At 55.8% G+C, this 230,686-nt stretch carries 206 protein-coding genes, 3 tRNA genes, 7 pseudogenes and 1 riboswitch (1 of these 217 running past the window's edge); of the genes and pseudogenes, 73 read left to right on the top strand and 143 right to left on the bottom strand.

From position 1 onward, the window contains the following. Positions 1-19: 19 nt before the first annotated feature. The 5 genes from OM794_RS06345 to OM794_RS06325 form a co-directional block, all read right to left on the bottom strand. The gene (locus tag OM794_RS06345; RefSeq protein ID WP_226248714.1) at positions 20-1,030 is read right to left on the bottom strand and encodes a quinone-dependent dihydroorotate dehydrogenase; all 1,011 of its coding nucleotides are present in this window, start codon (positions 1,028-1,030) and stop codon (positions 20-22) included. 173 nt (positions 1,031-1,203) lie between these two features. After that, the gene (locus OM794_RS06340; RefSeq protein ID WP_226248713.1) at positions 1,204-6,027 is read right to left on the bottom strand and encodes an NAD-glutamate dehydrogenase; all 4,824 of its coding nucleotides are present in this window, start codon (positions 6,025-6,027) and stop codon (positions 1,204-1,206) included. Between the two features lie 181 nt (positions 6,028-6,208). Then, positions 6,209-7,312: a tRNA (uridine(54)-C5)-methyltransferase TrmA gene (trmA, locus tag OM794_RS06335; RefSeq protein ID WP_226248711.1), complete on the bottom strand. Its 1,104-nt coding sequence runs from the start codon at positions 7,310-7,312 to the stop codon at positions 6,209-6,211. Positions 7,313-7,361: 49 nt separating this feature from the next. Further along, positions 7,362-8,228: an aspartate/glutamate racemase family protein gene (locus OM794_RS06330; RefSeq protein WP_226248704.1), complete on the bottom strand. Its 867-nt coding sequence runs from the start codon at positions 8,226-8,228 to the stop codon at positions 7,362-7,364. Between the two features lie 88 nt (positions 8,229-8,316). Then, complete coding sequence (locus OM794_RS06325; protein WP_226248696.1) at positions 8,317-8,862, bottom strand: hemerythrin domain-containing protein; 546 nt, start codon at positions 8,860-8,862, stop codon at positions 8,317-8,319. 226 nt (positions 8,863-9,088) lie between these two features. Here OM794_RS06325 and OM794_RS06320 point away from each other — a divergent pair. Further along, positions 9,089-10,422: pseudogene (locus tag OM794_RS06320) on the top strand (replication-associated recombination protein A). A gap of 82 nt (positions 10,423-10,504) precedes the next feature. Here the strand turns inward: OM794_RS06320 and lolA are convergent. Together lolA and OM794_RS06310 are read right to left on the bottom strand one after the other, a co-directional pair. Beyond that, positions 10,505-11,170: an outer membrane lipoprotein chaperone LolA gene (gene lolA, locus OM794_RS06315; protein WP_226248688.1), complete on the bottom strand. Its 666-nt coding sequence runs from the start codon at positions 11,168-11,170 to the stop codon at positions 10,505-10,507. 192 nt (positions 11,171-11,362) lie between these two features. Next, positions 11,363-14,587: a DNA translocase FtsK gene (locus OM794_RS06310; protein WP_226248686.1), complete on the bottom strand. Its 3,225-nt coding sequence runs from the start codon at positions 14,585-14,587 to the stop codon at positions 11,363-11,365. A 131-nt stretch (positions 14,588-14,718) separates the two neighbouring features. On the opposite strand from OM794_RS06310, the gene aat reads away from it, so the two are divergent. The 3 genes from aat to infA all read left to right on the top strand — a co-directional run bounded on the left by aat (position 14,719) and on the right by infA (position 16,613). Next, the gene (gene aat, locus OM794_RS06305; protein ID WP_226248676.1) at positions 14,719-15,465 is read left to right on the top strand and encodes a leucyl/phenylalanyl-tRNA--protein transferase; all 747 of its coding nucleotides are present in this window, start codon (positions 14,719-14,721) and stop codon (positions 15,463-15,465) included. Between the two features lie 63 nt (positions 15,466-15,528). Beyond that, complete coding sequence (locus tag OM794_RS06300) at positions 15,529-16,263, top strand: arginyltransferase (RefSeq protein WP_144810180.1); 735 nt, start codon at positions 15,529-15,531, stop codon at positions 16,261-16,263. A gap of 131 nt (positions 16,264-16,394) precedes the next feature. Further along, positions 16,395-16,613 (top strand): translation initiation factor IF-1, encoded by a 219-nt coding sequence (gene infA, locus OM794_RS06295; protein ID WP_007111068.1) that lies wholly within the window; start codon positions 16,395-16,397, stop codon positions 16,611-16,613. 113 nt (positions 16,614-16,726) lie between these two features. Here infA and clpA read toward each other — a convergent pair whose 3' ends face one another. The 3 genes from clpA to OM794_RS06280 all read right to left on the bottom strand — a co-directional run bounded on the left by clpA (position 16,727) and on the right by OM794_RS06280 (position 21,980). Further along, positions 16,727-19,003 (bottom strand): ATP-dependent Clp protease ATP-binding subunit ClpA, encoded by a 2,277-nt coding sequence (gene clpA / locus OM794_RS06290; protein ID WP_088701121.1) that lies wholly within the window; start codon positions 19,001-19,003, stop codon positions 16,727-16,729. Between the two features lie 139 nt (positions 19,004-19,142). After that, the gene (gene clpS, locus OM794_RS06285; RefSeq protein WP_035538640.1) at positions 19,143-19,451 is read right to left on the bottom strand and encodes an ATP-dependent Clp protease adapter ClpS; all 309 of its coding nucleotides are present in this window, start codon (positions 19,449-19,451) and stop codon (positions 19,143-19,145) included. 291 nt (positions 19,452-19,742) lie between these two features. Continuing rightward, entirely contained in the window at positions 19,743-21,980 is a 2,238-nt protein-coding gene (locus OM794_RS06280) for an NADP-dependent isocitrate dehydrogenase (protein ID WP_226248667.1), read from the bottom strand. A 245-nt stretch (positions 21,981-22,225) separates the two neighbouring features. Between OM794_RS06280 and OM794_RS06275 the strand changes: the two genes are divergently transcribed. The 9 genes from OM794_RS06275 (at position 22,226) to OM794_RS06235 (ending at position 31,151) form a co-directional block, all read left to right on the top strand. Further along, positions 22,226-22,858, top strand: a complete 633-nt coding sequence (locus tag OM794_RS06275; RefSeq protein ID WP_226248665.1) for a pseudouridine synthase — start codon at positions 22,226-22,228, stop codon at positions 22,856-22,858. Further along, a complete protein-coding gene (locus OM794_RS06270) occupies positions 22,858-23,298 on the top strand; it encodes an NUDIX hydrolase (protein WP_088701117.1) in 441 nt (146 codons plus the stop codon). The genes OM794_RS06275 and OM794_RS06270 overlap by 1 nt, the downstream gene beginning before the upstream one ends. Positions 23,299-23,380: 82 nt before the next feature. Continuing rightward, on the top strand, positions 23,381-24,553 hold the full coding sequence (gene mnmA, locus OM794_RS06265) for a tRNA 2-thiouridine(34) synthase MnmA (RefSeq protein WP_226248663.1): 1,173 nt from the start codon (positions 23,381-23,383) through the stop codon (positions 24,551-24,553). After that, the gene (gene hflD / locus OM794_RS06260; RefSeq protein WP_226248662.1) at positions 24,550-25,191 is read left to right on the top strand and encodes a high frequency lysogenization protein HflD; all 642 of its coding nucleotides are present in this window, start codon (positions 24,550-24,552) and stop codon (positions 25,189-25,191) included. Before mnmA ends, hflD begins: the two co-directional genes overlap by 4 nt. 65 nt (positions 25,192-25,256) lie before the next feature. Continuing rightward, positions 25,257-26,642 carry an adenylosuccinate lyase gene (gene purB / locus OM794_RS06255; protein ID WP_226248656.1) on the top strand — a complete coding sequence of 462 codons (1,386 nt, stop codon included), beginning with the start codon at positions 25,257-25,259 and terminating at the stop codon, positions 26,640-26,642. Positions 26,643-26,689: 47 nt separating this feature from the next. After that, on the top strand, positions 26,690-27,880 hold the full coding sequence (locus OM794_RS06250; RefSeq protein WP_226248654.1) for a cupin domain-containing protein: 1,191 nt from the start codon (positions 26,690-26,692) through the stop codon (positions 27,878-27,880). Further along, entirely contained in the window at positions 27,880-28,320 is a 441-nt protein-coding gene (locus tag OM794_RS06245; RefSeq protein ID WP_226248651.1) for a GNAT family N-acetyltransferase, read from the top strand. The genes OM794_RS06250 and OM794_RS06245 overlap by 1 nt, the downstream gene beginning before the upstream one ends. A gap of 440 nt (positions 28,321-28,760) precedes the next feature. Further along, positions 28,761-30,359 (top strand): isocitrate lyase, encoded by a 1,599-nt coding sequence (locus OM794_RS06240; RefSeq protein ID WP_226248647.1) that lies wholly within the window; start codon positions 28,761-28,763, stop codon positions 30,357-30,359. A 321-nt stretch (positions 30,360-30,680) separates the two neighbouring features. Continuing rightward, positions 30,681-31,151 (top strand): glycine zipper 2TM domain-containing protein, encoded by a 471-nt coding sequence (locus tag OM794_RS06235; RefSeq protein WP_226248646.1) that lies wholly within the window; start codon positions 30,681-30,683, stop codon positions 31,149-31,151. Between the two features lie 86 nt (positions 31,152-31,237). Here OM794_RS06235 and OM794_RS06230 read toward each other — a convergent pair whose 3' ends face one another. Further along, on the bottom strand, positions 31,238-31,519 hold the full coding sequence (locus OM794_RS06230) for a hypothetical protein (RefSeq protein ID WP_226248644.1): 282 nt from the start codon (positions 31,517-31,519) through the stop codon (positions 31,238-31,240). A 176-nt stretch (positions 31,520-31,695) separates the two neighbouring features. On the opposite strand from OM794_RS06230, the gene OM794_RS06225 reads away from it, so the two are divergent. Continuing rightward, on the top strand, positions 31,696-32,178 hold the full coding sequence (locus tag OM794_RS06225; RefSeq protein WP_226248642.1) for an FKBP-type peptidyl-prolyl cis-trans isomerase: 483 nt from the start codon (positions 31,696-31,698) through the stop codon (positions 32,176-32,178). Between the two features lie 72 nt (positions 32,179-32,250). Here the strand turns inward: OM794_RS06225 and nikR are convergent, their stop codons facing one another. Continuing rightward, positions 32,251-32,652 carry a nickel-responsive transcriptional regulator NikR gene (nikR, locus tag OM794_RS06220; RefSeq protein ID WP_226248639.1) on the bottom strand — a complete coding sequence of 134 codons (402 nt, stop codon included), beginning with the start codon at positions 32,650-32,652 and terminating at the stop codon, positions 32,251-32,253. 107 nt (positions 32,653-32,759) lie between these two features. Here nikR and OM794_RS06215 point away from each other — a divergent pair, with 107 nt between their 5' ends. The 5 genes and pseudogenes from OM794_RS06215 (at position 32,760) to OM794_RS06195 (ending at position 37,569) form a co-directional block, all read left to right on the top strand. Next, positions 32,760-34,349, top strand: coding sequence for an ABC transporter substrate-binding protein (locus OM794_RS06215; RefSeq protein WP_226248637.1), 1,590 nt, complete (start codon positions 32,760-32,762; stop codon positions 34,347-34,349). Next, a pseudogene (locus OM794_RS06210) lies at positions 34,328-35,319 on the top strand (ABC transporter permease). Before OM794_RS06215 ends, OM794_RS06210 begins: the two are co-directional and overlap by 22 nt. Continuing rightward, on the top strand, positions 35,316-36,116 hold the full coding sequence (locus OM794_RS06205; protein ID WP_088701105.1) for an ABC transporter permease: 801 nt from the start codon (positions 35,316-35,318) through the stop codon (positions 36,114-36,116). The pseudogene OM794_RS06210 and the gene OM794_RS06205 overlap by 4 nt, the downstream one beginning before the upstream one ends. A gap of 9 nt (positions 36,117-36,125) precedes the next feature. Continuing rightward, the gene (locus tag OM794_RS06200; RefSeq protein WP_226248634.1) at positions 36,126-36,962 is read left to right on the top strand and encodes an ATP-binding cassette domain-containing protein; all 837 of its coding nucleotides are present in this window, start codon (positions 36,126-36,128) and stop codon (positions 36,960-36,962) included. Further along, the gene (locus OM794_RS06195) at positions 36,952-37,569 is read left to right on the top strand and encodes an ABC transporter ATP-binding protein (RefSeq protein ID WP_319001064.1); all 618 of its coding nucleotides are present in this window, start codon (positions 36,952-36,954) and stop codon (positions 37,567-37,569) included. Before OM794_RS06200 ends, OM794_RS06195 begins: the two co-directional genes overlap by 11 nt. Before the next feature lie 10 nt (positions 37,570-37,579). Here the strand turns inward: OM794_RS06195 and OM794_RS06190 are convergent, their stop codons facing one another. The 4 genes from OM794_RS06190 to OM794_RS06175 form a co-directional block, all read right to left on the bottom strand. Continuing rightward, on the bottom strand, positions 37,580-38,770 hold the full coding sequence (locus OM794_RS06190; protein ID WP_226248632.1) for an MFS transporter: 1,191 nt from the start codon (positions 38,768-38,770) through the stop codon (positions 37,580-37,582). A 26-nt stretch (positions 38,771-38,796) separates the two neighbouring features. Continuing rightward, entirely contained in the window at positions 38,797-39,429 is a 633-nt protein-coding gene (locus tag OM794_RS06185; RefSeq protein ID WP_265154360.1) for a C40 family peptidase, read from the bottom strand. 94 nt (positions 39,430-39,523) lie between these two features. Continuing rightward, on the bottom strand, positions 39,524-41,989 hold the full coding sequence (locus OM794_RS06180) for a YbeU/YbeR family protein (RefSeq protein ID WP_226248629.1): 2,466 nt from the start codon (positions 41,987-41,989) through the stop codon (positions 39,524-39,526). Positions 41,990-42,154: 165 nt separating this feature from the next. Then, positions 42,155-42,397 (bottom strand): GlsB/YeaQ/YmgE family stress response membrane protein, encoded by a 243-nt coding sequence (locus OM794_RS06175; protein ID WP_008958536.1) that lies wholly within the window; start codon positions 42,395-42,397, stop codon positions 42,155-42,157. Between the two features lie 137 nt (positions 42,398-42,534). Between OM794_RS06175 and OM794_RS06170 the strand changes: the two genes are divergently transcribed. From OM794_RS06170 to OM794_RS06150, 5 genes are all read left to right on the top strand, one after another. After that, a complete protein-coding gene (locus tag OM794_RS06170; RefSeq protein ID WP_226248627.1) occupies positions 42,535-43,404 on the top strand; it encodes a D-hexose-6-phosphate mutarotase in 870 nt (289 codons plus the stop codon). Between the two features lie 61 nt (positions 43,405-43,465). After that, a complete protein-coding gene (locus OM794_RS06165) occupies positions 43,466-43,657 on the top strand; it encodes a hypothetical protein (protein WP_022520445.1) in 192 nt (63 codons plus the stop codon). A gap of 29 nt (positions 43,658-43,686) precedes the next feature. Next, positions 43,687-45,090 (top strand): YcjX family protein, encoded by a 1,404-nt coding sequence (locus OM794_RS06160; protein ID WP_226248625.1) that lies wholly within the window; start codon positions 43,687-43,689, stop codon positions 45,088-45,090. Then, entirely contained in the window at positions 45,087-46,124 is a 1,038-nt protein-coding gene (locus OM794_RS06155) for a YcjF family protein (RefSeq protein ID WP_226248623.1), read from the top strand. The genes OM794_RS06160 and OM794_RS06155 overlap by 4 nt, the downstream gene beginning before the upstream one ends. A gap of 107 nt (positions 46,125-46,231) precedes the next feature. After that, positions 46,232-47,872, top strand: coding sequence for a BCCT family transporter (locus OM794_RS06150; RefSeq protein WP_226248620.1), 1,641 nt, complete (start codon positions 46,232-46,234; stop codon positions 47,870-47,872). A 92-nt stretch (positions 47,873-47,964) separates the two neighbouring features. Here the strand turns inward: OM794_RS06150 and OM794_RS06145 are convergent, their stop codons facing one another. The 12 genes from OM794_RS06145 to OM794_RS06090 form a co-directional block, all read right to left on the bottom strand. Next, entirely contained in the window at positions 47,965-49,086 is a 1,122-nt protein-coding gene (locus OM794_RS06145; protein ID WP_226248618.1) for an ABC transporter ATP-binding protein, read from the bottom strand. A 180-nt stretch (positions 49,087-49,266) separates the two neighbouring features. Then, positions 49,267-50,145 carry a carbohydrate ABC transporter permease gene (locus tag OM794_RS06140; protein WP_088701094.1) on the bottom strand — a complete coding sequence of 293 codons (879 nt, stop codon included), beginning with the start codon at positions 50,143-50,145 and terminating at the stop codon, positions 49,267-49,269. Beyond that, positions 50,138-51,064, bottom strand: coding sequence for a carbohydrate ABC transporter permease (locus OM794_RS06135; protein ID WP_226248616.1), 927 nt, complete (start codon positions 51,062-51,064; stop codon positions 50,138-50,140). The genes OM794_RS06140 and OM794_RS06135 overlap by 8 nt, the downstream gene beginning before the upstream one ends. A 129-nt stretch (positions 51,065-51,193) precedes the next feature. Next, positions 51,194-52,453 (bottom strand): ABC transporter substrate-binding protein, encoded by a 1,260-nt coding sequence (locus OM794_RS06130; protein WP_226248613.1) that lies wholly within the window; start codon positions 52,451-52,453, stop codon positions 51,194-51,196. A gap of 111 nt (positions 52,454-52,564) precedes the next feature. Then, entirely contained in the window at positions 52,565-53,980 is a 1,416-nt protein-coding gene (locus OM794_RS06125) for an ATP-binding protein (RefSeq protein WP_264167820.1), read from the bottom strand. A 92-nt stretch (positions 53,981-54,072) separates the two neighbouring features. Continuing rightward, a complete protein-coding gene (locus tag OM794_RS06120) occupies positions 54,073-54,798 on the bottom strand; it encodes a response regulator (RefSeq protein ID WP_226248609.1) in 726 nt (241 codons plus the stop codon). Positions 54,799-54,935: 137 nt separating this feature from the next. Next, the gene (locus OM794_RS06115; protein ID WP_226248606.1) at positions 54,936-55,733 is read right to left on the bottom strand and encodes an HAD family hydrolase; all 798 of its coding nucleotides are present in this window, start codon (positions 55,731-55,733) and stop codon (positions 54,936-54,938) included. Positions 55,734-55,856: 123 nt separating this feature from the next. Then, entirely contained in the window at positions 55,857-57,572 is a 1,716-nt protein-coding gene (nagE, locus tag OM794_RS06110; RefSeq protein ID WP_226248604.1) for an N-acetylglucosamine-specific PTS transporter subunit IIBC, read from the bottom strand. A 1-nt stretch (position 57,573) separates the two neighbouring features. Beyond that, positions 57,574-60,168 (bottom strand): phosphoenolpyruvate--protein phosphotransferase, encoded by a 2,595-nt coding sequence (gene ptsP / locus OM794_RS06105; protein ID WP_226248601.1) that lies wholly within the window; start codon positions 60,166-60,168, stop codon positions 57,574-57,576. Between the two features lie 41 nt (positions 60,169-60,209). After that, entirely contained in the window at positions 60,210-61,229 is a 1,020-nt protein-coding gene (locus OM794_RS06100) for an SIS domain-containing protein (RefSeq protein ID WP_226248599.1), read from the bottom strand. Next, positions 61,229-62,332 carry an N-acetylglucosamine-6-phosphate deacetylase gene (nagA, locus tag OM794_RS06095; RefSeq protein ID WP_226248597.1) on the bottom strand — a complete coding sequence of 368 codons (1,104 nt, stop codon included), beginning with the start codon at positions 62,330-62,332 and terminating at the stop codon, positions 61,229-61,231. The genes OM794_RS06100 and nagA overlap by 1 nt, the downstream gene beginning before the upstream one ends. Before the next feature lie 8 nt (positions 62,333-62,340). Next, entirely contained in the window at positions 62,341-63,075 is a 735-nt protein-coding gene (locus OM794_RS06090; protein WP_226248594.1) for a GntR family transcriptional regulator, read from the bottom strand. Between the two features lie 255 nt (positions 63,076-63,330). On the opposite strand from OM794_RS06090, the gene OM794_RS06085 reads away from it, so the two are divergent. The 3 genes from OM794_RS06085 (at position 63,331) to OM794_RS06075 (ending at position 67,537) form a co-directional block, all read left to right on the top strand. Beyond that, a complete protein-coding gene (locus OM794_RS06085; protein WP_226248592.1) occupies positions 63,331-65,271 on the top strand; it encodes an exoribonuclease II in 1,941 nt (646 codons plus the stop codon). Positions 65,272-65,415: 144 nt separating this feature from the next. Next, complete coding sequence (locus OM794_RS06080; protein WP_226248590.1) at positions 65,416-66,534, top strand: glycosyltransferase; 1,119 nt, start codon at positions 65,416-65,418, stop codon at positions 66,532-66,534. Then, entirely contained in the window at positions 66,512-67,537 is a 1,026-nt protein-coding gene (locus OM794_RS06075; protein ID WP_226248589.1) for a lysylphosphatidylglycerol synthase transmembrane domain-containing protein, read from the top strand. Before OM794_RS06080 ends, OM794_RS06075 begins: the two co-directional genes overlap by 23 nt. A 61-nt stretch (positions 67,538-67,598) precedes the next feature. Here OM794_RS06075 and sucD read toward each other — a convergent pair whose 3' ends face one another. The 9 genes and pseudogenes from sucD to sdhC form a co-directional block, all read right to left on the bottom strand. After that, positions 67,599-68,471 carry a succinate--CoA ligase subunit alpha gene (sucD, locus tag OM794_RS06070; protein ID WP_009287300.1) on the bottom strand — a complete coding sequence of 291 codons (873 nt, stop codon included), beginning with the start codon at positions 68,469-68,471 and terminating at the stop codon, positions 67,599-67,601. Continuing rightward, positions 68,471-69,635, bottom strand: a pseudogene (sucC, locus tag OM794_RS06065) (ADP-forming succinate--CoA ligase subunit beta). The gene sucD and the pseudogene sucC overlap by 1 nt, the downstream one beginning before the upstream one ends. Positions 69,636-69,814: 179 nt before the next feature. After that, entirely contained in the window at positions 69,815-71,254 is a 1,440-nt protein-coding gene (lpdA, locus tag OM794_RS06060; protein WP_226248586.1) for a dihydrolipoyl dehydrogenase, read from the bottom strand. 134 nt (positions 71,255-71,388) lie between these two features. Next, complete coding sequence (gene odhB, locus OM794_RS06055) at positions 71,389-72,984, bottom strand: 2-oxoglutarate dehydrogenase complex dihydrolipoyllysine-residue succinyltransferase (RefSeq protein WP_226248584.1); 1,596 nt, start codon at positions 72,982-72,984, stop codon at positions 71,389-71,391. 38 nt (positions 72,985-73,022) lie between these two features. After that, the gene (locus tag OM794_RS06050) at positions 73,023-75,857 is read right to left on the bottom strand and encodes a 2-oxoglutarate dehydrogenase E1 component (RefSeq protein ID WP_226248776.1); all 2,835 of its coding nucleotides are present in this window, start codon (positions 75,855-75,857) and stop codon (positions 73,023-73,025) included. 348 nt (positions 75,858-76,205) lie between these two features. Continuing rightward, positions 76,206-76,916 (bottom strand): succinate dehydrogenase iron-sulfur subunit, encoded by a 711-nt coding sequence (locus OM794_RS06045; protein ID WP_088701076.1) that lies wholly within the window; start codon positions 76,914-76,916, stop codon positions 76,206-76,208. 27 nt (positions 76,917-76,943) lie between these two features. Continuing rightward, the gene (sdhA, locus tag OM794_RS06040) at positions 76,944-78,716 is read right to left on the bottom strand and encodes a succinate dehydrogenase flavoprotein subunit (RefSeq protein ID WP_088701075.1); all 1,773 of its coding nucleotides are present in this window, start codon (positions 78,714-78,716) and stop codon (positions 76,944-76,946) included. Between the two features lie 4 nt (positions 78,717-78,720). Beyond that, entirely contained in the window at positions 78,721-79,068 is a 348-nt protein-coding gene (gene sdhD / locus OM794_RS06035; RefSeq protein WP_226248582.1) for a succinate dehydrogenase, hydrophobic membrane anchor protein, read from the bottom strand. Further along, complete coding sequence (sdhC, locus tag OM794_RS06030) at positions 79,062-79,439, bottom strand: succinate dehydrogenase, cytochrome b556 subunit (RefSeq protein ID WP_226248774.1); 378 nt, start codon at positions 79,437-79,439, stop codon at positions 79,062-79,064. Before sdhC ends, sdhD begins: the two co-directional genes overlap by 7 nt. A gap of 501 nt (positions 79,440-79,940) precedes the next feature. On the opposite strand from sdhC, the gene gltA reads away from it, so the two are divergent. Further along, on the top strand, positions 79,941-81,227 hold the full coding sequence (gltA, locus tag OM794_RS06025) for a citrate synthase (protein WP_226248580.1): 1,287 nt from the start codon (positions 79,941-79,943) through the stop codon (positions 81,225-81,227). A 623-nt stretch (positions 81,228-81,850) separates the two neighbouring features. Here the strand turns inward: gltA and OM794_RS06020 are convergent. The 3 genes from OM794_RS06020 to gltX form a co-directional block, all read right to left on the bottom strand. After that, a tRNA-Glu gene (locus tag OM794_RS06020) sits at positions 81,851-81,926 on the bottom strand. 70 nt (positions 81,927-81,996) lie between these two features. Continuing rightward, positions 81,997-82,072, bottom strand: a tRNA-Ala gene (locus tag OM794_RS06015). 145 nt (positions 82,073-82,217) lie between these two features. Continuing rightward, a complete protein-coding gene (gltX, locus tag OM794_RS06010) occupies positions 82,218-83,702 on the bottom strand; it encodes a glutamate--tRNA ligase (RefSeq protein WP_226248578.1) in 1,485 nt (494 codons plus the stop codon). A 303-nt stretch (positions 83,703-84,005) separates the two neighbouring features. On the opposite strand from gltX, the gene OM794_RS06005 reads away from it, so the two are divergent. Continuing rightward, positions 84,006-84,530, top strand: coding sequence for a helix-turn-helix domain-containing protein (locus OM794_RS06005; protein ID WP_035563045.1), 525 nt, complete (start codon positions 84,006-84,008; stop codon positions 84,528-84,530). Between the two features lie 5 nt (positions 84,531-84,535). On the opposite strand, the gene OM794_RS06000 is transcribed toward OM794_RS06005, so the two are convergent. Next, complete coding sequence (locus OM794_RS06000; protein WP_226248576.1) at positions 84,536-85,132, bottom strand: hypothetical protein; 597 nt, start codon at positions 85,130-85,132, stop codon at positions 84,536-84,538. A gap of 146 nt (positions 85,133-85,278) precedes the next feature. Between OM794_RS06000 and OM794_RS05995 the strand changes: the two genes are divergently transcribed. Beyond that, positions 85,279-86,085 (top strand): sulfite exporter TauE/SafE family protein, encoded by an 807-nt coding sequence (locus OM794_RS05995; RefSeq protein ID WP_226248575.1) that lies wholly within the window; start codon positions 85,279-85,281, stop codon positions 86,083-86,085. A 359-nt stretch (positions 86,086-86,444) separates the two neighbouring features. Next, positions 86,445-87,458, top strand: a complete 1,014-nt coding sequence (dusA, locus tag OM794_RS05990) for a tRNA dihydrouridine(20/20a) synthase DusA (RefSeq protein ID WP_226248572.1) — start codon at positions 86,445-86,447, stop codon at positions 87,456-87,458. A gap of 62 nt (positions 87,459-87,520) precedes the next feature. On the opposite strand, the gene OM794_RS05985 is transcribed toward dusA, so the two are convergent. Both OM794_RS05985 and OM794_RS05980 read right to left on the bottom strand, forming a co-directional pair. After that, a complete protein-coding gene (locus OM794_RS05985) occupies positions 87,521-88,993 on the bottom strand; it encodes a catalase (RefSeq protein ID WP_226248571.1) in 1,473 nt (490 codons plus the stop codon). A 205-nt stretch (positions 88,994-89,198) separates the two neighbouring features. Continuing rightward, positions 89,199-90,230 carry a succinylglutamate desuccinylase/aspartoacylase family protein gene (locus OM794_RS05980; RefSeq protein WP_226248570.1) on the bottom strand — a complete coding sequence of 344 codons (1,032 nt, stop codon included), beginning with the start codon at positions 90,228-90,230 and terminating at the stop codon, positions 89,199-89,201. 216 nt (positions 90,231-90,446) lie between these two features. On the opposite strand from OM794_RS05980, the gene OM794_RS05975 reads away from it, so the two are divergent. Together OM794_RS05975 and OM794_RS05970 are read left to right on the top strand one after the other, a co-directional pair. Beyond that, positions 90,447-91,058, top strand: a complete 612-nt coding sequence (locus OM794_RS05975; protein ID WP_226248567.1) for a TetR family transcriptional regulator — start codon at positions 90,447-90,449, stop codon at positions 91,056-91,058. Positions 91,059-91,128: 70 nt separating this feature from the next. Then, positions 91,129-92,061: an alpha/beta fold hydrolase gene (locus OM794_RS05970; protein ID WP_226248565.1), complete on the top strand. Its 933-nt coding sequence runs from the start codon at positions 91,129-91,131 to the stop codon at positions 92,059-92,061. Positions 92,062-92,118: 57 nt separating this feature from the next. Here the strand turns inward: OM794_RS05970 and OM794_RS05965 are convergent, their stop codons facing one another. The 5 genes from OM794_RS05965 to OM794_RS05945 form a co-directional block, all read right to left on the bottom strand. Further along, positions 92,119-92,805: a hypothetical protein gene (locus OM794_RS05965; protein ID WP_226248563.1), complete on the bottom strand. Its 687-nt coding sequence runs from the start codon at positions 92,803-92,805 to the stop codon at positions 92,119-92,121. Between the two features lie 168 nt (positions 92,806-92,973). Further along, on the bottom strand, positions 92,974-96,162 hold the full coding sequence (locus tag OM794_RS05960) for an efflux RND transporter permease subunit (protein WP_265154345.1): 3,189 nt from the start codon (positions 96,160-96,162) through the stop codon (positions 92,974-92,976). Then, on the bottom strand, positions 96,162-97,439 hold the full coding sequence (locus OM794_RS05955) for an efflux RND transporter periplasmic adaptor subunit (RefSeq protein ID WP_226248559.1): 1,278 nt from the start codon (positions 97,437-97,439) through the stop codon (positions 96,162-96,164). Before OM794_RS05955 ends, OM794_RS05960 begins: the two co-directional genes overlap by 1 nt. A 77-nt stretch (positions 97,440-97,516) precedes the next feature. Next, positions 97,517-98,986 carry a TolC family outer membrane protein gene (locus tag OM794_RS05950; protein ID WP_226248557.1) on the bottom strand — a complete coding sequence of 490 codons (1,470 nt, stop codon included), beginning with the start codon at positions 98,984-98,986 and terminating at the stop codon, positions 97,517-97,519. A gap of 249 nt (positions 98,987-99,235) precedes the next feature. Beyond that, positions 99,236-101,167: a sigma 54-interacting transcriptional regulator gene (locus OM794_RS05945; RefSeq protein WP_226248555.1), complete on the bottom strand. Its 1,932-nt coding sequence runs from the start codon at positions 101,165-101,167 to the stop codon at positions 99,236-99,238. Positions 101,168-101,589: 422 nt separating this feature from the next. Here OM794_RS05945 and OM794_RS05940 point away from each other — a divergent pair, with 422 nt between their 5' ends. Both OM794_RS05940 and cynS read left to right on the top strand, forming a co-directional pair. Further along, the gene (locus OM794_RS05940) at positions 101,590-102,402 is read left to right on the top strand and encodes a formate/nitrite transporter family protein (protein WP_226248553.1); all 813 of its coding nucleotides are present in this window, start codon (positions 101,590-101,592) and stop codon (positions 102,400-102,402) included. A gap of 52 nt (positions 102,403-102,454) precedes the next feature. After that, the gene (gene cynS, locus OM794_RS05935) at positions 102,455-102,895 is read left to right on the top strand and encodes a cyanase (protein ID WP_226248551.1); all 441 of its coding nucleotides are present in this window, start codon (positions 102,455-102,457) and stop codon (positions 102,893-102,895) included. Between the two features lie 20 nt (positions 102,896-102,915). On the opposite strand, the gene OM794_RS05930 is transcribed toward cynS, so the two are convergent. From OM794_RS05930 to OM794_RS05875, 12 genes and pseudogenes are all read right to left on the bottom strand, one after another. Next, positions 102,916-103,758 carry a fructosamine kinase family protein gene (locus tag OM794_RS05930; RefSeq protein WP_226248549.1) on the bottom strand — a complete coding sequence of 281 codons (843 nt, stop codon included), beginning with the start codon at positions 103,756-103,758 and terminating at the stop codon, positions 102,916-102,918. A 142-nt stretch (positions 103,759-103,900) separates the two neighbouring features. Then, positions 103,901-104,854 (bottom strand): transaldolase, encoded by a 954-nt coding sequence (tal, locus tag OM794_RS05925; protein ID WP_226248547.1) that lies wholly within the window; start codon positions 104,852-104,854, stop codon positions 103,901-103,903. A gap of 20 nt (positions 104,855-104,874) precedes the next feature. Then, positions 104,875-106,362 carry a xylulokinase gene (xylB, locus tag OM794_RS05920; RefSeq protein WP_226248545.1) on the bottom strand — a complete coding sequence of 496 codons (1,488 nt, stop codon included), beginning with the start codon at positions 106,360-106,362 and terminating at the stop codon, positions 104,875-104,877. Continuing rightward, a pseudogene (locus OM794_RS05915) lies at positions 106,362-107,848 on the bottom strand (mannitol dehydrogenase family protein). Before OM794_RS05915 ends, xylB begins: the two are co-directional and overlap by 1 nt. Positions 107,849-107,933: 85 nt before the next feature. Beyond that, a complete protein-coding gene (locus tag OM794_RS05910; RefSeq protein ID WP_226248542.1) occupies positions 107,934-108,554 on the bottom strand; it encodes a nucleoside/nucleotide kinase family protein in 621 nt (206 codons plus the stop codon). Between the two features lie 7 nt (positions 108,555-108,561). Further along, positions 108,562-109,347, bottom strand: a complete 786-nt coding sequence (locus OM794_RS05905) for an L-iditol 2-dehydrogenase (RefSeq protein ID WP_226248540.1) — start codon at positions 109,345-109,347, stop codon at positions 108,562-108,564. Between the two features lie 57 nt (positions 109,348-109,404). Beyond that, a complete protein-coding gene (locus OM794_RS05900; RefSeq protein ID WP_226248538.1) occupies positions 109,405-110,076 on the bottom strand; it encodes an HAD family hydrolase in 672 nt (223 codons plus the stop codon). Next, positions 110,073-111,224: an ABC transporter ATP-binding protein gene (locus tag OM794_RS05895; protein WP_226248536.1), complete on the bottom strand. Its 1,152-nt coding sequence runs from the start codon at positions 111,222-111,224 to the stop codon at positions 110,073-110,075. Before OM794_RS05895 ends, OM794_RS05900 begins: the two co-directional genes overlap by 4 nt. 12 nt (positions 111,225-111,236) lie before the next feature. Beyond that, a complete protein-coding gene (locus OM794_RS05890; protein ID WP_226248534.1) occupies positions 111,237-112,103 on the bottom strand; it encodes a carbohydrate ABC transporter permease in 867 nt (288 codons plus the stop codon). 29 nt (positions 112,104-112,132) lie between these two features. Continuing rightward, positions 112,133-113,023 carry a carbohydrate ABC transporter permease gene (locus OM794_RS05885; RefSeq protein ID WP_226248532.1) on the bottom strand — a complete coding sequence of 297 codons (891 nt, stop codon included), beginning with the start codon at positions 113,021-113,023 and terminating at the stop codon, positions 112,133-112,135. A gap of 106 nt (positions 113,024-113,129) precedes the next feature. Beyond that, on the bottom strand, positions 113,130-114,452 hold the full coding sequence (locus tag OM794_RS05880) for an ABC transporter substrate-binding protein (RefSeq protein ID WP_226248529.1): 1,323 nt from the start codon (positions 114,450-114,452) through the stop codon (positions 113,130-113,132). A gap of 172 nt (positions 114,453-114,624) precedes the next feature. Next, entirely contained in the window at positions 114,625-115,575 is a 951-nt protein-coding gene (locus OM794_RS05875) for a sugar-binding transcriptional regulator (protein ID WP_226248527.1), read from the bottom strand. A gap of 141 nt (positions 115,576-115,716) precedes the next feature. Here OM794_RS05875 and OM794_RS05870 point away from each other — a divergent pair, with 141 nt between their 5' ends. Next, positions 115,717-116,028 (top strand): NGG1p interacting factor NIF3, encoded by a 312-nt coding sequence (locus tag OM794_RS05870; RefSeq protein ID WP_226248525.1) that lies wholly within the window; start codon positions 115,717-115,719, stop codon positions 116,026-116,028. A 28-nt stretch (positions 116,029-116,056) separates the two neighbouring features. Here OM794_RS05870 and OM794_RS05865 read toward each other — a convergent pair whose 3' ends face one another. After that, positions 116,057-116,614 (bottom strand): NUDIX hydrolase, encoded by a 558-nt coding sequence (locus OM794_RS05865; protein WP_088701045.1) that lies wholly within the window; start codon positions 116,612-116,614, stop codon positions 116,057-116,059. A gap of 94 nt (positions 116,615-116,708) precedes the next feature. Between OM794_RS05865 and OM794_RS05860 the strand changes: the two genes are divergently transcribed. Both OM794_RS05860 and OM794_RS05855 read left to right on the top strand, forming a co-directional pair. Then, positions 116,709-117,380: a CoA pyrophosphatase gene (locus tag OM794_RS05860; RefSeq protein ID WP_226248523.1), complete on the top strand. Its 672-nt coding sequence runs from the start codon at positions 116,709-116,711 to the stop codon at positions 117,378-117,380. After that, positions 117,377-118,045: a 2OG-Fe(II) oxygenase gene (locus OM794_RS05855; RefSeq protein ID WP_226248520.1), complete on the top strand. Its 669-nt coding sequence runs from the start codon at positions 117,377-117,379 to the stop codon at positions 118,043-118,045. Before OM794_RS05860 ends, OM794_RS05855 begins: the two co-directional genes overlap by 4 nt. A gap of 21 nt (positions 118,046-118,066) precedes the next feature. Here the strand turns inward: OM794_RS05855 and OM794_RS05850 are convergent, their stop codons facing one another. Next, the gene (locus tag OM794_RS05850) at positions 118,067-119,023 is read right to left on the bottom strand and encodes a L,D-transpeptidase family protein (protein ID WP_226248518.1); all 957 of its coding nucleotides are present in this window, start codon (positions 119,021-119,023) and stop codon (positions 118,067-118,069) included. A gap of 435 nt (positions 119,024-119,458) precedes the next feature. Here OM794_RS05850 and OM794_RS05845 point away from each other — a divergent pair, with 435 nt between their 5' ends. Further along, positions 119,459-119,890 carry a PRC-barrel domain-containing protein gene (locus OM794_RS05845; protein WP_226248516.1) on the top strand — a complete coding sequence of 144 codons (432 nt, stop codon included), beginning with the start codon at positions 119,459-119,461 and terminating at the stop codon, positions 119,888-119,890. Positions 119,891-120,059: 169 nt separating this feature from the next. Here the strand turns inward: OM794_RS05845 and OM794_RS05840 are convergent, their stop codons facing one another. Next, complete coding sequence (locus OM794_RS05840) at positions 120,060-120,482, bottom strand: OsmC family protein (RefSeq protein WP_319001063.1); 423 nt, start codon at positions 120,480-120,482, stop codon at positions 120,060-120,062. 204 nt (positions 120,483-120,686) lie between these two features. On the opposite strand from OM794_RS05840, the gene OM794_RS05835 reads away from it, so the two are divergent. Further along, a complete protein-coding gene (locus tag OM794_RS05835; RefSeq protein ID WP_226248513.1) occupies positions 120,687-121,592 on the top strand; it encodes a DMT family transporter in 906 nt (301 codons plus the stop codon). Here OM794_RS05835 and OM794_RS05830 read toward each other — a convergent pair. The 6 genes and pseudogenes from OM794_RS05830 to OM794_RS05805 all read right to left on the bottom strand — a co-directional run bounded on the left by OM794_RS05830 (position 121,546) and on the right by OM794_RS05805 (position 127,101). Further along, a pseudogene (locus tag OM794_RS05830) lies at positions 121,546-122,393 on the bottom strand (MOSC domain-containing protein). The gene OM794_RS05835 and the pseudogene OM794_RS05830 overlap by 47 nt on opposite strands. Positions 122,394-122,464: 71 nt before the next feature. Continuing rightward, positions 122,465-123,460 (bottom strand): gluconate operon transcriptional repressor GntR, encoded by a 996-nt coding sequence (gene gntR, locus OM794_RS05825; RefSeq protein WP_226248508.1) that lies wholly within the window; start codon positions 123,458-123,460, stop codon positions 122,465-122,467. 75 nt (positions 123,461-123,535) lie between these two features. Then, positions 123,536-124,063, bottom strand: a complete 528-nt coding sequence (locus OM794_RS05820; RefSeq protein WP_226248505.1) for a gluconokinase — start codon at positions 124,061-124,063, stop codon at positions 123,536-123,538. 17 nt (positions 124,064-124,080) lie between these two features. Continuing rightward, positions 124,081-125,361 (bottom strand): TRAP transporter large permease, encoded by a 1,281-nt coding sequence (locus OM794_RS05815; protein ID WP_226248503.1) that lies wholly within the window; start codon positions 125,359-125,361, stop codon positions 124,081-124,083. 2 nt (positions 125,362-125,363) lie between these two features. Next, positions 125,364-125,957 (bottom strand): TRAP transporter small permease, encoded by a 594-nt coding sequence (locus OM794_RS05810; RefSeq protein ID WP_226248501.1) that lies wholly within the window; start codon positions 125,955-125,957, stop codon positions 125,364-125,366. A 70-nt stretch (positions 125,958-126,027) separates the two neighbouring features. After that, positions 126,028-127,101, bottom strand: coding sequence for a TRAP transporter substrate-binding protein (locus OM794_RS05805; RefSeq protein WP_226248498.1), 1,074 nt, complete (start codon positions 127,099-127,101; stop codon positions 126,028-126,030). 236 nt (positions 127,102-127,337) lie between these two features. Between OM794_RS05805 and OM794_RS05800 the strand changes: the two genes are divergently transcribed. Further along, complete coding sequence (locus OM794_RS05800) at positions 127,338-127,781, top strand: MarR family winged helix-turn-helix transcriptional regulator (RefSeq protein WP_088701032.1); 444 nt, start codon at positions 127,338-127,340, stop codon at positions 127,779-127,781. 118 nt (positions 127,782-127,899) lie between these two features. Further along, on the top strand, positions 127,900-128,331 hold the full coding sequence (locus OM794_RS05795; protein ID WP_226248496.1) for an organic hydroperoxide resistance protein: 432 nt from the start codon (positions 127,900-127,902) through the stop codon (positions 128,329-128,331). A 15-nt stretch (positions 128,332-128,346) separates the two neighbouring features. Here the strand turns inward: OM794_RS05795 and OM794_RS05790 are convergent, their stop codons facing one another. Beyond that, on the bottom strand, positions 128,347-129,042 hold the full coding sequence (locus tag OM794_RS05790; RefSeq protein ID WP_226248494.1) for an aspartate/glutamate racemase family protein: 696 nt from the start codon (positions 129,040-129,042) through the stop codon (positions 128,347-128,349). 105 nt (positions 129,043-129,147) lie between these two features. Between OM794_RS05790 and yghU the strand changes: the two genes are divergently transcribed. Beyond that, positions 129,148-130,020, top strand: a complete 873-nt coding sequence (gene yghU / locus OM794_RS05785) for a glutathione-dependent disulfide-bond oxidoreductase (protein WP_226248493.1) — start codon at positions 129,148-129,150, stop codon at positions 130,018-130,020. Between the two features lie 72 nt (positions 130,021-130,092). Here yghU and OM794_RS05780 read toward each other — a convergent pair whose 3' ends face one another. The 13 genes from OM794_RS05780 to OM794_RS05720 all read right to left on the bottom strand — a co-directional run bounded on the left by OM794_RS05780 (position 130,093) and on the right by OM794_RS05720 (position 142,517). Then, positions 130,093-130,407: a DUF6693 family protein gene (locus OM794_RS05780; protein ID WP_226248491.1), complete on the bottom strand. Its 315-nt coding sequence runs from the start codon at positions 130,405-130,407 to the stop codon at positions 130,093-130,095. A gap of 101 nt (positions 130,408-130,508) precedes the next feature. After that, positions 130,509-131,030, bottom strand: a complete 522-nt coding sequence (locus OM794_RS05775) for a DUF421 domain-containing protein (protein WP_265154343.1) — start codon at positions 131,028-131,030, stop codon at positions 130,509-130,511. Positions 131,031-131,127: 97 nt separating this feature from the next. After that, positions 131,128-131,448, bottom strand: a complete 321-nt coding sequence (locus tag OM794_RS05770; RefSeq protein WP_226248489.1) for a hypothetical protein — start codon at positions 131,446-131,448, stop codon at positions 131,128-131,130. Between the two features lie 47 nt (positions 131,449-131,495). Continuing rightward, positions 131,496-132,485, bottom strand: coding sequence for a lipid A deacylase LpxR family protein (locus OM794_RS05765; protein WP_226248488.1), 990 nt, complete (start codon positions 132,483-132,485; stop codon positions 131,496-131,498). Positions 132,486-132,748: 263 nt separating this feature from the next. Then, a complete protein-coding gene (locus OM794_RS05760; RefSeq protein ID WP_088701025.1) occupies positions 132,749-133,288 on the bottom strand; it encodes a YaeQ family protein in 540 nt (179 codons plus the stop codon). Positions 133,289-133,397: 109 nt separating this feature from the next. Then, positions 133,398-134,087 (bottom strand): glutathione S-transferase family protein, encoded by a 690-nt coding sequence (locus OM794_RS05755; RefSeq protein WP_226248486.1) that lies wholly within the window; start codon positions 134,085-134,087, stop codon positions 133,398-133,400. A gap of 52 nt (positions 134,088-134,139) precedes the next feature. Then, a complete protein-coding gene (locus OM794_RS05750; RefSeq protein ID WP_226248485.1) occupies positions 134,140-134,757 on the bottom strand; it encodes a LysE family translocator in 618 nt (205 codons plus the stop codon). Between the two features lie 114 nt (positions 134,758-134,871). Beyond that, entirely contained in the window at positions 134,872-135,645 is a 774-nt protein-coding gene (locus tag OM794_RS05745; RefSeq protein ID WP_226248482.1) for an enoyl-CoA hydratase/isomerase family protein, read from the bottom strand. A 117-nt stretch (positions 135,646-135,762) separates the two neighbouring features. Continuing rightward, positions 135,763-136,611, bottom strand: a complete 849-nt coding sequence (locus tag OM794_RS05740) for a 3-hydroxybutyryl-CoA dehydrogenase (RefSeq protein ID WP_226248480.1) — start codon at positions 136,609-136,611, stop codon at positions 135,763-135,765. A 22-nt stretch (positions 136,612-136,633) separates the two neighbouring features. Then, entirely contained in the window at positions 136,634-138,262 is a 1,629-nt protein-coding gene (locus OM794_RS05735; RefSeq protein WP_226248478.1) for an acyl-CoA synthetase, read from the bottom strand. 144 nt (positions 138,263-138,406) lie between these two features. Continuing rightward, on the bottom strand, positions 138,407-140,194 hold the full coding sequence (locus OM794_RS05730) for an acyl-CoA dehydrogenase (protein ID WP_226248476.1): 1,788 nt from the start codon (positions 140,192-140,194) through the stop codon (positions 138,407-138,409). Positions 140,195-140,318: 124 nt separating this feature from the next. Continuing rightward, positions 140,319-141,692, bottom strand: a complete 1,374-nt coding sequence (locus tag OM794_RS05725; protein WP_226248473.1) for an MFS transporter — start codon at positions 141,690-141,692, stop codon at positions 140,319-140,321. A gap of 180 nt (positions 141,693-141,872) precedes the next feature. Further along, a complete protein-coding gene (locus OM794_RS05720) occupies positions 141,873-142,517 on the bottom strand; it encodes a class I SAM-dependent methyltransferase (protein WP_226248471.1) in 645 nt (214 codons plus the stop codon). A 40-nt stretch (positions 142,518-142,557) separates the two neighbouring features. On the opposite strand from OM794_RS05720, the gene OM794_RS05715 reads away from it, so the two are divergent. From OM794_RS05715 to OM794_RS05700, 4 genes and pseudogenes are all read left to right on the top strand, one after another. Then, positions 142,558-142,941, top strand: coding sequence for a VOC family protein (locus OM794_RS05715; protein ID WP_088701016.1), 384 nt, complete (start codon positions 142,558-142,560; stop codon positions 142,939-142,941). 115 nt (positions 142,942-143,056) lie between these two features. Then, positions 143,057-143,443, top strand: a complete 387-nt coding sequence (locus OM794_RS05710) for a DUF4870 family protein (protein ID WP_226248469.1) — start codon at positions 143,057-143,059, stop codon at positions 143,441-143,443. 2 nt (positions 143,444-143,445) lie between these two features. Then, a pseudogene (locus tag OM794_RS05705) lies at positions 143,446-144,380 on the top strand (lysophospholipid acyltransferase family protein). 19 nt (positions 144,381-144,399) lie between these two features. Continuing rightward, on the top strand, positions 144,400-144,750 hold the full coding sequence (locus OM794_RS05700; RefSeq protein ID WP_226248464.1) for a DUF4870 family protein: 351 nt from the start codon (positions 144,400-144,402) through the stop codon (positions 144,748-144,750). Positions 144,751-144,770: 20 nt separating this feature from the next. On the opposite strand, the gene OM794_RS05695 is transcribed toward OM794_RS05700, so the two are convergent. Further along, on the bottom strand, positions 144,771-146,180 hold the full coding sequence (locus tag OM794_RS05695) for a mannose-1-phosphate guanylyltransferase/mannose-6-phosphate isomerase (RefSeq protein WP_226248462.1): 1,410 nt from the start codon (positions 146,178-146,180) through the stop codon (positions 144,771-144,773). Positions 146,181-146,250: 70 nt separating this feature from the next. Further along, positions 146,251-147,858: an alkaline phosphatase gene (locus tag OM794_RS05690; RefSeq protein ID WP_226248460.1), complete on the bottom strand. Its 1,608-nt coding sequence runs from the start codon at positions 147,856-147,858 to the stop codon at positions 146,251-146,253. Between the two features lie 329 nt (positions 147,859-148,187). On the opposite strand from OM794_RS05690, the gene OM794_RS05685 reads away from it, so the two are divergent. From OM794_RS05685 to OM794_RS05675, 3 genes are read left to right on the top strand one after another with little or no spacing between them, the layout of a single operon-like run. Beyond that, complete coding sequence (locus tag OM794_RS05685; RefSeq protein ID WP_226248769.1) at positions 148,188-149,675, top strand: glucan biosynthesis protein; 1,488 nt, start codon at positions 148,188-148,190, stop codon at positions 149,673-149,675. Between the two features lie 48 nt (positions 149,676-149,723). After that, positions 149,724-150,530, top strand: coding sequence for an FkbM family methyltransferase (locus OM794_RS05680; protein ID WP_226248458.1), 807 nt, complete (start codon positions 149,724-149,726; stop codon positions 150,528-150,530). Between the two features lie 49 nt (positions 150,531-150,579). Then, positions 150,580-151,353 carry a creatininase family protein gene (locus tag OM794_RS05675; RefSeq protein WP_226248456.1) on the top strand — a complete coding sequence of 258 codons (774 nt, stop codon included), beginning with the start codon at positions 150,580-150,582 and terminating at the stop codon, positions 151,351-151,353. Between the two features lie 47 nt (positions 151,354-151,400). Here the strand turns inward: OM794_RS05675 and ribA are convergent, their stop codons facing one another. Continuing rightward, positions 151,401-152,504: a GTP cyclohydrolase II RibA gene (gene ribA, locus OM794_RS05670; protein ID WP_265154342.1), complete on the bottom strand. Its 1,104-nt coding sequence runs from the start codon at positions 152,502-152,504 to the stop codon at positions 151,401-151,403. Between the two features lie 148 nt (positions 152,505-152,652). Between ribA and OM794_RS05665 the strand changes: the two genes are divergently transcribed. Continuing rightward, a complete protein-coding gene (locus tag OM794_RS05665; RefSeq protein WP_226248767.1) occupies positions 152,653-153,495 on the top strand; it encodes a RibD family protein in 843 nt (280 codons plus the stop codon). A 57-nt stretch (positions 153,496-153,552) separates the two neighbouring features. Here OM794_RS05665 and OM794_RS05660 read toward each other — a convergent pair. The 4 genes and pseudogenes from OM794_RS05660 to OM794_RS05645 form a co-directional block, all read right to left on the bottom strand. Beyond that, a pseudogene (locus tag OM794_RS05660) lies at positions 153,553-154,452 on the bottom strand (lysylphosphatidylglycerol synthase transmembrane domain-containing protein); the annotation flags it as partial. 4 nt (positions 154,453-154,456) lie between these two features. After that, positions 154,457-156,394 (bottom strand): glycosyltransferase, encoded by a 1,938-nt coding sequence (locus tag OM794_RS05655; RefSeq protein WP_226248454.1) that lies wholly within the window; start codon positions 156,392-156,394, stop codon positions 154,457-154,459. Then, the gene (locus OM794_RS05650; RefSeq protein ID WP_226248452.1) at positions 156,391-156,789 is read right to left on the bottom strand and encodes a 6-pyruvoyl trahydropterin synthase family protein; all 399 of its coding nucleotides are present in this window, start codon (positions 156,787-156,789) and stop codon (positions 156,391-156,393) included. The genes OM794_RS05655 and OM794_RS05650 overlap by 4 nt, the downstream gene beginning before the upstream one ends. A gap of 27 nt (positions 156,790-156,816) precedes the next feature. Continuing rightward, positions 156,817-157,836 (bottom strand): zinc-dependent alcohol dehydrogenase, encoded by a 1,020-nt coding sequence (locus OM794_RS05645; RefSeq protein ID WP_226248449.1) that lies wholly within the window; start codon positions 157,834-157,836, stop codon positions 156,817-156,819. Between the two features lie 360 nt (positions 157,837-158,196). Between OM794_RS05645 and OM794_RS05640 the strand changes: the two genes are divergently transcribed. Together OM794_RS05640 and OM794_RS05635 are read left to right on the top strand one after the other, a co-directional pair. Continuing rightward, positions 158,197-158,925: a CDP-alcohol phosphatidyltransferase family protein gene (locus tag OM794_RS05640; protein ID WP_226248447.1), complete on the top strand. Its 729-nt coding sequence runs from the start codon at positions 158,197-158,199 to the stop codon at positions 158,923-158,925. A gap of 282 nt (positions 158,926-159,207) precedes the next feature. Beyond that, the gene (locus tag OM794_RS05635) at positions 159,208-159,861 is read left to right on the top strand and encodes a phosphoribosyltransferase (RefSeq protein ID WP_265154341.1); all 654 of its coding nucleotides are present in this window, start codon (positions 159,208-159,210) and stop codon (positions 159,859-159,861) included. Positions 159,862-159,954: 93 nt separating this feature from the next. Here the strand turns inward: OM794_RS05635 and OM794_RS05630 are convergent, their stop codons facing one another. The 3 genes from OM794_RS05630 to OM794_RS05620 form a co-directional block, all read right to left on the bottom strand. Then, complete coding sequence (locus OM794_RS05630; RefSeq protein ID WP_226248444.1) at positions 159,955-160,284, bottom strand: four-helix bundle copper-binding protein; 330 nt, start codon at positions 160,282-160,284, stop codon at positions 159,955-159,957. Positions 160,285-160,431: 147 nt separating this feature from the next. Next, positions 160,432-160,902 (bottom strand): GFA family protein, encoded by a 471-nt coding sequence (locus tag OM794_RS05625; RefSeq protein WP_226248442.1) that lies wholly within the window; start codon positions 160,900-160,902, stop codon positions 160,432-160,434. A 160-nt stretch (positions 160,903-161,062) separates the two neighbouring features. Beyond that, the gene (locus OM794_RS05620; protein WP_226248440.1) at positions 161,063-162,022 is read right to left on the bottom strand and encodes a LysR family transcriptional regulator; all 960 of its coding nucleotides are present in this window, start codon (positions 162,020-162,022) and stop codon (positions 161,063-161,065) included. A 109-nt stretch (positions 162,023-162,131) separates the two neighbouring features. Here OM794_RS05620 and OM794_RS05615 point away from each other — a divergent pair, with 109 nt between their 5' ends. Beyond that, entirely contained in the window at positions 162,132-163,091 is a 960-nt protein-coding gene (locus OM794_RS05615) for a sodium-dependent bicarbonate transport family permease (protein ID WP_226248438.1), read from the top strand. Positions 163,092-163,148: 57 nt separating this feature from the next. Here OM794_RS05615 and OM794_RS05610 read toward each other — a convergent pair whose 3' ends face one another. The 4 genes from OM794_RS05610 to OM794_RS05595 all read right to left on the bottom strand — a co-directional run bounded on the left by OM794_RS05610 (position 163,149) and on the right by OM794_RS05595 (position 170,000). Further along, the gene (locus OM794_RS05610; RefSeq protein ID WP_226248436.1) at positions 163,149-164,807 is read right to left on the bottom strand and encodes an aminotransferase class V-fold PLP-dependent enzyme; all 1,659 of its coding nucleotides are present in this window, start codon (positions 164,805-164,807) and stop codon (positions 163,149-163,151) included. Continuing rightward, positions 164,794-165,261, bottom strand: a complete 468-nt coding sequence (locus OM794_RS05605) for an Lrp/AsnC family transcriptional regulator (RefSeq protein WP_226248434.1) — start codon at positions 165,259-165,261, stop codon at positions 164,794-164,796. The genes OM794_RS05610 and OM794_RS05605 overlap by 14 nt, the downstream gene beginning before the upstream one ends. A 344-nt stretch (positions 165,262-165,605) precedes the next feature. Next, on the bottom strand, positions 165,606-168,809 hold the full coding sequence (locus OM794_RS05600; RefSeq protein ID WP_226248432.1) for an efflux RND transporter permease subunit: 3,204 nt from the start codon (positions 168,807-168,809) through the stop codon (positions 165,606-165,608). A 6-nt stretch (positions 168,810-168,815) separates the two neighbouring features. Further along, on the bottom strand, positions 168,816-170,000 hold the full coding sequence (locus tag OM794_RS05595; protein WP_226248430.1) for an efflux RND transporter periplasmic adaptor subunit: 1,185 nt from the start codon (positions 169,998-170,000) through the stop codon (positions 168,816-168,818). A 453-nt stretch (positions 170,001-170,453) separates the two neighbouring features. Here OM794_RS05595 and OM794_RS05590 point away from each other — a divergent pair, with 453 nt between their 5' ends. Then, complete coding sequence (locus tag OM794_RS05590; RefSeq protein ID WP_226248428.1) at positions 170,454-171,413, top strand: AraC family transcriptional regulator; 960 nt, start codon at positions 170,454-170,456, stop codon at positions 171,411-171,413. 404 nt (positions 171,414-171,817) lie between these two features. After that, entirely contained in the window at positions 171,818-172,381 is a 564-nt protein-coding gene (locus tag OM794_RS05585; protein WP_226248426.1) for a manganese efflux pump MntP family protein, read from the top strand. Positions 172,382-172,630: 249 nt separating this feature from the next. Here OM794_RS05585 and OM794_RS05580 read toward each other — a convergent pair whose 3' ends face one another. The 10 genes from OM794_RS05580 to OM794_RS05545 all read right to left on the bottom strand — a co-directional run bounded on the left by OM794_RS05580 (position 172,631) and on the right by OM794_RS05545 (position 178,406). Beyond that, the gene (locus tag OM794_RS05580) at positions 172,631-173,395 is read right to left on the bottom strand and encodes an SDR family oxidoreductase (RefSeq protein WP_226248424.1); all 765 of its coding nucleotides are present in this window, start codon (positions 173,393-173,395) and stop codon (positions 172,631-172,633) included. Between the two features lie 288 nt (positions 173,396-173,683). Next, positions 173,684-174,046, bottom strand: coding sequence for a TfoX/Sxy family protein (locus tag OM794_RS05575; protein WP_226248422.1), 363 nt, complete (start codon positions 174,044-174,046; stop codon positions 173,684-173,686). A 100-nt stretch (positions 174,047-174,146) separates the two neighbouring features. Further along, positions 174,147-174,509 carry an iron chaperone gene (locus tag OM794_RS05570; RefSeq protein WP_226248420.1) on the bottom strand — a complete coding sequence of 121 codons (363 nt, stop codon included), beginning with the start codon at positions 174,507-174,509 and terminating at the stop codon, positions 174,147-174,149. 249 nt (positions 174,510-174,758) lie between these two features. Next, positions 174,759-175,130 carry a VOC family protein gene (locus tag OM794_RS05565; protein WP_319001060.1) on the bottom strand — a complete coding sequence of 124 codons (372 nt, stop codon included), beginning with the start codon at positions 175,128-175,130 and terminating at the stop codon, positions 174,759-174,761. An 82-nt stretch (positions 175,131-175,212) separates the two neighbouring features. Beyond that, entirely contained in the window at positions 175,213-175,896 is a 684-nt protein-coding gene (locus OM794_RS05560) for a DUF899 domain-containing protein (protein ID WP_226248418.1), read from the bottom strand. After that, entirely contained in the window at positions 175,896-176,213 is a 318-nt protein-coding gene (locus OM794_RS23325) for a glutathione S-transferase family protein (RefSeq protein WP_226248416.1), read from the bottom strand. Before OM794_RS23325 ends, OM794_RS05560 begins: the two co-directional genes overlap by 1 nt. Positions 176,214-176,352: 139 nt before the next feature. Then, positions 176,353-176,460: an aminoglycoside adenylyltransferase domain-containing protein gene (locus OM794_RS23320; protein WP_226248414.1), complete on the bottom strand. Its 108-nt coding sequence runs from the start codon at positions 176,458-176,460 to the stop codon at positions 176,353-176,355. A gap of 111 nt (positions 176,461-176,571) precedes the next feature. Then, the gene (locus tag OM794_RS05555; protein WP_226248412.1) at positions 176,572-176,976 is read right to left on the bottom strand and encodes a VOC family protein; all 405 of its coding nucleotides are present in this window, start codon (positions 176,974-176,976) and stop codon (positions 176,572-176,574) included. Between the two features lie 7 nt (positions 176,977-176,983). Next, positions 176,984-177,385 carry a DUF6968 family protein gene (locus tag OM794_RS05550; protein WP_226248410.1) on the bottom strand — a complete coding sequence of 134 codons (402 nt, stop codon included), beginning with the start codon at positions 177,383-177,385 and terminating at the stop codon, positions 176,984-176,986. Positions 177,386-177,488: 103 nt separating this feature from the next. Continuing rightward, positions 177,489-178,406 (bottom strand): LysR family transcriptional regulator, encoded by a 918-nt coding sequence (locus OM794_RS05545; RefSeq protein ID WP_226248765.1) that lies wholly within the window; start codon positions 178,404-178,406, stop codon positions 177,489-177,491. Positions 178,407-178,566: 160 nt separating this feature from the next. Here OM794_RS05545 and OM794_RS05540 point away from each other — a divergent pair, with 160 nt between their 5' ends. After that, the gene (locus OM794_RS05540; RefSeq protein WP_226248408.1) at positions 178,567-178,806 is read left to right on the top strand and encodes a hypothetical protein; all 240 of its coding nucleotides are present in this window, start codon (positions 178,567-178,569) and stop codon (positions 178,804-178,806) included. 208 nt (positions 178,807-179,014) lie between these two features. Here the strand turns inward: OM794_RS05540 and OM794_RS05535 are convergent, their stop codons facing one another. Then, positions 179,015-180,046, bottom strand: coding sequence for an aldo/keto reductase (locus OM794_RS05535; RefSeq protein ID WP_226248406.1), 1,032 nt, complete (start codon positions 180,044-180,046; stop codon positions 179,015-179,017). Between the two features lie 5 nt (positions 180,047-180,051). Next, complete coding sequence (locus OM794_RS05530) at positions 180,052-181,266, bottom strand: MFS transporter (RefSeq protein ID WP_265154338.1); 1,215 nt, start codon at positions 181,264-181,266, stop codon at positions 180,052-180,054. A 109-nt stretch (positions 181,267-181,375) separates the two neighbouring features. Here OM794_RS05530 and OM794_RS05525 point away from each other — a divergent pair, with 109 nt between their 5' ends. Beyond that, on the top strand, positions 181,376-182,299 hold the full coding sequence (locus tag OM794_RS05525; RefSeq protein ID WP_226248405.1) for a LysR family transcriptional regulator: 924 nt from the start codon (positions 181,376-181,378) through the stop codon (positions 182,297-182,299). On the opposite strand, the gene OM794_RS23315 is transcribed toward OM794_RS05525, so the two are convergent. From OM794_RS23315 to OM794_RS05515, 3 genes are all read right to left on the bottom strand, one after another. Further along, positions 182,182-182,433 carry a DUF6559 family protein gene (locus OM794_RS23315; protein WP_413229647.1) on the bottom strand — a complete coding sequence of 84 codons (252 nt, stop codon included), beginning with the start codon at positions 182,431-182,433 and terminating at the stop codon, positions 182,182-182,184. The two genes, OM794_RS05525 and OM794_RS23315, sit on opposite strands and share 118 nt — an antisense overlap. Positions 182,434-182,701: 268 nt before the next feature. Beyond that, complete coding sequence (locus OM794_RS05520; protein ID WP_226248404.1) at positions 182,702-183,295, bottom strand: hypothetical protein; 594 nt, start codon at positions 183,293-183,295, stop codon at positions 182,702-182,704. 161 nt (positions 183,296-183,456) lie between these two features. Beyond that, positions 183,457-183,795 carry a low molecular weight protein tyrosine phosphatase family protein gene (locus OM794_RS05515; protein ID WP_039859338.1) on the bottom strand — a complete coding sequence of 113 codons (339 nt, stop codon included), beginning with the start codon at positions 183,793-183,795 and terminating at the stop codon, positions 183,457-183,459. A gap of 208 nt (positions 183,796-184,003) precedes the next feature. On the opposite strand from OM794_RS05515, the gene OM794_RS05510 reads away from it, so the two are divergent. Next, positions 184,004-185,815, top strand: a complete 1,812-nt coding sequence (locus OM794_RS05510) for a DUF4153 domain-containing protein (protein ID WP_226248403.1) — start codon at positions 184,004-184,006, stop codon at positions 185,813-185,815. A 39-nt stretch (positions 185,816-185,854) separates the two neighbouring features. On the opposite strand, the gene OM794_RS05505 is transcribed toward OM794_RS05510, so the two are convergent. Genes OM794_RS05505 through OM794_RS05475 form a run of 7 tightly spaced genes read right to left on the bottom strand, consistent with a single transcriptional unit; the run spans position 185,855 to position 192,128 of the window. Next, positions 185,855-186,868, bottom strand: coding sequence for an aromatic ring-hydroxylating oxygenase subunit alpha (locus tag OM794_RS05505; RefSeq protein ID WP_226248401.1), 1,014 nt, complete (start codon positions 186,866-186,868; stop codon positions 185,855-185,857). Beyond that, positions 186,868-188,028 (bottom strand): ATP-grasp domain-containing protein, encoded by a 1,161-nt coding sequence (locus tag OM794_RS05500; protein ID WP_226248392.1) that lies wholly within the window; start codon positions 188,026-188,028, stop codon positions 186,868-186,870. The genes OM794_RS05505 and OM794_RS05500 overlap by 1 nt, the downstream gene beginning before the upstream one ends. Further along, complete coding sequence (locus OM794_RS05495) at positions 188,021-189,295, bottom strand: hypothetical protein (protein WP_226248389.1); 1,275 nt, start codon at positions 189,293-189,295, stop codon at positions 188,021-188,023. The genes OM794_RS05500 and OM794_RS05495 overlap by 8 nt, the downstream gene beginning before the upstream one ends. Then, a complete protein-coding gene (locus OM794_RS05490; protein ID WP_226248387.1) occupies positions 189,282-190,130 on the bottom strand; it encodes an MBL fold metallo-hydrolase in 849 nt (282 codons plus the stop codon). The genes OM794_RS05495 and OM794_RS05490 overlap by 14 nt, the downstream gene beginning before the upstream one ends. Next, positions 190,127-190,843: an NAD-dependent epimerase/dehydratase family protein gene (locus OM794_RS05485; protein WP_265154335.1), complete on the bottom strand. Its 717-nt coding sequence runs from the start codon at positions 190,841-190,843 to the stop codon at positions 190,127-190,129. Before OM794_RS05485 ends, OM794_RS05490 begins: the two co-directional genes overlap by 4 nt. Before the next feature lie 8 nt (positions 190,844-190,851). Further along, positions 190,852-191,136: an NAD-dependent epimerase/dehydratase family protein gene (locus tag OM794_RS05480; protein WP_265154334.1), complete on the bottom strand. Its 285-nt coding sequence runs from the start codon at positions 191,134-191,136 to the stop codon at positions 190,852-190,854. Further along, the gene (locus OM794_RS05475; RefSeq protein ID WP_226248384.1) at positions 191,133-192,128 is read right to left on the bottom strand and encodes a 3-oxoacyl-[acyl-carrier-protein] synthase III C-terminal domain-containing protein; all 996 of its coding nucleotides are present in this window, start codon (positions 192,126-192,128) and stop codon (positions 191,133-191,135) included. Before OM794_RS05475 ends, OM794_RS05480 begins: the two co-directional genes overlap by 4 nt. A gap of 213 nt (positions 192,129-192,341) precedes the next feature. Here OM794_RS05475 and OM794_RS05470 point away from each other — a divergent pair, with 213 nt between their 5' ends. The 7 genes from OM794_RS05470 to OM794_RS05440 all read left to right on the top strand — a co-directional run bounded on the left by OM794_RS05470 (position 192,342) and on the right by OM794_RS05440 (position 199,019). After that, positions 192,342-193,589, top strand: a complete 1,248-nt coding sequence (locus tag OM794_RS05470; protein WP_226248383.1) for an AGE family epimerase/isomerase — start codon at positions 192,342-192,344, stop codon at positions 193,587-193,589. 381 nt (positions 193,590-193,970) lie between these two features. After that, a complete protein-coding gene (locus OM794_RS05465) occupies positions 193,971-194,792 on the top strand; it encodes an aldo/keto reductase (protein WP_226248382.1) in 822 nt (273 codons plus the stop codon). Between the two features lie 50 nt (positions 194,793-194,842). Further along, the gene (locus OM794_RS05460; RefSeq protein WP_226248380.1) at positions 194,843-195,256 is read left to right on the top strand and encodes a hypothetical protein; all 414 of its coding nucleotides are present in this window, start codon (positions 194,843-194,845) and stop codon (positions 195,254-195,256) included. Continuing rightward, entirely contained in the window at positions 195,253-196,194 is a 942-nt protein-coding gene (locus tag OM794_RS05455; protein WP_226248377.1) for an aldo/keto reductase, read from the top strand. The genes OM794_RS05460 and OM794_RS05455 overlap by 4 nt, the downstream gene beginning before the upstream one ends. Then, on the top strand, positions 196,191-196,889 hold the full coding sequence (locus tag OM794_RS05450; protein ID WP_226248375.1) for an MFS transporter permease: 699 nt from the start codon (positions 196,191-196,193) through the stop codon (positions 196,887-196,889). Before OM794_RS05455 ends, OM794_RS05450 begins: the two co-directional genes overlap by 4 nt. A gap of 250 nt (positions 196,890-197,139) precedes the next feature. Further along, positions 197,140-198,513: a monovalent cation:proton antiporter-2 (CPA2) family protein gene (locus tag OM794_RS05445; protein ID WP_265154333.1), complete on the top strand. Its 1,374-nt coding sequence runs from the start codon at positions 197,140-197,142 to the stop codon at positions 198,511-198,513. Then, on the top strand, positions 198,426-199,019 hold the full coding sequence (locus tag OM794_RS05440) for an NAD-binding protein (protein WP_265154331.1): 594 nt from the start codon (positions 198,426-198,428) through the stop codon (positions 199,017-199,019). The genes OM794_RS05445 and OM794_RS05440 overlap by 88 nt, the downstream gene beginning before the upstream one ends. A 291-nt stretch (positions 199,020-199,310) precedes the next feature. Here OM794_RS05440 and OM794_RS05435 read toward each other — a convergent pair whose 3' ends face one another. Beyond that, positions 199,311-200,639, bottom strand: a complete 1,329-nt coding sequence (locus OM794_RS05435) for a DUF3422 family protein (protein WP_226248371.1) — start codon at positions 200,637-200,639, stop codon at positions 199,311-199,313. A 244-nt stretch (positions 200,640-200,883) separates the two neighbouring features. Between OM794_RS05435 and OM794_RS05430 the strand changes: the two genes are divergently transcribed. Beyond that, on the top strand, positions 200,884-201,705 hold the full coding sequence (locus tag OM794_RS05430) for a CmcJ/NvfI family oxidoreductase (protein WP_226248370.1): 822 nt from the start codon (positions 200,884-200,886) through the stop codon (positions 201,703-201,705). 47 nt (positions 201,706-201,752) lie between these two features. Here the strand turns inward: OM794_RS05430 and OM794_RS05425 are convergent, their stop codons facing one another. The 3 genes from OM794_RS05425 to OM794_RS05415 all read right to left on the bottom strand — a co-directional run bounded on the left by OM794_RS05425 (position 201,753) and on the right by OM794_RS05415 (position 207,048). After that, positions 201,753-202,607 (bottom strand): LLM class oxidoreductase, encoded by an 855-nt coding sequence (locus OM794_RS05425; RefSeq protein ID WP_320442901.1) that lies wholly within the window; start codon positions 202,605-202,607, stop codon positions 201,753-201,755. Positions 202,608-202,834: 227 nt separating this feature from the next. Further along, positions 202,835-205,573 carry an ATP-dependent Clp protease ATP-binding subunit gene (locus OM794_RS05420; RefSeq protein ID WP_226248367.1) on the bottom strand — a complete coding sequence of 913 codons (2,739 nt, stop codon included), beginning with the start codon at positions 205,571-205,573 and terminating at the stop codon, positions 202,835-202,837. 260 nt (positions 205,574-205,833) lie between these two features. Beyond that, complete coding sequence (locus tag OM794_RS05415; RefSeq protein ID WP_226248365.1) at positions 205,834-207,048, bottom strand: hypothetical protein; 1,215 nt, start codon at positions 207,046-207,048, stop codon at positions 205,834-205,836. Between the two features lie 369 nt (positions 207,049-207,417). On the opposite strand from OM794_RS05415, the gene OM794_RS05410 reads away from it, so the two are divergent. Then, a complete protein-coding gene (locus tag OM794_RS05410; RefSeq protein WP_226248363.1) occupies positions 207,418-209,481 on the top strand; it encodes a prolyl oligopeptidase family serine peptidase in 2,064 nt (687 codons plus the stop codon). Between the two features lie 75 nt (positions 209,482-209,556). Here the strand turns inward: OM794_RS05410 and OM794_RS05405 are convergent, their stop codons facing one another. From OM794_RS05405 to OM794_RS05390, 4 genes are all read right to left on the bottom strand, one after another. Continuing rightward, the gene (locus OM794_RS05405) at positions 209,557-209,754 is read right to left on the bottom strand and encodes a porin family protein (protein WP_226248362.1); all 198 of its coding nucleotides are present in this window, start codon (positions 209,752-209,754) and stop codon (positions 209,557-209,559) included. A 191-nt stretch (positions 209,755-209,945) separates the two neighbouring features. Continuing rightward, the gene (locus OM794_RS23310; protein ID WP_226248761.1) at positions 209,946-210,314 is read right to left on the bottom strand and encodes a type II CAAX prenyl endopeptidase Rce1 family protein; all 369 of its coding nucleotides are present in this window, start codon (positions 210,312-210,314) and stop codon (positions 209,946-209,948) included. Between the two features lie 108 nt (positions 210,315-210,422). Beyond that, positions 210,423-210,713 carry a hypothetical protein gene (locus OM794_RS05395; protein ID WP_226248360.1) on the bottom strand — a complete coding sequence of 97 codons (291 nt, stop codon included), beginning with the start codon at positions 210,711-210,713 and terminating at the stop codon, positions 210,423-210,425. 43 nt (positions 210,714-210,756) lie between these two features. Then, entirely contained in the window at positions 210,757-211,656 is a 900-nt protein-coding gene (locus tag OM794_RS05390; RefSeq protein ID WP_226248358.1) for a LysR family transcriptional regulator, read from the bottom strand. Between the two features lie 98 nt (positions 211,657-211,754). Here OM794_RS05390 and OM794_RS05385 point away from each other — a divergent pair, with 98 nt between their 5' ends. Then, positions 211,755-212,576 carry an SDR family NAD(P)-dependent oxidoreductase gene (locus OM794_RS05385; protein ID WP_226248356.1) on the top strand — a complete coding sequence of 274 codons (822 nt, stop codon included), beginning with the start codon at positions 211,755-211,757 and terminating at the stop codon, positions 212,574-212,576. A 163-nt stretch (positions 212,577-212,739) separates the two neighbouring features. Here OM794_RS05385 and OM794_RS05380 read toward each other — a convergent pair whose 3' ends face one another. From OM794_RS05380 to OM794_RS05320, 13 genes are all read right to left on the bottom strand, one after another. Then, on the bottom strand, positions 212,740-213,636 hold the full coding sequence (locus OM794_RS05380; protein ID WP_226248354.1) for a DMT family transporter: 897 nt from the start codon (positions 213,634-213,636) through the stop codon (positions 212,740-212,742). A gap of 88 nt (positions 213,637-213,724) precedes the next feature. Then, on the bottom strand, positions 213,725-214,456 hold the full coding sequence (locus OM794_RS05375) for an AraC family transcriptional regulator (protein ID WP_226248352.1): 732 nt from the start codon (positions 214,454-214,456) through the stop codon (positions 213,725-213,727). Between the two features lie 261 nt (positions 214,457-214,717). Then, a complete protein-coding gene (locus OM794_RS05370; RefSeq protein ID WP_226248350.1) occupies positions 214,718-215,362 on the bottom strand; it encodes an alanyl-tRNA editing protein in 645 nt (214 codons plus the stop codon). A 189-nt stretch (positions 215,363-215,551) separates the two neighbouring features. Then, a complete protein-coding gene (locus OM794_RS05365; protein ID WP_226248348.1) occupies positions 215,552-216,136 on the bottom strand; it encodes a hypothetical protein in 585 nt (194 codons plus the stop codon). 525 nt (positions 216,137-216,661) lie between these two features. Continuing rightward, entirely contained in the window at positions 216,662-217,249 is a 588-nt protein-coding gene (locus tag OM794_RS05360; protein ID WP_226248347.1) for a histidine phosphatase family protein, read from the bottom strand. 104 nt (positions 217,250-217,353) lie between these two features. After that, the gene (locus OM794_RS05355) at positions 217,354-217,878 is read right to left on the bottom strand and encodes a hypothetical protein (protein WP_226248345.1); all 525 of its coding nucleotides are present in this window, start codon (positions 217,876-217,878) and stop codon (positions 217,354-217,356) included. 93 nt (positions 217,879-217,971) lie between these two features. Then, positions 217,972-218,592, bottom strand: a complete 621-nt coding sequence (locus tag OM794_RS05350; RefSeq protein ID WP_226248343.1) for a LysE family translocator — start codon at positions 218,590-218,592, stop codon at positions 217,972-217,974. Positions 218,593-218,681: 89 nt separating this feature from the next. Next, positions 218,682-219,539, bottom strand: coding sequence for a hypothetical protein (locus OM794_RS05345; protein WP_226248340.1), 858 nt, complete (start codon positions 219,537-219,539; stop codon positions 218,682-218,684). 103 nt (positions 219,540-219,642) lie between these two features. Beyond that, on the bottom strand, positions 219,643-220,893 hold the full coding sequence (locus OM794_RS05340) for an SIR2 family protein (protein WP_265154329.1): 1,251 nt from the start codon (positions 220,891-220,893) through the stop codon (positions 219,643-219,645). A gap of 13 nt (positions 220,894-220,906) precedes the next feature. Next, positions 220,907-222,046 carry a hypothetical protein gene (locus OM794_RS05335; protein WP_226248333.1) on the bottom strand — a complete coding sequence of 380 codons (1,140 nt, stop codon included), beginning with the start codon at positions 222,044-222,046 and terminating at the stop codon, positions 220,907-220,909. Then, complete coding sequence (locus tag OM794_RS05330; protein WP_101059419.1) at positions 222,043-222,552, bottom strand: DUF4365 domain-containing protein; 510 nt, start codon at positions 222,550-222,552, stop codon at positions 222,043-222,045. The genes OM794_RS05335 and OM794_RS05330 overlap by 4 nt, the downstream gene beginning before the upstream one ends. A 95-nt stretch (positions 222,553-222,647) precedes the next feature. Next, positions 222,648-223,451 carry a hypothetical protein gene (locus OM794_RS05325; protein WP_226248330.1) on the bottom strand — a complete coding sequence of 268 codons (804 nt, stop codon included), beginning with the start codon at positions 223,449-223,451 and terminating at the stop codon, positions 222,648-222,650. A gap of 15 nt (positions 223,452-223,466) precedes the next feature. Next, positions 223,467-223,556 (bottom strand) — tRNA-OTHER (locus OM794_RS05320). Positions 223,557-223,780: 224 nt separating this feature from the next. Here OM794_RS05320 and OM794_RS05315 point away from each other — a divergent pair. Further along, positions 223,781-224,146 carry a phage integrase N-terminal SAM-like domain-containing protein gene (locus OM794_RS05315; protein ID WP_226248328.1) on the top strand — a complete coding sequence of 122 codons (366 nt, stop codon included), beginning with the start codon at positions 223,781-223,783 and terminating at the stop codon, positions 224,144-224,146. Positions 224,147-224,237: 91 nt separating this feature from the next. Here OM794_RS05315 and OM794_RS05310 read toward each other — a convergent pair whose 3' ends face one another. Next, positions 224,238-224,426, bottom strand: a complete 189-nt coding sequence (locus OM794_RS05310; RefSeq protein WP_226248325.1) for a tautomerase family protein — start codon at positions 224,424-224,426, stop codon at positions 224,238-224,240. Between the two features lie 205 nt (positions 224,427-224,631). Then, positions 224,632-224,793, top strand: a riboswitch (TPP riboswitch). A gap of 90 nt (positions 224,794-224,883) precedes the next feature. On the opposite strand from OM794_RS05310, the gene tenA reads away from it, so the two are divergent. The 3 genes from tenA to OM794_RS05295 all read left to right on the top strand — a co-directional run bounded on the left by tenA (position 224,884) and on the right by OM794_RS05295 (position 229,455). Then, entirely contained in the window at positions 224,884-225,567 is a 684-nt protein-coding gene (gene tenA, locus OM794_RS05305; protein WP_226248323.1) for a thiaminase II, read from the top strand. A gap of 34 nt (positions 225,568-225,601) precedes the next feature. Further along, positions 225,602-227,506 (top strand): phosphomethylpyrimidine synthase ThiC, encoded by a 1,905-nt coding sequence (gene thiC, locus OM794_RS05300; protein ID WP_226248321.1) that lies wholly within the window; start codon positions 225,602-225,604, stop codon positions 227,504-227,506. A 236-nt stretch (positions 227,507-227,742) separates the two neighbouring features. Next, on the top strand, positions 227,743-229,455 hold the full coding sequence (locus OM794_RS05295; protein WP_226248319.1) for a hypothetical protein: 1,713 nt from the start codon (positions 227,743-227,745) through the stop codon (positions 229,453-229,455). A gap of 128 nt (positions 229,456-229,583) precedes the next feature. Here OM794_RS05295 and OM794_RS05290 read toward each other — a convergent pair whose 3' ends face one another. Together OM794_RS05290 and OM794_RS05285 are read right to left on the bottom strand one after the other, a co-directional pair. After that, a complete protein-coding gene (locus OM794_RS05290; protein ID WP_088700943.1) occupies positions 229,584-229,769 on the bottom strand; it encodes a CsbD family protein in 186 nt (61 codons plus the stop codon). A 137-nt stretch (positions 229,770-229,906) separates the two neighbouring features. Then, a protein-coding gene (locus tag OM794_RS05285) for a DUF2955 domain-containing protein (protein WP_226248317.1) crosses the window boundary here: on the bottom strand, positions 229,907-230,686 show its 3' portion. The gene runs 267 nt beyond the window's last position; the window shows 780 of its 1,047 coding nt (coding positions 268-1,047); its start codon lies beyond the right edge, outside the window; the stop codon is at positions 229,907-229,909.

Below are 230,686 nucleotides of genomic sequence, written 5' to 3'. Positions count from 1 at the left end.
GCGACTGGCGCGCCAGTCGCTACATCTTTAACGCCCTGGCGCACTCCCTTACCAGCTTTGGACCTTGGTAGATCAAGCCTGAATAGAGCTGTACTAAATCTGCTCCAGCAGCGATTTTGGCCTGGGCGGCAGCGGCACTATTGATACCCCCTACGCCAATAATCGGAAGCCGGGGGAGCTGCTCACGCAGTTGGCGAATAACACGATTGGATGCCTCGAAGAGCGGTTTCCCAGAGAGCCCGCCGACCTCATCCGCTTGGGGATCGCCCTGCACGGCCTTACGGGATACCGTGGTATTGGTGGCAATCACGCCATCAAGGGCGTTGCGCTCGATACTTGCCGCCATTAAGGCTACTTCTTCAGCGCTCATATCCGGGGCAATCTTAATCAGCAATGGGACGTTGCGGCCCGTCTGGCCATTGAGCTCTGTGGCGCGTGCTCGAATCGGCCCCAATAGCGCGTCCAGCTGTTCGCCGAACTGTAGGCTGCGCAGCCCTGGGGTATTGGGTGACGAGACGTTCACAGCAATATAGTCCGCATAAGGGTGTACCGCGTCTAAACACAACAGGTAGTCATCCAACGCCTGCTCTACCGACGTCGTCAGGTTTTTACCGATATTGATGCCCACAATGCCGCCGTAGTGGCGCTGTTTGACCTGCTGAACCAAGTGCTCAACCCCCTTATTGTTAAAGCCAAAGCGGTTGATGATCGCTTCATGCTGCGCTAAGCGAAACAGCCGGGGCTTGGGGTTGCCCGGCTGCGGTTTGGGCGTGACGGTGCCTACTTCGACAAAGCCAAACCCCAGCGCGCCCAGGGCATCCAGATGGTCAGCGTTCTTGTCTAACCCGGCGGCTAACCCCACACGGTTGGCAAAACGCAGCCCCATCAGCTCAACAGGATCACTGACCGGGTGTCCAAATAGCCGTGTTACGCCGCCCACGCGATGCAGCGCATCCAATGCGCCTAGCGCTATGCCGTGGGATTTTTCTGGATCAACGCGAAAAAAAATCGAGCGGGCAAAGTTATACATTTTCAGCGTCTCTCCAGAGCGGCTTAATGGTTGGCTTAGCGGGCGGCGCATAGTATAGCGCAAACCCTACTGCAATCGCAGACAGGTTTGTTACAGGTGGTAGAGCACACAAAAAAACACCGCGACCAGAGAATCGGGCGCGGTGTTGGTGATACTAGCGGCTGGAAAAGCGTTTACGCCTCGCTATCGCTCTCGGCAAGATCCACCAGCTCGCGTACCGCAACCGCAAACAGGGCAAAGCCACCTTCACTGCCGCCACGCACCTCTTCGATAAGGCGACACCAGCGACGATGCAGATCGGCGTGCTGATCCAGCCACTGCGCCACCCGCTCCTGGGTATCGCGGCTTCCCGCGTCGAGCTTCAGCACGCTGGTGGTCAGTGCAAGCTGCTGACGCTCGATATCGTCACGGAAGGTTTCCCGCGCCTGAGCCTGCCAGGCGTCACGTACTTCCAGCTGGGTTACCTGCTGAATCATCCACGGTAATTCCAGACGGCTGCCAATTTCGTACAGCACTTCCGCTACCCGCTGGGGTTTTTCATTGGTCAGGCGCGCCGCTTGGATAATACCCAGCCCGGCGTAAAGGCTCGATGACGCCGCAACAGTCGATGCCAGGGCCTCGGGCACCCCCGCTTCCAGCAGTTCGTCACGGCGGCTATCCCAGGCGCTAAGCTCTTCACCACTGAGTAGCTCACCAATGCCTTCCTGCAACTGCGCCAAGCGGGGAGCAAAGTACTCAATGGTGTCCTGGGTCGAGAGCCCCAGGTGTTGACGCACAAACCAGCGTGTGGCTCGGCGGATCAAGCGCATCAGATCGAGCATCATTGAGTATTGAATGCGGTTGGGCACCAGATTATCGAGGGCTTCAATCTGCGCCCAGAGGCTAGGCAAGTTAAAGCTATCCCGGGCCACAATGTAGGCTCGCGCGATATCCGCGCGCCCTGCGCCGGTGGAGTCCATCAGGCGGCGAACAAAGACGATCCCCATATGGTCAACCAGGTCGTTGGCGACCTGAGTGGCGACGATTTCACGCTTAAGACGGTGCTCGTACATCTCATCTTTAAAGCGCTCGACCAGCACTGATGGGAACAGCCGCTCCAGGTGACGGTGAATATATTGATCGTCCGGTACGTCAGAGGTGATCAAGTCACCTTTCAAGGTGCTCTTGGCGTAGGAGATCAGTACCGACAGCTCCGGAAGGCGCATCCCTTGCCCGTTGCTGGTGCGCTCTTTGAGCACCTCATCGGTGGGTAGGAACTCCAGCTCGCGATCAATTTGCCCGGATGCTTCCAGTTCGCTGATAAAACGGCGATAAGGCCCCATCGAATAATCGGAAAGGATGGCCGACAGATCCAGCGCCTGACTTTGGCGGTAGTTATCCAGGATGACCAGATCCCCCACCTCGTCGGTCATTTCCGCCAGCAGCTGATTACGCTGCTTGTCGGTCATATCGCCGCGCTTGACCACTTCATCGATCAGGATCTTGATATTGACCTCGTGGTCAGAGCAGTTCACCCCGCCCGCGTTATCAATAAAATCGGTGTAAACGCGTACGCCCTTGGCAGCGGCTTCCATGCGTCCGCGCTGGGTCAAACCAAGGTTACCCCCCTCACCCACCACCCGGCAGTTCAAGTCATTGCCGTTGATGCGCAGGGTATCGTTGGCTTTATCACCCACATCGGCGTCGGTTTCGTCGGAGCCCTTCACGTAGGTACCGATACCGCCATTCCAGATCAAGTCCACCTTGGATTTGAGCATGGCGCGGATCAGTTCATTAGGCGACAGGCGCTCCTCTTTGATACCAAAGACCTGCTGCATCTCAGGCGTGATGGCAATCGACTTGGCGCTACGGTTGAAGATGCCGCCACCGGCGGAGATCAGTTCCTGGCTGTAGTCTTCCCAGCTGGAGCGCGGCAATGCAAACAATCGCTTGCGCTCGGCAAAGGAAGCCTCTGCATCCGGGTTGGGGTCGACAAAGATATGCAGGTGATTGAAGGCGCCCACCAGCTGAATCTTGTCGGAGAGCAGCATGCCGTTACCAAACACATCGCCGGCCATATCGCCGATCCCCACCACGCTAAACAGATCGCGCTGGGTATCCACATCGAGATTCTTGAAGTGGCGTTTAACCGACTCCCAGGCACCCCGTGCGGTGATCCCCATTTTCTTATGGTCGTAGCCATTAGCACCGCCTGAGGCAAAGGCATCGCCCAGCCAGTGGCCATACTCAATAGAAATTTCGTTGGCGATATCCGAGAAGGTAGCGGTGCCTTTGTCGGCGGCTACGACGAGGTAAGCATCGTCTTCATCGTGACGAACAACGTTTTCCGGCGGCACCACATCGCTACCTACCAGATTATCGGTAACATCCAGCAGCGCGCGGATAAAGATTTGGTAGCAGGCGATGCCCTCTTTCTGGACAACATCACGGCTGGCATTCTCCGGCATGCGTTTACACACAAAACCGCCCTTGGCACCGACCGGCACAATCACGGCATTCTTCACCTGCTGTGCTTTCACCAGCCCCAGCACTTCGGTGCGGTAATCTTCAAAACGATCCGACCAGCGCAGGCCACCGCGGGCCACTTTGCCGCCACGCAGGTGGACACCTTCCACACGCGGCGAGCAGACAAAAATTTCAAACATCGGCCGCGGTTTGGGCATACCGGTGACTTTGGAGGGTTCAAGCTTGTAGGCGATGTAATCTTTAAAGCGCCCACCCTCAGCAAGCTGGTAGTAGTTGGTACGCAGAGTGGCGAGAATCAGCTCCATAAAGCGTCGCAGCAGCTGATCGTCGTTAAGGCTGGCTACCCCTTCCAAGCGCTCATTTAAGCTGGCGATGCACTCGTCGGTGGCGTGGCTCTGCTGCTCAGGGTCAAAACGCAGCCTGAAGAGTTCAACCAGCTCGCGAGTAATGGCCGGGTAGTTGGCCAGCGTGGCGGCAATATAGTCCTGAGACATGCCGAAGCGGATCTGCTTGAGATAGCGGGCGTAACCGCGCAGCATGGCCACTTCACGCCAATCCAGTCCCGCACCGATTATCAAGCGGTTAAACGCATCGTTGTCGGCTTCGCCGGTCCAGATGCGCTTAAAGGCTTCGGTGAATACGTCGCGCATATCGCCCAGACTGACATCCGCACCGCTGTGCTCAAGCTCGAAATCGTGAATCCAGTAGCGCTGTTCAGGGGCGTTAATATCGTAGGGGCGCTCACCGATCACGCGCAGGCCGAGATTCTCCATCATCGGCAGCACGTCAGAGAGCGGTATCTGCGATTCACGGTGGAACAGTTTCAGGTTAACGCCGCCACCCTGCTCTTCCAGTGGCCGATAGAGCGACAGCGAGAGGTCGTTCTCGCTATCCAGTGTCAGCAGGTGCTGAACATCGAATACCGCGGTGCGGGCGGAGAAGTCTTCACGGTAGCTGGCCGAGAACGCCTCGCGGAACTGATCCATCAGGTTGTTGGCGCGCTCTTCACCGAAGCCTTCGATCATGGCGTTCTGCAGCTCGTCGCGCCAACTGCGCGCCAGCCGCGACACTTTGCTCTCCAAACGCTTGAGGTCGTAGTCGCTGGGTGCGTCGCCATTAAAGCGTAGAATCAACTGAATACGCGCCAGCACCGACTCGGATAAATAGGTATTGAAGTCGCCAAAGTGGGCGTCTAACTCGTCGCAGAGCACGTTTTGAATCCGCTGGCGCAGATCCGTGGAGAACACGTCGCGGGGTACAAATACCAGGCAAGAGTAGAACTTACCGCTGATATCCGCGCGGATAAACAGCCGCACCTGGCGGCGCTCGCGGATATTGAGAATACCCAACGCTGTACTGGCCAATGACTCGGTATCGATCTGGAACAGATCATCCCGGGGGTAGACTTCCAACACCTGTAACAGCTGCTTGCCGTTGTGGCCCTGGGGATTAAACCCAGCGATATCCATGACGGCTTTGAGTTTGCGGCGCAGCAGCGGAATATTACGCGGCGACTCGTTATACACTGTGGAGGTAAACAACCCAAAGAAGCGCCGCTCACCAATTACATTGCCGTCATCGTCGTAACGGTCAACGGTGATGTAGTCAGGGTAGGTAGGGCGGTGTACCCGGGAGTGGTGGGCGCTTTTGGCAAACGAGAGTAGCTGGGGCACCAGCACATAATCATTGTGCTCATCCACTCCCTCCTCGGTGCGAATCCGCTCGCAGTAGCGCGGCTGATCCAGGCGGAACACGCCCAGCACGCTATCCGCGTCACGCTTTAACTCGCCACCTTCGAGCAGATACTCGTCATAGCCCAGGAACGTAAAGTTATCCTTGAGCATCCACTCCAAAAAGGCAATCGCCTCTTCGTGGTCATCTGGGTCAATCTGCGGCGGGCAGTTTTTCTCGAGTTCTTGAATCGATGCGGTGATTTGCGAACACATGGCGTCGAAATCACCCACGGCGGTACGTACATCGCGAAGCACGTCATTGAGATTGCTTTCGATTTTTTCCAGCAACGCCACATCAGTGTGCCGGTCTACTTCGATGACAATGAGCGATTCGCGCGCTTCTGGCGCGTTTTCTGCCCTGGGCGAGGCCAGCGCCTGTAACTGATGGCGCTCATCACGGGCGACCGCCAGGACGGCGTTTTGAATGGCGTGCACGGTCAAGCCGCGGCGGTTGAGCTCGATACGCACCGAGTCGACCAAAAACGGCATATCTTCGTGGAGAACGGCGACAAAGGTATGCGTCGACTGCCAGCCGTGCTCTTCAAAATCCGGGTTAAATACCCGTACTTTGGGGCTTCGCGGGTCATGATGCTGCAAAAACTGCCAGACCGACAGCGTTGCGCCATACAGATCGTCCAGGCGACGATCCACTAGGTCTTCCACCGGCACGGTGGCATAAAAGTGCCGAGCAAAAGCATCCACCGTGGCGGCGCGAGCGGGGTCTAACCTCGCGTGTAGCCGCTCATGGAGCTGCTTCAAAAGATCTTGTCGACTCTCTTCAATCGCAACGTAGTGCATCCATCACCTCGACTGCCTGGGCCATTAAACGGCCAAAAAACGAAGGACAATAGGCCTTTAGGCCAACATAACGGCTAGCTTACGCTACCTATCGTCGCGTCCCTAATCACCTGACGTGTTGTTCATGGCACATACCGTTTACGCATTAGGTCGTATGCTGACTCGTATTTTTCACCCCCGCCTAGCGCCGCGTTAACAGCACTCCACACTCACAGTGGTTGGTAAACGGAAACTGGTCAAATAGCGCAAAGCGCTCTATCCGATGGGTATGGGTCAGTATGGTCAAGTTTTCAGCTAACGTGGCTGGATTGCATGAAATATAGACGATCTGAGCGTACTCGCTGAGTTGCTCACAGCTCTGCGCGTCTAAACCGGCACGCGGCGGATCGACCAGCACGGTAGAAAAATCGTACTCTTCCAAGGCCATTTCCGCCACGCGCCGCCCGGCTTTTTCGCCCTTCAGCGCCTGAGAAAACTCCTCGGCTGACATGCGCCCAATCTGGGCGTTGGTTACCCCATTAGCTTCCAGGTTGACGTTGGCACTGGCCACCGAGGTGCGAGAGATTTCGGTAGCCAACACGCGGCGGAAGTTATCCGCCAGGGCAATGGTGAAATTGCCGTTACCGCAGTAGAGTTCGACCAAATCCGCCTGTTGATGACCAGCGGTCACTTCCCGCGCCCAACTGAGCATTTTTTGGCAGATGTGGGCATTGGGCTGGGTAAAGCTGTTTTCTACCTGCTGGTAGTGCAGCGTGCGGCCATCTACTTCAAGGCGTTCCCATACGTGATCACGGCTCAGCACGATGCGCTGCTTGCGGGAGCGGCCAATAATCATAATGCCTAGCTCAACTTCCAGAGCACGGGCTTCGCGCTCCCACTCCACGCCTAACGGACGGTGGTAAATCAGCGTTACCAGCGCCTCCCCCGATAGCGTGGTTAAAAACTCCACCTGAAACAGCCGCCGACGCAGCTCGTCAGAGCGCAGGCAGGCCTCACGCAGCTGCGGCATTAGCTGATTGATGCGTTCACTGGCGACTGCGTACTGATCTAACCGAATCACCCGCTTGTTCTTCGGGCTCTCAGGGTCTACCTCGAACATAGCGTAGAAGAGGTCGTCCTCTTCATGCCATATGCGAAACTCGCAGCGCTGACGGTAGTAGCCCGGCGGCGATTCAAACACCTCTAACGCCGGCGGCTGAAAAGCAGCAAAAGTACTCTCCAGGTAGTCACATTTAACGGCAAGCTGTTCAGCGTAACGTTCAGGTTCTACAACGGGGATAGCCAAGGCTGCTCCTTTGAATAATTCGATCAGCAATAAGAGTAGTAAATAGTGTTCAGCAGCCCACGCTAAGCAATTGGGGTGCCCTAAACCCATAGCGAGCCAAACCAACGGTCAGGTTGGCGGCAGGGGCAGTTGTAAAGCAGCGACCGTCATGCTGATCGCTGTTTAGCTCAGCGACAACTTGCCCAACCCGCCGGGCAATGGCATCGCCGGAGTCGACCCAATGTAGCGGCACGGGAGCCAACTGCGTTAGCCATGGCTTTAGCAGCGGAAAGTGAGTGCAGCCCAGTACCACTGTATCTAGCTCTGGGGTATCTAGCTCTGGGGTATCCAGCGCCTGATGATCAGACGATAAACAATGCGCAGACGATGGAGGTGCAACGGCGTGCCATAACGGCGCCAGCGCCAACTGCATACGATTAATATTGGGGGTGACACCAGCCAAGTATGCTTCCGCTTCGACCACCAAAGCATCGGCGGCGACACGGGTAATAACACAGTCGCTGGCAAAGCTATCTATTAAACGCTGGGTGTAGGGTCTCCCTACCGTAGCCTTAGTGGCTAACAGCCCAATATGACGTGTTTGACTGATTGCTGCGGCAGGTTTGATAGCGGGCACGGTACCGACGACAGGGATCGCTAACTGCGCGCGCAAATTTTCCAGCGCCAGAGTACTCGCGGTATTGCAGGCGACGACCAACACACTGGGATTACATGCTGCCACCGCGGCGCAACACACCGCTACAATACGCTCGGTCAGGGCAGCGTCTTCGCGCAACCCATAGGGTAACCAGGCATTGTCGCAGGCATAGCACAGGGCAGCATCAGGGTAGTGTTGGCGCAGCGACTGCGCCACTGACAGGCCGCCGACACCGGAATCAAAAATTAACACGGGGCCTACCCTGACTCTGCCTATCATGGCTCTGCCTGAAAAAAACGGAGCCGCTAGTTTAGCATGCTCCGTGATTTTATCGATTGCCGTTATGGGTGGCGGTTAGCTGCTATCGCTATACCCCGGGCACGTCGGCTCCACGCAGCTCGGCGTAGAGTTCGGGGTAGGCTTGCTGCAGGCGCTCTAACTCCTGCTCCGCACCTTCAGGGAGCGCCTGACGAAGCTCTTCCATGTCGTCAGGACTGAAGTGCTCATCAATCAGCGGGAATAGCCCCTCCCGTTCGTGACGCAGATAGGCACGGTGCGCTTCCAAATAGTCTTTCAAGTCATCGGCAAAACGATCCATCGGTAGGATGTTATCCATTAGGATCATATCGATATCGTTGGAAAGGCGCTGAAGCCGTGGCTTTAACTCACGATAGTCACTCGCCATCTGCTCGGTCAGCGCTATGTGTTCCGGCGCCTGGGTTTGCAGCCGTTCGACACATACACGCTCCAGCGGCGCTGCGAAACCATCCATGTAGGACAAAATATAGTCGACAACCTCACGCATCAGCTGAAAGTTGGGGCGCTCACCCTGGACAAGGGTTTTCTGCTTGAGCTGCAGTACATGGAGTAGTCTCGCCATGTTGGCATGATCTAGACGCAGTTGGTTTAACATCGAACTGTCTCCTTTATTATGTCATGCCTACCGTCGAAGCCTGGATAATTGACGGCATGCGATCATAAGCGCGTGGGGTTATCATAAACAATGCCCCTCTAGCGTTATCCTAGCAAGTGTATCTTTCTGATAGGTTACGCCAAAGGTAGTTCGCCAAGACGCGATTTACCACCCATACTTGTTGGCAATTTGTTGCTCAACGTACTGATTTATAACGGAAGCTTACATGGATCTTTTCGATAGCGCTCAGGCAATACCCGCTGACGATGCCCCCTTAGCCTTTCGTATGCGTCCACGCCAGCTGGAGGATTACGTCGGCCAACAGGCACTGGTAGGGCCAGATAAACCTCTCCGCCGCATGGCGGAATCGGGCGTAGTGCGCTCAATGATTTTATGGGGGCCACCAGGGGTTGGCAAAACCACGCTGGCTGAGCTGTTAGCCAGAGCTTCCCAAGCACATCTAGAACACCTCAGCGCGGTGATGGCTGGCGTAAAAGAGATTCGCGCCGTGGTGGAGCGCGCCCAACAAATGTCCTCCACGGTTATCCTCTTTTTAGATGAGATTCACCGCCTGAACAAGAGTCAACAGGACGCTTTGCTGCCCCATGTGGAGTCGGGACTGTTGACGCTGATTGGTGCTACCACCGAAAATCCCTCCTTCGAAGTCAATTCGGCGCTCCTCTCCCGTGCGCGGGTTTACGTGCTGAAATCGCTCACCCAGGAAGAGCTGATCACGGTAATGCGCCAGGCGCTAAGCGACGAAGAGCGAGGGCTGGGCAAGCGTGATATTCAGGTGGATGACGACGTATTAACCGCACTGGCCCGCGCAGCGCTGGCGATGCACGTCGGGCGTTGGGTTTACTGGAAACCGCCTGCGATTTCGCTACTCAGGAAGCGGATCGCGAAGTGCTGCATAAAGAAGTGCTCGCCGATGTGATCGGCCATCAGGCAAGCGCCTTCGATAAGCAGGGCGATGCCTATTACGACCTGCTTTCGGCCATTCATAAGTCGATACGCTCTTCACGCCCCAATGCGGCCTTGCTGTATATGGCCCGCTTTATACAGGGCGGCGGTGACCCGCTTGACGTGGTACGCAGGCTGACCGCGATTGCCTCAGAGGATGTCGGCAACGCCGATCCCCGCGCCCTACCGCTGGTGATTGCGGCGTGGGATGCCTATCTGCGCTTGGGTGATTACGAAGGCCAACGGGCGATTGCCCATGCGGCGATTCATTTAGCAGTGGCGCCCAAGAGCAACCGCATTGACCGCGCCTGGAGTGAAGCCAAGCAGTACGTGCGCCAGCAGCCCCAGGTGGAAGTGCCCACTTACCTGCGCAACGCCCCCACTAAGCTGATGGAGCAGTTGGGTCATGGCGAAGGCTATCGTTATGCGCACAACGAACCAGACGGCTATCCAGCGGGCAGCGCCCACGACTGCTGGCCTGAAGAGCTGCCTAAGGCCGACTTTTTCAAGCCGAGCACCATCGGTCAGGAGAAGCGCTTTGGGGAAATAATGGCGTGGCGAGAAAATCTTGACCAGGAAGCAGATCAGGCGCCCTAAGGCGCCTGATGGTTAACACAGTGGCAGTCTACTAAATCGGGGGCACTCCAACCCTTCCCCCCTCACTCCTTACGATTAACCCCTAAAGCTCTTCACGAATTACATCGGCACCTTCAGGGATCTCAAAATCAAACATGTCCCGGGCAATATCGCCATTGAGGGTAATGTTGCTAAAGGTAATCGAGGTGCGCTGGCCGGTGCTGTCCATCATCCATAGTTCGGTTAACGTTTCGCCTTCAAAGACCATGCTCAACTCTTCAAACAGCGTATCCGCAGAGATGGGCACCAGGGTAAAGACATCTTCTCCCCCTTCCTGCTCGTAGAACACCTCATAGCTTTCGGTTAAATCGTTTGCGCTTCCCGACAGCAATAATGCGGGTGTATGGGTGACCCGATCATCCATCTCTTGAACGGTGACCTGCTCAAGATCGGGATCGTACATGTACACATCATCGCCGTCGGAGACCACGGTTTGACTGTAAGGTGCCTCCACCACCCAACGCAGCATACCCGGGCGGGACAACCACATCTCGCCACGCGCGCTCTGCATCCGTTCGCCGCTGCCATCCAGGATTTGCTGCTCGAAATTTGCTTGATAGCGCTCAAGCGGATCCAGCCGCTCGGTCAAACGTTCGGCAGCCTCCTCTGCCCAAGCGGGAGCACCAAATGTTAACCCCAAGGCGCTGGCCGCAAAGGCCAGTTGTGGCGCACCGATTGATGACGGACGTTTTGTTTGCGTATCGCGCATATGATCTCCCTAGGCAACCGTTGCCAAATAACTGTTGTTCAAAACTACTGCTCAAAACGGGTGCTCAAAACTATTGCTCAAACATCAGGCAGTGAGGTCGGCTTAACCGTCCATGTGTCGTTAAGACGCGAAAAACGCCGCAGGGTTTCACCTGCGGCGCTACTTCCACGCTTATTGCATAATTGTGCGCGGTTAGTGCCCCACCGGGGGCGGCGCAAGCACTTCACGGGCACCGTTAGAGCCCATAGAGGTCACTACACCGGCGCCCTCCATGGCCTCAACCAGACGAGCAGCCCGGTTATAGCCAATTTTAAAGCGCCGCTGCACGGCGGAAATCGAGGCTTTGCGCGTTTCAGTGACGAACTGAACGGCCTCATCGTAGAGTGCGTCCTGCTCCGCATCGTCGCCATCCACGCCTTCAGCCTCAAGGCCGGTTAAGGCATCGGCAGAGACACCACCAGAGAGAATCTCCTCGATATACTCAGGAGAACCACGGCGCTTCCAGTCATCGACCACCCTGTGCACTTCGTCATCGTCCACAAAGGCACCGTGGATGCGGTTAGGCGGCCCTGAGCCCGCGGGCAGATAGAGCATATCGCCATGGCCCAGCAGGCTCTCAGCGCCGCCCTGGTCGAGAATGGTGCGCGAATCAATTCTGGATGAGACCTGAAACGCCATCCTTGATGGAATGTTGGCTTTAATCAAGCCCGTCACCACATCCACAGAGGGACGCTGAGTCGCCAAAATCAAATGGATACCCGCGGCGCGGGCCTTTTGTGCCAGGCGCGCAATCAGCTCTTCGACCTTTTTACCGACAATCATAAACATATCGGCAAACTCGTCGATCACCACGACGATGTAGGGCAATTTCTCCAATACCGGATGGGGCTGGTGCACTTCCCAGGGCTGCGGCTCCCAGAGCGGGTCTGCCACTTGAGCCCCGGCGCGCTCGGCTTCATCCAGGCGGCCATTGAAGCCCGCGATGTTACGCACCCCCATGGCCGCCATTAACTTGTAGCGGCGCTCCATCTCGGCCACACACCAGCGCAAGCTGTTGGCCGCCTCTTTCATATCAGTGACCACAGGCGCCAGCAGGTGGGGAATGCCGTCATACACCGACAGTTCCAACATTTTCGGGTCGACCATGATCAGCTTCAGCTCGCTAGGCTTAGCCTTGAGCAGCATCGAGATCAGCATGGCGTTCACACCCACCGACTTACCGGAGCCTGTGGTTCCCGCCACTAACAGGTGGGGCATCTTGCCCAGGTTGGCGACCACGGGGCTGCCGCCAATATCCTGGCCTAGCGCCATGGTGAGCGGTGAGGACTCCTGCTGATAGCGGTCAGAATCGATCACTTCGCGCAGGCGGATCATGGCGCGATTGGGGTTGGGAATTTCAATGCCCACCGTAGGGCGCCCGGGAATCACCTCGACCACCCGCACGCTTTTCACCATCAGTGAGCGCGCCAGGTCTTTGGCGAGGTTACTGATTTTAGACACTTTGACACCCGCAGCCGGCTTGATCTCAAAGCGGGTGATCACTGGCCCTGGCCAGGTATCCACGACTTCCGCTTTCACGCCGTATTCGCGCAGGCGCACTTCAAGCAACTCGGCCATATCGGCTAACTGCTCGTCACTATAATTGGGCTGATGCGGCTCTGCGGGTGTCAGCAACTGCAGGCTTGGCACCTCGCCTTCGGGCTCATCAAGCGTTTCAAAGGCTGGCCGCTGGCTCTGCAAATGCTCCACGGTCCATAACGCGGGGCCTTCATCGGCTTCTGGGGCGCTCTCTTCGGGCGTGAAGCTGGGTTCCTGGCGCGCCGCTGGGGATGGCATGGGTGAAATTGAGCGAGCTTCGCTATCACGCTCCTGCGCATACAGTTCATCATCCATCTCTTCATCGTCCCAAACGGGCTCAGGAACCACCTCGGCGACACGTTCAGGTTTACGCAAAGGCTCAGGCGCGGTGACGCGCTCTGGGCTCCAGGAAGCATCAGCTTCACCGATATGTGGCTCTCCGACACGTGGCTCAGTTTGGCTGCCGGGGTCAGCGGTGAGTGATGGCTCACTGCGACGTTCAGTGGGCGCGGCGTGAACAGGCTCTTTCTCGGCGGGCGGCTCGTCGCGGACAAAGAAGTTACTCGTGGCAGGTGCTGGGGACGCCTCCTCACGAGTCGCGCGCAGCGGGAAGGAAGTTTCGGTTTCCTGAGACGCATCATCCGACGCAGGTGTTTGAGCCTCCGGCGCTTTCGACGTTATCTCAGCCTGGACAAAAGCGTTTTCCCGCGGCGCGGGCGGTGCCGCAGCGTCCTTCTCTTCTGCGGTTTTTGCCGCTGGCGTCAATGGCGGGGCTGTAACCGTCGGCTCCGCAGTAGGTGTCGATGAGATAGGCGCGGGGGTTTTAGCAGGCACGTGCTTATTGCTCGAAAACGCCGCGGCTTCCCAGGGAATCGAGGTATCCGTTGTCTCGCGGCTATTTGAAGGCATCGTGTCTGAAGCGCTGCTCGCCTCGCTGCTGGAAAGTGGCACAGAGAAGCCTGGCTCACGGCGTTCGCGACCGCTGGGGCTTTTGCCTACCGGCTCTGCTGCAAGCTTCGTCTCAGCAGGTGCAGCCTCAGGCGCTACTGACGACGTAGCGTCAGATTCAGGCACTTGGGGCCTGGGCGTTGGCTGCTTGGCGGCTTTAGCAGCCGCACGCTGAGCGGCGCGCATACGGCGTGTTTGCCGACGTGCCGACAACCAGCTACCCAGGCGACATAGACGCTTGCCGAGCTCATCGGCCACCTGCAGCCATGACATACCACTAAACAGCGGAAAGCCGCTTAAAATGAGCGCCGCAGCAATCAAGCCAACGCCACCACTACCCACCAGAGGCCTTAATGCCCCAACCAAGCCTTCGCCCAAAATACCGCCGGAGGCATAGGGGAGAATGCTGTCCGGGTGATAGAAGTGCAGCGCTCCCAGCATGGTGGTACCGAAAATAAGCAGCACCAAGCCACCCGCGTGTACCGCTATGGCCACCGGGTCGAGCTCAAAACGCACCTGGCGTGAGCGAATCAACCACCAGGCGGCAAAGCCGAACATACCCGGCCACCACAAAGCACTGGCGCCCAATAGAGAATAGAGGACGTCGGCCAGCCAAGCGCCCACTTGCCCCATCCAGTTACCTACCTCTGTCTCAGGGCCCTGATACGACCAGCCGGGATCAGAAGGTTGGTAACTAAACAACGCTAATAATAAGAAAACACACAGCGCCAGCAGAATCACCACGACGCCTTCGCGCACGGAGCCTTGTAAGCGCAGGCCAAAACGACGAGCCTTATCCTTTGCGGCGCTAACGCGCGCAGATGAAGCCGATGATGGTGTTTGACGCGCGCTACGCTGCGTTCGCTTGTTGACTGCTTTATTCACTTTCAAGCGACTCTCCCTTTACACCTCAATGGCGTCTTTAATCCACTTGCGAGTTTGCATGATACCGAGCATCCTTCCGCCGTCACAGAGGCTATTGTAAAGCGCTCAGTACAAGAACGTCGTAACAGGAGCAAGTAATGCTACCTTGGCTTTCCTCGCCACATCCTAACTTTCCACCTACTCAGGCGGCCCTGCTCTCTCCCAATGGCCTGCTGGCCGCGGGTGGAGAGCTCTCCCCCGCTTGGTTGGTAGAAGCCTACCGGCAGGGCATATTTCCCTGGTTCAGCGACGACGACCCCATTCTGTGGTGGAGCCCAGATCCGCGCATGATACTCCTACCTGAGCAATTTAAGCAGCGCCGTAGCCTCACCAAACGATTACGCCATGGTGGCTTTCATATCACCCTGGATCAACACTTCGATCAGGTGATTCAAGCCTGCGCCGCTCCACGTGGTAACGAGGCCGGTACCTGGATCACTGAAGAGATGCGTGATGCCTACAGCCTGCTGCACGCCCTGGGTATTGCCCATAGCATAGAAGTCCATCAACACGGGCAATTGGCAGGGGGACTGTACGGCGTCGCCATGGGACCGGTATTTTTTGGTGAGTCGATGTTCTCCCGCGCCCCGGATGCCTCAAAGGTGGCCCTGGCCCACCTCGCCAGAGCCATGCGTGAGAATGGCGGCAAGCTCATCGACTGCCAAATGCATACGCCCCATCTAGCAAGCCTGGGCGCTATTACAGTCGCCCGCGAAGCATTCATCAACTATCTTAAAAACTGGTTACCCGATAAGGCATTTACGTTTACCGCGTCACCCACTGAAACACCCACTGTTCCTGCATCGCTCTGGCTTGAGGCGATTGCCACCGAGGGTAATGCGTAGTGATGAACCATAAGGACGAACTTATTCTGTTCCAACCATTTTTTTACAACGAGGAGGCGGGCCGTGAGTAGTAACACTCCGCGTCGGCCGGTACGGGATCTACGTTTCTTCCTTACCGTACCGCATGCCTGTAGCTATTTACCCGGCAGGGAAGCGACAACGCTGTTTCTCGACCCTCAGGAGTCACCCGTCCCGGGTGTCTATGACTCGCTGGCGCTGTTAGGGTTTCGTCGCAGTGGACGACACCTTTACCGCCCTCACTGTGAGGGCTGCAACGCCTGCCGCTCGGTGCGCATACCGGTTGAACAGTTTGCGGCTAACCGCACTCAGCGTAAAATCTGGCGCCGCAATGCCGACATCAGCGTGCGTGTTGTGCCTGCTCACTTTGCATCCAGTCACTACTCGCTTTACGCTAATTATATTCGCCAGCGCCATGCCGACGGCGACATGTACCCCCCCAGTCGGGAGCAGTACCGCACCTTTCTCACCCTAGATGAGCCCTATGCCCATCTGATGGAGATGTATCTCGACGACGAACTGGTCGGGGTCGCTGCCTTCGATCAACTCGAACATGGCCTCTCGGCAATCTATACCTTTTTTGCCGTTAGCGAGGCACTGGATAAACGCTCACTAGGCACTTTTGCTATTCTACAGCTTATTGAACTCAGCCGAGAAAAAGCGCTGCCGCACCTTTATTTAGGGTATTGGATCGAAGAGTGCCGTAAGATGCGCTACAAGCAGGCTTTTGCGCCGTTGGAAATCCTCGATGGGCGCCACTGGCGGCCGTTAATTCGCTAAACCCACGAGCTTTTTTGCCTTGACGGCGGGCTTGCGGCACAATATAGCGCTGTTTCTTGAGCGTCCACCTAGCGGCACTCAATTTTTGACCGGTTATTACATCACTAACTCATAAGTGAGGACATGCCTATATGGCACGCGAAGATCATATTGAAATGGAAGGCGTTATCGTCGATACCCTTCCGAACACCATGTTTCGAGTTGAGCTGGAAAACGGTCACGTCGTTACCGCTCACATCTCTGGCAAAATGCGCAAAAACTATATCCGCATTCTGACCGGCGACAAGGTAAAAGTAGAGCTGACACCGTACGACCTGTCCAAAGGCCGCATCGTATACCGTTCGCGCTAAGCCCTCAGCGGGTTGATGACGGCTGACTAAGAACGACAACGCCCCGTCAAGGACAGGGCGCTGCGTTTTTGTGCAATCTAGATCATTGGCGTCAATGCGGCTTAGCGCCCTTTTCAGGGCGCATCTGCCATTTCAGTCTCAGTGGAAAGGTGCAACTCGCCCTCTTCCAGGCTGACATGAACAATGCCGCCCTGGTCTGCCAACTCGCCAAACAGAATCATCTCGGCTAGTGGCTTTTTCAGCTTCTCTTGAATGAGGCGTGCCATTGGCCGTGCCCCCATATCAGGATCATAGCCTTTATCGGCCAGCCAATCCCGCGCCATATCGTCCACATCCAGCTGAACACGTTTCTCATCCAGCTGCGCCTGCAGTTCGATCAAGAACTTGTCGACGACATTCCGTACCACCGAAACCGGTAGCGCATGGAACTGAATGATGCCATCCAAACGGTTGCGGAATTCCGGTGAGAACGTGCGGCGAATTACTTCCATGGCATCGGTGGAGTGGTCTTGATGCTGGAAGCCAATGGAGCGGCGCGACGCCTGCTCAGCCCCGGCGTTAGAGGTCATAATCAGAATAACGTGGCGGAAGTCCGCTTCGCGGCCATTATTATCCGTTAAACGACCGTGATCCATGACCTGCAGCAGCAGGTTAAAGACTTCCGGGTGGGCTTTCTCAATCTCATCCAATAGCAGTACGCAGTGCGGCTGCTTGGTCACCGCTTCGGTCAGCAGGCCACCCTGATCGTACCCGACGTAGCCCGGAGGCGCACCAATCAGGCGCGATACGGTGTGACGCTCCATATACTCGGACATATCAAAGCGCACCAGCTCGATGCCCATGATATGCGCAAGCTGTTTGGCCACTTCCGTCTTACCCACACCGGTAGGTCCTGCAAACAGGAAGCTACCCACGGGCTTATCGGGGGATTTAAGCCCGGCCCGGGAGAGTTTAATAGCCGCGGAGAGACTATCGATTGCCTCATCCTGGCCGAACACCAGCATTTTCAGGTCACGATCAAGTTTCTCAAGCAGCTTGCGGTCAGAGCTCGATACACTCTTCGGCGGAATACGCGCAATCGATGCCACTACGGCTTCCACTTGCTCGACATCGATGGTCTTGGCACGAACTTCGGGTGGCAACAGTCGCTGGTGAGCCCCCGCCTCGTCAATCACATCAATCGCTTTGTCGGGCAGGAAGCGGTCATTGATGTAACGATCCGCCAAACGTGCCGCGCTCTCAAGCGCACCATCGGTATACTTCAGTTCGTGGTGCTCTTCAAAGCGTGAACGCAACCCTTTGAGAATCTTGATAGTATCGTCAACCGACGGCGCCATCACATCCACTTTCTGGAAGCGCCGCGCCAGGGCGCGATCTTTCTCAAAGATGCCACGGAACTCTTGGAAGGTAGTTGAGCCAATGCAGCGCAGCTCGCCCGAAGAGAGCAGGGGCTTGAGCAGGTTGGACGCATCCATCACGCCGCCAGACGCGGCGCCTGCGCCAATCACCGTGTGAATCTCATCGATGAATAGCACCGCATTAGGCTGTTTGCGTAGTTCGCTCAGCAGACTCTTGAGGCGCTTTTCAAAATCACCACGGTACTTGGTACCGGCCAGTAGCGCGCCCATATCCAGCGAGTAGACCACTGCATCGGCAATAACATCGGGAACGTCTTCTTCGACGATACGCTTGGCAAGACCTTCGGCCACGGCGGTTTTACCTACACCCGCCTCACCGACTAACAACGGGTTGTTTTTGCGCCGACGAGCCAGAATTTGTACCACGCGCTCAAGCTCGTGGTCGCGGCCAATCAGCGGATCAATTTTACCCAGCCGCGCCTGTTCATTCAGGTTGGTAGCGTAGCCCGTGAGCGGGTGCGCAGCACCCTCATTGCCGCCCTCTTCCGCGTCTTCACTCTCTGATGAAGAGGGGGCGGGAGAAGGCCCGTGACCAGCCACTTTGGAGATGCCGTGGGCGATATAATTGACCGCATCTACCCGTGCAACGCTCTGTTGCTTAAGGAAGTAAACCGCCTGGCTCTCTTGTTCGGAGAAAATAGCCACCAGCACATTGGCGCCAGACACTTCGCTTTTACCAGAAGACTGAACGTGGAAGACCGCCCGCTGTAAAACACGCTGAAAACCGAGCGTCGGCTGGGTCTCGCGATCACCCTGGCCTTCTGGGATCAGTGGCGTAGTCGAGTTAATAAAATCCTGCAGATCGGACCGCAGCTTGTCGAGGTTCGCCCCGCAGGCCTTCAGTACGTCTACCGCTGAGGCATTATCTAGCAACGCTAGCAGCAGGTGCTCAACGGTCATAAACTCATGGCGCTTTGAACGCGCCACGGTGAAGGCCGTGTTCAGGGTCATTTCAAGTTCTTTGCTCAGCATGGCAGTCCCCTTTTCGCTACTACCTAGGGCGTATAACCACCTAGGGCTTGCGTCGGATCAGTTTAATCGACCGGCACTCTCAACATCGGGTACAAATGGCACGGTTGCAAGCCTCACCGCCAATTATTTCTCAACGTTTCTAATTGGCGGCCTCAATATCACTTATCAACGGGTGCTCACACTCACGGGCATATTCATTGACCTGATAGCTTTTGGTTTCAGCTATATCGCGCGTAAACACGCCACAAGTGCCCTTTCCTTGGGTATGTACAGCGAGCATGACCTGAACGGCCGTCTCACTATCCATATTAAAAAAATCTTGCAGCACTTCAATGACAAATTCCATAGGCGTGTAGTCGTCATTGTGCAGTACTACCTTATAAAGCGGCGGTTGTGCCAGCGCCGGTTCTGCTGACTGCACCGCTATATCGCCATCTTCATCAGGCATATTTGGCCGTGTCATCCCCGCAAGTACGGGTCGCAGGGCCAAGCATGGTCTATTTTGGTTGGGCATAAGCAACACGATTGGCTGTCTCAACACTGACCGATGAAAATCTAAAGGATGTTGTCTACCTTCAGACGCTGCCGATCAGCAAGGGTTCATGGAAAGTACAAAATTAACACATTCAATAAGACAAAAAACCCTCGCCCACCAGGGTGAGCGAGGGATATCACAGCGTTTTCATGCGCCTCGCCCAAGGGCCGCGCAGAGTGCTTGTGAAACGCCTTTCTTGCCAGGTTAGTCGTTTGCCACCATCGCAAGCGCTTCATTGAGCGTTTTGCTCGGACGCATGACCTGGCTAGCCAATTCGCCGTTCGGGTGATAATAGCCTTTAAGATCTACAGGCTGCCCTTGAACGCTATTAAGCTCATCAATGATAGTCGCTTCATTGGCTTTCAGCGTTTCTACAAGGCGGGCAAAGCGCGTTTTCAGTTCAGCGTCTTGATCTTGCGCGGCCAACGCTTCTGCCCAGTATAGCGCCAGGTAGAAATGACTGCCTCGGTTGTCCAGCTCACCCACTTTACGTGAAGGTGACTTGTTGCTTTCGAGGAACTTGCCATTCGCTTCATCGAGTGCTTTTGCCAGCAGCTTAGCACGCTCGTTGCCAAAGCGTTTAGCCAGGTGTTCCAAAGAGGCTACCAGTGCCAGGAACTCGCCAAGGCTGTCCCAGCGCAGGTGATTCTCTTCCAACAGTTGCTGAACGTGCTTGGGTGCGGAACCACCAGCACCAGTTTCAAACAGACCGCCGCCATCCATCAGAGGAACGATGGAAAGCATCTTGGCACTGGTGCCCAGTTCAAGAATCGGGAACAGATCCGTCAGGTAATCGCGCAGGATGTTACCCGTCACCGAGATGGTATCGAGGCCACGAATCACACGCTCCAGGGTGTAACGCATTGCCCGAACCTGAGACATGATATGGATTTCAAGCCCGTCAGTGTCGTGATCCTTGAGGTACGTTTTGACCTTTTTGATCAGCTCGTTCTCATGCGGGCGGTATGGGTCGAGCCAGAACACCGTCGGCATACCAGAATCACGGCAGCGCTCTACTGCCAACTTGACCCAGTCGCGAATTGGCGCGTCCTTGACCTGGCACATCCGCCAAATATCGCCCTGCTCCACGTTCTGCGTCAACAGCACCTCACCCGTGTCCAGGTCGGTGATATTGGCAACACCATCTTCCGGAATTTCAAAGGTCTTGTCGTGGGAGCCGTACTCTTCGGCTTTTTGCGCCATCAAACCAACGTTAGGTACGGTGCCCATGGTCGCTGGATCAAAGGCACCGTGCCATTTACAGAAATTGATCATTTCCTGATAAATACGCGCGAATGTGGACTCGGGCATAACGGCCTTAACGTCCTTAAGACGACCGTCACCACCATACATCTTGCCCCCGGCACGAATCATCGCCGGCATCGAAGCATCCACAATCACATCGCTGGGCGAGTGGAAGTTGGTAATACCGCGAGCCGAATCCACCATCGCCAACTCTGGACGCTTTTCATGGCAGGCGTGCAAGTCGCTGATGATTTCATCGCGCTGTGATTCTGACAACGTCTCGATCTTCTCGTAGAGATTGGCGATGCCATTATTGACGTCGACCCCCAGCTCTTTGAACAACTCACCGTGTTTCTCAAAGGCGTCTTTGTAAAAAATCTTGATACAGTGGCCAAACACAATCGGGTGTGAAACCTTCATCATCGTCGCTTTTACGTGCAACGAAAACATAACGCCAGATTTACGCGCGTCTTCTATTTCCTTTTCGTAGAACTCGAGCAAAGCTTTTTTGCTCATGAACATGCTATCGATGATCTCGCCTTCGAGTAGCGGGATATTTGGTTTGAGCACCTGGGTCTGGCCGCTCTTGGTGATCAGTTCCATCTTCACATTGCGCGCACGATCCAGCGTTATCGACTTTTCACCGTCGTAGAAATCGCCCTTATGCATGTGGGAAACGTGGCTACGCGAGGCCTGACTCCACTCACCCATCGAGTGAGGATACTTGCGCGCGTACTCTTTGACGGCCTTCGGCGCACGACGGTCAGAGTTACCTTCGCGCAACACTGGGTTAACCGCACTGCCTTTGACTTTATCGTAGCGCGCTTTGATCTCTTTCTCTTCGTCACTGCTTGGCTCGTCAGGATATTCCGGCAGTGGGTAGCCCTGCTCTTGCAGCTCTTTAATCACTGCCCGCAACTGCGGCATGGAAGCGCTGATATTGGGAAGTTTGATGATGTTGGCTTCCGGCTCCTTGGCCAGGGCACCCAACTCAGCCAAGTGATCCTCAACGCGCTGATCTTCCGTCAAGTAATCAGGAAATAGAGCGAGGACACGAGCCGCCAGGGAGATATCCCGGGTTTCCACTTCGATACCTGCAGCGTCGGTGAAGGCGTCAATAATCGGTAGCAAAGAGTATGTTGCGAGCGCAGGCGCCTCGTCGGTGAGCGTGTAAATGATCTTCGGCGTTTTGGACATTTTGCGTTAACCTCTTTTTCTATCGCTGTGATTATAAAGCCCCTGAGCAACGCGACTCATTTAACGAGAGACCATGCCGCGAAGCAGGCGGGGCCGTTTTATTTGGCTTTCTAAGTTATTGATCGGTGGTTGTTGAGCTGGTTACTGGGATAGCTGTTGAAACGATGTTTGAAAAGTATACCAGCGCAGCATTTTAATCGCATGAGAGATTGTCGACAAATCAAGGACAACCCCATAAAGAGATCATGAGTACTTTATATTTACTGCATAAACCCTATCGTATGCTCTCTCAGTTTACCGACAAACAGGCGCGTGCCACATTAGCCGATGTCATTACTGTGCCGGGTGTGTACGCCGCCGGACGCCTTGATTACGACTCGGAAGGTCTGCTACTACTCAGCGATGACGGCGAATTGATTCACCGTATCACTCACCCGCGTTACAAACAGCCCAAAACCTACTGGGCTCAGGTGGAAGGTGAGATTAGTGATGCAGCGCTGAAAGCGCTGCGTCAAGGGGTGACACTGAAAGATGGCCCAACGCAGCCAGCCAAGGCACGCCGAATACTCCCCCCGACGATTGCGCCGCGCCAACCCGTCATCGACCCCAAACGCCATCCGTCGACTAGCTGGCTGGAGCTAACCATCAGCGAAGGCCGTAACCGCCAAGTGCGCCGCATGACCGCCCACGTTGGCTTTCCAACACTGCGTTTGATTCGTGTGGCCATTGGTTCCTGGCGGCTGGATGGTCTAGCCCCTGGCGAATGGCGAAAAGAGACCTTGCACGCGCCCCAGCCTGCTAAAACGGCCCCAAACCAGCGAGTCGCTCAGCCGACAAAACAGCGCGCACGGCTCGCCACAAAGCGCAGGAAACCCTGATGAGCCTTATTCGTAGCACGGCCGCCTGCGTGATTCAGCAGGGTGAGCGTTTTTTGATGGTGGAAGAGCAGCGCGGCGGCCCGCAGAGTGTGTTTAATCAGCCCGCTGGGCATATTGAACCCGGCGAAGGCCCCGTAGCGGCCATTCTGCGCGAGGTAGTGGAAGAGACTGCTTGGCAGGTATCACTTACCGGTTATCTGGGCCTATATGTTTTTCATACCAGCACTGGAGAAACCTTCCATAGCCATGGGTTCATTGCTGAGCCGCTTCAGCAACTCGACCTGCCCCTCGACCCGGATATCTTCGCCACCCACTGGCTTACCATTGAGCAAATACGCTCGCTTGATCAGCAGGCGCGCCTACGCAGCCCGCTGGTACTCAAACGTATCGAGGATGCACTCAGCGGGACTTGCTATCCCTTATCAGTGATTCGCGAGTGAAGCACTCGAAGCCATTACCCCCCATCGTGTATAATCTTCGCCCAACTGCACACTGCTTATTTGCACCCTACTTCAACTGAGGATGCCCATGTCATCCACTGATCCAACTACGTCAGGCTCAGCCACTACTGAGTCATCCGCCACGGCCGCTAACGGCAAAGTGATTGTCGGTATGTCCGGCGGCGTCGATTCGTCCGTTTCTGCCCTTCTCCTCATGCAGCAAGGCTACGAGGTGGAAGGCCTGTTTATGAAAAACTGGGATGAAGACGACGGCACCGAGTACTGCACCGCCAAAGAGGATCTCGCCGACGCAGAAGCGGTCTGCGAAAAGCTCGGCATTAAGCTACACACCGCAAATTTTGCCGCCGAGTATTGGGATAATGTCTTTGAGCACTTTTTAGCCGAATACAAAGCGGGCCGTACGCCCAACCCGGATATTCTATGCAACCGGGAGATCAAGTTTAAGGTGTTCCTTGAGTACGCCGAAATGCTGGGTGCTGATAAAATCGCCACCGGCCACTATGTGCGTCACGGCGTACGTGAAGGCCGCCCACGCTTGCTTAAAGGCCTGGACGGCAATAAAGATCAAAGCTACTTCCTGCACGCAGTGCCGGAAGCCGCGATTGCACGCACACTGTTCCCCGTGGGTGAGCTGGAAAAACCTGCCGTGCGCGCCTTGGCGGAACAGCACGATTTGATTACCGCCAAGAAAAAGGACTCCACGGGCATCTGCTTTATCGGTGAACGTCGCTTCCGCGACTTCCTGCAGCAGTACCTGCCCGCCCAGCCCGGCACCATTGAAACGCCGGATGGCGATGTGATTGGCCAACATATGGGACTGATGTACTACACCCTTGGCCAACGCCAGGGCCTTGGGATTGGCGGACTGGCCAACTACTCGGAAGAGCCCTGGTACGTGGCGGCAAAAGATCTTGATCGCAATGTGCTGATCGCGGTGCAGGGTAAGCATGATCAATTGCTCTACTCCGATACGTTAGCCACCGAGGCGATGGACTGGGTCGCCGGTGAGCCGCCGGTTCAGCAGGGGCGCTTTACCGCTAAGACCCGCTATCGGCAGAGCGACTGCGGCTGCGAAATGCGCGTGCTACCCGACGGTGGCGTCGAAGTGACGTTCGACGACCCGCAGTGGGCGGTTACCCCAGGCCAGTCACTGGTACTTTACGATGGCGATATTTGCTTGGGCGGTGGCGTTATTCGCGCTACCTGGAAAAGAGCCGCGGAGGCCGCTGCATGAATCCCACCACCCCGATTCATCGCGCCCCCGACTCCCCGGTCGCCCGTCAAGCACTTGCTTTGGCGGGCGTGTTTCAGGCAGCCAGTCTGGTCGACGAACTCGCCCGCACCGGCCAGGTCGACCCGCGCGCCTGGGAAACGCTGATTGAAGCCACCGTGGATACTAATCCTGCAAGCTTTGAAGCAATTTATGGTGGGCACCCCAACAACTTGCGCCGAGGCCTGGATACCCTGGAAGCCTTGGTAGGTCGCAAACAGGCAAACCCGGTGGTACTGCGTTACGGTTTCTCGCTGCTGATGCTGATGAATAAGCTGCGCACCAATAACGACATGATGGATACGCTGGGGCAAAAATTAACCCGCATTCAGGGCCAGGCTGAACACTTTGGCACTACCCACGAAAACGTGGTCGCCAGCCTGGGGGAAGCGTACCAGGAAACTATCTCCACCTTTAAAACTCGCATTGTGGTTCAGGGCGACCCGTCGCTACTGCAGAGCCGCATGATGCCCGAGCGTGTACGCGCCTGCTTAATGGCCGGCATTCGCTTTGGGCTACTGTGGCACCAGCAAGGCGGGCGACGCTGGAAGCTGGTATTCCAGCGCAAAGCGCTACGCCGGGCGCTGGACAGCCTCAGCTAGGCCACTCCCTAATTCATTAACTTGCTTTCGACTAATTTTCTTTCGAACCTCCTGGAAACGATGCCATGCAACTCTCTGCTTTAACCGCCCTCTCCCCCGTTGATGGCCGCTACGCCAGCAAAGCCGCTGCCCTGCGTGAACACTTCAGTGAGTTCGGCTTGATCCGCGCTCGTGTGATTGTGGAAGTTCGCTGGCTACAACGCCTGGCTGAACACGCGCAAATCATCGAAGTACCGAGACTCTCCGCTGAAGCAACTGCGTTTTTAGAGCAGTTGATTCGTGAGTTTTCGCTTGAAGACGCCGAACGCATCAAAGAAATCGAGCGCACCACCAATCACGACGTCAAAGCGGTGGAGTATTTCTTAAAAGAGAAAATTGCCGATCAAGCCGAGCTCCATGCGGTCACCGAATTCATTCACTTTGCCTGCACCAGTGAAGATATCAACAACCTCTCTTACGGCGTAATGCTCAGCGACGGCCTGAACGCCATGCTGCCGACGATGCACGAAGTAGCTGACGACATCGCCAAGCTGGCCATTGCCCACGCCGCCCAACCGATGCTGTCGCGTACTCACGGTCAAACCGCTACCCCGACCACACTGGGCAAAGAGATGGCCAACGTGGCGTACCGCCTCAAGCGCCAGCTTAAGCAGATCGAAGCAGTGGAAGTATTGGGTAAGATCAATGGTGCCGTCGGCAACTACAACGCCCACCTGACCACCTATCCGGAGATCGACTGGGAAGCCAATGCGCGCACCTTTGTGGAAGGTTTAGGGCTAAAATTCAACCCTTACACTACCCAGATCGAGCCCCACGACTACATCGCCGAACTGTTTGACGCCATTTGCCGCTTCAATACGATTCTGATCGACTTCGATCGCGATGTATGGGGCTATATCTCACTGGGCTACTTTAAGCAGCGCACGGTAGAGGGCGAAATTGGCTCTTCTACTATGCCGCATAAAGTGAACCCGATTGATTTCGAGAACTCCGAAGGCAATCTGGGCTTGGCGAATGCAGTCCTTAGCCACCTCGCCCAGAAACTACCCATCTCACGGTGGCAGCGTGACCTCACCGACTCCACCGTGCTGCGCAATCTGGGTGTCGGCTTGGCCTATGGTTTGATTGCTTACCACGCGAGCTTGAAAGGTATTAGCAAGCTGGAAGCGAACCCCGAGCGCTTAGATGCTGACCTGGATAACAGCTGGGAAGTGCTTGCCGAGCCGATTCAAACAGTGATGCGTCGCTACGGAATCGAAAAGCCTTACGAAAAACTCAAGCAACTGACCCGTGGCAAACGTATTGACCAAGAGGGCTTTGCGGCGTTTATTGATACGCTGGAACTGCCCAGCGAAGTCAAAACTGAGTTGAAGGCGCTCTCCCCGGCCAACTATATTGGTAATGCCCAGGCGCAAGCCGAAGCGCTGACACAACAGCTAAGCTCTTTATAACGCCACCTTTACTTATTTACGCCAACTTACTAACGCCAGGGCATGCCATGAACCATCACGATAAGCCGTTAACCTTGCTGGGCGATCTTACCGCCGCAGACTTTCTGGCCAATTATTGGCAGCAAAAGCCGCTGCTGATCCGTGGCGCAATGCCCGACTTCATCAGCCCGATTGAAGCCGATGAGCTGGCCGGTCTCGCCTGCGAACCTGGCGTTGAAGCGCGTTTGGTCGAAGAAGAGGGCCCGGATGGCCCTTGGCAGGTCTCTCACGGCCCCTTTGATGAGGCCACCTTTGAACGCCTTCCGGAACAGAACTGGAGTCTTTTAGTGCAGGCCGTTGACCACTACGTTCCATCGGTGGCGGCGCTACTGGACGAATTTGACTTCCTGCCGCGTTGGCGACTCGATGACGTCATGATCAGCTACGCGCCGCCTGGCGGCAATGTAGGCGCGCATATCGATCAATACGATGTGTTTTTACTCCAAGCCAGCGGCCATCGTCGCTGGCAGTTGGGCGGTAAGCTCACCGAAGATGCACCGATCATCCAAGGCATCGATCTGCGCATTCTTAAAGAGTTCACCGTAGAGCCCGACTCCGACTGGGTGCTTGATCCCGGTGACATGCTTTATCTCCCTCCCGGCTGGGCGCACCACGGCGTAAGCCAAAGCGATGACTGCATGACCATCTCGGTTGGTTTTCGTGCCCCTTCTGCCGATGAGGCAATCACCTCCTACGCCGACTATTTGGGCGAACAGCTTCCTGCCTCCCAGCGTTACAGCGATGCGGGCATGGCGCCTGCCCAGCAGGTAGGCGAGTTGGATGACGCCGCCGTTGAGCGCATGCGCCAGCTGATTATATCGACGCTGGATAACCCCACCCAAATCGCCCAGTGGTTTGGTCGAGTAATGACCCAGCCAAAATATGTCGACCAAGTGGTACCACTTGAAACGCCGATGGACGAAGCGGCGCTTGTTGCTCAACTACAAAAGGGCGATCCGCTCTACCATATGCCCGGCTCACGCTTTGCTTGGCGGCGCGACGCCAGCGGCACCACGCTGTTTGTCGATGGCGACGGTCACGCCTGCTCGACTGAGCTAGCCAAGCGACTTGCCGACACCAAACCACTCTATGCCCAAGACCTTGAGCTTGACGGTGCCGCTACGCTCATCACGCAGCTGGTCAATACCGGCAGCCTTGGCTTTATGGGCGATGAAGGTGAGGACGACGAGGAGTATTGATGGCCATCACCCACATCAGTACCGGCGACTGGGAGATACTGGGTCAGGCTGCCAGCGAAATCCGGCGCAAGGTATTTATTGAAGAGCAAAACGTGCCTCAGGATGAGGAGTGGGATGGTTTGGATCCTGAATGCCAGCACTTTCTCGCCATGCTTGATGGGCAACCAGTAGGCACCGCGAGATTGCTGCCCGACGGACATATCGGCCGCGTCGCGGTGCTCGCCGAAGCGCGTGGCTCAGGCATTGGCGTACTGCTGATGCAGGCCGCGATTGAAGCGGCTCGACATGCAGGCCACACTGAGGTGGCCCTCAGCGCTCAGGTTCACGCGCTGGCATTTTATGAGCGGCTAGGCTTCATCGCCCACGGAGATGAGTTTATGGATGCGGGCATCCCTCACCGAGAGATGACGTTATCGCTCACGGAATATCAACCCCAGTAGTCACCGAATCGGATCAACCCTCGGCGAGGGCGCTTTTGCTAGCACTGCCCCGGCAGTGCTTTTTTATGCGCTTTTGATACCCTCCTGACGAAAAACCACTACACAAACCCACCGCTTTCTCCCCCCACTGTAGTCGGGTTACAACGCCCTATGCCTCCAAGTGTCAATTGTTGAATGCGCTCTCCTAGTGGATAGTTGTTGCATTGCAGCGTTATGGCGATGTAGCAAATGCTTCAAACCCGCGACGCTGTATCGGATGTATTTAGCACTGATGTCACTAGTACCCAAGACAATGGGTTTAGAGACGATTGACTTAGAGACAGAAACGCGAAATTGAATGATGCTGAATACAACTTCGCAGGTGCAGCATTAGCAAGCACTGATTGGCGAAACGGCACCAGCATTTAAGAACTGCCAACATAAACGAAGAGGGTAAGCTCATGTCAGGACTGCTCGACGATATCAAAGCCATGGCCCAACTGCGCGAAGCACAAGGCGGCAAATGGGAAGCTATCAAACCTGAGTACGCCGCCCGTATGCGCGCTCAAAACCGCTTTCACACCGGCCTGGACATTGCTCGCTACACTGCCAAAATCATGCGCGAAGATATGGCCGCCTACGATGCTGATACCGCACAATACACCCAGTCACTAGGCTGCTGGCATGGGTTTATTGGCCAACAGAAGCTTATCTCGATCAAAAAGCATTTTGGCACCACCAAACGTAGCTACCTCTACCTGTCAGGCTGGATGGTGGCCGCGCTACGCTCTGAGTTTGGTCCACTGCCCGACCAGTCGATGCACGAAAAAACCTCCGTGGCCGACCTAATCGAAGAACTCTACACTTTCCTAAAGCAAGCCGATGCCTGGGAACTTAACCACCTGTTCCGCGACCTGGACGACGCCAAAGAGGCTGGCAACAGCAGCAAAGAGCAGGAACTGATCAGCAAAATCGATAACTACGAAACCCATATCGTCCCCATCATTGCTGATATCGACGCTGGTTTCGGTAACGCAGAAGCCACTTACCTGTTGGCCAAGAAGTTTATTCAAGCAGGCGCCTGCTGTATACAACTGGAAAACCAGGTCTCTGATGAGAAGCAGTGCGGTCACCAGGACGGTAAAGTTACCGTGCCCCATGAAGACTTCCTGGCCAAAATCAACGCCGTGCGTTACGCCTTTTTGGAACTCGGCATTGAAGATGGCGTTATCGTCGCGCGTACCGATTCACTGGGCGCGGGTTTGACGCAAAAAATTGCCGTCACCAATGAGCCCGGTGACCTAGGCGACCAGTACAACAGCTTCCTGGACGGCGATGTAATTGAGAACGCTGCTGATATCAACAACGGCGACGTCGTCATCAAACAGAACGGCAAGCTGGTGAAACCCAAGCGTCTCGCTTCCGGCCTCTACCAGTTCAAACCCGGCACCGGCGAAGATCGCGTTATTCTTGACTGCATCACCAGCCTGCAAAACGGTGCTGATCTGCTGTGGATCGAAACTGAGAAGCCCCACGTAGGCCAGATCGCCAGCATGGTTAACCGGATTCGTAAGGTCGTGCCGGATGCCAAGCTGGTCTACAACAACTCACCGTCGTTCAACTGGACACTCAACTTCCGCCAGCAGGTCTTCGATGCCTGGCAGGAAGAGGGTAAAGACGTTTCCGCTTACCAGCGTGACAAGCTGATGAGCGCCGAGTACGACGAGACCGAGCTTGGTCAGTTGGCCGATGAGTGGACGCGCAATTTCCAGCGCGACTCGTCTCGCGAAGCGGGCATCTTCCACCACTTGATCACGCTGCCGACGTATCACACTGCCGCCCTGTCCACCGACAACCTAGCGAAAGGCTACTTCGGCGACGAAGGCATGCTGGCCTACGTAAAAGGCGTGCAGCGTCAGGAAATTCGTCAGGGAATCGCCACCGTACGTCACCAGGATATGGCGGGCTCCAATATTGGTGATGACCACAAAGAGTTCTTCCACGGCGATGCAGCTCTGAAAGCCGGCGGCAAAGACAACACCATGAATCAGTTCGGTTAATTCATAAGCAATACGGTTTACTTCATTACCGAACCCTAACAACAGGAGGCCATGTGGCCTCCTGTTTTTGATTGGCTACCGGTATTTGCACACTGTTTTCTTAATACACTGTTAGACTCTCGATTAAGCTATTTTCTGGCGATGGCTTTATCAGCTTTGATCTTTTTAAACGATCGCTGGTCAAACGCGTCGGCATCGGCTATCTTTAACGAACACTGTTCTATAACTGCGATCCACCCTTTGTCTGCCCTATCGATGACAGATATATTGATAACAGCCACATGGATAGCAGCTATCAAAATAGACACCCTGGAGGTTTGTATGAAACGTCTTCTTCTCCCAATTGCCGCACTGAGCATTCTCACGCTCGCAGGCTGCGCCAACACATCAGGCTACTCTGGCGATGTCTACAGTGGTAACCAGGCCAAAACAAGCCAAAGCGTCACTTATGGCACTATCGTGGCGGTTCGCCCAGTGCAGATTCAAGCAGAAAGCCGTGCAGGCGGCCTTTTAGGTAGCGGTGGCGGTGCGGTTATTGGTGGCCTTTTAGGCAACCAGGTAGGTGGCGGTTCAGGTCGTCAATTGGCGACAGTGGCAGGCGCTCTGGGCGGTGCGGTGGCAGGTACGGCCGCTGAAGATGCGACCAATCGCGTCAATGCACTGGAAATGGAAATTCGTCGTGATGACGGCTCTGATATTGTTGTCGTTCAACGTGCAGACCGCCAATTCCAAGCTGGCCAGCGTGTTCGCCTAATCGGCAGTGGTGCCAACGTGAGCGTGGCGCCCTATTAAGCAGCATTGATAGTCGAAAGCGGTTAAGTAGAAAAAAAAGCCCGGCCATCTCCTTTGATGGCCGGGCTTTTTGTGCTGCAACCAGCTTAACGGTGAGTCTTATTACCTGCCCAACTCGCCAGTGCCATGATGGCCCAGCCAATAAGAGCAAGCAGGATAACGACCAGCAGCATCTCCACTGGTTGCACCAGGGTAGTGGCGCCCAGCACTGCCAGCGTAATTACCCACAGATAGCGGTTGTCGCCATGGCTTTTCAAAAAACCGGGCAACACCTTGTCCAACCCCGCGCTAACGCCACTATTCCAGCGCTGATAGGTAAAATAAGCAATCAGGCAAAAAGCGATAAGCCAAATAATCAAGATCGTCATTGCATGCTCCAAAAGTGATAGGGCAAAGGAATAAGTGATGGTCGTAGGGTATCCCTGGTCACCCTGGCACGCAATAGCGCCAAAAGTGGAGAGTAGGAAAAAGCGCCACTACCCCCTGACAAGCCAGCGCACACGCGTTACCATGTTGGGACATGCACTCACCGAAAGGTTATTCCATGCAAATTGCGCAAAACTCGGTTGTCGCGTTTCACTACACCCTGACCAACGATGCAGGTGAAGTGCTAGACAGTTCCGAAGGCCGTGAACCGCTTACTTACCTCCATGGCGCCGGTAATATTATTCCGGGTCTAGAGAAAGAGCTGGAAGGTCGTACTGCGGGCGATAAGCTGAACGTTGCCGTATCTCCGGAAGAGGGTTATGGCGAGCTGCAAGAGCAGCTAATGCAAGAAGTACCTCGGGACGCGTTCCAGGGCGTCGAAAGCATTGAGCCGGGCATGCAGTTCCAAGCCCAGACCCAAGGCGGCCCGCTCATGGTCACCGTCAAGAAAGTTGAAGGCGATACGGTCGTTGTCGATGGCAACCACCCGCTAGCCGGCCAACAGCTCAACTTTGACGTTGAGATCGCTGAAGTACGCGAAGCCAGCGCTGAAGAAGTTGAGCACGGCCACGTGCACGGCGAAGGCGGCGTTGAGCACTAAGCCGCTCTCGCTACCGATCAGAAAAGGTGACCTCCGGGTCACCTTTTTTATGTCCGCAACCTTATTGCGGCACTACTCGCCCGGTATTAGCACCAGTTGCCCATGACGTACACTGCGCGACGATGTGACTTCGTCGGCAAACTGCTTTAGCACCCGCCCCTGGCCTTTGAGCAGCGCCACTTCCAGGCAACTGTCGTGGTTGATATGCACATGCAGAGTCGAAAGCGTTAGGTCATGGTGGTCATGAGAGTGACGTGTTAAGCGTTTGGAAAGCTCGCGTGCAGCATGATCATAAACGTATACCAACGCACCCATGCAGGGGGCATCCGGCGCCGCCTCTTCTCGCACCTGCTTTAAACCGCTGCGGGTCAAGTCGCGAATCGCCTCTGAGCGGTTTTGATAGCCGCGCTCACGCATCAACGTATCGACTTCTGCCACCAGCTCCTCATCAAGCGTTACCGTTACACGCTGCATTCACGCCCCCTGTAGTGATTAACTTTTCATGTGCTGCCACCACCGGTAGTATGATGTTCTTGTAAAAACATCATACTCGTGACGCTAACAGCATAAAGGATAAAGCGATGGCTAAACCAACTCGGCCCATCTTACTGGGTATTGCGTTAAGTTGTTTAGTCGTAGCTACAGCTGTGCAAGCAAAAGAACAGCTAGTGCTTGCCATTGGCGGTGAACCCGAACAGGGTTTTGACCCACTGCTGGGCTGGGGCCAGTATGGCAATCCACTGTTTCAGTCGACGCTGCTCTCACGGGGTAAGAATCTTGCGCCGCAGCCAGAGCTGGCCACTGCGTGGCGGCTTTCTGAAGACCGCCTGACCTGGACACTCACACTGCGTGAGGACGCCCGCTTTGCAGACGGCACGCCGCTGACCGCTGACGATGTGGCTTATACTTTTAATGCGGCGGCCCAGGCAGGCGGGCGGGCGGATCTTAGCGCCCTGGCTGAAGCAACCGCACTTGATAAACACACTGTTTCGCTCCGCCTGAAGGCCCCGCGCATTACCTTTATTGATCAACTATTGACGCTGGGCATTGTGCCCCGCGCCGAGCGTGATAACGGCTACAGTGATCAGTATGGTCGTCATCCCTTGGGGTCTGGGCCCTATCAGTTCGTAGAGTGGCAGGAAGGAGAACAGTTGATTGTAGAACGTAATCCTTACTTCTACGGCCCTACGCCCGTGTTTGAACGGCTGGTATTTCTGTTTACCGGTGAAGACGCCACGCTAAGTGCTGCCCATGCTGGCCAAGTGGATATCGCCTCGGTTCCTCCTGCACTGGCGACCAATGTGCCAGCACATATGCAGCGGGTGATTATGGAGAGTGTCGATAATCGCGGCATTCTTTTTCCCATGCAGACGGCTAATGGCGAACACGCCGCCTCCGGCGCCCCCATTGGCAACGACGTAACCGCAAACATTGCTATCCGCCAGTCGATTAACCTTGCCGTTGACCGCGATACGCTGGTGGAGGTGGCCTTGCAGGGTTACGGACGCCCCGCCTTTGGCCCGGCGGATGGTCTCCCCTGGAGCAGTAGCGATGAGCACCTTTCCGTGCCTGACCTTGCCCAGGCAGAGGCGATACTCGACGCCGCAGGCTGGCGGCTAGGTGACGATGGCCTGCGCTATAAAGAGGGCCTGCCTGCACGCTTTCGGCTTACCTACCCTTCAAACGATACCACCCGTCAGCTGCTTGCAGAAGTAAGTGCTGACATGGTGCGCCCGCTGGGGATTGAGATGCAGCCCACCGGCCGCCACTGGGATGAAATCCAGCGCGAAGCGCTGCACCAGGACGCCATTATGTTCGGCTTTGGTAGCCACAGCCCCCAGGAGATCTACTACCTCTTCCACAGCCAGCATGCGGGTAACGGTTTCTACAACAGCGGTTTCTACGCTAATCCTCAGGTAGATACCCACTTGGATAACGCCCAGGCGGCGGCAAGTATCGAGCAAGCCAACCGGGAATGGCAGGCGGCGCAATGGGACGGCACCACCGGCTACGGCGTACGCGGCGATAGCAGCTGGGCCTGGCTGGTCAACCTAGAACACGTCTATTTTGCTGACACCTGCTTGGATGTTGGCGAACTGGGCGTGGCGCCCCACGGTCACGGCTGGCCGATCACCGCTAACCTGCTTGAGTGGCGCTGGACGTGCGACTGATTGCGCCTACCATCAAGCGCTTGGCCCGTCTGGCGCTGGTACTCCTCTGCGTCGCCCTGGTGTCTTATGGGCTGATGATGGCCTCACCGGTTGACCCCGTTGATGCCTACCTGGGCCCGCAAATGGCCCAGGTCAGCCCCGAACAGCGCGCCCTGATTGCCCAGCGCTGGGGTTCGATCAGTCACCTGCCGTTCAGTTTGGTCACTGGCTGCGTCAACTAATCAGCGGTGATTTGGGCTGGAGTCATGTCTATAACCAGCCGGTTAGCGAGGTGATCGGCCAGCGTTTTCAACGCTCCATTGCGCTACTCGGCAGTGCCTGGCTGCTCTCGGCGCTACTGGGGTTTAGCCTCGGCGTGGTGGCAGGTGCCAAAGAGGGCTCCAAGCTGGATAGCATCATCAGCACCTACGCCTTCATTACCGCCTCCACTCCCGCTTTTTGGCTGGCGATACTTGCGGTGCTGCTGTTTTCGGTAACGCTGGGTTGGACGCCTACCTGTTGCGCGGGGCCAGTCGGGGTCTTGAATCAAGACGTCACCCTCGTTACCCGGTTACATCATCTACTCTTACCAATCGTCACCTTGGCACTGCTGGGCATCGCCAATATTACCCTGCATACCCGCGCCCGCATGCTTGAGCTAATGCGCTCAGAGGTTGCTACCCACGCCTTTGCCCAGGGCGCCAGCCGAATAGATGTGGCCTGGCGCCATGGTCTCCGGCACGCCAGTTTACCCGCAGTGACGCTGGCGTTTGCCTCACTGGGCGAACTATTTGGCGGCTCGATCCTAATCGAGCAGGTGTTCGCCTACCCGGGCCTGGGCCAAGCCACGGTGGCCGCAGGCCTACGCAGTGACGTTCCCCTGCTGCTGGGCATCGCGCTATTTACCGCCCTGTTTGTCAGCATCGGCAATATGATCGCCGATAGCCTCTACGCCGTTATTGACCCACGCATTCAGCCAGGTGGTTTATGAGTCAGCCTCAGCCGCGCCTGCGCGCCGCCTTCAGCCTGGGCGTCGCCACCCTGCTGGTCGTAGGGCTTGCCGCTAGCCAGTGGCTGCTAGGTGATTCACCGCAACAGATGCAGTTTGATGCCCGGCTAGCCCCGCCTAGCGTTGAACACTGGCTGGGCACCGACGCGCTGGGCCGTGAACTCTGGGCGCGAACCCTTGCCGGGCTGGCGCTAAGCTTCTGGGTGGGCTGCCTGGCCGCTCTCCTGAGCACGCTGATTGCGCTGAGCTTGGCAGCCCTAGCCACGCTGTCAGCGCGGCTGGATGCCCTGGTGAGTCTGCTGATTGATACGCTGCTTAGCGTGCCCCACCTGATTTTATTGATGCTGATCGCCTTTGCCCTAGGTGGCGGCACCCAGGCAGTCATTATTGCCGTGGCCGTGACCCACTGGCCCAGCCTGGCCCGGGTGCTACGCGCCGAGCTATGGCAACTGCGCCAGGCGCCCTATGTGCGCATCTCGCGTGCGCTGGGTAAGTCGCGCTGGTTTGTGCTCCACGGCCACCTGCTCCCCCATTTATTGCCCCACTGCCTGGTGGGCGCCCTACTGCTGTTCCCCCACGCGATTCTCCACGAAGCCGCACTGACCTTTTTGGGCTTTGGCCTAAGCCCCAGCCAGCCCGCTATTGGCGTTTTGCTGGCGGATGCCATGCGCTACTTAAGCGGCGGCTACTGGTGGCTGGGGGTATTTCCCGGCTTGGGGCTGTTACTGATGGTGCTGGGTTTCGAGCGCCTCTCCAGCCAGCTACGCCGGGCTCTTTAGGAGGTTGCAATGCTCACGATCGACCGTTTAACACTCCAGTTGCCCTACTATGCAGACGGTTATGCCGCATGGTGGAAGCGTCGCTGGGCTACCTGTCTGGATGCATTTTCGCTAACGTTTTGCCCAGGCGAGGTACATGCGGTGGTGGGTGCCTCCGGCGCCGGAAAAAGTTTGTTGGCCTATGCGATCATGGGGTTACTGCCCACACCTGCGCGCTTAGACGGGCAGCTTTACTACCAGGGAAAACCTCTTGATGCATCACGCCAACGCCAGCTTCGCGGCCGCAAGCTGGCGCTGATCCCCCAATCGCTAAGCGCCTTAGACCCGCTGGTGCGTACTCAGCGCCAGGTGACCTGGGCGGCCCAGCGCGCAGGCCAGCCATCAGCACACGCTTGGCACGCCTCCCAACAAGCCCTTGCTCACTATCAGCTAGACGCCCGAGCACAGCAGGCCTACGCCCACGAGCTTTCCGGCGGCATGGCCCGGCGCGTGTTGACGGCCATGGCCCACGTCAGCCAAGCCAGGCTGGTGATTGCTGACGAACCCAGCGTAGGCCTTGACCCACACCAGCGCCAGCGCGTACTGGGCGCGTTGCGCGAACTGGCCGACCAGGGTAAAACGGTGATCCTGATTACCCACGACCTGCGCCATGCCCTGCCGATTGCCGACCTCGTTACCATTATGCGTGGCGGCAAGCTGATCGAGACCGCGCCCGCCAGCGCCTTTCAGGGCAGCGGCGCCGCTCTGACCAGCGCTTATTCACAGGCCCTGTGGCTGGCGCTACCGGACAACGCTTTTGCTACGACCACCATCGGCAGGCGTGAACAGGAGACGAATGTTGCTTAACGCGCACCGGCTTGGTTTTCGGTTTTCACCCGACACACCGATACTGGAAGACGTTTCCCTCACCCTAAAAGCGGGCCAGTGGTTAGGATTAAGCGGCGACTCGGGGGCAGGAAAATCCACACTGGGCAAACTGCTGGCAGGCTACTTAATGCCCCAGACGGGTTATGTCACCCTGGATGGCGCGGCGCTACCTAAAAAAGGTGTGCAGCCCGTACAGTGGCTTCCCCAATCGCCGGAACTGGCGGTGAACCCACGCTGGCGGGTAGCCAAAATACTGCGCGAAGCCTGGACGCCTTCTGATGCCCAGTGCCAGGCGTTTGGCGTAAAACCAAAGTGGCTATCTCGCTTTCCACAATCGCTATCGGGGGGGGAGTTGCAGCGGGTATGCGTATTGCGTGCACTCGCCCCGGAAGTACGCTTTCTGGTCGCCGATGAGATCTCCACCATGCTCGACCCGATTACCCAACTTGAGCTTTGGCAGGCGCTAAAACAGGAGGCGCAATTACGCCAGCTTGGCGTGCTGGTGATTAGCCACGACATCGCCCTACTGGAACGGCTCTGCCCACAGCGTTTGCACTTAAGCGAAAGGCAACTGAAGCCATGGTAGCTGATGAAAGTTAGCCAACCGCCTGGCGACGCTCAAAACGCCATAGGCCGAAGGCAATCATTAGCGTGATACTTAGCAGCAGCCACGAGCCTATAGTGACCCCTGACCAACCGGCCCAGTGCCAGAACGGCTCCAGCCAGAAGCCACCCAAACTGGCTCCCACGTAATAAAACACCAGATAGAGCGCCGAGGCGCTGCCCCGGGCGCCCTGGGCATAACGGCCTACCCAGCTGGAGGCCAACGAATGGGCCAGGAAAAAGCCGAAGGCATTGACGGTTAAGCCGACGATAATCAGCAGCAGCGAATCCGATAACGTGATCGCCGTGCCCAACATCAAAATCACTACCCCTACCATCATGCATGCCGCGGGAGAAAACCGCCCAGCCAATCGCCCGGAAATCATCGAACCGAAGGTACCGCCGAGATAGGTCAAAAAAATCAGCCCCAGACCACTGGCGGCTAATTGATACGGCGCTGCCGCCAACCGAAAGGTGATATAGCTGTATTGGTTAATAAAAATCAGGAAATTAATACCACCCAGACAGTAAGCAGCGAGCAACACCGGATTGCGCACATGACTGACTAAATCGCCGGCTGCTTTGCGCAGCTCGAAGCGCTGGGGAGTAAAGGCGCGGCTATTGGGCAACAGGCGCCAAAATACCGCGCAGCCAACAAGCGTCATGATACCTACCGCTAGAAATGCCGCTGTGGGGCCGCCGACCTCAGCGGCGCCCCCACCGACGATACGCCCGCTGATTCCGCCGAGCGAGTTGGCGCCAATATAGAGCCCCACAGCGCTTAACAGCGCAGGCTTCTCAAACTCATCGCCCATCCAGGCGATCGCCACTGCTGGCAGTCCTCCCAGCACAAAGCCTTGCACCAGGCGTAGCAGCAGCAAGCTTTCAAAGGTGGGGGCAAAGGCCAAGGCAATGGAGCATCCACCTGCCAACAGCAGTGTGACGCGCATGATGCCTTCGCGACCAATGGCATCAGAGAGAGGCCCGAAGACCAGCAGCGCAATGGCTAAGGAGAGGGTCGATACCGACATAAGCAGGCTGACGCCCAAGGTAGAGACCTGATAGGTCTCCTTTAACCCTGGCAGCAGCGGCTGCGGTGCGTATAAGTTGATAAAAACAAGAAATGAGCCGAGGCAAAGCGCCAAGGTGGCGCGCCACCAGGCGCGCGTTTTGGCTTTTATCATGCCATTCCTAGATTAATAACGTCTGATTACTGGAAAACAGTGCCGCCCAGTTGGGCCAGGTGCGTTGGCTCCAGAGCGCGACGTGACTGCCAGTAGTAGCGCTGCCAATAACTGTTATCCAGGCTGGAGATAATCACCCCTTTTGAGGTCGAAGCGTGGAGAAAATACCCATCGCCTACGTAGATCCCCACATGGTTATAGCGACCCGGCGGTCGGAAGAACACCAGATCGCCCGCCTGCAGCTCTTGGCGGTCGATCGGGCGTCCCTCGTGTACTTGGCCACGGGTGGAGCGCGGTAGATCCAAATTAAAAGTGTCACGATAAACGTTGCGAACCAGGGCCGAACAGTCGATTCCTCTCTCTGAAGTACCGCCAATTCGGTAAGGCGTTCCCGCCCAGCGCTGGTGCTGCGCCAGCAGCGCCTCACGGATCACTGTTGGCGGCGGTACTTGCAAACTGCGCAGATGCGCATCGATGGGATCAACCGGGGACATTTGCGGGTTCGCCCCCATTCCCGGCAACGTCATTGAGAAGTAATTCTCTGGGGCCTGCATATTGTTCTGTCGGGCAGAACCTGCGCAGCCAGCGACCAATGCAACTAAACAACAAACACTTACAACACGGACAGCGGTCACAGCGGGGCGTGGCAACGCAACCATGCGATTAACCTCGTGACATTGATAAGAAGGCGGTATGACAAATCTAATTTTTCCAGGCAAGACTATAAGCTAGTTATCATATGTTTGGCGAGCATCAATGTAACGTGCGCTGATCGCCCGGCAGGGTATCAATATGCAATGGCGCGAAATGGCGCGGTTTATTGCCCGGAAAATCCAAGCTCACCCATGGGCCAGCCAAGACCGGCGCACCACATATCCAAGCCACCAGCGCCTGACGAAACCCGGCTAGAAAGCTTTCCCGTTCAGGGGTTTCGCCCATAAAAAATGAGAAGCCGGCATACATCCCCATGGCATATTCCTGCCAACCGGCGTAGTGATCCGCCGCCAATTGGTAAGCACGATCCAATACCTTAGCGAACGCAGCGCTATCGAGCCAGCCTAGCTGCCGCGCGGCGATGGCCAGATCGACCAGTTGGGCAATATCCCAGGCCGCCATATCCACCTCATTGCAGCCATCTTCGTTGTCGCGCACACGACGTAAGCGCAGCAGGTGGTGGCGTTCATCTTCAGCACAGTCGCCGGATTCAAGAATGGCGATCTCAGCGCTTAAGCGCTCAGTATTGAGGGTATAGGGAGCGTAGTTAATCTGATACTCCTGGCGATCCCCCGACTCGAGCATATGGGTCAAAAACTCCTGCATATCACCTGCATTGCTCAAGTGGTAATGGCTCTCCACCCACTCGCGAATCTCGGCGCACTCCCGAGCGCTCTCGGGCTGAGGCTCACTCCACACCGCACTGTTCAGCGGGCCCACCAACGACATCGCGGTAAAATGACTCAAGGTGGGGCGACTACCCGGTTCACGCCAGGCATCGGGACGCCAATCCAGCCAGTGAAACAGGCTGCCGGGATCTTCAATGTGCCAAATAATTTCATTCACTAACGAAGCGTGCTCAGGCTCAGGCAGACAGCTCTCCCAAGCGAACCAGGCTTCTAACAAGCGCTTGGCATTGGGGTAAAAACGGCACAGACAGCTGCGCAGCGCACTGGCATATTCCATTAACGGCGCATGATCGAATAAGCCGCTGTCGAGGGACATATGCAGATAGAAGGCAAATTTTTCGGCCATATGAATCGTGGCCGCATGGCGACTTACCCCTTTAACGGCATTGCGCTGCTTAAGCTCTTCTGGGGTCGGTTGGCCAAACCAGCTTTGCGAAGGAGGTAAAACGCCGTGCACTGCATCGGCCGCCAACTGGTTAAGATGATGGGCCTGAGCGGGTAGCCAATAGCGCGCCAGTGCATGAGCCCCCTCATCGGCATGCAGGCCAAGTGACTCCTGCAAATAGAGCGCTGCGTCGGCACGCTGCTCTTCAGGCAGCGCCGCGGAGGGGGCTATCTGGCGCAGCATGGCATCCGGTTCACGTACGCTGGCCAGCGCCAACAACCAGTGGTGAGGGGTATTACGCCACCGCCGAATGCGCGCTTGGGATGCCATGCGCGTGGACTCATCCAATAGCTCCCCCGGTGGGCGCTTCCAGGGGCTATCCCAACCATGCAGCAGCAACTGATGTCGCTCGCTGGGTGTTTTACCCCGCCGGTCGATGCCATCAAATAGACTCTGCCCGCGCCCATAGGCATTAAGGACTGCGTACCAATCATGGTAGCGGCGACTGATCAAATCAGCGGCGTGCCCGGCTAAATCATCGGCCTCTTCTTGGCTAAGCAAGCCACAGCAGGCACCGGCCCAGGCGAGTTCCACAATTCGCAGCCAATCCCAAGCCGCCCACTCAAGCGGTTCGCCTTGGGTGACAAACTTATTCAGTACCGGCGCATAGGGCGACTCTTCTACCACACTACGCTGCCACTCCATGCGTTGGGCATTGTCCATACTGAGCAATTCGCGCGCTTCGATATCCCAGCGCTGCCGCTCACCTTGAGCACCTAACCAGAGCATCACGCCGATAAGTGCGTCGCGGTCATGGACATCCCATACGTGGGCAAGCCACTCGGAGGCTTCAGGCCAATCGCTTTGGCTGGCGGGGTAGACAATAATCGGCCGAAACAGCGCGCATAGCCGCCAGCTCTGCGCTTCTGGCTGCTGGGGCCATAGCGAAGCCGGTGCTGGGAGTTCAGCCAAGGCATTTTCAAGCGCGTCCCAGGTAATGCCTTCGCCATCGGTTTCAAGCTTGGCCAGTGCTTGGCAGGCATCAATAAAACGGTCATCGGCCCCCGCTTCCCAGCCCCGTGCGCCTAACGCACGGCGCAAATCCGCTAGCCAGGCACGCAGATCGCTGTAATCGCTGGTGATGCGGCGAGTCAGGTGGTGCGCCCAATTGCGCGCCTGATCAGCGTCTAACCAACCCGCCGCTCCCGCCAGTGCGGCCCACTCAAGCGCGCCTAGCAAACGGTCGGCACTGCCTGCGGGAGCTCCCAGCCCGTGAAACAGCTGCTCGGCCAGCTCGCCCCGGCTGGTAATTCCCAGCTGTAACAGGCGCTGTTCTGCCGCCCCTGCATCGACTGCCAACGGATGAGGGGTAAACGCCCAATCACACAGCACTAGCTGTTGGGCCCACCAGGCATTTAACGCGTCGATCAAGAGGCACCTCGAAAAAGCACAATGACACCAGCAAAAAGCCGGAACTAAAGCTGCCTAGTGTAACGGAAAGTGGCGCGAACACCGATAGCCCTACGCCTCGGTAGGCATAAAACAACACCGCCCGGCACAAGGCCGGGCGGTGTTTTACAGGTAGCAACTCAATCGCTACGCTTTTTTAACCTTACTAATCACCCACAGGAGCACCACGGCACCCACTATCGCGGTAACTAGCGAACCGATAAAGCCACCAGAGGAAAGGCCTAAAAGGCTGAATAAAAAACCACCAATAACCGCGCCCACGATGCCGACACCAATATTACCCAGGATGCCGAAACCGCCACCGCGCATGATGTTGCCAGCAATCCAACCAGCTAAACCACCAATGATTAACCATGCAATAAAGCCCATATAGTCTCCTTACTATTTCGATTACGGGTTGCAGTTACGCGTTTTACCTTCGAGTCACGCTTGTTCTACCATAGCACACAGCGTTAGTGTTCGGCGCCTATCGGTATCGATGCTTGGCAACTCTTAAAGGAAAATTCATGATCCCCGACTCGCTCAATCAACTGGTTAAAAGCACTCAAGGACAGCAAACGGCGCAGTGGGAAGGCCGCGACGTGGTGCTTTTCAATATGCCCTGGGGTGAGTTGGTGGTGAGTCTCCAAGGCGCTCAAGTGCTGCACTTCTGCCCTACCGGTGATACCGGCTGGTTATGGCTGACGCCTACGCCCCAGGCGCTGCCAGGCGCTATCCGGGGCGGTATTCCGCTCTGCTGGCCATGGTTCGCCGACGAGCGCTTTGCCGACGAAAGCCCCCAGCACGATGGCCCCTTTCATGGCCTTGCCCGCCACGCTGAGTGGCGCCTGGATGCCGTCGATGAGCACGCCGAGGGCATTGAGCTTCACCTCTCCCCGTCGCAGCCTCTGCACACACTGCTCACCGCACGCTTGGTGGTACAAGCTAACGCCCAGCGTTTGAACGTGGAGCTGATTAGCGAAAACATTGGCGAAACGCCGATCAAAACCAGCGGCGCGCTGCACACCTATTTAGCCGTTGCCGATACCCATCAGTGCCGCCTGGAAGGTCTCTCCGGCGCGCGCTATCTCGACAAACTGCGCGACTTTGCTGAGAGTGAGCAGCAGGGCACACTGGCCGTTCAAGGCGCCGTTGACCGCATTTACCACACCAATGAAGCCGTACTGCTCAACGATGGCGAGCGCACTCTGCGCATCGGCAAGCAGTCGAGTGACTCCACGGTAGTGTGGCACCCCAATAACGACCTACCCAGCGACACCCCCGCCGAGGCAGCACGCCACTTTATTTGCGTTGAAGCTGCCAATACCCGCCTGGATCCGGTCTGGCTGGTGCCTGGCGCTCAACACCTACTGGGAACCACCCTCAGCCGCGGTTAATCTTCGGTTCATCAGCGCTTTGCTATCATGTGCTCAATGGCATTTGAGCTAGGGAGATCCAATGGATCCGCAACAATGGCTAGAAGCTGCCACGCTGGCGTTTAATTTAATCGGTATGGTGGTGTGCTTAGTGGGATTAACCTTGGCGCAGAAGATGACCCGCCGCTGGCCAGGCTACACCCTGGCAGGGGTTGGCTTTTTAATTGCCACCCTGCCGATGCTTTCGCAACTGGTATTAATGTTTAGCCAATAAAGGCTAGGAGCCACAAAGGGATCGATAGGATGCGCCAGCCGTTAAGTCGCGAACTGAGCAATTTATTAGAGCGCGGAAGGGATCGCCAGCTGCGCTTAGCGGTCACCGGCCTCTCCCAAGCGGGGAAAACCGCGTTTTTGACGTCGCTGGTCAATCAGTTGCGTCATGCAGGCGTTGAGGCGCGGCTCGATTTACTGCCCGCTGCCAGAGAAGGCCGCCTGCTCGGCGCCCAACGGCTTAACCAGCCTGACATGGGCGTGCCGCGGTTTCCCTATGACCCCGGTATGGTCGCCCTGCGTGATACCCCGCCGCGCTGGCCCGAACCCACCCGCGGCATCAGCGAGTTACGCTTACAGCTGCGCTACCGCCCTGCCCGCAGCGGCTGGCTGACCCCTGAAATCGCCCACCTGACCCTGGATCTATTCGACTACCCTGGCGAGTGGTTACTCGACTTACCGCTGTTACAACACGACTTTTACAGCTGGAGCCAAGCCCAAGCACTGTATGCAGGCGAGCAGCGCCGCGGCCTGTTTAGCGAATGGTTGACGGCAGTGGAGCAGCTCGACCCCGCTGGTGAGGCTGATGAAGCCCAGCTTGCTGCCCTGGCCGAGGAGTACGCTCAAGGCCTTCGCCGCGCCAAAAAGGCCGGTTTTTCCGACCTGCAGCCCGGGCGTTTTTTGCTTCCCGGCGAGCTGGAAGGCGCGCCGGTGCTGCAGTTTTTTCCGCTGCCGCAGCTTAATGCGTCTCAACCCAATACCGCCAGAGAAACGCTGGAGGCACTGCCTGCCAATAGCCTTTACGCCACCCTATCGGCGCGCTTTCGCTACTATCAGCAGCAGGTGGTCAAGCCCTTCTATCGCGACCACTTCCGTCGTTTTGACCGCCAGATTGTACTGGTGGACGTGCTGGGCGCGCTCAATGCCGGGCCTGAGCGCTTTGAAGACCTCTCCAGTGCGCTGCGCCAGTTAATGCACAGCTTCGATTATGGTCAACGCAGCCTACTGACCCGCCTCTTCGCGCCTAAAATTGACCGTCTGGCGATTGCCGCCACCAAAGCCGATCACGTCACTCCCGATCAACACGGCCACTTGGTGCAGCTGTTAGAGGCCCTACTGGCAGAGCCTCTCAAAGATCTACGCTTCGCCAACGTACCGGTTAAAGCGCTCTCGCTGGCAGCGATTCGGGCCACCGAAGCCCGCGAGGTGGTTCATGAGGGTAAGCGCTCACCCGCGCTACGCGGCACCACCCTGGAGGGCGAAGAGGTGCTGGTTTACCCCGGTGATGTGCCCGCAAGGCTGCCCGCTGCCGAGTTCTGGCAGCAACAGGGTTTCGACTTCCCCGGCTTTCGCCCTATGCCAACCAGCTCAGAAGCGCTGGATCATATTCGCATGGACGCCGCCATCGACTGGCTGATTGGAGATAAACTGACATGACCACCCCACAGCCACGCCGTCACTTTACCCTGGATGACACGCCCGAAGAGGTCGCTGATGCTGAAACACCTCTTCGCCAGCGCGAAGCCTTTACTGGCGCCAGTGAGCACCACCCTCTAGCGCCTCTACCTGAAGATAAAGCGCTACCTGCTGCCAGTTTAGGCGCGCCGCGTAAACGCCGTTGGGGGTTACTGTTTGCCCTGGTAGGCGGGGCTGGACTAGGCACCGCTGAACTGGTCACCGGCATTCCTGATGCCATCGCTCAGTCCCAGTGGCTCGCCATTGCCTGGCAGCTGTTTGGGATCAGCCTGATTGGCCTGGGGGGCGTCTCACTGCTCAAAGAGCTAGGCCGTTTGCGCCGCCTGAAACGCCACGACAAACTGCGCGGCGACCTTGTCGAGCTACCGCTACGCTCACCCAAGCAGGCTCGGGCGATGGCCGAGCAGCTCAGGCGCCAGCTCAAACTCGCCGACGACGACCCGCACTGGCTGGCCTTTCAACGCGCCAGTCAGCCGCACCATAGCGGTGAGGAGATTCAGATCCTGCTGCGTTACCACCTGCTGGCCCCGCGTGATCGCGAGGCCCAACGGCTGATCACCCGCATGTCCGGTGAAACCGCCATCATGGTCGCCATCAGCCCGCTAACGCTGGTGGATATGGCGCTGGTGGCCTGGAGGAGTCTAGCGATGGTGGATCGGCTCTGCCGCCTGTATGGTCTTGAGCTGGGCTACGCCAGTCGCCTGCGGCTGTTTCGCAATGTTCTGCACAATATGGCCTTTGCCGGTGCCAGCGAACTGGCCACCGACGCCAGTATGGATATGCTCTCGCTGGATTTGGCTGGGCGTCTCTCGGCACGTGCAGGTCAGGGCCTGGCTACCGGGCTGCTTAGCGCACGCCTTGGGCTACGCGCCCAGCGGCTCTGCCGCCCGGTGCCCTTCACTGCCGATGAACAGCCCAGGATCGCCGATCTGCGCCAAGACCTGTGGCGACAAATCAAGCGACTCGATAAAGAAACGGTGCCGCAAAATCGCTAATGGAGTCACCAAACACAAGTCTGTTTTCGGCTAAAGATGGGATTCAACGCTGTTTATCCTCATGATGGGTGTTTGACATAGCATCCTCCAGCGAGGAGACGTAGTGTATGAACACTCCCAATAATCCCGAGTCGCCTTCGGCAACCAGCGACATGCAGACCGACTATGTGGTGGGTCAGGATAATATCACGGGCCAGCTTGGCCCCATCGGTTTCGATATCCACAACCGCGTTTTTGTCGTATCGGCGCTTGCCTCGGCCATTTTCATCGTCCTCACCCTGCTGTTTCCAGAGCGTGCAGGAAGTATATTCCAGTCCGTTGTCTCCTTCTCGACGGGAACATTGGACTGGTATTTCATGATCCTGGTCGATTTTTTTATTCTATTCTGCTTAGCGCTGGTGGTGCTGCCCTATGGCTCAGTCAGGCTGGGCGGGCCGGATGCGCGACCGGATCACAGCTACCTCTCATGGTTCGCCATGCTGTTCACCGCGGGCATCGGCATCGGCCTGCTGTTCTTTGGCGTACTCGAACCGGTTTACCACGCCAATGTCTCCCTACCACTGGGCATTCCCTCGCCCTTCGGTGCCGATGGTGAACTGGAACCAGCGGCGATTGCCGATGCCAGCGCCATGGGCCTGGCAGGCACATATCTCCATTGGGGGATTCATGGCTGGGCAGTGTATGTGGTGATGGCGCTGGCGCTGGGGCTGTTTACCTACAATAAAGGCCTGCCGTTTTCGATTCGTTCGGCGTTCTTTCCCATTCTCGGTGAGCGTGTCTGGGGCTGGTGGGGCCATGTGATTGATATTCTGGCGGTGTTTTCCACCCTCTTCGGGCTGGCTACCTCCCTTGGGCTCGGCGCCCAGCAGGCCAACGCGGGGATGAACTTTGTTTTTGGTCTGGAGGTCACCACCCTGACTCAGGTCATCGTCATCATTCTAGTCACGGGGGTGGCGCTGGTGTCGGTCTGGCGCGGTCTTGAGGGTGGCTTGAAGAAGCTCTCCGAGATCAACATGATCCTGGCCGTGCTGTTCTTCTTTTTCGTGCTCTTCGCTGGCCCCACACTACTCGCCTTGACGGGCTTCTGGACGGGGCTGACCACCTATGTCACTGAGTTTATTCCTCTATCCGCGCCCTTTGGTCGTGACGACGACGCCTACCGTCAGTCCTGGACGATTTTCTACTGGGCCTGGTGGATTAGTTGGGCACCTTTCGTGGGGATGTTTATCGCCCGCGTCTCCCGGGGCCGCACGGTGCGTGAGTTTATCCTCTGCGTTTTGCTGGTTCCCAGTCTGTTCATCTTTGTCTGGATGGGCGTCTTTGGCTCGACCGCCCTTGATCAGCTCTATGCTGACCCGGCGGCGAGCCTGGTTAAAGAGTATGTGATCGATAACTACAGGCCTGAGCTATCGCTGTTCGGCATGTTGAACGAACTACCGCTGACGGGTCTGATGTCGACTCTGGGTATCGTCCTGGCGCTGATCTTCTTTGTCACCTCATCGGATTCCGGCTCCCTGGTCATCGACACCATCACCGCTGGCGGTAAAATCGATGCTCCGCGGCCACAGCGAATGTTCTGGGCGGTCGTCGAGGGCCTCATCGCCATTGTACTGCTGATCGGCGGTGGCCTGACAGCACTTCAGGCAGGGGTCACCGCCACGGCGATCCCCTTCTCGATTGTGATGTTGCTGATGTGCTACTCGATCATCAAAGCCCTCAATGGTGAGCTGCGGCTTATTCGTAAGTGATACCTGCAACTGAAACCTGCAAGCAATGGAAAGAGGCCGCCTGCTGAAGTTAGCAGGGGGCCTTATATTTCAATAGGATCAGCCGCAAGCGCTTACGCTATACGCTGCTCGGTCTCGGCATCAAATAGAATCGCCCGCCCCATATCGACGCGCAGTGCTAAGCGCTCCCCAGCCACCACCGCGCATTTAGGCCCAACGCGGGCGGTCACTTCCTGTTCGCCCAGCGGTAGGCGAAGCAAAATATCCGCCCCGGTAGGCTCTACCACCGCTACACTGGCGCTCAGCAGCGTGCCTTCGGCTTGGGCGGTTAACCGCTCATCCTCTTCGCTGAAGTGCTCTGGGCGTAGACCAAGAATTACCGGCTGATTCAACCGCTCGGCCATGTCGGGGGCGATGCGCGCTTCAGGCCACGGCAGCACCAGTTCCTCCTCCCCCGGTGTGACAATCCGCAGTTGATAACCGCCGTTGTTATCTTCCAAGGTAGCACGGATAAAGTTCATCGATGGTGAACCCATAAAACCGGCCACAAACATATCCACCGGATTGTTGTAGACCTCATCCGGGGTGCCCAACTGTAAAATATGACCGTCACGCATCACTGCAATGCAGTCTGCCAGGGTCATGGCTTCAACCTGGTCATGGGTGACGTAAACAATGGTGGTGCCCAGGCGCTGGTGGAGCTTTTTGATCTCGGTGCGCATATCCACGCGCAGCTTGGCATCCAGGTTGGAGAGCGGCTCGTCAAACAGATAGACCTTGGGCTCCCGAGCCAGCGCCCGCCCCATCGCCACCCGCTGTCGCTGGCCGCCGGAGAGCTGAGCGGGCTTGCGCTCCAGCAGGTGAGTAATTTGCAGTAGATCCGCTACCCGCTCCACGGCGGCCTCTCGCTCGGGCTTGGGCACCTTGCGCATCTCCAGCCCGAAGCTGATGTTCTGGCGCACGGTCATACTGGGATAGAGGGCGTATGACTGAAACACCATAGCGATGTCCCGATCCGCGGGGGTGCGCCAGGTGACGTCTTCGCCATCGATATAAATATTGCCAGAGGTCACCGGCTCAAGACCGGCAATGGCATTCATCAGCGTAGACTTGCCGCAGCCCGAGGGGCCAACCAGAATCAAAAACTCACCGGAATCTATAGAGATACTGACATCTTTAAGCACCCGCTCGCTGCCAAACTCTTTGCGCACGTTGTGGATTTCTAACGCTGCCATAATGAAAATCCTATTCTAAAGCGACTGACAAACTCCATTCATCTGGGTTGGTCAGAAGCAGCCCTCCGCGGGGCGCTGTGAACCCATCCCTGGGCGCTACTTTCGCCATCCATGGCGAAAGACCCCCGCTACGGGCTGCTTCTGACCCTCTAGAAATGGTTGCCACTCACCTAGTTGTTATTAGCCTTTAACGGAACCGGCTGTCAGCCCGCGCACGAAGTATTTTCCCGCCAGCACGTACACCACCAGGGTGGGCAGCGCGGCAATCATTGCCGCCGCCATATCGACGTTGTACTCGCGAACGCCGGTGGAGGTATTCACCAGGTTGTTAAGCGCCACGGTAACGGGCTGGGTGTTATGGGCTGAAAATGCCACGCCAAACAGGAAGTCATTCCAGATTTGGGTGAACTGCCAAATTACCGACACCACGATGATAGGCGCGGAAACCGGCAGCAGAATGCGCCAGAAAATGCGGAAAAAGCCCGCGCCATCCAGCTTTGCCGCCGATACCAGCTCGTTGGGGATACCCACATAGAAGTTGCGGAAAAACAGCGTGGTGAAGGCAATGCCAAAGACTACGTGAACCAAAATCAACCCAGCGCGGGAGCTGGAGATACCCAGCCAGCCGAGGGTTTGCGCCATAGGTAGCAGCACCACCTGGAAGGGAATAAAGCAGCCAAACAGCATTAGTGCAAAGACTAACTCAGAGCCTTTGAAGCGCCATTTGGTTAGCGCGTAGCCGTTTAGGGCGCCAATGGTGGTGGAGATCAGCACGGCTGGAATCACGATCGCAAAGGAGTTCCAGAAGTAGCCACCGACACCATCGCAGCGCATACCGGTACAGGCTTCTCCCCAGGCTTTGGTCCACGGTGCCAGTGTCGGGTTTTGTGGAAACGAGAGCAGCGAACCGGGGCTGATTTCGCTTAGCGGCTTCACCGAGGTCATCAGCATCACCACCAGCGGCAGAATATAGAACAGTGCAGCAAGTATCAGCACGCCATAGAGCAGGCCACGGCCCAGCCGCGCAGCGGGCGTCTGACGACGAATCACATTAGCCATGCTTGCGGCTCCTTAGTTCGGAGTAGAGGTACGGAATCAAAATTGCCAGCACGCCGCCCAACATCAGCATGGCGCTGGCAGAACCCAAGCCGATCTGCGCCCGGGTAAAGGCGTGGGCGTACATAAAGGTGGCGGGCAAGTCGGTAGCGTAGCCCGGCCCACCGCCGGTGAGCGCGACGACCAGATCAAAGCTCTTAATGGCAATATGGGCCAAGATCATCACCGCGCTAAACACGACCGGGCGTAGGCACGGCATCACCACGCGCAGATAAATCCGCGGCAAGCTGGCGCCATCCAACTGCGCGGCTTTAATAATGCTGTCATCGATACCCCGCAGCCCGGCTAAAAACAGCGCCATCACAAACCCGGACGCCTGCCACACGGCGGCAATGACCAGGGTATAAATGGCCATATCCGGATCGACAATCCAGTCAAAGCGAAACGACTCAAAGCCCCAGCTCTGAACCATCGCTTGAATGCCCAATTGCGGATTAAGCAGCCACTTCCACACCACCCCGGTAACAATAAAGGAGAGTGCCATGGGGTAGAGGTAGATCGTGCGCAGTACGCCCTCCTGGCGAATTTTCTGATCGAGCAGTATCGCCAGCAACGCACCAATCACCAGGCAAATCACCACGAACAGCACGCCAAAAATCATCAGGTTGGTCGAGGCAACCCACCAGCGCTCATTGGCCATCAGGCGTGCGTACTGACCAAAGCCGACAAAGTCATAGCTGGGCAGCATGCGCGAGCTGGTTAGCGAAAGCACGAATGTCCAGAGCATGAAGCCATAAACAAAGAACAGCGAAATGGCCACCGACGGTGCCAGCACCAGCCGAGGCAGCCACGCCTGCAAACCGCCGGATGGCGTCGACCGCTTAGCGGTAGGCCCTAAGGGCGTCGCAGAGGTATTTTTCATGGGAGGTGTCTCTAATGAAGAGGTATCTCTAATGACGAAGTGTCCTTGCCAAGCAGCACAGTGTTCTTGCTAAGCAGAATAGGCGCCGCCGTTGCGACGACGCCTAATAGAACGGCGGTAAGCTTGGTGCTAGAAAGAGGCCGCTTGGGCGGCACTCACCAACCGTTCTGCGGCTTCTTCTGCGGGCATATCGGCATCGTTGAAGTAGTTAGTGACCACGTCAAAAATGGCGCCCTGCACATCGGCGCGAACCGCCATACCGTGGGCCATACTGGGCACTAACCCCCCCTCTTCCGCGGTGCGCTGGAAATCGGCCAGGGACTGTTGGGCGCAGCTATCGAATTCGCTCATGTCCAGATCAGGACGCGCCGGAATCGAGCCTTTGGCAAGATTAAACGTTTCCTGGAAAGTGGGTTCAAGCACTAAGCGCGCCAACGCTTGCTGCGCCTCGCGCTCCTCGCCCTCGGTGACCCGGAACATGGCCAGGCTATCGATATTGAAGGTAAACGCATCTTCGGTGCCCGGCGCTGCCGCACACAGGTAATCTTCCCCGGCGGTCAATCCAGCCGCGGTGAACTCCCCTTTTGCCCAATCGCCCATCAGCTGGAATCCGGCCACTCCCTCAATCACCATGGCTGTGGCAACATTCCAGTCGCGACCGGACATGCCCTCATCCATTAGCTCGCGCATACGCTTGAAATCCTCAAGAGCAGCGACCATTTGTTCACCCCCCAGTGCTTCAGGGTCTAACTCCACAAGCGCCTGCTGATAAAACTCGCTCCCTTGACCGCCAAGCACTACGCTTTCGAATACCGTGGCATCCTGCCAGGACTGACCGCCATGAGCCAGCGGCACGAAGCCCGCTTCACGGATGGCCTCACCCGCTTCAAATAGCTCATCCAGCGTGGTGGGCATCTCAACTCCTGCCGCTTCCAGTACGTCCGGGTTGGCCCACAGCCAGTTGACACGGTGCACGTTAACGGGTACCGCTACGTACTCGCCATCGTAGCGCATGACATCGGCGACCACTTCAGGCAGCAGCTCGTCCCAGCCTTCGGCATCAGCCACCTCACTCAAGTCGCCAAGCAAACCCAGCTCGCCCCACTCCTGAATTTCAGGGCCTTTAATTTGGGCGGCGGAAGGTGGGTTACCCGACATGGCGCGAGACTTAAGCACAGTCATGGCGGTTTCACCGCCGCCACCGGCCACGGCGAAGTCCTGCCAACCGTAGCCTTCGGCTTCCATTAACTCTTTGAGCACATTGGCAGCACGGGCTTCACCACCGGAAGTCCACCAGTGCAGCACTTCGACTTCATTCGCTTGAGCGGTAGTGGCTAGCGTGGCACCTGCCAGGGCAAGCGCGAGGGTCGTCTTCTTTAACGTCGGCATGGAGTTACTCCTTATATTGTTATTGTCCTCTCGGACGTGCGACATCCAAGAGGTTACGCCAAGGCGAGCGTCAACGGGAGTTACCGAGTACTGCATAGTGTTGGGGTTTTATTACAAACCTGTAATAGTTTCCTGGCGGGGCAGTGTTATGGTGACCACCAGCCCGCCATCAGCATGGTTGGCGAGCTGAATATCGCCGCCGTGGGCACGGGCAATGTGCCGGGCGATTCCCAGCCCCAGGCCACTACCACCGGTGTGCCGGCTGCGTGAGGGTTCCAGACGCACAAAGGGCGAAAACACTCGCCCCAACTGCTCTTCGGGTATACCTGGGCCATGGTCGCGAATCCGCAGGATGACCATATCACCGTGATCCATCAGCTCTACATCCGCCTGCTTACCATAGAACACTGCGTTCTCAAGCAAGTTCGCCAAGCAGCGCTTAAGCGCCAGCGGTTTGACAATCAGCGGTGCAATAGTGTGACCGCTTTTAGTCTCGATCGTGACCTTGCCACCCTGAAGGCTAAGCTCTTCGGCCAACTCTTCGAGCAGGTGCGTCGGATCAACGGGGGCGGGCTCTTCATGCAGATCCAAGCCTTTCACCGAGGCCAAGGCGCCCTTTACCAAGCTATCCAATTCATCCAATGAGGCGCAAAAACGTTCGCGCTGATAGTCATCTTCGAGCATCTCGGCGCGCAAACGCATACGGGTTAAGGGCGTCTTCAAATCGTGGGAAATCGCCGAGAAGAGCCGTTCGCGCTCCTCAATCTGCTCGCGAATCCGCCGCTGCATACGATTGAACGCCGCGGCGGTGGCGGCCACTTCTTTGGGGCCGCTCTCCCGTAGTGGCGGCATATCCAAATCATCGCCCAACTGATTCGCTGCCCGTGAGAGCCGCGCCAGTGGCCGGGTCACACTGGTGATGCCCAACAACGAGAGCGCCAGCACGCTCAGCATCACCAGTAGCCCAACCAACAAACGCTCCTCAGAGAGCCAGCGATAGCCGCTGAAAATATCCGGTACGCCCAACAGTGTGGCCACATACAGCCAAGTGTCCGGGGCAAGCTCCAGCTGAACCACTAGAATCGGCGGCGAGAGCGGCTCCATCAGCAGGCTGTGCTGCCCCCAGCGGGGCGGCAGATCGTAAAGAAGCACTTCGTTATTGAGCACCCGCAGGTTTTCCGGGCGAGAGAACTCGACAATCACATCATCGATATTGAGCTGCCGGGTGAGCACCGAACGCACATTATTCACCACCACCTCTTTTTCCGGCCCCGAGCCAATATCGTCGATGGCCAGCCTGCGTTCGTTGACGCTAACAAAAAAGCGCGTGCCCCCCATATTACGCAGTTGATCCAGTACGATATGGCGGTAGTCCACTGGCAATGAGCGGAAAAACTTCATGGTGGAGGCGATGCTAAACGCCATATTGGTGGAGAGCTCATCAAGCTGTGCCAGGTGACTGGAGCGCACCTGGGACGTCCAGATGGCGTAACTTGCCCCCTGGGCCACTAGCACGCCGGCGATCATAATGATCACGAAGCGCCCGCGCAGCGAAGCTGGCAGCCAGCGGGCCAAGCGCCGATATAGGCGACGCCTGGTAGCTGCCCACTGCTCCCGACTCACGTTAATGCGTCTACCTGAGCGGTTAAGACGTAGCCCGCCCCGCGCACCGTACGAATCAACTGCGAGTGCTGGGCATCTTCACCCAACCGTTGGCGCAGTCGGCAAACGTGAACATCAATGGAGCGGTCTAACGGCGGCGCATCCCTCCCACGGGTCAGCGCATAGAGATCGTCTCGGGAGAGCACCTTGGCCGGATGCGCTAAAAACACCTGCAGTAGCTGAAAATCCGCTCCGGAAAGTGCCGCACGTTCCCCCTGCAGATCAATCAGCTCGCGGGTCATGCGGTCGAGCTGCCAATTCCCAAAGCTGACCCAGCGCGCCTGCCCGGCGGGCAACTCTGGCGGTGCACAGCGGGTGCGGCGAAGCACCGCCTTAATACGCGCCAGCAATTCGCGGGGATTAAACGGCTTGCCCAGATAGTCATCGGCGCCCAGCTCAAGGCCAAGAATGCGGTCGGTCTCATCGGCGCTGGCGGTGAGCATGATGATCGGCACATCGCTATGCTTGCGGACGTCGCGGCAGATGGTAAAGCCGTCGTCACCGGGGAGCATTAAATCGACGATCAACAAGTCAGGCGTGTGTTCCGCCCGCAGGGTGTGCAGCGCTTCGGCACCGTCCGCCGTAAATACCCGGTAGCCATGACGGCCCAGGTAGTCCGCTAGCAGCTCACAAATTTCCGGATCGTCATCGACCACAATCAAAGTAGCAGGGGGTGTCGTCATCGCAGCGGTTGTCGCCCTACGTTATTGTCGTTTTATGGGGTCTTGATGATGGTCGAGGGGCCAAGCAGTAGCAAGACCGCTACGACCAAGGTTGCATTAGCGTTAATCGTTGACGAAAGCCACGCGCTCGTTGGCGCTTAAAGCTTAAACCGCTCCCTCAGCCACTCAGCAACGGCGGCTTCGCCATGGTGGCCGATACGCTCAGCGCCGCGTACACGATCAAATAACGCCGGGTGAGCATTGGCCATGACTTGGGCCTCCCCTGCCAGATCGAGCATTTCGGTATCGTTAAGGTTGTCGCCAAATGCTAGGCAATCTGCGGGCGTTAAGCCCAACCGTTCCAGCAGTGATGACAGCGCCACGCCTTTATTGACCCCACCGGCCATGATTTCCAGAGAATCAATGGTGGAATAGGTAATATGCAGCCCGTCGCCGTGGGCCTCTTGCGCCTGTGCTTCTAACTGCTTTAGCGCCTTTGGGTCGCCTAGATAGAGCACTTTACCTACCCCGTTAGTGTCCATTTGCGCGGGGGGCACGACTTCATAGCCAAACCCTGTGGAGGCGTGAAGGGATAATAAGTGCGGGGCCTCTGAGTCAATATGCCAGCCGCTTTCGCGATAAAGGTTAAGCCGTACTTGAGGCGGACGCGGAAGACCAATTAGCGTTTTTGCATGTTCAGGCTCAAGGTGATTAGCCGCCAGCAAGGCATCTTCCGGGTCGTGAACATAGGCGCCGTTAGTACTAATCAAGTGTGCGGGAATATCCAACTGATCACGAAACACCTTCATATCGTAGTAATGGCGGCCAGAGGCGAGCGCGACATGATGGCCTTGCTTCACCAATGCCCTCAGAACCTCTACGGTGCTTTCGTGCAGGGTGTGGTCGCTTCCTAATAGGGTTCCATCCAGGTCAGAAACAATCAAGCGAGGTGTCATAGCGCGCTCCGTGAGTATGGTGCTTTAGCTTAACCGATTGATTCCTGGGACGCCTAGCCGTCGCTGGCTAGGACACCAGGCCCAATGGCCGCTCCACCTCACAGGCTCGGCCATTGGGCAAGATCAATGGGATGATAGCCCCAGGGCGACCGCCTCTGCTTGTTCATCCAAGATTATATGGATCACACCTCGCTGCAGTCGCTGCAGGCCGTGGGCCCCCAGGCCAGCCAGAGCCGTCTCGTCTAGCACAGAGACATTAGCTAGTTCCAAACGCAGCCGAGTGGATGCCACCGCTGTTGCACTATGCACATTGCGCGCACCGCCCAGCGCTTGCTCCCAAGCCTGACGAGTCTGAGGTGTTATGGGCGCTATGGCCATTGACGGGGGCGCAACAGAGTTAGGCGACCCTGGTTCGGCAGGCTGCACCGGTGCTTCACCAGTGGCGCTTAGCGCGGCGCGTATATCATCAACCACTGCGTCGGCGATAGGCCCTACAATGACCTGAAGTCCACCGCCTTGAAGGCGCAGGAGCCCGCGTGATCCGAGCGTCTTGAGAGCCGCCTCGTCGATAGCATCAGGGTTGTCCAATACTAAGCGAAGCCGAGTCGTACAGGCGCCAACGCTTTGCAGGTTTGCTGCGCCCCCCAGAGCGGCAACGAAGGCTGGGCCTCGCTCACTGGGAGCAGCTTCCGCCCCAACGGGCGCTACTGTCTCTGGGTCACGACCCGGCGTTGGCAGGTCGAAACGCACAATCGCCCAGCGGAAAATCGTGTAGTAAATAATGAAATAGGCCAACCCTACCGGCAACATCAGCCAACCATTGGTAGAAAGCCCATACGAGAGCGCGAAGTCGAAGGCCCCGGCGGAAAAAGTGAAGCCCAGTTTAACATCAAGCCAGTGCAGCAGAGCCACTGAGATACCGGTCAGCAAAGCGTGCATGACATAGAGCAGCGGCGCCAAAAACATAAAAGTGAATTCAATGGGTTCGGTGACGCCGGTCAGAAAAGCGGTCAATGCCAGCGATAACAGAAGACCGCCCACCTGCGCACGTCGTCCCTTCGGCGCTGCATGGTACATGGCCAGCGCTGCGGCTGGCAGGCCGAACATCATCACTGGGAAAAAGCCCGCCATAAAGCGGCCTGCGGTAGGATCACCTGCGAAGAAGCGATTAAGATCCCCGCTAACTACCGCCCCAGATGCCGTGTCAAAGCTGCCAAAAACAAACCATACCAAGCTGTTGAGCACATGGTGCAGGCCAGTAACGATCAGTAGCCGATTGAGCACTCCATAGACAAATAGCCCTAACTCACCAGCATCAATGAGCCATTGGCCCAGCGAATCAATACCGTGCTGGATGGGAGGCCAGATAGCCCCGAAGGCGAACCCCAGAACCACAGCGGCAAGGCCGGTGACAATAGGCACAAAGCGCCGCCCGCCGAAGAAAGCCAAGTAGTCAGGCAGTTGGATTGCTTGGTAGCGGTTATAAAGCAAACCCGCCACGCTGCCGATGATGATACCCGCCAACACTCCCATATTAATCTCTGGATTGAGAGAGTTCAGCACTGCATCGAGAACCAAGTAACCAATGACACCGGCCAGGCCCGCTGCGCCATTGCTGTCATTGGCAAAGCCCACTGCCAAACCGATGGCAAAAATCAGCGCTAAGTTAGCGAAGATCGCCTCACCTGCACTAGCAATAAAGGCGATATCGAGTAGATCTGGCTGGCCTAGACGTAATAGCAGGCCAGCGATAGGCAGCACTGCAATCGGCAGCATTAGGGAGCGGCCAAGCTGCTGTAGACCGCCCATAAGACGGGATCCAAGAGTCATGACGGTCATATCAGCACCTCACGAGGGGAGTTGTTGTTGTGGAACTTGTGGCTGATGGAGCTGCATCGTCAAGCGCCAACAGCTCGCCGAGGCGCCGACGCACCGCGATAGCATCGTGAAGGGCCAGTAGCTCAGGGAGCTTTGCTGCCAAGGCGGCGGTGTCCAGACGGCGCAAAGCAGCCTTGACCGCCGGAATTCGCGCAGGCTCTACTGAGAGCTCATCGACCCCCAAAGCTACTAGCAAAGGAGCAGCCAGTTCGTCACTGGCCGCACTGCCACATACGCCGACGGAACAGCGCTTGGCGGCGCCAGCGACCGTCGCTTGGATCAGACGCAGTACCGCCGGGTGGAGTACATCAGCCCGGCTAGCAAGCGCTGGATCTTCACGATCCATAGCGAGGGTGTACTGGGTTAAGTCGTTGGTGCCAATGGAAAGGAAGTCTGCCTCGTCGGCAAGACTGGCAGCGCAGAGTGCGGCGCTAGGCACTTCGACCATGGCCCCTAAACGCGGCCGTTCACTCAGCCCTAACTCAGCGGCTAGCGCCTCTAAACGCTGGCGCACTTCGCGTAGTTCGGAGGCCTCGCTCACCATAGGCAGCATGATATGCAGCGCTTGCAACGGGGTAACACCCAGTAACGCTCGTAGCTGTGTCTCCAAAAGCTTGGGCTGGCTTTGCCAAAGGCGCACGCCGCGAACTCCTAACGCTGGATTAGGCACGGTTGGCAAACGTAGATAAGGAAGCTGCTTGTCGGCGCCGATATCCAGCGTGCGAATAATCACTGGCTTACCGTTTAAAGCCGTCAAAGCGGCTTGATACTCTTTGCACTGAGACTCCTCGTCCGGGGCGTTATCTCGCTCTAGGAACAGAAACTCGCTGCGTAGCAGGCCTACGCCATCGGCACCTGATGCTGCCGCTAGGCGCGCTTCCTCGGCGCCACCAATATTAGCGCGCACCTCAATAGTACGTCCGTCCAAGGTAATGGCTGTCTCATGAGCGGCCGCCCGCGCCGTCTCGGCTTGCTGTCGGCGAACCTCAATCCGCTCAGCCATCTCGGCCAGTTGTATCGACGTTGGCTTCAGTGCCAAGCAGCCGTTCTCGGCATCTAGAATGACGCTTTCAAGGGAGGCCTCATGAGCTGCTTCCAATAGCCCCTGCCCCATGGCCACTAGACAAGGGATACCCCGAGCCCGCGCCAGGATAGCCACATGAGAAGTGGTGCCACCGCCAGCAAGACAAAGCCCAGCGGGGTGCTGGTCAGCTACGACCACTAACTCCGAAGGGGTTAAATCCTCCGCCGCCAAGATGACGCCTTCGGGCAGCTCAGGCGCTGCCTGTTGATGGTCGTTACTCAGCGCCGCCATCACACATCGCTGCAGGTCGCGCAGATCCGTGACACGGGCAGCCAGCAAGTCGTTACCGCTAGTAGCAAGCCGCTCTGCTTCAGCGTCTAATGCTTCCCGCCAGGCTTGGCCAGCACTGCGGCCATCACCAATCCGCGCCTCTGCCGCCGCGACTAAGTTGGGATCTTCAAGCCAAGCGCCATGGGCTGCGAAGATTTCCGCCTCGGCGACCTGCCCTTGTTGTGTCGCCTGCACCTCGGCTTTTGCTAAGTCCTCACTGATACGGTTCAATGCCTGTTTAAGGCGTGGGGACTCTACACTTCCACCTTCGCCGTCGTAAGGCACACTAGGCAGTGGCGGTTGATAAACCACCAGCGGGCCAGTCGCCAAGCCATAGCTGGCGACCAAGCCGGCCATTTCCCCTACCCCAAGCGGTTTTTGAAACCCCACTGGGGGCTTGCCTACAGCGTGCTCCTCGGCTTCGGGAGTCGTCAGCAGCGCTTCAGCGGCGTCCAAAGCGACCTCCCCCCGAGTGCCCTGAGCAATCAGACGCAAAGGGCTGCCTGCGACTAAGCCAAGGTTCATTAGCGCACTTAAGCTTTCAGCATTCGCACTAGCACCTTCTGCCGCTGGCTCACGGTGCACTTCCAAATCAACATCGTACTCCCGTGCGATCGCTCTTAGCCGCGCCGCAGGACGGGCATGCAGCCCTGCCGCGAGAGCGAGCGTTAGGCAACGCTCCACTAATGGGCCTTTGGTCATTGCGGCTTCGCCCTGCTCCGCTGAGGTGCGCGTAAGCACCATCAGCTTTTCGCCTAGGGCAACTCGCTCCCCCTTGCCATGGCGGGGCGGCAACAGGCGCCAGCCAGCGGGTTCGGTGACCACTATGGGCGTGATAAGCGCAGAGGCACCCAGCGCCAGTACATCGGCGTCAAAGCGGCACAGCGGTTCACCGGCGCGGACTTGGTCGCCAACCGCCACCAAAAGTTCGATGCCCTGGCCCTGCAATTCCACCGTGTCCAGTCCCAGGTGAATCAGCAGCTCTAGGCCAGCGTCGGTTCGCAGTGTCAGGGCGTGGCGAGTGCGGGCACATTGCACTACCTCTCCGTCGCAGGGAGCATGTAGGCACTCGCCGAGGGGGTCAAGGGCAATGCCATCGCCTAGCGCTAAGCCAGCGAAAACAGGGTCGGGCACTTCGTTGAGGGGAATCACCACCCCTTCTACAGGGGCTAGCAGGGTTAGGGTTTGACTTGCATCGGACATGGGAATACTCCCGCTTTGTCTTTGTTATTAGCTATCAGCTATTAAAGTGTGCAGGTAACCTTGTTAAGGTGCCGGGGTCGATCCGGGTCACTGCCCCGGGCCGCCGCCAGGGCTGCCACCATGACGTAGAAGCTTTGGATAACGGACAGCGGCTGCAGGTCTTCGTGGCCCGCGTCCACCAACGTTAGTTGGCGGTTAGCCACGCTCGCATCGGCTGCTAGCAATACCTTGGCCCCAACGCTCTCTAGCCATTCGGCCAGCGTTAGCAGCCCGGCCTGCTCCGGCCCGGGCGGCGCGAATACCAGCACTGGGTAATCAGGGCCTATCAACGCCATCGGGCCGTGGCGAACTTCAGCCCCGCTAAAGGCCTCGGCCTGAATGGCACAGGTCTCTTTGAATTTCAGTGCCGCCTCTTGGGCAACCGCCAGACCAGCGCCCCTGCCAATGACCATCATCCTGTCGGCTGACTGCAATGCCTCTACCGCCGGCGCCCAATCTTGCTCAAGGGCTTTTTCCAGGCGCTCTGGCAATCCCTCCAGGGCGGCTAATAAGCTGTGATCCTCGTTCCAGTGACCCAGTAGTTGAGCCATGGCAGAGAGGGTAGCCAGGTAACTTTTGGTGGCCGCAACGCTCTTTTCCTCCCCGCCATGGAGAAGGATCTCTGTGCCACTGGCCGCCCCTAGCGGTGTCCCCTGCGTATTGAGCAGCGCCAATGTGCGGGCACCACTGGTCGCTAACGCCTGCTGGGTAGCAACCAAATCAGGGCTCTGCCCTGACTGGGAGACGGCTATGACCAGATGGCCGTTAGTCCGCCAAGGAGCCTTGGCCAGTGTCGTCAATGAAGGGGGTAGCGAGGCCACTGGGATGCCGTTTTGCTTCATGCACAGATAGGCAAAGTAACTGGCGGCATGGTCGGAGCTTCCGCGGGCCACGGTTACCGCTGAAACCGGCGGCGACTGACGCAGTTGCTCGGCCAAATCAGCCATCATGGGTGCATTTCGCCGCAGTTGACTCCGGATAATTTCCGGGGCGCTGCGGGCTTCATCGAGCATCAGGGACATCAGGCACCTCCTAAGATAGAGCGGCCCTCTACAAAGACCGCTTGGAGTTGGAGTTGAGGGTCAAGAACAACGAAGTCAGCCGCAGCGCCTTCTTCAAGCCGACCTATATCGCCAAGCCCCAGAAAATCAGCGGGAATGCGGGATAGGCGGTCAGAAGCCTCAGCCAGCGTAAGTCCGAGGCTTACGAAGTTACGCAGCGCTTGATCCATGGTCAGCGTGCTACCGGCCAAGGTGCCATCGGCCAAACGTACGCCACCTAAGCATTTGGTGACGGTCTGCTCACCCAGGCGGTAATCGCCGTCAGGCATGCCAGCAGCGGCGGTGGAATCAGTCACCGCATAGAGATTGGGGATGCAGCGCAAGGCAGTCAGGATGGCACCAGGGTGGACATGCAGCAGGTCGGGAATCAGCTCGGCATACTGGGCATGGGCCAACGCGGCTCCGACCATACCTGGCTTACGGTGGTGCAGGCCGGTCATGGCATTGAATAGGTGGGTGAATCCGCAGGCACCATGAGCCAGAGCCTCGACCCCTTCTTCATAGCTCCCCAGGGTGTGCCCTAGCTGCACTCGAACGCCGCGCTCGCTGAGGTGGCGAATCAGAGTCATATGGCCGGAGAGTTCTGGGGCAAGGGTAATCAGGCGAATCGGCGCCAGACTGCACAGCTCATCTAGCTCCTCGATCAACCCCGTCCGGGCATAGGCTGGCTGGGCGCCTAACTTACCAGGGTTGATATAAGGCCCCTCCAAATGCACGCCCAGCACTTTGGCTGCCAGGGGCGCGGGTGCCTGCATATAAGCCGCGATATCCCGCAGCGTCCTTCTGATGTGGTCGTCTGGCGCAGTCATGGTAGTGGCCAGCAGCCGAGTGGTTCCGAAGCGCACATGGGTGCGGGCCAAGGTAGCCAGAGCCTCGCCCCCTTCCATAACATCAGCGCCGCCGCCCCCATGCACATGTAAATCGATAAAGCCGGGGAGTATGCGAGGATGAGCGTTGGTATCAGGGTCGACCTGCTCGCCGCTGATACGCTTGATACGCCCCCCTTCCCAGTGAATCTCCCCCAGGCGCCAGCCCTCGAAGGTCAGGATATTGCCAAATTGCATAACGTTTCCTAGCGAGTCAGTTCGACCATAAAGTCGTAATAATCGGTGCGGCAGTAAGTCACCGTAAGCTCTGCTGGCGTGCCATCGGCCAGATACCCTAGCCGAGTGATCTTAAGAAGCGCCTGCCCCTCGACTACCTCGGCGAGCCCCGCTAGCTCTGCGTCAGCATTGATGGCCGTAACATGCTGCAGGGCTCGAGCCATTGACTTACCGCTGGCTTCCAGTACCGCATAGAGAGACGTTTCTACTGCTTGGGGATCCGGCAGTACTGAAACAGGTAGGCAGCTATCCTCTACCGCCATCACCACATCATCGGCCAAGCGTAAACGCTTAAGGCGCGCCACCTGGGCATCGGCACCCAAACCAAGACGCATACTCTCTTCCACATTGGGAGTTGCCAGCCTGCGCTCTAACCATCGAGAGCTGGGCGTAAAACCACGCTGAGTCAGTAGCTCGGTGAAACTCACCAATCGGGTTAACGACTGATTAAGACGCGGCGTGATGAAAGTGCCAGAACCACGGCTACGACGAATGAGCCCCAGCTCAGCCAGACAATCCAATGCCTTACGCGCGGTAATACGCGAGACATTGAGGGTATCGGCCAAGCTCCGCTCTGAAGGTAGCGCCTCGCCGCTCTCCCAGGCACCCGTCTCGATGGCATTCTCCAACTGACGGGCTAACTGCTGGTAGAGCGGTGTCGCGCCCTGCGGGTCAAGGTGCAGGTGGCTAAAGCGTGGATCCATGGATACCTCCGTACGACAAACAATACCAATTGAATACCAATATAGACATAATTCAATACCAATCAAGTGCCAATCAACAGCTACCACAACCGAATAGCCCCACTCCACTCTGCCCACAGGGTAATTACCCAGCTAACAGGGAAGATGTAGGTTATTGATAAATCGAGAACAAAAAGAACTTCACATAGCGACAATTGGCGCAGCCTGCGGGAATCCGTATAGTGGCACCCTAACTCTCGCCAACTGATTGAGCTCATGCTTCAGAACAACGCCATGCTTGCCCAGCTCAAGCAACAGATTCGTCAAACCACCCCCCGCGCTGAAGGGGTGATCAAAGCCACCGACAAAGGTTTCGGTTTTCTCGAAACCGACGACGGTGAATCCTATTTCGTGCCGCCGCCCGCCATGAAGCAGGTAATTCACGGTGATCGCGTGGAAGGCGTGATTCACGAGAACGGTGACAAAAAATCCATTGAGCCGGAAAAGCTGATTGAAGCTGGGCTGGATCGGTTTGTTTCCCGCGTGCAGAAACGTGAAGGCCGCCTGTCCGTCGTGCCCGACCATCCGTCGATTAAAAATGTTATCAAGGCACGGATTAAGAACAGCCTTGATGAAGAGAGCATTGCTGACGGTGACTGGGTCGTTGCGCGTTTGGTGCGCCACCCGCTGAAAGCCGACGATCGCGCTTTCTTTGCCCAGATTGATGAATTGGTTGCGAAAAGCGATGACCCGGCAGTACCGTGGCGCGTTACGCTGGCTCGCCATGCGCTGGAGCAAGAGTGCCCCGATGCAGGCACCGACTGGCCGTTAATTGATGAAGGCCTAACTCGCGAAGACTTAACGTCCACGCCCTTCTTCACCATTGATGGTGAAAAGACCCGCGATATGGATGATGCGCTGCACGTATCTACTCGTGCGGAAGGCGGCTGGCGGTTAAGCGTGGCCATTGCCGACCCCACCGCTTACGTGGAAGAGGGCCATGCGGCTGACTTGGAAGCTCGCACCCGCGCCTTTACCGTTTACCTGCCTGGCCAAAACGTCACGATGCTGCCAGAGCAGCTAGCGGATGATCTCTGCTCATTGTGGGAAGGCAAGGAGCGCCCTGCACTAGCCTGTACGCTGGATATTAATGCCGACGGCAGCATGGGTGATTACCGCTTTTTTGCGGCGAACGTTAAATCCCATGCCAAGCTCGTTTACGACAACGTCTCCGACTGGATCGAAGGTCAAGGCGACTGGGCACCCGCGGATGAGATCGCTGAGCAGCTCACCGCACTGCGCGATTTGACCGAGGCGCGTACCGCTTGGCGTAACGAACACGCGCTGGTGTTTAAAGACCGCCCCGACTATGTGTTTGACCTTGATCCCGCTGGCAACGTATTGGCCGTGCGCACCGAAGAGCGCCGCATTGCCAACCGCATGATCGAAGAGTCGATGATTGTGGCCAACGCATGCTGTGCGGATTTCCTGGCCAAGCACATCGGCCACGGTATCTTTAACGTGCACCGTGCCTTTGAGCCGGAAAAAGCCGAAGCCGCCCAGGAGTTTTTGGCCGGGCAAGAGATCATCGTCGAGCGCGAAGCGCTCACCGAGCTGGCCCGCTACACTGAGCTGAAGCGTGCGCTGGAAAGCCGCGATGACGCTTGGCTGGATGCGCGCCTGCGCCGTTTCCAGGGCTTTACCATGATGTCCGCACAGCCCGGCCCGCATTTTGGTTTAGGCTTGGCTGCCTATGCCACCTGGACGTCGCCAATTCGTAAGTATGGCGATATGGTCAATCACCGCTTGATCAAGCGCGTGTTGAAAGGCGAACAGGCGCCCGCCGAGGCTACCCAGCAGCTCACCGAGCAGTTGACTGAGCGTCGCCGCCTGAACCGTATGGCCGAACGCGATGTGAAGGATTGGCTCTACGTGCGTTACCTGACGCCCTCCGCGCAGAACCAGGACACCTTTGAGGCCGAAATCATGGCCATCAACCGTGGCGGCATGCGCGTTCGTCTGCTGGAAAACGGCGCAACGGCGTTTGTGCCCGCGCCTTTAATGCACAGTGACCGCAGCAAAGTGGTGATTGATGATAAAGAGGGCCGTATCCAAATCGAAGGCGAAGAGCGTTATAAGCTTGGCGATCCTATTCGGGTAGCACTGACCGAAGCCCGCGAAGAGACTCGTTCGCTGGTGGCACGTCCCGTCGTCTAAGGCAATATATAAAGCGGTTATTAAGCCACGGCTCTCGATTGAGAGCCGTGGCTTTTTTATACCGCCCCTATAACCGCTGTCGTCGAACTGACTTATTTCTCCTTTATGGTGAAACGATGACACTCATTTTGGTTGGAGGTGAGCTTGCACATTGCCGATGTGACGATGTTTCATGCCCCCGCCAGCGGCGGCGTGCGCACCTATTTACAGGCCAAACACCGTGTTTTTTCGCGCATTCCACAGCTGCGTACCAGCCTGCTGGTGCCGGGGGCGGAGCGCGATAGCCTCGGCGACCACCACACCTTACCAGCGTTACATCTGCCGTTAGGTCAGGGCTACCGTTTTCCGCTGCGAGGCTCACCCTGGCGCGATACCCTGATTGCTCTAAAGCCCGACCTGATTGAGGCTGGCGACCCGTACGTGACGGCATGGGCGGCGCTGGTTGCGGGCCAGCGGCTCGGCGTGCCGGTGGTGGGGTTCTATCACTCTGATCTTCCGCGCTTAATGGGGGATCGTTTTGGGCGCTACGTTGAGAAGCGCTTAACCCACTATGTCACGTCACTCTATAGCCAGTTTGATAGCGTGCTGGCACCCTGTCATGCCATGGCGAACCGGCTGCGGGAATGGGGCGTTGATAACGTTCGCGTTCAACCGCTGGGCGTCGATTTGGCGCACTTTAACCCACAGCAGCATGACCCAGTTTTCCGCCAAGCCATGGGCATACCCAGCGATAAAAAGCTGCTGATTTTTGTGGGGCGTAATTCTCGCGAGAAGAATATTGACGTGTTACTGGCGACGATGCGTCAGCTAGGCAGCGATTACCATTTGCTGCTAATGGGCCCCGGTATGCCGCATCACGTACCCAGCAATGTCACCATTGTGGATCGCTGCTGTGGCGCCCACGAGGTAGCGAAGGCACTCGCCAGTAGCGATGCCTTGCTGCACGCGGGCACTCGGGAGACATTCGGATTAATTGCCCAGGAAGCCATGGCGAGCGGGATTCCAGTCGTAGCAGCAAACGCAGGGGCGTTGGCAGAAAACGTGCCGTTGGGTGCAGGCATTTTATGTAAGCCGCTTGATCCCACGGCCATGGCTGAGGCGTGCGTGGCGCTATTTAGCAATGATGTGGCCTCCAGCGGGCACTATGCACGCCGCCATGTAGAACGCCATTTCAATTGGGATGGCGTGATGCACTCACTGCTTGAGCACTATCAACACCTTTGCCACAGCAGCCAACCGTATGCACTCCACCAACACCACTAACTTCCGTCAGCTACTCAAGTGGCGACCCATCCACGGCGTAATGATTATCTTGGCGCTGATGACGCCACTGGTGCTCACCGCTTGGCTGGGCGGCGCAGAGGCGTTAGAGCGGGTAAAGCAGTTTCCACTCGAACTGTTGCTATTAATGCTTTTGCTAGCGTTTCTATGCTGGAATCTTAATGCAATGAGAATGCGCTTGATGCTGAGTGGCCGAGCAGGCAGGCTTGGTCAACGCGGTGCCCTGGGTATTGAGCTGGCGTCTAAGTTTGCCCTGTGTGCCACCCCAGGCGGCAGCGGTGGCCCAGTCACCCTACTGATGCTGCTTGCCCAGCGCGGCTTCCCGCCCGCTAAAGGCGCGGCGATGTTCCTGATTGATCAAGGCTGTGACCTACTGTTCTTCCTGGCGATGCTGAGCGGCCTAGTGCTCTTTTCGTTACTAAGCGACACCCAATGGCCCCATCAATCGCTGGTGCAGTGGGCGCTGGTCGGTTTAGCCTTTTTGGCCACAGTGGTGGTTGCGGTAATGCGCTATTTGCCCAGTTTATTGCGTTCTCCCAGCATAAACACCCCCTGGCCAAACCGCTATCGGCGGCGCTGGCTGGCACGACGCCTTCTACGCTGTCGGCATGCCTTAAAGGTAACGCTTAAGCTGCCGCGCTCTACGTTATTTGCAATGCTCCTACTGACCACGATGCATTGGCTGATGCGCTATAGTTTGCTCTATTTGGCAGTGCTGGGAGTCGGCGGTCATGCAGATTGGATGTGGACGTTTTTAACTCAAATGCTGGCCATGGCTGCCAGCCAGTTTAGCTTTCTGCCTGGAGGCGCGGGTGCTGCGGAGGTAGGCGTGGGTACTCTGTTGCTACCGCTGATGGAGCGCGAACAGGCCGCTGCAGCGGTACTGATCTGGCGGCTGGTGAGCTACCATTTATATTTGGCGGCGGGCGCACCGCTGTTTGTGCTGTACAGCTATCGCATGCTGCGCCGATCACCGGCACGGTAGCACAAATGAATAAGGGCGCCCCGAGGGGCGCCCTTATCGCGTGCAGCTAAACGTCAGTGACTTACCAGCCAGTGACTTCTTTCAGCGCGTCGCCGATTTCCGCCAAAGAGCGCACGGTTTTAACACCGGCATCTTCAAGGGCAGCAAACTTCTCGTCAGCGGTGCCTTTACCGCCAGAGATGATCGCGCCCGCGTGGCCCATACGCTTGCCAGGAGGCGCAGTCACACCGGCAATGTAGGAAACCACTGGCTTGGAAACGTTGGCTTTGATGTAAGCCGCTGCTTCTTCTTCCGCCGTACCACCGATTTCACCAATCATGACGATGGCTTCGGTTTTCGGGTCTTTCTCGAACATCTCAAGGATGTCGATGAAGTTAGAGCCCGGAATCGGGTCGCCGCCGATGCCTACACAGGTAGACTGACCAAAACCGTGATCAGTGGTCTGCTTAACGGCTTCATAGGTCAAGGTACCAGAACGAGATACGATGCCTACGCGGCCCGGCTGGTGAATGTGACCCGGCATGATGCCGATTTTGCATTCGCCCGGCGTGATAACACCTGGGCAGTTGGGGCCGATCAGGCGTACGCCCAGCTCGTCGCACTTCACTTTGGCTTCGAGCATGTCTAGCGTGGCGATGCCTTCAGTGATGCACACAATCAGCTTGATACCGGCGTTGGCCGCTTCAAGGATTGAGTCTTTACAGAACGGCGCCGGTACGTAGATAACACTGGCTTCCGCGCCGGTTTTCGCTACCGCTTCTTTCACGGTGTTGAAAACGGGCAGACCGAGGTGCTCCTGGCCGCCTTTACCCGGCGTAACACCACCGACCATTTGCGTACCGTAGGCAATCGCCTGCTCGGAGTGGAACGTGCCTTGGCCACCGGTAAAGCCCTGGCAGATGACCTTGGTGTTCTTATCGATCAGGATGCTCATTACTTGCCCTCCGCCGCTTTAACGACCTGCTGAGCCGCGTCGGTCAGACTGGTAGCCGCGATAATATTCAGACCGCTAGACGCTAATTTCTCAGCCCCCAGCTCGGCGTTGTTACCTTCCAGACGTACGACAACCGGTACGTTGACACCCACTTGCTCAACGGCACCGATAATGCCTTCAGCAATCATGTCGCAACGTACGATACCGCCGAAAATGTTAACCAGAACGGCTTTCACATTGTCGTCAGAGAGGATGATCTTGAACGCTTCAGCCACGCGCTCCTTGGTGGCGCCGCCGCCTACATCCAGGAAGTTAGCGGGCTTGCCGCCGCTCAGGTTGACGATGTCCATGGTGCCCATGGCCAAGCCTGCGCCGTTAACCATGCAGCCGATGTTGCCATCAAGCGCGACATAGTTAAGCTCCCACTTCGCCGCATCGGCTTCGCGCTGATCTTCTTGCGAAGGATCACGCATCGCCTGCAGGTCGGGGTGACGGTACAACGCGTTGCTGTCTAGACCCAATTTGGCGTCGAGGCAGTGCAGATTGCCTTCGTCGGTCACAACCAGCGGGTTGATTTCCAATAGCGCTAGGTCTTTGTCGTGGAACAACTGAGACAGACCTAAGAAAATCTTGGTGAACTGCTTGATCTGGTCACCTTTCAGGCCCAGAGCAAAGGCCAGTTCACGCGCTTGGTACGGCTGTGCGCCGACCAGCGGATCGATTTCGGCTTTCAGAATCTTTTCCGGCGTCTCTTCTGCAACGGTCTCAATCTCTACACCACCTTCGGTAGAGGCCATGAAGACCACACGGCGGGTAGTACGGTCAACCACAGCACCGAGGTACAGTTCGTCGGCGATGTCGGTGCAGGTTTCAACAAAATTTTGGCCACCGGCTGACCTTTTTCGTCAGTCTGGAAGGTAACCAAGTTCTTACCCAGCCACTGCTCAGCAAAGGCTTTCGCTTCAGCCGGATCTTTAATCAGCTTAACGCCACCCGCTTTACCACGGCCACCGGCGTGCACCTGGGCTTTAACCACCCACATGTCACCACCGATTTTTTACACGCCTCTTCCGCTTCTTCGGGCGTGTCCACTGCAAAGCCTTTTGACACAGGTAGACCATAGTCGGCAAACAGCTGTTTACCTTGATACTCGTGAAGATTCATCGATTCATGCCATTGGTTGCATGTGACTCGAACGATGGCCCGTTTTCTTTTAAGAGCAGCCTTACAAGAACGGTCTTAAAAGAACGGGCCATCCCCGTTCTTTCGATCTTTGTGGATTAAGACAAAGCCGAAAGTTTGCGCCACCCTTAAAAGGTGGCGCTTCGTTGTTGCTTACTGAATTATTTACGCTTTTTGCGATTAGCCATATGAATAGCGTGGCCATCAACCGCAAGCGCTGCTTCATGAACAGCTTCCGACATGGTCGGATGCGCGTAGCAGGTCAGGGCCAGGTCTTCGGCGCTAGAGCCGAATTCCATGGCAATCACGCCCTGGGCAATCATCTCGCCAGCGTGCTGACCCACGATGTGCATACCGAGAATGCGGTCAGTTTCCGCATCGGCGATGATTTTGGCGCTGCCTTCGGTAGCGTTGTTCGCCATGGCACGGCCGCTGGCCGCGAAGGGGAAAGTGCCGGTTTTGACTTCAATTCCTTTTGCTTTGGCGTCCTGTTCAGTCATACCGACCCATGCCACTTCGGGGTAGGTGTAGATAACGCTCGGAATAGTGTCGTAGTTCATCTCGGCTTTATGGCCAGCGATGATATCGGCCACCATGATGCCCTCTTCAGACGCTTTGTGCGCCAGCATGGGACCGCGAACACAGTCACCAATGGCGTAAACGCCCGGGACATTGGTACGGCACTGGTCATCAACGAAGATAAAGCCACGCTCATCCAACTCGATACTGACACCGTCAGCGATGACGCCTTTGGTGTAGGGGCGACGGCCGACACAAACGATGAGCTTGTCGAAGGTCATCTCTTGTTCGCCGTTGGCATCGCTGTATTTCACAACGACTTCTTCGCCTTTGACTTCAGAACCGGTAACGCGAGCGCCCAATTTGATATCCAGACCCTGCTTCTTGAGCAGTTTCTGCGTCTCTTTGGCAACGGTGGCATCCACCATCGGCAGGAAGGAGTCCATGGCTTCAAGTACGGTGACTTCAGAGCCCAGACGGTTCCATACGCTGCCTAATTCAAGACCGATAATGCCGGCGCCAATCACACCCAAACGCTTAGGCGTTTCAGTGAATTCAAGGGCGCCGGTAGAGTCGACAATCAGGCCTTCGGTCAACGGGGTCGGCGGAATTTCCACCGGTACTGAGCCCGCCGCAATTACGATGTTCTCGGCATCATAGGTGGTGGTATTGCCGTCGTGGTCAGTGACTTCAACCTGCTTGCCAGACACCACTTTACCGGTACCTTCGATGGCGGTAACGCCATTGGCCTTGAACAAGCCTGAAATGCCGCCGGTCAAGTTCTTAACGATCTTGTCCTTACGCGCCATCATCTTGGTGACGTCCATGGAGACATCACCCGCCTGGATACCCATATCGTCGAAATCGTGCTTGGCTTCGACAAACTTATGCGACGCTTCAAGCAACGCTTTAGACGGGATACAACCTACGTTCAAGCAGGTGCCGCCGTGAACAACGTTGCCTTCTTTACCAATCCATTTTTCGACACAGGCCGCTTTTAGGCCCATTTGTGCAGCACGAATGGCGGCAACGTAACCACCAGGGCCGGCACCGATAACGATCACATCAAACTTATCAGCCATGTTGGCTCCTTTAGCTTGCTGGCCTCCCCCCGTATTGACTAAAACCGGGCGGGAGGCTGAGTGCGATTGCAGATAAATCCTGGTTAAGCAGTAGCGTATTGAATCACTATCTTTATCACTACGACACTTGTGCTTTAGACATCCAGCAGCAGACGAGCCGGGTCTTCCAGCAACTCTTTGAGAGTAACCAAGAATTGAACGGCGTCTTTGCCGTCGATCATACGGTGGTCATAAGAGAGCGCCAGATACATCATCGGGCGAATCTCGACCTTGCCGTTGACTGCCATCGGACGATCCTGGATTTTGTGCATGCCCAGAATGGCGGTTTGCGGCGGGTTGATGATCGGGGTCGACATCAACGAGCCAAAGGTGCCGCCATTGGTGATGGTAAAGGTGCCGCCGATCATGTCGTCCATGCCCAGCTTACCGTCACGACCACGCTTGCCGAAATCGACAATCTTGCGCTCGACGTCAGCAATTTTCATGCTGTCGGTGTCACGCAGTACCGGCACAACCAAACCACGGTCGGTGGATACGGCAACGCCGATATCCTGATAGCCGTGATAAACGATGTCGGTGCCGTCGATGGAGGCGTTAACGTCGGGGAATCGCTTGAGCGCTTCTGACGCCGCTTTGACAAAGAAGCCCATAAAGCCCAGCTTGATATCGTGAGCTTTTAAGAACGTCTCTTTGTACTGCGCGCGCAGAGCCATGATCTCGGTCATGTCCACTTCGTTATAAGTAGTCAACATCGCCGCCGTTTGCTGCGCCTGTACCAAGCGCTTGGCGATGGTCTGACGCAGGCGGCTCATCGGCACGCGCTTCTCAATGCGCTCACCCTCGGCAGCCGGTGCAGCAGCGGCTTTCGCCGGAGCAGCCGATTTCGCTGCTTTCTTGGCGGAGCCGTCTTTGACCGCTTTCTGAACGTCTTCTTTCAAGATGCGGCCACCTTTGCCGGTGCCCTCGATCTTGGCAACGTCCAGATCGTGCTCGGCGACCATTTTACGCGCGGCAGGGGCAAGGATTTTGCCACCCACTTTCTCGTCGGCGCCATCGTCATCGCTGCTGTCTGCTTTAGCAGGCGCTGAATCGCCGCCGCTTTCGCCACTACTGTCGCCACCTGCGCCTTCGGTGAAGGTCGCGAGAATCGCTTCTGATTCGACCTGGCTGCCCTCTTCGGCTTTAATTTCAGCCAGGGCGCCGTCGGCCGGTGCCACCACTTCCAGCACCACCTTGTCGGTTTCGATATCGGCCAGCACGTCATCACGCTTCACTGCTTCGCCGACTTTTTTGTGCCAGGTGGCTACGGTGCCTTCCTGAATTGACTCAGGGAAGCTGGGGGCTTTTACGTCGTGCTGCTTGCCGCCACCATTACCGCCGCCGCTGGCAGGCTTTTCTTGCTTCTCTTCAGACGCCTTAGCCTCAGGCTTCTCTTCGTTTTTTTCAGCGCTGTCATCGCCAGAAGATTTCTCTTCCTTGTCGCCAGACGCGCTGCCTTCACCGATTTTGCCCAGCACCTGCTCCGACTGAACGGTATCGCCCTCTTCGGCCATCACGTCAGTCAGGGTACCCGCTTCCGGTGCGACGACTTCCAACACCACTTTGTCGGTTTCGATCTCAACAATCAGCTCGTCACGCTCAACGCTGTCACCCGGCTTTTTATGCCACGCCGCCACTGTGCCTTCGGCAACGGATTCCGGAAAGGTTGGCGCTTTGATCTCAGTAGCCATGTCGTTTCCCTTATATATTCTCTAAATCCGGTGGCCGCTTATAAATTAAAAGCGTCTTCCACCAGCTGGCGCTGCTGTTCAGTATGGACGGACATATAGCCAGCTGCTGGGGCAGCAGAGGCAGGACGTCCGGCAAATTTCAACTCGCGACCGAGGCCATCATTAATCATATCGGCCACTGCACGCATATTGTGCTGACTGGAGTACCAAGCGCCCTGATTGAGCGGCTCTTCCTGACACCACACAATGTCCTCTACGTTGGTATAGTCTTGCAGCGCTTCCAGAAGCTCTTCTTTCGGGAAGGGGTAGAGCTGCTCCAGACGTAAGATTGCCGTGTCATGACGCTCATTCTCAGCGCGCCAAGCGGCTAAGTCGTAGTAGACCTTGCCAGCACATAGCACAACGCGGGTGACTTTCTCCGCCGCGAGATCTGCCTGGTCAGCGAGCACCATATGGAACTTGCCGTGGGCCAGATCTTCAAGGCTCGACGTCGCCTCTTTGTGACGCAGCAGTGATTTAGGTGTCATGACCACCAGCGGCTTGCGCAGCGGACGAATCACCTGACGACGCAGTAGATGGTAAATCTGCGCGGGCGTGGTCGGTACACAGACCTGCATATTGTGTTCAGCACACATTTGCAGGAAGCGCTCCAGACGTGCCGAAGAGTGTTCAGGGCCCTGGCCTTCATAGCCGTGTGGCAACAGCATGGTTAACCCACACACCCGGCCCCACTTCGTTTCACCCGAGGAGATGAACTGATCCACGACGACCTGGGCACCATTAAAGAAGTCACCAAACTGGGCTTCCCAAATCACCAAATCATTCGGCGCAGTGGTTGAGTAACCGTACTCAAATGCCAGTACCGCTTCTTCCGAAAGGAAGGAGTCATGGATGGTGAAACGCGGCTGACCGTCGGCCATGTTCTGTAGCGGAACATAAGTGGTGCCATCTTTCTGGTTGTGCACCACTGCATGACGGTGGGAGAACGTACCGCGACCCACGTCTTGCCCGGTAATCCGGATCGGATGGCCTTGATCAAGCAGCGTGGCGTAGGCCAGCGTTTCCGCAAAGCCCCAGTTAAGTGCCAAACCACCGGCCTGCATTTTACGCCGATCTTCATATATTTTGGCTACTTGGCGCTGCACTTCGACGCCATCCGGCACCTCGCACATACGCGCCGCCAACTGCTGCAGACGCTTCATATCAAAGGTCGTGTCGGCATCGCCCGACCATTCGTGGCCCAGATAAGGCGCCCAGTCAACGAACAGCGACGCATTAGGCTCTTGAACTAGCGCATTGGCAACGTGGTTGCCTGCCACCAGATCATCACGATAGGTTTCCACCATCGCTTTGGCGTCTTCTTCGGAGATCACACCCTGCTCAACCAAGCGCTTGGCATACAGCGTGCGCGCCGAAGGATGGTCTTTGATCTTGGCATACATCATCGGCTGCGTGCCTGACGGCTCATCAGCTTCGTTGTGGCCACGACGCCGGTAGCAGACCAAATCGATCACCACGTCTTTCTTAAACTGCTGACGGTAATCAAGGGCTACTTGGGTGGCGTGCAGCACTGCGTCCGGGTCATCGCCATTGACATGAAAAATAGGCGCTTGAACCATCTTGGCAATATCAGTGCAGTATTCGGTAGAGCGTGCATCCAGCGGATGCGAGGTGGTGAAGCCCACTTGGTTGTTAATCACAATGTGGACGGTGCCACCGGTTTTATAAGCTCGGGTCTGGGACATCTGGAATGTCTCCATCACCACGCCTTGACCGGCAAACGCTGCGTCGCCGTGGACGTTAATCGGCAGCACTTTGCTGCCCTCTTCGTCGTTACGGCGATCTTGGCGGGCACGCACCGAGCCCTCTACGACAGGCGCGACAATTTCCAGGTGCGATGGGTTAAACGACATCGCCAAATGGACTTCGCCGCCCGGCGACATGACGTTCGAACTGAAACCCTGATGATACTTCACATCACCTGAACCGCGCTCGATGACTTTCTTGCCGTCGAACTCATCAATCAAGTCAGCTGGGTTTTTACCCAAAATATTGACCAACAGGTTGAGTCGACCACGGTGCGCCATACCGATGACCACTTCCTTGGTGCCATAGCCGCCGGCACGTTGGATAAGTTCATCCATCATCGGCACAAACGATTCGCCGCCTTCCAGACCAAAACGCTTGGTACCTGGATACTTGGATGCCAGGTAATTCTCCAAACCTTCGGCGGCCGTCAAACGCTCCAGCACGTGCTTGCGCACATCGGCACTGAAGTCAGGCGCACTGCGTACCGACTCAAAACGCCGCTGTAACCAGCGTTTCTCTTCCGTATCGACGATATGCATGATTTCGCAGCCGATGGAGCGGCAGTATGTGCGCTCCAACGCGTCTACGATGTCACGTAGGGGCGCCTTGTCGATACCTAAAAAGAAAGAACCGGTTTGGAACTCGGTGTCCAGGTCAGCTTTTGAGAGCTGATGAAAGGACAGATCGAGGTCGGGGACGGGGGTGGGATTACGCAGTCCTAGCGGGTCGATATTGGCCTTTTGATGGCCACGGAAGCGGTAAGCGTTAATCAGTTGCAGGACTTTTACCTGCTTCTTGTTTTCACCGCTATCAGCAGCGGCGACTACACGGCCCGGGCGGCTTTCGCGCCCCAACTGGTAGAACTGATCACGCACGGGGCTAAGTGGAACATCGTGGGAGGCACTGCCCTCGGGACGCGGCAACTGGTCAAAATAGCTGCGCCATTCGTCAGGGACAGACTCAGGATCGGCGAGGTACTGCTCGTAAAGCGCTTCCACGTAGTGAACATTGCCGCCACTAACGTGAGAGGAACGCCACATCAACTCCATTATGCCTTGTTGCATCTCTCGGTCACCCTGCACTGATGGGGTGGTATCGGTATCGTCGCAAACGTGCGGCGACATCGCTATTGCCCTGCCGGCGGGGCGGGACATTTGCCGGCGGCGCGGCCAACGGCCGGAAACCCTGTTCGTCTAGCTATTCATCATCTAACGGTCGTACGGTGTTTCGTCTTCAATTCATGCTCGAAAGCCGGTACCTCAGGTACCGGCTTTCAAACTTGTCTGATCAGCGGTGCGACGTGAGGCCGCACCGCGTGACAAACCCTATGATAACAAGCGAAGCGCCATGATTTAAGTGGCATTATCACCCAACTTAAGTGGCAGACGCTTTTTTACTAATATGTCATAGGCTTAGGTAGCGTCAGCGAGTAACATTTCGCGAATTTTACCAATTGCACGGGTAGGGTTAAGGCCTTTTGGGCATACCGCTACACAGTTCATGATGCCACGGCAACGGAACACCGAGAACGGATCTTCCAGATTGCTCAGCCGCTCACTGGTGGCTGTGTCACGTGAATCGGCCAAAAAGCGGTATGACTGCAGCAAACCGGCCGGGCCAACAAACTTCTCTGGATTCCACCAGAAAGACGGGCAAGACGTTGAACAGCATGCGCATAGAATACACTCATACAAACCATCTAGCTTGTCGCGCTCTTCGGGCGATTGCAGACGCTCAATGGCAGGCGGTGGCGTGTCATTCTGCAGGTACGGCTGAATACGCTCGTACTGCTTATAGAACAGCCCCATATCCACGACCATATCGCGAATAACCGGCAGCCCTGGCAGCGGACGCAGAGTCAGCTTGTTGTTTTTGACAACGTCAGACAGCGGCGTGATGCACGCCAGGCCGTTTTTGCCGTTCATGTTCATGCCGTCAGAACCGCAGACGCCTTCACGGCAGCTACGACGAAACGCCAAACCGCTGTCTTGCTCCTTCATCATATGAAGAACATCCAGCACCATTACATCGCGGCCTTTGGTATCGACCTGAAACTCCTGCATGTAAGGTGCGGAGTCGGTTTCCGGATTGTAGCGGTATACGGATACCTGAAGATTGGACATAGTGACTCCCTCTCGTCTATGCGGCGTTTAGTAGGTACGAACCTTAGGCTCGAACGTATCAACAGTTTTCGGCTTGAAGTTAACGTCGCGCTTTTTCAGCTCTTTGGTAGCCGGGAAGAACAGCGAGTGCTTCAGCCAGTTGACGTCATCACGGTCTGGATAGTCGTAGCGCGAATGGGCGCCGCGGCTCTCTTTGCGCTCAAGGGCAGCGATCGCCGTCGCTTCTGCCACTTCCATCAAGTTATCAAGCTCTAACGCCTCTACACGGGCAGTGTTGAAGGCATTGGACTTGTCAGGCAGGTAAGCATTGGCGATGCGCTCACGCAGCAGCGCTAGCTTATCGACGCCTTCCAGCATGTTTTTCTCTTCGCGGAATACGCCGAAAGAGGTCTGCATAATTTCCTGAAGTTCAGCTTTCAGCTCAGGAATGCTTTCGCCACCCTCAGACTCGTTCCAGCGCGTGATCCGCTTCATGGCGAACTCGATATCAGACTCGGAAGCGTCCAGGTACTCGATGCCTTCGTTCAGCGCGCCTTCGATAAACATGCCGGCAGCACGCCCAAAGACCACCAGATCCAGCAGTGAGTTGCCGCCCAAGCGGTTGGCACCGTGAACAGATACACAGGCCGCCTCACCACAGGCAAACAGACCATTAACAATATGATCCTTACCGCTTTCATCCATGGTAATCGCTTGACCATGAATATTGGTCGGAATACCGCCCATCATGTAATGACAGGTCGGTACGACCGGAATCGGGTCTTTCGCCGGGTCGATATGCGCAAAGGTCTTAGAAAGCTCTACGATACCCGGCAGGCGCTTGCCAAGGACTTCTTCACCCAAGTGATCGAGCTTCAGGAAGACGTGGTCACCCTTCTCGCCGCAGCCGCGACCTTCGAGGATTTCCATGACCATGGAACGGGCAACAACGTCACGGCCGGCCAGATCTTTAGCATTCGGCGCATAACGCTCCATAAAGCGCTCGCCATCTTTATTGATCAGGTAGCCACCTTCACCGCGGCAGCCCTCTGTGACCAGCGTGCCCGCACCGTAAATCCCGGTTGGGTGGAACTGCCACATTTCCATATCCTGCATCGGGAAGCCCGCACGCAGCGCCATGCCGATGCCGTCACCGGTATTGATCAACGCATTGGTGGTCGAAGCGTAAATACGACCTGCACCACCAGTGGCTAATACAGTGGCCTTGGACTTAACGTGAACCACTTCGCCCGTCTCGATGCACATGGCAATACAGCCGACCACATCACCGCTGGCGTTTTTGACCAAATCCACCGCGTACCACTCATTGAGGAAAACGGTGTTGTTCTTCAGGTTGTTTTGGTAAAGCGTGTGCAGCAACGCGTGACCGGTACGGTCAGCCGCCGCACAGGTACGGGCCGCCTGGCCGCCTTCACCAAAGTTCTTCGACTGACCACCAAATGGGCGCTGATAGATACGGCCGTTGTCTAAACGCGAAAACGGCAAGCCCATGTGCTCAAGCTCAAATACCGCTTTCGGGCCTTCGGAACACATGTACTCGGCCGCGTCCTGGTCAGCGATATAGTCACCGCCCTTAACGGTGTCGTACATGTGCCAGCGCCAATCATCGTTGGGGTCATCGGACGCGATTGCACAGGTGATACCACCCTGAGCAGAAACGGTGTGAGAGCGGGTCGGGAACACTTTTGATAACACGGCCGTCTTTTTACCGGACTTTGCCAGTTCCAAAGCGGCTCGCAGGCCAGAGCCACCGCCACCAATGATAATGGCGTCAAACGTCAGGCTACGCAGATTAGACATGTAATCAAGCTCCCCACAAAATTTGAATGCCCCACACCAAGTACACGAAAATGCCCAGGATGATGACAGCTTGGACACCCACGCGCAGGCGAGTGGACTTGAGATAGTCGGTGGTGACGGTCCATAGACCGATCCAGGCGTGTGCGGCTATGGCGACAAACGCCAGTAGCGAGAAAATCCGCATCCACGTCTGGCTGAACAGGCCGCTCCACGCGTAGTAATCGAGGTTCGGATTAAACAGCAGGAAGGCAACAATAAAGACCGTGTAGAAGGCCAAAATAACAGCAGAAACGCGCTGCATCAGCCAGTCGGAAAGCCCGCTACGGCCAAAACTTGTAATGTTAGTTACCATATCCAAACTCCTGCCAGAATAATCAGAACGGCGCTGACCACGACGGTGATCTGCGCTTTTTTAACGCCACCCTCAAGGGTTACTCCTATGTCGGCATCCATCAGCAGGTGCTTGATACCTGCGACAAAGTGAAATGCCAGTGCAGATAACAGTCCCCAAGCAATCAACTTAGCCAAAAAATTATTGGCCAGTGCATCGCTAACGGCATCGAAACCCGCAGGAGATGACAAGGATTTACCCAGCGCCCAAAAAGCGAAGATCAGGCCAACGAACAGGATGACACCCGTGATGCGGTGTGTGATCGACGTCAGCGCCGGCAGTGGGAAATGTATCGTAGTAAGGTCTAGGTTTACGGGTCGTTTGCTATTCACGGCTTTGTACACACTCTCTTGGCCCGCTCTGCGACAGGTCGGGCATGGCCCGAGCGGGCGGTGGTTGCTGGAAGGGGCTCGGCCGTTGCCAAGTCGGGCACGACCACCTACCTGCCGGTCGCGCGCCGTGGATTATAAGAACCTTCGCCCTCGCTTACAAACCGAACTCAGGGCTAACTCGACTATGGTGCAAGAAAATTGTCTTCATCCTGAGTCGATTTTGCGCTGCAGCATGGTTATAGTGACAGTAGATTAGCAATTTGATAAGCCTGTTAACATATCATATAAGCCTATCGTCAATCTTCTGACGCTTCGCCATCATGTAGGCTTTTTCATCATATACAAAAATTATTCACAACAACAATATTTGTACAACCTGTAGCTAGCGCATAGGCTAATTGACAAAATGTCGCACACTTCTATAGTGGGCAAGCCTTTTCGCCGGCGCGGTATGCGCAGCAATGACTTTACGTCCCAACCCGAATTCGAAAGGAGGCCAGCATGGCTGACAGGAAAGCGACATTGACGGTAGACGGTTTGGATAAACCGATCGAGCTACCCATGTATTCCGGCACACTTGGCCCCGACGTCATCGACGTACGCGGTTTAGGCGCTGAAGGCCTGTTCACCTACGACCCCGGCTTTATGGCCACCTCTTCCTGCCAGTCTGCCATCACCTACATTGATGGTGGCAAGGGCGTACTGCTTCACCGCGGCTACCCCATTGATCAGCTGGCTAAAGAGTCTAATTTCGTTGAGGTATGCTACACCCTGCTATTTGGTGAGCTCCCCAACGACGAGCAGTATGCGGATTTTGAATCGCGTATTCGTAACCACACCATGGTTCACGATCAAATCAATAACTTCTTTAAAGGGTTCCGCCGCGACGCGCACCCGATGTCTATCTTGTGCGGTGTAGTAGGTGGCTTAGCCGCTTTCTACCATGACCACATGGACATCACTCAAGAAGAAGATCGTGTGATCAGCGCGATTCGCCTGATTGCCAAAATGCCTACGCTAGCGGCCATGTCGCACAAATATAATGTCGGCCAGCCCTTTAACTACCCGCGCAATGACCTGAGCTATGCAGAGAACTTCCTCTACATGATGTTCAGCAATCCGTGCGAGGAGTACAAAATCAACCCGGTATACGCGAAAGCCATGGATCGCATCTTTATGCTGCATGCGGATCACGAGCAAAACGCCTCTACCTCGACAGTACGCCTGGCAGGCTCTACCGGCGCCAACCCATTCGCTTGTATTAGCGCAGGTATCGCGGCGCTCTGGGGTCCCGCTCACGGCGGCGCCAACGAAGCCGTGCTGGCCATGCTTGACGAAATCGGCGAAGACTCCGAAGAGAACATCCAACGCTTTGTCGATAAAGCCAAGGATAAGGATGATCCGTTCAAGCTGATGGGCTTTGGTCACCGCGTTTATCGCAACTTTGACCCGCGCGCCAAGGTAATGAAAGAGACCTGCGACGAAGTGCTTGCTGAGCTTGGCATGGCCGACGACCCGCAGCTCAAAATTGCTAAGCGTCTTGAGCAGATTGCCTTAGAAGACGAGTACTTCATTGAGCGCAAGCTGTACCCGAACGTGGATTTCTACTCAGGCATCATTTTGAAAGCCATGGGTATCCCAACCAATATGTTCACCGTGATCTTCGCGGTATCGCGCACCATTGGCTGGATCTCGCATTGGCACGAAATGCTCAGCGAAAGCTACAAAATTGGTCGCCCGCGTCAGCTCTATATTGGCCACGACCAGCGGGACTATCCAAAAAAATAATTCATCCCCGTTAGATAGTACGATCAAAGGCCACCTTCGGGTGGCCTTTTGCGTATGGGCTGATTAACGCTCTGGCTCATAGGCCAGCAACGCGCCATCGTACGCGCTCGCGCCAATTACCAACCTACCAAGATGCCTTGAGCGCGCCCTTCTCGTAGAGGCCACCCCTTTTCCTTTCTGAGCTCAGGCTGCTGCGATAGCCAGATGCACCATCGAAGGCCTTCAAAAACACCTAATTCGACCCTATTATCGCTTGACTTTTTTGCTTCTGGATCTTGTTCAGGGTTTTCCACACTATCTGTGGATAACCCTGTTCACAACCACTTCAAAACGTCCCGAAATCGCCATGGACAGTGGGCCAGCCTTAAATTGGTCATTTTTTAACCTGTGTTAAGTTGTTGTTTTTAAAAGATTTAAGTTCTGTTAAAGATTTTTTTGCGTCAACAACAAGGGGTTGTGCACAACCTTTAAGCCAGAATCGCAAAAGTGGACAAGTCAAGCACAAAATCGTCCAAAATTAGCCGATTTTTGCTTTTTTTTGCGAATGACAGGAATGCAAAAAGCCAGCATATGAGAGAACTCATTGCCAGGGAAATAAACAATTAGGAAGGGTAAACGAGTAGTGGCGTCCCATAGGGGGTTCGAACCCCTGTTACCGCCGTGAAAGGGCGGTGTCCTAGACCACTAGACGAATGGGACGTGTAACACTCACTATATGCCTTCTTGAGCTGCTATCCACACGCTACCATTAGTAGGTAGCCATATGAATTGGTGGAGCCTAGCGGGATCGAACCGCTGACCTCAACACTGCCAGTGTTGCGCTCTCCCAGCTGAGCTAAGGCCCCACATGTCGCGAAGACGGAGCGTATAATACTGATTCCGCTGACCTTCGTCAACTGCAAAAACGCCAATTTCCTAAGAGAAGAAATTGGCGCTAATACTATACCAATTGCGGTTAGCCGATTTTACTAAACAATTTTACAAACTATTTCACGAAGGGACTTCACGAAACTCTTTTTCAAAGCGCTTGGCCTGTTTTTTGGAGACGCCGCCTAAGATCTCTATTGCACTGCGCAGGCGCGCCCGGGTTACGTCTGACCCCAGAATCGCCATGGCATCCATCACCGAGGTACTGGACGTGCTGCCGGTAATGGCAATAAACACCGGTGCAAGGAAAACCTTCATTTTTAAATCAAAATGCTCAGCAAGTATCTTCACTTCGCTCAGCAGCGCCTCTTTGTGCCAAGCAGAAACGCCCTCGAACCGCCAAACAAGGAACTGGAGCAGTTTAACCAGTTCCTCTTCCTCAAGCTTTACACTATCAAACGACGCTTTTGTCAGCGCAGGAAGGCCCGAAAAGAAGTGCCCTGCCAGTGGCATTACCTGGGAGAGCGTTTCTACCCGTGGCCGCACCTGGGGCAGTATCTGCTTAACGTAGGCTTCATTGAAAGCCCAGTCGCGAAGAGCACGCAACAATGCGTCGTCGTCCAGGTCTTCGCGAATGTACACACCGTTAAGCCAAGTCAGCTTCTCCAGATCAAACACCGGGCCACCTAGCGAGACACGCTGCACGTCGAACGCTGCCATCATCTCTTGCAAGCTGAATTTTTCGCGCTCATCGGGCATCGACCACCCCATTCGCCCCAAATAGTTGGTAACAGCCTGGGGTAAAAAACCCATTCGACGGTAGTAATTGATGGAGGTTGGGTTCTTGCGCTTAGAGAGCTTGGATTTATCCGGGTTACGCAGCAGCGGCATGTGACAAAGTTGCGGCATTTCCCAACCAAAATACTCATACAGCAGTTGGTGTTTAGGTGCTGAATTAATCCACTCCTCCCCACGTAATACATGGGTAATTTCCATCAAGTGGTCATCAACAACATTAGCTAAATGGTAGGTGGGCATACCGTCTGACTTGAGCAGGATTTGTGCATCTACCTGCGCCCACTCTACTTCGATAGTGCCACGCAGCATGTCGTTAACTACACACACGCCTTCTGCGGGTACGTTCATACGCACCACATAAGGCCAACCTTCCTGCTCCCGACGTGATTGCTCTTGGCTATCCAGCGCCAAATCAGCTGGCTTCAATGCCAAATGCAGGCCCGCTGCTTTGCGGGCTTCGCGCAGTTCATCCAGCTCTTCGCTGGTGCGGTAACATTTAAAGGCATGACCCGCATCCAACAATTGCTGGGCGTATTGGGCATAAATATCGCCCCGCTCGCTTTGCCGATAAGGGCCGTGGGGGCCACCAATATCCGGGCCTTCATCCCACTCAAGCCCCAACCAACGCAGCGAATCGAGAATCATCTGCTCCGACTCAGGCGTAGAGCGCACTCGATCCGTGTCTTCAATGCGCAGAATAAATTGGCCACCATGCTGACGCGCAAAACAGAGGTTAAAAAGCGCGATGTAAGCCGTACCAACGTGGGGGTCTCCAGTGGGAGAAGGTGCGATGCGAGTACGTACGGTCATGAAAACGTCCTATTGGCAAAAATGCATGGCAATATTATACGCACCTTAGGCGCAACCAACAGCGTTGCCCAGGGAACAACTAGCTCAAGAAAGCGTCAGAGAAATTAACTCAACGTTATTTGTCCACTAATGCGCGCTAAAGCACAATCGCTTAGTATGGCTCTGCAGCAAAACCTTGGGCGCATACCCCAAGCTTGAGACAGACCAATAACGTATGTTCATAGCGCCACTATCTATATTAGTAAATATTATTATAGTGGAAGTCATTCAACGAGCATTTTCGCTCATTATCAGGAAGACGAAATGGAATCGCTAGGCTCACGTATCAAGCAACTGCGGCTTAGGGCCAAGCTCAACAAAGCTGCCCTTGCGCGCAAAGTTGGCGTGTCAGATGTCACCATTTCATATTGGGAATCTGGGGCGATCAAACAGATCGGTCACGAACGCCTTGTGGCGCTCGCTGATGCCCTGGACTGCTCCCTGGCAACTCTGTTGGAAGGTGATAGCGCACCCGAGCTATTAACGTTGACTCATACCGGCCCCCTCCCCTGGGAACAGGTACAGGCAACGACCATTAAAGTGCCCAGTCATCTCCCGCTCAACATTGACTGGAAAGCACCCTGTGTGATGGCAACACCTGGCCAAGGTACAGATTTTTCGCCCGTTAACGCGGGTGATCTATTGCTACTCGGGCCGACCCATGTGTTTCACAAGGCGGGCCACTATGTAGTGCAACGAGACGATCGTTTCGTCATTGAGCACTTCGCCAAGGCCCCAAGCGACACATCGATTCATGCAGTACTGTTAGCCCATTGGCATCCTGCCTAAAGCGTCTACCTCCCCGGACTCTCTAGCACCTCCACCTGGTCACGCGTTTGCCTTGGCTCACTCCCCACCAAGAAGCGACGTGAGTAGGTGGCCACTTGGCCCAGCCCATGGCGGGATTGTCTAACCAACTCTCCTGCCAGGTGCTGGCCCTGGTGGCCAATAAGGGTCTGAACAGCTTCCGGCTGTACGCTACCTTCGGAAACGTCAACCCTCACTATATAGCCACCATCGGGCAAGCCACTACCAGGGCCAAATGGCCCCGCAGCAAACATGCCATCGCCTACTCGTGTTCGCTCGCGCCAACGCACGCTGCTAATCTCTCGCTCGACAATCACCTGTACCAGTGTTCCGTCTGGTAAGTTGCTTTCGCCTTCCACCATTAAACGCCGGTCGCTACGCAGCGAGACATGCGCCATTATCTCGACGACAAGTGGCGCCACTTCTTCCGTTTCAGCCACTGCTATCTCGGCGGCTGACGGTTCAGGTGATGAGATTTGTTCTGCGGTTGCCGCCGACTCATTCGGTGCGTCTGTTTCACCACAGCCTGCCAGTAGCGCAGCGGATACCATCAACACGCCAACACTGCTTATTACATTGCGCATACGAACTCCGAAATATTACTTGTTCTGCAGCTTACCACTGCATTGCCGCCGCCACAGTGGAATACTCGTTTTTGGCCCCGCTACTGGCAACGCTTCCGGTACAATGTGCTTATCATGCTAACAAGACACTTTTAGGAGCAACGGCTTTGGACATCATTTGGTGGTTGGCTTATGTAGCACTGGGCGGCTTTGTGGGTCTGATGGCGGGCTTGTTGGGGATTGGCGGTGGCGGCATTATGGTGCCGATTTTAACGTCCCTTTTTGTGCTTCAAGGCGTGTCCCACGACCACCTTGCCCACTTGGCTTTAGGCACCGCCATGGCAGCCATCATTCCCGCCTCTACCGCTAGCCTGCTTTCCCACCATCGGCACGGGGCCGTTCGCTGGGACATCGTGCGCTTTATTACCCCAGGCATTTTAGTCGGCACCTTTTTGGCGACGTTTATCGCGGCGCTGATACCCACGCGTGGCCTTGCTATCTTTTTCGCCTGCTTTATGGTGCTAATGTCGCTTCAGATGCTGGCAAACATCAAGCCCAAACCCACTCGCAGCTTACCTGGCCCTCTTGGGGTCAGCAGCGTCGGCCTCGGCATCGGTGGTATTTCTGCGCTCGTTGCCATTGGCGGTGGTTCACTCACAGTGCCCTTCCTTACCTGGTGCAATGTCAAACTTCCCCGCGCGATTGGCACCTCGGCAGCTGTAGGGCTACCGATCGCGGTTGCCGGTGCACTTGGCTACATAATCAACGGATGGTCTACCCAAGGGCTGCCCAGTGCGGCGCTCGGCTATGTTTATCTGCCTGCGTTACTATTAATGGCGCCCTTCAGTATCCTAACGGCTCCCATCGGAGCAAAGTTAGCGCATAAGCTACCTGTCAAACTCCTCAAACGGGTATTCGCTTTTATGTTGATGGGGCTGGCACTGCAGATGGTGTATGCGGTGTTTACGGCGTGAGGGGTGAGCGAGCCGCTAGGCCTTTTGGTCTCACTTGCGTACGCGAAGTAGAAATCTGCAAGTGAGATAACTTAACTCAACATCCAGCATTTGGACGATGCGCTTGAACACGCTTAGGGGACTGGGCATTTACCTGTTTCCATTTCGGAGAGATCTCCTTGCTATGTGCGAAACGCCCTTTGTTACGTACAATGGCGCGCATACAAAACGTTATTTCTGAGAAAGCCTTCAGTTGTACCCGAATTTTCGAGTCATCAGCCAATATCACTGCTTGATACACTGTGGGGTACATCGAGTGCGTTAATTACGGAATTAAGAGGCAATATGGCTGTACTCGGCGCAGCCAACAGTGTTACTAAATGACTAATTTACTTAAAGAAAATAGTGCAGATCGTGGTCGGCTTTTTTCTGTGGCGCCCATGATGGACTGGACGACCCGCGATTACAGGGCATTTGCACGCACGTTAACTAGGCGTGCACTGCTGTATACCGAGATGGTCACGACCGGTGCGATTTTGCACGGAACGCCTCGTGAGCGCTTTTTAGGCTATAACGAGGTGGAGCACCCACTTGCGCTGCAGTTGGGTGGCAGCGATGCCAGTGAACTGGCGGAGTGCGCGGCGATTGCTGAGGCGTGGGGCTATGATGAGGTAAACCTGAACGTGGGTTGCCCAAGTGACCGGGTTCAGAACAATCTGATTGGCGCCTGTTTGATGGGCTACCCCGAAAAGGTCGCGGATGCAGTACGGGCAATGCAGGCGGCGGTATCTATTCCGGTCACGGTGAAGTGCCGTATTGGCATTGATGACCAGGATGAAGACGCCGACCTTGAGCGGTTTATCGCTATCGTTGCGGATGCGGGCTGCGAGGTGTTTACCGTTCACGCCCGCAAAGCATGGCTGCAGGGCTTGTCACCCAAGCAGAACCGCGATGTGCCGCCGCTTAACTACCCCCGCGTTCACCGTTTAAAGCAGAGCCGTCCTGAATTGCATATCGGCATTAATGGCGGGATTAAAACTCTGGCGGAGTGCCAGGAGCAGCTTACCCATGTGGATAGCGTGATGGTGGGGCGTGAGGCGTATCAAAACCCGTGGCTGCTCGCGGGCGTCGATGAGCAGCTGTTTGGAGAGCAAGGCCCGGCGGCGAACCGCCTGGATGCCGCAATAGCTTTCCGGCCGTATATTCAGCAGCGCTTGGATGAAGGCGCGAAGCTGAATCATATTACCCGTCACTTGCTGGGCCTGTTCCAGGGTTGTCCTGGCGGCAGGCGCTTCCGCCGTCATTTGTCGGAACACGCCCATAAAGAAGGCGCAGGATTGCGCCTCTTTGATGACGCGCTTAGCTTGGTGAACGAACCCGAGCTCGTTGTATAAGTGCGTTGTATAAAAAACCCGCTACGCAAGCGTAGCGGGTTCGTTTTTCTAATAGCGTAAGCTTACTGACCGTTTTCCCGACGGTTCGCCATTACGCCCTGCTCGACACGCTCGCCGATCATTTGGTCGACGTTTTTCCAGTACTCAAATACTCGTGACAGCACCGGCTCTTCCACACCGTCGGAAACGTGGCCCACAATGTTGTTGACCAACCGGTCGCGAGCAGCATCATCCATTACCTTATTGACCAGGTCATTGGCTTGGTTGAAGTCGCCATCGCCCGGGCGCAGCGTGTAGGCGGCGCGAACCAACTCACCGTCAGTCTCCCATACCGCATCTTCCGGATACCTTTCCGGATTGGCGTGCGCGCCCCCTTTGCTATTAGGCGCGTACACCGGGTCGGTGGAGTGGGAAATACGCATCCGTCCCCCTTGGCTGTAGCTGTTAACCGGGGTCTTGGGCGCGTTAACGGGGATATCTTGGTAGTTCACCCCTAAACGCGCGCGGTGCGCATCAGCGTAGGATATTACCCGCGCCAACAGCATTTTATCCGGCGAAAAACCGGTTCCCGGTACGGCGTTGCTGGGCTGAAACGCTGCCTGTTCGATTTGGCTGTGGAAATCGACGGGATTGCGATCCAAGGTCATCTTACCGACTTCTTGCAGCGGGTAGTCAGCGTGCGGCCACACCTTGGTCAAATCGAAGGGGTTGATGTGGTAGGTCTTGGCATCTTCAAACGGCATGATCTGAACTTGCAGCGTCCAGGTGGGATAATCGCCGCGCTTGATGGCATCGAAAAGATCGCGGCGGTGGTAGTCGGCATCCGCCCCCGCCATCTTATCGGCCTGTTCCTGGGTCATGCACTTAATGCCCTGGTCAGTTTTGAAGTGGTACTTCACCCAGAAGCGCTCGCCCGCAGCGTTCACCCACATATAAGTATGGCTTGAGTAGCCGTTCATGTGGCGCCACGTAGCGGGGATACCACGATCCCCCATTAGCCAGGTTACCTGGTGTGCAGATTGCGGTGAAAGCGTCCAGAAGTCCCACTGCATATCGTGATCACGCAAGCCGTTATCCGCTCGACGCTTTTGTGAGTGGATAAAGTGCTGGAATTTGAGCGGATCGCGCACGAAGAACACAGGGGTATTATTACCCACCATGTCGAAGTTACCCTCTTCGGTGTAGAACTTCAGCGAGAAGCCACGAGGATCGCGCCAAGTGTCCGGGCTACCCGACTCACCGGCCACCGTCGAGAAACGAGCCAACATCTCGGTTTTCTTACCCGGCTGGAGAAAATCAGCTTTGGTATATTTGCTGACGTCGTGAGTTACTTGGAAGTGGCCAAAGGCGCCGCTCCCTTTCGCATGGGGCTGACGATCCGGAATCATTTCCCGGTTAAAGGCAGCCATCTGCTCCATCAAGTAGTGATCATGCAGAACAATCGGCCCATCGGGGCCTACTGAGAGTGAGTGTTCATCACTGCTCACTGGTATGCCCGCATCTGTCGTGGTGTGCTTAGGTTTATCGCTCGTCATCGCTGTTCCTCCATGTCACGGTAGACGTGGCGTTTAATCGCCACTCGTTCGAGTACGATGAAAGCTTAGCTATTTGTTTTGGTTATCATCTTTAGCAGCCGCTAACAAAGCCCACCCCTAGGTATAGTCAAACGGCTGCTAACTTGCCATCTATAGTAGCGAGTCCTTAACTATCGAAGCGATAGTTTTCCACTATCATTACCGATTAATAAAACGAATCAGGCGGCGGCACCAAGCTTGAATTAAAGCTCTCAATAGCCGTTTCAGCCTCATCAATTTCATCAAAGCGAGCAATATGAAAGAGCGCCTCGCCTTCATTGGCAAGCGGCAAGCGGCTCATACCAATCACAATACCATCGGCAACGGCGCGTACTTCGCCCTCGTCATTGCCAAAAGGGTCAGCGACTTTGCCCAGCACCTCACCTTTGGCGACGCGGGCACCTAGACGCACCTTGGGACGTAAGATCCCATCGATAGGTGCCCGCGCCCAGCTTGACCCTTTAGAAATCTCCGCAGGTGCTGGCGTACGGCGGCGCTGCTCACCGGTCAGCATGCCTAGTCGGCGCATAACCCGCAATACACCACGCACCCCAGGGGCAATCGCCCACTCGTCAAAACGCAGCGCTTCGCCAGCTTCATAGGTGAGCACTGGAATGCCGCGGGTCTGGGCGTAGTGGCGCAGGCTACCTTCACGCAGCTCCGCATTGAGCACCACCGGCGCCCCAAACGCATCGGCCATCCGCTCGGTTTCGCTGCCGGTTTGCAACTGGGCGCGAATTTGCGGCAGGTTGGTACGGTGAATAGCCCCGGTGTGGAGATCGATAATATGTGTGGCGTGATCAACAATTTTTTCACGAAAGAGGGCTGCGATGCGCCCGCCTAACGAGCCCGAGTCACTGCCTGGAAAGCAGCGATTGAGATCACGCCGATCGGGCAAGTAGCGAGTTTGCTGTAAAAAACCAAACACATTGACGACCGGTACAGCTATCAAGGTACCGCGGATACTATTGATGGCTTTCGCACGCAGGACACGGCGGACAATTTCCACGCCGTTAATTTCATCACCGTGAATACCACCACATACCAACAGCACCGGGCCATCCTTGCGGCCATGAACGACCTCGACAGGAATGTGCAGGGGCGTATGGGTATATAAGCGCGCCACCGGAACATCAATTTGTAAGCGTTGGCCGGGCTTGATGGTATGTTCGCCCAGTTGAAAAGAAGCTCGCACCATGCTTTCTGTCCTGTATTTTTAATCTGTTTTGCTCACGACGTTAGTACGCATGTGGGCTAGTTTCATAGCCTGTTTATACGCTTTTGGTGGCGAAATGACGAATTTGTTAACCTACGTTATAGGGTATGTCATTTATCCATACAGTTTTGAATGTAAATGTGCGTCAGCTTAGGTTAAAATGTGACCATACTGTGTCGATAATGAGGTTGCATTTCCATGGCAAGAAAGACCAAAGCAGAAGCGGCTGCTACACGAGAAGCACTGCTTGAAGCTGCTGAAGAGGTGTTTTTTGCCAAAGGTGTGGCACGCACCTCCCTTGAGCAAATTGCTCGCCATGCAGGTCTTACCCGCGGCGCCGTTTATTGGCATTTTAAAAATAAAGGCGATCTGTTCATGGCGCTGGTTGAACAGGTACGCATGCCCTTCCAGTCGTTGATGGATGAGGTAGATAAAGCTGACGCCAAACTATCACCACTGGAGTCTATTCGGCTGGCCTGCCATGCAGGACTGGTGCGCCTTGAACAACCCTCTTACCAGCGAATACTCTCCATTTTGCTGCATCGCTGCGAGTTCTTCAGCGACATTAACCCGCTCGATATGCAGGATCAGATCGGCAACGAGTGCTTTGAAGAGATGCTGAATGTCTTTGTGCTTGCAGAGCAGCAGCAACTGCTGCGTGAAGACCTTAGTCCCGAAGTGGCAACGCGCTTAATGCAATCTATGCTGGGGGGCCTTTTCCATGATTGGCTACGTAACCCCGAGGCTTTTTCGATTCGTGAACGCGGTGGCGAACTGATCGATGCCACTATTCGCATGATGCAGCGTTAAACAATCACTCTCGCTGCAATGCAGCAAGTATGCTTATACTGAGCTACTTTTATAGCCGTGTGAGCACACTATGGATGCCTTGGAGTTTGTCCGCGTACGCGAATTAGAAGTGGCCGTACGCATTTGGAACCCTAACGCCCCGCGCACGTTAATCGCCTGGCATGGATTTGCCCGGCATGGCGGCGACTTTAGCGCGCTTGCACGAGAGCTCGGCACTGAATGGCGGATTCTTGCCCCGGATACCCCAGGTCGTGGATTATCAAGCTGGTCGCTATTTCCTGCCCACGACTACCTTTATAGCCATTACGTGTCGGTAGCGATCGCACTGCTCGATCACTTTGAACTCGATTACGTGGATTGGTTGGGCACCTCCATGGGTGGCCTTCTAGGTATGTTGATCGCTGCTGACCCGCAGCACAGCGCGCGCATTTCCCGGCTGATTCTTAACGACGTAGGCCCAGAGCTGAACACCCAGGGCCTTATCGGTCTTTCTAGCTATTTCGGCGTTACCCACCGCTTCTCTACTTTTGGCGAACTCCAACAAGAGCTCAACCGGCACTATGCCAGTTTCGGCATTAGCGCTGAATCTGCCCGGCGTGAACTAGCACTCAACAGTGCCCGACGGTTACCGGATGGTAGTTGGACGTATCACTTCGATCCGCGCATTGGCGAGCAGTTTGTGCACGATACGCCGCGGGACATGTGGGCTGACTGGGCGAACATTCGCTGTCCGGTGATGGTAATACGCGGTGAGGAATCGACGCTTCTGGATCCGGAAACGCTGCCGCGGATGGCAGAAGTACACCCTAAACTTGTCACCCTAAACGTGCCTCACTGCGGTCACGCGCCTATGCTGGATAAGCCCGAGCAGGTTGATCCCATTCACGACTTTTTAAATCGCCCCGCACCTCGCCCAGGCCCATTGAATAAAACACAAAACGCCACTCGCTGGCAGCGTGCCGTGCAGTGGCTGGCGCAGCTGTGGCGGCGGTGGCGGGAGTAGACCGGGGCGCTTGAGATATTTGCGTCCCGGTTATTATCCGCAATGAGTAAGGGGGTATCAGTGAGACGTAGAGTAATGGGTTGAATGGCGTTTTTTCTGGTTTAGCCGCAATTTATTCAAACGAATCCGTGTTTCAAGGTAAGTCTGCTCGGATACGCTGCGGTAAGCCCCCTCTTCAGGCAAATACTTCACCAACACCCGGCGCTCCCCCTGCACAGGCAGAGCATCGCTTTTGCTAAGCAGTTTGACTCTGCTCGTCGGCTCATTATCAATCACTGCAAACGCCTGCTCACCCGCACCTTGACGCTCGGTCACCACCACCGTTTGGCCCAGCAGGCAACGCCGGGTGAAGGGGCGGTACCGATGCAGCCCACGATGCAGTGCTTGGCAGAGCATTGCTGCGACGGGCGAGGCCATAACCAGCGTGCCCCATAGCACTAGCACCCCTACCGGTATACGTATCAAGCCAAGCGGTAGCCACCTCAATACCAGCAGCTCGATCGCTACTGTTAGCACTGCGGCAATAGACAGAATCACCGTTAATGCCAGCGTGGCGGGAACTCCAGCGAAGCCTAGGGAAACCAGCGTGCTGGCGAGATGATCTTCTTTGAGGCTATCACGTTCGAACAGCTCCAGAGGGGCTAAACGGATAATCACTAACAGCCAGTAAAGAGCTAACAGACCGAGTAGCAACGTAAAGACAATGGTCGGAAACTGCGTAGCAGCGTGCAGTAGATCGTTCATGATGGCGCCTCCCCCGGTACTTAGCCGGTGATGTATTGTTACTTCCAGCTTAGTTCAGATTAGCTTTTCCGCGCCACTTCAACCTTGATCTCGGTCAGATCTATAAAAAAGCGGGTGCCACCCGAAGATGGCACCCGCCTACTCTCACCCTTGATTAGTCGCTAAAGGCTAGTGCTTGTCATGCTCAAGTGCCGGTTGTGAGCCATCATGTTTATGCCCTTTCATTTTGCGACTCAGCCAATCAGAGACCGTCGCAATCATGGCGTAGAAGCTGGGAATAAACAGGCTACCCAAGGTGGCAACAGAGAACATCCCCATCGCCACCGTGGTGCCAATGTGATGGCTGCTCACGTCGCTGGCACCGGTTGCCAATGCAAGCGGCAAGGTACCAAAGATAAATGCCAGGGAGGTCATCACGATGGGACGGAAGCGCAGCTCTGCTGCGGTAATCGCCGCCTCACGGATTGATTTTCCCTGCTCCTTACGCTGCAGTTCGGCGAACTCAACGATCAGAATCGCGTTCTTCGCCGCCAACCCGACCACCACCAGCATGCCGATCTGCACATACACACTGGTGTCCAGTCCACGCAACGCGATACCACCAATACCCCCCAGGAATGCAAACGGTGTTGCCGTCAATACCGCCAGCGGTAACGACCAGCTTTCATACTGAGCCGCCAGGATCAGGAAGACCATCAACAGGCCAAAAACAATCGCCATCGTCGCGGCGCTGCCCATATTGGACTCTTGATAGGCGGTACCCGTCCAACCCATGCCCCAGTTGCTGCCCAGCGCTTCCTCCACGACTTCGTTCATCGCTTCGATCGCCTGAGCTGAGCTATAACCAGCAGCTGGCTCACCCTGGAACATTGCACCGGCGTAAACGCCGAAACGGGACACTACCGACGGACCGGTTTGGCGCTCCAGCTCGACAAATTCAGAGAGCGGGATACGTTCGCCATTTCCACCACGCACGTAAACGCTACTGACGTCTTCGGGTGTCTTGCGGAATTCATCTTCGTTTTGCAGATAGACCTGGAAATTACGGTTTTGATAGCTGAAGTAGTTCACAAAGCCGTTACCAAAGGTATTGCCCAGAGCCGAATTAATGTTTTCCAGAGCCACGCCGTAACTTAATGCTTTTTGCTGATCAATGTTGGCGCGATAGGACGGTACATTAACGTTGAACGTGGTAAATACCCGGTTCAAGGCTGGGTGCTGGTTAGCTTTCTGCATGATTTGTAGCGATGCTTCATACAGCTCACGGGGCGATGCACCCTCAAAGGACTGCAAATAGCCGGTAAACCCGCCGGTGGTAGAAAGCCCCATGATAGGTGGCAAATTAAAGGCCATCGCGGAACCACCATCAATACTGGCACCTAGTCCCATAATTCGCCCTACGAGCTCGGTGGCTGTCAGGTCACGCTCAGACCAGGGGCTTAGATTGATAAACATGACCCCCCGAGCGGTATTCACGGAACTCGACAAAATGTCATAGCCAGCCACCGCTGAGGAGTATTCCACCCCAGGAATATCTTCAATCGCCTCACTGAGTGTTGCCATATAGCGCTGGGTGCGATCCAGCGACGCTGCATCAGGAAGCGAGACACTGACCAGCACAACCCCCTGGTCGGTCTCTGGCACCAGCGTCGAAGGCGTATTGGCATAGAGCCAGTAGGAACCCACCCCGGTAAGCACCGTTAGTGCTAACGCTAACACCCATAAACGCACCAAGCCTTTTACTACCCACATATAGGCGGCGGTAATGCCAGCAAACAGTCGGTCAAACAAGCGCAACGGCGTATTCAAGGCACGCTTAACTTTAGACTGTCCTGCTCCCGCGATTTTATGCTTGATAAAAATCGCCGACAGGGCGGGCGTAAAGGTCAACGCCATTAGCGCCGAAATAGCGACCGAGATGGCGACAGTGATCGCGAACTGCTGGTAAATTTGACCGGTAAAACCGCCCAGAAACGCCACGGGTACAAACACTGCGGCCATAATCAGCGAAGTTGCAATGACCGGCCCGCCCACTTCTTTCATTGCCCGAATAGTCGCATCGCGTACGCTAATATCGTCTTCTTCACTCAGCACGCGCTCGACGTTCTCTACCACCAGAATGGCATCGTCGACCACTATCCCTATCGATAGAACCAAGGCAAACAGGGTCAGCAGATTGATCGAAAAACCAAACACATAGAAGCCAGCAAACGTACCCACCACAGCGACCGGCACCACCGACATAGCAATCACGGTGAAGCGCCAGTTCTGTAGGAAAATAAACAGAATGACGATAACGATCAGAAAGGCTTCAATAAAAGTGTGGAGCACCGTTTCCACGGAGGCATCAATAAATAGGGTTGTATCGTAAGGAGCCACATACTCAAGCCCGGGCGGGAAGCGGCCAGACAGCTCCTCCATCGTATCCCGCACACCCTGAGCAGTTTCCAGCGCGTTTGCACCGGGCTGCTGGTTAATAATAATCGGCGTCATGGTTGAGCCGTTCAAACGCGCATCAACCCCGTAGAAAGATGCCCCAAGTTCAATACGCGCGACATCTTCCAGGTGCAGCGAAGAGCCGTCGCTATTGGTACGCAGGTAGATATTACGGAAGTCGTCGACATTACTGAGACGACCGCCAGCGGTAATCGTATAGGTGTACGCCCGCGGCTCACTCTGCGGCGTCGAGGCCAAGTTGCCCGCCGGCACTTCAGTATTTTGCGCCCTGATCGCGCTGGCTACTTCACTGGGCGTCAGGTCGTACTGGGCCAGCTTATCCGGATCCATCCAGATACGCATGGCAAACTCACCGCCGCCCAGCACTTCTGCATTACCCACACCCGGCACCTGACGCAGTTCATCAAGCACGTTCAACGTGGCGTAGTTCTGCATATAGATGTTGTCGTAGTCACCATCAGGTGAGGTCAACGCGATAAACATCAAAATAGAGTCAGAGCGCAGCTCAACGGTGACACCTTGTGACTGCACGGCTTCAGGTAACTGCGAAAGCGCCCCCTGAACCCGGTTGTTAACGTTGATGGTGTTGATATCACCATCGGTGCCGATATTGAAGGCAACGCTCAGGCTCATAAGGCCGTTATCAGCGCTGTTAGAGGTCATGTAGAGCATGTCCTCAACACCGTTAATGGCTTCTGCAATGGGGGCCGCCACCGTTTGTGCAACGGTTTCTGCATCCGCCCCAGGGAACTGCGCCTGCACCGATACCGTTGGCGGCACCACGCTGGGGTACTGCTCAATCGGCAGAATGCGCATGGACATCACGCCCACCAGCGTCACGATAATCGCCAGTACCGTGGCAAATATCGGACGGCTGATGAAGAAGTTAGAGAAGTTCATTATTGCGCACCCTCTTCCCCTTCAGCGGGCTGACCATCGGCTGCCCCCTCGTCCATTGCCTCTGCCGCTTCAGCCTGCTGCTGCGCCTCTTCTTGCTCTACATCTTCAACGATGTCTTCAGCGTTGCCATCAAACGGTTGAGGATCAATCGTCATGCCCGGCTCTAAACCAGCAGGATCGCCGACCACCACACGATCCCCCGGCTCTAGCCCCTCACGAATCAACTGCCACGGGCCAGCCACTTCACCCAATGAAACAGTCCTTTCACGGGCTTTGTTGTCCTCATCCAGGACAAACACCTGCGGCCCCATTAACCCTTGCGTCACCGCGATCTCAGGCACTGCCAAGACTTCAAAGCGCTTCAGGCCCTCAATGCGCACACGCACAAATTGGCCAGGCAACACAGCTGCATTGGGGTTTTCAAAGGTGGCGGACGCTTGCACGGTGCTGGTGCCGCTATCTACCCGTGACCCCAGGAAGTCTAAATGCCCTTCCAACTCAGAGTCGCTGCCGCCACTCACGCCAGGGATGCTCAACCGCGCACGGATATCCGACGTATCACCGCCGTCACGCAACTGGCGACGCAGTTCAAAGGCATCACGCTGGGGCAGTTGGAAACGCACCTCAAGGGGGTCTAGCGGCGTGATGGTCGCTAATTCCGTACCGGAGGTAACCAGGTTGCCTACGTTGATTTGGCTCAATCCGATCATACCAGATACAGGGGCAGTCACCTGAGAGTACCCCAGATCCAGATTAGCGCTGGAGAGCGCCGCCTCTGCCTGTGCCACGTTTGCCTGGGCGACCCGTTGGTCTGCCAGTGCCTGATCATACTGCTGACGGCTCACCGAGTTCTGGCTTAGCAGCTGCTCAAAACGTTGAGCGTCGCGCTGAGCGCGGGCAAGCTCGGCACGGGCGCTCTGTAGATCTGCTTCACGCTGATTGACGGTTGCCTGGTAAAGATCCGGTTCGATGGTGTAAAGACGATCACCCTGCTCCACTAGCTGGCCGGGTTCAAAGTGGCGCTCCTCCAGAAACCCATTGACACGGGCAACCAAAGTGACTTCATCATCACTGCGCAACAGAGAAGGATATGACTTATCCAGCGGTATATCCTGACGCGCCATTTCAGCCACTTCGACCTTATGGGGCGGGGCTTCTTGCTGGGCACCTTGGCCCTGTTGAGGCGCCTCGTTTTGTTCCTGCCCACAGGCTGAAAGTGCCAGCGCAGCTACTAGCGTCACCAGACTCGCTCGGCGAGAGTGAATCATCTTCTTCATACGTTGCATTCCCATATATCTTTTTTAAGGTGACCGATAGCACATGCGCATCTGAATCACTTCCAACCGACAAGCCATTACGTGCCAGGCTGGGGCGGTGCGCCGATGTTGAGCGCGGGCTCATAGCGGTCATTGCCAATGCTTTCTGGCAAGGTAAAATTCACCTCATCACCGGTTAACCACGCATTAACTTCTTCGATGGCATCCACATCAAGGCGTCCCGCCTGCTGACGCAGCGAGAGCAGATTAACGACATAGTCGTAGCGAGCCTCTGCGTAGTTGGCGATGGCGTTATACAAATTCTGCTCAGCGTTCAAAACATCCACGATGTTACGGGTGCCGACCTCGTAGCCAGCGCGGGTTGCTTCCAGCGCGCTGCGGTTCGAGACGATCGCCTGCTCACGGGCCTCGACGGTTTCCACATCGTTGCTGACTTGGGTATACAGCGAGCGAACCTGCTGGATCGACGAGCGACGCTGAGATTCGAAATCATACTGGCTACTTTCCAGTTGATAAGTGCCCTGGCGGATGCTCGCGCTGGTACTGCCGCCGGTGTAGACCGGTAAATTAGCGCGTATGCCTACCTGGCTAGAGGAGTCATTGCCGGTGGTGTTATCAATATCACTGTCGCCATACTGATAGTTGCCAAAGGCTGAAAGGGTAGGCAGACGCCCCGCGCGGGCAATTTCCACACCGCTGCGCGAAACTTCAATCCCTGCCCGTTGCGCCAATACCTGAGGATTGCGCTCAATGGCTTGCTCTACCCAGTAGTCGCGGCTGCTTGGCTCAGGAAGTGCTATCGGCATGCTGTCGCCCAGGGCTTCGATACTGGCGTAGCGCTGGCCGGTCAACTGCTCTAGTGCCTCAAAAGCCACCTGTAGGCTGCTCTCTGCGGCAATCCGGTCAGCACGGGACTGGTCAAAGGTGGCGCGAGCCTCTTCAACTTCGGTAATCGCTATTAAGCCAACCTCAAACTGCTCGCCCGCCTGCTCGAGCTGACGGCCGATGGCACGCTCTTGGGCAAAACGCGCTTCGAGTACTTCGTGGGCACGCAAAATGTCAAAATAGGCGCTGGCCACGTCAATTAGCAGCTGCTGTTCGGTGGCTGCGAGCAGATAGACCTGCTGGTCGATCTGGCGCTCAGCCTGGGTAACTTCTCGGCGCGTCACTTCATCATAAAGCGCCTGGGTGGCTTCAAGGGTGAGCGATACGGTGTTGTAACGATCATCACCGGCACTCACATTGCCCGCGCCCGCGCCAGCACCTGCTCCGGCTTGGGATGAGCCCTGGCTTTCATACTGCTCGTTGTGCGCCACGGTGCCCGAAGCGTTAATTTGCGGGAGCAACCCACCTCGTGCAACGTCTCTGCCTGCTTCTACCCCCAGATACTGCGAGCGCGCCGAAGCCAGCTCAGCGTTATTGTCTAACGCATCACGGGTAATCGTGATGAGATCGGCAGCTTGAGCAGGCAATACAAAAGAAGCGGTTAATACCGCCAACAGTAAGGGTCGTAAAGGGGCATTGACTGCCCAGTGTGCCAGTCGCATGGGGATTGCCTCTAGATATCAATGTCAGATGGTAAACGCGCTTAGTCTCTCACCTTACTTGACTCCTGCTATAGAAAACCAAGCCAATGAGCGCGCTAAATCACTCGAAATACGCTGCCATTCAGAAAGATGAGCATTATAGTTACATTCATGTATGTATGCTAGCCTTGATCAATCTAAAAATGTGTGTACAGCCTATTGTCAAGCCGCTTCCAGCTTACCTTAGTCCAACGCATGATGCGTTGGCGATTAATACGGTTTGCTGTTACGAAATTCTCGCGGGTCAATGCCCCACTTGGTAAGCCGCGAGGCCAGCGTCGTTGGCTTTATGCCAAGCAACTCCGCCGCACCACCCGCCCCAGAAACCTTGCCGTTTGCTCGCTCCAGGGCGGCAATCGCGCTCTCCCGCTGACGCTGACTAAGCGCCTGCTCGGTAAGCAACGCTCCTCCACTCTGCTCAGGGCTAGCATGACCCGCCGCAGAGGTGGGGTTAGTGCGGCCTATCTTGCGTGTGGGCTCTCCCAGCAGCAGGTCATCAAACATCAAGCGCCGATCCTGGGTCACAATAACTTGCCGCTCAATGATGTTCTCCAGTTCACGAATATTGCCCGGCCAGGGATAGCGCTGCAGGATCTCCAGCTGGGCCGGAGGGATGCGCACCCCCGGCTTATTAAATTTCAGGCAGGCGCGCTGTAAGAAGTGCCGAGCCAACAGCGGCACATCCTCAATGCGCTTGCGTAGCGGCACCGAATCAATGGGGAACACGTTGAGACGAAAATAGAGATCTTCGCGAAAATGGCTGGTATCGATCATTTCGCGCAGCTCGCGATTGGTCGCTGCGATCACACGCACATCCACTTCGCGGGTACGATTATCGCCCACGCGCTCAAACTGTTGATCCTGCAGCACTCGCAGCAGCTTGCTCTGCAGTTCCAGAGGGATTTCACCGACTTCATCCAAAAAGAGAGTGCCACCGTGAGCAAGCTCAAAGCGCCCTGGGCGATCCTGTACCGCGCCGGTAAAAGCCCCTTTTACGTGGCCAAAGAATTCGCTCTCAAACAGATCACGAGGAATAGCCGCGCAGTTCACGCGGATGAGCGGTCGATCGCTGCGCGTGCTCCCGGCATGAATAGCGCGGGCAATCAGCTCTTTGCCGGTGCCCGACTCGCCGCTAATCAGCACGTTGGCACTGGTAGGCGCCACCAACTCAATCTGCTGGATCAGCTTGGCCACCGCCGGGCTGTTGCCGACAATATCCCGATGGTTCAGCTCCGCTTTTATCTCTTCTTGAAGGTACTCATTTTCCAACTCCAAACGCTGCTTGAGTGACTCCACCTCCGCTAGGGCGTCGCGTAGCTGCTGCTCGGCACGCTTACGCTCGCGAATATCACGAAACAGCACCACCGCCCCGACCAATCGTCCCATCTCGAATATCGGCGTGCTGGTGTACTCAACGGGAATTGCATCGCCATTTTTATGCCAAAACACCTCATTATCGACGTGATGCACCTGGCCGTCGCTAAACGAGGCGTGAATAGGGCACTGCTGCACCGGAAAATGGCTGCCATCAGCATGAGTGTGATGGAACATAAGGTGCGCATCGTGGCCCACCATGTCCTCGGTACTCCAGCCCAGAATGCGTTCTGCTGCGGGATTGACGAAGGTGGTTTTGCCTTCAGCGTCCAGGCCGTAAATGCCCTCCCCCGCAGCGCCCAGAATAAGCTGATTCTGCTTTTCAATCCGCTCAAACACCTGCTCAACCCGCTGCCAGCCAACCTCCCCCTGACGATGCTGGCGGCCTAGCTCGGCTTTGGCACGGCGCTGCTCGGCCTTGTTGCGGTCAATCAATGTTAATAACAGCTGCGCAGAGTCATCGACACGCTGAGCATACACCTCAACGCGATACGGCTGACGAAGCATATCCAGCATCACCAAATCATCTGACCAGGCCGTCTTTTGAGTCAGCGCCTCGTCGGTAAAGCTCACCCAAAGCGGCAGTGAAGCACTCAAGCGGTGGCTAAACGGAGCTTCTAAAGGCAGCGTTTGATCAATATTGAGCATCTCGCAGGCAGCTGGGTTAGCGTCGAGTAGTTGATCGACAAACGGATCAATCACGATCATTGCAAGCGGTGAAAAATCGCCCATTAGAGAGGCGGTGTGAGTACGTGCTTGTTCACCCATTGGCGCATACCTCAGGTTTCAAGGTGGTCTCCACTTATCCATTCAATTCCCGCACCACTTACGATATTCCGTCAATAAAACAACGAAATATCGTTAATTACGATTTTTCGTGGCTACTAACGCTTTCCCATAAAACCGCTATAAGAAAATTTAATTCAATAAAAACATTTGCTTAAAAACCATCCGCACAAATTGGCACATAAATAGCAATGGTTAAGCGGAACGACCAGGTGAAACAACCAAGTGAAATAGCTGAATGGAATAGCTATATGAATAGTGCGATTGCGCCACACGCTTAATCTCTTTTGCACCAGGACGGCGCAGCCATCGGCTTTGTTGCTCCTATTTATTGCTCTGATCAGGAAACACTAAAACTCTTGGATTAAGCGTTAACTAACCGAAATGACACAGGAGACATACATATGTCTTATCTAATGCCCAGCGAATTTGTCACCAAATTGGTGGATCAGGGGGAGTCAAAAGTCTATATGGGGACACGGGATACGCTTATCCGCGCCTTTATGGCCGGGGCAACCCTGGCGTTGGCGGTTATTTTTGCCATCACCATTGCGACCCAAACCGGCAACTTCTTAATTGGGGCGCTGCTCTTTCCGGTGGGTTTCGTCATGCTCTATCTGATGGGCTATGACCTGCTGACCGGGGTTTTTACGCTGGTGCCTATTGCATGGCTCGACAAACGACCCGGCGTGACCCTGCCGCGAATGCTCAAGTGTTGGGCGCTGGTAGGGCTTGGCAACCTGGGTGGCGCCCTGTTTATCGCCACTTTTGGCTACCTGAATTTCACCATGGGCGGCACCGAGGAGATCAATGCGGTCGGGCAAACGATGATGACCGTCGGTGAAAGCCGCACGGTGGGATACCAGGATGCAGGGCTTGCCGGCTGGATTGTACTTTTCATGAGAGGCATGTTTTGCAACTGGATGGTCTCTATGGGCGTAGTGGGCGCCGCTATCTCGACAACGGTTTCCGGCAAAATCATGGCCATGTGGATGCCGATTATTGTGTTTTTCTACCTCGGTTTTGAGCACTCCGTCGTCAACATGTTCCTGTTTCCGATTGGCCTGATGATGGGCGCCGACTTCACTCTATATCAATACATTATGTGGAACGAAATCCCCACGGTACTAGGCAACCTGGTTGGCGGCCTGACGCTGGTAGGTCTGGTGCTCTATACCACCCATGTCCGTACCCAACCCAAAAAAGTGTTGTCTTGATCCAGTAACTAAAAAAGGGCGTCACCCGCCCCCACTCTAGAGGAGAATCACCATGGATAAGCTCGAAATGCGCCACACCCTGCTCGCCGCTAAAGCGCGTAAAAAAATGAGCTGGGACGATATTGGTAACGCCGTTGGCATGTCACCGGTGTGGGTCGCTTCCGCCTGCTACGGCATGAATAGCGCCAGCCCAGAGATTGCCGCTAAGCTTTGCGACACACTGGGCGTGGAGAGCGAGGTCGCCGATGCCCTGGTAGCCTTCCCCACCAAAGCCTGGGATGAAGCGATCCCCCAAGACCCCTTTATCTATCGTTTATACGAGGTCGTCGGTGTTTACGGGGAGACCCTGAAAGACGTGGTGCAGGAGAAGTTCGGCGACGGCATTATGAGCGCCATCGACTTCACCATGGAGGTCGACAAAGTCGAAGACCCCAAGGGCGACCGGGTACTGCTCACTTTAAACGGCAAGTTTTTGCCCTATAAATCCTGGTAAAACACAAGTGCTGGTAAGGCTCAGGTGTAAGACTCGAGCCTCGCCACGCTGCGCTCAACCGCCGAGCGATAGCTGGCACCGAACAGCAGCAGGTGATTGAGCAACGGATAGAGCTGAAACAGCGCTTCACGCCTCGGCCAGTCGGCCGGGGCGTCGCCGTTCCAGTAAGCATCAAAAAACGCTTCCCCCGGCGAGCCAAAGAGCGTCAGCATCGCTACATCCACCTCTGGGTAGTGGCGATAAACCGCTGGATCGATAATCGCTGGCCCCTTTGTGGTGAAGAGCACATTCCCCGACCAGAGGTCGCCGTGGAGCAGGCTGGGCGGTGCATCTGGCAGCCAGCGCTCCAAATCCTGAGCCAAGCGCTCGATACGCCCGCGTAGCGCTGCGTCCAATAGACCACGCTGGTGGCACGCCTCACACAGGGGTAATAAACGCCGCTCGCGCTGGAAGGCCCGCCCATCACTGAGCGGTGCATTAGGTTGGGGTGTGCGCCCACAGGCATTATCCTGATGCCAGCCGTGGGCGTCGCCAATCACACTGTGCAACCCGCGAAGCCCTTCGCCTAACGCGGTTTCGCTCTGCGGCCCGCCAGGCACTGTATCCAGCGACTCAATAACTAGCCAGCCCGCTGACAGGCCTAACACTTCAGGCACCACCAACTGCCCAGAGGCGCTGCGCAGGGCACGTAGCCCTTCGGCTTCACCGCGCAGTCGTGATGCATCGTCGTGCTTAATCACCACCTGCCCCTGGCGAGTCTCCAGACGGTATACGGCAGCCATGTCACCCCCACCGAGCGACTGCAAACTACCAGCGGGGGTTAATTCGATAGATTCCAACAGTTGGCTCAGGGTGGCATCCATACGACTTTCTCCCTGTACCCCAATGAATAACTGCGTCGGGGTTAAGGTTCCGCGGGGGCGCTGTTAACCCATCCAGAGGCGCTACTTTCGCCATCTGACCGCCATGGCCGCCCTCCTAGCCCCGACGCCGTGGGCTAACCTATTAGCCTAGTCGTTTATCGATCAGGCTCTCTAGCTCAAGTTGATCGTCGTGGAAGCGGCGGATGCCTTCGGCCAGCTTGTCATTAGCCATTGCGTCTTGATTGTGGCCCCAGCGGAAAGCCGATTCACTCAACGGTTCAGTCGGTTTGCCGCGACCTTCGCCAGATTGAATCTGCACATTGACGCTGCCTTCTGTTGCCTCCAGCTCCTCCAGCAACGCCGGCGAAATCGTCAGTCTTGGGCAGCCTGCCAGGGCAAGCACCTGACCGGTGGTACGGAAGCTCGCCCCCATGACCACCGTATCGTAACCGCCCTGGTTGGCACGCTGGCAAACGCCTTGCACAAACTGAACCCCCGGGTCGTTTTCCGGCGTGTAGTCGTTGCCGGTCTCTTTTTTGTACCAGTCGGTCACCCGGCCCACAAAGGGCGAGATCAGAAATACGCCGGCATCAAAGCAGGCCTGGGCCTGCGCTTCACTGAACAGCAGCGTCAGGTTGCACTGAATGCCCTCGCGCTCAAGCACCTCGGCGGCACGAATGCCCTCCCAGGTAGACGCTAGCTTGATCAACACGCGGTCACGGGACACACCGCGGGCGTCATACAGCTCAATTAACTCGTGGGCCTTGGCAATACTGGCCTGGGTATCAAACGACAGCCGCGCCGCCACTTCGGTGGAAACACGCCCCGGTACAACGGCGGAAATCTCACTGCCCATAGCGACTGCCAGGCGGTCAACGGCATGTTTGACCTGCTCTTCACGGCTGCCGCCAGAGGCTTTGACGCTGCTCAGCTCTTCATCAATCAGCGCTTGATAACCCGACAAACTAAACGCCTTGAGCAGCAGTGAGGGATTAGTCGTCGCATCCTGGGGCTGATAGCGACGAATAGCCTCAAGGTCACCGGTGTCGGCGACGACAAGCGAGTGTTGCTTTAGCTGTTGCAGCTGGCTGGTCATAAGATCTCCTTCATATGCGTTTAAGCGCCGCCATGGCGTTGTTCAAGTGCTGCGCAGTAGCGCCTATAAATGGGTTGGTAAGCAGCCACTCGCGCTGGATGGGGGTCAGCCAGTGACTGTGCATCCAGGTGGACTAGTTTTTCACACAGCGCTTCCAGGGTAACGCCCTCTGAACGCTGGTCGCACCAGGCCGCCTGTATCGCCGCACCTAGCGCGGCCGCGTCGGTAATCTCAGGACAAATTACCTGGGTGCCGGTAATGTCAGCAACCATCTGCCGCCACACAGGGCTGTTGGCACCGCCACCGATCAAACGGATCTGGCTGGCCCCGGCGGTTAAATCGCCCAACAGCTCCAACCCATAGCGTAGCCCGAAAGTGGCCCCCTCCACCACGGCCCGGCATAAATTAGCCTGAGTAGTGTTTAAGCTGGTCAGGCCAAGAAAGTCCGCCGAGGCGTCGGGCAGCATCGGCACCCGTTCGCCGTTAAAAAATGGCAGTGCGGTGACGCCGTCAGCGCCTATGGAGGCACTGGCCACTCGCTCGCCAAAGGCTGCCAGATCCAAGCCAAACAGCTCACGCACCCGAGTGGTAGCGGACGTAACGTTCATGGTGCAAATCAGCGGCAGCCAGCCACCGGTACTGGAACAGAAGTTGGCCACCATGGCGCTATCGCACTCAACAGGTTTAGCCGAGTAAGCGCACACGGTGCCGGAGGTGCCTAGACTGAGCGTGACCAATCCTGGGGTGATATTGCCCGTACCAATGGCACCCAGCATATTGTCACCGCCGCCAGAGGAGACGACTACCTGGTTGCCAAGCCCCAGTTCCCGGGCCACCGCCGAGCACACAAAGCCTACCGGTTCATGGGCTTCCAGAACACGGGGCAGTACCCGCGCCGGGTCTAGTTCTGGGGCTATTTCGGCAAAAACATCCAACTGCCAGCAACGCTTACGGGTATCGAAATAACCAGTGCCGGAGGCGTCACCCGCCTCGGTAACGCGCTCGCCCGTCAGCCAGAAATTGAGGTAGTCGTGGGGCAGCAGCAGGCTCTCGATACGCCGATACGCCTCCGGCTGATGCTCACGCAGCCAGGCAACTTTAGAGGCTGTGTAGCCAGTTTGCAGCACTAGCCCCAGCTTCTCCAAACAACCCGCCTCGCCCCCCAATCGAGCCACTAAATCGGCATTCTGGGCACTGGTCTCGGTATCGCACCACAGCTTGGCGGGGTAGACCGGCACACCGTTGCCATCCAGCGCCACCATGCCGTGCTGCTGACCAGAAACACCCATGCCGCGCACTTGGCTCGCCGATACAGCGGCTTTGTCCAACGCGGCAAAAAACGCCGCTTTCAATGCGGCTAACCACTCCGCAGGCGCCTGTTCACGGCGGCCATTTTCGCCCTCTTCTAAGCGGTGAGGACGGCTTGCTTCGGCGAGAATTTTTCCTCGCTCAACGTCGACCACGACTACTTTGGTACTCTGGGTACCGCAATCCACCCCGATATACATCACACTGTTCCTTTGGACGATGCCAGACCCTCTAGGGTAGCCCGTGCGCCACGTTCGTGCAGGGAACTTAGCGCGGCTAAATAGGCTTCAACAAAGCGAGGGTTGTCGATTAAGTCGCCAAACAGCTCGCGATTTTCGATAAAGGCCGTGGGCCGCGAGCGATTTTCGGCAGCAATGGCCATTAATGGTGCCTTCAAACGATCCACAATCTCTATGGGTTCGCCCTGCTCGTCCACCCCTTCAGCGTAGCGCGCCCAGCTGGCCACTACCGCGGCGCTGCGATAGATCTCGCCGCCCTGGGCTAACTGCTGGCGAATCACCGGCACCAACCATTTGGGAATCCGGTCGGAGCTTTCGGCGCAGAGCCGTGCCAGGGTATCTTTGATTTGCGGGTTGGCGAAGCGCTCAATCAGCGTTAAGCGGTAGGTTTCGAGATCAACCCCTGGCACCGGCGCTAGCGTGGGCGTGCCCTCTTCGCGCATATAGCCCAGCAAAAACTCCACAAACAGCGGATCCTGACACACTTCATGGGCGTAGCGGTATCCGGCTAAATAGCCAAAATAGGTTAACGCCTGGTGACTGGCGTTAAGCAGGCGCAGCTTCATTAATTCGTAGGGTTCGACATCTTCCACGACTTGAACCCCCACTTTATCAAACGCCGGACGCCCAAGGGGGAAATGGTCTTCCAGCACCCACTGGGTGAAGGGTTCGCACACCACCGGCCAGGCGTCTTCAACGCCAAAACGCTGGGCAAGTTCGTCAATATCCGTGGGCGACGTGACGGGGGTAATGCGATCCACCATAGCGTTGGGAAATGCCACCTCACGGGCAAGCCAGGCGCCTAACTCCGCATCCCGCGCCTGGGCATAGGCGCCGAACATGCGTTTGGCCACGTCGCCGTTGCCTTGAATATTATCGCAAGACATCACGGTAAAGGGCGCAATGCCACGGGCGCGGCGGCGGGCAAGCGCTTCCACCACCAATCCGAAGCTGGTAGTGGGCTGAGTAGGGTTGGCAAGATCACCCCGCACCTGGGGGTTATCGAGGTCGAATTCGCCACTTACCGGGTGAAAGTTGTAACCGCCTTCGGTCACCGTCAATGACACAATACGAATCGCCGGATCGGCCATCTGCTCGATCACCGCCTCGGTCTCTTCCGGCGCGAAGAGATAATTGACCATACTGCCAATGACCCGTGGCTCATACTGGCCATCAGGTGCTTAACCACCAGCGTGTAGAGATAGTCCTGCGCCGCCAGTGCCTGCTGCATGCGCTTGTCGCCGGGCATCACGCCTACGCCCACAATGCCCCAGTCCCACGCTTCGCCCTGATTCATCAGCGCATCCAGGTACATCGCCTGATGGGCACGATGAAAGCCGCCTACCCCAATATGTACAATGCCGGGGGTGAGCGTCTTGCGATCATATTGAGGTTTGGCAACATCGTCGGTTAGCTTGCCCAGGTTGTGATTGTTAAGACGGGTCATGGGACTCTCCAGCCAAGGCCTACTTGGCGCGATGGGGTGAATAAGGCAGGTAAAAGAGGCGGTTTAAATGTGCTAACACAAAGTACTAGCGCCAGCGCTGGTCGGGCGGTAAACAGCAACTCTTCACTAACTGCGCGTTGAGCATGTCTTTGTGGTGGGTGCGCTCAAGCGCCCCGGTGCGATCCTGGCCCATCTCGAGCCAGCGGTTGATCAGCCGCTCAACCAGTACGACGTCGTCGACGTCTATAAACAGCGTCCAATCAAACAGCGGTCGCAGTTCGCGCCAGGGTGGGCGGTCAAGCAGCAGGTAGTTGCCCTCAACAATGACAATGCGCTGTTCAGGGGTAATCAGACGTCCACCGGCACGGGCGAGATCCAGCGGGCGGTCAAATACCGGCACCGCTACCGGGTGAATAGCCAGGCGGATACGCTCAAGGTCGCAGCGCAACCCCTCCACATCGAAGGTATGGGGCGCCCCCTTGACGGGCACCTGCTGCTCGCCCAGCACAGCGTTATCGAAGTGGTAGCCGTCCATGGGCACCAGCCCCGCTTGGCCGGGTAGGTGCTGATTAATAGCCGCGCAGAGCTGGGTGCTGCGGTAGGATTTTCCCGCCCCCGGTGGCCCTGCCAGCGCTACCAGGTAGCGTGATGCGCCTTCAGCGGCGCCAATAATCTGCCGGGCTAACGTATCTAGATCAGGGGTCATGACCACCTCAGCTCATCCAGTTGCCGCCATCGACATTGAGCGTCTGGGCGACCACATAGTCGCTGTCCTGGCTGGCCAAAAACACGGCGGCGCCAGTATGATCTTCGGGAAGTCCCATCCGCCCAAACGGCACTGCCTCTCCCACCAAACGTTTCTTCTCACCCAGCGGACGGTTTTCAAAACGGGCAAACAGCGCGTCGACCTCCTCCCACATCGGCGTATCCACCACGCCGGGGGCGATGCCATTAACGTTGATACCGTGCTTGATGAGATCCAACCCACAGGATTGGGTAAGGCTGATCACTGCGGCTTTACTGGCGCAGTAAACGCTTACCAATGCTTCACCGCGGCGACCTGCCTGGGAGGCCATATTGATAATTTTGCCCCCTTGGCCGCGGGCTACCATGGAACGGGCAACCGCCTGCAGAGTAAAGAACATGCCTTTGGTATTGACCGCAAACTGCTTGTCGAAGCTCGCCTCGGTCACTTCAAGCACCGGCGCCATATCAAAGACGGCAGCGTTATTGACCAGAATATCGATGCCACCAAAGCGCTTGTTTACCGCCGCTACCATGGCGTCTATCGAGGCCTGAACGCAGACATTGAGCTCAACCCCCATCACCTTTTCACCATCCGCCCGCTGCTGCAGTGTCGCCACTGCATCATCAATGGCAAGGCGGTCAATATCCGCCACCACAACGCTTGCCCCTTCGCTTAAATAGCGCTGGGCAATGGCAAGGCCGATGCCCCGCGCACCGCCGGTAATCACCGCAACTTTGTTGTTTAGCTTCATCGTTATGCTCTCATTGCTTGCTGCGCCATTATTGCCGGAAACCTTTTATTCAGTGACCTATTGACCACTGGCTTGCCACTCATCCACCAACGCTTCCAGGCCATGCATATGCGCTAAAATGCGCCAGGCGCCGGCTTGGGTCAGCCGCGTCGACTGCTCAGCATCCACATGGCTGGCACCGACGAACCCAATCACGCACATACCTGCGGCATGGGCGGCAGTCACCCCGGCCACGCTATCCTCTACCACTAGGCAGTCCCGTGGTACTTGGCCTAAGTGGGAGGCCGCCAAGCGATAGAGCGCAGGGTCGGGTTTGGGATTAGCCACCTGGTCAGCGGTAAAAATAGGCACCTCGCCAAACGCCTCAGCCAATCCCGTGCTCGCCAGTGACGCCAGCACCCGGCTGCGGCGGCTGTTGGATACCACCGCCTTCTCCAATGCAATACCACGAACCGCCTTGTCAGCTCCCTCTATGGCTTTAAGCTCTCGCGCCAGACGCGCTTCAATGGCGGTATCCACCTGCTCGGTGGCATCCACTGGCAGGGTGTGGGCACTTAATGCTTCGAGATGGCGCAGAATAGCCGCTGTGGTCATCCCCAGCGCCTGGCCAAGTTCCTGATCGATATTCAGATCGGGCAGCCAGTGGGAGAGGTACTCCACCAGGGTGCCTTCGGCAAGGGCTTCGCTATCGACCAGCACGCCATCGCAGTCAAAGATGAGTGTCCTCATGCAGGCTCCTCAGAAGGCGAGCCGGGGGCACGGTTATCGTGACGGGTCAGCCCCGCCAGAGGATGCTGCTGCAAGCTGGGCAGGGCCAGGCCGCTAGCCTCAAAGAGATGAGCACGCTCAGGGGCAAAGCCGAAATGCACCGTATCGTTGACCCGATAGGCCACGTCGCCATCGGCCATGATGGTGACTAGCTCATCGTCCATCTGAACGTAGAGCGAGGTCTGGCCTCCTAGGCGCTCCAGGACTTTGATTTCACCGCTCAACGGGCCCTGTTCATCAAGCACCAGGTGTTCCGGGCGAACCCCCAGCTCCAGCGTAGCGCTCTCCTCCAGGTGGGTGCCGTCCACCGGAATACGACACTCACCGCCGCCGGGCAGACGAATATCTACCCCACCTGACGCGACGTCTATCAACGTTACCGGTAGAAAATTCATTTTCGGCGAGCCGATAAAACCCGCCACAAAGCGATTGCGCGGATGGTGGTAAAGCGCCATGGGTGAGCCCACCTGCTCGACCACACCGTCGTGGAGGACAACGATTTTATCCGCCATGGTCATCGCTTCGATCTGATCGTGGGTGACGTAGATCATGGTGGCGTCCAGCTCATCGTGCAGGCGCGCCAGCTCGATACGCATCTGCACCCGCAGCGCGGCATCCAGGTTGGAGAGTGGCTCATCAAATAGGAAGATGCTGGGGTTACGTACAATCGCCCGACCAATCGCCACCCGCTGGCGCTGACCGCCGGAGAGCGCTTTGGGCTTGCGATCCAACAGTGGCTCCAACTGAAGTATCTTGGCCGCTTCCAGCACTTTGGCCCGTCGCTCCTCTTTGGGCACCCCCGCCAAGCGCATGCTGAAGCCCATGTTGTCCTCTACCGTCATGTGCGGATAGAGCGCGTAGCTCTGAAACACCATGGCGAGGCCGCGATCGGCTGGGCCGACGTCATTGATACGCTGGCCGTCGATTAGAATATCGCCGTCGGTGGCGCTCTCCAGTCCGGCGATCATGCGCATTAGGGTCGATTTACCGCAGCCGGAAGGCCCCACAAAGACCACAAATTCGCGGTCATTCACCTCCAGGTCGATGCCCTTGATCACCTCGGTATCGCCGAAACGCTTGGTAATATTGTGCAGTTGTAGTGTTGCCATGAGGAAGATCCTTTACTTGACGGCACCAAAGGTGAGGCCGCGCACCATTTGTTTTTGGGTCATCCAACCAAGTATCAAAATCGGCGCGATGGCCATGGTGGAAGCGGCGGACAATTTGGCCCAGAACAGCCCCTCAGGGCTTGAGAATGAGGCGATGTAAGCGGTTAGTGGTGCAGCTTTTGAAGAGGTTAGGTTGAGACTCCAGAACGCCTCATTCCAACTTAGAATGACCGACAGCAACCCTGTTGAGGCGATCCCCGGCAGCGTGAGTGGTAGCAACAGGAAGCACACTTCCTGCAGTGTCGAAGCACCGTCCATCCGCCCCGCTTCAAGAATGTCTTTAGGCATATCCTTAAAGAAGGTGTAGAGCATCCACACCACGATTGGCAGGTTCATCAGCGTATAGACAATGATTAGGCCGGTGCGGGTATCGAGTAGCCCAACGTCGCGAAAAATCAAATAAATCGGCACCAGCACACCTACCGAAGGCAGCATTTTGGTGGAGAGCATCCACAGTAGGGTGCCTTTGGTGCGCTTGGTGGGCAAAAAAGCCATGGCATAGGCTGAAGGAATCGCAATCAACAGCGCGAAGAACGTCGAACCAAACGCCACCACTACGCTGTTGAGTGCAAATCGGGCATAGCCCGAACGTGCCTGTACCGCCTGGTAGCTTTCCAGGGTGGGCGAAAAAATCAGCGAGGGGTCAGCAATCGCCGCCGATTCCGTTTTAAACCCGGTCAGGATCATCCAAAAGATCGGAAAGAAGATCACCAATGCTACCGACCAGCCCAGCACCGTTATGATGGCGCGCTTGCTTTGCGCCGACCGCCACCCCGACACAGAGCGGGGCGCGGCGGTTTTGGAATTTAATGTTGTCATCGAAGTACTCCCAGGACACAAGTGCCGGTCTACTCTTCCAGGTTTTTGGCTACCATCCGCACCAGGAAGATCGCCACGATATTGGCGAGGATGATCGCAATCACCCCACCGGCGGAGGCAGTGCCCACGTCAAAATCCAGCAGCGCACGAATGTAAATCAGGTAGGCCAGATTGGTCGTGGCCAAGCCAGGCCCACCGGAGGTGGTGACAAAAATCTCGGCAAAAATGGTCAGTAGGAAGATCATCTCAATCATGATGACCACGCTGATGGCGCGTTTTAGGTGTGGCAGCGTAATAAAGAAGAAAATCGCCACCGGCCCTGCCCCGTCCATACGCGCCGCTTCCACCTGATCCTCATCCAGGGACTGCATCGCAGTGAGCAGAATCAGCAGTGCAAACGGCAGCCACTGCCATGCCACGATGATCACAATCGAGGTCAGCGGTAGCGAGGAGAACCAATCGACAGCGGGCAACCCGATGGACTCAGCCAGCCACGCCAGCACTCCATTCGAGGGGTGCATCATCATGTTCTTCCACACCAGAGCGCTCACGGTGGGCATCACAAAAAATGGTGAAATCGCCAGCACACGGGCGATCCCGCGTCCTGCAAACTCTTGCTGGAAGAGCACCGCCAGCAGGGTGCCGCCTATTACGGTAATTGCCAGCACCCACCCCACCAGGAGCAACGTATTGCCCATGGCTTTCCAGAGCGCGGGGTCGGTTAGCAGGTATTCATAGTTTTCCAGCCCGGCAAAGCCCGCCATACCGGGCATTAGCAAGTTGTAATACTGAAAGGAGAACCATAGCGTCATGCCTAACGGCACAATCATCCATAGCAGCAGTAGCGTCACGGCCGGCGCTTGGAGCGACAGCGTTCTCAGCCCACCGACGGTACGGCCGGAAGCACGTGTTTTAGTCATGGGGTTACCTGCGAAGTACGAGGCTGTTTACAAAAACTGCTCAAAAACGGCGATAAGACACCTGCCTCCGCTGTAGTGAACAAGAGGAAGGCAGGCGTCGATCACTTTATCGTTCGATGTAGCCAGCCCGCTGCATGGTGCGCTCGGTGGCACGCTGAGCACTCTCTAGCGCCTGCTCTACCGTGGTATCACCGGTTAACGCCGCGGCAATGGTTTGCCCCACCTGAGTACCGATCGACTGAAACTCGGGAATACCGACGAACTGAACACCCACGTAGGGGTTGGGTTCCAGGGTGGAGTCGGTGGGGTCGGCGTCCTGAATGGCCTTTAGCACGAAGTCAGCAAAGGGCGCGGCTTCGGTGTACTGCTCATTGGCGTAGGTCGATTCACGGGTGCCTGGTGGCACACTGGTCCAGCCTTGGGTTTCACCGACCAGCTCAATGTACTCCTGAGAAGTTGCCCAGGTAATAAACTCACGCGCCGCGTCCTGGTTCTCTGAAGAGGCCGGGATGGCTAACGCCCAGGACCACAACCAGTGGGAGCCTTTAGGTGTTTCGGCCACGGGAGCCGGGGCAAACCCTAGGCTGTCCGCCACATCGGACTCATTGCCGTCATACAGTTTGCCGGCTGCCGAGGTGGCATCCACCCACATGGCGCAGTTGCCACGGGAGAATAGCGCCAGATTCTCGTTAAAGCCGTTGGAGCTAGCCCCCGGCGGGCCGTAGTCGTTGAGCAAATCGACATAAAACTGAATAGCGTTAACCCAGGCGTCAGAGTTGAGTTCAGGGTTCCACTCTTCGTCAAACCAGCGGCCACCGTAGGTGTTCACCAGGGTGGAGACAAACGCCATATTTTCGCCCCAGCCAGGCTTGCCACGTAAACAGATCCCAGCCAAGCCATCCTGGGTGCCATGTAGCTCACCCGCCCACTCGCGCACTTCTTCCCAGGTGGGTTGCTCGCTCATCTCAATGCCCGCTTCTTCGAATAGATCCGTGCGGTAGTACATCATTGAGCTTTCAGCATAAAACGGCAGGGCGTGAAGCGTATCGTCGTAGCTTAAACCATCGCGAACGGAGGCTAGCAGGTCGTCTTCATTGTAGCCGTCGGGCAGGTTATCCAGTGGTGAAAGCCAGCCACGCTCAGCCCAAATAGGTACTTCGTAAGTCCCAATGGTCATGACATCGAACTGGGCGCCACCGGTGGCAATATCGGTGGTCATGCGTTGGCGAAGCACGTTCTCCTCCAGCACCACCCAGTCCAGGGTGATGTCGGGATGTGCCTCTTCGAAAGCCTCGGTGAGGCTCTGCATAATCACCATATCGTTGTTATTAACCGTGGCCACGGTAATTTCAGTTTGCGCCTGGGCATGGCCCGATATGGCAATGGCTGCCGCTAGCGTGGTAACGGGCAAGTGACGTGCGAGTCGCATAAAGCACTCCTATGGGCTGGTATTGGCATTGTTGTCGCCTTGATCTTATTGATCACCTATCGAACAAATGATCGTACGTAAGCCCAAAAAAAGCAAAGCTGATTAGCTTAGACTTTACGCTAATTCATAACCTCTAATGCATGTTGCAGTGCACACCCAGAGCGTTAAACACCTATAACGACTCAACAATCTGTCTGGCGGCTACTTCGTCAGTCACCAACCCTTTCAGCCAGCCGCCGCGCAGCGCGGCATGTATCGCCGGGGCTTTTTCGTGCCCACCTGCAATGGCTACCATGTGGTGCTTACCAAACCGCTCCAGGGGAAGACTGGTGACCCGCCGCGTAATGGAGCAGTCGATCACTTCGCCGTCTCGGTTCAGCGGCCAACCAAGCAACTCCCCCACTGCTTTCAGTCCCAGTAATTCATCCAGTTCGCTTTCACTAATAAAGTGGTCTTGAAACAGCGTGGCCTGGCGGTCAATACGCCCGATACCGATAAAGGCGGCTTCTGACTCTCTGGCCACATCGGCAATCGCCTTAAACAGCCGCTGGGCAAGCATCGCCTCTTTTTCAGCCAGCGATTCGGCGACCACCGGTGCAGGCAGTAAGAAGCGTTCGCCGCCGGTTTTATCCGCCATTACCATCACCGCATCGTAGCGGTTGGCCGAACCATCCCGGGCGACATTCCCTACCAGCGAGACAAAGCGATGCTGAGGCCGCTCAACGCGACTAAGCGCTTCTACCGCTGCTCGCACCGAACGCCCGGTGCCTAGCGAAAGTGTCAGCGGCTCGCTGCGCTCAACCAGTTGCGCAATGCGCTCGGCGGCGGCGATTGCCAAGTAGGAGGCGGCGCTGTCGGCGGCGTGGTTATCGGCGGGTACCACTTCACAGTAGGTCAAGCCAAAGTGGTCGCGCAGCGTGCTGCCCAGCGCCATACAGTTAGAGATTGGGTGATCAATATGCACTTTCACCAACCCCTCCTGGCGAGCCAACGCCAACAACCGCTGCACGCCGGGCCGTGAGACACCCAGCTGGCTGGCGATCTCATCCTGAGTCATGCCACCTACGTAAGACATCCACGCGGCCCTGGCCGCCTGATCCAGCTTTACCTCAAATTTATCCATAGGGCGGCTCATCCAACAGTCGTGGGTAAACGTCATAAAAGCATCATCATACAAAGCTAAGCCCGCGACCAGTAGTCGCCTATCCGCTAACATAGCCAGAGTTCAGCGTTTCACAATAGATCGACCGTTTGGAGGTACAGTATGTATAAGCTCGCTTTTTTTGTTCCCATAGAAGATGCCGACAGCGTCAAGCAGGCGGTATTTGAAGCCGGTGCCGGGCGTATGGGAGCATACGAAAACGTCTGTTTTCAAACCCGCGGCACGGGGCAGTTTCGCCCAACAGAGGGCGCCCACCCGCATATCGGCTCGGTGGGCAGTTTGGAAAAGGTCGAGGAGTTCAAAGTCGAGCTGCTGTGCGAGGAAGCGCATATTCACGGCGCCATCGCGGCCTTAAAACTAGCCCACCCCTACGAAGAAGTCGCTTATGATGTATGGCAGTTGGCCGATCTGTAAGTGGATTTTTCGTCGGGGTGTGAATGACTCACGCGCTGCCAAAATAGCGCTCGCGGTCTTCGGGGGTCACCATGCTGATATGCAGCGGAAACTCATTGAGGGCGCGGTCAGCGTAAAAGTGACGTAGCGTGCGCTCAATGGTGGTGAAAGCCAATTCATCCCAGGGGATTTCGTGCTCTTCAAATAGCGCGACTTCCAGGCTTTCCGGCCCGGCGCTAAAGCCCCCCACCAGCTCGGCGCGGAAAATCATATACACCTGATTGATATGCGGTAGGTCAATGAGCGTGTAGAGGTTGGCCAGCTCGACTTCGGCACAGGCCTCTTCCCGGGTCTCTCTGGAAGCTGCCTGCTGGGTTGACTCGGCATTTTCCATATAGCCAGCGGGCAGCGTCCAGTAGCCTTTGCGCGGTGAAATCGCGCGCTTACAGAGCAGCACTTTACTACCGCTGACGGGCAGCGTACCGGCCACGATGCGCGGATTCTGATAGTGTATCGTGCCGCAGGCATCGCACAGGTAGCGCGGACGGTCATCCCCTTCCGGGACGGCAAAACGTACTTTAGCACCACACTGGCTACAGAAATTCATCGCATATTCTCAACGGCTAGTGAATAGAAGCCTCGACGCGCTTGACGCCAACGACCGCTGCTGGGTAAAAGAGAACAAAGTAACGGGATGCCCCATGTTAGAGAAACTGCGTAAACGGCTGCAACAGCTGACTCCTCAACGCTTGGATCACATCGTGATGCCCGAGGCCGCCGTGCTGTTGCCGATTGTCGAGCGCCCAGTGCCTACTTTACTGTTTACCCGCCGCGCCAATCATTTGAGCACCCATAGCGGCCAGGTGGCGTTCCCGGGAGGTAAGCGCGAATCCTTTGACGCTGATCTCTACGCGACGGCGCTTCGTGAGGCAGAAGAGGAGATTGCCCTTGACCCCGCTCTGGTGCAACCCCTGGGGCGGCTGTCGGACGTTATTTCGCTGCACGGCATTCGCGTCACCCCCTGGGTGGGCATTATTCCGCCGGATCTACCCTTGGTAGCCGACCCTGGCGAATTAGATGCCATTTTTGAAGTACCGCTGAGCCACTTTCTAGACGACCACCGTACGCATACCGATGTGATTACCGTGGATGGGCTCGCCCACTACGTGCCCAGCTATCGCGTAGACGGCCATGTTATCTGGGGGCTTTCAGCCATGATGCTAGTGGAGCTACTGGCCGAAGGTTTTGGTATGCCGATCGACCTATATCAACGCCCTCACGGACCTTTACGCCACTACCCTGAACGCAAAAGCCGTCTCTCAACATCCTCCACGACCGTTTCGGGCTCGGCGCCATCGAGATCCAACCAATGACACCCAATGTTGCTACGCCGTCACCTGCACTACAGCCTGCAACGCAGATCACCCTGGTGGATGCGCTGGTTGAACAGGGCTGGTATGTGGGCCGCGAGGTCATCGACCTGGAACTATGCGCCACGCTGAACCAAGAGTTGCTGCACCGGGCGGCGTATAACGGACTGGATGAAGCGGGCATTGGCCGCGGTCAACAGCACCTGCTGCGTAAAGATATCCGCGGTGACGCTATTCACTGGCTTGATCGAGAAAGCGCTGCCCAGCGGCGTTACTTAGACGCCATGAGCGAGCTACAGCAGGCGCTTAACCACGCGCTGTTTTTAGGCCTGTTTGAGTACGAGGCCCACTTTGCCCACTATCCTCCCGGCGCTTTTTATCAACGTCATCTGGATAGTTTTCGCGGTCGCGCCAACCGGGTTATCTCAACGGTTGGCTATCTGACCCCCAACTGGCCAAGCGATGGCGGCGGTGAAATGGTAATTTATCATCCTGACGACCCCAGCCAGGAAGTCGCCCGGGTCATCCCCGAAGCAGGCACTTTCGCCTGTTTTCTCTCTGAAACCATTCCCCACGAAGTACTGCCAACCCGCCACCCGCGCACCAGCATCGCGGGCTGGTTTAGGCGCAATGCGTCGCTGGGTGGCGTACTTGACCCTGCACGTTAGGGGGTTAAGCGCTACAACAGGCTAGCTAAGCGGAACAATTTGCCCGTTGGCCCGCTCCAGCACTTCGCGCACCTGCTCATAATTGACGCTATGTGTGTTACCGCCCTCGTGCTGTTCAATAAGCCCGACCACGTTTAACAGCGTATCCATGCCATAAGCGTTTTCATCCGTGGCGGTAAACGCCTGGATGTAGCCTTTACCGCTGGTATCCCAGCCTACTTTGATAGGAGAATCGATAATATTGACTTGCGTGCCGACTGGCACCCGCCAAAAGACCGACTCAATATCTTCAGGGTGCATGCGGATACAGCCACGGCTAGCGCGCATACCAATCCCATCAGGCTGGTTGGTGCCATGAATCAGGTAACCGGGAATATCCAGCAGAATAGCGTATTTACCTAAGGGGTTATCGGCGCCGGGGGGCACAACCGCGGGGGCAGGATCACCGCGCTCTGCAGCTTCACGACGAATCGACTCAGGTGGGTACCAGGCTGGGTTTTCAAGGCGCATGGTCGTCTCGGTAATCCCCAGCGGGGTATTATAAGCGTCACGACCAATACCAATAGGATAAGTCTCCACCCGCGGCGCTTCTCCAGCCTCGACATCGGGGTAGTAGTAGAGACGCAATTCCGCCACATTGATAACGATCCCTGTTCGCTCTTCATCGGGAAGAATAAACTGCCCGGGGATGGTGACCTCTGTCCCTTCTCCCGGAACCCAGAGGCTAACATCAGGATTAGCCATACGAATTTCTTCATAGCCCACATTGTGTATGCGGGCAATATCCAGCAGCGTGTCGTCTTCGGCCGCTGTGACGGTATACACCTGGCCAACCATGTTGCCCACTTCAGGCAGCAGAAAATGCCCTTTGGGGAGCTCGCTGTTATCGGCTGTCGCGCTTGAGGCAAAAAGCCATGCGCCTAAGGCAATACTGCTGACGCAAAGCTGCTTGATAGTCTGCAAAGGGTGGGGATTCATGGTCAGGGGGTTCTCCTTTTTATGCGACCTCACTTTTATCAAACCGAGGATACCAGTGAGCCATTTGGAGACGAATATGAACACTGATCGAGCACGGGTCAACTCGACAGACTGTCGCACGAAGACGCGTATGCCGGGCGATGGCAGAAAGTCCAGAAGCGCCCTATTAGCCAAAAACTTCAATTACATGGTTGTATTTTTGAACACAGCGACTAACCTGATAGGTGTCTTAGCGCAGTGACGCGCGAGACAGCGTCAATTACCCTAATGCAATACCTTAACGTATTAGTTATTTAGAGTAATTAACTCACTTAGGAATAATAGTCTCGGCATTGCTATCGCCTATTTTAAACGAAGTTAATACCGTTACTATTGATTTATTCGGGTTGTTACGCGGAGTCGTTAAGCCCAATAAAATCGCAAGGAGCAAGCAAAATGAAAATGGTTAAACCCGCTATTTTAGGCACTCTCATGGTTCCGGCCTTTATGTTTGCCGCAGGCACCGTAAACGCCGAAGAGAATACCGCCACCATGGAAGCAACCTACCTGACTGAAACGCCAGCAGGCACTTTCCATGCTGACGCCCTAACCGGCAACCAAGTTAAAAGCAGCGTCGAAGATGACGAAGACATCGGCACCATCACGGACTTGGTGATTGATGAAGATGGTCAGATTAACGCTGTTGTCGTCGGCGTTGGCGGCTTTCTGGGTATGGGCGAGAAAAACGTCGCTATCGAGTGGGATTCACTTGAGTTAACCAAAGACGAAGATGGCGAAAATTATGTCATCACCGTTAATGCTTCAGAAGATGCCCTTGAAGCTGCTGAAGAGTATCAGCGTAGCGAAGATAAAAGCGAAGATGAGTAAACGCTAATTAGTTCCAAAAAGCTTGGCATTTGCCAAGGCTTTTTTATGATCAACACTTTTTCTACTCATTCAGACAATAAAAATAATTAAAAATGCCGCCACATCAATCAATGTGGCGGCACCATAACTTATGCTATTGAAAAACGTAAGCTATCAGAATAGCTTATCATCAGCCTTTTAATTTAGCCGTCATACTTATATCTGCATTAAGAACCTTGGAAACAGGACAGTTAGCTTTAGCCGTTTCCGCTGCTTCCTGGAATGCTGCGTCGTCAGCGCCACTGATCTCAGCCACCACGTCCAGGTGAATTTTCGAGATATCGAACCCGGCATCACTTTGGGAAAGAGTCACTTTGGCGCTGGTTTCGATAGCGTCAGCGGTATAGCCCTTCTCGCCCAAAATCATTGAGAGCGCCATTGAGAAACAGCTGGCGTGTGCCGCACCGATCAGCTCTTCAGGATTGGTACCTTTTTCATCTTCAAAGCGCTTGCTGAAGGAGTACTTGGCATCTAAAACGCCACTTTCGGTTGAAACGGTGCCTTTACCATCCTTGAGACCACCTTCCCAACGTGCGCTAGCTTTACGATCCATGAACAACTCCTTGTGTGTGCGATTATGCATAGACATGTTGTCAGACAGAGCCTAACGGCGGTTACCGCTCGACTACCTAACCAGCGTAGCTGATTTTCTCCTGTTCTGCCGACCCCGCGCTTCAATCACTTCCATCCCCTTCTATTCGGCCTTAAGCTAGTTAGCTACCTAACTGGATCACCTCTTGAACGTTAAGGACTCGCCATGTCGTCGGCTGATGCGCTGCGCTTGATACTGCTCTCTTCGCTATGGGGCCTGTCATTTATCTTTATGCGCGTGGCCGCCCCCGAGTTTGGTGCAGTGCCGTTAGTGCTAGTGCGCATGGGCATTGGTGCGCTGCTATTGATGCCGCTGTTGATCAGCCTGCACTACCTAAGACTCATCTGGCTGCACAAGGGGTCGCTGCTTTTTTTAGGGGTGGTCAATCACGTACTGCCTTTTTCACTACTGGCACTTGCCACTACACGCCTTGAAGCGGGCTTTACCTCGCTGATTAATGCCACCACGCCGATTTTTACTGCGCTGCTTGGCGCGCTGTTCTTCGCTACCGCAATACTGCGCCAGCAGTACCTAGGACTTGCCTTGGCACTCCTGGGTGTTTACGTGCTCTCGGCCGATCGGCTTGATTTTGCCCTGGGCGGCGACGGCTGGTTTATTTTGGCCGTTTTAGGCGCTACATTTTGCTACGGTATTGCAGGCAACTACTCAAAAACGCGCCTTGGCCATCTACCCACCCGTGTACTGGCCGCAGGCAGCAGCGCCATGTCGGCGCTGGTGCTGCTGATTCCCGGCATATTGTTGTGGCCGAGTGACCCCATTAGCCCACTGGCGTGGGGCAATGCCTTGGCCTTGGCTGCGCTTAGCACCACACTGGCTTTTCTGCTCTACTTTGGCTTACTTGCCAACGCGGGCGCCACTGCGACCTCAACGGTCACCTTTCTGGTGCCAGTGAGCGCGCTGATATGGGGCTATTTGCTGCTTGGCGAAACGCTCAACCTGCAAATTATCGCCGGTATGGTGATAACCCTGATCGGCACGGCAATTGCCACTAACCTGCTGCGCATTAAGCGTCGCGAGGCACCGCCGCCAGCCTATCCCCCACACGAATAACACTGCCGGCACCTTCAAGCAGCGTGGCATTTGGCCAAAATGCGCGCCTTTAAGGCTGGGTTGCGTATTGAGTTCAATCAAGGTTTTTAGCGGTTCAGCCGGGGCAGGCACTGCGGCCGTATGCTGATCAATGGTGGTGATTTTGCAGCGCTTACACGGCTTGCGTAACGCCAGTTGAAAAGCGCCGCCTTGCTCTGACAACGTTGCCCAACGATCCTCCGCCCACGCCTCGTCACTCTCTACGACGATATTGGGCCGAAAGCGATTCATGGGCACAGGAGCGTGCCCGCCCGCCACTAGCGCCTGGTTTAGCGCGTCTAACGATCCCGTGGTGGCAATCAAAAAGGGGTATGCGTCGGAAAAGTAGGTGTGCGCAGCGCCGCCATCAAGAAAATCCTCTTCTACCGCACGGCTAAACTCGGTGGCAAAACGCACCATGCTTAACCCCTGAGCCTGCTCGCCTAGAGCGGCGACCAGCCAGCGCGATACGTCATCGCTCTCCGGCAGCGCTTTGCAGTGGTCATTCCACACGCTAACCAGGCGCAAATTCCCCTTTGGTTCGGCCAGCGGTAAGCTCAACGGCTCGACGTTAGGATGCGACAGCACCAAGTGCTCATCGGTCAGCGCGACCTCAACGGTGGCAAGCGCCGGGAGCTGACGCTGGGTCACAAAACGCTGCTGCGCATCCACCAGCATCCAGCGGCGATCCCAGGCTAGCCCATGCTCTTGCAGCTCGCTTTGAGTGACGCTGATGCCTTTTAGCGATTTGACAGGGTAAATATTGAGTTGAGTAATCTGCACGACGGCCTCGCGACAAAAGTAAAAGGCTACTTTAGACATTTACGCTGCTAACGGCTACTCGATAACGGGCTCTATAAGGTCATTCCCACTTCAATACGATAGCCCAAATCGACCACTTGCCGGGTCAGCGACTCCCCTCGGATCCGTGCTAACAATTCCCGCGCGGCTGTTTCACCAATGGCCTGACGTGGCGTAACGACGCTGGCGAGTCTTGGCGTCATTACCTGACCTACATCGTGGCCGTGAAAACCGGCCAGCGCCATCCGCCCTGGCACATCGATTCCCCGCCGCAGGCATTCGAAATAGGCCCCTACCGCGACATCATCGTTGGTACAGAACAGACCATCCGCTGCGGGGTAATCTGCCATCACCTGCTGCAGCAATGCCGCCCCCACGCTGTAAGAGGAGCGCTGGGTGCTTTGTAGCGTAACGGGCGTTAAGCCATACTCTCGCATGGCTTGGCGGTAGCCATGCTCACGTTGGCGAGTACGTTCATCCAGGCGCACCGCCAGGTAAATCACCTGGCGTCGACCTCGTACGATCATCTCGCTGACCATGTCATACGCGGCTTGAACGTTATCGTAACCCACCACTTGCTGCAGCGGAGGACGGTGGGTATCCATGATTTCAACAATCGGGATACCGGCGGTTTCCAGCATACGCAGGCTGCGCGGCGTATGGTCACGGTCAGACAAAATCACCCCGTCGACATTATAGGAGAGCAGCGAGGCCAAGCTGCGCTCTTCCAGCTCAGGGCTATAGCCATAGTGAGAAAGCATCAGGTGATAGCCCGCAGGCTCCGTCAGCGTTTCGATACCGAGGATCACATCGGCGAATACCTGGTTGGTGAGCGACGGTACCAGCACCCCTATGGAGTGGCTGGTCGCCCTGGAGAGCAAATCCGGTGCGCGATTGGGAATATAACCAATCTGTTCGGCAACCGAAAAGATGCGCTCACGCAGGCCTTCCGAGACGGTTTCAGGGTCTCGCAGGCAGCGGCTTACCGTCATTTTGGTAGCCCCGACGTGGTCGGCAATATCCTGTAGGGTGGGGCGTTTTTTCTTCAAGAAGTGACTGCCTTATACAAGATGCATGCATTGGGGTCTAACTGCTGTAAGCGACCCCAACGTGCACTCTTTTCTTTATCGCGGCGAGCGACTGGGCTCCGGCAGCGTCGCCGCGAATTGAGCAACAATCACTTGGGGCGACAAGGTGATTGAGGCATTGAAGGCCTCCTCTTCACTCGGCGGTTCCAGGTCGGCCAACTGACTGGCCAACATGGTATCGCCTTTAAAGAAGTGCCCTGCCCGGGTTTCAAGCCGCTCAAGCAGTAGCTCCCGGCTCCCCTCCAAATAGAGGATCTGCAGCGCGGGATCCCCTTGCCTTAGCCGGTCACGATAACGTTTTTTCAATCCGGAACAGGCAAGTACCAGCGACTCATCCCTTGCCCGATACTCGGCAAACAGTGCCGCCAAGGTATCCAGCCACTCGCTCCGGTCATCATCGTTGAGCGGCGTACCACTGGCCATTTTAGCCACGTTGGCTGGGGAGTGATAATCGTCACCGTCAATAAAGGTCGAGCTTAGAGTCTCCGCCAACTGCTGGCCAATATGTGACTTCCCACAACCGGACACGCCCATCACTAAAATACGCTGTGAGAGGTTCTTCACAGAGGCTCTCCTGTTGTTTAATTGCCGCGTACAGCGGTGAGGTCAGGCAGCCAGGTAACGATTCCGGGGAAGGCGATCAGTACCACCAACACCACGAGGAGCGCCGCATAGTAAGGCAGCATGGCTTTCACCAACGACTCCATCGAGACTTTACCCACACCGCAGCCTACATAGAGGCAGGTGCCCACCGGCGGGGTTAACAGCCCGATGCCTAATACAAACGCCATCAGTACGCCGAAGTAAGCCGCATCAACGCCCACAGAGGTGACAATAGGGGCCAGCATAGGCGCCATAATCACCATCGCCGGGGTTAAGTCCATCACAAACCCCACCAACAAGAGCAAGAAAGCCACAATCAGCAGCAGCATAAACGGATCTTGGGTAATTGCCTGCACCTGGCTGACCAAGGTTTGAGGCACCATATTGATGGTCAGGAACCAAGCGATCACCGTCGCGAACGCCAGCAACATCATGACCATACCGGTCAGACGAGCCGTACGGATCAGCATACCGACAAGCTCTTTAAGCTTAAACTCCCGGTAAACGATCAGCGAAATCGCCAACGAGTATAGCAGGGCCGCCACGGCCGCTTCGGTAGCCGTAAACACGCCAAAAATAATACCGCCAATCACAATCACCGGAAGCACGAGCGCCAACCAGGCAGCTTTAAAGGCATTCCAGAGGCGATCCCAGCGGAACTGCTGCACGCCACCCCCATCCTTTTTAGCAAGCAGATAGGTGGTCACCATTAGCGCAAAGCCAATCAACAGGCCGGGGATAATACCGGCGATAAACAGGCGGCTAATGGAGGTTTCGGTGACAATACCGTACAGAATCAGCGGAATTGAAGGCGGAATAATGATCCCAATCACCGACGAGACGGTATTAATCGCGGTGGCATTGGCGGCGGTGTAACCCTGCTCTTTCATGGAAGGAATCATCATCGCGCCAGTGGCAGCGGTATCGGCTACCGCTGACCCACTGATACCCCCAAAAAACATCGAACCGGTAATGGCCACTTGCCCTAAACCGCCGCGCATAAAGCCGACCAAGGCGCCCGCCAGTTCCATCAAGCGACGCGCGATACCGCCGTTACTCATCACCTCGCCGACTAAAATAAAGAATGGGATTGCCAGCAACGGAAAACTGTTAACCCCACGAATAGACTGTTCGATCATGATCGACAGTGGAATATCAGAAAGTACCGCCATCACCAACGCTGCCACGCCTAAACCAAAGGCAATCGGCAGCCCAATAACGATGGAGGCCAATAAAATAGCCAGAAAAATCCATAGCATGATTAGCGCTCCCGCTCAGGGTGACGAATAACGTTCAGGCTGACCCATATCCGCCAAATCGACACTGCCGCAATGAATATGACGCACAGCACCAGCGAAAGGCTGATAAAGCTCAGCGGTATATTCATAATCGCCGAACGCCCACTAGAGCGTTCCAACACTTGGTAGCCACCCCAGATCATTACCACCATCAGGCCGGTAATAATTACATGCTGGAGCAGATAGAGCATATGCGCCAAGCGCAACGGCAGGCGCCGAACCAGGGCGTCAACGGCTATGTGCTCGTAGCGGGAAAAGGCGGCAGCAGCGCCGATAAACACCAGCCATATAAACAGCATACGCGCCAGTTCATCCGCCCAGGGCAGGGAGTGATTAAACAGTGCACGCCCTACTACGTTGCAGGAAACGGACACAATCAACGCCACTAAAATAGCGCCGATCAGATACTCCATGCCCAAGGTCAGCCAGCGGAACAGGGCGGGGCCTTGGCGGGTATCGGTATCGATTTCCAGCGATTTGCGGTTAGGGTCATCCAGATACACCGAGGGGTCTTCAATCGGCGTAGACGTATTGGGGGGTGTAGAGGAGAGTGACATAGGAGCTCCAGGGCACTGACACGTTGGGCAGGCTCAACGGCCTGCCCAAGTGGTGCGCTAAACGTAAGGTTTAGTTGCTGCTCTCTTCAACAATCTTTTGAATGTCGGCGATAAGGTCTTCACCAATGCGCGGTGCCCACTCTTCGTAGACCGGCTGTACGGCGTCTTGAAACGCGGCTAACTGCTCGTCATCCAGGCGGGTAATTTCCATACCGCGCTCTGCTAGCTGGTCACGAGACCAATCATCGTATTCAGCAGAGAGCTGAATTTCGTACTCTGCGGACTGGCGAGCGGCTTCCAGCACCAACTCTTGATACTCAGGCGCCATACGATCCCAGGTACGCTCAGAAAGCATCATGATAAAAGGAGTATAGACGTGGCGTGTTTCAGTGCCATAGTCCTGCACTTCGTTGAAGTTAGAGGTCAGGATGGTGCTCCAGGGGTTTTCCTGACCATCAACCACGCCCTGCTCCATCGCGGAGAACAACTCACCAAAGGCCATTGGTGTGGGGTTGGCGCCTAACGCTTCCCAAATCGCCAGGTGCACCGGATTTTCCATCGTGCGCACGCTCAAACCACGCACATCTAGACCGGCAACATCGTCAGGACTAGACACCGGGCGAGCACTGTTAGAGAGCTGACGATAGCCATTTTCGGAGAAGGCGAGCGCCTTGAGGCCGGTACCTTCAAAAGCATCCAACATACCCTGGGCAACATCGCTCTGCATGACCGCTACGGCAGCTTCACGGCTTGGCAGCAGGAAAGGGAGGTCAAAAGCAGCCAGCTGTTCCACGTAGCCTGTGGTCGCCGAGCTGGAGGGATAGGTCATGTCCAACGTACCGGTTTGCAACATTTCCATCATTTGAACGTCGTCGCCTAACTGACTGTTAGGGAAAACGTTAACCGTGATACGGCCATCGGTACGCTGCTCAAGAATCTCACCAAAGTATTGGCTGGATAGGTACTGCGGCGAGCTTTCTGCAAGACCGATACCCATGCGTAGAGTATGCGAACCGTGGTCGCCAACTACCTCGCCTTCAATTTCAGGCGGATCAGAGAGTTCGGGGCTTTGGGCATGAGCCATACCCAATGTCAGGGTGGTCGCGCCGACCAAGGTCACTGCGTTGCGCCAAATAGCGGTCATAGCGTTATCTCCAAGTACTCATTGTTGTTAATGGTTGAGTTGTTAATAGCGAGGTTGTTAACGGCCGATTCAATGAACGGCAACTTGTTACCGGTAACATCAAGTATGCGAAGGCTAGCTACCTGCCCTGTGCGTGTCAAAACAAAACTGCCAACTTACGACCAACGTCTAGGGATAGCCACTAACTGCTTCCCGCGCTACATTAGACGACGTATTTCGGATCGGAACCCATACTTGTGCAACCATCTTGTAGCGAATTAGAGCTCGATCACCAGCTTTGCTTTGCGCTCTATTCAACCTCGTTGATGATGACCAAAGTGTATAAACCTCTGCTCAAAAAGTTGGGGCTTACTTACCCGCAATACCTTGCCATGTTGGTATTGTGGCAAAACGATGGCATCACAGTAGGCACACTCAGTAAGCGCCTACTAACCGATCCAGGCTCACTGACGCCTCTGCTTAAGCGCCTTGAAGCCGATCAGTTGTTGAATCGCAAGCGCAGCCACGAAGATGAGCGGGTGGTAGAGCTGTACCTCACTGAGAAAGGCAAAGCACTGCGCGAACAGGCGTGCCATATTCCCAGCTGTGTGGTGCATGCCAGCGAGCAGTCGATTGAGGCACTGACCATGCTGAAAGAGGACTTGGTGCGGCTACGCGATAGCCTGCAAAAGAATCAATAGCCTTCGCTTGCTGGCGCAGGGCATTGAGATTTATTTGCCATTTATATTGCGCGCAAAATAAAGCTGCGCTAAGTTAATGGCGCAGGTTCATAATGAAAACACTGACAGGAGATACAGAATGACGACCACTATTGAAAACGTTGTTTATCGTGCCCACGCCACCGCTACCGGCGGCCGTGAAGGCCAAGCCAAATCGTCCGATGGCGCGCTGGATGTTAAACTCAGCACGCCAAAGGAGCTGGGTGGCTCAGGCGGTGATGGCACCAACCCAGAGCAGCTGTTTGCTGCCGGCTACTCAGCCTGCTTTTTAGGCGCGCTTAAGCATGTCGCTGGTCAGGAGAAAGTAAAGCTTCCTCAGGATACGAAGATTGATGGTCACGTAGGTATCGGCGCCATTCCTACCGGCTTTGGTATCGAAGTCGAACTAAAAATCAGTCTGCCCGGCCTTGAGCAAGACGTTGCCCAGCAGTTGGTCGAGAAAGCTCATGTTGTCTGCCCCTACTCCAACGCCACCCGCGGCAATATTAATGTCACCCTGACACTGGTCTAAGTGTCGTTACCTAAATTAATCATTTAGTGCCCACGCCACCGCTCTCTGGGCATGCAGAGCGGTGGTGTCGTAAAGAGGTACTGTGGTATTACGCTGGTTCACCAGCATAGCGATTTCAGTACAGCCTAAAATCACCGCCTGGGCTCCTTGAGCATGCAGGGAATCAATGATGGCCAGGTAGCGCTGCCGCGACACATCTTCTACTCGCCCCTGGCAGAGTTCATCAAAGATCACCCGATGAATAGTGTCGCGCTCTGACTGATCGGGCACCACGACCTCAATACCGAACTGCTTTTCCAAGCGGCCGATATAAAAGTCCTGCTCCATGGTAAAGCGCGTTCCCAATAGGCCAACACGAGTGATTCCGTCAGCGGTAAGCTGTTCAGCGGTGGTATCGGCAATATGCAGTAGCGGAATCGTAATCGCCTGCTCAATAGCGGGCGCCACTTTATGCATGGTATTGGTGGCAATCAGCAGGCAGTCGGCGCCCGCGCGCTCAACGCTTTGGGCAGCGTTGCCCAGTAGCTCACCAGCGGCGTGCCAATCGCCCTGCTGTTGCAGCGCTTCAATTTCGGCAAAGTCGACGCTAACCAGCACGATCTTAGCCGAATGAAAGCCGCCTAGCGCTGCTTTTACGCCCTCGTTTAGGGCTCGGTAATAGCCTTGGGTCGACTCCCAGCTCATGCCGCCCAGCACACCAATAACACGCATCCGTCACCTCTGAAGAAATGAGCTACTTTATTACCAAGCTAATCACCATCTGCCACCCATAATAGCCGCAACATCATCGATAAACTATTTATAGCGAGGAAACGAATGAGCGACAATACCTATACCCCCCCGCGTGTTTGGAAGTGGGAACCTGGCAACGGCGGTAAATTTGCCAATATCAATCGCCCCATCGCAGGCCCTACCCATGACAAAGCGCTGCCGGTAGGCAAACACCCTCTTCAGCTCTACTCCCTGGCCACGCCCAACGGGGTCAAAGTCACCGTGATGCTTGAAGAGCTGTTGGAGAAAGGCGTAGCAGGTGCCGAATACGACGCTTATCTGATCCAAATTGGCGAAGGCGATCAGTTCAGCAGTGGCTTCGTCGAGGTGAATCCCAACTCCAAAATTCCGGCGCTGATGGATCACTCAACCACTCCCCCACAACGGGTGTTTGAGTCTGGCGCAATCCTGCTCTATTTGGCTGAAAAATTTGACGCTTTCTTACCCAGCGACCCGGCAAAACGCACCGAGTGCCTCTCCTGGCTGTTCTGGCAAATGGGCAGCGCACCGATGCTAGGCGGCGGCTTTGGTCACTTTTATGCCTACGCGCCAGAGAAATACCAGTATCCGATTGACCGCTACACCATGGAAGTCAAGCGCCAGCTCGATGTGCTTGACCGCCACTTGGCGGAAAACCGTTTTATGGCAGGCGATGAGTACACCATTGCGGATATGGCGATTCACCCCTGGTATGGCGCGCTGGTGAAAAACCGCGTCTACGAAGCGGCTGAATTCTTGGAAGCCCACACTTATAAGAATGTTCTACGCTGGACGGAAGAGATCGATGAGCGCCCCGCCGTTAAGCGCGGCCGCATGGTCAACCGCACCTTTGGAGAGCCCCATGAGCAGTTGCACGAACGTCACGATGCCAGCGACTTCGAGCTCAAAACGCAGGATAAACTGACTGACGGTGATTAAGCCGCCAAAAAAAGAGCCTATGCTGGCTGTTTAAGCATAGGCTCTTGGTCACTCTCAGGTGACAGGGTAAAACTATTTAACCCGCGAGTTATTTAACGCGTAATTCCATACCCGATAAACGTAAAAAATATATCCCAGTCCCAGGGTCACTAACGAAATCAGCATCCACAAAATTATATGGCCTATATTGCTAAAAATGTTGATATCGCAGACCATTTTTCGCTCGACGCCAGCCTCATCCACGACCGAGGTACGGTTAATCACAAACCGCGAAAACGAGTAGGGAAAGAAAAAGAGCGCTACCCCTAAGGTAATGATACTGAGTATCACCCAAACAATCAGATGGCCGATGATATCGATAATGGAAAGATCAGCTTTGATATTCACGTTGCGTCCTTAAAATTAACAGTGGCGAAGAATACCACCGCCAGGTGCAAACGTGAACGGGGAAATTAATATTACTTAGAAATATACACTGTGTATTGGCTTCAGCGGGATCTACGAACCCCCTCTAAACTCGAATGGTAGCTCTCTGCATTCGGCTTAATGACACTAATGGAACCATCCGTTTCCAGCACCACGGCTTCAACTGCCATCACATCAGCAATACCACTACCGCGAATAGCCGACTGAACTTCATCCTGAGTAACCCGTGCTTTTTGCATGGATGTGGTAATAAATTCCCCACGATAAAGCAGCATCAGTGGCTCGCCCGTCACTAACCGACGTACCCAAGCGGTTCTTACACTGAACCAAGTAATGATGAACTGAAGAGAGATCAGCAGGGCCATCGCCACAGCGCCCTCTGCTAATGCTACATCTTTAGATAAGAGAACCGTGGCCAATGTGGAACCCAGCGCCACCGTGACAATTAAATCGAAGGCGTTCATCTTCGAAAGCGTGCGATTACCCGATATTCGCAAGAAAACAACGAGGGCAGCATAAGCCAGTACCCCAACAATAATAACGCGCAGTAAATTTCCCCAACCATTAAAAAAATACATTTCCATCTGCCCTTACTCCCTTAAACGCCAACGTTATGTAAACATCACATATTTCAACATTTAGGCTAGCAGGACTGGATCAGTTGTATAAGTCATTGGGGAGTTAGTGCTGGCTCTCCCACCACTGGGCATAGGAACTGTTATGGGGCGCAAGGCCACCTTCATCGGGGGCGTTATCATCCCACCATACGGGGCCACGCTCACCAAGTGCTTCTTTAGCGCTTTGCACCGCGTTGCGGGCCTGGCGAAGTGCGTCTTCATCGTCTTGCTGTTGGGCTGTTCTAACCGCCCGACGGGCTTTCATCAATGCTTTGATATGGGTGCGCTTTTCATCTTCACCTAAGCGCGGGTCAGTGCAGCGCCAAAGCCGATTTTTGGCGACAAAGTAGCGCCCATCCGGGGTATGAGGATACTTGTCAGCCATAAGCAATACTCCTTTCCCGTAGGGCGCGCGTGACTAACCGAACCGTTTTAGAAGCGTTTGGATAGCGAGATAGAGCCAAACTTATCTTGCTCTTCTTGCCCGTCGAATTCACGAGAGCGCTGCACAACAGCGTAAGTGACCTGCCAATCCTCCCAGGCCAGCGCCAGACCCGCGGAGACATCACCTACCCACTCTTTACGATCAACCGAGTGGCTGTTTCTAAACGTATTGCCATCCAGCGTCAGGTTTTGCGCCATATAATATCCGTCTACGCTAGCAAACAGGTACCACTGCCACCCCTCTTTACCGACCATGTAGTGGCGGCTACCCGGGTTGGGTGTCAACGTCGGAATACCAGCCGCCTCATCCCCCCAACGTACGCTATACCCAGCGCTTGCGTAGGTGTAGAGGTTACCCAACGCGGCACCGACACTGGGGCCATGGGCAAACTGTTTGCCAATCAAGGGGGTGCTATTCCACCACTGGCGGCGCATGGCGAGGTTGACGATGGCTTCATCGCCAAGCTGGTTATCCCACCCATTGGGTCGGTCGCTTTCAGTGACACGGTGCACTTCACGCTGAATACTATCGGCCAGTGATGAGGGGCCTACCAAGCCAATATCCAGGTGCAGGTCAGTCGCCTGGCGCCAGTTCCCTCTAGGCACATCTTCATAGAGCGACATACCGCCGTAAACGAGACCTGCGTAGGGGCGATCATCTTCAATCAACCCACGCTGTTCAATATTGTTGGGTGTGTAGATTTGATGCACAAGCCGGAAAGCTGCCATATCAGCGTTGCCGATGAGGCTATCGGGCAAAGCAGTGGCCAAACGCTGTGTCCAACTTTGCGCTTCTGGTTCAAACGCCCAGTTGAGCTCAAAACCGCTGGTAAAGTGGCCATCATCACTGCTGGCCATACCATCATTTTCGTGCTTAACAGAGAGGACGCTATCGCTGGCCTGCACGAGCGTTGACATCAGGCTTATGACAGCCACTAGCGGGAGCAGCTGCCATCGTAGAGGGGTAATTGCTTTCATTACTCGTTCCTTGAGATTTTCCTAGGGAGCGTTTTTAAGACTGTGTTTTTGAGGCCACTTTGTGAAGGACATCAACAAACATTGTTGATTGTATGTAATTGTGCAAAAAGATAGCAAGCATACTTTTACTGTCTTCTGCAGAAAAGAGCTAAGTCACTAAAATCAAAGGGTAGCTCGTAGGCCACCCTTCTGCTGTCATTTGCTTAGATTTATAGCGTAGTCGATTAGACGGAGGTTGGTAGGCTAATGGCTTAGTTGAATCACTACCTGTCGCGCAGCAGCCACTGCGGGGTAATTTCGTGCTGACCGTTTTCATCAGTAATAAACAGCGATCCTTCGCTAATCATTACCGCCCAGTTAATCGCCCGGGGCAGATCTTTCGCGATGGTCGCCAGAGCCTCTTGGGGCAGTCCCGCCACATGGACATTCTTCAGCGATGCCACGCTGGGCAGCACTTTGCTCTCCCATAGGTCTACCCGGCCATAGGCGAGCAGTGAAACGCGCTCAGCCCGCCGTGAGCACCAGGTAATGCGTTCAGCATCCGGCAGACCGACTTCAATCCAGTGCAGTAGACGCCCGTCCAGGCTTTTCTCCCACAGTGCCGGTTCGTCAACATCAGAAAGCCCACGCCCAAAGGCGAGGGTCTCGCTATACCACAGCACATAAGCGAGCAAGCGCGCGGTCATGCGCTCTTCGGTTTCTGACGGGTGGCGAGCCACGGTAAAGCGCAGCGTTTCATACACCCCGCGATCCAGATCGGTCAGATTAATATCAACTTTATAGGGCGTTGCACTAAGAGCCATGGAGATTTCCAAACGAAAATTTTGTCAGTGTACCCGATGCAGGATGCTCCTGGTGAATTGCCAGAGCATCCACAGCGGGCTATCGGTATATCTTGGCATCAGTACCAGGTTAAGACGCACGGTAATCGGCAGTAAGGGTGCCATTTGTCAGCGTATCGGCTTCGTGCATGGACTCACGCCATGGCTCTTCAAGCGCCGCTTGATACCACGCTTTCATAGCGGGCAGCGCTAATAGGTGTTCAACATACGCTTGGGATGCGTCGCTGAGCGATAAGTTAAATGTCTGCACGCGAAACGCCACGGGCGCATAAAACGCATCGACCGCAGTAAAGTGCTTGCCCGCTAAAAACGGCCCGCCAAAACGCTCCAGCCCCTGCTGCCAAAGTATATCCAAGCGCGCCACATCCGCTTTGAGTTTGGCCGATACGCTATCCAATGCCACCCGTACACCGCAATTCATTGGACACTCGTCACGCAGCGCCCCAAAGCCGCTGTGCATCTCTGCGGTTGCAGAGCGTGCCCAGGCACGTGCGCTCTTATCCCCCGGCCAAACGTTAGTGTGCTGTTCGGCCAGATACTCCACTATCGCCAGGGAGTCCCATACCGCCAGATCGTCATCCACTAAACACGGCACTAAGCCTGAGGGTGAAAAGCGAATAAAGGTGTCGTGGCTTGCACCAGTGCCCCCTTCAAAGGGCATTAGATGCTCATTAAACGGAATCTCCAGTGCTTTCATCAGCACCCAAGGGCGCAGCGACCAAGATGAGTAATTCTTGTTGGCAATATACAACTCAAACATGCAACGCTCCTTAATATGAGGATACACAATTCGCCTATATGGGCAGGCATCTTTAACGCGCCGCTTGAGCCAGCGTGTTACCGCCTAATCCCATCAATACACTACCGCCTATGCGCTGAATGAGGCGAGATGAGCCTTGGGACTTTTGTAGCCACGCCCGAAGCGGGCTTGCAAGTAGCACCACCACGACATCCGCAGAGGAGAACAGTAGATTGGTAGCAATACCCAGCCAAAGCAGTTGCCAGGCTACCGGCATCGCGCTCTCGGGCTGCACAAATTGGGGTAGAAAAGCGACGAAGAAGAGCGCGGTTTTAGGGTTGAGTACTTCCACCAGAAAGCTATCGCGTAGCACGCGTTTAGTGGTGGCCAGCGGTACCTCATCGCCATGGGCGAGGATGCCCTGCTGCCATAGCCGCAGCCCCATCCAGAGTAGATAGAGCCCACCGATGATTTTCATGGCGATATAGGCAGGCGGAATCGCTGCAAACAGCAGCGCCAAGCCCAGCGCGGCGGCTATCACATGAACATAGCAGCCCATATGTACACCCATCACCGCTAACCATCCTGCCCGTCGGCCGCGCCCCAGGGTTTGCGCTGCGGTATACAGCATCGCAGGCCCAGGAAGATAGGCAAAACCCAGCGCGGCGAGGATAAAGGCGGCCCATTGCATATTGGCGACTCTCTTGAAGATGATGGTTAGGTTTTGAGCATAAAACGGGGGTGACGCAAGCGCCACCCCCTAAATAAGTAAAACCGGAACGAATGAAGGCTTAGAAGCCTGATTTTAGAAGTTGGCTTTACGCTTCTCGACAAAGGCCGCCATGCCCTCTTTCTGCTCGTCACCGGCAAAGCAGAAAGCGAACAGGCTGGTTTCCAGCGCCAGTGCACTGTCCAGGTCTTGATCCATACCATCGTGAACCGCCTGCTTAGCGCCACGCACCGACTGCGGACCGTTGCCTTTGAGCTGCTTGGTTAACTCTTCAACGTAGTTTTCTAACTCTGCTTGCGGCATCACCCGGTTCACCAAGCCGATACGTAGCGCCTCTTGGGCGTCGATTTTGCGCCCGGTGGTGACCAGATCAATCGCCATAGCAGGGCCCACGCGGCGCGGCAGGCGCTGGGTGCCGCCAAAGCCAGGGATAACGCCCAGCAAGACTTCCGGTTGCCCAAATACGGCGTTGTCACTGGCTACCGCCCAGTCGCAGGCCAACGCCAGTTCGCAGCCGCCGCCAAGGCAAAACCCGTTCACCAGCGCGACCACCGGCACGGGCAGTGTCTCTAGGCGTTTAATGGTGCGTAGCGCCTGGCTGGCGAAGGCTCGCGCCTCTTCAGGTGTTTTGTCACGCATTTCGGTGATATCGGCACCCGCCACGAAGGATTTCTCGCCCGCGCCGGTAATCACTACGCCGCGTAGCGTGGGGTGGGACTCAAGCTCTACCAGCTGCGCTTCCAGCGCGGCGAGCACTTCGCTGTTCAGGGCATTCAGCGCTTTAGGACGATTGATGGTCAAGCGTACCACCCCATCGTTATCAACCTTCTCGATCACTGCTTCGCTCATGGCGGACTCCTTATTTGATTTGTTATTGCACATTAACGTAAACACCAACCAACCCTAGCGAACGCTTGGTTGAGTGGCAATAACTTCTTATCGCCGCACTATCCTGCTCTGCAAAAGCTAGTCGTAATTGTAGAAACCGCGACCGGTTTTGCGGCCAAGATAGCCCGCGGCGACCATACGCTTAAGCAAGGGGCAGGGGCGATATTTGGGCTCACCAAAGCCCTCTTGGAGCACTTCCATAATCGCCAGACAGACGTCCAGGCCGATCAAATCCGCCAGCGCCAACGGCCCCATGGGGTGAGCCGCGCCGAGTTTCATGGCGTTATCAATCGCCTCGGGTGTCGCGGTGCCCTCTTGAACGATAAAAGCCGCCTCGTTGATCATCGGTACCAGCAAACGATTCACTGCAAAACCCGGGGCGTCGCCTACCGGCACGGCGGTTTTACCCAGCGCCTTCGCAAGGGCTTCAATCTCGGCAACAGTGGCGTCCGAGGTCTGTTCGGCGCGGATGACTTCCACCAGTTTGAGCACCGGCACCGGATTAAAGAAGTGCATACCCACCACTCGCTCGGGGTGTTCGCACACCGCCGCTAGGCGGGTAAGCGACAGCGACGAGGTGTTGGAAGCCAGAATAGCGGTGCTGCTCAACTGGCTTAGATCACGAAACAGCTTCTTTTTGAGTTCGGGCTGTTCGGGGGCAGCTTCGATAATGACCGTGTACTTACTCAGGTCACCCAGCGTGGTGGTGGTGGAAAGACGTGCCATGGCAGCGTGCTTATCCGCCTCACTGAGCTTCTCTTTCGCGACCAGCTTGCCCAAGCCTTTGTTGATACTTTCCTCGGCACGGCTTAACTGCTCCTCAGCAACATCGTAAAGGCAGACATCAAAGCCACTGGCGATGATGACCTGGGCAATCCCTTGCCCCATGGTGCCTGCCCCTACAACGCCAATTTTTTGATCGCTCATGCACGCTCTCCTTAGTGAATTATCAATGCTGCTTAGCTTCTTCACGCAGTACGAATTTTTGGATCTTGCCCGTTGAGGTTTTCGGTAGCTCGCTGAAAATGACCGTCTTGGGCACTTTGTAGCCCGCCAGATGTGCGCGGCAGTGGGCGATAATATCGGCCTCGGTGACTTCACCGTACCCCACTTTGAGCTTCACAAAGGCACAGGGTGTCTCCCCCCACTTTTCGTCGGGCTTGGCCACGACCGCCGCCTCTTCAACGGCAGGATGACCGTAAATAGCGTCTTCCACTTCTATGGTGGAGATATTTTCACCTCCGGAGATGATGATGTCTTTGGAGCGATCTTTAATCTCGATATAGCCATCCGGATGCCAAACCGCCAAGTCGCCGGTGTGGTACCAGCCGCCCTCCAGCGCCTGCTCGGTGGCTTCGGGGTTCTTTAAATAGCCCTTCATAACGTTATTGCCGCGCATGAGTATTTCACCCATGGTTTGTCCATCCTTGGGCACTGGCTCCATAGTGAGAGGATCTGCCACGCACAGCGCTTCAAGCATGTGGTAGCGCACCCCCTGACGGGCTTTGATTTTGGCACGTGCTTCCAGCGGCAACTCATCCCACGCTTCACGCCAGGCGCATACGGTTACCGGGCCGTATACTTCGGTCAGGCCGTATACGTGGGTGACCTCAATGCCTAGCTTTTCGACCCCAGAAATCACTGAGGCTGGCGGCGCAGCACCGGCGGTTGTCACTTTTACCGGGTGATCGAACTCACGTTTCTCTTCAGCGGGCAGATTCACCAGGCCATTAAGAATAATCGGCGCCCCGCTGAAGTGGGTGACCTTTTCATCGGCGATCAACTGCATGATCTTTTTGGGATCAACGCGGCGAAGGCAGACATTCACTCCGGCGTTGGCGGCAATCGTCCAGGGGAAGCACCAGCCGTTGCAGTGGAACATCGGCAGTGTCCAGAGATAGATGGGATGGTGAGGCATCGCCCACTCCATAATATTGCTCACCGCGTTGAGATAAGCGCCGCGGTGGTGGTAAACCACACCTTTGGGCTTGCCGGTGGTGCCGGAGGTGTAGTTCAGCGAGATCGCATCCCACTCATCGGCAGGCAGTTGATAGGCGAAGTCAGCATTGCCCTCGTTAAGCAGCGCCTCGTACTCAATTTCACCAATGCCCTGAGTCTCGCCAAGAAACTCACTATCAGCCACATCAATAATCAGCGGCTTGTGTTTAAGCTTGGCCACTGCTTGCTGAATAACGTCGGCAAATTCAGGGTCGACCAAAATCGCTTTGGCCTCGCCATGCTCCAGCATATAGCTGATCGCTTCGGCATCCAGGCGAATATTCAAGGTATTCAATACACAGCCTGCGAGCGGTACGCCGAAATGCGCCTCAAACATGGCGGGAATGTTGGGCAGCATCGCCGCCACGGTTTGGCCCGGCTGAATACCGCGCTTTTCGAGCGCCGAGGCAAGCTGACGGCAGCGTGACCAGGTCTCTCCCCAGGTACGCCGCGTGCTGCCATGGACAATCGCAGGGTAGTCAGGGTAGATCGACGCCGAGCGCTCGATAAAAGTCAGCGGGGAAAGCGGCACGTGGTTGGCAACGGTTTGGGGCAAGCCCTGCTCAAAGATAGCGGTCATGGTCGGCTCCTGAGTTTTGTTAATGTTATTGAAAGCGTTGGCTTTAAGAGATCGTTTTAAATGATTGTTTTAAATAACTGTTTTGACAGGGCAGAAACAGCACCGCCGCCCCAGAGGGCGGCGGCGCGAAGCTAAACATTAGCGTTAATGAACCTCAAAATCGCTTAAACACTGCATGCCCGCCTCTATCACCGCACGCTGGGCGCGGCCTACCGGCAGCCATTGAGTAATTGCAAATTCGGCGCTGCGCATTTTGGCAGTATAGAAGGGATCATCGCTGCCGTTGTTAAGGGCTGCCTGGGCGCTAAGCGCCGCCTGGCCCATCTGCCAGGCGCACAGCACATGGCCCGTCAAGTTAAGGAACGGCGTAGCGTAAGCCTGCACTGCGTCTGGGCCGATTTCAGGGTCGCGACCTTGCTCAAGCACCAGCGCTTGGGCAACTTTTAGATCTTCAAGCCCTGCGGCCAAACCACTGCCCAACGCTTTCAGGGCAGGGTCGGCGTTGAGCTGCTCCACGGTAGCAGCAACGTCATGCAGCAGCACGGTGAGCGCTTCGCCGTTGTCTCGCTGGAGTTTACGACCCGCCAGATCGAGCGCCTGAATACCGTTAGTGCCTTCGTAAATCGGCGCAATGCGTGCATCGCGCAGCAGTTGGGCAGCGCCGGTCTCCTCCACATAGCCCATGCCGCCATGCACCTGAATGCCCATGGAGGCGATATCCACTGCCTGATCGGTAGAGAAGCTTTTAATCACTGGAATCAAAATATCCGCACGGGCCTGGGCAGTTTGGCGGGCATCATCATTTTCCGCGTGGCGGGCAGTGTCCAACTCAGCAGCGCAGTAGAGCGCCAACGCACGCAGTGCATCGGTGCGCGAGCGCATGGAGAGCAGCATACGGCGCACGTCCAAGTGATCACTGATACTGCACTCGGCGCCGCCACGGGTTTTGGGAGAGCGCCCTTGGCGACGCTCCAACGCATAGGCAAAAGCGTGCTGGCAGGCGCGCTCAGCCACACCAATGCCCTGGATGCCGACTTTGTGACGCGCCTCGTTCATCATGGTGAACATATGGTTCAGGCCACGCCCCTCTTCGCCGACCAAGTAGCCAATGGCGCCGTCCTTTTCGCCAAAGCTCAGGGTGCACGTCGGTGAGCCGTGAATGCCCAGCTTATGCTCAATAGAGGCACAGGTGACATCGTTGCGCTCACCCAGGGAGCCGTCTTCATTGACCAGGAACTTGGGCACCAGAAACAGGGAAATACCTTTGTTGCCTTCCGGCGCATCGGGCTTGCGGGCTAGCACAAGATGAATAATGTTTTCGGCGGCGTCGTGTTCGCCCCAGGTGATATAGATCTTCTGGCCGCTGATGCGGTAGTAATCATTTTCAGGCACGGCGCGGGTGCGCACTTGGGAGAGATCCGACCCCGCTTGAGATTCGGTCAGGTTCATGGTGCCCGTCCAGGTGCCTTCCACCAGCTTGGGCAAGTAAGTCGCTTTGAGTGCATCGTTGCCGTGGTGGGCCAATGCTTCAATGGCGCCGGCAGTCAGCATGGGGCAGAGCCCCAGCGCCATATTGGCACCATGAAGCATTTCCTGCACCGCGCTGGCAACCACTTCCGGTAGGTTCTGGCCACCTAGAGCCTCTGACACGCCAATACCGTTCCAGCCACCTTCTACATACGCCTGGTAAGCTGCCGCGAAGCCCTCCGGCGTGGTCACGCTGCCGTCGGTGTGGCGCTTGGCGCCTTGTTGATCGCCAACTTTATTAAGCGGCCCCCAGACGTCACCGGCCAGCTTTGCGGCCTCTTCGAGTACCGCCTCGACCAAGTCGGGCGTGGCCTCTTCAAAGCCCGGCAGGCTGAGCGAGCGGTGCGCTAGTAGCTCTTCGAGCACAAAGCGCATATCGCGTACCGGTGCAGCGTAAACATTCATGGCGAACCTCGGGCTGAAAAATTAAACAATTGTTTGAAAGTATGCCCTAGATAGTAGTAATACTCTCTCACCTACACCATTAGCCCAAGGTATCACCCACTACCACCAACGTCTCTGCTGCGTTTTAATTTCGCTTATTTACTTGTTCCACATCATCATAGTAAGTGATATGGCTTTCATCTTCCGCGGGCGGCCCTACCACCGGCTCGGCCGCATCCACATCCCATACGGCATCGGATAAATCCTCCAAGTGCTCGTGCTCCAGCGCCCCCTGAATCAACTCTTCGGTGACCACCAGCTCAGCACCGGCAGCGGTCATGGGTGTAGTGGGTGTAAAGGGCGCCACGGGCACCGGCGCTGGGCGCACGCTACGCCGCCAGGAGAAAAACATTAAGAAAAAGAGGCTGAGGGAGCCGAAAGCCCAGAACAGACCCGCATCACCCATGGCGGTCATCACCGGGGAGATCATAAGGGGGCTGATGGTGGCGCCAATCGAGTTGATCAGCAGCAGACCCTGGCTCATGCGCACCAGTGCCCCTGCTGGGGCGCGGTCAGCGGCGTGACTCACCGCCACCGGGTAGAGGGCAAATACCCCACCGCCAAGCAAGAACAGCAGCAGTGCCAGCAGCGGCGTAGAGAGCGGTAGCCAGAGCATCGCCGCCGAGATGAGTACACAAAAACCGCTAATGCCGATCAGTACCATCTGTCGGTCATGGCGATCAGACCAGCGCCCAATCGGGTACTGCAGCAGCATTGCCCCCATAATCACTACCGCCATCATCTGCCCCACCTGGCTGACACTCATACCAATGCGCTGCAGATAAAGCGGCAACAGAGTATACGCCGCGGCTACCACCATCCCGGAGCCTAAGCTGCCCATCACGCCGGTAGGCGTCAGCGTGATCAAACGGTGCGGGGGAAGCGGCTCGGCGTGCTCCATAATCGGTGATACCCGGGGAATCATTGCCATGGGCAGCACTGAGAGCGAGGCCAGTAGCCCAATCACCATAAAGGGCGCGGTTACCCCCATAGCGTTGGTCACACCCAGCAGCAGTTGACCCAACACACCGGCGGCATATAGCGAAATCATATATAGCGCCAGCAGGCGGCCGCGAACCTTCTGGTCGCCTGACGTTAACAGCCAGCTCTCGATAACCAGATAAACCCCAACCGTGGCCCAGCCGCCGATCAGGCGGAGTACAAACCAGGCCCAGGGGTCAAAGAACAAACCCTGAAGCAACACCGTGACGGCGACTAATGAGGCAAAACTGCCGTAGGCGCGAATATGGCCAATGCGCAGCAACAGGCGATCGTTCACCATTGCGCCTAGAGCTAAGCCGATAAAATAAGCGGACGACACAATACCGATGACCGTGGCGGACTCACCGGCAGCATCCAGGCGCACGGTAATTAAGGTGGCGAGAAAACCGTTGCCAATCCCGAGAATGAAGAGCCCTAACAGGGGCGCCAGCGCCATGGCTAGCAGTTGCCGCGACATGAAAACCTCGTCTTGCCTAAAAGTGGTGAAACAAAGGGCTGAAAACAGGCGTAAAAACGCTACTAAGCGTGTCCACAGAAACCGTCATCTCACCTGGCACATCGAGTCAGGCCGGGATAGCGGCGCGCAATTATTGCCCTCAAGCGGGCAAAGTCAATGCTTTTCTAACGTTACAATTATTCACGATAGCGTTTTGTGTAGAATAACCGTGTCTGGCCCAGGAAATTCCACTACTAAACTATTCTTTTGTGCCCACCAACGAAAGGACTCCTCACTAAAAAAGCTGATATGGGTAGGATCGCTAATATAGTGCCAGCGGGCAAACGCTTCCGGCGAAGTAACGCGTTTGGTCATTAAGCCCAGATAACCACCTGGCGCCAGCTGAGCCACCAACTGCGTAAGCACCTTGCCGGGCTGCGCCAAGTGCTCAACAACCTCTGTGGCGGTGATAAAATCATATATTTGTGTCAAAACGGAGGCATCGGGGGCGTAAAAAAGGTCGTAAATAGTCATCAGATGCCCCTGCTCGGCAAACATAACCGACAGCGTCGGCCCCGGCCCTGAACCAAAATCAAGACCGCGAGCTTGGGGTGAGAGCTTGGCTAATAGCGGGGTAAATAAACGCCCTAAAAAGCGTCGATATCCCGTATCATGCGGCGAGTTTTGATGCTTATCGTATTCAGCCTTTTCTTCAGCAGCACTCAAATGCTGCTCAGGGGGGACAAATACCAGCTTGCACGTGGCACACTGGTAGTAGTCACGACGCCGATCCCGGTGGTAGAGCGCAATCGTGGATTCAGCGCAGAGCGGACATCGGCGCATCATTGTATTCTCTGGCTTAACGTAATGTATTAAGGAAGGTGGCATGCTATCAGGTCTGGATCATCTTGTTGTTACCGTGACCGACATTAGTCGTGCAGTGGATTTTTACTCGCGGGTTTTGGGCTTAGACGTACGCTATCGCGATGCTCAGCGGGTCGATTTGATGCTCGGGGATACGGCACTACGCCTGCATCAAACAGATACTGACATTGCCCCCATTTCAGCAACGCCTACGCCTGGCAGCCTGGATTTGTGCCTGCGTTGCCAACTGCCGCTGAACGAGTTCAAGCAGCATTTAGACGCGCTGGCGATTGACGTAGAGCTAGGCCCCGTCGCTCGCCAAGGCGCCACTGGCCCGATTGAATCCATCTACCTGCGTGACCCGGACGGCAATCTGCTAGAGATTTGCCGCCCCTCTTCGCGTTAATGCTAAGTCTAATGAATCAAGGTATCATGTGCCGCGCTTAAACAGCGCGCACTGATGTGTACTCGGCATCATCACCCACTTCAGCATCTATACAGATTGATCGAAAGGAAACGTTATGCTTGAAAAGGAAACTGATTCCCCACTTGAAGGCAATGTCATCAGCGAAGAGCAGCAGCAGCCCGATACGACCATGGCCATGGTTATTTATGCGCTCTATCTGGCCAGTTTTATCCTTGGCTTTACATCGATTATTGGTGTGGTTATCGCCTACGTCTATAAAGGCAAAGGCCCTGTGTGGCTGGACGAGCATTACCGCTATCAGATTCGTACGTTTTGGATAGGTTTGGTATACGGGCTCGTTTGCTTGCTCTTAACCCCGGTTCTGCTCGGTTTCCTGCTAATGCTACCGTTAGCCGTTTGGTTGATCATTCGCTGCGTTAAAGGCTTCAAAGGGCTGCAAGAGAAGCGCGCACCCTCCAATGTAGATACTTGGTTGATTTAACGATGGCGCCACAGGGGGCTCAAAACGCTAGACGCTTTTCCAAAGCCAACGCGATCAGCTGGCTATGGCGTCAACTGTCACGCTGGCCGATTGCGCGCCTATGGCGGACTGCTTCGGCGCTCGGCCCCCTGGTTTACCGCTTTAATAAGCGTGAGCGCTGGGTAACCGATCGCAACTTAGCGGCCGTTTACCCAAACCTCCCCATTGCGGAGCGTAAAACCCTTGGCCAGCACAGCTTGCGACACTCAACGGCCACGATGCTGGAGCTGGGCCATGCCTGGATGGCGGAGCCTAATAGAGTAGAAGCCAGCATTTTAGCGGTGCACGGTCGCGATAAGCTCGATAACGCCCGTACCGAAGGCCGCGGAGTGATTGTGCTTGCCCCCCACTTCGGCAACTGGGAAGTGCTCAACTTCTGGCTATCGAGCCACTTTCCCTTTACCGCGATGTACGAGCCGCCCAAAATCACCGCCCTCGACCCGGTCATTCGTCATGGCCGCGAACGCATGGGGGCCAGTTTGGTACCCACCAACCCTCGCGGTGTGGCGGCGCTGCTTAAAGCGCTTAAACGCAGCGAAGCGATTGGCATACTTCCTGATCAGAGCCCGATTGGGGCAGTGGTGTTTTTGCGCCGTTCTTTGGTCGCGAGGCCTACACCGCCACCCTGCTCCCGAAATTGGTCGCCCGGACTCAGGCGCGGGTAGTTACCGGCGTCGCGCTACGTATCCCTGGTCAAGGCTTTGAAATCCATTTTTTGGAGGCCGACGAGCGGGTCTATAGCGACGAGGATGTGCAGTCTGCCACTGGTGTCAATGCGAGTGTCGAAAGTGCAATTGCCTTGGAACCGGCACAGTATCAATGGGAGTACAAACGCTACCGCAAAGTAGTGCAGGAGCAGCAAAATCTAGCCAATTTCCGCGACTATCGCCTTTATTAGGCTGAAAAAGAGAGCTCTGATGACACAACACCCTGTAAAGCGCGATGACATACGCGTGCCACAGATTATTTACGCACTCTACCTAGCAGGTATCGTCACAGCCAATATCACCCTTCTGATTGGCGTCATCATCGCCTATGTCTATCGCAAAGAAGCGGCGCCCTGGCTGCAGCAGCACTATCGTTACCTGATTCGCACCTTCTGGATCGGCACCCTGTATGCCTGCATCGCCTTCCTGCTCAGCATTGTGATAGTCGGCACCCTGCTCTGGCCGCTGTTAGCGGTATGGCTGGGCGTACGTTGCGTACTTGGCTGGGTCGATGTTCGCAAAGGGTTAACACCGGCACGCCCTAATAGCTGGCTTTGGTAAGCCGCCAGTCATTCCGTCCTTCACTCATCGTTATCACGGTCGTAAACATCATCTAAACGCTCGATATCGTCTTCGCCCAAATAACTGCCAGACTGCACTTCGATCAGTTCAAGAGGTATTTTACCGGTGTTTTCCAGCCGGTGTAGTGCCCCAATAGGAATATAGGTTGACTGGTTCTCAGTCACTAAAAAGCTACGGTCACCGATAGTGACTTGGGCCGTGCCGCTCACCACTACCCAGTGTTCAGCGCGATGGTGATGGCGCTGCAGCGATAGTCGCCCGCCGGGCTTAACGGTAATGTGCTTGACCTGATAGCGCTCTCCGTTATCCATGGCGTGGAAGCTGCCCCAGGGGCGGTGCACAAGTGGCGCTGAGTGCGGCTCGCTGCGCTCCATTTGAGTTAGCTCAGCAACCAGTTGCTTAACCTGCTGCGCGTTATCCCGATGAGCCACCAGCACGCTGTCCGATGTCTCCACCACGATGATGTCTTTAACGCCCAAGGTGGCTACCAAACGGTGTTCGGCGATTATCAGCGAATCCTGCGTATCGGTTAGCCAGGTATCGCCTTTGGCACCATTTCCTGTTGCATCCGTCTCCAAGGCAGACCACAGTGAGTCAAAACTGCCGATATCACTCCACGCGGCATCTAATGACACTACCGCGGCGTGCTCACAGCGCTCCATCACCGCGTAGTCGATGGAGTCTGCAGGGCAGCGGCGAAACGCCGCTTCGCCCAAGCGTAGAAAATCCAAGTCACGATGCGCGCTGCTGACCGCCTCTTCACAGGCTTTCAGCATATTCGGCTGGAGACGTTTTAGCTGGTCTAAGTAGTTTGAAGCACGAAGGAGAAACATGCCGCTGTTCCATAAATAATCGCCGCTATCGACTAACTCAGCCGCCCGTTTGGCATCAGGCTTTTCAATAAAAGCCGCAAGATGATGGCCACCTTCTAGAGGCCCGCCGCAAGCAATATAGCCGTAACCCGTTTCAGGCTGGGTCGGCACAACACCAAAGGTTACTAGGTAACCCATTTCGGCTAACGGCACGGCCAGTGAAACGCTATGCTGAAACGCCTGAATATCACCAATCACATGATCTGCCGGGAGCACTAGCAGTAGTGGGTCATCGCCAGTCCGGCGCGCCAACAGCGCAGCACAGGCAATCGCCGGAGCAGTATTGCGGCCTTCAGGCTCAAGTACCAGAGTGGCTGCTTGATCAATTTCGCGCAGCTGTTCAGCCATTAAAAAACGGTGGCTGTGATGACCCATGAGCATCGGTACGGTATCGGTTAACCCGGTTAGGCGACGTAGAGTTTGCTGGAGCAGGCTCTGGGAGGAGGTTAAGCGCAAAAACTGTTTCGGCATCTGCTCTCGGGAAAGCGGCCAGAGCCGCGTGCCGCTGCCCCCGCTTAAAATCACTGGCTGAATCATTGCTGCATCCTTGTCATTGTCTTTGAAACGGTGACTGGCCGTACATCAGAGTCGAAACTTGCCCCAGCGGTCATTCCTCTCGCCATGCCAGTGCCACATCCACCGCTAACTCTCCAAAATCGGCCTGCAGCCAGTGGCGTAACTGACTCATTCTAGGCGCGTGGCGCGACTCTTCGAGCCTAGGCAACGTGCCGGGAACGAAGCCACGCTCTATAAAGGGCGCCAATAGCTCTGGGTCGCCGCTAATAATATGCACCGGTACTGCCGCGCTGGCATCGTCGCCGGTAATCAGCGGCGCGGCTTGATGGTCACCCAGCACTATCATCAGGGTTTTGTCATCCACTACGCGTTCGGCCCAGCGGCCTGTGACTTTCACAGCGTAGTCCACCGACCAGGCATAGTGGTCACGGATGCGTTCGATCTCTTGCCACAACACTTCTGGCGGGTCACCGGCGTCCTCCCAAGGGGCAAAAATGCGCCCATCGCCAATGGATGACCAATCATCCAAGACAGGCAGTATGGGTGTCCAGGGTGCATGGCTTGAGATTAGTGCCAATTGGGCAAACACCGGCGTCTCTCCTAGCAAGTAACGCTGGGTGTAATCGAGAGTAAATTGATCCGGCATGGTGACCCAGTTGAGAGCAGGCCCGGCATAGGCGATATCTTTCGCTGCGGCGATCTCATCAAAACCGTAGGCCTCGCCTTCCGGCCACGCCAGGGTAATCGCGGGCATTACACTCAGGGTGCGCTGACCGGTGGCACGAAAATCATCGATCAAAGTGGTGTGGTCGCTGTCTAGCATCAGCCGATACCACAGCTGGTTGTCGATCCAGCGGCCACTGAGGGCTGTCGCATGGGCCAGCCATGACTGCCCACCGCGAATGGGTGAGGCCAACATGCCAGAGACCACGTGGAGGTCATGTTCACCCAGCCGCTGCTGCATTTCGGCTAGCGTAGGCAGTAGAACATCGGAATAACGTGGGTTTTCCAGCGCAGAGATGCCATAGGACTCAATAAAGGTGAGCAGTACATTGCGCCCCGCCAATCCCGGCAGTGACCGGGCTTCCATTGGTGCGGTCTCCAGCTGTGCTGTAAAGGCGAGTCGAGCGGCGTGGGTATCGGTGATTTGCTGCCACTGAAAGCGTGTCGTGTTCACCATCGGCAGACGAGCACTATCCACTAGCCGGATCCCATTCAGTTCAAGTGCTGCACTGCTAGTGGCAATGACTAGCAGCGTTAATGCCACCACACCAGGCAGGCGCTTAACAGAGTAGGCGACCGGGGGCAGCAGCAGTCGCACTAAAATCAGTGTGATGGCGAACAATAAGCCCCCTCCCGCCAGCATTGCGCAAACTGCCAACAGTTGACCTACATTACCTGCTAACAAGTGATAAATTGAGCGCAGCAATGGTACATCAAGATAGAGATTGAGCGGCCGGGCAAAGGCCATATGGGTGGCGGCAGTGCCTAAGTTTACGGCAGTTGCGAGGATCACCCAACTGACGACTCCGACAGCCACTACACGGCGCGTTGGGCCAACAGGGAGCAGCAGCATGAGCGGCGCAATGATAAGTGCCTCCCAAGCGAGCAAATGGGTACTAACCTCGCCAAAACGCCACCAGAGCGGTGCAATGAGTAAGAAATTCAGCGTTAGCAACAGTAGTAATAATCGACTCATCGAACCCTCATCTGGAACTGCCTTTGATTACAATGTCACTGATATAACCTGTCAACACCCTCTCTCAAAGAGAGGGTGTACCCAATCGCAAGACACAAGAGCGAGGAATAAGGCTGCTGAAAAACACAATAATCATGTACTGTCATATTTTATCGTATAGTTATTGTGTAAAGACTACACGCTTTGCTTGGCATAAGGCCCACGCGTTTTGCAGGCTTTCACCAGAAAGGATTTCGTCCATGCGTTGTAACTGTGTTGGTAGAAGAGCGTTTTTTAGAAGGCCTGTTGCCAAAGGATGGACTGGCAAATGGGTCGTGTTAATTGGCTCTATGCTCGCCGTGCCTGCGTTGGCTGAAGACGATGTGCATTTCAGTAAGATCATTGAGCGCGCCCAGCAGCTTGCTGAAGAGGCCTACCAAGCCCCGGAAGAGAGCTTACCTGAGGTATTGCGCGAGCTCGATTACGATACCTACCGGCAGATTCGTTTTGACCCCGAACATGCCTACTGGAAAGACGAGAGTCCTTTTAGCCTACAGCTATTTCACAGCGGCTTTCTTTTCCAAACCCCGATTGCCTTGAACGTTATCGACAACGATACGGCAACGGCCCTGCCCTTCTCTGCTGCGGACTACACCTATGATGGCAATGCCGCCGCGCTCAAAGAGCAAGACCTTACCGGCAGCGGCCATGCGGGCTTTCGTCTCCACTACCCCCTTAATAGCGATCAATACGACGATGAGTTTGCTGTGTTTTTGGGTGCCAGCTACTTCCGCATCGTGGGGCGTGACCAGGCGTACGGACTCTCCACCCGAGGGCTGGCGATCGATACCGCCTCCCCCGATGGCGAAGAGTTCCCGGCATTTCGTGAGTTTTGGCTCTATAAACCCGACGCGAATGCCGAACAGATTGAGCTACTGGCGTTAATGGACAGCCCCTCGGTCAGCGGTGCCTATCGGTTTGTTATCCAGCCTGGGGAGAATACCCAGGTCGAGGTCGAAGCCGAGCTGTTTGCCCGCGAAGATATTGCCAAGCTGGGCGTCGCTCCGCTCACCAGCATGTTCACTTTCGGTGAGGCAAGCCACGAGCGGCCGGACGATTTTCGCCCCCAGGTGCACGACTCCGACGGTCTGCTGATGCACACTGGCAGCGGCGAGTGGATCTGGCGTCCCCTGAGTAATCCCCCCTACCTGCGTAGCTCCACGTTTGTAGACGACTCCCCTCAGGGTTTCGGGTTAATGCAACGGGAGCGTGATTTCAATCGCTACTTGGATGTCGAAGCCCAGTACCATCGCCGCCCCAGCCAGTGGGTTGTTCCGCTGGATGAGTGGGGACCGGGTCATGTGGAACTTGTCGAAATCCCCACTCCCGACGAGACCCACGACAACATTGTCGCCTATTGGGTGGCGGACGATTCGCTGGATACAGGCGAATCCCGTCGCCTGCACTATCTCACTCACACCTTGAATACTCAGCCTGACGCACACAACCTTGGCCGCGCCATTCGTACCCGCCATGGCCGCGCGGGCGTGCCGGGACAAGCGGACTCTTCCTTGCTGGAGCAGCGCCAATTCATCGTCGACTTTCAGGGCGGCGCGTTAGCGGATATCACCGCCGACCAGCCCGTCGAGCTCGATATCAGCTCCCAACACGGTGAGGTTCTGCTCCCCCAGGTTACTCCGCTGCCCAACAACGGCTGGCGGGCGAGCTTCCGGCTACCCGCGAGCGAACAACCCAGCGATGTGCGCCTAAGGCTCACCTTAAGTGGCGAACCCGTTAGCGAAACCTGGAATTACGTGTGGTATCCCGATGACCAGTAGCACTTATCAAGCAAAACTTATATCGTCAGCGCCTGTCTGGATCAAGGCATGTCCATTCAGAGAGCTCAACTAATGCGGCACATGGCGCTACAGCGGCTGCGCAGCGCGGGTGGGCTTGCCCGCTCGCTATTCATTTACTGGCGGCCAGGGCGCCAGCGAGGCCTCCAGCGCCTCTATAAGCCTTTCATTCAACCCGGTAGTGTTGCTTTTGATATTGGTGCACATTTAGGCGACCGTAGCGCGGCTTTTCATGCGCTGGGCGCCAGAGTGGTGGCGCTGGAGCCCCAGCCCGACCTCGCCAAGTGGTTTAAACGCCTGGTGAAACCAACGACCATTAACCTGCTGCCAATGGCGGCTGGCCCAGCAAGCGGCTTTGCCGAGATCGCTATCAGCCCCGGCAACCCAACTCTCTCTACTCTGGCCACCGAGTGGCGGGAGCAAATTGGCGAACGCAACGCAGGTTTTAGCCAGGTACGATGGGAGCAACGGTTGCGAGTACCGGTGACTACGCTGGATGCGTTAATTGATGAGTATGGCGAGCCCAGCTTTATCAAGATTGACGTTGAAGGCTTTGAGGCCGAGGTACTGGCAGGACTAAGCCGCCCAGTGGCAGCGCTGTCGGTGGAGTTTGTCGCCGGCGCCCTGGAGGTGAACCAGGACTGCGTTAACCACTTAAGCCGTCTTGGCGAGTACCGCTACAATGTAGTGGCTGGCGAGCAGCGCCATTTTCGCTGGGCAGAGTGGCAAACACCGCAAGCGGTTAGCGAGTGGCTCAGCGCAGGGGGCGAAGCCCTGCCATCCGGGGATCTCTACGCCTGCCGCTCAGACCATCCGCTACTGCTTAACTCGCGTTAATTTTTGCGCATGCTATTTGAACTCTCTATAGGCATAGGCACGTCACGCAATGATTCACCACTGGCAAACCCTCACCGCTCCACAGTTAACCGAATTCGCCCAACGTGACCCGGTCGCGGTACTGGTGCTTGGCGCCATTGAGCAGCATGGCACGCACCTTCCCTTAGCCACTGACTTGATGATTGGCGAGGGTCTGCAGACCGCGATGCTGGAGGCGCTTGATGCCAGTTTAAATGTCGTCTGCCTGCCTTCGATTGCGGTAGGCGCCAGCGATGAGCACGCCAGTTTCCCTGGCACGCTCAGCCTGCCCGCACCGCTGGCGATTGCCACCCTGGAGGCCTACGGCGACAGTTTAGCTCGCGCCGGGATTCGTCGTTTGGTACTGCTTAACAGCCATGGTGGCAATAAGGCAGTGATGGATTTGGCGGGGCTCACTCTACGGCGGCGGCATGCCATGCGCGTGGTCAAAGCCACCTATACTCGGCTACCGCCCCTGGAAGGCGCGATTGGCGCTGAAGAGCTGCGCTACGGCTTGCACGGCGGGCTGCTCGAAACCGCGATGATGCACTATTTGGCACCCACGTTGGTACAGCTAAAGAGCTACCAGGCAGCACCGCCCGCGGCGCCCCAAGGTGATGCGTTAGTCAGTGCCGAAGGGGCCGCGGCATTTGCTTGGTTAGCGGAAGACCTGAGTGCCCAGGGTGTGGCCGGGGATGCCAGCCACGCCAGCGCTGAATTAGGCAAACGGCTCGTGGAGCACTACGCCCGACAGTTGGCCAGCGTCGTGACGGAAACCGCCCACCTACCGCCGCTGGCCAACTAATATCGCTGAACCAGAGGGAAGCAACTTTAGCCAGCGCCCCATCAGGTTCATCGCTGGCCGCTTAATACATCTTCCAGCAAGTGTCCACCGCGGGTAGCTTTGGCATTCAGATAGCGCTGATTGTGGTCGGTCACGCTGCCATACAGTGCTTGGCGTGAGACCACCTCGATACCGCCCTGGCGAAGCGCTTCCATCTTCAGCGGGTTATTGGTCAATAGCTGCACCTGGTCGATATTGAGGGCGTTAAGCATATCCACCGCCACCGCATACTGGCGCTCATCGTCACCAAAACCGAGTACTTGATCCGCATCCACGGTATCCAGCCCACCATCCTGCAAGGTATAGGCGCGCAGCTTATTGGCCAAGCCAATGCCCCGGCCCTCTTGCGCCAAATAGAGCAGCACGCCGCCCCCCATGGCTTGAATATCCGCCACGGCGTTGCGCAGCTGCTCACCACAGTCGCAGCGCAGGCTCCCGAACAGGTCGCCGGTTAAACACGCCGAGTGCAGACGTAGCGGCACCGCGCCTTCCCAGCGCTCCGGCTTACCGATCACCACCGCAACATGCTCGCGTAGGCCGTCCGGCTCACGGAAGAGCACAAAGCGGCTGTCGGCGGCATCCTCAAGGGGGATATTCGCCTCGCTCACCCGCTTGAGCATACCCGGCGCCCCGGCAAGGCACTGTTCAGCGTCTTGAGCGTTGACTTCTAGCAACCGCCCTTCTGCCAGCTGCTCCTCAATATCCGCTGCGGTTTCTTCACTAACAAAGGCGCAGAGCGCTGCTGGGATTAGCAAGGCGCGGCGCATTAGGGTAACCGCGCCTAGTTCGGCTAATCCTGCCGGTTTTAAGCCGCTTAGTAGCCCACTAGCGGGTTTCGAAAGCATTTCCGCAGCGGCCAAGTTATGCAGCTCACTGGTCGTAATGTGGGCCACCAACGGCAAGCTGGCGGCTTCGACGGTTAAGCTCATACCTAACGCCGCTAGGCGGTGACGGGTAAGCACCAGCGAAGGCCGCTCGCCCGCTAACTGGGCAAGCACTTCAACTGACTCACTGCCTTCCAGTGCCTGCACGAGCAAACGCTGCCCACTGGCATTCACCACCACTGGCAATCCACGACGGATATCGAAAATAGCGCGTTCAATCTGGTACATGTAGGCCTCCTGGCTTCCTTACAAGGGGGATGGTGCACGCTTGCACTGAGCTGTTTACTCTCAACTGTACGACTTCTTGCTCTGAACAACTTGCTCTCAACTGACCAGAGCCCGCATGATGGAGCGGTTTATTTAGCCCGGAGGCGTCATGCCCGAATCCCATATCAACATTATTGCGCTGGGCGATGCCTGGGAATGGCTGCTGGCGTTGCGCCATCAGCGCTCTTGCGATGTGGCTATTACCTTGACGCCTACCGGCGAGTGGAAAACGGACAAAACGGTCGCCGCTGAGGTGCGTGAACTGCTCGATTGCCTGACCCCACTGGCCAGTCGGCCTGCGTGGGTGGTGGCGCAGTTGGGGCAGAGTATGGATGGCCGCATCGCGACGGAAAGCGGCCACTCCCACTACATCAACGGCCATGAAAGCTTGGTTCACCTGCACCGCCTGCGTGCTTTGGTCGACGCGGTGGTCGTCGGCGCAGGTACCGCCAGCGCCGATAACCCCCAGTTGACCGTGCGCCACGTTAGCGGCACTAACCCAACGCGGGTGGTGCTTGATCCACGCGGCCGAATTCCCAATGACTTGGCGCTGCTGAATACCGATAGCGCCCCGACGCTGCATATAGTGGGGTCTGCCGTGGGGACTGAGTCGCAGGCGACGGCGAGCCTGGCCCACGTTGAACGTTGCGAGCTGCCGCTGAATGCTAGCGGTCAGTTCAACCCCAGTGATGTTGTCACTCTGCTGGCCGACAAAGGTCTTACGCGGGTACTGGTAGAGGGCGGCGGTATTACGGTGTCTCAGTTTATCGAGGCGGGTGCCGTTGACCGACTGCATCTGCTGGTCGCCCCGCTGTTGATCGGCTCCGGCAGACCAGGGCTGCAAATGACGCCCATTGAGACCCTTGAGAGTGCGCTGCGCCCGCCCGCGCGAACTTTCCGCTGTGGTGACGACACCCTGTTCGACCTGCGACTGAGGGATACCACCGCTTGAAGGCTGCGCTTTTTCGCGACGACTCAGCGCCACCCAGATGCCCGGTAGGCTCGCCAACAGCACCAGCACCCCATAAGCCAAGGACACCGCCACGCCCTGGGCGGGTGGCAGGCCGACCAGCGCCCATACACCCACAGCGGCACCTTCACGCAGCCCCCAGCCGGCTACCGAAAACGGAATAAGCATGGCCAGTAGCAGTACCGGTGTCAGCGCCAACACTTGCAGCGACGGTAGCCCAACGCCAATCGCCCGAGCCGCACAGACCATTACCAGACCATAGCTCAGCACAATCACCAGCGAAGACAGCAACTGCTGGGGCCAAACGCCGCGCTGCAGCAAGCCGCGCCTTACATCTCGGGCCAGGGCTTGACACCAGCTCGGCAGCCTTGCCAGCCAATGGCTAAACCATTGGCGCAGCAGCAAACCACTGACGATGAGCGCCGCAAGAACGGCTAATGCGCTTAACCCCACCACTGTGATCACTGCTTCACCCAGCGCAGCATGCCAGAGCGGAGAGAGCAGCAGCGCGGTTAGCGTTAACACCACTACAGCAACTTGCCCCGAGGCACGTTCAATAATCACCGCTCGCCAGGCGCGGCCCCTAGACTGTGCTTGAGCGGCATGACGGTGCGCCCGCCCGGCGTCGCCTAATACACCGCCGGGCAACAGTTGATTGACCAACAGCGCCAGGTAGTACTCCCGTAGCGCGTAAGCGAACCGCAGCGGCACATCGATCAGTCCCGCGGTAAACTGCCAGCGCCAGGCACAGAGCATAATCTGTAGCGTGCTGATGGCTAACGCCAGTACGACCCATTCGGCAGAGAAACGCCGCACCTCCGCCACCACAGCCTGAGGTTCAACCCACAGCGCCACCGCCGCTAATAGAGCAACGCTAACCAGCCCGCGGCGAAGCCACGGGGTGGACAAGCGGGTATGCCAACGCTCAGCAACTCCCATCGGCTTACGCCTCTTCCTGAGGTATGGCCAGCAGGTCACAGTGCCCCACCCAAATGCCCAGCTCGCCATTAGCCACCGCTTGCTGACGCTGCTGCAGCCAGTTGGCAATGCGCGCCGCGGCTTGCGGAGCTTGCTCGGTGGCGGCTTCGGCCCAACCCTCGAGCAGCGCCACCATCAATGGCAACTGCTCTTGACTGCCCGCAGCGAGCTGCCACGGCGTTTCGGCTTGTTGAATGCGATAATCAGCCCCCTTCAGGGCGTCGACTAGTGTCCCGTGAGCCTGTCCGCCCAATGCATCACCCAAACCTTTATCGCGCTGCTGGTGAGCCATAAACATCGCCTGCAGCCAGCGGCCTTCGTCATCCCGCACCGGCGCGCCTTGAGGGTCAATAAAGTGCCACTCACCGGTCACGCTTAGCGCTATCAGCAGTGCCTGCTGCCGCTCGGCAATGCGAGCCACAAAAGCATCGATCCACTGTTGGGAAACAAGATCCAGCAGCGCCGATGCGGTGACGAGGTGTGCGTCGTCGAGCGGCACCTCGGCAAGCGCTTCCAGCGATACACAGTGCGTCTCAACGGCCACGGGCTGCCCTTGGCTATTGCTTAATCCGGCGGCACGTTGGCGCGCCTGAGCTAACAAAATGGCGTCGTGATCGATCAGCTTCCAGCGCTGGTGGCCACTCAGGCTCGGCGCCAAAAAGCGCATATTACTACCCCGACCACAGCCAAGATCCGCTATCAGCGGCGCCGAAGTACGCGCGCTCAGCCACTCCGCGGCAAACTCAGCCAAAGGTTGGCTACGGGAATCGATATCAGCCGCCTCTCGCAGCGTCAGCCAGTCGGAGGCAAACTGGCTGCCTGGGCGTAAATTGGGAGAATCAACGGGCGCAGTTAACGCCGCAGCAAACTTCGCTCCCGCTGCTTGCCAGTCGCTTAACGCATCCCGGGCCAGGGCGGCTCCCTGGCGCAGTTGGTGGCGTAGCTCATCGTCATGGCAAAAACGGCTCAGGGCATCTTGAAGCGCGTCGACGTCACCTGGTTCAACGCTCAAACCGGCGCCGCTAGGCAGGGTGTCGCGAAGCGCACCACCGGTGGTGGTAATCACCGGCAAGCCGTGGGCCAGGGCTTCGGTGACCACCATGCCATAGCCTTCATACCAGGAGGGCAGTACCAGCGCGTGAGCGCCGCGATAGGCTGCTTCCAACGTAGCGCCATCGCACTCGCCGTGTAGCTGTACGCTGTTTTGCAAGCCGTTCTGATCAATCAGTTGCTGTACGCGCTGGGTGAACTCGCAGTCACGTGCGCCGCCATAACAGTCGCACAGCCAGTGGTCACCGGCGACGCCCGCCAGCGCTTGCACCAGAATATCCTGCCCTTTGCGCGGCGTTAGCGTTGCCACACATAACAAACGTAGAACCTCACCCGGTTCTGCTGCGGGGCTGATCGGCGCCAGGGCAACGCCCGGTTCAACTACAGTGACAATGGGATTGAGTGGCATTTCATAATGGGCCGCCAGCTCCGGTAAGCGCCGGGCGGTAAAGTGGCTGGTGACGATAATCCGCGCCACGTGAGCAAGCGCGTTTAACTCACTGCGATGAAAGCGCTGCTGATCGGCCTCATTAAGGCCAGATTCATCGCCTAATGGGTGATGCAGCAAGGCGGTGATATCCAGCCGTTGGATATGCTGAGCAATCACCTCCGGCAGCGCCCCCATGGCCAGGCCATCAATCACCACCGCCGCCTGATCGGGAAGCGACGCTAGGGCCTGTGTAAGTGCTGCTACCGCCTCGGCATCCGCATCAGGAAACGTGCCTGCCAAGCCGACGACGTCAATTTCCCATCCCTGGTCACGCAAGGACGAGACAATCTGGGCGTCGTAAATATAGCCGCCGGTACGCTGAGCAGGGTCACCGGCAACGATTAAAGTGAAACGCTGACTCATAGCGCGCCTTCGTAGCTGGCCCAGGCCACATGGGATTCATGCAGTTTGATCTCCATATGGGTAATCCCTTTAGCGGTGGTGCCCATTTTGCCCTCACCAATCGCCTGGGCGAGCTGGTCAAAGATCACCTTGGCCATAAACTCGGTGGTAGTGTTTTTGCCCTTAAACTCAGGTACTTCATCCAGGTTGCTGAAGTTGTAGCCAGTCAGTACCGATTTCACTGTTTCGCTGGCCAGACCGATATCGATCACCAGGCCGTCCTCATCCAGCTCGGGACGCTGAAAGACCACATCCACCACGTAGGTAGCGCCGTGGGTACGCTGGGCAGGGCCAAAGATCTCACCCTTGAAACTGTGGGCGATCATAAAGTGGTCACGGACACATAAACGGAACATAGAGACTCCAAATGATAAGTAAATTGGTTACGCGGGATAGCGCAGGCGGTGGCAGAGTTCAACGCTACCGCGGCCAAACAGTTTAGGGGCAAGCGTGGGCAACTGTTCAAAGTCGCTTTCCCCGCTGATCAGTGCCTCCAACCGCTCGTCTACCAGCAGGCTCAGTGCTAACTGAAGGCGGCGCTGGTAATCCCAGCGTGGGCGTAATTTGGGCGGCAGTTGACCTACTTGGCTGGCCTTGAGCGTCAGCCGCTGAGAGTGGAAAGCACCGCCTAAAGGGATCGCAATATCCCCCTCGCCAAACCAGCTCATTTCGATAATGCGACCTTCGCTGCCCACTAACGCCAGTGCTTGGCGCAAGCCGGCAGACTGGCCGCTGGCGTGGATCACGCAATCTTGGCCATGAAGGGCTTGTTCGGGAGTGCTGAAGGCAACGCCTAACTGCTCGGCGAGCTGGCGACGCTCAGGATTAATATCGACTAACTCGACGGTAACACCGGGCACCTGGGCGCACAGGTACGCTACCAGCGCCCCGACGACACCGGCGCCAATGATGGTGATTCGCTCACCCAGCATCGGCTCGGCGTCCCACACGCCATTAATGGCGGTTTCCATATTGGCCGCCAAGACGGCGCGTTTTGCAGGTACATTGGCGGGCACTTCCAGCACCGCCGAAGCAGGCACAATGTAGTGATCCTGGTGGGGAAACAGGCAAAAAACGGTTTTATCCATGAGGGCGCTTGGCCCCTGCTCGACGCGGCCAACGCTACAGTAGCCATACTTGACCGGAGCAGGAAACTCGCCCGACTGAAAGGGCGCACGCATGCGCGAAAATTCGCTTTCAGGCACGCGACCATTGAACACCAACGACTCGGTGCCTCGGCTGATACCGCTGTACAAGGTACGTATATGCACCTCATCCTGGGCGGGAGGAGTTAGTTGTTCACGCCGCATCTCGCCTTGTGCTGGGCTGGTCACCCAGAAGGCGGTGGCCAAGGTTTTTTTGGCGGCATTGGAGGCTTTGCCTACATCGTCAAGCGCCGACATGAGCGTTCCTTTTCGTTACGGGCCCACTGGATCCGGGCTCTCTTTCATTCCGTTGAATGTGGCGTGGCACCATTGCGCTTAAAGCTAGGGATAAGAGACACGCCGTATGTCTCAGCCCTCGCGTATAATGTGTGGCCATGCATTGCATGGCCCTAGGCAGAACAGTTTTCAAGGGTTCACCATCTTCAGCTTAGCGGGTGAAAAGAAAATATTCGATTAACCATTTGGAACAAATGAAACTAACTTGGCTATTTCTTGATCGTATGGACAACCCTACCTTCTTCTACAAGAATGGTACATATAAAAATAGTTGCATCATTTATTTTAACTGCGGATAGCGACGCCGCTTTGTGAGATACCATGCCGCTCTTCTCTAACGCTTCATCTTACACCCTGCCTAAACGCCTCTATGGCGCTGCAGAGCTAATGCTGGGCGGCATGCTGCTAATATCCTTGGGCAAAGGTCTACCCCTTTTAATGGCTACTCCCGCTAACTGGGGGGTGGCTATAGGCTTCTACACGTTTATATCCACCCTGGTCGTCATCTTCTGGCCCTACGGCTCACTGGGCTGGGCTAACCGGGTCACGTTGGTTCGAGCGGTTTTGATTGCATTAGTGGCAGGTGCGCTCGCCGCAAATGCCTTTGTAGGAGCCATCTGGCAGTGGCTGGCGATCGCGGTGATCGCTCTGCTACTGGACGGTGTTGATGGCTGGATTGCCAGGCGCACCAAAAGCCATACCCGGTTCGGTGCCCGTTTTGATATGGAGTTGGATGCCCTGCTGATTCTGCTGCTATGTGCGGGTTTGCTGCGGTTGGAATCGCTGGGACTTTGGGTGCTGTTGATAGGCGGAATGCGCTACCTGTTTATCGCCGCCAGCTGGCAGTTCCCGTGGCTCTCAACACCGCTGTTTGCCAGCTTTCGACGCAAGGCTGTTTGTGTCTGGCAGGTGGTGGCGCTACTGCTGGCATTAACGCCGCTAACCTCTCACCTAGTCGCCAGCCTGCTGGCCATTAGTGCATTGACCTCATTGCTCTATTCGTTTGGTTTTGACGTGTGGTGGCTGTATCGAAAAACACAGCGCTCCTAGCCCACTGCATCTTGCTAGCGAGCCGCTTGGCGACTCCCGGAAATAACGGCTTGGATAAGCTGTTTCTTCCTGACTATAGTTATTGTTAGGCTATCTTTCCGCCTTTCGTGTTCTGGGAGACTCTTACGGATCACTCAGCAACAGCTCCCCACGGCCCCTCTGAATTCCGCCGCGCACGTGCCCCCATCACGCGATGACTCTGCTACTGTCGAGCGCTCCCCAGGTAGAGCTAGGCATTTATCCTTTTGGGATTTAGGCTGTTTTGGAGTTGAGAAGCCACTCATGCACACGCACCAAGCACTTTTTGATAATCGACGCGCAGCCGGGCGAGAGCTTGCCTATGTATTATCCGATGCGCGTTATGACCTAGTGCTGGCATTGCCCCGTGGGGGTGTACCCGTTGCCTACGAGGTAGCGGCAGCACTTAAACTTCCGTTTGACGTGGTCATCGTGCGTAAGATTGGCGCGCCTGGGCAACCCGAGGTTGGGCTAGGCGCTGTCGTCGATGGCGACCCACCTCAAGTGCTGTGGACACCTGATTTGCTGCAGATTTTTCAGCCCTCTGAAAGTTATCTGGAAGCTGAAGTACAGCGCCAACTAAGCGAGATAACCCGCCGTCGTCAAACTTATATTGGTGACCGGGCGCCCATTAACGCTAGCGAACGTCACATATTATTGGTGGATGATGGTATCGCCACCGGCGGAACCGCTAAAGCAGCCGCCAGAGCACTATGCCAAGTAGGAGCCGCTTCCGTTACCCTGGCAGTGCCTGTTGCCCCGCAGTCCACGCTGGATGAATTGGCTACCGAGGTTGACGATTTGATCTGTTTAGCTACTCCCGAACCCTATATCGCCGTTGGCCTTCACTATCAAGATTTTACCCAAACCAGCGATGACGAAGTGATCTCCCTATTGCAGAAGATTCACTTCTTTTAACGCATTTTTTGATATAGATTAAAATATAAAAAAGCCAGCTTTCACTGCGTATGAAAGCTGGCTTTGTTTAATTGATTAGGCTTTTATGCGGCCTTAGGCCGCCATTGCAGCGCACTCATTGGCGCAATGATGGCACGCTTTGGCGCACTCCTGACAATGCTTAGCATCGTGTTTGGCACACTCGTCACCACACGCTTTACAAATATCAGCACATATCTGACAGATTTCCTTGGCGTATTCACTCCCCTGAGCCATGTAGGAAGCTGCCAAGCGGCAGATCTGTGAACATTGACGATCCAAACGGATGCACTCTGCCATCATTTTTACTTCATCTTCTTGCAAGCAGGCAGTGGCACAAGAATCACAGTAGATCGCGCAGATATTGCACGCTTCAATACACGACTTATATTTTTCAAACTCCATCTTTCTACCCTCCTTATCATCAAACGAACACACGGTCGGCTACCTAAACAGGCGCGGCAAGCCGCATGTTGAGTCCTGAAGAACTCGTCTAAAAGAGTAGAACAGAGAGCGTGCAACACAAGCGCAGAAAGCGGCGCAACATGAATTCTAACACTCCAACCCCTGGCGCTGGTGCCACTCGGCAAGACTTTCATCCGGGTATTCGTCGAAGCATTTATCTTGGAACTGCCCATTGACCTCGACCCAGTCGGCCCGGCTTCCCAGCATCATATGTGTTCGCTTGGGCGGTGTAGGTAAAGGAGTATCGATCGACGAGGCGAAGGGATGCACCAGCTCGGGCCAGTCAGGATCGTAAACCCATAGCGATGAGGCGCAGTGCTTGCAAAAATGTCTCTCTCCCGTGCTTTGCATGCCATTAATAACCGCTCGGTAGATCGAAATGTGCTCATCACCACTGACATTGAGCGTTTTGCTATCGCCACTGAGATTGATGGCATACCCCCCACCACCTGCCGTTTTACGGCAAATAGAGCAGTAACAGCGGTTGAATGGATAGGGGTGCTGAGACCTCACACTAAACATCACAGCCTGGCAGTGACATGATCCTTTGAGCAGCATGGTTACCTCCGTTTGCAGCGGTTACCCAAATTGAGTATCGAAGCACGACTGCATGCACCGAGTGCGGTCTTCAGCTCCCTTTTAAGTCCTCTCATAATAGCTTAGCGTATGAGCTCATCGGCGCCTTCAACGGGAGTAGTGATGCTGCTGCGGAGCCGTTTCAACGCTCAACCTTTAAGGCTTGCAGCAGTTCAGCCACCGCCAGTTCCCCTTCGGGCTCGTCAAATGCTTGAGCCAGCGAGCCTTGTACAAAGCTCAAAAAACGATAGGCGGCGGGCGGTAAGCGACGCTCTCTGCGCACCACAAAATGCCAGCGACTTTTCAGCGGGAAGCCCTGCAAGGGCAGCTCTTGAATGCCTTTGGGGGCATCTGCCACCACATGCCGGGACAGCACCGCCAACCCCATGCCCGAGGCCACGGCAAGGCGAATAGCCTCATTGCTGGCGATCTGCTGGGTGGAGCGCAGCTCAATACCCGCACTGTACAGCCAGGCATCAAAGGTATGCCGGGTTGCGGAGCCTGGTTCGCGCAGCAGAAAACGCTGGTCTTTTAGGGCCTCCATGGTGAGGTCGTTGACATCGGCCCAGTGGGACGCCTCCGGCCCCACCACTACCAAGGGGTTGCTCAGGAACGGAGCGGCCAGCACCTCATCATCCAAAGGCGGGTGACTAAATACGTAAAGGTCGTCTTCATGGCGCTCAAAACGATTGAGCATCTGCTGACGATTACCGATCTCCACCGTGATATCGACCTGCGGATTAGCCTGATTAAACGGCCCTAATAGCCGTGGCAATACATATTGCGCGGTATTGACCAAGCCAATACTGAAGTGCCCACGCCCGCCGCTGCTGTACTCTTCCACGTACTGACTAAACACATCGGCACGGCTAAGCAAGTCCTGACTTAGCTGATAGAGCGCTTGGCCAACCTCAGTGGGCACCACGCGACCATCCTCCTGACGCACAATGGATTCACCGACAATTTCCCGCAGCCGTTTCAACTGCTGGGAGACCGTTGGTTGAGTCAGGTGAAGTCGATTTGCGGTGGCAGTAATCGAGCCTGTGCGAACCACGTCAGCATAGACCTGTAGCAAGCGAAAAGTGAGTTGGCGTACTTTCATAACCTGAACCATAGATAATTATCTATGACTATATAAAGTTTATTTATTTTCATCAATCCCTTTGGATCGTTAAAGTAGCCGCTTTAAAACCCCATCAAGGAGATTGTCCGTGCCGGATATTGTGGTGATGTTCTTTGTGTTAGGTGTGGTGGCCGGTGTGGTGCGCTCCGATCTCAGCATTCCCAAAGCCGCTTATGACATTCTAAGCCTGCTGCTGATGCTGACCATTGGCCTTAAAGGCGGTATGGCGTTGCACGGCAGTTTGAATGCCGCGCTGCTTATCGAACTGGCCGGGGTCACCCTGCTGGGAATTTTAATTCCGTTGATCGTTTTTCCGGTGGTTCGCTATGTGGTGCGGCTTTCGCTCGCAGATAGCGCCAGCCTTGCCGCTCACTACGGCTCGGTGAGTGCCGGCACCTTCGCGGTCGCACTGGCCTATGTTGAAGCGCATAGTTTGATAACCGGCGGCCAAGTCACCCTTTACCTGGTACTGCTTGAACTACCCGCCATTATGCTCGGGCTGTTACTCTACCGGCGCTTCAGCCGCGATAGCCGCACTGCAACACCTGCAGAGCTGAATAAAACGTCAGGGCTCTGGCACGAGACCCTGACCAATCGCGGCGTGATTCTGCTAGTGGGCGGTGTTTTGATCGGCTGGCTCTATGGCCCGAATGCCGGTGAATCAGTGACCAGCCTTTACACCAACGCCTTCCAGGGCATTCTGGCGCTGTTCCTGCTAGAGATGGGACTGGTGGCCGCAGAAACGCTGCGCAGCCTGCGCTGGGGACATAGTCGCTTGGTCATCTTCGCACTGATAGCGCCTGTCGTACTCTCCAGCCTTGGGCTGTTAATGGCCTTTTGGCTGGGGCTGCCCGCAGGCTCTGCGATTATTCTAGCGAGTCTTACTGCCAGCGCGTCATACATTGCCGCGCCTGTCGCCATTCGCGCCGCGATTCCAGACGCCAACATTGGCCTTGCCATGTTGGCCTCACTGGGGCTCACCTTCCCCTTCAATGTGCTAATTGGCATTCCGCTCTATCATCAACTTTGGGGATGGCTGGCGGGGTGAGCCACCGCGAGAATAATCTGTTGATTCTCATCAGAGAAACGATTGAAACGATTCTCGCTAATGGCGATATAGCGCACCAGCCTGGTCTGCTTCATGGGGCCACCAGAACCAGCGAATGGGTACGTCGTCATCGTGACGACTGGCGGGTAAAGGAAGAACTTTCGCCTGCTCGACCAACGCAAGTGCTCGGGCAAAACAATCCACGGATTCCTGCGTCTCGGCGGGCTCTGTTAAAGCGTCCTGATGCAAAAGCGTATCCAACAGTTGTGGTGTCACTGGCGCCTCCGACTGAGTAGGCCGTTTCTGGTACTGAGCGACCCAGACACCGGTGGCTTCATCGACTGAATATAATTTCATTAATACCGGCGCATAACGCGCAATAAACTCGACTGCTGATATTACATAGTTAGCCGTCTCATTACTAAAAAAGAAGTTAAATCCGAGCCTTACCCAACCTGGGCGATATATGCTTTTACCTTTTTGGACTAAAAACTCATGTTCTGCTGCGGTCTCGTTATCAATGGCGAGCAGTTCATGACCATAAGGCCCCGCACAGGAACACCCCCCTCTCGCCTGGATACCAAACAGGTCATTCAACATGGCAACCACAAGGTTGTGGTGAATAGCCTTGCCACCGACAGTAATGTTGAAAGAGAAAATCGCCAGCCTGGGCACATCAAGGGCCCCCAGCAGATGCACGTTAGCGACTTTTTGCCAGCGTGCCACGGCCATCGCCACCAGCGCTTGCTCGCGTGACTCAATCGCCTCGACCCCAACGCTCTCCTTGATACGAAACGCCAGCCCGGCTCGAATATCCCCGAGGATATTGGGGGTACCCGCCTCTTCCCGGCGTTCAACACTACTGACATAGCGGTGATGGGCCGCCGTCACGTAGGAGACTGTGCCGCCTCCGGCGATGGATGGCTTGGCGTTGCAGCATAAAGCTTTGCGAATCACCAATACGCCGGAACTGCCCGGCCCACCAACAAACTTATGGGGCGATAGAAAAATGGCATCCAGGTGATCATCGTGGCCGCTACCAGCCATATCGATGTTCACGTAGGGCCCACTCGCCGCATAGTCAAAGATAGCCAGGCCGCCGTATTGATGCGCCAGCCTTGCCACTTGTTGCACCGGGGTCAAAATGCCCGTGACGTTGGAAGCGGCCGAAAAGGCTACTACTTTGATATCCCGTTGTGCATAGGCTTGCAACTGCTGTTCAAGCACCATTAGATCAGGGAGGCCATCGCTGGCTAACGGAATGCGCACCACGTCCACATCACACTCTCGCCACATCAGATCATTGGAGTGATGCTCGTAGGGACCAACAAACACCACAGGTTTGGCTGCTTGCGAAGCACTCTGCCCAGGCGTCAGTTCAAGAATCCGACAACAGCGATCTATCGCCGCCGTCGCCCCGGCGCCAGCAAAAATAACCGCATAGTCGTGATTGGCACCGACCGATTCCGCGACGGTCTGGCGGGCAGCTTCACGCAGCCGCGTGGTCATCTTGCCGGTGTAAGAGGTTTCGGTATGGGTGTTGGCGTAAAGAGGCAGCACGGCTTCCTGCATCGCACGCTCCACGATATCAAGCGCCCTTCCTGAAGCGGTGTAGTCGGCATAAAGCAAGGGGCACGTGCCGAATGGCCCAGGAATCGACTGCCCCTCTCCAATCACCCCGCTCTGCAGGCGCTCCATCCATTCATGAGAGATCACCGAGGGGGAGCTCGTTGGTTTTCTTGACTTGTTCCATTGAGAAGCACGATGTGACATTACTAAGCTCTATTCTCGCAATAAGCCTTTTATAAAAGGCGTCATAAGACTGGTTATTGCGCGTAATGACCTTGAGTAAGTAGTCATACTCACCTGCCAAACGATTGACTTCTACGATTTCAGGAAATTCCTTAACGGTTTCCTGAAATGCGTTAAGCCAAGCTTGGTTATGTTTATCCGTTTTAACCATCACAAACACGGTGAGACTAAGCTCCAGTTTTTCAGGGCTCAGTACGGCAATTCTTTTTTCAATGACGCCTTCTTTTTCCAGTCTTTGTATTCGCCGCCAGCATGGCGTAACAGAGAGACCAATCCCCTCTGCAAGCTGTGCTATAGAAAGAGTATCATCGCGCTGCAGCTGTTCAAGAATTTTTAAATCAAATCGATCAATAAGCAATTTATTTCCCCCTATCTATTATTTTGAGTATATTTTTCTAAAAATAGCATATCACCAAGGGTTAAGTGAAATAAATTTTCACGCCACACAACGCTGTTTCAACCCCCACTTTAAGGCCATTAAAACGCGCTATAATAAAGCGCATAATCAATCAAGCGCACCAAAATGAATTATTAGAATAGACAAGTGTATGAACACATGGATAAGACTTGGCACTATAGCTTGCGGTTTACGGCAGCCGTCACCAAGTGGGTGTCTAAACAGAAAGGAAAAAACCCACTGCCCAGCTGATGCTTGATTAGCAAAAGGGGTGCAGTGGGCTCTTACAACAAAGCTAATTTTGATTAATAGCGAATAACTTCAGGTAAGTCACCCTGACCGGCGCTCTTATCGGTCTCCAAATTAGCGCTGTGATGGCTAACAAGCGGCCGAGAACCGGAGAGCTTGCGCAGTGCCACATAGAATACCGGGGTCAGGAACAGGCCGAACAGCGTCACCCCAATCATGCCGGCAAACACCGCCGTACCCAGCGCCGCCCGTACCTCGGCGCCTGCGCCAGTGGCGACTACCGAAGGCAACACCGCCGCCGTGAAGGCGATCGAGGTCATGATGATCGGCCGCAGCCGCAACCGGCAGGCTTCCAGGGCCGCTTCCACCACGCCCTTGCCCTGCAGTTCCAGCTCCCGGGCGAATTCCACGATCAGGATGGCGTTCTTACACGCCAGGCCAATCAGCACCACCAGCCCCACCTGCACGAAGATGTTGTTATCGCCCCCGCCAAACCAGACGCCAATCAGCGCCGCGAGCATCGACATGGGTACGATCAGAATCACCGCCAGCGGCAGCGTCCAGCTCTCGTAAAGCGCCGCCAGCACCAGGAATACCAGCAGGATCGACAGCGGGAAGACCACCAACGCCGCGTTACCCTGGGTGGACTGCTGGTAGCTCAGGTCGGTCCACTCCAGCGCCATGCCCGGCGGCAGCACCTCTTCAGCAAGGGCGTTGATGACGTCCATCGCCTGGGCGGAAGAGAGCACGCGGGGGTCGAACTCACCAGCCAAGTCCGCCGCCGGGTAGCCGTTGTAGCGCAATACCGGGTCGGGGCCGAAGGTTTGACGAATATCCACCATGGTGCCGATGGGCACCATTTCGCCCTGGTCGTTACGGGTGCGTAACCGGGCGATGTCTTCCACGCTGGCCCGATAAGGGGCGTCGGCCTGGGCGATCACCTGCCAGGTGCGGCCAAAGCGGTTGAAGTCATTCACATAGGTCGAGCCAAGATAAGTCTGCAGGGTGTCGAATAACTCCGTCAGAGGCACACCCTGGGCCTTGGCTCTCAGCCGATCCACTTCAGCATCCAGCTGGGGAACGTTGGATTGATAGCTGCTGATCGGAAAGCCCATCCCCGGCGTTTGCGCAATCGCGCCCTGGAGTTGGTTAACCGCCTGCTGCAGCGCCCCGTAGCCTAGATTGCCGCGATCCTCGATAAACAGCTGGAAGCCAGACCCGTTGCCCAGGCCCAGAATCGGCGGCGGCATAAAGGAGAACGCAAAGCCTTCTTTCAAGCCACCAATGCCCTGGTTGATGCGGGCGTTTATCTCCGCAGCGCTGAGACTGCGCTCACCAAAGGCACTGAGGGTTAGAAAGGCCACCCCGGTGTTTGAGGTGTTGGTGAACTGCAGCGCGTTCAGGCCGGGAAAGGCGATGGCGTGCTCCACACCTTCGGTTTCCATAGCGATATCCACGACGTCCTGAAGCATCTGGTCGGTTCGCTCCAGCGACGCCCCTTCCGGCAGGATGACGCCAGCAATCAGGTACAGCTTGTCCTGCACCGGGATAAACCCTGGCGGCACCGCCTTGAACATCACGTCAGTGCCCAGCAACAACAACGCGTAGACCACAAACACCGCACCACGATGCTTCAGGGAGCGGGCCACGCCGCCCTGGTACTTGTTGGAGCTGGCGTTAAAGAAGCGGTTGAAGGGACGGAAAATCCAGCCAAACAGCGTATCGATCACGCGGGTGAGTCGATCTTTGGGCGCGTCATGGGGCTTGAGCAGCATCGCGGCCAGCGCGGGCGACAGGGTCAGCGAGTTGATGGTGGAGATCACCGTGGAGATGGCAATCGTCACCGCGAACTGGCTATAGAATTGCCCGGTCACCCCCGACAGGAAGGCCATGGGGATAAACACCGCACACAGCACTAGCCCCACCGCGATGATAGGCCCGGAGACTTCCCGCATTGCCTGATGCGCGGCGGCCTGAGGCTTTAGGCCCTCTTCGATATTCCGCTCCACGTTTTCCACCACCACGATAGCGTCGTCCACCACGATACCGATGGCCAACACCAGGCCAAACAGGGTCAGGGTGTTGATGGAGTAACCCAGCAGGTAGAGCGCCGCGAAAGTACCGATCACCGATACCGGCACCGCCAGCAGCGGAATAATGGAGGCACGCCAGGTCTGCAGGAACAGCGTGACGACCAGCACCACCAGCAGCACGGCTTCCAGCAGGGTGGCAATCACCGACTTGATCGAGTCATTCACGAAGATAGTGGTGTCGTAGACCGCTTCATACTCCACGCCTTCCGGGAACTGTTCAGACAGCTCGTCCATGGTGGCGACGACCTGCTCGCGAATTTCCAGCGCATTGGCGCCCGGCGCCTGGAATATCCCCACACCCACGGCGTTGTTGCCGTCCAACTGCGAGCGCAGCGTATAGTCCCCGGCCCCCATTTCCAGCCGGGCCACATCCGCAAGCCTGAGGATCTCGCCGCCCTCACCGCGCTTCAGCACGATGTCGCCAAACTCCTCGACCGTTTCCAGCCGCCCTCGGGCGTTGATCAGGGTGAGGAAGTCACTCTCTTCTATGGGTTCGGCCCCTAACTGCCCGGCGGAGACCTGCACGTTCTGTTCACGCATGGCGCCGACCACATCACTGGCCGTCAGGCCGCGGGCAGCTATGCGATCAGGATCGAGCCACGCCCGCATGGCATAGTCTCCCCCGCCGAAGATTTGCGCATCACCGACCCCTTCGAGCCGGGCCAATCGATCACGGACATTCAGCCGCACATAGTTGCGCAGGTAGAGAGTGTCGTATTCGCCGCTGGGCGATGTCAGGTGAACGACCATCAGAAACGTAGGCGACTGCTTTTGGGTGGTGACGCCCTGCCGACGCACGGCTTCCGGTAGTCGGGCTTCTGCCTGGCTGACGCGGTTCTGCACCCGAACGGCGGCCTCCTCGGCATCGGTACCCGGGCGGAAGGTGACGGTCATTTGCAGCACACCATCAGAGCCCGCCACGGACTTGAGGTACATCATGTCCTCGACGCCATTGATGGCTTCTTCCAAGGGCGTGGCGACCGTTTCGGCGATCTCCTTCGGGTTGGCGCCGGGGTAAACCGTGCGCACCACCACGGAGGGCGGCACGACATCCGGGTACTCGCTGATCGGCAGGTTGGGAATCGAGATCAGCCCCACCGCCAGAATAATAATCGACAGCACCGCCGCAAATATCGGTCGGTCCACGAAGAAACGCGAGAAATTCATGGCGGTTTAGTCCTCCCTGGCAGCAATAGCGGGTTGAGCGTCAGCAGCCGGGGCGGCGGACACCGTTTGAGGGCTCACTTCCATGCCCGGCATAAAGACTTTTTGCACCCCGTTGACGATCACCCGATCACCGGCAGCGAGCCCTTCGCTGATGACCGTGCGTTCACCCACCTGGCGCCCTGTGGCGACCGGGCGACGCTGGGCCAGGTTGTTCTCATCCACCACGTAGACGTAGCGGCGATCCTGGTCGGTCAGCACCGCCTTGCCATCCACCAGCAATGCTTGCTCCAACCGCGCGACCGGCATTTCGACCCGCGCAAACTCCCCAGGACGAATGCGGCCATCTGGATTGGCCAACAGCGCCCGGAATTGCAGAGTGCCGGTGTTAGGGTTCAAACGGTTGTCGATAAAGTCCAGGGTGCCAGTGAACTGCCGCGTGGCGTCGCCACCCAGTTCGATCTTCAGGCTGTTCGGCTCCTCTCCACTCAGTAGTGCATAGCTGGCAAACGCGGCCTGCTCGTCCGCCTCAAAGTAGACATGGATCGGATCGATGGTGACCAGCGTGGTCAACAGGCTCTGATCGGCGTTGGCCAGGTTACCGCGAGTGACCATCGCCCGACCGGCGCGGCCACTGACCGGCGCTGTAATGCGGGTGTATTCAAGGTCAAGCTCGGCGGTCTGCAACGCTGCCTCAGCGGCATCGACCATGGCACGAGCGTTACTCAGGGTTGATTGACGCTGATCATGCACCTCCTGGGAAATAGCCTGGCGCCCCAGTAATACACGGGCCCGCTCGGCTTCGCTTCCAGCCTGGGCCAGTTGGCTCCTGGCTTGGGCAAGCTCAGCCTGGGCGGCGCCGACCCGCGCCTGATAGGGCCGAGGATCGATCTGGAACAGCAGATCTCCCTGCTCCACCAGCTCGCCCTCCTCGAACGCCACTTCCTCGATATAGCCGCTGACTCTGGACCTTAGCTCAACCGTTTCAGCCGCTTCTACCCGCCCGGTGAAAGACTCACTCAACACTACCGGTTGAGCAACGATATTCACCACGTCGACTTCTGGCGGCGGTGGTGGCGCAGCCGCGGCCTCCTCGCTCTTGGCTTCACATCCCGCCAGCAAAGCCATTAACAGCAAAAACGGGAGGATCCCCCGGCCACGTGTTGTGCGAGCTCTTTGATTCAAACTTCCCATGATGACTTGCTCCAATGGCTACCGGAAACCGATAGCAGCGTTGGTGATCTATTTCGTACCGCGTGAGCGGTCAGCTTTTATCTAGTCGCTTGAGTAGCGCCAGAATCGACAGTGGTGTTGTTATAGTAAGGAGGGCTGGCGGACTGGCAGGGTCGAGCTGAATGCGAAACACCTACCAGAGAATGCTTACCATAGGGTGTGCGGGGGCGAGGAGGGTATCGGGTTCCTGCGAGAAGATTGCCTAATTCTGTCGTGAGGTGTGAAAGGCTTCACTTGGTAGGGTCGTTGAATCGTCACGCTGTTTCGATGCTCAAGGATCATGACCGTTTGGTGACACCTGGCGCGGGTTGCCGGTTTCTGCGCGGTGCTTGCCTGATTCTGCAAAATCAATTGAAAAAGCCTCCGATTTACGCAGCGAAGGCATATACTGCGAACGATTAGGGAGGAGAGCCATTGACCACTATCTTGCCTGAGCAGATTGTCCAGCTCAGCGACAACCTGTCGCAACAGTTGATCAGCGTTGCCCGCCGCTGGAGCCCGCTTGAGGAGCTTCAGGATACGGCGATTGCCGAGGTGCAACTGGTGCGTTCAGATTCTGCCACTAGCTACTGTTCAGCAGTCTATGAACCGTGTATCTGCTTTGTCATTCAAGGTAGCAAGACCGTGCAGTTGGGCGACAAGGAGATCGTCTATAGTGGGCCAAGTTATATGGCAAGCGCCATTCACCTACCGGTGCTGGGCAGGATTGACCACGCGACCCCTGAGCATCCCTACCTGGCGGTCAAAGTCTCGGTGGATCCCCAAGAGGTGGCCGGGCTGATACTGGAGTTGGGCGATAAGGCACCGCCTGAGGGTCACGAAGCCATCTGCTCTGAGATAGACTGTGGTCTTAGCTCGGCGCCCATGGATATACGTATGCAGGAAGCGCTTTACCGACTGCTGAGTCTGCTAGACTCCCCGGAAGATATAAAGGTGCTTTCGCCGCTGGCCCGGCGTGAGCTGATCTACCGTGCGCTGATGGGAGGGCTGGGGCCACGGATGCGCCGATTCGCTGCCACAGATTCCCAGGCTAACCGGATCGCGCGGGTCATCTATACCCTCAAGGAGAACTTCACCCAGCCTCTGCGTATCCGCGAGCTGGCAGCGACAGCCAATATGAGCGAATCGACGCTGTACCACAGCTTCCGCGAGGTCACCCGCATGTCGCCGCTCCAGTTTCAGAAAAAGTTGCGCCTACACGAAGCCCGGCGACTGATGCTGGCCGAGGGGCTGGAAGCAGCCACCGCCAGCTACCGGGTGGGTTACGAAAGCCCCTCCCACTTCAGCCGCGAATACAGCCGCATGTTTGGCGCCCCACCCCGGGCTGACGTTAGCCAGTTGCGTGGCGCTCGAGCAACGCCGCTGCCCGCCTAGGCTTTGAACGTACACTGTCTTCGCGATTGACATCTGTTCATTTCCCTACCTCCAGCTTACAGCGTTCAAACTGTAAAACACTTAAGTTAAAACCATATAAAACTTTCAATAAGGCCAGAACTTAAAGCAGCCACTCCATAAAACCAAAAAACAACAAAGCTTCTCAAAAACCATTAAGAACATATTAAAAGCCAAGAAAATCAGCTAACACACACATTGTTAGCCAAGGCTATATTAGTTCACCACCCCAAACTTTATTTTTAAACTTCCGCCTTGTTTGTTTAATAAATCGTGGTAGGATTCATCGCTATTGAATACCCGACCGTTTCACTCAAGCATAGCGTTACCGCTCTGAAAACGAGTGGATATTCGCGGTACTTTCCCAGCGAGCGAGTTTATATTCCATGACGCCGATTGCCTTAATATTCCTGGCCATTTCCATGTCAGCGGATGCCTTTGCCGCTTCTATCAGCAAAGGCGCAGAGCTAACCAAGCCCCGGTTCCGCCACGCTATTGGCATCGGCCTGGTATTCGGCATTATCGAGGCAATTACACCTGTTCTTGGCTGGGTAGCAGGAAAGGCCTCACAGCAGTACGTGCAAGCCTGGGATCACTGGGTGGCCTTTTCCCTGCTTTCCGCCATAGGCCTGCATATGATTTACGCCGGGCTCAAAAAAGAAGACAAAATAGAGCATCGTCAACAAACGCTCTGGTTACTGGTACTCACTGCAACGGCCACCAGCCTGGATGCCATGGCCGTTGGCGCTAGCCTTGCCTTTATTGATGCCAGTATTATCGCTACCAGCCTTGCTATCGGCCTCGCTACTACGGTAATGGCCTCTATCGGCACCCTGTTGGGCCATAAACTCGGTAAGTTTGTTGGCCATTGGGCGGAGCTTATTGGTGGTGTTGTGTTAATAGGGATTGGCTTAGCAGTATTGGCAGAGCACACCTCTTTCTTTAGTTAATGTTGGCTGTAAGCCAGCCGACAAAAGCCCATAAACTACCGTTCTCCTGCTTAGCCGGACAAAGAAGCGTCGCCTTAAACTAAGATGTTATAGCTCGTTGTGCCTTAGTTTTTGGCCTGGCAATTCATAGCACTCCCATCAAAGGAGGTAGCCCCTCCTCCAGAGGGGACTACCTGTCGCCATGCATTGTTGTAAAGCGCGTGGTCGGCCTTCTCAACCTGATTATAATAGTCCGAGTGGGGCTCTATCTCAGGTACGGTTTATTGATACCCCGCCATCTACTAGCAGTGCAGCCCCAGTTGTAAAGCTGGAGGCATCTGAAGCCAGGTAGAGTGCTGATTGAGCAATTTCTTCAGGTTTTGCCGTTCGCTTCATTGCATGCAGGTTGGCTACGAACGCTAACGCTTCGGGGGTGCTAGCAAACTCCCTGGCTGCTGCGGTATCCGTTCCGCCCGGTAGTAATGCATTCACTCGAATGTTGTGAGAACCATATTCGCAAGCAAGGACTTGCGTCAGTCCAATTAGCCCCGCTTTACTGGATGCATAAGCCGCCATGCCTGGCATTCCTGCACTATAGCCGACAAATGTCGAAGTAAAAATTAACGAGCCGCCACCAGCCGAACGCATGGCAGGTAGTTGATACTTAGCTGCCAGAAAAGCGCTCGTTAAATTAGTCGTGATTACCTGGTCCCAATCGGCCAATGACATCTCGGGCACTGGCCCCATCGCGCCTAGAATGCCTGCGTTGTTAAAAGCTACGTCCAGTTGGCCAAACCGCGCGAGCGTCTCGTCAACGAGCTTTTGGACGAAATACTCATCGCCTACGTCGCCAGCAACCGCTAACGCTTGGCCGCCCTCCTCTTTTATGGCATCCACCAGCGTATCCAGCTCTGACGCCCTTCTGGCCGCTACCACTACAGTAGCCCCTTCCTTAGCGAAAAGCCGGGCAGTCGCTCTGCCAATACCTGAGCTGGCACCAGTAACAATGGCGACTTTATTGTCGAGTGCACTCATCTTTATGACCTCCATCACTGTTCCGAGATAGGAAGAACTCCTCATCAACAGCGAAGATCATAAGAAGCCGCTTACCTGGTGCCGACCCGAAACTTGCTATATTACGCGGGTACGAAGATGCTGATTACATCGGAGTCCTGTTACGGCGTAGCGAGCCGTTGCGCACACTGCTCCAGGAGAAGTCCACGATGTAAATAAAAAGGGGACGACTTATAGGGAGCCATTACAACGATAATTAGGGCGAGTGTTTAGTCCATTCTACTCTTTGATAGAGATATGATTGCCTGCTCACGCTCTCTTGGAACTGGCCTTACCCTTCAGGCGTTTCGCCCGCAATGCTGTTGCATAAGCACGATCGGCCCATTCCTTGGCGTGAATTGGATTTTCAAAGATTTCCTCGGGCGCAGCGTAATAAGCCATTCGCACCCTTTTACCCTTTTTCGCGTATTCAAACGGCTTCATTCCCAACTCGATAAAGGCGCCTACCGAACTTTCATCCGCTTTGAGGTAAAGAACATCATCAGCGACGAGCGCAAACATAAGACCATCACGATAAACGCCATACCCTCCAAACATGCGCTTAGTTTCTATTGCACCAAATAGCGCAAATACGTCGCTGAGGCTTGTGATAAATTCACTGGTAGCTTTCATTACCCTAAAACCCGATTTCAGCCGCTCCGCGTAGCGACATTGTATGGAATATTAAGACTGGAATGGACTGACTTCGTTTTAAACGAAATTTGAGCCAAAATCAGTCCATCTCAGCAAGCCGAGCTATTACTAGGTCTCTCAATAATTTTTCATCAATTTCCCAGCCACTAGGAATTTGAAATAAATTTTTCTTAACAACGTATCCTTCGTTTTCAAGCCTGGTCTTAAAGTCCTCCATCACTCTGGCACTCCAAGGGGCAAGCGCAAGATGGTTTTTCAGCGCTGATACACCAAATATGTAATCACTATCTTTACAAATCTGAGGTACATTCCAAGCCAGCTTGCAATCTAATTCAGGAAATTTTTTGAGGATAACTTCAATAACATTCCTAAGGGTATTTCCTTTCTCTGAGTCTAATGAACTCAGGTAATCTTCCACTGAACTAAACTTGCTCGAACTCATATTAACAACCTCTTAAGCGGAGATACCAACGCCGCTATTATCGGCGTCCTCTTAACTGCCTTGCTAAATAAGTACCGTCAGAATTAGAACGCACATAATCAACATGCAGTCGATAGTGAGAGTTAACCCTGTGCCGACAAAACACGGTGGCACACGCGACCTCTATTGGTAGAGAAATGCCTGGGATCGTCAAATCTTCATTCATCGGGGATTAGATGAGGATTCCATACGACTTCCCATAGATGTTGATCAGGGTCTTGAAAGTATCCGGCGTAACCCCCCCCAGAAAGTATCATGTGCCTCTTTCACAATATTGGCGCCAGCGACTTGGGCCTGCATCATTACTGCATCTACTTCCTCCTTCGAGGTGACGTTGTGGCCGATGCTAAATTCTGTTGGTGATATATCGCCCTTCGGCAGACCAGAATCATGGGAGATGCTGTCTCTTGGCCAGAGCGCCAGCTTCAATCCAGCATTCAGATCAAAGAAGGCGACAGCTCCATACTCAAACTCAGTACCTATAATTCCATCAGTCTTTAACCCCAGGCCAACCTGGTAGAACTCAATGGCTTTCTCTAAATCATCGACACCCAAGGTGATAACTGAAATCCGCGGTTTCATAGTGTGCCTTCTTCATTTATAACGCCGATAACATGGTCGGCTTTTTAGTAGGGACTAAAACGCAGTGTAAACGCCGCCAGCGTTAAACATCATACTCGTCATGGCGGCGGTTCCATTCATATGGTTTAGTCTGAGGCCAGCCTTCCGGAGAGTCTTCCCACGTTTCCTGGCGACCATAAGGTGTTAAATCCAGGTACGTCCAGAAGCTACCTAAATATTCGACGCCACGCGCCCCGGTAAAATAAGTGCGATATATGTCGTCTCCCTCGCGGAGAAATACGCTGGCGCCGTGCCTTTCTCCCTCCGCTGTCGTCACCCCAAAATCATAGTTAAAGTCGCTTTCAAAAGAGGAGTACCAGGGAATCGTCCAACCCATACGCGTTTTGTACTGCTGAATTTTCTCTAAGGGAGCGCGTGACACCATCACCAGCGAGGTATCACGCGCATGCAGATGGGCCGGGTGAGTCATGGCGTCAGCAACCCATGAACACCCGTCGCATCCCGCTTTCCATTCAGGCGCGTACATAAAGTGATACACAATGAGTTGACGGCGCCCAGCGAACAATTCGAGGAAGGATATGGGGCCTTCGTCGCCATGGAATTCGTAGTTTTTGTCTACTTTCACCATGGGTAGCTTTCTACGCTCAGCGCTCAAGGCATCGCGTGCTCGGGTCAGCGCTTTCTCTTTTATAAGAAGCTGATCCAGCGCAAATTTCCACTCTTCTGAAGATACGATACTTGGTAGCGGCTGTTTAGTGGTTGCCATTACCCCACTCTCCTATGTATTGCATGGGTGACTTTGAGCTGCGCCAGCACTGACAAACTTCGCCAAGCGGCGAAGGCTACTGACACGGCCAAGCGGCGATTGTACGCATAGAGGCATTTATGCCACGCTGGCCGGTCGTGGCAGCGCGTTAAGCCGGAAATCACATTCGGAAACATATCTAGAAGGTTTGTATGCGGTACCTGACTTAATGCAGCAACCATGAGAATGTCTGCATAGGTGAACTGGTCGCCAAGTAAATAACAATGGCGCCTAATTCGAAAATAATACCGCCGTAATGAGTGAACTGCTTTCAGCAATATTCATTCTGATCGTCAGAACCTTCTCGCTGCCAGATACCAAGACACGCCTCAATAGATTTTCGCAGACAACAGGTGAGCACCTTAACTCCCCCTGCTTCTCGTCCCATCGATCCTCTATATTCCCTAGGTAACCTTGCTAAGCGTAGTCCAATAAAGCTGCGTGTTCCTTTGCTAGTTGGCCTTTTGCCCACTCCACCGCGACATCTTTTGAAGCAATATCACCCGTTGCTGCCTTTAGCCCCATACAACAGCAGGCTCTTAACGACCAACTTTTTCAGAACAATCGCTAGGTAGGGTCAGCCAACCCCGTAACGCCCAATGAAACGCGGGACGCGTTGTAGCCATTGACAGGGGATTATTCAGCATGATCGTAACCGCCTTCAGCAAACACTAGCAGGCAGAACCCATTGCCAAATGGATCGCTCATTGTCGCAAGCATCCCCCAATCAAAAGATTTGATCCCTCCTTCCTGGATAGCACCCACCGAAACTGCCTGTTCGACTGCTGCGTCAATATCTTCAACAATGAAATCCAGATGTACTGGCGTCCAGTGCCGCTTGTAATCACGTTGGAGAGAGGTGTCTGGGGCAGCAACGCTCGCATCAGGCTGTTCAATCAGGTAAATGGAGGCAGGCCCTTCCCCCATTTCTGCAACCGTACCGTCAAATAGCCGCCGAATGAGCTGCAAACCGAGCCCGTTCTCGTAGAAGGTAATTGCTTTCCCAATGTCCTCTACATCAATGTTTACGATGAATTGCATACTCCCCTCAACTATCTGAACGATGCTTGAGCTCACCAATGCCCGTCAGAGCATCTGGTGCATTGCCTTGTTGGGTAATTTGTAGCAATGATTCGATCTTTATGGACTGGCCAAGAAACTCCAATATTTGATACCCAGATGCTGCTTGGTGGAGGGCAAAGCCAGACAGTTGGTTGATTGCTAAAGCCAAAGCTTGGTAGGAATCCACTCCACATGTATGTTGAATAAATACTTGGCTCTCATTGGTTAGTACGCGAACAGGGCATCGCCAGTCTGTACCATCGACAGTCTCAACGTCCGGAATAGGCTGGCCAATTTCGAGGCGTATTTGTTGCCGTGTACCATCAATGACAACCTCAAATACACGCGAAGCAATTGTTGCGGTGTATGACGTTGGAATAGGATCCATGAGTTTCCTTTACTCCGCGCTGAAACCACACGCTTGTCTAGACGACATTGTTATCTAAGTACAAATCCAGTAGCAGCTTACTGCGCTATATTAGCGAACCAAGCTAGCCTAATAATGGCCCGGCTAGGCGTTGTTTCTGTGCACGAACAGTTTCTGTTAGAAAATCCATAAACGCATGAATCCTCACTACGCCACGTAGATCCGGGTGCATCAGAAACCACAAGCCGTATTCCAGCTCGGGGATGGGATCAGTGAGCTGGATAATGTCTGGGTCTTCGTCGGCAAGATAGCAGGGCAGAACGGCCAACCCCATACCGGAGCGAACAGCGCTGAGTATATTGACCAGGGTATCCACACGGTAGACACAGACCGTTTTCAGAGCGTGCTTATCCATCCACTGATCCAGCGCTGAGTCCTGCAATCGTGATCCAGCACCAATCCAAGGTTGGCTAGCAAGGCTCTTGATGGAAGCCCCTGGTGTCAAATTGAGGCTTCGGTGTCCGTAGACAGCTTGTCCAATAGCGGTCAGCGGTCGCCCAATCAGATTTTCAGGGGGAGCGTTGGATGGACGGATGGCGACGTCAGCTTCTCTGCGTGTCAGGTTGAACAACTGGTTGGATACGGCGACATCCAGCACGATGCCTGGATATGTATGCTGAAACTGTGTGAACAGCGGAGAGAGCAGTCCCATCAACAAAGAGTCCGTCGTGGTGATGTAGATTTCTCCACTCGGCTTCAAGTCGCGCCCAGCGACTTTACGTTCGGCGTCCAAGGCGGCTTCATCCATTATTCTGGCGGTGCCGGCAAGCTCTTCTCCAGCAAGCGTTGGCCGGTAGCCAGTTCGGCTTCTTTCAAAAAGAGAAACCCCCAGACGCTGTTCGATATCACCCAGCCGTCGGAAAACCGTGGCGTGACTGACGCCCAGAGAGCGTGATGCACCAGACAAAGAGCCTGCGTTCGCTATTGCCAGGACGACCTCAAAGTCATTCCAAGCCAGATGGCTCCTTGTTTTCTGTGTAATAGCAGGGGGTTGCCGGGGATTCTTGCCTGTTCGTTTTTGCAAAGTTAATGCTCACTTTTATGGAATACCTTGCATTTTAGAACAAGACTAGCATGAACCTGAACCTATGAGACCACGCTTTCATCCCGTCACCTGGGACGACGCAATGGAGGTCAGGAACATGTTGAACTCAAGAAAAGAGCAGAACTTGCAACGCCACGTCTCGTTCCCCTGCGGCGATAAAGATGGCATGCCAAAAGGAAGTGCCGACGATTCGCTCAAGGAAAGCATCCCTTCTAGATATCGCGATGGGCGGGGAGGCATTGATCTTGAGCGTGTGCGGCTAGATCAGCACGAGGCTCGGCGACTGGTCATTCAGGCGATGATACGACGTATTGAAAAGCTATGGCGTCGGCGGTGAGTCACCGCTTGAGCGAATGCCAATGCGACTAATACGCGTAGTTTCGCCGTGGATCTGGGCCACAATGGAAAGCCATCACTGTGACTACGCTTACTAGGCTCTTAAAGATCCCCAAACATTATTTTTTGTAATGCCAAAACATTAATGGCACATCAATACTTGGGCGGGGCGCCGGAGCACCCCTTTTCTCAATTTCCGTGAATATCAGTCATACCAGGGGTGGATTACGCTCGGTAAACTGGCCGTTCCAATAGGGATAATAGGGGTAAGGTGGCGTTACCGCGCTCGCCGCGTCTAATCGTGCAACCTGAGATTCATCAAGGCGCCAGCCAACCGCACCGAGATTCTGCTGTAACTGGGTTTCGTCCCGGGCACCCATCAAAACCGATGACACCGTCGGACGTCGCAGCAACCAGTTAATCGCTACCTGGGGCACGCTCTTGCCGACTTCGTCAGCGATCTCGAATAGCACGTCCAGTACCCGGTACAGTCTTTCATTCGGCACCGGCGGCGCGAATCCTTCGGTCTCGTGAAGACGGCTCCCGGCGGGCAGTGGTTGGCCGCGCCGAATCTTACCGGTCAGGCGGCCCCAGCCCAGCGGGCTCCACACCAGAGCACCCAGGCCTTGATCCTGCCCCAACGGCATCAGCTCCCACTCGTAATCCCTGCCCACCAGGGAGTAATACGTCTGGTTCGCTACGAAGCGCGCATAGCCATAACGCTCGGCAACGCTCTGGGACTTCATCAACTGCCAACCAGAGAAGTTGGATGCCCCTAAGTAGCGAACCTTACCAGCCCGCACCAGATCATCCAGTGCGGACATCACCTCCTCCACCGGGGTCATGGCATCGAAGTGATGCAGTTGCAGCACATCGATATAATCGGTTCCCAGCCTTTTTAGTGCGCGCTCGGTGGCGCGGATCAAGTGGTGTCGAGAACTGCCCACGTCATTGGCGTCCTCCCCGCTGCGTAGTGACAGCTTAGTGGACACGATCACCCGGTCACGACGGCCTTTGATCGCCGCACCAAGGATCGCTTCCGATGTACCGTCGGAATAAACATCAGCGGAGTCGAACAGATTGACCCCAGCGTCCAGACATATATCGATCAGCCGCTTCGCTTGCTCAACATCGGTATTGCCCCAGGCACTGAACAGCGGCCCCTTGCCACCAAAGGTGCCGGCCCCGAAACCCAATGCAGGCACCTTAAAACCAGATCGCCCTAGATAACGATATTCCATCACACTCACTCCTGTTCGCAGTAAATTGCCGGGGCAGGCCGAAGGGACTCGCCATGCTCACGTTTGATTGCCCAAACAGCCACCGCCAGTCCGGTAAGAGCAACCAGTGCGGCGGCGCCAGGCACGGCGGTAAAGCTGCCGCTGCGCTCGATCACCACACCGCCCAAGCCCGCACCAATGGCATTGCCCAGATTGAACGCACCGATATTGAAGCTGGACGCCAGACTGGCCGCGCCTTCCGCCCGGTTAAGTACCCACAGTTGCAAGGGCGCCACCGTCGCGAAACCGGCCATGCCCAGCAGGCCGACGAAGACCACCGTTGTCCACTGATAGCCGAGCGCAAAAGGAAACAGGCCCAGCACCGCCGCCAGCACTGCCAATGTGATTATCAGGGCCGGTGCCAGCCCACGATCCGCGAGACGTCCGCCGAGCAGGTTACCGATGATCATGCCGACGCCGAATACCAGCAGAATCAGCGACACCGCATCCTGGGAGAAACCGGCGATGCCCGTCAGCATCGGCTGGATATAGGTGAATACGGTGAACACCCCGGCAAAGCCGAGCACCGTCATCAGCAGCCCCAACAGTACTGTCGGTCGGCCGATCACCGCCAGACTGTCGCGCCAGCCCATTTCCTCGCCGCCACCACTCTCGTGGGGAACCATGAGAGTAATCACCAGAGTCGCCAGCACGCCCACACCAGTGACCGCCCGGAAGGTGGTGCGCCAGCCATATTCGTGCCCCAACCAGGCACCGGCGGGCACGCCCAGCAACGTTGCCACGGTCAGGCCAGTGAACATGATGGCGATGGCACCAGCCCGTTTGTCCGGCGCCACCAGACTGGTGGCGACCACCGAACCAACGCCGAAAAAAGTGCCGTGTGCTAGAGAAGTTACCACCCTGGCAACCATCAGCATCGAATAGTTCGGAGCCAGCGCGCAGGCTAGGTTGCCGAGGGTAAAAATAACCATCAACGCCACAAGCACCTTCTTGCGAGGCCAGCGGGCGCTAGCAATGGTGAGCAACGGCGCGCCCACGAACACACCCAAGGCATAGCCGGATATCAGCAGGCCCGCTTGGCGGATACTTACATCCAGATCGGCGGCCACTTGCTCCAACACGCCCATGATTACGAACTCGGTGGTGCCGATGCCGAAGGCACCAATGGTCAAAGCGTAGAGCGCCCAGGGAACCGGGCGCGAAGAGGTTGAAGTCATCATCGAAACATCCATCAGGGAATGATGAAACGAATGCTAGACCCGCATCGCCCTCCTTGATACCTTTAGTATCCTCAATGACTTTCAATATTTAATTGATAATGAGACCACCATGGATCGCCTGAGCGACATCGCCCTTTTTCTTCGCGTGGTGGATCTGGGCACGATCAGCGCTGCCGCCCGCAGCCTTGACCTGTCAGTGGCCGTGGCCAGCCAGCGGCTACAGCGGTTGGAAAAGGGCCTCAATGTCCGGCTGTTGCACCGCACAACCCGTCGCCTCCACCCCACCCCAGAGGGGCTCGCGCTGGCGGAACAAGGCCGCGAGTTGGTGGAGGGGCTGGAAGCACTCACCCAGGATCTACGCGGCAGCGCCGACAACGTCACCGGCACCCTGCGCGTCACTCTGCCCCACTCCTTCGGGCGTCAGTACATTTCACCGCTGTTGCCCGAGTTCCTTAACCGTTATCCCCGGCTGGATCTGTGTGTCGGCCTGACTGACCAGGTAGTGGATCTGGTGGGCGAGGGCTACGATCTGGGCATTCGCATCGGCATTCTGGAAGATTCCAGTTTGGTGGCGCGACGCCTGGCCGACGACGAGCGGGTACTGTGCGCCTCTCCCGACTACCTGAAACGCCACGGCACCCCGCAACGCCCCGGCGAACTGGCCGATCACCAATGTTTGGTGCTTTCCAGCAGTCGGCGTCGGCAGGATATCTGGCACCTCACCGACAACCAGGGGCAAAGCGAGGCGATACAAGTAGGCGGCCGCATACGCAGCAATCAGGGTGAAATGCTCACCGAGGCGGTACTCGGCGGCCAGGGCATCGCGCAGCACTCGGTGTGGCACATCCACGAATACCTGCGCAACGGCCAATTGAGCGTGGTGCTACCGGATTACCGGTTAACGGAAACAGGCATCTACGCGGTGATGCCCCAGCGGCAGCTGGTGCCGCCTCGGGTGCGGGCGTTTGTGGCGTTTCTAGAAGAGCGGCTCGCTGAACACCCTGTCTGGGCGTTGCGGCGGGAAAAACAGTAAGGGTCAATAATCCGCTTTACCTGCAGCTGTGTGTAATATTTCTGGCGGCCATAATCGTTGACCAAAACGTTATGCAATTTCTCTATGTAGCCTTTAATAGCACGCTTCTTCTTAAAGTTATCGAGTAGCCCCACCCTTAACCTCCGTTCTTTAATAAATACCAGGAAATCTTTGGTTCACTATTACGCTTGGCCATACTGTGTTAAGAATCGGCTCGTGCACGAGTTCAATCAAAGTACTCATTTACAACCCGTAAATTCGCACGCGAATCCGATTCTTTTTTGTAGATTGTGGCCTGGCCTGCGCACGCCGACTTTTCAGAAAAAGCCTAGGCATTAGTCAGACTCTATAGGCAACAGCTTTTAAACATCCCCTGTGAGCTCGTTAAGACGCTCTGTTTACTCATGGCCCAAGCAAACCCTGTGACACCGCAAAGAGTGCGAAGAGAGGAATTGCCACGACCGTTGCGGCCGCATCAAATGTAATGGCAACAGGCGTTGCGATAACACGCCCGGCTGTATCGATAGGGCCCCTGGGCATGCTCATACTGACTTGATACTCCTTTTCGAGCTTTTCAAGCGGCAAACTTCCTTCAATGGTATATCGCTCGCCTCTAATCTCCCGTATCAACTGGAAGCTATCGGTGACGGGGTTTTTCGTAAAGCCCAATGCGGTTAATTGACTGACAAGTTCGGCTGAAGGGTTCTGTTCATGCAGTGTAAGCTTAATGCTGCCGGTCACCACATTGGAGCTAGAGAGCGAGAAGCCGCTAAATTCGGGAAGAAACTCAACTTCTCGGCTGAGCATCAGCGCCTGGCCAAGTTGCTGCTGAGAGGGAAATAAAAAAGCTTCACGCCGCGTGGTGACCACTAAATCGTTCGTTTCTTTATTAACGTAGAAGCCGTTGACGGCCATCACTCTCTCTGGCTTGGGCTCCCACAGTTTTGTGGTGCAGCCCGCTAAAAAAATACATAGAACGATCACTACTCGATACATGCTTCCCTCCTGGTTATGGCTCATGGCATTCCAAGTAAACTTTACCTGACCAGAGCTTTAAAAAACCAGGTTTTTTATAAGTATAATTTCATATAAACCTGAAATGGGAGGAGAACGACTCTTCGTCGCTATGATCAATCCTACGGCGCACCAGCTCCTCGCTATGTTTCGACTGCCGACAACCGCACATACTCCGGAACCCTTTCCTTGAGCAAGGTGATGAGTTCAGGCTGCATTAACTCGTAGTGATCGGGAATATCCAGGCAAACTAACCTTTTCCCCTTGAGTAAATCCCCGTACGTCTTGGCGACTTCATCCCGATGGCTCTTTTCCATCACTAGAACGATGTCAGCCCACTCAATTAAGCGCCAAGAAACCGGCGTTTTAGCACTCGAACTTGTTCCAGCTCCGATTGCTTGAACACCGGGGTAAGCTGAAAAGATACGTTCAGCCGTCGGACTGCGGAGTCTATTTGCGCTGCATATAAACAGAAGATTCAAAGCTCCTCCCTGGCCTGGCCTTACGACGCGCCTAAAGCACAGCATAATTAATTAGCAGTATTTCGAGCCATCTATCTTTGCACTTTGCAACCTTTGTAACTTTCTCACGTTATTATAGTTGCTTAGTGCTAGTTAATTACTTAGAGCCCGTTAGCTACTTAGAAGAATTACGGGCCCCACGCCGCCACTCAACTGTAGAAGAGCTGTCATGGACGATAATCGCCTAAATACCCTGGACCCGGCTACCAGTCTGGGCTTGATTTTTCTCGCCTTTGTACAGGGTTGTGCGCTCTATGCGCTGCATTTGGCTATCGACCATGAGTACTGGCTGGTCGCCGACCAGCGCTGGCTTAAGGCGCTCTACACCGTCGCAGTCGCCTTGCCAGCGTTTTATCTGATCAGCATCGTGCGACTGCGTGATCGCATCAACTTCCTACCGCTGCTGCTGGCTCCCCTACTGTTTTGGCTGGGCTGGCACCTTGGCTGGGTTGAGCAGGTGCCCGAGCCGCAGCAGTGGGGAGGCCACCCGTTTACCTTTGCCTTTTGCATGGCCGTAGGAACTGCCTTGTTTATTCTTGCGCTGTTCTTTCGTAGCAGCGCCACCAGTGGCACTTGGCCAAAAACCTATCAGCCCATGCTGGATTACTCATGGGAGCACGCCCTGACAATCGCCCAACTAGGCCTATTCATTGGCGTTTTTTGGAGCTTGCTATCTTTGTGGGCAGCGCTCTTTTCAGCCATTGGCTTAGACTTTTTCAAAACATTGTTCCAAACACCCGCTTTTTTCTATCCAGTCACCTGGCTGGTGATTGGCATGGGGCTGGTGATGATCCGCAATCGCTTTCGTTTTATCGCGAGCGTAAGACTGATGTGCGAAGCGCTTATCAAGGCGCTATTGCCGCTGGTCGCCCTAATCATATTGATGTTCTTTGCCGTGCTGCCCTGGACCGGGCTACAGCCGATATGGGATACCGGCAGAGCCGCGCAAATACTTATGGCGCTGATGTTGACCCTGCTGTTGTTCTTCAACGCCGTTTTCTATCAAACCGATAACAAGCTGCCCTATCCTATCTGGTTACGCAGCACCGTTATGCTCGCCGTCGTATTGCTGCCGATAGGTAGCCTGCTGGCCGCCTGGGCGCTCTGGCTACGAATCGACCAATATGGACTCAGCTTGGATAGGCTCTGGGCGGCACTGCTGCAAGTACTAACCGCGGCCTTTACCTTCAGCTATAGTCTGATTCTGCTCTGGCGACGGCAAGCAGCACTACCCAATTTACAGCGCGCCAATGTTGGCTTGGCCCTGCTGGTGGCCGGGGCGCTGATCGTGGTTAATACGCCGCTGGCGGATATGCGCCACTGGGTGGCCCAGCATCAGGTCAAGCGGTTGATAGACGGACGCACCACTGTGGATGCTTTCGACTACCGCTATCTACGCTTTCACCTCGGCCAGCCGGGCAGTTTGGCATTACAAGCACTCGCTGACAGCGAGTTTGCCCAATCGCGACCTGAGCTGACACGGCGTATTGAGCTCTCGCTAAAGCAAACCAATCGCTGGAACCAGGATCCACTAGTGGATACCCACAACCTGGATGATGTCGCCCAGCAATTTAGCGTGAACCCTGAAGACGCCACGCTACCCGAGCCACTGCTCGCCTTGTTAATTGAGCAGGGCTCAGCCTGCCTAAGCCAAGTTGAACCCTGCCAAGCGTTGCAGGTAAGCAATGAGCATGAATTACAATGGCTTATCTACGCTCACTACAGCTCGCATGGACAGGTCTATACCGAGCAAAATACAGGCTGGCAGCATGTAGGCACGCTGACTGAGTTAGGCGCAGCGCAGGATGAAAATGCTGACGACTGTCGACATACCAAACCGTCAACCGATTTACAGCCCATACCAGGGTCGTTAAACGCCTATCAGAGTGGTATCTGCCTATATAGCTTGCAGCCCAGCCTCGAAAGCGTCAGGCAACAAATACAAGCCCGCGCAGAGGCAAGCGATGTTCGGATTGATTAAGGTGGCTGCTCCCCGCATTGACTACGGTTTACGCGGGGGCTAAAGCCTTACCTCCACGGCTGGATCAGTGCCGGGCTCTAACTGCTCACCGACCCAGAGCCGATGCAATCGGGTTTTGAGAATATCGCCGGGCCCAGAGATGAATTTAGGTTGTCCGAAGTGAGTCATCACTTCGTGCTGGCGCTCTAGTGCACGACGATCCTGCGAGACCACTGGGGCCAGGAACAATCGTATGGCTGCTTGTTTGAGCCAGCTTGGCGCCAACCCCTTGGGTGTCGAAAAGCGCGCGAAAGGCGTTAAACTGTTTCCCGTCGCTGGCGTGAAAATGGCGGTGACACATAACGTCAACTTGGTCTCACCTTCCCACCGCGCTTGAACCGTGGTGGGCGGATAATAGCGCGAGACGCTGCGCGAGCGGTCGCGCTCCAAAAAGCGCGACATCAGGCCATAATCGGGCTGGGTTTGCTCGATGGCCATATCGATCCCATCGCCGTGACTGGTAACAATCAGCTCCACGGGCAAGCGTCGATCCCGGCGACGAATAAAACCATGGTGGAGGTGATTGGTGTGGAACGGATCCATCACGTTTTCAACCGCATCGTAGGCACGCCCCACCCAGGTGCCTTGTTGCCACCAGAAATGATCAAGTTCAGGGTTGCCAACATCAGGCGGTAATACAGGCTCGGGCGGTGCCGCGTCAGAAAGCGCCACAAAGATACCGCCGTGCCGTTCAACCACGCGCAGTGCATCAGCCTTCAGCCGTTGATCATGGGCCGTATCGACCAAACATCCGGGCACTTCGGTGCAGGTTCCATCGCTTGCGAAGCGCCAGCCGTGGTAAGGGCACTCGAGTGCCCCCTTATGCACACGCCCTTCAGAAAGTGGGTAATTGCGGTGCGGGCAGCGATCGACCAAGGCACCAATCCCCTCTTCGCTGCGAAAGAGTGCAATCGGTGTATCGCAACACATGACCTTTTGCGCTTTGCCGCGTTTCAGGTCTTTCGATAAGGCAACCAGGTGCCAGGCATCACGGACTGACTGGGGGAATGTCATTAAGGCAACTCCTCACCATTCCACTCGAGATCGTAAGTAGTGGCGGCATTTGTTGAGATAGTGTGTTTGAACCCCGTCAGGGCGAAAGAGGCGGCATCGCAAAGCGCACCAAGCAAAGGCCAGCGATCACCAGGCCGAGACACCACGTCGCGCCCGGTAGCAACGCAGCGCCACCAATCGCGCATACGCGCACCACGCACCGCCTGCGGCAGGCCAAATACGACCATCGCCGGGCCAAGATAAAGAGTGCGTAGCGCGGCCTCAGGTGCGGCGATCCCGTCACCGATTGCATGGGCCAGATGACCGGCACCAGTGAGCAGATGCACACCGCTCGTCGCGCGCGGATTGCATTCGAGTAAGTAGACAGCGCCAGCTTCATCGAACATTGCATCGCAGGCGAACTGCCCATGAATGGCGGCACACTGCGCTAGGCGAGCAGCTATTTTGCGCAGCGTTTCGCGATGGTGGTCCGCGACAGGTTCGAAAGCATAGCCAGCTCCTCCGCCCAGGCGCCAGCTGGAACGGTAGGCAGCAAAGGCAACCAATTCTCCCCGATGCGCCACGCCATGAAAGCAGACTTCTTCGCCATGAATACGCGCTTGTGCCATCCAGGGTTCGTCAGGGCTGGGTGTAATAGCGGACAACGCACGCCGGCCTGGGGCGACCAGTGCGCTATCACCAAATCGGCTAAAGCGCGGCTTGAACACCCACTCGCGACTTCTGCTAGCGAAGCGAGTCAAGTCTTCTACGGAGTCTATCGGATGGCTTTCCGGCACGGGCAGGCCCCATTCGCCACAGTGGCGCGCAAAGGCGAGCTTGTCGTGTAGTTGGCGTAACGTGGCAAGGTTAGGCACAAACAGGCGCTCACCCAATCGGCACTGAAGGGCGGGCGCCGCAAGATGGAAAACCTCCTCGCAGGTCGGCACCACCCGCTCGAAACCGAAGGTATCGACTAGCTCGACAATACGCGCGCGGAAGGCTGCGCCCTGCTGCCGAGGCGCGGGATAGCGGTGAACCCGCGCAGGGGCTTTCGACCAGCTCGCCATGCGCACCGGTACGCTGTCAGCCAGATGCGGCTCCCATCCGGCCGCGGCGAAATCCCGGGCAATATCCAGCGCGGCAACCGCCCGGGCGCCAGTAATAAGCACGCGTCTAGCCATCGCGCCACACCACCTTACGGCGCTTGGGGCCGCTCCACGCGCTTAGATCATGAACGACCTCAACCGGCACCGGTAAATCCCATGCCTGGCTCAGCGACCGTGCAGCAGTCGTTGCGCTTGGGGTGGAAATCGGGGTGGAGATCGTGGTTGAGATAGCATCTGGGCAAGGCGGTGACAAATGCAGCACAACGCGCTCAGGCCCTGCTTCGGCCTGCCAGATCTTATCGCCCCCCAGCACCGTCTCAAGCGCGGCTACCACTTGAGGTGGCGTAACGGTGCGACCCTCAAAACGCCAGATATCGTTCACCCGGCCTTGAGGCGCATGGATGACACGACCCGCAAAACCGCACGGGCAGGAACAAGCGTCGAGTTCCAGATAATCGTCGCCGCGAACACGGACAATCGGTTGGCTGGTGCGGCGAAGGTCGGTAATGATCGGTCGATAGCCGGGCGTGCCGGGAACCGGCTCAAGCTCGATAGCCATCGCATGATCGTTGAGATGCAGCCTGCCGTTGGCACACTCAGCGGCCAGAAACCCTTCGGTCGCTTGGTATATTTGGCGTGGCCTTACCCCTAACCGCTCGGTAAAGAAGTGGCGCTCAGCTTCACCGGCGGGTTCGCTGCCGCAAAACAGATGCTGCAGCGAGGGGAAATGCGCCCCTGCTTCAGCGAAAGCGGCCAGCCGATGGGGCGGTGCGATCAGGATCGTCGGCTCGAACTGCGCCAATTCCGCAACGCTCTGTTCAATCGACGCTTCGAGGGGGAAATGGGCAAACGTAAACCGCCCTCGCCCCACATCGCTGTAGAGCGCATTACTGGCGCGCAAATGCAGGACGAGCCGTTGGCGCTTGAGCAAAGCACGCGCCGGTAGCAGTCGGGCCAGACTCTGGCCGATGTAGTCGGCACGCTCTGAAGGGCTGGCAAGGAACAGCCCTCGCGCACCGCCTCCTGTTCCGGTCGACCAGCCTGCCGACAATTCGCCAACAGCTGTGCCTTGCTCCGCGGCGGCGGCCAACCCGCGCAATTCCTCATCGCTCATACCTAGGCTGTTCCAGGCACCGTAATCAGCACGAAGATCCGCGATGTCAGTGACCGGAAACTCAGCCAGATTGCCACCGGCATAGCGTGTAAGTGCGGGCGTACGGGCGATGACAGGCTGTAGTTTGCGCCACATGCTGGCTCGCCGCGCAGCCAGTTGCCCCGACGACAGGCTCAGCGCACGCCGCGTTCGTATCCACGCGGCTAAGACCCGGTCAGTTCGCATCATGGTCACCAAAACGCTTGGCACTGGCAGCGCAATGCGAAGGTAGGATGACCAAGTCGCCATTGCAGCACGCCGCCTCGCTCAACAGGTTTAGCGTAGCGCGATAACGCCGGGTATCGCCGAGAAGCGCGGTAGTAAGCCGCGGCGGCGGTCGGCGCTGCGTGATTGACTTGCCAAGCCACACCGCGTCGGCAGCCAGCAAGACCTGGCGATCGTCGGTGGTGCGCAGTGCCAACCCCCAGTGGCCAACGCAATGACCGGGCAGTTCCACGGCGATCAGGCTACCGTCACCCAGGATGTCACGGCCTTCATTAAAGGGCGCAAATCCGCTGGGTAGCGCCACTGCTGGCGCATCTTCGAAAAAGCGAGCATTGGCATCGGCCGCCTGGGGAACCAGCGCAGGCAGCAGACCCTGGCGCACGCGGCCAAAGCGACCCGGTTGGCGCAATTCGGACAGACCCGCACGGGCGCAATAGACCGGCCGCTGGGCAAGGTGGCACATCCCGGCGACATGATCGCCATGAAAATGCGAGATGATGGTGCCGGCAATCGCGCTATCTTCAATCCCATGGGTCGCGAGCCAGACGCTCCACGCCTGCTGTGCATCGATTTTGACCGGCGTTGTCCAGCGATAGAACCGCTCGGGAAACGTCTCAGTTGCATCGATAAAAGCAGGATCATAGCCGGTATCAAACAACAAAATACCCCGCGCCGGGTGCTCAATCACCCCCACCATGGCGGGAAAATCAACCGCACATAGGCTCCCACCTGAGAGAGTAGCGATCTCTGGATGGCGGCATAAACCGCGTTCAAGCCAACGGAATCCGACGCGGATCATGGCTGCTTTTCCTGCGTGGCAAGCTGCCGTGCTTCGGCCAGGAGGGTTGCCAGTGCATCATGCTGGGGTCGGTAGCCGAGTAACCGCTGAGCAGGCTCGAGATCAAAGGTTTGAGAGTAGGCCAGCGTCGCCAGCTTGTAGCGGGTCAGCATTGGCTCCTGGGCGGAGCGCATCAGCAGCGCAGCATTTTCACTGAGCACAGCGATAGCACGCGCCAAGCCAACCGGCAGCGAGACAAGCTGCGGTGTTTTTCCCAACGCATTGGCAAGCTTATGAGCCACTTCGCGTACCCTAATGGGGCTACCTCCCGATATGTTGATCGCCTTTCCGGCAAGCCCGACTGCCCGCTCCTCAGCGGTGCAGATGGCCCATGCGGCGTCGCGCAGATCGGTCAACTCAATCAGCGCCCTGCCCCCACGCGGCAGCGGCATCCGCTCGCGCCCCGCCAGTTCGGTCAGCTTGGGTAGGATCACCTGATCGCCCGGCCCCACCAGTGCACGCGGGCGAATGGCGCAGCAGGCCATGGCGTCTGCCCGCGGCGCAAGCACGCTGCGTTCCGCCGCGAGCTTGGTACGTGCGTAGTGGTTAAGTGGCTGAAGCGCGGGGGCGTCATATTCGCCGATGGCTAACCGGTCACGATACGCGGCAAAAATTGACGGCGAAGAAACAAACACGAAACGCTCTACGCCCGAGCAGCTGGCCGCTTCAAGCAATTGTTCGGTCAGTTGAAGGTTGTGGCTCTCAAATGCTCGCCGGGGGCCCAGCTGGCCGATAAGGCGGCGGCATGAATCACGCTATCGGCATCCTTCAGGAGCTCGCGAAGCTCAGTTTCTGGGTGGGTAAGATCTACCCTAACGAACTGCGCGCCGAGTGACGATAGCGCCTCGCCCGCAACCTGCGAACGCCCTGTGGCTCGCACAGCATGTCCGCGCTTTAACGCCTCGCGCACCAGCGCCATGCCCAGCCCGCCGGTCGCCCCGGTGATAAGGATGCGCCGCTGACTCATAGCTTGAGCACCATGGCACTGGCACTGATCCCCGCGGCGGTACCCAGCAGCAGAATATAGTCCCCCGGCTTGGCAATCCCCATCGTGAGTGCGTGGGCGAGCACCGTTGGAATTGAGGCGGCTATCTGGTTACCGGTCGTTGGGAAGATATTGACCACGCGGTCACTGTTGGGCGCGAAAAGCCGCTTGATATGCTCGACCCCTGGCGCACTCGCCTGGTGGCAAATCACGCAGGCGAGATCATCCTTGCTTATTTCCGCCTGGGTGAGCGCACGCTCTATGACACTTGGCAACGCTTTGGCAGCAGCCTTGAAGATGCCAAAGGCATCCATTTCGAAATAGGAGCCGGCGACCAGCGCTTGGTAACCTTCGGCAATACGCAATTTTGTGCCGCCCGCCCGAAGCTGCGCTAGCGCGTGGTGAGCACCATGGGTGACCGAAACGCTTGAACGCATTCCACACGTTGTGTCTGACGTTGCCTCAATCGCCAGTGCCGCTGCGCCATCGCCAAAGATGGAGCGCGTCTTCGGCTCCTCGGGGTTAAGCCCTGCCGACGCGATGTCGCTAGAGAACACCAGCGCGCGCCGCCAGCGTCCACAAGCAATGCCCATGGCGGCGATATCCAGTGCCACCATAAAGGATAAACAGGTCTGGTTAACGTCAAAGCTAGGCACACCGGACTGGCCAAAGCCGAGACGGTTCTGGACTAAGGCGGCTGTAGACGGAATCGGTTGCTCCATAACGCCGCAACCGCCGATGATGACGTCGGGCGGCGAGTTGCCCCAGCCTGCGCGGTTCAGCGCCTCGCGGGCGGCCTCGGTCGCCATCATTGAGGTGGTCTCATCCTCACTCGCAACATGACGCGTGGCGATACCGAACTGGCGTTCAGTCCAGCCAGGAGAGTGCCCTTGACGTTCGTCCAGGGAGCGCGAAGTTTGCTGGATACGAGGGCGATAACTGCCCCACCCGGCAATCGTGAAGTTGCTAATCATATGTCCATTTCTAACCGATTCGCTCTCATACTCTAATAAAGCTTAATATCAATCAATTAGAAATTAGACGGCGCGCAATTTATGGTTAACCTGGCGGATTGCGTAAAGGAGAGCCAATCACACGCTAAATATAGCCTTCCAGCTGTCAGACCGGCGGCACCATCGTCAATGGCTGAGGCGAGATCCCACTTGATCACATAAGGCATGGCTGCGATGAACCACAACACTGATCAAAAACCCCGGCGCTGGCTCAATAGTGCTACCCATCACCACTGGCTGACCCGCGAAGGGCTTGCGTTGTTCGAATTCCATCGTCAGGCGCGTCTGGCCTCTGGCGGTTTTGCGGCGCTCGATGGTGATGGGCGTATCCCTCACGGCGCCAGTGCCGACACCATGCTCACCGGGCGTATGGCCCACAGTTGTGCTTTAGCAGCGCTACAGGGCGTACCGGGCGCTGCTGCTCTGTCCGAACATGCGATTCGTGCTTTGGAAGGCAAGCTCCGCGACGAGCAATATGGCGGCTGGTTCGGCGCCGACCCCGCCGCCAGCGACGACCACACTAAGCAGTGCTATACCCACCACTTCGTCGCCCTCGGGGCCGCCACTGCGACCCACGCCGCCATTCCTGGCGCGGCGGCTCTGCTCGAAGAGGCCGTCGGGGTGATCAACACTCGCTTCTGGTCGGCGGACGAGCAGGCCTTCGTGGAGAGTTTCAGCCAGGACTGGAGCGAACTGAGCGACTACCGCGGCGGTAACAGCAACATGCACGGCGTAGAGCTGTGCTTGGCGCTGGCCGATGTGCGCGACGAACCACTGTGGCTTGATCGAGCGCTGGCCATCGTTGAACGGCTGATTCACCGCCACGCGGCTCTCCGGGATTACCGCATCCTCGAGCATTTTCATGGCGACTGGTCAGAATGGCCGGAGCACAACGCCGACCGCCCCGACGATGGCTTCTACCCCTATGGCGCCACACCGGGTCACGGTTTCGAATGGTCGCGCTTGATGCTCCATCTGGAGGCGGCGCTTGAATCTCGCGGCCGCGCAGCTCCTTCTTGGCTATTCACTGACGCCGCGGCGCTATTTGACGCCAGTCTGCGTGACGGCTGGGCCACCGACGGCGCTCCGGGGCTAGTGTATACCGTTGATTGGGCGGGACGCCCAAACTCCCTGCGGCGTCGCCACTGGACTCACGCCGAAGCACTGGCCGCCTCTGCCGCGTTTCTAAGGCGCACAGATCAGCCCCACTACGAGCGCTGGTATCGGCGGCTTTGGGATTTCATCGATACCACTTTTATAGATCGCGCGCGGGGCGGCTGGTATCAGGAACTCGACGGTAAGCTACAGATCGACACTGCCGAAGGCGACATCAAGCCCGATCTCTACCACGCTTACCAGGCAGCGCTGCTACCGCGGCTCCCCTTGTCACTCAACTTAGCGTTGACTGTCGAGCGGCTGTAGTAGTTCAACCTTTACCCGAACTGATCGTATTATGACCACCTGAGGTTAGCTGCCAGGGTAGTGGTCACTGTGGCTAACCTAGCTATTTTTCGACTGTCGCTAATCGTACATACTCTGGAACTCTTTCCTTGAATAATTTAATGAGTTCAAGCTGCATTAACTCATAGTGATCCGGAATAGATTCAAAGCTCCCCCTAGGCCCGGCTATACTGCCTGCCTGAAGCGCAGCGATGACTTTGACGTATCGAAGCGGAGGCATTCGAGTGACGCGCCTGGCTAGCTGCTCCTAAGCATGTACGCCCGATGCTTCCGCTCTTCTCGCATGATATAGAGGACGAGAACCCACCTCTCATCCATTTACCCAACAACCAGGAGGAGAACATGCAGACGATCAAACTAGGCGGCGTAAGCGTACCCCGTATAGGCCAGGGCACCTGGCATATGGGCGAGAATGCTGGCCAGCGGCAGGCTGAGGTCAGGGCGCTGCGTGAAGGGTTGGATCTGGGCATGACGCTGATCGATACCGCCGAGATGTATGCGGAAGGCGGCGCGGAAGAGGTCGTTGGCCAAGCAATCCGTGATCGGCGCGAAGAAGTGTATCTGGTCAGCAAGGTTTACCCGCACAACGCCAGCACCCAGGGTGTTCAAGCCGCCTGTGAGCGCAGCCTGCGTCGATTGGGCACCGACACTATCGATCTCTACCTGCTGCACTGGCGCGGCCAGTACCCACTGAGCGAGACAGTGGAAGCTTTTGAGCGGCTACGCGAGCAGGGCAAGATCCTGCGCTGGGGCGTGTCGAACTTTGACATTGACGACTTGGCAGAGCTCGACGCACCCGCTTGCGCCACCAATCAGGTACTCTACAACCCTGAAGCACGCGGCATTGAATACGACCTGCTGCCCTGGCAAGCACAGCACAACATGCCGCTCATGGCCTACTGCCCGATCGGCCAAGGCGGCACGCTACTGCGTGACGCCACCCTGCAACGCATCGCCGACAAGCACAGCGCCACGACTGCGCAAGTCGCCCTCGCCTGGGCTCTGCGCCACTCCGGGGTGATGGCTATCCCTAAAGCCGTGAATCTGGAGCATCTCAAACAGAACGCCGACGCTGATAAACTCAGACTCGACGAAGATGACCTGGCCCAGATCGATGCCGCCTTTCCTCCGCCATCGCGTAAGCACTCTTTGCAGATAGTGTGAGGACGCGCCATTAACGGATCAGGATAACGGACTAGGACAGGAGCGCTGCCATGTCACTGCACGCCCGACAACCCAACGCCTGGATCAGCTTCCTCGCCCACCTGCTGTTTATCCTCGCGACCTGGACGCTGTTTATCAAATACCTGTTTCCGGTTGGTTACGCGCTAGCATACGGCGAGCCCTGGGCACGCTATGTCTATTGGGATCTATGGCCAGTGGCTCACGTCTGGCTTGGCTGGGCGCTGCTCGAACGGCCTCGCTACACGCGTGCCTTGGCGGTGGGCATGTCCGTCATTGAAATCCTCATCATCTGCACCATGTTCACCCGTTTTCTTGCCGACCCTGAGTGGTCGATCTGGCGCACCAACTGGTTTGTGAATAAGGTATTTGTGCTGACCTGCTTTGTGCTGGTGTTGGCTGCCACCCTGCCGAGTCAAAAACATCGGAAGGAGCGACCATTATGAATCCTCGCATCAACATCACCCGCCGACAAAGCCTTGCGCTCATCGGCGCTACGTTCGCCGCCATGACGCTTCCCACCGCATCGCTTCTTGCCAACACCGGCGGGATACAACAGAAGACCTTTGCGGGCACGGACAAAAAACTGCCCGTTATCGGCATGGGCACCTGGCGCACCTTCAACGTTGGCAACGACCCAAAGTTGCTCGATGCGCGTACCGAGGTGGTCAAGGCATTTTTCGAGCATGGCGGTGGCCTGATCGACTCCTCGCCCATGTACGGCTCGGCGCCGGATGTGATGGGCTATGCCCTGCAACAACTCGGCACGCCCGAGAGCCTGTTTTCCGCTGAGAAGGTCTGGAGCCCCGCCGGTGGTTCCGCCCGCGAGCAAGTGGCCGAGCTGAAAGAGCGCTGGACACTAGATCACTTCGACCTGGTGCAGGTGCACAACCTGACCGACTGGCGCGAGCACCTGGCCGCGCTGCAGGAAATGAAAGCCGAAGGCGTTATCGGCCATGTCGGCGTTACCACCTCCCACGGGCGCCGCCACCGCGAGATCGAGCAAATCATGTCGTCTGAGGATATCGACTTCGTTCAGCTCACCTACAACATCACCCACCGCGAAGCCGAAAACCGGCTACTGCCCCTGGCAGAAGAGCGGGGCATCGGCGTGATCGCCAATCGGCCATACGATGGCGGCAGCCTGATCAAGAACCTCAAACGCCGTAACGCGCCGTTGCCCGAGTGGGCAAAAGAAGAATGCGGCTGCACAACCTGGGCGGACTTTCTGCTCAAGTTTATCGTCAGTCACCCGGCGATCATCTGCGCGATCCCCGCCACCACCCAGGTCGAGCACCTGCGCGAGAATATGCGCGCCGGCCAATCCCCCATGCCTTCGGCCGATGCCCGAACGCGAATGGCCGACACTATCGAGTCACTATGAACGCCTGGACGAGCTACCAGTTGCAGGACTTTATCCCCTTCACCGCGGAGGTTTACTTTCGCCTGCTGGAGCGCATGGGCGAAACCTTCTGGCCGCTGCATCTACTGACACTCGGGCTCGGCGCCGCGACCCTTGCGCTGGCGCTGAAAAACCGCCCGCGAACAGCCTGCCTGCTACCCGCCCCGCTCTGGGCCTTCGTCGCCGTCGCTTTTTTCCTTCAGCGCTATGCAGAACTCAACTGGGCCGGAGGCTATGTTGGCTATGCCTTCTTCGCCCAGGCCGTGCTGCTGGTAGTTATGGCGCTAACGGGGTGGGGAATGGATAAAGCCCCGCGTAACACAAGCCCGCCCGTCATTCTGGGCACCGCCATCACCCTCTTCGGCCTGATCATCATGCCGCTGATAGCGCCGCTGAGCGGCGGTTCCTGGTACCAGGCGGAAGTGTTCGGCATACACGCCGACCCCACGGCGGTCACCACGCTGGGACTTGTGCTTATCATGCTGCGGGGCGTCGCTCTCTGGATCGCCGTCATCATTCCCGCGCTCTGGCTGGTAATTTCAGGGCTGACCCTGCAGGTGCTGGATGCACCGGGCGCCGTCGTGCTGTTTGGGGTACTGGCGATTGTGCTGGTTGGGCTGGTCTGGAAAAGTATGTTGAGCGCTAGTCTGGCCGCTCGTGAGCACGTCGATTCTTGAACACTTTACAGGGCTTACTATAAAACTTGGCTATTGACTGGGACGAAATCAACTCCCGCAAAAACACGAAAAAAGCAGGTAGCAAACCAGCCCGATTTTGTTTATGACCGCGCTGGACATGGAAGAAAACAGGCTTCCCCCTCCCCTTTTTTGCCCCCGTCTTCGAAACCGGAAGCGAAATGCAGCCGTTGGTCTACGGTTAGAAGGGGGATATCTGCTTTTCGGCCCACGGACATGACTGGCGACTCTGATGACTGACTACTTTGTTCAGGCGTTTATATACCTGGTGGCGGCGGTGATCGCGGTACCGCTGGCCAGACGGTTTGGCCTGGGGTCGGTACTCGGCTACCTGGTGGCCGGTGTGGTCATAGGGCCGGTGGCCGGACTGGTGGGCCAGGAGGCCATCACTCTTCAGCATTTTGCCGAGTTCGGCGTGGTCATGATGTTGTTCCTGGTGGGGATGGAGCTTGACCCCAAATCCCTCTGGGCCATGCGGGTGCGGTTGCTCGGGCTTGGCGGCCTGCAGGTCGCACTGACCGCAGCCGCCGCCTCCGGCTTTGCCTGGTCGCTGGGGATGGCCTGGCAAACCGCGGTGGCGGTGGGGTTTCTCTTTTCCCTCTCCTCAACGGCGATTGTCCTGCAGACGCTGACCGAAAAGGGGCTGGTCAAAACCGAAGGCGGCCAGAGTGCCTTTTCGGTGCTGCTCTTCCAGGACATTGCGGTGATTCCCATGCTGGCCGTCATCCCGCTACTGGCCGTGTCCGGAATCTCCGCCACCGACGCAGAGCATGGACACAGCAGCCTGAGCCTGGTTGAGAACCTGCCGGGCTGGGCGCATGGGCTGGCCGTTGTTGGTGCGATCATGGTCGTGATTGTCTGCGGCCATTACCTGAGCCGGCCGCTGTTCCGCTACGTGGTTCAGTCCGGCATGCGGGAAGTATTCACCGCCACGTCCCTGATGCTGATTATCGGCATCGCGGCGCTGATGAGTCTGGTAAACCTGTCGCCGGCGCTTGGCGCCTTCCTGGCCGGGGTGGTGCTGGCCAACAGTGAATTCCGGCACGAGCTGGAAGCCAATATCGAGCCATTCAAGGGGCTGTTGCTGGGGCTGTTCTTCATTACCGTGGGCGCGGGGATCAATTTCGGCGTTCTGGCGCAGTCCTGGGATACCATCCTGCTTCTCGCCCTGGCGGTGATCGTTGGCAAGGCGCTGATTCTGGTCGGCCTGGCCTTCGCTTTTAGTATCCGCGGCAGTGAAGGCTGGCTGTTCACCCTCGGGCTCGCCCAGGCCGGTGAATTCGGGTTTGTGCTGCTGACCTACAGCACCCAGAACCACGTCATCTCCACCGAGAGCGCGCAAGTGCTTTCACTGGTGGTGGCCCTGTCCATGTTCCTGACGCCGCTGTTGTTCATTGTCTATGACCGGGTGGTACTGCCACGCTATCAGAAGGCTTCCAATGAAGAAGCGGAGCCGGATGAGATAGAAGAGCAGGCGCCGGTGATCGTGGCAGGGGTCGGCCGCTTCGGGCAGATCGTTTGCCGGTTGCTTCGCGCCAACAACATTCCCAGCGTTGCCCTGGACCACGCCCTGGAGCAGGTCGAAAACCTGCGCCGGATCAGCTGAAAAGTTACTTTGGCGACGCCACCCGCATCCAGCTGCTGGAAACCGCCGGCATTGCCGAGGCACGCCTGCTCATCGTCGCCATCGATGACCGCGATCGGGCCGTGAGCATGGTGCGCCACGTCAAACAACTTTATCCGGAGGTCTGGGTACTGGCCCGCGCCTTCGACCGGGGCCATGGTTACGAGTTGCTTGAAGCCGGCGCCGACGACGTGGTGAGCGAGACCTATTACTCCGCCCTGGAACTCGGCAGCGAGGCCCTCACAGCCATGGGCGTTCACCCACAACGCGCCCGCCGGATGAGCCAATCCTTTGTCGCCAGTGAAAAAGCCCACGAAGATCAACTGTTCAACGCCTGGCGCAACATCGAGGAAGGCATCCACTTCAGCCCGCGCTCCGGGGAGCTGTTCATGAAGCTGGACGAGTCGCTAGGGCACGCCATGCGGGAAGACGCCCGGCGAATCGAGGACGAAGCACCGGCGTGGACACCACCAAGGAACAGTGGTTGATCACAATAATAAAAGGCGGGCTGGATGAATTGTTCCGAAACGAATGTGGTTCTGCGGCTTCATGGTCACAAAAAGGAATGGGGGACGGCGTTAGCCGTTGACGACGGAAGGGACTGACTGCCAGGGATGGGTGTGACCTATTGGCTCTGACTGGCTAACTGGTGTCCCGGACGACCGGTGCACCGGCCAAGGTGAAGGTCTGGCCGCCGTCAAATGCCAGGGGGTCGATTCAGCCGCCAAGTCCCCTTCGCCAAGGCGCCAGCCCAGATCCGCGCTCAAGACGCCAGGTCGTCAGTATGATTTTTCCAACGCCGAGGACTCCTCGTGGGCATGTCTGATCCGACGAACCCTCCACCAGATCAACAGCATCACGACGGGTACCAATACCGACATCACCGGTGTGACAACATCGTAAATGAATGGAATTCCCTTCAGGAAATAGCCTGAAAGACTCACGACGTAATATGAAATTGCTGCCACAGACAGGCCTTCAACCGTTTGCTGAAGACGCAATTGCAGCTTGACGCGGTTGTTCATCGACGCCAGCAAGTCCCGATTCTGGCGTTCCAGTTCGACATCGACCCAGGAGCGCAGCAGTGAGATGTTTCGGGTCAGTTCGTCGGAGAGCTTGGCCTGGCGCTCTTTAACCGAAAGGCAGGTTCGCATCGCAGGTGCAATACGGCGCTGAAGGAAATCCCGCCAGGTGAAGTATCCGGATACGCCCTCTTCCACTAGCGCTGCCAACCTCTCTTCAACAATCTCGTAGTAAGCCCGGCTGGCGCCAAATCGATAGAGATTCGCAGCAACGCAGGCCTCCAGTTTTGCCGCCAGACTGGTCAATTCTGACAGAAGGAGGTGGTTGTCACGCCGCGCTTCAGAGTTCGTCGACATCTCATCAGTCATCATGGCCAGTTGTGACTCCATGCTTCGCAGCTCCTTCGTCATTGACCTGGTCAACGGCAACGACAATAAGGCCAAAATCCGATAGGTCTCAATCTCCAGAAGACGCTGCGCCAGCGCCCCCGCTCGCGCGGGTTTTAAATCACGCGCAAGGATCAGGATGTGCGTCAGGCCGTCCTCATCCTGTCGGAAATCGGTGAGGATAGCAGCGTCACCACCTTCTACCAGCGAGTAACAAAGGCTGGAAGGATCGAAGCGATCTACCTCCTTCTCAGTATCTGAATTCCATGGAAGAAAGGTCAGGCGCACGCCCGATACCACAGGGCCGGGAGGGATGAATCCATGCTTGAACGGATTCTCGCCGCATGGTTCTCCGGTTTCGGGATCAAGCTCAGCACACCACAGATACGTCGAATACTCCGAGTGCTTTTCGCAATGCAGGCCTCCGTCTTCCCAGGCCAAGCCATGAAATGACGTAGATTGGTCAGGCTCAGCCACGCGGAGACGACCAGACAACTCATTCATCGCCAACTTATCCTTGGCCAGGTCTCCTCCGGTCATGAAAGCGAACTGCAACATCTGCCTCGGGGCCTGAATCATGAGGTGTGGGCGTGCATGCACTTCGTTCACGGCCGCCGCCCTATCGGCATAGGCAGGCATTCCATACACGGTGTCGGTTGAGGCCGGCTGACCGTTCGGATTGTGGGTCGACTCGGTCATAATGACCTCAGGTTGACGGGTAAAGGAAATACAGAGTGGAACTCTAGTAACACTATAGCTCACTATGCGAAGGTAAACCCTGTGAGCGATTACGCCTCGACGTAACATTTGCCAAAGAACAGGGTCAAGGCAGGGAAAGTTCCCGTCTGATGGCCTATACTAAGTAGTGAAGAAACCTACACCAGCTATCGCGACTCCACGGTGACACCACTCTGGACGCGTTCAGCGGATCGGGAGGTGTTTCTTGCAGCGCACGACGGACATGCCCGACAGCATTACCACGACGCTCACCTATCTGGTCAAGCACGACGCGAAGCCCTATGTGCATACCGAAGCCCTGACCGGTGCCAGTGAACCGCGCTACTTTGCAGAACAGGAGGAGCGCGACGTTACGATATACAATGGCCGACCACTGGTAGACAGCCTATCTCTGGACAAGCAGGGGTTCGAACTTCATCGGCGGGATACGGTGGTCGACGACCTTTACGACGATACGTCGGTGGAAAGCGTCTACTACGCCGAAGTCGAGGCGTTGATCAAAGAGCTGACGGGCGCGAGCCGGGTCGTCATCTTCGACCACACCCGGCGTACCGATGCCGAGCAACGGGGCGTTCGCGGCCCGGCCAGCCGCGTACATAATGACTACACCGAGCGCTCAGGGCTTGAGCGTGTCCGCGACGTGCTGGGCAGCGAACAGGCCGACGCGCTGGCGGCGATGCCGGTCGCTCAGATCAACCTCTGGCGCCCCATCAGTGGGCCCGTCAAGCGTTCGCCGCTGGCCCTGCTGGACGCCTCGACGCTCGACCCCGATGACCTGCTGGCCACCGACCTGATCTATCCGGATCGTACCGGTGAGATCTACCACCTGGCGTACAATCCGCGCCAGCGCTGGTACTATTTTCCGGACATGCGCCGGGACGAGGCCTTGCTGATCAAAGGGTATGACTCGCGTCACGACGGCCGTGCCCGCTTCACCCCCCATACGGCCTTCCAGGATCCCCATACGCCGCCGGGGGCCCCACCTCGCGAGAGTATCGAGGTTCGCACCCTCGCCTTCTTCGGCTAGATTTTGAACACTGGCGATGGCTTACCCGTACAGTTCCCGGCCGGCTTTTATGCCGACATGGCGAAGTCAGGTAAAACGAATTGACCGATTTCCTCAACGACCTCGCCGACAGGTCGTTGGCCGTATTTCAAATTGATAATCACATGGTTTACGCCGATCTCCTGCAACCTGTGGAGCAGCGCAATAAGGTGATGCCGTCCCAGTTGATACCCCAAGTGGATCGGCCGTGGGGGTGTCTGCGGGTTATCTGTCAGGTCGAGGTAAAGTGACTGGGTGAAGGGTTTGAACAACTCGCCACATTCATCACGAACCGCCGTGCGCCAGCTCTCGACAACCACTTGCTGGGCCTTCGGGGGGCGCGGATAACTGATCCATCCATGACTGTAGCGGGCGATCCATTCCAGCGTCTGGCGGCTATGGCCGGTCACGAAGAATGGAATTTCCGCTGTGGTTGGCTTGGGAATCAGATCGGCTCCCTGAAGCGTCCCGCCCGACCAGGTCATAGGCACGAAACTGCTGAGCTGCACCTCGCGAAATACCTTGAGGTACTCGCGGAACAGGCTGCCACGTTGCTCCGGGTCGACACCGAATGCCGGAAACTCTACCGGACGGTCACCGGAAGCCACGCCGAGTAACAGACGGCCACCGCTGAGTTGATCGACACTCGTTGCGGCCTTGGCAGTGTGTAGGGGATTACGGATTGGCAGGATGACCGACGCGGTACCCAGCGCAATCGAACGGGTGTGTGCGGCCATAAAACCCAGGTAGACCCAGGGATCGAACACCTGGCCCGAATCCCCGAAGCTGGGGTCGCGTAACGGCACGTCCCGAAACCAGAGAGCAGAGAAACCCAGTTGTTCGGCACGTTGGGCCAAGCTTACCTGGTTGGCCATAGTCGGCATATCGCCGGTAAAGGCTTCGAGAGGGAAGAAAAGGCCCAGGCTCAGGCGCCTTGGCGGTAGGTGCGCTGAAAGCCAGCTTGTTGCTGATAGGCAATGGAATTCGGAGTAAACATGCTCTTTCCTCCATTTATTCCCGCTGCAAGGCGGCGAGACACTGCGAGACGGTCTAGTACACCGGGTCTATCCCATTAGTCGCTTCTCCCCTGGCCGCAGCTTCCGTGGCTTCGTTACTCCGGTTCGGAGGCAGGCACCTTTGTTTCCTTCTCCCAGCGGATCTCACTTCGCCCCTTGTCGTAGACGAAGCGCAGGCTATCACCTTCTTCTATGTCGCCCTGCAATACGGCACTCGCTAGGCGCGTCTCGATCAGGGAACGGATCTGGCGACGAAGTTCGCGCGCACCGAATTCCGGCCGGTAGCCGACATCCGCCAAATGGTCGATGAGCGAGTCGTCGAACTCCACCGTCAAGCCCTGCCCGTGCGCGAGACGCTTCACGCGCTCGAGCTGCAGGCCTACGATGTCACGGATTTGTTCGCGGTCGAGTGCGTGGAACACGATGATCTCATCAATGCGGTTGATGAACTCCGGGCGGAGATAACGACGGAGCACGTTCAACAGTTCCGACTTCAATTCCGCGTCGTCCTTGCGCTTGCCTTTCGGGGCCTCGAGGTTGTCCCGGATAACATCGGAACCGATGTTGCTCGTGGCGATTATGATGGTATTGGTGAAGTCTACGACACGCCCTTTGCCATCAGTGAGCCGCCCATCCTCGAAGACCTGCAGCAGCACGTTCTGGACATCCATATGTGCTTTCTCGAACTCGTCCAGAAGAACGACACTGTACGGTTTTCTGCGTACCTTTTCGGTAAGCTGCCCCCCCTCCTCGAACCCGACGTATCCGGGAGGCGCCCCGATGAGGCGCGCGACCGTATGCCGTTCCATATACTCGCTCATGTCAATGCGGATCATCGCCTCTTCATCACCAAAGACCGTTTCCGCAAGGGCTTTGGTCAATTCCGTCTTTCCCACTCCCGTGGGTCCGAGGAAGAAGAAGGTTGCGATGGGACGGCGGCGGTCGCCCAGCCCGGCGCGAGACAAACGCACGGCATCGGATACGGCTCTTACCGCCTCGTCCTGACCGACGACCCGCTGATGCAGACGCTGTTCCATCTCCATCAGCCTGGTGCGCTCCTCCGTGGTGAGCTCTGCCACCGGAACGCCGGTCAGGCGCGACACGATCTGTGCCACATCCTCGACGCCCACCTGGTTAGCGCTGGTGCTTCGGGTCGTGTTCCATTCCTCCAGGCCTTGATCATAGTCGTCCTGGTGTTCTTCGATACGAGCTTCCAGCGCGTTCGCGCGCTCGAAATTCTTGCGGTTGGATGCGTAGTCACGCTCGCGCCGCAATTGGTCGATCTGCGCACCGAGCTCATGAAGCTCCGGCGGCCTTGAGGTGCCACCGATTCGTACCCGGGCAGCCGCCTGATCTATCAGATCGATGGCCTTATCCGGCAGGAACCGGTTGGTGACGTAGCGGTCGGCCATCTCCACGGCGGCGACAATCGCCTCGTCGGTGATAGTCACCTTGTGGTGAGCCTCCAGTCGATCCCTAAGCCCTCTTAGTATATTGATGGTCTGGTCAATCGTTGGTTCGGCGACGAACACCGGTTGCAGCCGCCGCTCCAGCGCAGCGTCTTTTTCGATGTACTTCTGGTATTCGCCCAGCGTGGTCGCCCCGACCAAATGCAATTCACCACGCGCCAGTTGGGGCTTGAGGGTATTCGCGACGTCCAGCCCGCCTTCGCCCCCGGTCGATCCGGCGCCGACAATGGTGTGCAGCTCGTCGATGAACAGCACAATCTCGTTTTGGTGGGACGTAATCTCGTCGAGGACTTGTTTGATCCGCTCCTCGAATTGACCACGATACTGGGAACCGGCCACCAGCGAGTTGATGTTTAGCTCAACCACCCGTTTGTTCTGCAACAGGTCCGGCACTTCATTGTGAACAATTCGCTGCGCCAGCCCTTCGACGATGGCGGTCTTGCCGACGCCAGGCTCACCGATAAGAACGGGGTTGTTCTTGCGGCGCCGGGAAAGAACCTCGATCAGGGTCTCGACCTCGGCCGCTCGCCCGATCACCGGATCCAGCTTGTCCTCGTTAGCCAATGCAGTGAGATCCCGACTGTACTTGTCCAGGGTGGGCGTGTCGCTTTGCTCCGGCAGTCGCCCCTCCTGCGCCCCCTTTCCGACCACCTGCACAGCCTTCTGCCGAAGACCGTGTGCAGAGAGGCCATAACGGTTCAGCAAGTCGCTGGCCAGCCCCTCCTCCTCGGCCAGACCGATCAGAAGGTGTTCGGGACCAATATAGCCATGCCCGAGGTCTCTCGACGCCTGGAAGGCGCGCTGTAGCGCGGCTTTCACCCGTGGGGAGACGCCGATCTTTGTAGGCCCGTCCGTTTCGGGTTCGCTCGCAGCTTTGGGTGTCAGTTGCTCAACCTGGGTCTTAAGGTCTTTGGCCGATAGCTGGTATCGCTTGAGGAGCGCCTGCACCACATCGTTATCGGCCAGCGCGTAAAGCAGGTGGCTGGTATCAATCAGCTGCGAACCCCACTCCGTCGCGGTAGCCGCGGCTTGCTGCAGAATCTGCTCGCTTTGCTCGCTAAGCAGGTCACCGAGGGCGACCGATTCGCTATCCTGCGGCCGGCCGTTCTCTCGACTGGCGACACTGCCAAAGCCGAAATCCTCGTCTCGTGCCAGCCGCTCGAAAAAATCGTCGGCGAGCAGCCCGCTTCCAAAAAGGGATTCAAACGGAGAGGCACTTCGTGCTCTCAGGCGCAAATAATCCGTTTGGCATACGTTGAGGGTGCGTCTTCGACCGGCTTGTGAAACGGTGACCTGCAGAGCCGCAGGGCGTTGCCGGCAGATATCGCATGATACTTGGGGTGATTGTTCCGCGCTCTTGCCCATGATGCCTCCGTTGTACCGCTGTGTGGCTTACAACAGTCGTATAGGAACGGCTAAGCCTTGGAGAAGGGGCGGAGCCCAGTGAAACCTGGGAGGGGGCAGAGCCCGAGAGAAGCTTAAAATTTCAGTATAGCGAGAGGTGGATCGAAAGCAAGGCGGAATCGGTGAAACCGGGACAGAACTATTTTCACGGGATCCAGCCTCCTGCCGTTCAACTTCGGGAGTAGGCTGTCAGTTGGCCAAAACAAAATTGTCGCCGCACATCACCGCTGATTCACTTCCTGGTTACGGCGTCGCTGCCGATAGCCATAGGTCGCGTTTCTGACGGTTTCTTCATCTTCCAAACCGGCCCCCAGGGCACCAGCGATAGTAGCTATCGAAGTCGCGAGCCAGGCAAGGGCCGTGTAATTGATAAGACCAGCCGTGTGGCCGATTTGGGCTTCCAGCATGTTGGCCGGAATGAAAACGAGGACTGCGAAACAGAATAGGCCAAACAGGATCGTATAATAAAATATGACCCCCGTGCTTAGCGTCAGTACCGTGACCGTATTATAGAGGCGAACCAGGTGAGGCGATGGAGCGCTTCTTATCGATTCCCAAAGGGTATGAGCAAGAATGATCCAGGCGATCATGGCCGTCATGGCGAGACCCATCAGCAGCACAAGGCGTGGCCAGCCATAATTGTTGCTGAGCTGCCAAAGGGTGGGAAACACCAGGCCATAGGCGCCGGTCGCGAACGCGACGGCGATGACACCCTTGAAAGAAGGAAAGATGGTCCAGGGGCGGTTGGCGCGCACCATGCCGGCCAGGATGCGAAGGTTCCCGTTGAGCCATGAATCGGCAATAAAGCGTACGTCGAAGGACTCTCCCTCGCCCGATAGTGTTACCCGTCGTATCGGGAACAGCTTCTCGTAGAGACGCCTACCCAGTAGTTGCCAGGCACCTTTGCCACGCAGGCTCTCGTGGACTTTATAGGATTGTTCGGTGCGCTGCTCTTGGCGGGCACGGTCCTCTTCTGAACTGCCATGATGCAGTTCGTTGACCAGTTGCAGGATCGCTTCGCTCAGGCGACGGCGTATTGCAGTAATACCGAAGGCAGGCAATGAAATCATCGCCACGCCATTCATTGTGCTGGTTTCCGCGATCACGAAGCGCCCATGTTTGCGGATCGGAAGATCGGTAATACAGATCGCGTAGTCCCACTGCTGATGCCGCTTGTACTCAAGAATACTCTCGATAATATCGTTGGAAGCCTCTGCAGCGCCGATCAACGGATCAACGACCAGTTGCACCTCCCAACTCAACCGGTCATCGACGTAGTTGGCCAGAAGTTCGGGTAACTGGTCGGTTACCTGTTCGGCTATTTCCGCGGACATCTCCGGGGCGGGTATAAGGCCCACCACTTTTCGGCATGCGTTTGCCGTCCGGCTCCCTTTTAGGGGTTCCTTGGTGTATTCCTCGTTTCTAGGCTTTGACATAAGCGCTCCTCGACGACATGGTCGGCGCATTAGGGAGTTGGATCCTGTAAACCCCACCCTGGTATATCCAAGCTTAGATGAATATCAACATACCGCGACTCACGCTATAGTCATTGGAAAACCGATATGTGTCGGATTGTTTAATTCTGACGGCCTTGGCGAACCACCTACATTGACCGCTTTGCTACCCGTTTGCGGCCAAGGGCACCCAACAAGGCGAGCCCTAAGTGAAGAGCAAAGTGACCCGGATATTCGGGCGCGCTGCCGGCTGCGCTACGCGCGCACCGATGCTGAAACAAACAATCCTGAGCTTCGCCGCACTGGCTCTTACGACGCCGATCGCCCTGCATAGGCCAATGAGGAGATCCGATGACCTATCCGGACACACGCCTGACCGACACGGCTGAGCAGCGTTTCGGCGTCACCGTCGCTGATCCGTTCCGCTGGCTGGAAAACGATCCGCGCCAAGACGCAGAAGTGGCTGATTGGATCAAGGCGCAGAATGCGTTGTCGGCCGCTTACCTCGCCAACCTTGCCGGGCGGGAAGTATTCCAGCAACGTCTGACAGCGCTGTTCGACCATGCAACCGCAACCCCACCGGTTGAACGCGGGGGCCTCTACTTCTTCACCCGCAACAGCGGCCTCGATAATCAGGCGCAGCTTGTGGTTCGGGATGGATCGAATGGCGAGAACCGCCCCCTGATCGACCCCAATACCTGGGCCGAGGATGGCACTGTGGCGCTGGCCGAGTGGGCGCCCTCCGGCGATGGATCGCTTCTCGCCTTCGCCATGCAGGACGGCGGTTCGGACTGGCGGACGATACGGGTGATGGACACGGCCACCGGCGAGATGCTTGACGACATGGTCGAATGGGCTCGCTTCACCAACATCGCCTGGAAGGGAGACAGCTCGGGCTTCTACTACTCGCGGTTTCCCGAGCCGGAGGCCGGCGCAAGTTTCAACGCTGGCATAGACGCGCATGCGGTTTACTTTCACCAGCTCGGCACGCCGCAATCCGAGGATAGGTTGGTTCATGCCCCCTTGCCCGGACAGCCGCTGCTTCACACCGTGGATGTCACTCCGGATGGCCGCTACCTGATCGTCTACACCTCGGCGCTGACTGGCGGGGCGGCGATAACCGTCACGGATTTGTCCGCTGCCAATCCTTCGCCCCGGTCGATCGTCGAGCGTTATGATGCCAGTTGGATCCTGCTGGGCAATGTCGGCTCGGTTCTCTACCTTGCCACCCAGATGGATGCCCCACGCGGCCGGGTGATGGCCCTCGATCTTGCAGAGGCAGAACCGGAATTCGTGGAGTTGATCCCTGAAAAGAAGGATGCCGTCCTGCGCGAGGGCTCGGCGGCCGTGCTGGGCGACCGGCTCATCCTATCCTACATGGTGGATGCACAGACGCAGGTCGAGCGCTACCGGCTAGACGGCACCTTCGAGGGCCAGGTCGACCTGCCAGGCCCCGGTACCACCGGCGCGTTTCACGGCAGGCCGGGGGACGACGAAGCGTTCTTCGCCTTCACCAGCTATGACGCACCCGTGACGATCCTCCGTCTTGAGCTAGCTGCGAACCGCACCACGGTCTGGGCTACGCCTGATCTGGCGGTCGATCTCGACGAGATTGTGGTGGAGCCACAGTTCTACACATCCGAGGATGGGACGCGGGTGCCCCTGTTCGTCGTGCGCCGACAAGAGGTGACGGGCCCGGCACCGACAATGCTCTATGCCTACGGTGGCTTTGCAATCAGCATGGTGCCGCATTTCTCGCCCGCTGCGATGGCCTGGGTTGAACAGGGCGGTGTCTATGCCGTGGCTAATATCCGGGGCGGCGGCGAATACGGCAGCGCCTGGCACCATGCCGGGCGGCGCGAGAACAAGCAGAACGTCTTCGATGACTTTATCGCCGCCGGGGACTATCTGATCGCGAAGGGCATCACGCCGGCTGACGGTCTCGCCATCCACGGCGAGTCCAATGGCGGGCTGCTGGTCGGGGCAGTGGTCAATCAACGGCCAGACCTGTTCGCGGCAGCCCTGCCAGGCGTGGGCGTCATGGACATGCTGCGGTTTGACCGCTTCACCAGCGGGTCAATGTGGGTGGAAGAGTTCGGCAGCCCAGCCGTGGAGGATGCGTTCCACAACCTTCTGTCCTATTCGCCATTGCACACCATCCGCGACAGGGAGCGCTATCCCGCAATCCTCGCCACCACGGCCGACACGGACAACCGCGTCGTCCCGGCGCATTCGTTCAAGTATGTCGCCACCCTTCAGGCTGCCGATATCGGACCACGGCCGCACCTGCTTCGCGTCGAGACCCGCGCCGGCCACGGGACTGGCACACCCACGGGCATGGCAATAGAGCAGATCGCTGACATGTGGGCCTTTGCAGCACAATGGACGGGGCTTAATGTGGCGGATCACGACTGAGGGTTGCGCGACATAAAACGACAGCGCCGGGGCGAACCCGGCGCTGATATCGTAAATGGCAAAACAAATTGACGGTTAGCAGCGGAAACCGGCTGACGCGGTAAAGGTGTCGATCTTGTAGTCGCTGTCAAAGTCGTAGCGCTCGTATTCGGCACGGACCAGGAAGGGATCGAAGTTGAACTGCGCACCGACACCGTAGACCGGATCGGAACCGTCCTGATCTTCAAGATCAACCCTAGCATCGCCCAGATTACCGTCGACGTTCGATAACAAGGAAGATTCGGTTACGGCAGGTAAGCTTTTGTTGTAAAAAAAGCGCCTCTACCGGGAAGGGAGAGGCGCTTCGGTCATCGACTCAGCGCGGTAAACGGTGCGTCTTTAACGTCGGCGATTAGCGGTGCCGAATAGCGGTGCAGCTTTTGTGAAAGCGAAAGGTGTGACGCTTTCTGGCGTCCCCTGCATTGTTATGCCACTACAATGCTAACGACATGGCTCACCATATGCGCAAACGCGTGAGCGATAATCGCCGCCTCCAAGCCGTATCGCCAGAACAGGAAGCCGAAAAGTATGCCGAAGACAGTGTTCGCGCCGACGACGAACGCTGCTACGTCAGCGGTCAACTCCCCGACCTGGGCTGCAGCAGCTGGCAGGTGACCTGCCCCAAATAAGAGTGCGCTTACGACAATGGCGAGCCAGATATAAACGATCTGTGGTGTACCTTTTCGACGCTGCAAGAGTCGCCACGCTATCCAAACCAGTACCGTCATTAGCCCCCACCGTAAAAGCAACTCCTCCGTGATACCGCCATAGAGAACGCGGGCGATTAGTGGCACGGTGAACGGCTGCTCCACGTCAGCAAGCTCCGCAGGGGCATAGCCGCCAATCGCAAAGAGCCCAAGCCCACCCAGAAACCCGCCAAGAAGCCCGGGGTGCAGTTGGGGTCAGAGTGCTGCGGCTACCGACTGACGGGTTACCGCTGCCTCAAACGCGGGCGCACTGAGGCCAACCTTCGGTGCAAGCAACACGCCCAACCACACGACAAGCGCGACAAGGAGCCCGCTCTGCATGATGCTCGCCGCCAACACCAACCACGAGGGTAAAGGCAGTGACGCGTCACCCAAAACCTGGGGAAGTACCGTGACGGTGAGAGCAATCACACCGAACATACCTGCAAAGAACAGGAGCAAGCCGAGCTTAAGTCTCGGAAATCTGATGGCATCAATCGTTGTCATAGGCACATCCTGTGGCTCATTATCCCGCGATAACCTTACCCCATTAACTCAACGAAACCACGTCCCGCAGTGCATTCTTGAAGTGTGTGAAGGCGGACGTTTGCTGTCGGCGACTCGGATAGTAAAGGTAGTAACCAGCGAACGGCTCACACCACTCTTCCAGCGCACGTACCAGCGTACCAGAAGCTATTTGTCTGCTAACGATGTCCTCAAGGATGTACGCAAAGCCGTACCCCTCGGTTGCAGCGGCAACCATCAAATCGCTGTCGTTGAAAATTGGGCCTCGGCCAGGTTTGACGGAGAGGTTGCGCCCATCCTTTTCGAAATCCCAAGGCGATAACTCCCCGCTGCGATTTCTGAAACTGATGCAGGAGTGCTGGGACAGTTCGGAAGGTTGTTTCGGTGTACCGTGTTGCGAGAGATAAGAGGGCGCGGCGACAACAGCGACCCGCATTCGAGGGCCAATTGGCAGTGCCACCATATCGTTCTCAAGCCTTTCGCCCAGCCGGATGCCAGCGTCAAACCTACCCGCGATGAGATCCACGAAGTCGTTTTCGACGGAGACTTCGATTTCAATACCCGGATGCTGTCGAATCAAAGAACTCAGCGCTGGCCAGAGAATCGTGTCGGCTGCGTGTTTTCCGGCGCTTACCCTGACAGTACCAATCGGTTCATCGCGCAAGCTAGCGAGCAACTTGATTTCGTTGGTCACCTCGTCGAGCGCGGGCGAGAGTTTTGTCAGCAGACGGGTGCCAGCATGCGTTGGCGAAACACTGCGCGTCGTGCGCGCCAGAAGCCTGATCCCAATGTCTTCCTCCAACCGCTTGAGCGTTTGGCTGAGCGCCGACTGAGTGACGCCCAGCCGCTTAGCTGCCCGCGTAAAACTGCCTTCAGCAGCGATAATACGGAAAATTTCCAGATCGCCGAGTAGGCTTGGGCGCATTCGTTAGCTCTCCTTCTAGACCCTATAATTAATAAGCAGGTTATCGTCATTGATTAGTGAGTCTACTATGTAACAACATGACAGATAAGGAGCAACTTATGGCTAGCAACTGGCTCATCACGGGCGCAAGCCGTGGATTAGGTATGGAGCTCGCCCGTGCGGCGCTTGCTGCTGGTGAAACTGTCGTCGCTACGGCTCGGTCTGCGAACGACGTTAAGGAAGCACTTGGATCAAACAGCAGACTACACGCGCTGGCACTCGATATTACGGACGAAGGTGCGGCGGTCGCCGTGGCACAGGAGGCAGTCAATAGGCTTGGCACGATCGACGTATTGGTCAACAACGCTGGCCAAGCACAGCTCGGCTGGTTCGAGACGATCAGCAGCGCACAAGTGCGGCGGCAGTTCGAGGTGAATGTCTTCGGCACGATGAACATAACCCGTGCTGTGACTCCCCACATGCGTGCGTGCCAGTCAGGCCTTATCGTTACCATCTCCTCCGTTAACGGGCTGCTCGCAAATCCGGGAGGATCGATCTACGCATCGTCAAAATTTGCCATTGAGGGCTGGATCGAGGGATTTGCACAGGAACTGGCTCCCCTCAATATCAAATCGATGGTGGTTGAGCCGGGAATGCTGCGTACAGATTTCCTTGACGACAAGTCAGCCGCGCACGGTGATATCGAAGTGCCCGATTATGCAGAATCGACCCGGCAGTTTCGCTCGTTTATCGCAGCCGCCAATCATAACCAACCTGGTGACCCGGTCAGGCTCGCAGAAAGAATAGTCACCCTCGGCATGTCGAACGAGCCACCCGCCCGTTTCGTCTTTGGTGACGATGCACAGGAGTGGGCCACCGACAAGGTAAATCGTCTCAAAATGGAGATCGAACAGTCGGTTAATATCGCGAACGGAAATTAAATCAATGGAATCAGAGTCATTGATTTTGTGGCCGCTCTACCTGCAAACGCTTCAAGCGCTTTTCCTGTCAAACGGTAGCCTCCCACTCATGTTCGGTGACCACGTCGGTCTTAACGGAGCTGGAGATAACGCCAGCAAGTCGCCTGTTGCAGCACCAGCGTCATTAGTTGCCATCATTCTTGTGCTGCGAGCCCCGCTGCTTCGCGCGACCTGCAATCAAGGAACCAATGACGATGAGCACACTGGCACTCAATACGGCTACCGTGGCCTCGCCGTATCCCGCCAGGATCAGTAGCACCACCGAAATGAGTGGCGCGCTGTAGGCTAGGGTGCCCAGTAGCTGGATGTTCCCGTGCTTGACGCCATAGTCCCAGGTAAAGAAAGCAATTCCCACTGGCCCAAGGCCCAGCCCAGCCACGCCTACCCATTGCATCAAGCCATCTGGCCACACCGTCTCTTCCCACAGCATATGGCACCCTAAAGCCAGCAGCGCCGTCACGCCGCAGAACCAACCGACGGCATCGGTTGGTACTGTACGCACCAACCTGCTGAGCACGGAGTAAGAAGACCAAATCAATGCACACGCCAGCGCTACGAGATAACCGGGTAGGTTCTCCCAAGCAAATCCTCCAGAATTTCGGCTGATCAATAACCAACAACCTACCAGTGCCACCAAGGCGCCAACGATAGACTGAGCTCGCAGCCTCTCGTCCGGCAACAGGGCAGAAAGCAGAACGATCAGTAGTGGCCAGAGGTAAGCCAACAGGCTGACCTCCACCGCTGGTGCTAGCGTCATCGCCTTGAAATAGGCAAAGTGATAACCGAATAACCCGACGATACCGATACACCAGGCAAACGGCGGCTGGCGTATATAGCGAACGCCCGTATGGCCAGCCAAGACCCAACGCCCACCCATCAACAGAAACGCAATGCCGAAAGTCATGGCCATCAGTTGGAACTCTGGAATCTCTCCGCCGGATAGCTTGGTCAGCAAAGCCAACGTGCCCCAAAGCAGCACGGAAATGGATCCGATCCAGGTAGCGGCGCTCACGGTTGCCATGTCTCTCTCCCCCGAAATTGTCGTGCGTTAGCGGTGACGGGAGAGCGTATCCATAGCATCGATGAGGATCTTTTGAATCCTGGCGGAATTATGTCGAGAGACGGCGGAAGTGGCTAGGCGGTTTACCAAAGTGGCGTCTGAAGCGGTCGCTGAAGGCCGATAACGACGAGTAGCCCACCGCATCAGCCACCCGCTGAACGCTGAGACCTGACTGCTCCAGAAGCCGCCACGCCTCTTTCATCCGTACATCTGTGAGATATTGATGAGGCGTCACACCTACCTGATGGCGAAAAAGCTCGTTCAACTGACGAATGCTCAGATGGGCCACACTGGCTACCTCGGCCATGGAAACCGGTCGCTGAAAGTGATCATCCAGAAACTGTTGCGCTGCGTGAATCCTGCGATCCAGCTGCAATTGACTTCCATGGCGCTCTTGCAGCAGTTGGATCAGCAATAGCAGCATGTGATGCTGGGTAGCGCCCGCCACAGTCCCGCTCATGGCCTGAGCATGTAGGAACTGGATGTAATGGTGCAGTGCCAAATCAAGCTCGGCGAAACAAGGCAGCTTATCTAGCGCAGGCGCCAGCCCTTCTGGCAAATCGACCACCAAAAACCGGTTATCTTCTGTTGCAGCAAACCCATGGATGCTTCCTGAAGGAATGATCGCCGCACGGTGCTGTGCCACCTCCCCCGACATGGCATCTATCGACAGAAACAGCGTACCGACCAAGGGTAGTACCAGTTGATGATGGTCGTGGGAATGACGTTTCACTTCATCGTCATAAGTGCGTATGTGCAGCCCCATATTGGGATGTTTCATGACCTTACTCAACAATCGCGGGCATATTTACTTCCTTGGCCTGATTCACGGGCTCTGTGCCGTGGGTCTTTGGGTAACGCTCGCTGGATGGACGAAAACGGCAACCCTTGCGGGGGCTTCCAGGCTCGGTGCATCACGAGAGAAGCACCGGTGCCCTTTCAACGGGTGTACCCATTTTAGGGAAGTCTGGGTGACCGCATGGTGAGATTACGCGTGTGACATCACGCAAGTCTCAGAAGCTTTCATAAAATGAAAATTTGACTATTGAGTATCTAATAAAATCTCGACTCGCTCTTTTCCTCGACCGATGTTATTTCTTTTCAACCTGATGGGCCCGATCTCACTGGTCGTTCTGACATGGGTTCCCCCGCAAGGTACTTTTGAGAACCCCTCAATCTCCCAATATCTGCGCTCGTTTTTACTGTCATCAAAGCCAGTCTGTATCGTTAACCCTGATTGAATAATTCGGTTTGCCTCATCGGCAAATCCTTGCAACATGGGAGATATGCTTTCAGGCCACTCAAAATCTATCCGCGCTTTATTTTGGGCGATATGGGCACCCACTTTTTTTATCCCTGGCACCGCTTTATAAAACAGCTCCAGAACAAGTTCGGCAGCAAAATGGAGACGCATAAGCCGGTAGCGCCTTTCCCAGTCAATTTCTATGCGGACAGATTGGCCAAGCCCAAGCTGATGATCGTCAGGTAAGGTGTAGATGATCTCGGAACCTTTTTTCACTGCTGAAATAACCGGATAACCCCCAATAGTTCCGTAATCGCTCTCCTGCCCACCTGAAAAGGCAAAAAAGATGGTTGATTCTAAAGTAATCTGAGTTCCATCAACTGAAGCAACGAATGTATCGTGGTCAGTTTGGTATGGGTTTTGCCAAAATACTTTTTGTGTCATGACACACCTCAGTTGAAAGCCCCGCATCTAACGCTGCAGCATGCGCGCCTTGTTAGTGGAGGCGAAAGCCGCAACGAACAAGGCATCGGCGTGCCTGGCTGATGATAAGTGACCGCTAGCTGCTCAGATATGATCGTCTGAGCTCTAATATACGCCTTGCGATGCTTAAATCTTGGGACACCCAGCGCCTTAAGGCCCGCAACGCCACTCGCCCTGCCAGTCACGCTGAGCGCCGTCGGCCCGGTCATACGTCAACGTTGCCGGCCTTGGCGGCGACTCTCCGCCTTCGGTGGGCTCACCGGTGACCTCGATGTGGACGGTCTTGCCCTTGCCATTGAAGGTCGGAGACTCGGTTATGCCATTGAAGCCACCAGGTGCCGACACGCGCTCCACGTAACCGGCGACCTTGACCACCCCTTGCGCTGCATCGGACGACCCTACATTGCCCATGGCAATCAGTAACACCTCTCCGTCATCCGTGGTGAACTGGCACCCCAGCTCCCCGGGAAGGCTGGCCTCGTTCATGTCCTCCTCCGTGAGAGCATTCAGCGTAATCTCGGAACCATCACCGCCCTGGGTCTGCCCCGAAGGAGCAGCGCCTTCCTGTTTGTCGGAATCATTGGACGCCTCGGCTGACGGCGAGGTCGACGACGATTGCGCCGCCTCTTCCTCTGCGTCCGGGGAGGGAGTCGAGCAGCCGGTGATCAAAGTGATGGCCAGCAAACCTGCTAACAGGGTGAGGGCGAGATTTGCACCGCGTTTGGTAAAGGGCATGGTGCCTCCTGAAAAAATAAAAACCTACTGAAGAGTAACTCGTACAACCATGAATAATCAGCCCGTAAAGGCCACTGGGACTATATCTCAGCGACGACCGGGCCCGAAGGGCCGTATTGCTTGCGATGATAAGGAGCAATGGCCATATAGCGCTGGACAACCTTTCCGTCATTCAGAATCGCAGCCTCCCGACTTACACCATTCGCTTTAATCCCTATCGCCGAAGGCTTTTGTGTTTGTGGCAACGGATATTTATTTCCCGAATTCCGTGTTCAATAGCCTTCTCGATAGTGAGCTTCATAAGTGTATTACCAAAGCCCCCTTGCCCCGATTGGAACGTCGCTATCTCGCTCTAAACCACCAACGACAGCAGAGCCGAAGAGATAAATGCCGATGATCGAATCACCCAGCACAGCTTCAACGACTGACTGTGCCTGCTTCGCTTCATCTGGTACCTCTGTAGCTGCCATATCTTCCAGGAGCACCTCTTCCGTCAACAGGGCCAGAAGTGGCCGTCAGCGACGCTTATGGCCTCCGGTGCACGGTTTGGTTAGAGCACATGGCACGATTTAGGAAGCCCACTGTGTTGACCTTCCCTACAGAAATGAGGCTTAGCCCGCAGTTGTCGTGGGGAAATCGTGTCTTTATTGGCAATGCCAGAAGACTATTTAGCAACTCCCGAATCATGTGCCCGTGAGTCACTACCAAGATTTTAGATGCAGCTTGAGAGAAGATTATCTCTTGCGCCTGCATGACACGCCCGAGAAATGCACCGGCTTGCTCAGTACCTGCTGGGTGAAGATAGCCAGATGAGTGGGGCATGTAAATCGGCTCTTCGTGAGAGACTAGGTTGTCGAGTATCAACTGGCCTTCGGCTAAACAAGGATGGACTTCAACAGCGAGCGACGCAGCTTGAGCGAAAGGTGCAACCGTATCCAAAGCTCTAGAGTAAGGAGAGCAAAGGATAGTCTCTATTTCAAATTCCATAAGACCGTCGACGATCGCTCGGGCCTGCCAATGCCCGAGCTGTGTCAAAGTATCCTCACAACCCGAACTAAGTGAGCCAGCCCGATTTGATTCTGTTTCAGCATGTCTCAACAAAAATATTTCCATATGTCTCATGCACTAACGTTTGGTTAAGGGGCGGGCTTTAGCCCGTCCCAGTGAGCGAAGCGAACGACTTGAACCACTAGTTAGGGGGGTACCACACTGTGTGATTATGCCGATTGCTGCAATGCTTCTACGGCGAGTTCAATTTTTGGGAGAAAATTTCTATAAATGCTCATAGCCGTTTCTGCATGCTCACCGGAAATGTAAATGTACCCTGGGCGCTCGAAAGACTCATGATGGCCTGAAGATAATAGATTAAGTCGTATAGGAAGCTCGCTGATCAAAGCGTGAGCTTCTGTGACTGCGGAGATTTCGGTTAGTGATAAAAGGCCGATTTTTGAAATTAGGCTTTGATAAATTGACTGGGAGTAATGCTCTGGAAAGAATGCCCCTTGATCTTCGTTGCTGTCGCCGCTTGGTGTGCCTATACCAACAAAAGCCCTTCTTGCCAGTTCTAACTCTGCGTGAAGTGCTGTCCTGATTGTCTTTGCTTCGTGAGTAATGTTGCGATCGTACTGTTTTCTAGATAAGCGTGCATTCATATAAAGAGTGAATATTACGCCTGAAAATCCGAGGAATCCCACGATGAGCGTTTGAAAGTCTTGCGCTAGCTGGTATAGACAGTTTGGCATAATAATTCCTGTAACTCCCTAACGCTCGCAATATATGGAGCGAGGAACGAGCGTACGGCGACCGCAGGGAGCGAATTTAATTGCTTTGTTAGTTCATTCACGACGAGCCAGTAAAAGCCCAACCCCAGCACTACCAAGTAGTCCAGCACAAACTCTATTGAACAGGCGACGCATAGAAGGGCGGGAGAACCAATGGCGCAGCGCTTTGCCAAAAAATGCATACCCGGCTATTGCTACCCACTCAAGCATTAAAAACAGCACACCTAATATCAAGAATTGGAATCCAACAGAGCCTGTAGGGTCAACAAACTGAGGCAGGAAAGCTGTAAAAATCAAAATAGCCTTGGGGTTCCCTGCCGCCAGAAAGAATTCTTGCCTCGCCAGTTGGAAAAGGCTTTTTCCACCCAGAGCTTCGTTCCCACCGGCGGTTGGGTCTGCAGTCCACAACTGAAAGGCCAGCCAAAGTAGATAGAGCCCTCCTACTACTTTTATAGCGAGAAATAATTTTTCAGATGTATACAGCACTGTTGCTAGCCCTGTAGCAGCAAGCGTGATCATGCCCACAAATGCGACCAAACGGCCTAAGCCAGCATAACAGGCGGCCTTAATGCCGTAGCGCTTTGCGTTCGCCATCGAAAGCAAGTTATTTGGACCAGGTGCCATGTTCAAAGCAAAACATGCTGGTATGAATAACAGGATGGTCATTAAAGTCATAACTGATTCTCCTTTAACGCCTGCAGCACGTGCGGCTTTGTAGTGGAGGCGAAGCCGCAACGAAAAAGCCGACACAGTGCCTGCAATTGTTAGTTGTTTCTTTTGTTGAAGTACATATCGGCCTCAACGAACCTCTTCCTATTTTCTTCCTTTACATCAACTAGGGCATCCCTAATGCGCCCAACATATGCATCCCATTTGACTTTATTGTATTTCTTTATGGCATTTAGAACGAAGAATTCGGTCATATGGAATAAATCCAAAGTATTGCTTGGACGAAATTTTCTTAGCTCTTCGTAATAGCTGTGATAATCATTCAACTCTATTGATTTAGAGAACTTAATAAGCTCTAGCAAGCTTTCAACTTTCCGTTCTTCATGTAGATTAGACGGCTTATCAATAGAGAGAATAACTTCTTTATCTATCTCTTCAAACCATTTCTTATGGTTATATTCTGGCAGCCCTTTTTTTACATTACGATCCAAATACTCTAAGTTAAAAGATAACATCAGCTCAGACAAGAGCTTTTTCGCGACTCCGAGTTCCTCTCCAAAATAGTTACCTTTTAATAATTTGTTGAGTCTTTTCTCTTTCTCCTCTTTTTGTATATCTCCATCATCAATAGACAGAATGGAAAATTGTGGGACGTTAGTGCTCTCTAGCTCTTTGGCGTACATCAAAAATCCAAGCAAGCAGGCAGCTTGATTGACCCAGACTCCGGAAAGGATATATTTTCTCGGCAAGCTAGTGAACTCAGAAGCGATAACATCTATAACTTGTTTTGCTAGATTATCTTCTACGATCAAGAAAAACGGTGCGATATATTTATGAGTAAAACTACCCGCTCGAGTTTCGACAACATCTCCATTTGTACGCTTTTCAATGCTTCTTACGCCTAAAACATCAACCGACGGAAGCTCAATTTTAAATATTCTTTTATCTTTCACTCTTCTATGAACTCCGACAATGGATAATACCAACTAACGCTTTGCTCACCGGTAAATTAGGAGTGCAGCGAGTAATTTATCCGCGTGTAGCAACTTGTTAGACTCATCTCGATTGACTAAAAATAAAATCGACTGCATCCTTAGAAAAGCCATCTGTATAGACATCTGCTTTCTCATAATCAATAAACCGATATCTTTCTAGCAACTCATCTTTGCTTTTTTCGTCGGTTCTATAGTCAACAAGCTTTACGTGATTTTTATACCAATCTAGAAGAGGTTGGTCCCAGTATACGCCTTGGAAATTAGATACCATTCTATAGAGACATATACGAAGGTAGTCATCATGTAAGGGGAGGGAAAACCCGATAATTGACACACCCAAGTTCATACCACCGGCACGCCCCCAACCCCACCAAAAATCCAGAAATGGATTGGCATAGACAATTTTCATATGCGAAGGGGAAAGAATCATGGGTACAGCTGGTGGATCATAATTTCCATAGAAACGGTCTATGTTCTTTAACCTATATATATTTAATAGCGGATCATCCTCATTTCTAGGACCATCAACTAACGGGCAGTGGCCGTACTTATCATTGTTATTGAAAATAGGATCATTAGGTGCCCCATCCACACCTTGTTTTTTAAAAGCATCCAAGCCGTGAAGGTAGGACTTATTGCTAAACCAATCTAAAGAGCCATGCAGCTTTAATATCGTAACTTCGTCTCTGGAGTCGTCTACCGTATTAAATCCGTCACCGATCTTGCTGTATCGATGAGGAAAGAGCCGATAAGGCTTTCCAACATGATCAAGAGCCCGTTCAAGCACCACATCATAATTAAGAGTTATTACAATATCATTTAGTGACAACCTCTCAGCAAACTCATAATATTCTTGTGGCAAAGAGTCTTTGCTTGGCGTTCGCTCATGAATTATTTGGCCAATAAATCTTTTCACGAATAACTGAGCTGCATTACCATGCTCACTTAAGGTATCGCCACCCTCTAATCCCAGAAAATGCTCGATATCGAGATAGGACATAAACTCTTCCAAGTCTATGTTTTCGACACTCAACTCAACACCATCGCTTCTTTTTCGGTAATTTATATAGTCCTGAAGCGCCCAATGAAAGCGATTATCTTTCCCATGCAGCCGCTCCACTCGCCTAACAACTTCAGGGTACAATTCTGCCGCAGTGGGCAGGCCGGCAGGAACAGAGAAACCAGCCCCAAGCACAAAAATTCGAAACCCAGGATGCTCTTTGTTCATTCCTACAACCTCTTTATTTTTAGAAAGATCCATCAAAGCTTGCTTGAGCCTTTTTCCCTTTAATTTCTTACCAACTCCACCCATGATCAGTTCAGGCCTAACGCTTTGTAGATTGTTGGCCTTCCTGAACCGAAGTTATAGCGTCCAAGCTCCAGGTGTTGCCTTTCCTTTGTAACTGACCGGACGCTACCAACTCCCTTCCCTCGGAATGTGCTTTTAAAGCCCTTAAATAGGAGTCAGGACCAAGTGCCAAACGAACCTCAATCAGGCCATGATCTGAATGATCAACCTTAATAGCTACTGTCCGTCTCGCACTCCCCTCAGAGGGGTTCGCAACACAATGTAAATTAACTACTCGCCCAGATATTTGCTGCGCTGTTGGCTCGACAATCTTCAATTTTTCGGATGCATAGCTGAGCATGCTAATTTGAGCTTCTCCTACAGTTACACTGCGGAACGAAACGACATCCTCAGACGGTTCTAATATGGTGGCCCAATCGATGTCTACGCCAAAATTTAACTCGCCACCAAGACCAATTTGAGCTAATGCATCGCACATGCGAGCATTTAGCGCTCTTTCGTAGGACGAAATCAGGATATCGGGATCATCATTACGAACCGCACTATCGAGAGCCACGAGGCCTCTAGCTATTCTTTCAACAATACGTCTATTTACCGGCAGCTCAAATAGGTCTCGATCCTCTTTTTCTTTAATAATTGCACTAGACACTTCAAATCCAAAGCTTCCTCGGAAAGTATGGCAAAATTCAAAGTCACCAAGATAATCTTGAGCGGCTGGTAACGGCTGTTCAAAGTGAGGAAAACTTTTTATTTCAGAGCACCCAGAATATAAAAAAAGATTTCTAATTGCCTTAATATGCTTAGAAGCGTCATCAATAGGCAACGAGCTGACAGAGTCAGGAACTTGAAGTCGCAGCTTCACTGAGTCAGCATTTTCAACCATCAATCCTGAAAGTATTTCAGATACTGGCTTGTCCTCAATCTGAGAAAGAGCTTCTATCGATTGTTGAATACGCTCTCTGAAATCGATGAATGATTCGCTGCCTGGCAGGATAAGCTCCAGCGATTGATCCAAATCCACATCGAGCTTGAAGACCTGCCATTTTTCGCCGTTGGTTGCAATTTGCTGCCAACCCTTTCTATAAAGGTAGTTTTTTAGATCAAATAACCTGACTCGATCTATATTCTCCAAAATATTATTTCCCGAGCGAATCATGAGACAGCTCCCATGAGTAGCTTTTCTTTAAGGCCCAGCAATGATTCTGGCGTAAGCAATTGATCTCTAGGTATTCTAATACGCTTCGAGCTTGAGTTGGGGGATTCAGGCCCTTCGACGAAGTAATAGTAACAGCATTTTTTTATGGTCAACTCGTCTTCACACGCGGCCATCCACAAAGATTTATCATCTGGTAGACAGCACAAAACCAGAGCACATGGCAAAGCTGACTGATCCCGCCTGAAAACGAGTCGATTGAATGCATCGGCTTCCATATCGTAGACAACATAGTCATCTTCCAGAGACCAATTTACGCTTGCTTTAAGCTGCAGCGAAAGAAATGCGCCCATATCAATACGCTTGTTTCCATAGGAAGTTATATTGCGAACTTCAAGATCAATACCAAAGTCCTTTGAAATCGAATTCGGCACAAAGCCAGACCGAGCGACAATCGCACTGACGTAGGACTCGCTAATTAGCTCTTCAATGGTCTGAACTGGGAGCATGGAAACAAACTTCCTTTTTTAAAATCTAACGCCCGGCTCATGCGCCGGTTTGGAGCCGCGCAGCGGCGGAAAATCGGTCGCCATGCAGCCGATTGTTAAGCATTATTCTGGCGGATTGGCCCATGATGAAAAATGTCCTCGAAAAAATTATCCGGTATTTTTGAAAATTCAGTTTCCAAAAAGGACCGCAGCTTACGTCTCCGCGTAGACTCTCCGTTTGCTTTCATCACGTTATCAAAAACCTCTATCAACCCTCGTTGCTCCAACCGGGAAATGAAGCCCTGCATCGTGTGTAGCTGAGGCTCAAGTTGTTCATCAAGCGCTCGCACATAGCGGACTGTAATTGCAATGAGGGTCGTGAAGTCCTTCAGAGTTATCTGGCTAGAGTCGAAATTTTCTAAGGTTTTCTGTATATCAATGCCCGCGTGCCTCTGCTTAATAATCTCCTCGTGTTCAAGGAGAATTTTCCTCTGAAGCGGAGCCAATCCAATTTTCGCATTATGGACGACCCTATTTCGCCATCGCACTAGCAGAACAACCATCGGCCACCAATAAGGCTCAGCATCTGAAAGATACTTGGACACTTCAACAACCCGGTCCGCTGCTCCCTCGCTAGATAGCGCCTTATATAGCCTCTCGTTTTCAGTTGAACAATCTTTGAGGAAATCAAGGTACTTTAGAAGCGCTTCTTCAACGAAAACCAGTGATGCTCGGAGAGCAAATATCCTGGCCTTTGAGGCAGATGTCTCTGGATTAGAACTTTTCCAGCCAATTGTTAGTTCATCAGGTTTCTTGACAGTCCCTTCTCGCACAGCAGCCAAGCCAACACAGATTGTGTTAACCGAATGCACAGCATCGCCAACAACCTCTAAGAATTGCTTGAGACCTTCACTTTCCATAACTTACTCATGTAATGGTGGTGCCGTGAAGATTCGAACCTCAGTTTCCCGCTTTCACAATCCGACATAATCGGCGGGCGTCTTGGACCGCTAGACGACAGCACCAAATTTTCTGCTTAACAGTGATTCTACACCCAGCTACAAAACCTCAATGAACGTGACGGCGCATTCATTGGGGTTTTGTAGCCTACCATTTGACTCTACCCCATTGATTCCCCTGAGAGCAAAGCAAAATTTGGCGGTATAGACAAAATTCGCGTGCTTGCGCGATTTGCTATTTTCAATAATACTGTATATAAAATCAGCTAAAAGCCACGTGGGTGCAATCTATGAAACTGATGGAGAGGGTGAAAGCTGCCCTCACAGTCAAGCGCTATAGCCTTCGCACTGAGAAAACCTATTGCTACTGGATTCGCTTTTTCATTCGTTTCCACAGAATGCGGCATCCTGCCACCATGGCGGGCAATGAAGTGCGGCAATTTTTAGAATATCTTGCGATAGAGAGGCGTGTTGCTGCGGCAACACAAAACCAGGCACTCAACGCCATCGTATTTCTTTATCGCCACGTTCTAGATCAACCGCTGGGTGAGATTGGTAATTTTAGCCGGGCTAAGCGCCCTCAGCGCTTGCCTGTCGTGCTTTCCCACCAAGAGGTTATGGGTGTGTTGAGCATCTGTCCGGCTCCATGCTTCTAATTGCAACACTTATGTAAGATTCGGGGTTATGAGCCTCAGAGGCATAACAGCTACGTACTAAAGAAGTCGACCTTTTCTCGACTGTAAGAGGTCAATATCGCTCAGAATGTAGCTTCCCACCTTTAGCCCAATGCTCATCATCAAAATCTTGCAAGAATATTGTGACTGCCTCAGGGTTTGTTCCATACGCTTCTGAAAATGCTTCGGTTATCCGCTTTACTAAGAGCTCACGTTGCTCTTTAGTCCTGCCTGGAGACTGCTGAACGGTTACGATTGGCATATAGCTCTCCTAATAAAATCCAAGATATATAGGTTTAAATGAGGCAGGCTGCATCACCTTATTAAATCTTACGACTAGTTCATTGAAGATATGTAAACCCTAGCATGACTCTACTCCACTCTTTCACAACCAAGCAAAGCCTAATTCGGCAGTATCAACCTCCCCACTTGCATCTCCCCCACCCGCCTCCTACACTCCACCCACGAACAGCTTGACGGGGTGCCGGTGAAATCCGGCTGAGATGGCGCAGGGCGTAGCAATTAATGCTGCCAAGCGCTGATCCCGCTGAACCTGATCCGGCTAATGTGCTGCTACTTACAAAGCTCGCAGCACGGGTACCGGCGTAGGGATCAAGCGATGGCCATGGCTAGCTCTCTCTCACGAACGCACGCCACCTTCCGCGCCATTTCCTCGATCTCTCCCGCCTGCCTTCCGGATCACTATCACCGGAGGCATCATGGGCTACCGCTTTACTGATCTCACCACCGCCTGCCAGCAAGATTGGCGCGCCTATATTGAGCACGATTTTGTGCGCCAGTTGGGTACCGCGACGCTGCCTGAAGCGTCGTTTCGCCACTACCTGAAGCAGGACTACCTGTTTTTGATTCACTTCGCCCGTGCCTACGCGCTGGCCGCTTATAAAAGCCCCACACTTACCGATCTTCGCCAGGCCCATGAAGGCTTGAAAGCCATTGTGGATGTGGAATTGGGCCTGCACGTGGGCTTTTGCCAAGAGTGGGGGATTTCCGAGCAGGAGTTGGAAGCACTCCCCGAAGCCAGGGCGACGCTTGCCTACACCCGCTATGTATTGGATACCGGCAACCGCGGCGATCTGCTCGATCTGCACGTAGCGTTGGCCCCCTGCCTGGTCGGCTATGGCGAAATCGCCAATTGGCTAAACGCCCAGCCCTCAACCCTGCGCGGCGCGCAAAACCCATTTGATGCCTGGATTGCCATGTACGAAGGGGAAGAGTTTCAAGCCGCCATGCAATCAGAACTTGAGTGGCTCAATACCCGATTGTCTGACGTTACCCCTGCCCGCTTTACCGAACTCAGTAAGATCTTCCGCGATGCCACCCGCCTGGAAATCGACTTCTGGCAGATGGGCTTAGCGCTGATAGACGAAAACCTCACCCATTAAGCCGACACAACAACCACAATCGAAGGAGATTGTTATGACTAAGACCGTCACAAGCAAAACTAGCCATTTTTTAGCCGAAACCGCCCAGGTCGATGCAGCGGCCATTCAGCCGCTGCCTGGCTCCCGTAAGGTATATATCGAAGGCTCGCAGCCGGATATTCGCGTGCCGTTTCGTGAGATCACCCTTTCACCGACCAAAACCACCGGTATCGATGAAGAGAATCCGCCGCTGCTGGTCTATGATACCTCCGGCCCTTACACCGACCCTGACGCCCAGATTGATCTACGCCGTGGCCTGCCGGAACTACGCCGGGCCTGGATCGAAGCGCGAGACGACACCGAATTCCTATCAGGCCCCACGTCTGATTACGGCAACCGCCGCGCCAACGACCCGACGCTGGCCCAGCTGCGCTTTGATTTAACCCGCACTCCACGGCGGGCCAAACCGGGTAAAAACGTCACTCAGCTTTACTACGCGCGCCAGGGCATTATCACTCCGGAAATGGAGTTTATTGCCATCCGCGAGAACCAGCGCCGCCAAGCGCTGGGTACCGCGGAAGTGGAGCGCATACTGGGCCATCAGCACAAAGGCCAGAGCTTTGGCGCCAGCTTGCCGGAAGAGATCACACCCGAGTTTGTGCGCGATGAAGTGGCCCGCGGGCGGGCGATTATTCCCAATAACATTAACCACCCGGAAAGCGAGCCGATGATTATTGGCCGCAACTTTCTGGTTAAGATCAACGGCAACCTGGGCAACTCGGCGGTGACATCTTCTATCGAAGAAGAAGTGGACAAGATGACCTGGGGTATCCGCTGGGGCGCGGACACCATCATGGATCTCTCCACCGGTCAGAACATCCACGAAACCCGCGAGTGGATTCTGCGTAACTCACCGGTGCCGATTGGCACGGTGCCTATTTATCAGGCGCTGGAGAAGGTTAAAGGCGTGGCCGAAGACCTCACCTGGGAAGTGTTTCGCGATACGCTGATCGAGCAGGCCGAACAGGGTGTGGACTACTTCACCATTCACGCGGGCGTGCTGCTGCGCTATGTGCCGCTCACCGCCAAGCGCGTCACTGGCATTGTCAGCCGTGGCGGCTCGATCATGGCCAAGTGGTGTTTGTACCATCACCAGGAGAGCTTCCTGTACACCCACTTCGAGGAGATCTGCGAGATCTGCAAGCAGTACGATGTGGCGTTCTCCCTCGGCGACGGCCTGCGCCCCGGCTCGGTGGCGGATGCCAACGATGAAGCGCAAATGGCCGAGCTAAAAACCCTGGGCGAACTTACTCACATTGCCTGGAAACATGATGTGCAGGTGATGATCGAAGGCCCCGGCCATGTGCCCATGCATCTAGTCAAAGAGAACATGGACAAGCAGTTGGAGTACTGCGACGAAGCGCCCTTCTACACCTTAGGCCCGCTAGTCACCGATATCGCCCCCGGCTACGACCACATTACTTCCGGCATTGGTGCGGCGATGATTGGCTGGTTTGGCTGTGCGATGCTCTGCTACGTGACACCCAAAGAGCACCTGGGCCTGCCCAATAAAGACGACGTTAAAACCGGTATTATCACCTACAAGATTGCTGCCCATGCGGCGGATCTCGCCAAGGGCCACCCTGCAGCACAGCGGCGGGATAATGCCCTCTCCAAGGCACGCTTCGAGTTCCGCTGGGAAGACCAGTTCAACCTGGGTCTAGACCCGGACACCGCCCGTGAATACCACGACGAAACCCTGCCCAAAGACTCCGCCAAGGTGGCCCACTTCTGCTCCATGTGCGGGCCGAAGTTCTGCTCCATGAAGATTAGCCAGGAAGTACGTGATTACTCCAACGAACACGGGCTAAACGGTGATCAGGAAGCAGTGATGAAAGGCATGGAAGAGCAGGCAGAGAAATTTCGCCAGAAAGGCAGCGAGCTGTACCAGGAAGTGTAGATCTACTTAACAGGTTCACTATGGAGTGTGGCTCTTGAGCCTTAGCAAAACTCAAGGGCCACCTTTATTCTGCATAATTTTCTGACCTTCCCCTTGCTCAATCAGCTCTGAAGTAATAATAAATTTTCGCTTAAGTAGAGGTTAATTATACATTGCTCGTGTATGATTCCCATTTGCGAGCGTTCTGTCAGACACGGCCCATTTAAAACCAATACCTTTCAAAGAACTGATTCCAGATGAAAACCAAACTTTCCATAGCGGTTACCCTTGCCCTGTTTAGCGCTGGCCTCCTCAGCGGCTGCAGCGATGATAACGAGCCAACCGAAGCGGCAACGCAAGAGGAAGCGCCGAAAAATAACGCTGCACCAATGCTGAAATACGTTCCGGCTAATTCACCCTACTTCATGGCAACGCGCGAAGCCTTGCCTGAACAAGAAGCCTTTGATCTTTATCAGCGTATGCAGCCCATGACGACCCTTGAGTCGGATCTGGATGAACTGCGCAACACGCTGCCCGAGATAGAAGACGATGAAGTACTACATTCGATGATGACGCTGTTAATCGCCATGGGTGAAGAGCTAATCGGGGTTGAATCACTGGAAGATGTGCATGCATTGGGCCTCAAGATGAGCCCTCAGGCTGCTTTTTATGGGCTGGGTATCTTGCCTGTTATGCGTATGCAGCTGCAGGATGAAGAGGCCTTTCGTGAAACGCTGCAACGCATCCTGACCAAAGCAGACATCACCCCACGTACGGGCAGTACTAACGGCACAGACTACTGGGTATTAACACCTGAGGGCCCTCTCCAGGCCATTCTAGTCATTGAAGACCAGCAGCTACTGGTATCGGTGGTGCCGCAGGATGCCAGCGATGAGCTGCTAGCGCAGGTGCTGGGTAAAACGCTGCCTGACAGCAGTATCGGTGATACCGATGCACTGGCAGAGCTTGAACAGCGCCATGACTTCACACCTTACGGTGCCGGGCAGGTTGACTCCTCTCGGCTGTTTGATGAGCTAAGCAGCCCTACGCATTCGGGTACTCAAGCGTTGATGAATGCCGTCGATGGGGAACCTCTGGATCTTTCCACCTGCCAGGCAGATATTGACCGCATCACCAGCCGCTTCCCTGGTCTTGTCATGGGCATGCGCGAGTACAACCACGACCGTATGGAGATGAACCTCATCCTGGAAACCGATGAGGAGATTGTCAGCGATCTACGCGCCCTAACTACACAGGTTCCGGGCCTTGGCAGCACAGGTGGAATGGCCAGCTTCGGTTTGGGCCTGGATCTGCCTGTACTGCTTCAAACCGTGCAAAAATATGCGCAGGAAGTTCGTCAAAACCCGTTCAGCTGTGATGAACTGCAGGAGCTAAACAGCACTTGGGATGAAATTAACATGGCGCTCAATAACCCGATCACCATGATGATTGGCCCGTCGTTGTCTGGCTTCAATGCTCGCATTGACAGTCTAACGATGAAAAACGGTGCACCCAACGGTGTTGGCATCCTCACCCTCGCCTCACAAAATCCGCTGGCGCTACTCTCTACAGTGAGCGCTTTCATGCCAGAGATAGGAGCTCTTGGGCTTGAACCAGGCGGAAAAGCCAGGCAGATCGAGAGCATGATGCTGCCACCTGACTCCCCCCCGCTCTACGCCGCCATGTCTGACACGGCGGTTGCATTAGGCGTGGGTATTAGCGATTCAGCGGCACTGCAGTCAGAGCTACAAGCCCCTACTTCGGAGCGTGATCTGCTATTTCATGGTCATATGACAGGCGAGTTTTATCAGGCCCTGGCCAATGTTATGGAGCAGACAGCGTCCGATGAAATAACTGCATCTGATATCGAAGTGCTCAAGCAGTATGGTGACGCTTACCAGAACACAGAGTACTGGTTCAGAGTGGATGACGCTGGCGTTGAAATGAGTTTCTCGCTGGAATTGAATTGATACCCGACAGTTCATTCACTACGAAGAACCCGCTGATATAAACGATTTATCAATATTAGCGGGGGCTTGAAAGCCGCATAAACGCCAACAGGGGGCCGAAGCCCCCTGTTGGTATCAGTCTTACATAACTAGCGCTGTTTTTTCTGGCTCTCCTTGGCATCGCCTTTGCCTTTTTGCAGTTCGCCTTTCGCCTGCTGGGCCTTACCTTTGACTTCTGTTTTAGTGCTACCCGTTGCCTTGCCCGCGGCTTCTTTCACTTTGCCTGCTGCTTTATTGGCCGTTCCTTTCGCTTTATCTTCTTTACCAGTTGCCATGACGAACACCTCTAATCCGTTAGTAGGGAAAGCACCGTATGTGAAAGGTGCCAATAGCACGGCTAATCACATGTCGGCACACTCATCAGAGTAGCCTGTATTAAAAAAGTTGCGCTGATTTATTGATGTCATTATTTTTATCTCCGGTTGCTTGCGGGTAACCGCGTTGGCGTCCAGCGGTTCAACACAACGTGTAAGCAAGCCATGGTCAGCAGCGTAAGGGTCAGTGCAACACTCATGGAAGAGAAACGATAGAGCGCGCTGTACACCAGATCTTGCTGCGGGCCTAGCGACTGGCCAAACAGAATCCCCAGAGTGGTCAGCCCGCCAAAGCCGATCCCCGAACCTCCCCCTTCATGAATATGCTCCCGAGCGAAAAGCATTAACCCCAGCCAGTAGAGCAACACCACCAGCAAAAAATGGTGGCTCTGGGTATATAGCAGCAACTGCATGAGTAGCGCCAAATTGCACCCCAGCAGCGTTCCTACGGCTCGTTTGGCGGCGGATACTTTCGCTCCAGAGTACCCCAGCGTAAACAGCACCAGGATGGTGGCCATCTGCGCAGAAAGCGACCCTTGCAAGTCGAACACCTGAAACACCACAAACGAGAGCGTGGCGGTTAATCCTCCAATGAGGGTTTCATGACGAATTTGCGAGGAAGTTTTGGTGGCACTCGGTGGCGACTGACGGGCTTCTACATCGGGAAACAGCGTATGCATCAGCATGGCAATAAACACTGCTAAACCACTGGCAACGAGGTTACTGGCCAGTAAATCGCTCAAGTCCACATTAGGGTAACTGGCGAAGTGCAGCAGAATGCTGAGTGTCAGCACGCCATTGGCGCCAAACAGAAACAGCGGCCCTTTCGCCATCAGGTTAAAGCGAAACAGAAAAATGCCCAGCACCACCAGGGTCAT

Source organism: Halomonas sp. BDJS001 (assembly GCF_026104355.1).
In the GTDB taxonomy this organism is placed as follows: domain Bacteria; phylum Pseudomonadota; class Gammaproteobacteria; order Pseudomonadales; family Halomonadaceae; genus Vreelandella.
Note: the sequence above shows the minus strand (reverse complement) of the source record. Positions and strands in the feature narration are given on the sequence as shown.

Coding starts and splice junctions, on each gene's coding strand:
- OM794_RS06345 (WP_226248714.1), bottom strand. CDS start 1,030: ATGTATAACTTTGCCCGCTCGATTTTTTTTCGCGTTGATCCAGAAAAA.
- OM794_RS06340 (WP_226248713.1), bottom strand. CDS start 6,027: ATGCACTACGTTGCGATTGAAGAGAGTCGACAAGATCTTTTGAAGCAG.
- OM794_RS06330 (WP_226248704.1), bottom strand. CDS start 8,228: ATGATAGGCAGAGTCAGGGTAGGCCCCGTGTTAATTTTTGATTCCGGT.
- OM794_RS06325 (WP_226248696.1), bottom strand. CDS start 8,862: ATGTTAAACCAACTGCGTCTAGATCATGCCAACATGGCGAGACTACTC.
- lolA (WP_226248688.1), bottom strand. CDS start 11,170: ATGCGCGATACGCAAACAAAACGTCCGTCATCAATCGGTGCGCCACAA.
- aat (WP_226248676.1), top strand. CDS start 14,719: ATGCTACCTTGGCTTTCCTCGCCACATCCTAACTTTCCACCTACTCAG.
- infA (WP_007111068.1), top strand. CDS start 16,395: ATGGCACGCGAAGATCATATTGAAATGGAAGGCGTTATCGTCGATACC.
- clpA (WP_088701121.1), bottom strand. CDS start 19,003: ATGCTGAGCAAAGAACTTGAAATGACCCTGAACACGGCCTTCACCGTG.
- clpS (WP_035538640.1), bottom strand. CDS start 19,451: ATGCCTGATGAAGATGGCGATATAGCGGTGCAGTCAGCAGAACCGGCG.
- OM794_RS06280 (WP_226248667.1), bottom strand. CDS start 21,980: ATGTCCAAAACGCCGAAGATCATTTACACGCTCACCGACGAGGCGCCT.
- OM794_RS06275 (WP_226248665.1), top strand. CDS start 22,226: ATGAGTACTTTATATTTACTGCATAAACCCTATCGTATGCTCTCTCAG.
- OM794_RS06270 (WP_088701117.1), top strand. CDS start 22,858: ATGAGCCTTATTCGTAGCACGGCCGCCTGCGTGATTCAGCAGGGTGAG.
- mnmA (WP_226248663.1), top strand. CDS start 23,381: ATGCCCATGTCATCCACTGATCCAACTACGTCAGGCTCAGCCACTACT.
- hflD (WP_226248662.1), top strand. CDS start 24,550: ATGAATCCCACCACCCCGATTCATCGCGCCCCCGACTCCCCGGTCGCC.
- purB (WP_226248656.1), top strand. CDS start 25,257: ATGCAACTCTCTGCTTTAACCGCCCTCTCCCCCGTTGATGGCCGCTAC.
- OM794_RS06250 (WP_226248654.1), top strand. CDS start 26,690: ATGAACCATCACGATAAGCCGTTAACCTTGCTGGGCGATCTTACCGCC.
- OM794_RS06245 (WP_226248651.1), top strand. CDS start 27,880: ATGGCCATCACCCACATCAGTACCGGCGACTGGGAGATACTGGGTCAG.
- OM794_RS06240 (WP_226248647.1), top strand. CDS start 28,761: ATGTCAGGACTGCTCGACGATATCAAAGCCATGGCCCAACTGCGCGAA.
- OM794_RS06235 (WP_226248646.1), top strand. CDS start 30,681: ATGAAACGTCTTCTTCTCCCAATTGCCGCACTGAGCATTCTCACGCTC.
- OM794_RS06230 (WP_226248644.1), bottom strand. CDS start 31,519: ATGACGATCTTGATTATTTGGCTTATCGCTTTTTGCCTGATTGCTTAT.
- OM794_RS06225 (WP_226248642.1), top strand. CDS start 31,696: ATGCAAATTGCGCAAAACTCGGTTGTCGCGTTTCACTACACCCTGACC.
- nikR (WP_226248639.1), bottom strand. CDS start 32,652: ATGCAGCGTGTAACGGTAACGCTTGATGAGGAGCTGGTGGCAGAAGTC.
- OM794_RS06215 (WP_226248637.1), top strand. CDS start 32,760: ATGGCTAAACCAACTCGGCCCATCTTACTGGGTATTGCGTTAAGTTGT.
- OM794_RS06205 (WP_088701105.1), top strand. CDS start 35,316: ATGAGTCAGCCTCAGCCGCGCCTGCGCGCCGCCTTCAGCCTGGGCGTC.
- OM794_RS06200 (WP_226248634.1), top strand. CDS start 36,126: ATGCTCACGATCGACCGTTTAACACTCCAGTTGCCCTACTATGCAGAC.
- OM794_RS06195 (WP_319001064.1), top strand. CDS start 36,952: ATGTTGCTTAACGCGCACCGGCTTGGTTTTCGGTTTTCACCCGACACA.
- OM794_RS06190 (WP_226248632.1), bottom strand. CDS start 38,770: ATGATAAAAGCCAAAACGCGCGCCTGGTGGCGCGCCACCTTGGCGCTT.
- OM794_RS06185 (WP_265154360.1), bottom strand. CDS start 39,429: ATGGTTGCGTTGCCACGCCCCGCTGTGACCGCTGTCCGTGTTGTAAGT.
- OM794_RS06175 (WP_008958536.1), bottom strand. CDS start 42,397: ATGGGCTTTATTGCATGGTTAATCATTGGTGGTTTAGCTGGTTGGATT.
- OM794_RS06170 (WP_226248627.1), top strand. CDS start 42,535: ATGATCCCCGACTCGCTCAATCAACTGGTTAAAAGCACTCAAGGACAG.
- OM794_RS06165 (WP_022520445.1), top strand. CDS start 43,466: ATGGATCCGCAACAATGGCTAGAAGCTGCCACGCTGGCGTTTAATTTA.
- OM794_RS06160 (WP_226248625.1), top strand. CDS start 43,687: ATGCGCCAGCCGTTAAGTCGCGAACTGAGCAATTTATTAGAGCGCGGA.
- OM794_RS06155 (WP_226248623.1), top strand. CDS start 45,087: ATGACCACCCCACAGCCACGCCGTCACTTTACCCTGGATGACACGCCC.
- OM794_RS06150 (WP_226248620.1), top strand. CDS start 46,232: ATGAACACTCCCAATAATCCCGAGTCGCCTTCGGCAACCAGCGACATG.
- OM794_RS06145 (WP_226248618.1), bottom strand. CDS start 49,086: ATGGCAGCGTTAGAAATCCACAACGTGCGCAAAGAGTTTGGCAGCGAG.
- OM794_RS06140 (WP_088701094.1), bottom strand. CDS start 50,145: ATGGCTAATGTGATTCGTCGTCAGACGCCCGCTGCGCGGCTGGGCCGT.
- OM794_RS06135 (WP_226248616.1), bottom strand. CDS start 51,064: ATGAAAAATACCTCTGCGACGCCCTTAGGGCCTACCGCTAAGCGGTCG.
- OM794_RS06130 (WP_226248613.1), bottom strand. CDS start 52,453: ATGCCGACGTTAAAGAAGACGACCCTCGCGCTTGCCCTGGCAGGTGCC.
- OM794_RS06125 (WP_264167820.1), bottom strand. CDS start 53,980: ATGATCGCCGGCGTGCTAGTGGCCCAGGGGGCAAGTTACGCCATCTGG.
- OM794_RS06120 (WP_226248609.1), bottom strand. CDS start 54,798: ATGACGACACCCCCTGCTACTTTGATTGTGGTCGATGACGATCCGGAA.
- OM794_RS06115 (WP_226248606.1), bottom strand. CDS start 55,733: ATGACACCTCGCTTGATTGTTTCTGACCTGGATGGAACCCTATTAGGA.
- nagE (WP_226248604.1), bottom strand. CDS start 57,572: ATGACCGTCATGACTCTTGGATCCCGTCTTATGGGCGGTCTACAGCAG.
- ptsP (WP_226248601.1), bottom strand. CDS start 60,168: ATGTCCGATGCAAGTCAAACCCTAACCCTGCTAGCCCCTGTAGAAGGG.
- OM794_RS06100 (WP_226248599.1), bottom strand. CDS start 61,229: ATGTCCCTGATGCTCGATGAAGCCCGCAGCGCCCCGGAAATTATCCGG.
- nagA (WP_226248597.1), bottom strand. CDS start 62,332: ATGCAATTTGGCAATATCCTGACCTTCGAGGGCTGGCGCCTGGGGGAG.
- OM794_RS06090 (WP_226248594.1), bottom strand. CDS start 63,075: ATGGATCCACGCTTTAGCCACCTGCACCTTGACCCGCAGGGCGCGACA.
- OM794_RS06085 (WP_226248592.1), top strand. CDS start 63,331: ATGCTTCAGAACAACGCCATGCTTGCCCAGCTCAAGCAACAGATTCGT.
- OM794_RS06075 (WP_226248589.1), top strand. CDS start 66,512: ATGCACTCCACCAACACCACTAACTTCCGTCAGCTACTCAAGTGGCGA.
- sucD (WP_009287300.1), bottom strand. CDS start 68,471: ATGAGCATCCTGATCGATAAGAACACCAAGGTCATCTGCCAGGGCTTT.
- lpdA (WP_226248586.1), bottom strand. CDS start 71,254: ATGGCTGATAAGTTTGATGTGATCGTTATCGGTGCCGGCCCTGGTGGT.
- odhB (WP_226248584.1), bottom strand. CDS start 72,984: ATGGCTACTGAGATCAAAGCGCCAACCTTTCCGGAATCCGTTGCCGAA.
- OM794_RS06050 (WP_226248776.1), bottom strand. CDS start 75,857: ATGCAACAAGGCATAATGGAGTTGATGTGGCGTTCCTCTCACGTTAGT.
- OM794_RS06045 (WP_088701076.1), bottom strand. CDS start 76,916: ATGTCCAATCTTCAGGTATCCGTATACCGCTACAATCCGGAAACCGAC.
- sdhA (WP_088701075.1), bottom strand. CDS start 78,716: ATGTCTAATCTGCGTAGCCTGACGTTTGACGCCATTATCATTGGTGGC.
- sdhD (WP_226248582.1), bottom strand. CDS start 79,068: ATGGTAACTAACATTACAAGTTTTGGCCGTAGCGGGCTTTCCGACTGG.
- gltA (WP_226248580.1), top strand. CDS start 79,941: ATGGCTGACAGGAAAGCGACATTGACGGTAGACGGTTTGGATAAACCG.
- gltX (WP_226248578.1), bottom strand. CDS start 83,702: ATGACCGTACGTACTCGCATCGCACCTTCTCCCACTGGAGACCCCCAC.
- OM794_RS06005 (WP_035563045.1), top strand. CDS start 84,006: ATGGAATCGCTAGGCTCACGTATCAAGCAACTGCGGCTTAGGGCCAAG.
- OM794_RS06000 (WP_226248576.1), bottom strand. CDS start 85,132: ATGCGCAATGTAATAAGCAGTGTTGGCGTGTTGATGGTATCCGCTGCG.
- dusA (WP_226248572.1), top strand. CDS start 86,445: ATGACTAATTTACTTAAAGAAAATAGTGCAGATCGTGGTCGGCTTTTT.
- OM794_RS05985 (WP_226248571.1), bottom strand. CDS start 88,993: ATGACGAGCGATAAACCTAAGCACACCACGACAGATGCGGGCATACCA.
- OM794_RS05980 (WP_226248570.1), bottom strand. CDS start 90,230: ATGGTGCGAGCTTCTTTTCAACTGGGCGAACATACCATCAAGCCCGGC.
- OM794_RS05975 (WP_226248567.1), top strand. CDS start 90,447: ATGGCAAGAAAGACCAAAGCAGAAGCGGCTGCTACACGAGAAGCACTG.
- OM794_RS05970 (WP_226248565.1), top strand. CDS start 91,129: ATGGATGCCTTGGAGTTTGTCCGCGTACGCGAATTAGAAGTGGCCGTA.
- OM794_RS05965 (WP_226248563.1), bottom strand. CDS start 92,805: ATGAACGATCTACTGCACGCTGCTACGCAGTTTCCGACCATTGTCTTT.
- OM794_RS05960 (WP_265154345.1), bottom strand. CDS start 96,162: ATGAACTTCTCTAACTTCTTCATCAGCCGTCCGATATTTGCCACGGTA.
- OM794_RS05955 (WP_226248559.1), bottom strand. CDS start 97,439: ATGAAGAAGATGATTCACTCTCGCCGAGCGAGTCTGGTGACGCTAGTA.
- OM794_RS05950 (WP_226248557.1), bottom strand. CDS start 98,986: ATGCGACTGGCACACTGGGCAGTCAATGCCCCTTTACGACCCTTACTG.
- OM794_RS05945 (WP_226248555.1), bottom strand. CDS start 101,167: ATGGGTGAACAAGCACGTACTCACACCGCCTCTCTAATGGGCGATTTT.
- OM794_RS05940 (WP_226248553.1), top strand. CDS start 101,590: ATGTCTTATCTAATGCCCAGCGAATTTGTCACCAAATTGGTGGATCAG.
- cynS (WP_226248551.1), top strand. CDS start 102,455: ATGGATAAGCTCGAAATGCGCCACACCCTGCTCGCCGCTAAAGCGCGT.
- OM794_RS05930 (WP_226248549.1), bottom strand. CDS start 103,758: ATGGATGCCACCCTGAGCCAACTGTTGGAATCTATCGAATTAACCCCC.
- tal (WP_226248547.1), bottom strand. CDS start 104,854: ATGACCAGCCAGCTGCAACAGCTAAAGCAACACTCGCTTGTCGTCGCC.
- xylB (WP_226248545.1), bottom strand. CDS start 106,362: ATGTATATCGGGGTGGATTGCGGTACCCAGAGTACCAAAGTAGTCGTG.
- OM794_RS05910 (WP_226248542.1), bottom strand. CDS start 108,554: ATGACCCCTGATCTAGATACGTTAGCCCGGCAGATTATTGGCGCCGCT.
- OM794_RS05905 (WP_226248540.1), bottom strand. CDS start 109,347: ATGAAGCTAAACAACAAAGTTGCGGTGATTACCGGCGGTGCGCGGGGC.
- OM794_RS05900 (WP_226248538.1), bottom strand. CDS start 110,076: ATGAGGACACTCATCTTTGACTGCGATGGCGTGCTGGTCGATAGCGAA.
- OM794_RS05895 (WP_226248536.1), bottom strand. CDS start 111,224: ATGGCAACACTACAACTGCACAATATTACCAAGCGTTTCGGCGATACC.
- OM794_RS05890 (WP_226248534.1), bottom strand. CDS start 112,103: ATGACAACATTAAATTCCAAAACCGCCGCGCCCCGCTCTGTGTCGGGG.
- OM794_RS05885 (WP_226248532.1), bottom strand. CDS start 113,023: ATGACTAAAACACGTGCTTCCGGCCGTACCGTCGGTGGGCTGAGAACG.
- OM794_RS05880 (WP_226248529.1), bottom strand. CDS start 114,452: ATGCGACTCGCACGTCACTTGCCCGTTACCACGCTAGCGGCAGCCATT.
- OM794_RS05875 (WP_226248527.1), bottom strand. CDS start 115,575: ATGGATAAATTTGAGGTAAAGCTGGATCAGGCGGCCAGGGCCGCGTGG.
- OM794_RS05870 (WP_226248525.1), top strand. CDS start 115,717: ATGTATAAGCTCGCTTTTTTTGTTCCCATAGAAGATGCCGACAGCGTC.
- OM794_RS05865 (WP_088701045.1), bottom strand. CDS start 116,614: ATGAATTTCTGTAGCCAGTGTGGTGCTAAAGTACGTTTTGCCGTCCCG.
- OM794_RS05860 (WP_226248523.1), top strand. CDS start 116,709: ATGTTAGAGAAACTGCGTAAACGGCTGCAACAGCTGACTCCTCAACGC.
- OM794_RS05855 (WP_226248520.1), top strand. CDS start 117,377: ATGACACCCAATGTTGCTACGCCGTCACCTGCACTACAGCCTGCAACG.
- OM794_RS05850 (WP_226248518.1), bottom strand. CDS start 119,023: ATGAATCCCCACCCTTTGCAGACTATCAAGCAGCTTTGCGTCAGCAGT.
- OM794_RS05845 (WP_226248516.1), top strand. CDS start 119,459: ATGAAAATGGTTAAACCCGCTATTTTAGGCACTCTCATGGTTCCGGCC.
- OM794_RS05840 (WP_319001063.1), bottom strand. CDS start 120,482: ATGGATCGTAAAGCTAGCGCACGTTGGGAAGGTGGTCTCAAGGATGGT.
- OM794_RS05835 (WP_226248513.1), top strand. CDS start 120,687: ATGTCGTCGGCTGATGCGCTGCGCTTGATACTGCTCTCTTCGCTATGG.
- OM794_RS05815 (WP_226248503.1), bottom strand. CDS start 125,361: ATGCTATGGATTTTTCTGGCTATTTTATTGGCCTCCATCGTTATTGGG.
- OM794_RS05810 (WP_226248501.1), bottom strand. CDS start 125,957: ATGTCACTCTCCTCTACACCCCCCAATACGTCTACGCCGATTGAAGAC.
- OM794_RS05805 (WP_226248498.1), bottom strand. CDS start 127,101: ATGACCGCTATTTGGCGCAACGCAGTGACCTTGGTCGGCGCGACCACC.
- OM794_RS05795 (WP_226248496.1), top strand. CDS start 127,900: ATGACGACCACTATTGAAAACGTTGTTTATCGTGCCCACGCCACCGCT.
- OM794_RS05790 (WP_226248494.1), bottom strand. CDS start 129,042: ATGCGTGTTATTGGTGTGCTGGGCGGCATGAGCTGGGAGTCGACCCAA.
- yghU (WP_226248493.1), top strand. CDS start 129,148: ATGAGCGACAATACCTATACCCCCCCGCGTGTTTGGAAGTGGGAACCT.
- OM794_RS05775 (WP_265154343.1), bottom strand. CDS start 131,030: ATGGAAATGTATTTTTTTAATGGTTGGGGAAATTTACTGCGCGTTATT.
- OM794_RS05770 (WP_226248489.1), bottom strand. CDS start 131,448: ATGGCTGACAAGTATCCTCATACCCCGGATGGGCGCTACTTTGTCGCC.
- OM794_RS05765 (WP_226248488.1), bottom strand. CDS start 132,485: ATGAAAGCAATTACCCCTCTACGATGGCAGCTGCTCCCGCTAGTGGCT.
- OM794_RS05760 (WP_088701025.1), bottom strand. CDS start 133,288: ATGGCTCTTAGTGCAACGCCCTATAAAGTTGATATTAATCTGACCGAT.
- OM794_RS05755 (WP_226248486.1), bottom strand. CDS start 134,087: ATGTTTGAGTTGTATATTGCCAACAAGAATTACTCATCTTGGTCGCTG.
- OM794_RS05750 (WP_226248485.1), bottom strand. CDS start 134,757: ATGCAATGGGCCGCCTTTATCCTCGCCGCGCTGGGTTTTGCCTATCTT.
- OM794_RS05745 (WP_226248482.1), bottom strand. CDS start 135,645: ATGAGCGAAGCAGTGATCGAGAAGGTTGATAACGATGGGGTGGTACGC.
- OM794_RS05740 (WP_226248480.1), bottom strand. CDS start 136,611: ATGAGCGATCAAAAAATTGGCGTTGTAGGGGCAGGCACCATGGGGCAA.
- OM794_RS05735 (WP_226248478.1), bottom strand. CDS start 138,262: ATGACCGCTATCTTTGAGCAGGGCTTGCCCCAAACCGTTGCCAACCAC.
- OM794_RS05730 (WP_226248476.1), bottom strand. CDS start 140,194: ATGAATGTTTACGCTGCACCGGTACGCGATATGCGCTTTGTGCTCGAA.
- OM794_RS05725 (WP_226248473.1), bottom strand. CDS start 141,692: ATGTCGCGGCAACTGCTAGCCATGGCGCTGGCGCCCCTGTTAGGGCTC.
- OM794_RS05720 (WP_226248471.1), bottom strand. CDS start 142,517: ATGATGCGCCGATGTCCGCTCTGCGCTGAATCCACGATTGCGCTCTAC.
- OM794_RS05715 (WP_088701016.1), top strand. CDS start 142,558: ATGCTATCAGGTCTGGATCATCTTGTTGTTACCGTGACCGACATTAGT.
- OM794_RS05710 (WP_226248469.1), top strand. CDS start 143,057: ATGCTTGAAAAGGAAACTGATTCCCCACTTGAAGGCAATGTCATCAGC.
- OM794_RS05700 (WP_226248464.1), top strand. CDS start 144,400: ATGACACAACACCCTGTAAAGCGCGATGACATACGCGTGCCACAGATT.
- OM794_RS05695 (WP_226248462.1), bottom strand. CDS start 146,180: ATGATTCAGCCAGTGATTTTAAGCGGGGGCAGCGGCACGCGGCTCTGG.
- OM794_RS05690 (WP_226248460.1), bottom strand. CDS start 147,858: ATGAGTCGATTATTACTACTGTTGCTAACGCTGAATTTCTTACTCATT.
- OM794_RS05685 (WP_226248769.1), top strand. CDS start 148,188: ATGCTCGCCGTGCCTGCGTTGGCTGAAGACGATGTGCATTTCAGTAAG.
- OM794_RS05680 (WP_226248458.1), top strand. CDS start 149,724: ATGTCCATTCAGAGAGCTCAACTAATGCGGCACATGGCGCTACAGCGG.
- OM794_RS05675 (WP_226248456.1), top strand. CDS start 150,580: ATGATTCACCACTGGCAAACCCTCACCGCTCCACAGTTAACCGAATTC.
- ribA (WP_265154342.1), bottom strand. CDS start 152,504: ATGTACCAGATTGAACGCGCTATTTTCGATATCCGTCGTGGATTGCCA.
- OM794_RS05665 (WP_226248767.1), top strand. CDS start 152,653: ATGCCCGAATCCCATATCAACATTATTGCGCTGGGCGATGCCTGGGAA.
- OM794_RS05655 (WP_226248454.1), bottom strand. CDS start 156,394: ATGAGTCAGCGTTTCACTTTAATCGTTGCCGGTGACCCTGCTCAGCGT.
- OM794_RS05650 (WP_226248452.1), bottom strand. CDS start 156,789: ATGTTCCGTTTATGTGTCCGTGACCACTTTATGATCGCCCACAGTTTC.
- OM794_RS05645 (WP_226248449.1), bottom strand. CDS start 157,836: ATGTCGGCGCTTGACGATGTAGGCAAAGCCTCCAATGCCGCCAAAAAA.
- OM794_RS05640 (WP_226248447.1), top strand. CDS start 158,197: ATGCCGCTCTTCTCTAACGCTTCATCTTACACCCTGCCTAAACGCCTC.
- OM794_RS05635 (WP_265154341.1), top strand. CDS start 159,208: ATGCACACGCACCAAGCACTTTTTGATAATCGACGCGCAGCCGGGCGA.
- OM794_RS05630 (WP_226248444.1), bottom strand. CDS start 160,284: ATGGAGTTTGAAAAATATAAGTCGTGTATTGAAGCGTGCAATATCTGC.
- OM794_RS05625 (WP_226248442.1), bottom strand. CDS start 160,902: ATGCTGCTCAAAGGATCATGTCACTGCCAGGCTGTGATGTTTAGTGTG.
- OM794_RS05620 (WP_226248440.1), bottom strand. CDS start 162,022: ATGAAAGTACGCCAACTCACTTTTCGCTTGCTACAGGTCTATGCTGAC.
- OM794_RS05600 (WP_226248432.1), bottom strand. CDS start 168,809: ATGAATTTCTCGCGTTTCTTCGTGGACCGACCGATATTTGCGGCGGTG.
- OM794_RS05595 (WP_226248430.1), bottom strand. CDS start 170,000: ATGGGAAGTTTGAATCAAAGAGCTCGCACAACACGTGGCCGGGGGATC.
- OM794_RS05585 (WP_226248426.1), top strand. CDS start 171,818: ATGACGCCGATTGCCTTAATATTCCTGGCCATTTCCATGTCAGCGGAT.
- OM794_RS05580 (WP_226248424.1), bottom strand. CDS start 173,395: ATGAGTGCACTCGACAATAAAGTCGCCATTGTTACTGGTGCCAGCTCA.
- OM794_RS05575 (WP_226248422.1), bottom strand. CDS start 174,046: ATGAAAGCTACCAGTGAATTTATCACAAGCCTCAGCGACGTATTTGCG.
- OM794_RS05570 (WP_226248420.1), bottom strand. CDS start 174,509: ATGAGTTCGAGCAAGTTTAGTTCAGTGGAAGATTACCTGAGTTCATTA.
- OM794_RS05565 (WP_319001060.1), bottom strand. CDS start 175,130: ATGAAACCGCGGATTTCAGTTATCACCTTGGGTGTCGATGATTTAGAG.
- OM794_RS05560 (WP_226248418.1), bottom strand. CDS start 175,896: ATGGCAACCACTAAACAGCCGCTACCAAGTATCGTATCTTCAGAAGAG.
- OM794_RS23320 (WP_226248414.1), bottom strand. CDS start 176,460: ATGGGGCTAAAGGCAGCAACGGGTGATATTGCTTCAAAAGATGTCGCG.
- OM794_RS05555 (WP_226248412.1), bottom strand. CDS start 176,976: ATGCAATTCATCGTAAACATTGATGTAGAGGACATTGGGAAAGCAATT.
- OM794_RS05550 (WP_226248410.1), bottom strand. CDS start 177,385: ATGGATCCTATTCCAACGTCATACACCGCAACAATTGCTTCGCGTGTA.
- OM794_RS05540 (WP_226248408.1), top strand. CDS start 178,567: ATGTTGAACTCAAGAAAAGAGCAGAACTTGCAACGCCACGTCTCGTTC.
- OM794_RS05535 (WP_226248406.1), bottom strand. CDS start 180,046: ATGGAATATCGTTATCTAGGGCGATCTGGTTTTAAGGTGCCTGCATTG.
- OM794_RS05530 (WP_265154338.1), bottom strand. CDS start 181,266: ATGATGACTTCAACCTCTTCGCGCCCGGTTCCCTGGGCGCTCTACGCT.
- OM794_RS05525 (WP_226248405.1), top strand. CDS start 181,376: ATGGATCGCCTGAGCGACATCGCCCTTTTTCTTCGCGTGGTGGATCTG.
- OM794_RS05520 (WP_226248404.1), bottom strand. CDS start 183,295: ATGTATCGAGTAGTGATCGTTCTATGTATTTTTTTAGCGGGCTGCACC.
- OM794_RS05510 (WP_226248403.1), top strand. CDS start 184,004: ATGGACGATAATCGCCTAAATACCCTGGACCCGGCTACCAGTCTGGGC.
- OM794_RS05505 (WP_226248401.1), bottom strand. CDS start 186,868: ATGACATTCCCCCAGTCAGTCCGTGATGCCTGGCACCTGGTTGCCTTA.
- OM794_RS05500 (WP_226248392.1), bottom strand. CDS start 188,028: ATGGCTAGACGCGTGCTTATTACTGGCGCCCGGGCGGTTGCCGCGCTG.
- OM794_RS05495 (WP_226248389.1), bottom strand. CDS start 189,295: ATGATGCGAACTGACCGGGTCTTAGCCGCGTGGATACGAACGCGGCGT.
- OM794_RS05490 (WP_226248387.1), bottom strand. CDS start 190,130: ATGATCCGCGTCGGATTCCGTTGGCTTGAACGCGGTTTATGCCGCCAT.
- OM794_RS05480 (WP_265154334.1), bottom strand. CDS start 191,136: ATGAGTCAGCGGCGCATCCTTATCACCGGGGCGACCGGCGGGCTGGGC.
- OM794_RS05475 (WP_226248384.1), bottom strand. CDS start 192,128: ATGATTAGCAACTTCACGATTGCCGGGTGGGGCAGTTATCGCCCTCGT.
- OM794_RS05470 (WP_226248383.1), top strand. CDS start 192,342: ATGAACCACAACACTGATCAAAAACCCCGGCGCTGGCTCAATAGTGCT.
- OM794_RS05465 (WP_226248382.1), top strand. CDS start 193,971: ATGCAGACGATCAAACTAGGCGGCGTAAGCGTACCCCGTATAGGCCAG.
- OM794_RS05460 (WP_226248380.1), top strand. CDS start 194,843: ATGTCACTGCACGCCCGACAACCCAACGCCTGGATCAGCTTCCTCGCC.
- OM794_RS05455 (WP_226248377.1), top strand. CDS start 195,253: ATGAATCCTCGCATCAACATCACCCGCCGACAAAGCCTTGCGCTCATC.
- OM794_RS05450 (WP_226248375.1), top strand. CDS start 196,191: ATGAACGCCTGGACGAGCTACCAGTTGCAGGACTTTATCCCCTTCACC.
- OM794_RS05445 (WP_265154333.1), top strand. CDS start 197,140: ATGACTGACTACTTTGTTCAGGCGTTTATATACCTGGTGGCGGCGGTG.
- OM794_RS05435 (WP_226248371.1), bottom strand. CDS start 200,639: ATGACCGAGTCGACCCACAATCCGAACGGTCAGCCGGCCTCAACCGAC.
- OM794_RS05425 (WP_320442901.1), bottom strand. CDS start 202,607: ATGCCGACTATGGCCAACCAGGTAAGCTTGGCCCAACGTGCCGAACAA.
- OM794_RS05420 (WP_226248367.1), bottom strand. CDS start 205,573: ATGGGCAAGAGCGCGGAACAATCACCCCAAGTATCATGCGATATCTGC.
- OM794_RS05415 (WP_226248365.1), bottom strand. CDS start 207,048: ATGTCAAAGCCTAGAAACGAGGAATACACCAAGGAACCCCTAAAAGGG.
- OM794_RS05410 (WP_226248363.1), top strand. CDS start 207,418: ATGACCTATCCGGACACACGCCTGACCGACACGGCTGAGCAGCGTTTC.
- OM794_RS05395 (WP_226248360.1), bottom strand. CDS start 210,713: ATGACAACGATTGATGCCATCAGATTTCCGAGACTTAAGCTCGGCTTG.
- OM794_RS05390 (WP_226248358.1), bottom strand. CDS start 211,656: ATGCGCCCAAGCCTACTCGGCGATCTGGAAATTTTCCGTATTATCGCT.
- OM794_RS05385 (WP_226248356.1), top strand. CDS start 211,755: ATGGCTAGCAACTGGCTCATCACGGGCGCAAGCCGTGGATTAGGTATG.
- OM794_RS05380 (WP_226248354.1), bottom strand. CDS start 213,636: ATGGCAACCGTGAGCGCCGCTACCTGGATCGGATCCATTTCCGTGCTG.
- OM794_RS05375 (WP_226248352.1), bottom strand. CDS start 214,456: ATGAAACATCCCAATATGGGGCTGCACATACGCACTTATGACGATGAA.
- OM794_RS05370 (WP_226248350.1), bottom strand. CDS start 215,362: ATGACACAAAAAGTATTTTGGCAAAACCCATACCAAACTGACCACGAT.
- OM794_RS05365 (WP_226248348.1), bottom strand. CDS start 216,136: ATGCCCTTTACCAAACGCGGTGCAAATCTCGCCCTCACCCTGTTAGCA.
- OM794_RS05360 (WP_226248347.1), bottom strand. CDS start 217,249: ATGGAAATATTTTTGTTGAGACATGCTGAAACAGAATCAAATCGGGCT.
- OM794_RS05355 (WP_226248345.1), bottom strand. CDS start 217,878: ATGCCAAACTGTCTATACCAGCTAGCGCAAGACTTTCAAACGCTCATC.
- OM794_RS05350 (WP_226248343.1), bottom strand. CDS start 218,592: ATGACTTTAATGACCATCCTGTTATTCATACCAGCATGTTTTGCTTTG.
- OM794_RS05340 (WP_265154329.1), bottom strand. CDS start 220,893: ATGGGTGGAGTTGGTAAGAAATTAAAGGGAAAAAGGCTCAAGCAAGCT.
- OM794_RS05335 (WP_226248333.1), bottom strand. CDS start 222,046: ATGATTCGCTCGGGAAATAATATTTTGGAGAATATAGATCGAGTCAGG.
- OM794_RS05330 (WP_101059419.1), bottom strand. CDS start 222,552: ATGCTCCCAGTTCAGACCATTGAAGAGCTAATTAGCGAGTCCTACGTC.
- OM794_RS05325 (WP_226248330.1), bottom strand. CDS start 223,451: ATGGAAAGTGAAGGTCTCAAGCAATTCTTAGAGGTTGTTGGCGATGCT.
- OM794_RS05315 (WP_226248328.1), top strand. CDS start 223,781: ATGAAACTGATGGAGAGGGTGAAAGCTGCCCTCACAGTCAAGCGCTAT.
- OM794_RS05310 (WP_226248325.1), bottom strand. CDS start 224,426: ATGCCAATCGTAACCGTTCAGCAGTCTCCAGGCAGGACTAAAGAGCAA.
- tenA (WP_226248323.1), top strand. CDS start 224,884: ATGGGCTACCGCTTTACTGATCTCACCACCGCCTGCCAGCAAGATTGG.
- thiC (WP_226248321.1), top strand. CDS start 225,602: ATGACTAAGACCGTCACAAGCAAAACTAGCCATTTTTTAGCCGAAACC.
- OM794_RS05295 (WP_226248319.1), top strand. CDS start 227,743: ATGAAAACCAAACTTTCCATAGCGGTTACCCTTGCCCTGTTTAGCGCT.
- OM794_RS05290 (WP_088700943.1), bottom strand. CDS start 229,769: ATGGCAACTGGTAAAGAAGATAAAGCGAAAGGAACGGCCAATAAAGCA.